The sequence below is a fragment of the Brevundimonas sp. EU05-FHT14B07 genome (assembly GCF_058790795.1).
The window spans coordinates 183,709-372,947 of sequence record NZ_JBYTCZ010000004.1; the positions used below are offsets into that span (position 1 = coordinate 183,709).

The window sequence follows — 189,239 nt, forward strand, 5'->3', positions numbered from 1 at the left end:
CAACCCCGGCAACCCCGGCAACCCCGGCAACGGGGGTGGCAATGGCGGTTCCGGCAACGGTGGCGGCAACGGCGGTCCTGGCAACCCCGGCAACCCTGGCAACGGTGGCGGCAACGGCGGTCCGGGCAACCCCGGCAACCCCGGCAACCCTGGCGACGGGGGCGGCAATGGCGGCTCCGGCAACGGTGGCGGCAACGGCGGTCCGGGCAACCCCGGCAACCCCGGCAACGGGGGCGGCAATGGCGGCTCCGGGAACGGTGGCGGCAATGGCGGCTCCGGGAACGGTGGCGGCAACGGCGGTCCGGGCAACCCCGGCAACCCCGGCAACCCCGGCAACCCCGGCAACGGGGGTGGCAATGGCGGTTCCGGCAACGGTGGCGGCAACGGCGGTCCGGGCAACCCCGGCAACCCCGGCAACCCCGGCAACGGGGGTGGCAATGGCGGCTCCGGCAACGGTGGCGGCAACGGCGGTCCCGGCAACCCCAGCAACCCCGGCAACCCCGGCAACCCCGGCAACGGGGGCGGCAATGGCGGCTCCGGCAACGGTGGCGGCAACGGGGGCAATGGGGGGCCTGGCGGTCGTCCGCCGAGAGATTGATGAATCTTTATCGAGCGCTCCAATCGATGCGTGCGCGTGCCGGAATATGGAGCCTGTCAGTGCTAGCGGTCATAGGCGTCGGCATGCTGTCCGGCGCCTTCCGGCCCCTTGACGATGTCATCGCCTCTGCGCGGTTCTCGGTTCTGGAGAGGCCCGCCACCCAGAGCCTGACGATCGTCGAGATCGATTCCCGAAGCCTGGTCGCCGCAGAGTCCTGGCCATGGGATCGGCGACGGTATGCCCAGGCGATCGACAATCTGATTTTGGCGGGCGCGACCCTGGTCGCTGTCGATGTCGATTTCAGCGCGCCGTCGAACCCCGCGTCCGATCAGGCGCTGGCGGCGGCGGTATCGCGCCACCCCGGCCAGGTGGCGTTGGCGACCTTTGAGCAGATGGAGTCATATGGCGCCGGCGAAAGACGCAGATCGGGCAATCGTCCGATCGCGCCGCTTCTGAACGACTCCTTGCTCGCGTCGGTCAATGTGCCGGTGGATGGCGACGGACGGGTGCGCCATTACGATTACGGCGCCTCAGAAGAAGCGCCGCCATCGGTCGCGGCCCTCCTGGCCGATGCCTCGGTGCGTCAGGGCGCTTTCACCGTCGATTTCGGCATCGAGCAGAAATCGATCCCCCACCTCAGTTTCGAGGACGTCTATAGCGGCCGCTTCGACCCCTCGCTCGTGCGCGGCAAGAAGATTCTGATGGGGGCGACGGCCCTTGAACTCGGCGACGAGTTCGCCACGCCCGTCGGGCTGTTGCCCGGCGTCATCATCCACGCCCTCGCCTACGAAAGTATCGCTGACGGACGGGCCCTGGTCAGCCTTAGCCCGCTGGCTCTTCTGATCCTCTGCGCCGGGCTCGTCGCGGCGTTACAGCCTGTCAGAAGCGGAGGCGGCGCCCTGTGGCGGCTGGTCGTGCGCCATGTCGCCATCACGGCCTTGATCGTCATCGCGCCGATCGTGCTTCAGGCCTTGCTGCCGGTCAGCATCGACATCGCCGCGCTTCTTTTCACGCAGACACTGATGGCGATCTGGGCGACCCGCGTGGAGTTGACGAGGCAAGCCAAGGCGATCGTGCAGGCGCGAGAGGCCGGCCTGCTTCATCTGGCGATGCATCAGCCGGAAACAGGGCTTCCCAATCGCCGAGCCCTGCTGGCGGGCATCGACGACCTGATCGCCACAGCCGAAACCAACGTCGCCGTGTTTGCGATCGGCGTGGATCGCCATGCGGAAATGCGCGGGGTCGTCGGTTATGACGTCGCCAACACCTTGATGGTTCAGCTTGCGGACCGCTTGGCCGATTTGGCCGACGTGGACCTGGTGGCGCAAATCGCGTCCTCGGTGCTCGCCTTCTCGCGGGCCGATCTGTCCGTCGATCAGCAACACGCCCTGGCCAGATCGCTTCGCGCCGTGGAAACGACCTTTACAGTCGACGGCCAGCCGCTGGATTTGTTCGTCCGCATCGGCAGCGCCTCGCAGGATAGGCAGTCGGCGAGCGGCGACGCCCTCATCGAACGTGCGACGACGGCGCTTAACCAGGCCGATCTCTCGGACGACCGTACGGTGCTTTATGACGAGGCGACCTTTGTCGATCCTGACAACAACCTCGCCCTGATGTCGGAACTTCGCGACGCCCTGCGCACGAGCGATGTCAGTCTGCACTATCAGCCCAAGCGCAAGACCTCGGATGGCTCAACGGCTTCTGTCGAGGCGCTCTGCCGCTGGCATCATCCCGTTCGCGGTCGGATCGGGCCGGACCTGTTCATTCCGATCGCCGAACAGACGGGACAGATCAGGGCGCTGACCGAATGGAGCATCGTCAAAGCGATCGAAGATCAGGCCGCGTTGAGGGCCCAAGGCGTTCATCTGGCGATCGCTCTGAATGTTTCGGGACGTCTTCTTGTGGATGAGGCCTTCCGGGCGCGTGCGCTCCAGTTGATCGAGGGCTCCGACGCCGATCTCATCTTCGAAATCACTGAGACTGCCGTCATCGAAAACCCGAAGATCGCGGCCCAGGCGATCGCGGCCTATCGGGCGGCAGGGGTGCGAATCTCGATCGACGACTACGGGGCAGGTCTGTCATCGCTGAGCTATCTAAAAATGCTGAACGCCGACGAGTTGAAGATCGACCGCTCCCTGATCCTTGATGTCCTAGACAGCGGGCGTGATCGCCTGATCATCAAATCCACCGTCGATCTGGCCCACGGTTTGGCCATGACCGTCGTGGCTGAGGGGGTTGAAACCGAAGAAGTGTTTGACGCCTTGTCGGCTCTGGGGTGTGACACCATCCAGGGCTACTGGGTTTCGCGACCACTGCCGTTCGACGACTTGCTTGCCTTTTTCGCGACATCAGATCGGGCCGAAAAACGGGTGATGGCCGGCTAGGGCTGGCTACTGTAGGCGCGACGAGCATATGCTCGCTCAGCGGCCACACGAACGCTTAACTGTGCCTGATATACAACCCATGATAGTAATCGTGAGGTTGGCATGCGGACGTTTGGACCCATTCCTGCTGCAAGGCGACACGGGCGCGAGGGCGTGGCGGCGGTGGAGTTTGCGCTGGTGGGGCCGATCCTGGTCCTGCTGCTGATCGGCATCGTCGTTTATGGCGGCTGGTTTCTGATGGCCCAGTCGGTTCAGGCCCTGGCGTCGGAGGGAGCCAGGGCGGCGATCGGAGGGCTGGACGCGGCCGAGCGCGATGGTCTGGCGCGGCGCGAAGTCAGCGAGGCGGTGCGGGGCGTGGCGCTGAACCCCGATCACACGACCATCGAGGTGATGGAGGACGCCGGCCGCCTGCGGGTCGTCGTCGTCTATGACGCAAGCGATAGTCTGATCATGGCGCTGGGCGGAATGCTGCCGCGTCCGCCGTCCGTCATTCGGCGGTCGGCGGTCATCCATGTGGGCGACTATTGATGAGCGCCCGGGCGCCTTGTCTGCGGCTCCGGTTCGGCGCCGATCGGCGCGGGGCTGTGGCGGTGATCGCGGCGGTCGCGAGCGGTCTGTTGTGTCTGTTCACGGCGGCGGTGATCGACCTGGGCGTTCTGGTCCTGCACACGCGCCGGGTTCAGGGGGCGGCGGATCTCGCGGCGCTGTCGGCGGTGCGAAACCTGGCGCAGGGCGAGGGCGCAGTTTCGCGCGCGGCCCAGGCGACGGTCGAGGCCAATGTGGCGCCCGACGTCTCGGTCACGGTGGCGACGGCGCTAGGCGTCTATACGCCCGATCCGGCCAAGGCGCGCAATGACCGGTTCATGACGGGCGGGATCAAGCCGAACGCCGCGCGGGTCGAGGTCACCAGCCGCGCGCCGATGTTCTTCATGCCGTTGTTGCTGGGCCGCGATCAGGTGCGGGTCACCCGCCGGGCCACGGCGACGACGGGCGGCGGGACGCCCAAGGCCATGATCGCGATCGGGTCGCGTCTGGCGCGACTGGACGGCGGCGTGGCCAATCAGGTGGTCGGCAGCCTGACCGGCTCCAAGGTCTCGCTCAGCGTCGTGGACTATCGTCGTCTGATCGATCTGGACGTCAATCTGCTGGGGTTCACCGACGCCCTGGCGACCGATCTAGGCGTCCAAGTTGGCGACTATGACCGGCTTCTGGCGACCCAGGTCGACGCCGGCCGCGCGCTGAGGGTGCTGCAGCGGGTGGCGGGCGGCCAGGACGGCGGGGCGCTGGGCAAGCTGGCCTCGGCCTCGGTCGGAACGAAGGTCAGGCTGAGCGACCTGATCGGGCTGGAGGCGCAATCGCCCGACGGGATCCGCGAGGGGCTGGACGCGTCGGTCTCGGCCATGGATCTGGTCATGGCCATGCTGGAGGTCGGGGGCGGGGATCGACAGATCGCGCTGAACCTGGGCGTGCCGGCGGGGCTGGCGGATCTGAAGACCAGCCTGGCGATCGGCGAACGGCCCAATCGCTCCCCGTGGCTGACGGTGACGGCTGACGGCCAGCCGATCATCCACACGGCCCAGGCGCGGCTCTATGTGCGGGCCAAGACCGCGCAATCCCTGTCGGGTCTGGCGCGGGTCGAACTGCCGATCCTGATCGAACTGGCGGCGTCCGAGGCGCGACTGAAGTCGCTGTCCTGCGATCCGACGCGCGCGGTCGAGGTCGATGTGCGGCCGGGCCTGGCGCGCGCATCGATCGGTGTGGTGGATGAGGCGAAGCTGGGCGACTTCAAAACCCCGCTGACGCCCCAGCGCGCGACCCTGCTGTCGGTCCTGGGTTTGGTTAGCATCACGGGCAAGGCGGATGTCGAGGCGGCGGCCGCCGGTTTCAGATCGCTAAGGTTCGACGCGGGCGACATCGACAATCAGCGCACCAAGACCATGGCGTCGCGCGGCTTCGCCAGTGGTGCGGTGGCCAGCCTGCTGGCGCGCCTGGACGTGGATGTGAACGTGATCGGCCTAGGCCTGGGGCTCGGCGACCTGACCAAGGCCCTGGGGCGGCTGCTGGAGCCGCTGGGGCCGGTGCTGGACGGCGCGCTGAATCCGGTACTGGACCTGTTGGGCCTGAAGCTGGGCGAGGCCGATGTGACGGTCCACGGCCTGTCCTGCCCGACGCCGGGGCGCGCAACCCCGCGTCTGGTCGGCTGAACCTTAGCCGCGGGCGGGACGCAGGCCTTCGGCCGAGGCCTGCTGCATGGCCGGGCGCTTTTGACCGCCCGAAGCGATGATGCGGTCGATGCGGGCCTTTTCGGCGCGGAAGGCGGTCAGGTCGGCGCCGGCCAGTTCGGTCCCTTCCTGGGTGCGCACGCCGGCGGGATTGATCCGCTGGCCGCCGCGCCACAGCTCATAGTGAAGGTGCGGACCGGTCGAGGCGCCGGTTGAGCCGACGTAGGCGACGATCTGACCCTGGCTGACCCGCTGGCCGGCGCGGATGCCCGAGCCGTAGCGCGACAGGTGGCCGTAGCCGCTTTCCAGTCCGTTGTTGTGGCGGATGCGCAGCCAGTTGCCGTAACCGCCCCAGCGGCGCGCCTCGACCACCACGCCGTCCGCGGGGGCCACGACCGGCGTGCCGGTTCCGGCGGCGAAGTCGATGCCTTGGTGCATCTTCTTGTAGCCCGAGATCGGGTGGGTGCGGAAACCGAAGTTGGACGACACGCGGCGGAAGCTCTGCAGCGGCGTGCGCATCATGGCCGAGCGCAGGTTCTTGCCGTTCGAGTCGAAGAACTGAGCCTCCTTCGCGCCGGCGGGCTTGAAGCGATAGAAGGTCACGCCGCGCAGTTCGGCGTACATCAGGTCGCCCACATCCACCGTGCGGCCGGCTTCGGTCACTTCACGGTCGAAGACCATGGTGAACTCGTCGGTGGCGCGAATGTCGCGCTGCATGTCGAACTTGGTGGCGAACAGGCGGCTGGCCGAGCGGACGATGGAGGCGGTGGCGCCCAGTTCACGCGCGCTGGCCGACAGGCTGCGCTCGACATCGCCCTTCAGGACGACGGTCTCGTGGGTGACTTTTTCTTCCAGCGAACGCAGGCGCAAGGCGCCGTCGAAGCTGCGCGATACGGTCAGCTGCGACGCCGGGCCAGTGCGCATGGTCAGGCCGATCAGGCGGGCGTCGCCCCGGCCGTTGCGCGGTTTGGCGATGGCGGTTTCGAACTTCAGTCCGGCGCGCAGATCGGCCAGGTCGAAGGCGTTGGCGACGGTGGCGGCGACGGCGCTGGCTTCTTCCGGCGCGACGCCGGTACGGCGTACGGCCTGCTCGAAGGTTTCGCCACGGCGGATCTGGACGTTGACGGCCTCGGGCGCGGTCAGGCCGGCGGGCGCGTTGGCGGCGGCGAAGGCCCTGGCTTCCATGGCCGCCATCTGGGCCGAGGTCAGGGCGGGAACTTCTTCGGCCTGAGCGGGTTGATAGGCTCGACCAGCGATCATCGCCACCGAGATTGCAGCTGCCGCCGTAAGCATGTGCGGCGCGAGCCGCATCGGCTGGCGGCGTGGGTCGAACTGAGCCATCGGTCCCCGTCGTATTGCGACGCCTTAGGCGCCAAAGCTTTACTCGTTCTCGAAGATCGCGCCGTATCGCCCGTGGCGCGAAGGCGGTCCTATACCGCGCTTGTCTCATTTTGGAAAGCAGACCGTTACAAACGGTTAACGTGCGTCAGACAAAGCTCGACGGTGCGGGGATCCCGACCGGTCGATTCGCCGTTATCTGGCCCAGCTTGACCGGCAGGAAGCGGCGCCGAACACCGACCGTCACGCTTTGATCTTGTGCTGGGGATAAGGATGACCAAGGTGGACGGCCCGCTGTTTCAATCACGCGATCAATCCGTTTGACCGACACACCGTCCAAGCCAAAGCCAAAGCCAAAGCCGCAGGCCAAGACCCGTCGCATCCTGCGCGCCGTCGCAGTCGGCGTTCTGATTCTGGCGCTGCTGATCGGCGTGGTGGCGGCCCTGATCTATCTCAATCGCCGCGCGGTGGCGCGCAACGTCCTCGTCGGCTGGCTGGACCAGCGCGGCATCCAGGCCGATGTCGAGGTCGAGCGGATCGAGATCGACGGCTTCGTCGGCCGCATCCGCATCGGCGATCCCAAAAATCCCGATGTCGTCGTCGAGCGGGCCGAGGTCGATTACGCCGTCGCCCTGCCGTGGTCGCGGTCGGGCCTGGGCGTGACCCCCAGCCGCATCCGCCTGGTCCGGCCGGTGGTGCGGGCCAGCTGGAAGGGCGGAAAACTGTCGCTGGGCTCGTTGGACCCGCTGGTCAAGGAGTTCACCGGCGGGCCGCCGCGCCCGGATTCGCGCAGCCCCCTGGTCATCGTCGAGGGCGGTCGCGGACGGCTGTCCACCGAATACGGAACCCTCGATATTCTGGCCGACGCCCGGATCGACGATGGCAAGCTGATGCGCTTGGCGGCGCGCCTACCGAAAGCCGCGCTGAAGAGCGGCGAAGCGGAGGCCCAGGGCCTGTCCGGCATGCTGGACCTGACCACGACCGGCGACCGGATGGCGATCAAACTGTCGGCCGCCGCCGATAGCTTCGCGACACCAGCGGCCCGAGGGCAGGGGGCTGCGCTGACGCTGACCGGCGATCTGCCCTATCCAGATCTGAAGACGCGGCGCGGCGACGGCCGGGCGGTTCTGGACGCCCGCCTGACCGGCGAGCGCCTGGGAACCCCGACGCTCAGCGCCCGCAGCGCCGATGTCGCCGCCCGGTTCGACGGCGTCGTCTCCGGCTGGATCGAAACCTTCCGGCTGGACGGCGAAGTCACTACCGCGCTGAAGGCGGCGGCCGTCGAGGGCGCGGACCTGCGCATCGCCGATGTCGCCGCTACGGCGACGCGGGGCAAGCTGACGGTGTCGCGCGACGACGCCGTGCGCTGGCGCATGCGGGGGCCGCTGGCCCTGACCGCCGGTTCGGGACGGACGGGTCAGACGACGATCGGCGGATTGTCGTTGACGTCGCGCGACCTGGCCTTGGGCGGCAAGGATGCGGCCTTCGAGGCGACAGGCCCATTGAGCGCGACCTTCGACCGTTTCGGTTTCGGCGACCTGGCGCTGAAGCGCGGCCGCGCCGACCTGGACCTGGACGTGGTCAGCGACGGCGGGGTTCAGATCGCGACGAACGGATCGCTTCGCGCCGCGCACGGGGCCTGGCCCCTGTTCGGCGCGGTCGGCCCCGATGACATCGCCGAGCTGGCCGAGATGAAGCGCGCGCTGGGACGTTTCGCCCTGAACGCGCCCGCCATCCGCTTCGCCACGGGCGCGGCCGGCACGACCGTATCCCTGTCGCGTCCTGTCACCCTGACGCCCGCCAACGGCGGCGTCCTGACGGTGGCTCAGGGTCAGGGCGGCGCCTATCAGGCCGAGCCGGGGCGGCTGGGCGGCGGGGCGCTGACCCTGACCGCAACGCGCGGCAAGGGCCTGCCGGAAATGTCTGTCGCGATCCCGAACTGGCACCTGACCGAAGGCGGGTTCGAAGCGACGCTGGACGGTCGCGCCCGACTGGATTTCGATCTGGCGCGCGGCATCGACGCCCGGACGCGCGGCGTCCTGGCTATGAACGCCGGCCGGCTGACCTATGCGACATCGGACTGCGTCGACCTGACCGTCGCGCGGCTGGAGCTGGACGAGAACGACGTCCATCAGGTCGCCGGCAAACTGTGTCCCCAGGGCGGTCCGCTGTTGACGTCGAAGGACGGCGTCTGGCGCGTCGCGGGCGGTTTCGCCCAAGTCTCGGCCCAGGCGCCATTCCTCGGCATGCGGTTCGCCGACGCCTCGGGCCGTGTCACCGTCGATGGGACCAAGGCGGGCATCGGCTTGACCGCCAATGTGGCCGCCGCCCGCGTCGTCGACGCCCTGACGCCGGAACGGTTCGAACCGCTTTCCGCCACAGGATCTGCGACACTAGCCAACGAACGCTGGAGCGGCGCCTTCGATCTCAAGGGCACGGGCGCGGCGGCCGCCTATGGTCTCGGCCGCCTGACCTTGGCGCACGATGGCCGCACCGGATCGGGCGGCATCGTCATCACCGCCCCGAACGTGACCTTCGCCGAGCATGGGCTTCAGCCGGCGATGCTGAGCCCACTCGCCGCCGACTTCTTGCAGTCGCCGGTCGAAGGCGTCGTCAGCTTCGACGGGCGTTTCGACTGGACCAAGGACGCCGAACCGACCTCCAGCGGCCATCTGGTGACGCCGGGCTTGGATTTCGTCAGTCCGGTCGGGGCCGTGAAGGGGCTGCGCGGCGACATCGTCTTCAGCAGCCTGACGCCCCTGATCACCGCCCCGAACCAGAAGCTGACGGCCGACAGCCTCGCCGTCGGCACGGCCGTCACGGCGCTGGACGTGACCTTCTCGATCAACGAGGCCGGGGTGCTGATCGACGGCGCCCAGGTCGTCGCCGGCGGCGGGACCGTCTCGGTCGAGCCCTTCAGCGTCCCGCTGGACGCGACCCAGCCCTACAGCGGCGTGATCGTGCTGGATCGGGTGCAGCTGGGCGATATTGTCGCCGACACCGGCTTTGACGACAAGGTTCAGCTGGACGCCGTTGTCTCGGGCCGCCTGCCCTTCATCATGGACCCCAAGCGCGGGCTCAAGATCACCGCCGGCAAGCTGGAGGCGGTCCAGCCGGGCCGCCTGTCGATCAAGCGGGACGTCCTGACCGATGTCGCCGCCAGCGGCGGGGGCGGCGAGGTGTCGGAAAACGTCGTCGAGGACCTGGCCTATCAGGCGATGGAGAACCTGTCCTTCGACCAGCTCAGCGCCGATGTGAACAGCCTGGACGGCGGGCGTCTGGCGGTCCTGTTCCACATCCGCGGCCGCCACGATCCGCCCAAGCGCCAGGAGCTTCGGCTGACGATCGGCGAACTGATCAGCCGCCAGTTCCTGAACCGCAAACTGCCGTTGCCGTCGAACACCCAGATCGATCTGACGCTGGACACGACCCTGAACGCCAACCAGCTGATCTCGGATCTGCTGGCCGTCAATCGCGCTCGCCAGGGTCAGCAGGATGCGACGCCCGCGCCCGTCCCGGCGCCTGCCGATTGAACTTCACCATTCAGCGCGCGTTCATTGGACGGCGTGCTATTAGAGACATCACCCTCGGCCGAACCGGAGCCCACGTCATGATCCACAAGCGCCAACTGGCCGGCCTCGGTTTTGGAGCCGTCGTCGTCGCCCTCGCGGCCTGCGCCCCGACCATCCGTCTTGAGGTCGCGCCGATCCAGATCTACGCCAAGCTGGACGCCGACGTGCGCGTTCGGCTGGACCAGGAGCTGCAGCAGCTGTTGCAGCAGAACCCCAACCTCTTCTGATTTCCCGCTTCTCTCTGAAAGGGACAGGCTGACATGACCTTCCGCAAACTCTTCGTGATCGGCGCCGCCGTTGCGGCTCTGGGCGTCGCGGGCGCCGCCATCGCCCAGACCAGCGCCCAGAAGGCGCAGATCGACCAGGCCAAGGCCGCTGGCACCGTGGGTGAGCAGGCCGACGGTTACCTGGGCTTCCGCACCCCGACCTCGGACGCCAGCCTGCGCGCAGCCGTCGACGCCACCAACTCCGGCCGCCGCGCCGCCTACGCCCGCAGCGCCGCCGACGCGGGCACTTCGGCGGATGTCGCCGGGGCCCGGATGTTCGAGGCCCAGCTGCTGCCCCGCATCTCCTCGGGCCAATGGTACCGCAACGCCCAGGGCCAGTGGGTCCAGCGCTAAGGACCGCAAGTTTCCACCCCTCGGGCGATATCCCCGGGGGGTGTGTGTATCTTGGCGACCAGTCGGCGGCGTCAGGCGGCGGCGCGTCGATCCATCAGCGCCGGCAGCAGCAGCCCTTCGGCCAGCGCCCTGACCACCGGCACGGCGACCGCGTCGCCCATCAGCTTCAGCGCCGCGCTTTCGCTCGACGGCAGGCGATAGTCGTCAGACACGCCCATCAGCCGCGCGGCCTCGCGCCCGGTCAGCCGCCGAACCCGCGCCAAGCCCCGATTGCACACCACCACATATTGACGCGACGAGCCGCCGGCCGGCGTCCTCAAGCATCCGGCCAGGCCATCGAACCGGATTTCCAGGCGCTGGACCTTGCGGCCGTTCTCGGTCCGCACCCGGCGATAGGCGGCGCCGACGCAACGCTGTCCAGAGGCCAGGGCCGACGCGATCCGGGCGCGGTGCAGCGGCGCGGCCAGGGCCAGGATGGCGTCCGCATCGTCCAGCCAGTTGACGGCGTCGTCCGGCTCCAGAATGGCCGCCAGGTCCGGATTGCGCTGCGACGGCGAAGGCAGCGACCACCAAGCCCAGGCCGCCTTCACCGCCTCGGGCAGGCGCGCATGGGCGGCGACCAGACGCGCTGAATGGAAGGGCTGGGTCGGACCGGCCGCGCGCGGGGCCTCGCCCTGAATGGCCACAACGAACAAACGCGGGCGCGACTGGGGCAGCCAGTGGGCGGCGTCCATCTCCAGCGCGCCGACCGTATAGCCCGCCTCGACCATCGCCGTGCAGACGGCCGCGAAATCCCGCCCATGACCTGATGTCAGCAGGCCGATCACATTCTCCAACACGATCACGCGCGGGCCGCGTCCCTCGGCCGCCAGCACCTGCATCAGCCGCCAAAAGCCCCAGAAGGCGCCCGACCGCCCGGCCTCCAGCCCGCCGCGCGCGCCCGCCAGGCTGACGTCCTGACAGGGCGACGAGGCCCAGGCCATGTCGGGCCGTCCCAGCAGATCGTCGACGGTCAGGGTCCAGACATCGCACTGACGAAACGGGGTATGTGGATGATTGGCCGTGAAGGCGCGCGCCTTGGCCCCGTCCATGTCGTTGGCGAAGACGGTGTCGATGCCGGCGGCGGACAGTCCCAAACCCGCCAGGCCGCCCCCGGCGAAGAACTCGAATGCGGTGGGGCGAATCGACATGGGACCAGCATAACCCAGCCGCGCCCCTTGACCGAGGGCGGCGGGGACCTCACCTGCGCCCGAACCAAAAGGAGCCGTCATGCGCCTCATTCCGCTCGCCGCCGCCCCGCTCGCCATCGCCCTCGCCGGCGTCTCGCTCAGCGCCTGTTACGACCGCGAGGATTCCAAGCCCAAGCCGGCGCCGCAGCCCCAGGCCGCCGTCACCCTGGGCGGGGTCGATCTGGGCCAGCCGGTGCGGGCGCTGGGGACCGAACCTTTCTGGGGCGTGGAGATCACGCCGGACGCCCTGATCTACACCCGCGTCGATCAGCCGACCCAGCGCGCGCCGAACCATGGCGCGACGGTCCAGGGCACGGTCGCGACCTTCGCCAGCTCGACCAATCTGAACAAGGCGCTGAACGTCGTGCTGATCGCCACCGAATGTTCGGACGGCATGAGCGACCGCACCTATCCGCTTACGGCCAAGGTCGAGATCGGCGACGACGAGCTGACCGGCTGCGCCGCGCCTGCGTCGATGCTGACCACCCAGCCCGCGCCCTAGCGCGTGATCGTTTCGGATCGGGGCGCAACGCGGCCCCGTCCGAAGCGTGAATCATGCGCTCAAAGAGAGCGTCACCACCATTCGGCGTCGCGCAGCATCCGGGCGTAGCGGCGGCTGACCGGCGCCGACAGACCGCCGTCCAGCGTCAGGGTCGCGCGCCCGTCGCCGCGCTCGACCCCGCGCACCGCCTCGCGCGCCACCCACCAACTGCGGTGCGTCTGGGCGCCCTCCAGCCCCTCCAGCTCCTCGACCGCATCCGACAGCCGCATCAGGATCAGATCCGATCCCCGGTCGGTATGGATGCGCAGATAATGGTCCTCGGCCTGCACGGCCCGGATCGTCGCGCCTTTCAGCTTCATCGGCAGGCGGTCCAGAAACCGCACGGGCCGGGCCGGCGTCTCGGGGGCCGCCGCATGGGTCTGGACCGGCACGGCCCGCCCCAGAAAGACGTTCAACGTCGTCACCGCCGCCGTAATGACCAACACAGGCACGATCAGCTGCGGCAGCACCGCCAGCGGATAGAGCCTCTGGGCGAAGAACAATCCCGTCGCCGCCCAGACCAGCACGCACAGCGGCCCGGTGATGATCAGGACCATGGCCGCAATCGTCAGCCAAGGCCGCTCGTCCGAATCCAGAAATCGGCTGACCAAGACGCTGCACAGATGCCCCCAAAGCCCGCCCAGCACCATGATCACCACCCAATAGGCCAAGCGCACGGGCAAGGACGCTCCCGCGCTGCCGAAAGCGCCGGTCACCGCCAGAAAGACGCCCGCCAGAACGGCGACGATAAGCCCACGCAAAAAGGTGCGGCGGCGGTCGGCGGCTTGGGACGTCATGGCGGCTTTCGGCATCTGGAGGTCCCGCCTTGAGACCATGATTTCCAACCTCGGGAAAGTCGGGTGGGCGTTGGCGCAGTCTGGACGGCCGTTGGCGAAAGCCGGGATGCAATGATCGAAGCGCCGCGGCAAGGCGGTGGAAACGGAGATATCCCCATGCCTCGTCTGTCTCGCCTCGCATCGTCTGCCTTGGCTCTGACGCTGCTGATCGTGCCGCTCGTCGCCTATCTTTTGGTCGACGGGGGACGGATGTTGAGCGTCGGCTATGCCTTTCACGCCCCGCGATGGTCGCTGCTGTTCGCCTCGCCGACGACGATCCAGGTCCATGTGGCGGCGGCCGTGACGGCGCTGGCGATCGGAGTCGTCCTGCTGGTCGGGGTCAAGGGAAACCGGCTGCACCGGACTCTGGGTTGGATGTGGGTGATGGCCATGGCGACCACGGCGGTCAGCTCCTTCTTCATCCATCAGCTCAATCCGAACGGACCCGGCGGCCTGTCCCTGATCCATCTGCTCAGCGGTTGGACCGTGGTCGCCCTGCCGATGGCGGTGTACGCCGCCCGGCGTCACCGGGTGGCGGCGCATCGGCGCGCCATGATGGGGATGTTCGTCGGCGGACTGATCGTGGCCGGCGCCTTCACCTTCCTGCCCGGTCGGCTGATGTGGGCCGTCTTCTTCGGCCCGAACTGATCAGGCCCTGGACGACATTCCGACCACGGCCCGGAACCCGGCCGCCGCGAACCGGACCATATAGTCGCCGGCTGTCTCCAGATCGCCAGACCGCGCCCGCCCGTTAGACAGCCGGTCCAGACGCCCCGTCTCGCCCAGCGTCAGGGTCAGGGCGCCCGACAGATTGTGATAGCCCCAGTACAGATCGACCTCGCTGGCGTCGGGCAGCACCTTGGCGATCAGTTCGATCAGCCGGTGGATGGCCGGGTCGAAATAGCGCGCCATCGTCTCGCCGCCGAAGCTGGGGTTGGCGTTGGTTTGGGCCACCAGGGCGGAATAATGTTTCCAGCCCGGTCCGCCTTTCAGCGACCATTCGAACGGCGGCCGCAGGAAGGCTTCCAGCAAGCCTTCCAGAGTCATGTCGTCGCCCGCCGTCTCGGCATAGCGGTCGATGGCGGCGACGCGATCGTCGTTCCAGACCTCGGCCCGGCGCAGGAAGACCGCGTCGAACAGCTCGCGCTTGGCCCCGAAATAGTAGTGGACCAGGGCCGTATCGACGCCGGCCTCGCGCGCCACCTCGCGGATGGTGACGCCGTAGAAGCCGTGTTTGGAGAACAGATCCTCGGCCGCATCCAGGATCAGATCGCGCGTCTCGCCCGCCGCCTTGGCCTCGGTCTTGGGCGGGCGGCCGCGCCGCGCCGGCGCAGCGCCGGCCGCCTTGCGGCGCGCGGCGGCGACGGGGCGGGAAAGGGGGGCGGCGGCGTCCGGCTTGCTCATCCGGCAAGGCTAGGCGCACGACCGCAACGGTGCAACGGCGCCACGGTCGGCGATCCAAGTGACGCTGCGTCAGTCCAGTGTTTGACAGATTGCCGAAACCGGGTAGGTTCCGTGAAAATCATTGAACGCTGAATAAAAGCGTCCATCGGGCTGGAAACGACAAAGGGGTCTAGGATCATGAACCGTCATGTGAAGTGCGCGCTGCTGGCCGGCGCGGCGTGGGGCGTGCTTGCGGGGGCTTCGGTCGCCCAGGACGCGGAAGCCGCGGCCCAGGCGGCGAACGCCGACCAGAGTGCGGCGACCGTCGACGACATCGTCGTCACCGCCCGCCGGCGCGACGAGCAGCTGAAGGACGTGCCGATCGCCGTGTCGGCCCTCAGCGCCGAACGGCTTGAACAGACGGGCGCCGTCAACATCACCGCCCTGCAGCAGCAGACGCCGAACGCCACGGTCCAGATCGCGCGCGGCTCCAACTCCACCCTGATCAGCTTCATCCGCGGCGTCGGCCAGCAGGATCCGCTGTGGGGCTTCGAGCCCGGCGTCGGCCTCTATGTCGACGACGTCTATGTCGCGCGTCCGCAGGGGGCCGTGCTGGACATCTTCGACATCTCGCGCATCGAGGTGCTGCGCGGACCGCAAGGCACGCTGTACGGCCGCAACACCATCGGGGGCGCGATCAAATACGTCACCAAACGTCTGGGCCAGGATCCCAGCCTGACCGCACGCGCTGAGGTCGGCGCCTATAACGAGCACAACTTCCTGCTTTCGGGTTCGGTCCCGGTCGGCCAGACCTTCGCCATCGGCGGTGCGGTCGCCACCTATAACCACGACGGCTACGGCAAGAACCTGAACACCGGTCAGGACCAGTACGACAAGGACGTCACCGCCTATCGCGCCAGCGCGGAATGGACGCCGAACGACAACCTGTTCTTCCGCCTGGCGTGGGACCGGGTCGAGGACAACTCTAGCCCTCGCCACGGTCACCGCGAGGTCACCTCGACCGACGGCCTGTGGCGCGCGCCGGCCGGCAAATACGACACCTACGCCGGCATCACCGGCGAACAGAAGGTCGTGACCGAGGGCGTGGCTCTGACCGGCGAATACCGGGTCAACGACATGCTGACCCTGAAGTCGATCTCGGCCTATCGCTCGGGCGACACCGCCACCATTATCGACTTCGACCAGACGCCGAATCCGACCCTGGACGTGCCGGCCATCTACGCCGACCACCAGTTCAGCCAGGAGTTCCAGGCCCTCTTCACCGGCGAGCGCTGGTCCGGTGTGGCGGGCGTCTATTATCTGGACGGCACGTCGTCGGGCGTGTTCGACACCATCGCCGGCAATCTGGGTCTGTCGATCGCGGCAGCCGGGTCGGTGGACACCAAGTCCTTCTCGGTCTTCGGCGACTTCAGCTACGATCTGACTGACCGCCTGCACCTGTCGCTGGGCGGCCGTTACACCCGCGACGACAAGGACGCCGCCGTCCTGCGCCAGTTCTATCTCGGCGCCACGCGCAGCCCGCTGACCGGCGGCACGCCGCGCGCCGTCTTTGCGACCCGCACCAACTATACGGCATCTGACACCTTCGAGAAGTTCACGCCGCGCGCCAGCATCTCGTATGATTTCAGCGACGAGATGACCGGCTACGCCTCGGTCAGCCAAGGCTTCAAGTCGGGCGGCTGGGACATGCGCGGCGACGCGGCCCTGGTGCCTCAGACGGTCGACGGCTATCAGCCCGAGACGGTCACCACCTATGAAGTCGGACTGAAGGGATCGGCCTTCGATCGCCGCATGAACTTCGCCTCGGCGATCTTCTATTCGGACTACAAGGACCAGCAGATCACGACCCAGCAGGTGGCCACGCCGCCCGCCGTCGGCATCGCCTCGGTCGTCGACAACGCCGGCGCCTCGACCATCTACGGCTTCGAGCTGGAAGGGTCGGCCTATCTGACCAGCGACATCACCGCCAACTTCTCGGTCGGCTATCTGAAGAACGAGTTCGACGAGTTCATCACCCGCATCACCGGCACGCCGGTCGATATCTCGAACCTGCGCGAGCCCCAGAACTCGCCGGAATGGTCGGCCTACTACGGCATGACCTGGCGCGGCGACATCCTGGGCGGCGAAATCCGCGTCACCCCGTCGCTGTCCTACCGTTCGGACTACCATCTGTTCGATACGCCGGACCCGATCCTGGATCAGAAGGGCTACGTCCTTGCTGACGCCAGCGTGGTCTGGACGGCCCCTAGCAAGCGTTGGGAGGTCGGCCTGTTCGGTCGCAACCTGACCGATGTCCGCTACAAGGTCGGCGGCTACAGCTTCCCGGGCGCGACCTACAACAACTCGATCAGCGCCTTCTACGGCCCGCCGACTACCTATTCGGCGCGCCTGACCTATCGCTTCTGATCCACATCCATAACGCCTGACGACGAGGGGCGGCGGTCTCCGGGCCGCCGCCCCTTTTCGCTTTGTCGGGCCTATTTTGCACGGGGCGGACTTGCGGCTAGGCTCGCCGCAACGAACAACAAGACGCCGAGGGGAAACGCCGATGACGACGGAGACGCTGACGGTCAAGGAGGCGCGGCCCGAGCAGCCTGAGCGGCCCGGCTACCGTTACTATGTGCTGGCGGTCCTGATCCTGATCTACATGCTGAACTTCCTGGATCGCCAGATCATCGGCATCCTGGCCGCGCCGCTGAAGGAAGAGTTCGGCATGTCCGACAGCCAGTTCGGCCTGTTGGGCGGCATCGCCTTCGCCTCGGTCTATTCGACACTGGCCATTCCCCTGGCCTGGCTGGCGGATCGATTCAGCCGGGTCTGGATCATGACCGGCGCCTTGGCCGTCTGGTCGGGCTTCACCGCCCTGTGCGGCATGGCCGGGTCGTTCGGCCAGCTGTTCCTGTGCCGGATGGGCGTGGGCATCGGCGAGGCGGGCGGCGTGGCTCCGGCCTATTCGCTGATCGCCGACTATTTCCCGCCGCATCAGCGCGCGCGGGCCATGGCGGCCTTCGCCTTCGGCATTCCGCTGGGCATGGCGGCGGGCACCCTGGTCGGCGGCCTGCTGGCGGCGACCTACGGCTGGCGCACGGCCTTCATCGTGGTCGGCCTACTGGGCGTGCTGGTCGCGCCCCTGCTGCGTCTGACGGTGCGGGATCCCAGGCGCGGCGGAACCGACGCCATCAAGACCGAAGCCCAGGTCGCGGCCCTGGCCGCCGCCCCCGTCGGCACGGATCGAGCCGGCAAGATCGCCGCCCAGATCATGCTGGGCCTCGGCGCCGGCCTGCTGGTCCTCGGCGCCTTGAGCTGGCTGATGGGTATGTCGCTCGGCAATCCGCTGGTGCTCGCTTTCGGCGGCCTGCTGGCGGTGGTGATCGGCGTGTCGCTGATGATCGCGCGCCGCACCGCCTCGGTGGTCATCCGCAAGCCCAGCTTCTGGCTGCTGGGCCTAGGCGCCGCCTCATCGTCGGTGTGCGGCTATGGCGTGGCCGGCTGGCTGCCCCTGTTCTTCATGCGCAGTTTTGACCTGACCCTGAAACAGACCAGCATCTACTACTCCGGTATCGCCCTGATCGGCGGCATCCTGGGCATCTGGCTGGGCGGCATGATCGCCGACAAGCTGTCCAAGAAGGGCAAGGGCGCCTATCCGCTGACGCCCGCCATCGCCTTCCTGATCTCGGCGCCATGTTTCATCCTGGCGATGAACTCGCCCTGGCTGATCGGCCTGGTTCTGCCCGGCGGCGGCAGCCACGTTCAGCAGCTGACCCTGGCCTTCTTGATCTTCCTGCTGCCGACGGGATTGAACCTGGCCTGGCTGGGTCCGATCACGGCGGCGGTCCAGCATCTGGTGCCGGCGGCCATGCGCTCGACAGCCTCGGCCCTGTTCCTGCTGTTGAACAATCTGCTCGGGATCGCGGTCGGCTTCTACTATTTCGGCTGGATGAGCGACCTGCTGGCACCGCGCTTCGGCGAGGAAAGCCTGCGCTGGGCCATATACACCGGCATGGGCTTCTATGTGCTCGCCGCGATCCTGCTGATCGGGGCGTCGCGCACCCTCAAGAGGGACTGGGTCGACTAAAGGGGGCCTGTGGACGGTTGCACCTGCGAAGGGGTGGGGCCTATAAGCCCCGCAACTCTCCCAGCAGCGGTTGCGACGGTCCCCCATGAACATTCACGAATATCAGGCCAAGCAGGTCCTCAAAGGCTTTGGCGCCCCGGTCGCCGAAGGCGTCGCGGTGACGTCGGTCGATCAGGTCGAGGCGGCCGCCAAGTCGCTGCCCGGTCCGCTCTATGTCGTGAAGTCGCAGATCCACGCCGGCGGCCGCGGCAAGGGCAAGTTCAAGGAACTGCCGGCCGACGCCAAGGGCGGCGTTCGCCTGGCCTTCTCGGTCGAGGAAGCCGTCGCTCACGCCAAGGAAATGCTGGGCAACACCCTGGTCACCGCCCAGACGGGCGACGCCGGCAAACAGGTCAACCGCCTCTACATCGAGGACGGCGCCGACATCGAGCGTGAATTGTACTGCTCGCTGCTGGTCGATCGCGCCTATGGCCGCATCGCCTTCGTCGTCTCGACCGAAGGCGGCATGGACATCGAAACCGTCGCCCACGACACGCCCGAGAAGATCCAGAACATCGTCATCGACCCGAGCGCGGGCGTGACCGACGCCGACGTCGCCGCCATCGTCGCCGCCTACGGCCTGACGGGCGCCGCGGCCGAAGACGCCAAGTCGCTGTTCCCCGCCCTGTACAAGGCCTTCGTCGAGAAGGACATGGACATGCTGGAGGTGAACCCCCTGATCGTGATGAAGGACGGCCATCTGCGCGTTCTGGACGCCAAGGTCAGCTTCGACGGCAACGCCCTGTTCCGCCACGACGACATCAAGGAACTGCGCGACGAAACCGAAGAAGACGCCAAGGAAATCGAAGCGTCCAAGTGGGATCTCGCCTACGTCTCGCTGGACGGCAACATCGGCTGCATGGTCAACGGCGCCGGTCTGGCCATGGCGACGATGGACATCATCAAGCTGTACGGCAAGGAGCCGGCCAACTTCTGCGACGTCGGCGGCGGGGCCGGCAAGGAGAAGGTCGCTGCGGCCTTCAAGATCATCACCGCCGACCCGAACGTCCAGGGCATCCTGGTCAACATCTTCGGCGGCATCATGAAGTGCGACGTCATCGCCGAGGGCGTGGTCGCGGCCGTGAAGGAAGTGGGCCTGAAGGTGCCGCTGGTCGTGCGTCTGGAAGGCACCAACGCCGAACTGGGCAAGAAAATCCTGAACGAGTCGGGTCTGACCATCCAGGCCGCCGACGACCTCGACGACGCCGCCCAGAAGATCGTCGCGGCGGTCGGCTAAGGCTTCGGCCTTACTCGCCACCGCCCCGCTGACACATCGAATTCAGAGCACAGACCCATGTCCATTCTCGTCGACAAGAACACCAAGATCATCGTCCAGGGCCTGACCGGCAAGACCGGCGGCTTCCACACCGAACAGGCCCTGGCCTATCACGGCACCCAGATGGTCGCCGGCGTGCATCCCTCCAAGGGCGGCACGAACTGGACCGGATCGCACGGTGAGAGCCTGCCGATCTACGCCTCGGTCGCCGAAGCCCGTGACGCTACGGGCGCCGACGCCTCGGTTATCTACGTTCCGCCGTCGGGCGCGGCCGCCGCCATCATCGAAGCCATCGACGCCGAAATCCCCTTCATCACCTGCATCACCGAGGGCATCCCGGTGATGGACATGGTCAAGGTCAAGCGTCGCCTGGAAGGCTCCAAGTCGCGCCTGCTGGGCCCGAACTGCCCCGGCATCCTGACGCCGGACGAGTGCAAGATCGGCATCATGCCGGGCAACATCTTCAAGAAGGGCTCGGTCGGCATCGTGTCGCGTTCGGGCACCCTGACCTATGAAGCCGTGTTCCAGACCACCAACGAAGGCCTGGGCCAGACCACGGCCGTCGGCATCGGCGGCGACCCGGTCAAGGGCACCGAGTTCATCGACGTGCTGGAGCTGTTCCTGGCAGACGAGGAAACCACCTCGATCATCATGATCGGCGAAATCGGCGGCGGCGCGGAAGAAGACGCCGCCCAGTTCCTTATCGACGAAGCCAAGAAGGGCCGCAAGAAGCCGATGGCCGGCTTCATCGCGGGCCGCACGGCGCCGAAGGGCCGCACCATGGGCCACGCCGGCGCCGTCGTCTCGGGCGGCAAGGGCGATGCGGAATCCAAGATCGCGGCGATGGAAGCCGCCGGCATCCGCATGTCGGAATCGCCCGCTCGCCTCGGCAAGACCCTGGTCGAAGTGCTGAAGGGCTGAGACTTTCCAGTGCGCGCTGCGCGCGGGCGCTATCGCTCGTCGCGCGGCGGCTCGCTGCTTGAGCGCCTTTTCGGCATCAAAAATGCCGTGTGACGCATCGATGGACGCCCTCGGCTCAGGCCGGGGGCGTTTTTTCTTGGACCTGCGACCAATTTCCTACCAAATTGCCCCGTTTCGGTCATGACCCGTCAGGAAACGACGCCTATATGACGGGCGCGCCCCTCACGGAGATGTGTCTGTCGGGGCCCAGGGATTGCGAAACGATGGCGGACGATGCCGGTCGGCTGAACCAGGTCTTTGCCGAGACCTCATTCCTCTACGGGTCCAATGCGGCCTACGTCGAGGAGCTTCAGGAGAAGTGGGCGAAAGACCCCGGCTCCGTTTCCGCCGAATGGAAGACCTTCTTCGACCAGCTGCGCGACAATGCCGCGCTGGTGACCGCCTCGGCCGGCGCAGGCAGCTGGGGCCGTGGCGTCGCGACCGAGCCGACGGAGGAGACCGGCGTCTTCGACGGCCGTTGGCCGGCCCCGAAGCCTGATCCCAAAAAGCCCGGCGCTGCGCCGGCTGCTGCGCCCACGGCCGCATCGGCCGACGTCTCGGCCGATGCGATCCGCGCCGCCGCTCACGATTCCATCCGCGCCCTGATGCTGATCCGCAGCTATCGCGTGCGCGGTCACCTGCAGGCCAAGCTGGACCCGCTGGGTATCGAACAGCCGGTGGAGAACCCCGAGTTGACGCCCGAGTTCTACGGCTTCACCGGCGCCGATCTGGACCGCCCGATCTTCCTGGACGGCGTGCTTGGTCTTCAAACCGGCACGATCCGCGAAGTGCTGGAGATCCTGAAGCGCACCTACTGCGGCACGGTCGGCATCCAGTTCATGCACATCGCCGAGCCGGAAGAGAAATCCTGGCTGCAGCAGCGGTTCGAGGGCGCCGACAAGTTCGAGCAGAACGCCTTCTCCAAGGAAGGCAAGCTGGCCATCCTGTCCAAGCTGGTCGAGGCCGAAGGCTTCGAACGCTTCCTGCACAAGCGCTTCCCCGGCACCAAGCGCTTTGGTCTGGACGGCGGCGAGGCCATGGTCCCGGCGCTGGAGCAGGTCATCAAGCGCGGCGGTTCGCTGGGCGTCGACGAGGTCGTGCTGGGCATGGCCCACCGCGGCCGCCTGAACGTGCTCGCCGCCGTGATGGGCAAACCCTACAAGGTCATCTTCCACGAGTTCCAGGGCGGCTCGGCCGTGCCGAGCGACATCGAGGGTTCGGGCGACGTCAAATATCACATGGGCGCCTCGTCGAACCGCGAGTTCGACGGCAACCACGTCCACCTGTCGCTGACCGCCAACCCGTCGCACCTCGAGATCGTCAACCCGGTCGTGCTGGGCAAGGCGCGCGCCAAACAGGCGTTCGACATTCGCGAAGCCAACGAGGGCGTGCCCGAGGGGCAGTGGGCGCTGGATCGTTCCAAGGTCGTGCCGCTGCTGATCCACGGCGACGCCGCCTTCGCCGGCCAGGGCGTGGTCGCGGAGTGCTTTGCGCTGATGGGACTGAAGGGCTACCGCACCGGCGGCACGCTGCACTTCGTCATCAACAACCAGATCGGCTTCACCACCAGCCCGCGCAACTCGCGTTCGTCGCCCTATCCGTCGGACGTCGCCCTGATGGTCCAGGCGCCGATCTTCCACGTCAACGGCGACGATCCCGAAGCGGTCGTCTTCGCGTCCAAGGTGGCCACCGAATACCGCCAGAAGTTCCACAAGGACGTGGTGGTGGACATGTTCTGCTACCGCCGCTTCGGACACAACGAAGGCGACGATCCCACCTTCACCCAGCCGCTGATGTATTCGAAGATCCGCGCCCAGCCCTCGACCCGCGAACTCTATTCGCAGCGTCTGGTGGCCGAAGGCGTGATCAGCCAGGCCGAGGTGGACGCCGAGGTCGAGCGGTTCGAGAAATTCCTCGACGAGCAGTTCGAGGCCGGCAAGACCTGGTCCGCCGAGAAGGCCGACTGGCTGGATGGCCAGTGGCAGGGCTTCCAGTCGCCCAAGGACGAGCTGCGCGGCGACACCGCCGTGCCGCTGGCCAAGCTGACCGACCTGGGCCACCGCCTGACCACGATCCCCAACAGCGTCGACATGCACAAGACGCTGAAGCGCGTCATCGACGGTCGCCGCGAAGCCATCACCTCGGGCCAGGGCCTGGACTGGGCCACGGCCGAGAGCCTGGCTTTCGCCTCGCTGGTCGATGAAGGTTTTCCGATCCGTCTGTCGGGTCAGGATTCGGTGCGCGGCACCTTCTCGCAGCGTCACTCGGGCATCATCGATCAGACGACCGAAGAGCGCTACATCCCGCTGAACAACCTGCGCGAAGGCCAGGCCAATTTCGAAGTCATCGACTCGGCCCTGTCCGAAGAAGCGGTGCTGGGCTTCGAGTACGGCTATTCGCTGGCCGACCCCAATACGCTGGTCATGTGGGAAGCCCAGTTCGGCGACTTCGTGAACGGCGCCCAGGTGGTGATCGACCAGTTCATCTCTTCGGGCGAACGCAAGTGGCTGCGCATGAGCGGCCTGACCATGCTGCTGCCGCACGGCTATGAAGGCCAGGGACCGGAACACTCCTCGGCCCGTCTGGAGCGCTTCCTGCAACAGTGCGCCGAAGACAATATGCAGGTCGCCAACTGCACCACCCCGGCCAACTACTTCCACATCCTGCGTCGCCAGATGCACCGGCCGTTCCGCAAGCCGCTGATCCTGATGACGCCCAAGTCGCTGCTGCGTCACAAGAAGGCGGTCTCGTCCATGGCGGACCTGGCGGAGGGCTCGGCCTTCCACCGCGTCCTGCACGACGACGCCCAGACGCGGCCCGAGATCGCCGGCATCACGATCAAGGCGGACAAGGACATCCGCCGTGTCATCCTGTGCTCGGGCAAGGTCTATTACGACCTGCTGGACGCGCGCGAGAAGAAGGCCAAGGACGGCCAGGCCGTGGACGACGTCTATATCCTGCGTCTGGAGCAGTTCTATCCGTGGCCGATCCAGTCGCTGCGCAAGGAACTGGCGCGCTTCCCCAACGCCGAACTGGTCTGGTGCCAGGAAGAGCCGAAGAACATGGGCGGCTGGACCTTCGTGGATCCGTGGCTGGAGCTGACGCTGGACAAGCTGGACGTGAAGGCCAAGCGCGCCCGCTACGTCGGCCGTCCCGGCTCGGCCTCGACCGCCGCCGGTCTGATGAGCCGGCACCTGAAGGAACTCGAAGCCTTCACGACCGAAGCCTTCGCCTGATACACGTATAAAAGACCGACTAGAGACGAGCTGGACCTGACATGGCCGACATCCTGACCCCCGCCCTCGGTGAATCCGTCACCGAAGCCACCATCGCAAAGTGGACCAAGAAAGTCGGCGACCCGGTCAAGAAGGACGAGCTGCTGGTCGAGCTGGAGACCGACAAGGTCTCGCTGGAAGTCGTCTCGCCCGCCGATGGCGTGCTGGGCGACATCAAGGCGGCCGAGGGCGACAATGTCGTTCCCGGCACGGTCCTGGGTTCGGTGACGGAAGGCGCGTCCGCCCCCGCTCCGGCCGCTGCGCCCGCCGCTGCCCCTGCCAAGGCCGCCAAGGCCGCGCCGGCCGCCGCTGCTCCGGCCGCCGCCGCCGCGATCGACATCACCGTGCCGGTCATGGGCGAGAGCGTCGCCGAGGGCTCGATGGGCAAGTGGGTCAAGAAGAACGGCGACACGGTCAAGAAGGACGAACTGCTGGTCGAGATCGAGACCGACAAGGTCGCCGTCGAAGTCTCCGCCCCGGCTGACGGCGTTCTGACCATCGCCGCCGACGAAGGCGCGACCGTCACGCCGGGCCAGAAGATCGGCTCCATCTCGGGTTCAGGCGCTGCCAGCGCGCCGGCCGCCGCCGCACCGGCGCCCGCCGCCGCCCCGGCCAACACCGGCTCGGCCCAGGTCTCGGCCGCCAAGAACGAAACCCTGTCACCCGCCGTCCAGCGCGTGGTCGGCGAAAACAATCTGGATCCCAAGGCCATCAACGCCACGGGACCGAAGGGCAACATCACCAAGGCCGACGCCATCGCCGCCATCGGCCAGGCCTCGGCTCCGGCCCCTGCCGCCGCCGCAGCGCCGGCCGCCCCGCGCGCCGACCAGCCGCGCGAAGAGCGGGTGAAGATGACGCGCCTGCGTCAGACCATCGCCCGTCGCCTGAAGGAATCGCAGAACACGGCCGCCCAGCTGACCACCTTCAATGAGGTGGACATGACCAATGTCATGGCCCTGCGCGCCCAGTACAAGGACGTGTTCGAAAAGCGTCACGGCGTGAAGCTGGGCTTCATGTCCTTCTTCACCAAGGCCGTCGTCGCGGCCCTGCATGAGATCCCGGCCGTCAACGCCGAGATCGACGGCACCGACATCATCTACAAGAACCACTACGACATCGGCGTCGCCGTCGGCACCGACAAGGGTCTGGTGGTTCCGGTCCTGCGCGACGCCGACACGCTGTCGCTCGCCGGCATCGAAAAGGGCATCGGCGCCCTGGGCAAGGCCGCACGTGACGGCTCGCTGACCATGGATCAGATGCAGGGCGGCACCTTCACCATCACCAACGGCGGCACCTATGGCTCGCTGATGTCGACGCCGATCCTGAACGCGCCGCAGTCGGGCATCCTGGGCATGCACAATATCGTCCAGCGCCCGATGGCCATCAACGGCGAGGTCAAGATCCGCCCGATGATGTATCTGGCCCTCAGCTACGACCACCGCATCGTGGACGGCAAGGAAGCCGTGACCTTCCTGGTCCGGGTCAAGGAACTGCTGGAAGATCCGGCGCGGGCCCTGCTGGACCTCTGATTTCCTGAAAGGCGGCGATGATCTCGCCGCCTTTTTCTTTGCTGCGAGGCGCGACCATGCTGACCCTCTACGCCGCGACCGGATCCTGCAGCCGGGCCAGCCATATCGCGCTGGAAGAGTCGGGGCTGGCCTATGAGGTTCGTCTGATCGACTTCGCCAGGGCCGAACAACGCGAGCCGGCTTATCTGGCGATCAATCCCAAGGGCCGCGTTCCTGCGCTCGCGACCGATCAGGGCGTCCTGACCGAGAGCCCCGCCATTCTGGCGCACATCGCCGCCCTGTCGCCGCCCGGCTTTCTGGCGCCGACCGATCCCTTCGCCTTTGCGCGGATGCAGGCGTTCAACCTCTATCTGGCCACCACCGTCCACGTCGCCCACGCCCACGGTCGCCGCGCCGCGCGCTGGAGCGACGATGCCGCCGCTCAGGCGTCGATGGCGGCCAAGGTCACGCAGAACATGCGCGACGGCTTTGCGTTGATCGAGGCGGACCTGACTGGCGAATGGGCGATGGGCGACGCCTATACGGTCGCGGACCCCTATCTGTTCACCTTCGCCGGCTGGCTGGAAAGCGACGGCGTGGACATCGCCGAGTTTCCTCGCGTCCAGGCGCATTTCGAGCGCATGAAGGCGCGTCCGGCGGTCCAGCGCGCCTTGGCCGCCAAAGCTTAGCGCGCGCGCTCGCAGACCAACGGTTGTGTCTAATTTGCGCCGGTCGTTAACGATCCGAATCGGCGTCGCATTTTCTCTGATTACAACTACAGAAAATGGCGCCTTATTTCGGACATGGAGTGGGCGGCGCGCGCGATAGGGATGTTTTACGTCTTGGGCGGACTGATGCTTTTGTATCAGGCCTGGCTCAACTGGCGTCTGCAACGGGCCTTGTCCGGCGTCATCGCCGTTCCCGCAGACGATCAGATCGCAGACGGCGTGATCGCCGTGGGCGGTGTGGTGGTCCTGATGTCGGGCGTCGCGCTGGCGGCGCTCAGCGCCTGGGCCGTGGTCGCCTTCCTCGCCGGTTGGGCGATCCAGGCCGCCTATCTGCTGTGGGTCAACCGCGCCGATCTCGACAGCCCCTTGGCCAGCGGCCGTTTGAAGTCGGTCCATGCCTTCGCCGCCTATACCGCCGTCACCGGCGTGGTGCTGTGGCTGCCGCTGACCGGCGTCCTGGGCTGATCAGCCGAACTCGGCTTCCAGGTCGGCCAGACGCGCCGCCTGGTCCTCGGCGATCAGGGCGTTCAGCAGCGGATCGATGTCGCCTTCCATGATCTGGGGCAGGCTGTGCAAGGTCAGGTTGATGCGGTGATCGCTGACCCGCCCCTGCGGATAGTTGTAGGTGCGGATCCGTTCCGACCGGTCGCCCGACCCGACCTGTGACTTGCGGCTGTCCGAGCGCGCCAGGTCCTTGGCTTGGCGCTGCATGTCGTAAAGGCGCACGCGCAGATTCTTCATCGCCTTGTCGCGATTGACGTGCTGGGACTTCTCCGACGACGTCACCATGATGCCGGTGGGCAGGTGGGTGATGCGCACGGCGGAATCGGTCGTATTGACGTGCTGGCCGCCCGAACCCGACGCGCGGAAGGTGTCGATGCGGATGTCCTTGTCGTGGATTTCGATCTCCACGTCCTCGACCTCGGGCAGGACCGCCACCGTCGCCGCAGAGGTGTGGATGCGCCCCTGCGACTCGGTCGTCGGCACGCGCTGCACCCGGTGAACGCCGCTCTCGAACTTCAGCCGGCCGAACACGCCTTCGCCCGTCACCGTGGCGATGATCTCCTTATAGCCGCCGGCGTCGCCCTCGGTCGCCGAGTCCAGCTCGATCCGCCAGCCGCGCGTGGAGGCGTAGCGCGAATACATGCGGAACAGGTCGCCCGCGAACAGGGCCGCCTCGTCCCCGCCGGTGCCGGCGCGCACTTCCAGCACGGCCGAGGCGTTCTCGTCGGCGTCGCGCGGGGCCAGCAGCAGGGCGACCTCGCGCTCCAGCTCGGGCAGCCGGTCGGTCAGCGCCCGCAGCTCTTCCTCGGCCATCGCCGCCATTTCCGGATCGGCCGTCATGGCTTCCAGGTCCGCCATTTCTGCGCGCGCGCGAGCCAGGCCCTGGACCGCATCGACGACGGGCTTCAGCTCGGCGTGCTCCTTGGACAGCCGCACGATCTCGGCGCCGTCGGTCGCCGAACCCATGCGCGCCTCCACTTCATGGAAACGGTCGAGCACCTGATCGAGACGGGCCTGGGGCAGTCGCAAGAGCGAAATGTCCTGAGAAAAAGCGGAGCGCCGTCCTTACCCGCCGGGGGGCGTCGTGTCGATTGCAAGCCGTGTCCGGACGTGGACCAGCGCCGGCGCCGCGCTTGTGATCGGCGATGACGGCCGGGTCACGATGGCGTCAGTCGCGGTGACGCAATCGGCTCAAAGCCATTAGTTGAGATCGAACAACCGTGAGGAGGACGCCATGTTCGATCGCTCGCCCCCGTCGCAGCTCGACGCCGCCGAGGTCGCCGAAAGCGTCGATCGTTTGTGCCGCCTGTACGACAGCCGTCTGGCCGAGACCGGCGGCGACCTGTCGCCCGAGGACGCGCGCGAACTGAGGGCCATGGCCGCCATCTATGATCTGGACACCGACCGCCCCTCGACCGAGATCTGGCGCGACCTTCGCGCCGTGGTCACGCGTCAGGCGCCGATTGACGCCACGGCGCCGGCCAAGATCGAGGCCTTGACCCTGCTGGTGGTCGAGGACGATCCCGACGCCGCCGCCTCCCTGACCGAACTGCTGACCGAGGCGGGCCACAATGTCGTCGGCCCGTTCCACAGCGCCGCCGCCGCCGAGGCCGCCGCTGCGCTGCACAGCATCGATGCGGCGCTGCTGGACATCAACCTGTCGGGCGAGATGACCGGGGTGGAACTGGCCCGCGTCCTGACCGACCGCTGGGCCGTGCGGGTCATCTTCATTTCCGGCGATGTGGCCGCCGCCGCGAAGAATGCGGACATGGCCGAGGCCCTGGTGCTGAAACCCTATAACGGCGCGCAGATTCTGGAGGCGGTGGCGCGCCTCGCCTGAGGGCCGGAGCGAGCTCCCGCAGCTTGCGTCTAGGGCGCAGGCGGGCGATCACGGATCATGCTGTCGAACCGGTCCCGCTACGCCCTGCGCGCCATGGTGCATCTGGCCAGTCTGCCGGACGGCGGTCCTGCGACCATTGCCGAGATCGCCGAGGCGGCGGCTGCTCCGCGAAAGTTCCTGGAGGCCATCCTGCTGGATCTGCGCCGTCAGGGTCTGCTGGCCTCGAAGCGGGGCAGGGCGGGCGGCTATGCGCTGGGCGCGCCCGCCGACGCCATCAGCTTCGCCGACGTGATCCGCGCGCTGGAAGGCCCGCTGGCCCTTGCGCCTTGCGCCTCGCGCACCGCCTACGGCCCGTGCGAGACCTGCCCGGATGTCGAGACCTGTCCGTTGCAGCCCGTGCTTCAGGACGGGCGCGACGCCATCGCCGCCGTCTTCGAGGCGCGAACCCTTCTGCAAGCCACCGTCACTTCTTCTCCTATTGACCGACTAGGGAAATAGCCCGCACCGTTCGCCCCTGTTTCAGAGGACGCCATGCAAGATTTCCTGCTCTTCCTCGCCGTCGGTTTTCTGGCCCAGATCGTGGATGGGGCGCTGGGCATGGCCTATGGCGTGATCTCCTCGACCGTCCTGCTGTCGTTCGGCGTGCCGCCCGCGACGGCGTCGGCCAGTGTCCACGCCGCCGAGGTCTTCACCACGGCGGCGTCGGCCGGGTCCCATACGGTCAACAAGAACGTGAACTGGAAGCTGTTCGTGCCGCTGGCCCTCGGCGGCGTCGTCGGCGGCGGCTTCGGCGCCTTCGTCCTGACCAGCATCGACGGCGATCTGCTGAAGCCCTTCATCACCACCTACCTGGCTATCATGGGCGTGGTGATCATCTGGCGCGCTACGCGTCAGACGCGTGAGCGGATCTTCCCGCGCAAGTTCGCCGGCCCCCTGGGTCTGGTCGGCGGCTTCTTCGACGCCATCGGCGGCGGCGGGTGGGGACCCACGGTCACCACCACCCTGGTCGGCACGGGTCAGGATCCGCGCGTGTCGATCGGCACCACCAATACGGCGGAGTTCTTCGTCACCTCCGCCATTTCCGCCACCTTCCTGGTCGCCCTGCTGACCGGACATTGGCAGGAGGCCGAGGGCTTCTCCACCCACGCCATGGCGGTGCTGGGCCTGATCATCGGCGGCCTGATCGCCGCCCCCTTCGCCGGCGTCATCGCCCGCATCGCCCCGCGCCGGGCTCTCACCTACGGCGTCGGCGCCGTGGTGCTCCTGTCCGCCGGCTATCAGGCCCTGCGTCTGTTCAAGGTTATCTGAAACGAAAAACGGCGGCGGGCTCGCACACGCCGCCGTCTCACTTGTCCCGACGATAAGGATCAGCGCGCGCGGGCGCGGAACCGCGTCAGGAATTCTTTGATGTTCTCGCGGATCGCCGTCTCATTGGCCATGCGCAGACGGTCGCCAGCCACGAGGGCCTGACCCATCGTCGCTGTTCCCGTCGCCGAGACAGTTTCGTCGAAGACCGTGCGTTCGCCACGGGCGACCGTGTAGCGAACCTGGCTGGACACCGTCATGTCGAAGCCGGCCAGAGGCTGCTTCAAATTGATGAGCGATGCCGAGACCGTCATGGGCTGACCCTCGGCTCCCATGTAGCCGGCTGCGGCCAGGGAGCCTTCGAGCGCGGTCTTGAAATCCGCATTCGAGACCTGCGAGGTCCACAGAGGATTGGTGCTCTGGCCGCCGGAAACCGACACGCTCGTCACCGACCGATAGCCCAGGTCGCCGGCCGACGCGGTCAAGCCCGGAGTCGCCGACAGGGTCATCATGGCGGGGTTGGACGGCGTGGCGCAGGCCGCGACGCCCATCAGGGCGGCGATCAGGCCAGCCGCCGCGATGCGGCGGATCATTGCTCGCCGCCGGTCGCTGCGGGAGCGGCCGGCGTCCGGGCCGCCGCCGCTTCTTCGGCGGGCGTGCGCAGGGTGACGACCAGAGGATTGGGCTTCAGATCGTTGAGCGCGCCCGACGTCGCATCGACGGCGCCGCCGATGATCCCGCCGACCAGGACGTTGCCAGCCAGGGCTGCGCCGCCGGCGCCGGACATGCTGCTAGTGATCTCATGGGTCTGCGAAACATACCCTTCCTTCGACACCGTGATGTTGAACGCATCCTTGCGCGACATGCGGAAGGTGCAGGGGGTGGCGGCGCATTCGAAGCCGTTGGACGTGGTCGCCTGAGCGCCGGGCGGCGTGCTCTCGACGGTGAACTCCTGCGTCGTGCCTCGCGTCATAGTCGCACACGCAGGCACAGAAAGCGCCACGCCGACCAGCGTGAACGCACGCGCGCCAAAGCGCGCGACAGTCTTGGAAATCATTGAAACCCTCGATGGAATAGAGTCCGGCCTCCCCAGGCGGACCTAGAGCCTAGGTTGCACTTTCCACATCAAGCGTCAATCACGGAACGGTGAAGTTGGGCGACAGAGGTGTGGCGGGATGACGCAGTCTACTCGGCCGCCTGAAGCGCCGCCGCGCGTGCGGCGTCCAGTTCGGCGGCCTTTTGTTCGACCAAGTCGACGATGTGGTCGATCATGCCGTCGTTGGCCTGTTTGTGGGCGATCTTGCCGTTCAGATAGATCATGCCCGCGCCCTTGCCGCCGCCGGTGAAGCCGATGTCGGTATAGAGGGCCTCGCCTGGTCCGTTCACGACGCAGCCGATCACTGACAGGCTCATCGGCGTCGAGATATGGGCCAGCTTCTCTTCCAGCACCGCCACCGTCTCGATGACGTTGAAGCCCTGACGCGCGCAGGACGGGCAGGCGATGATGTTGACGCCGCGGTGGCGCAGGCCCAGCGACTTCAGGATGTCGAAGCCGACCTTGATCTCCTCGACCGGATCGGCGGCCAGGGACACGCGGATGGTGTCGCCGATCCCGGCCCACAGCATCGACCCCAGGCCGATGGCGGACTTGATGGTGCCGGTGCGCAACGGCCCGGCCTCCGTCACGCCCAGGTGCAGGGGGCAGTCGATCGCCTCGGCCAACTGTTGATAGGCGGCGACGGTCAGGAAGGGGTCGGACGCCTTCACCGAGATTTTGAACTCGTGGAAGTCGTGGTCCTGCAGGATGCGGGCGTGGTTCAGCGCGCTCTCGACCATGGCGTCGGGGCAGGGCTCGCCGTATTTTTCCAGCAGTTCCTTTTCCAGCGAACCGGCGTTGACGCCGATCCGCATTGAACAGCCATTGTCCTTGGCCGCTTGGATCACGTCGCGGACGCGGTCGGCCGAACCGATGTTGCCCGGGTTGATGCGCAGGCAGGCGGCGCCCGCCTCGGCGGCCTCGATGCCGCGCTTGTAGTGGAAGTGGATGTCGGCGACCAAGGGAACCTTGGCCTCGCGCACGATGGTCCTGAAGGCGGCGGTCGATTCCACGTCGGGGCAGGAGACGCGCACGATGTCTGCGCCGGCCTCTTCCAACTGACGGATCTGGTCGATGGTCGCCGCCGCATCCGTCGTCGGCGTATTGGTCATCGACTGGACGCTGATCGGGGCGTCGCCGCCCACCAGGACGGAGCCGACGCGGATCTGGCGGCTCTTGCGACGCTCGATGTGGCGCCAGGGTCGGACGTGGGTGTGGTCGCTCATGGGAGCATCATATAGGCCGATGATGACGGCGGGACCACGGCCGACGTATCAGTTCGGCGCAGGGGCGGGTGAAGAGGACGCGGGCGCGGGGGAGGGCGTCGCCCCTGGCGTCGTGGCCGCCTGGGTCCGGGCCTGGGCGGCCTGAGCCTGGGCCTGGGCGCGCGCCTGGCTGGCGGCCAGCGCCTTGGCCGCCTGATCCGCGCGGCTGTTCAACTGGGCCAGCGGCGTCAGCACGCCGGCGAGCGGTCCGCCGTATTCGCCGTTCAGGAAGACGTCGAAGGCGGCCGGGTCGGACACGTCCACCGTCGCCGCCACGCCGATGGGCGCGCGCCAGGCCTCGCCCGGCGCCATCTGGCGCGCGAACAGGGCCTGACCGTCGCCCAGCCGCACGACCAGGGCGCCGGCCGTCTTGGCCTGGATCACCACCATCGAGGCGTTGGCCGAGGCGCCATAGACGGCCCCGCGCGGGTTGAACGCCTTCTGCACCGGCTCCGGATTGGCGGCGGCGGCGATCACGGCCGGATCGGTCGGATCGACCCCGGTCAGTTCGGCCTCCAGCCCTGGGGTGATGTACAGCGCCGGCGTCGTCTGGTCGGGCGGGGCGGACATGGGCGCGCTGAGCGCGACCTGCGGGTCGGGATCGGCCGCCCCGGTCCAGGTCTTGGGCACGGCGGCGATATCGGACGGATGGGCGGTCTGATGCAGGCTGGCGCGCTGGAACACATTCCAGCCGACGACGGCGACCACCACGGCGGCGATGCCGGCGACGATGCGCGGCGAATGGCGTTTCACGTCCTCGAAGGCGATGCCGATGGGCGCCTTCAGCGGCACGGAGGTGTCCGGGCTCTCGCGCTTGAACCGCTCGACGGCCGTCTGTTCGTCCAGCGCCAGGGCCGAGGCATAGGCCCGGACATAGCCCAGGGCGAAGACGCGCGAAGGCAGGGACGACCAGTCGTTCTGCTCCAGGGCGGTCAGGAACCGGCGATGCACCTTGGTCTCGGCGGCCAGCTCGGCCGGCGACTTGCCCGACCGCTCGCGGGCGGCCCGAAAGCCGTCGCCCAGGGTCGCGGCGTCGACGAAGGCGGCCGTCGGATCCGGCCGGTCCGCAATGCTTTCGATCGCCTCGGGGGCGACCCCCGCATTCAGCGTCATGACGCCTGACCCCATGTCCGGGAAACACAGCGCCGACGCGCCGTTCACAGGGCTCGAGATAGACGATTGCGCGCCGACCAGCAACGCCGCCCGTGCGTCCAGACGCTTGCGATCAGACCGCGACGTTCAGCTTGCGCGCCAGGGATTCGATCTCGTTACGAACCGAGCCGGTGGACAGGTTCAGCAGATTGGCCATGCCGCGCCGGGCCGCATTCAGGTCCGCCGACAGGATCATCCGCTTGACCGGCCCGACCCCGCCCGCCGGCGCCGACAGTCGGGTGAAGCCCAGCACGATCAAGGCGAAGGCCTCCAGCGGCCGTCCCGCCAGTTCGCCGCAGATCGAGACCGGCGTGCCGGTGTCGGCGCAGGCCTTCTGGATGGTCTGGAGCGCCCGCAGGGTCGGCGGCGACAGCGGGTCATAGCGATCCGACACCAGCGGATTGGTCCGGTCGGCCGCGTACATGTACTGGAACAGGTCGTTGGTGCCGATGGAGACGAAATCCGTCAGCGGCAGCAGGGCGTCCAGATGCCACAGCAACGACGGGCATTCGACCATCGCCCCGACGCGCAGCAGGGCGGGCAAGGCGCGCCCGCGACGCCGCGCCCAGGCGCATTCGATATCCACCAGCTCGCGCGCGGCCCGGAACTCGTCCACCGTGGCGATCATCGGGAACATGACGCGCAGCTCGCGCCCCGCCCCCGCCGCCAGCAGCGCCCGCAGCTGCATCCGCAAAAGCGACGGCCGATCCAGGCCCAAACGGATGGCGCGGCGGCCCAGCGCGGGGTTCTCTTCCCGCTCGGCCTCCAGATACGGCAGGACCTTGTCGCCGCCGATATCCAGGGTGCGGAAGGTGACCGGCTTGTCGCCCGCCGCGTCCAGCACCAGCTTGTACAGCGCCGTCTGGGCGTCCAGCCGGGGCAGCTCGTCCGAGACCATGAACTGAAACTCGGTGCGGAACAGGCCGATGCCCTCGGCGCCCGTCTCGATCATGTTTTCCAGATCGACCGCCAGGCCGGCATTGGTCAGGACCGTGATCCGCTGCCCGTCCAGGGTCACGGCCGGCACGTCGCGCAGCTGGGCGAACTCGGCCTGGCGCTGTTCGCGCACGGCCATGCGCGACTGCACGGCCTCCAGCATGTCGGGGCGGGGACGCAGATAGGTCTCGCCGGTCTCGCCGTCGGCGATGACCATGTCGCCTTCCGACAGCCGGTCACGCAGGCCCATCAGACGGCCGACGCACGGGATCTGCAGCGCGCGCGCGACGATGGCGGCGTGGCTGGCGGCCGAGCCCTCTTCCAGCAACAGCCCCTTCAGCTTGTCGCGCGGATATTCCAAGAGGTCGGCGGGGCCCAGGTTTCGCGCCACCAGGATGGCGTCGTCGGGCAGTTCGCGCTCGCCCGGCTTGTCGCCCGCCAGCACCCGCAGCAGCCGGTTGGCGAGGTCCTCGAAGTCGTGCAGCCGCTCGCGGATATAGGGGTCGCGCGCCTGGGCGAAGCGGGCGCGGTGTTCGTTCCTGACCCGGTCCACCGCCGCCTCGGCCGTCAGACCGTTCCTCACCGCCTCTTCCAGCGACCGGTTCCAGCCGCGGTCGTCGGCGAACATCCGATAGGTTTCCAGAACCTCGAACGACGGACCGGCCAGGCCCTGGCCCTTGTCCAGCATGACATCCAGGCCGCTCTTCAGCGTGGCCAGCGCCAGCTTCAGCCGCGCCTCCTCCATCGCCGGGTCGTCGGATAGCAGGCGTTCGGGCGCCAGCGGCGCCTCGTGCAGAACCACATGGCCGAAGGCCAGGCCGTCGGCGAACTTCTGGCCCTTCAGTCGTTCGGGCCGGTGCGGCGCCAGCTCCACGTCGCGCAGCTCGTCCAGCGCCAGCAACTCGCCCGACGACACGGTTTCGGACAGGACCATGGCGATGGTCTGGATGTCCTCGACCTCTTCCTCGTCATAGCGCCGCTCGGTGCGGTTCTGGACGACCAGGACGCCGATGGCCCGGCCGCCGCGCAGCAGCGGGGCGCCTAGGAAGGCGTGATAGGGGTCTTCGCCCGTCTCGGGACGATAGGAGAAGGACGGGTGCGACGGCGCGTCAGACAGGCTGATGGGCTGGGCCATCCGCGCCACTTCGCCGACCAGGCCCTCGCCGGGCCGCAGCCGGGTGTTGTGCACGGCGTCGGGGTTCAGACCCTCGGTGGCGAACAGCTCGAGCTCGCCTGACGCGCGACGCAGATAGATAGAGCAGACTTCGGCGACCATCGACCGGGCGATGATCTTGACGACCATGTTCAGCCGGTCCTGCGCCGGCGTCGCGCCCGCGCCGGCCCCGCCCAGAGCCTCGCGGATCTGGCGCAGGAGGATCCGGGGTCCTCTGGTCATCGCGCCGCCTGCCGGCATCATGTCTCCCGCGCCCCGGCGCCTAGGCGCCTTCTGAACTCACCCTATACCGCGTCCAGCCCATATGCCGAATGCAGAGCTCGAACGGCGAGCTCGGCGTAGGCGGCGTCGATCAGCACGCTGATCTTGATCTCGGAGGTCGAGATCGCCTGGAACTTCACGCCCTTGTCGGCCAAGGCTTTGAACATGGTCTGGGCGACGCCCGCGTGGCTGCGCATGCCCACGCCGACGACCGAAACCTTGGCCACGTCCTCGTCGACGCGGATTTCCTCGAAGCCGAGCTGTTCCTTCGCGGCGGTCATCAGGTCGGCGGCGCGCACGGCGTCGCGACGGCCGGTCGTGAAGGTCAGGTTGACCGTTCCGGCGGTGCGCGACTGGCTCTGTACGATCATGTCGACGTTGACGTTGGCCTCGGCCAGGCGCGTGAAGACGTCGGCGGGCGCGTCCACCCGGTCGGAGAGGCCCAGCAGGGTGATGCGGGCCTCGTCACGGCTCATGGTCACACCGGACACGATACGTTTTTCCACGATCTCCTCCTCGTCGCAGATCAGGGTTCCACCCTTGTCGGGCATGACGCCATTCGCGTCGGGTTCGATAAAGCTTGAAAGAACGCGGACCGGGACCTGTTTGGCCATGGCCAGCTCGACCGAGCGGGTCTGCAGCACCTTGGCGCCCAGCGACGCCATTTCCAGCATCTCTTCGTAGGACACCTTGGCCAGGCGGCGCGCGCGGTTCTCGATGCGCGGGTCGGTCGTATAGACGCCGTCCACATCGGTATAGATGTCGCAGGGGCAGCCCAGGGCCGCCGCCACGGCGACCGCCGAGGTGTCCGAACCGCCGCGCCCCAAGGTGGTGATCTTGCCGTCCGCCGTCACGCCCTGGAAGCCGGGCACGATGGCGATCTCGCCGGCGTCGACGGCGGCGCCCAGCTTCTCGCCGGGGATGTCGATGATGCGGGCGCGGGCGTGGGCGTCGTCGGTCAGGATCGGCACCTGCCAGCCCATCCACGAGCGCGCGTTGAAGCCCATGTTGCGCAGGGTCGCGGCCAACAGGCCCGAGGTCACCTGTTCGCCCGAGGCGACCACCACGTCATATTCGTCGTCGCTGAGCGGCAGGCCTGCAGCGGCCGGTCCGGCGCCGTCGGTCCAGGCGACCAGTTCGTTGGTCTTACCCGCCATGGCGGAGACGACGACGGCGACCTGTTTGCCCGCCGACACTTCGGCCGCGACGATCCGCGCCGCACGGCGAATGCGTTCGAGGTCGCCCATCGAGGTGCCGCCGAACTTCATCACCAGTCGTGTCGTATCGGGCCGCGTCATCGTGGCGTTCCGCCCCCTGCTTGCGTGAAAGGGCGCGAAGGTTCATCCCTCGCGTCATGACCGCTTCTAACGGCGCCGCTCCGTCTCGCCTACCCCAACAGGGGCATGGTTTTTCGCAAAATTCGTCCGAAACGGCGTTCGGCGCATCGATCGACCCCGCCGACGTGGCGCGCTTCTCGGCCCAGGCGGCCGAATGGTGGGATGCGCACGGGCCGTTCGCGCCGCTGCACCGCTTCAATCCCGCGCGGCTGGCGTTGATCCGCGACCAGCTTTGCACGCGGCTGGGCCGCGATCCCAAGGCGCGCGCGCCGTTCGAGGGTCTGACTCTGCTGGACGTGGGGTGCGGGGGCGGACTGATCGCCGAGCCGATGCGGCGGATGGGCTTTGACGTCACCGCCCTGGACGCCTCGTCCGAAAACATCGGGACGGCCCGCGCCCACGCCGAAATGGTCGGCCTGGATATCGCCTATCGCGCCGCCACGGTCGAACAGATCGAGGCGGAAGGGGCGGGGCCGTTCGACGTGGTCCTGACGATGGAGGTGATCGAACACGTCGCCGATCCCGAAGGCTTCGTGCGCGCCTGTTCGCGCCTGGTCCGGCCGGGGGGGGTGATGATGGTCGCCACCCTGAACCGCACGCTGAAGTCGCTGGCCCTGGGCAAGGTGGCGGCGGAATACATCCTGCGCTGGGTTCCGGCCGGCACACACGACTGGCGCCAGTTTCTGAAGCCCGAGGAAATCCGCGCGATGCTGGCCGCCGAGCCGGTGACGGTCGAGGGGCCCTATGGCCTGAACTACGACCCGCTTCACGACCGATGGAGCCAGACCGACGATGCGGGCATCAACTATATGATGGTCGCGACGCGCAGCGCTTAAGCAATCTCCCTCCCCTTCATGGAGAGGGACGATCGCGCAGCGATCAGGGTGGGGGCGTAAGGGCGCGAGCGGGGTGGCCTTAACCTCCCCACTCTGGCTCCGCTTCGCTTCGCCGTCCCTCCCCATGAAGGGGAGGGAGAAAATCAGACCTTTTCGGCCTTCTTGCGCGTCCAGCTGTAGAGGCCGAACACCGCCGCCGCGAAGACGACGATCCCGGCCAGCATGGCGGGCCAGGCCGAGCCTTCGGGGATCATGGCGAAGGGGGCGTCGCTGTTCGTGCCGACGATGACGCTGGCGTAGAAGACGCCGAACAGGCTTTCGCCCACGATCAGGCCAGACGCCAGCAGCACGCCCATGCGGCGCGCCACATCGGCGAACCGGGTCGTCTTGACCGCCTTGTCATAGAACCAGCCGACCACGGCGCCGATGACCAGCATCGTCGTCACGGCCGCCGGCAGATAGAAGCCGATGCCCACGGCCAGAGGCGGAAGCTTGATCTTGCCCTTGGTCGATTTGGACACGACGGCGTCCAGCACGATGATGATCACGCCGATCACCGCGCCCAGGCCGATCAGGTCCCAACGCAGGTCGCCGCCGATGACGCCGCGCGCCAAGGCCGAGATCAGGGTCGCCTGCGGCGCCGCCAGCGGCTCGTTGGCGATGCCGGGAGGACCGCCCTCGAACCCGAAGGCGCCGTTCAGCTTGTTCAGGATGAAGGGGATGACCAAGGCGCCGGCGACGACGCCGATGATCAGGGCGACCTGCTGACGCCACGGCGTGGCGTCGACCAGTTGGCCGGTCTTCAGATCCTGAAGGTTGTCGTTGGCGATGACGGCGACGGCGAAGACGACCGCCGTCACGATCAGGGCGAAGGCGATGATCGACCCGTCGGCCGGCACGCCCGCGATCTTCATTACGCCCAGCATCAACAGCGAGGCCACGATGATGGCCAGGATGCCGACACCCGAGACCGGGCTGTTCGACGAGCCGATCAGACCGGCCATATAGCCGCAGATGGCCGCGACCGCGAAGCCGATCAGCACCACATAGACCAGGCCGCCGACGACCAGCAGGGGCGCGGACGCCGCCAGCGTGGGCGAGGCCAGGGCGATCCAGGTCAACAGGCCGGCGATGGCGATCAGGGCCGCCACCGAGACGGCGCCGACGATCTTGATCGGAATGTCCTGTTCGGTCCGCTCCAGCACCTCGCCGTGCGAGCGCTTGGACTGGGCCGCCAGGGCCGAGGTCAGGCCGCCGATCAGCGGACCGGCCAGTTTGATCAGGGTCCAGATCGCCGCCACGCCGATGACGCCGGCGCCCATGAAGCGAACCTCGCGGCTCCAGACCGTCATGGCCAGCTCTTCGGCGTGCGTCCCGGCCGGCAGGGTCGCGGCGATCGAGGGCAGGCCGTGCGAGGTCAGCCAGGCGATGGTGTCGGGGCTGGTCAGGATCGGCACGGCGATGACCCAGGCCAGGATCAAACCAAACAGTTGGGCCAGGCCGACCGTCAGGCCGATCAGGTGACCGGCGCCCAGCAGGGCGAACTGCATGCCAAAGCCGACGCCCGTCGCGCCGCCGCCCAGGGCGGCCGGCAGTTTGAAGAACCTGGCCGTCTCGCCCGCAAAGACGCGACCCGCGACCAGCAGGGCGTAACCGGCCGACACCACGGCGCCGGCGACCACGACCCACAGGCCGGACTTGTTCTCGCGCACGGCGCTTTCGGTCTGTTCGGCGCCGCGCGAGCCGACCTTCAGCACCTCGGCGGCGGCGACGCCTTCGGGGTAGGGCAGGCCGCCGTTGGTCACCAGGGCGCGACGCAGCGGGATCGAGAAGGTGACGCCCAGTATGCCGCCGAAGATGCAGATCAGCGTCGATTCCCAGAACGGAAACTCCAGCCACCAGCCGATCATCACCAGGCCGGGCAGGACGAAGATGATCGAACTCATGGCGCCGCCGACCGAGGCGACGGTCTGGACCGTCATGTTCTCCCAGATGGTCGAGGTGCGGAAACCGCGCAGGATCGCCATCGAAATGACCGCCGCCGGAATGGCCGAGGCGAAGGTCAGGCCCACCTTCAGGCCCAGGTAGGTGTTGGCGGCGGTGAAGACCACCGCCAGCAGCACGCCCAGCACAAGGGCGCGAAGGGTAAGCTCAAGCCGGCTCTTCGGGGCGGCGGCGGCGTCAGTCATCGAAAAATTCCCCACGTTCGCGGTGGACGTAAGCGCATTCTGTCGCAGGCGGCAACTGGTCGCGGTCAGATGCGGGCGCCCCCGCCGCTTGGCCCCGCGACCCGGACGGGCTAGGACCGGCCCATGCCCGAACTTCCCGAGGTCGAAACCGTCCGACGCGGCCTGACGCCGGTGCTGGAGGGCGCGCGGCTGTCACGGGTCCGGATCAACCGGCCCGACCTGCGATTTCCCTTCCCCGAGCGCTTTGTCGAACGGCTGGAGGGGGCGACGGTGCTGCGGATAGACCGGCGGGCCAAATATCTGCTGATGCCGTTGTCCACCGGCGAGACTTGGATCACCCATCTGGGCATGACCGGCCGCTTCACCCTGGACGGAACCCTGCTTGGAGAGTTCGAGGAGGCCGCGCCCATCGCCGGCAAGCACGAACATTTCAGCGGCTGCGCCATTCGCGATGGGGCGGCGACCCGCATCGGGTACGCCGACGCGCGCCGGTTCGGCTTCATGGGCCTGATCTCCAGCGACCAGGTCGAGACCCATCCCTGGTTCGCCGGCCTGGGGCCCGAGCCGCTGGGCAACGGCTTTTCCGGCGCCCATCTGGTCGAGGCCTTCGCGGGCAAGAAACAGAACATCAAGGTCAGTCTGCTGGATCAGCGGATCGTCGCCGGCCTGGGCAATATCTATGTCTGCGAGGCCCTGTACCGCGCCCGCATCTCTCCCCTGGTCGCGGCCGGATCGGTGTCGAAGGCGCGGCTGGAGCGTCTGGCGACCGAGGTCCGAAACGTCCTGAACGACGCCATTGCGGCGGGCGGCTCGACCTTACGCGACTTCGCCAACGCCGAGGGCGGCCAAGGCTATTTCCAGCACCGGTTCGACGTCTATGGCCGCGAGGGCGAACCGTGTCGGGGTGAGACATGCACCGGTGTCGTCGCCCGCATCGTCCAGGGCGGCCGCTCCACCTTCTACTGCCCCTCCTGCCAGAAGAGGTAAGCCCATGAGCGACCGCATCTGCCTGTTGCGCGGCGTCAATGTGGGCGGGGTCAAGGTCCCGATGGCCGAGCTGAAGGCTATCGCCGTCGAGGCCGGTTTCGCCAACCCGCGCACCCTCTTGGCCAGCGGCAATCTGGTCGTCGAGAGCGACGCCGAACCGGCCGATGTCGAGACGCGGCTGGAGCGGGGAATCGCCGCCCACTTCGGTCGCCCCATTGAGGTGATGGTGCGCACGCCCGCGCAATGGGCGGCGCTGATGGCCGCCAATCCGTTCGCCGATCAGGCCGGGATCGACGGCTCCAAACTGCTGGTCATGGTGATGAAGGCCGGGATCAAGGATGGGGCGGTCGAGGCCTTGCGTGGTTTCGCGGCGGGGGACGAGCGGGTCGAGCCGTCTGGCGACCACCTGTTCTTCTGGCATCCTGACGGCCTGGGTCGCTCGAAGATGGCGGAGAAGGCCCAGCCGCGCCTGATCGGCGTCGGCACCGGCCGCAACTGGAACACGGTGCAGAAACTGGCCGCCATGGTCGGGTTGGAGGACTGAGCGATGCGCAAAATCCACCTGTGGATCAGTCTGATCGTCGGCGTCCTGGTCTGGGGCGCCTATTTTGTCCACTTCGTCCAGGGCTTGCGCACCGGCGACCTCGGCGACCTGATCTGGTGGTTCGTCGCCGCCCTGGTCGTCGCCGCCGTCGCCGAGGCCGCCGCCACCGGCCTGATCGCCCGGCTGTTCCGCCGCCGCGCCCGCGTGCTGGACGAGGGGCCGACGCTCCAGGCGGCGCTGAAGGCGGGTCATGTCGCCCTGATGCTGCTGGTCGGGCTGGTGCTGATCTCGGCGCTGATCCTGGCCCTGTCGTCCGTCTTCGGCTGGACGCTGGACCTCTCGGGCGCGCGGGGTCAGGTGATCGCCGCCAATTTGCTGCTGGGCATGGTGGTCGTGGTCGAACTGGTCCGCGCCGCCCTGACCCTGGCCCTGATGCCCCGACGGTAGCGCCTGCGCTAGCGGGCCCCGCCTCGCGCCTGTATGACCGCCGTCAAAGGAGACCGACCATGGCCGACGCCTATTCCAACCTGCTGATCGAACGCCACGCCGACGGCTATGCGGTGGTGACCCTGAACCGGCCCGAGGCGCTGAACGCCCTGAACGCGGCCCTGTTCAAGGATCTGGCCGACTTCCTTGACAGCGTCGAACAGGACGACAGCGTGCGCTGCCTGATCCTGACCGGCTCGGGCGAAAAGGCCTTCGCCGCCGGCGCCGACATCAAGGAGATGGCGGACCAGACCTATGCCCAGATGTACACGGGCAACTATTTCGCCCTCGGCCACGACCGCATCATCCGGTTCAGAAAGCCGATCATCGCCGCGGTCAACGGCTTCGCTCTCGGCGGCGGCTGCGAACTGGCCATGCTGTGCGACTTCATCGTCGCTTCGGACAAGGCGAAGTTCGGTCAGCCCGAGATCAACCTGGGCGTCGCGCCGGGCATCGGCGGGTCCCAGCGCCTGACCCGTCTGGTGGGCAAGTCCAAGGCCATGGACATGGTCCTGACCGCCCGGATAATGGATGCGGCGGAAGCCGAACGCGCAGGCCTGGCCTCGCGCGTCTTCCCGCACGACACCCTGCTGGATGAAACCCGCAAGATCGCCGCCAAGATCGCCTCGCAAAGCCCGCTGGCGATCATGGCCAACAAGGAGATGGTCAACGCCGCGCTGGAGACGACCTTGACCCAGGGCGTCCAGTTCGAACGCCGCCTGTTCCACTCCCTGTTCGCCTTCGAGGACCAGAAGGAGGGCATGTCCGCCTTCGTCGAAAAGCGCAAACCCGAGTTCAAGGGGCGATAGGTCGCAGGCGCGGGTCAACCGATCGCCCTGATCGGGCGTTAGGGGCGAATGATGATCCGCCTCCTCGCCTCGCTCCTTGCGACCCTGTTCGTCCTCGGCCCGGTCGCCGTCCAGGCCCAATCCCAGGCCCAGTCTCAAACGTCGGCCTTCAGCTCCAGCCGCATCATCGTCGAAACGCGCGGGCGGGGGCCGGACATCATCTTCATCCCCGGCCTGGGTTCGACCGGCTCGGCCTGGCGTTCGACGGCGGATCGGCTTGATAACCGCTATCGGGTGCATCTCGTCACCCTGCGCGGCTTTGGCGAGACCCAGATCGGCGACAATGTCAGCGGCGGTCTGGCCGGCCCCGCCGCCAGCGAGATCGAACGCTACATCCGCGAGCAGCGCATCGACCGTCCCGCGGTGATCGGCCATTCGCTGGGCGGCCAGATCGCCCTGCGCGTCGCCGCCGATATGGGCGACCGGATCGGGCGCGTCATGGTGGTCGATTCCTCCCCCTTCTTCCCGTCCCTGATCGACGCGCGCACCACATCGGATCAGGTCGAGCCCCTGGCCCGGCTGGGCTACCAGGCCCTGCTGCTGTTCGGGGATCAGGCCCTGAAGTCGCAGGTCGCGGCCTTTGGCGTGGACATGGGTCTGGCCGGCGACATGGTGTTTGAAGGGCTGGGGCTTCAGGGCGGCGACCGGCGCGTCCTGGCCCAGGGTCTGTATGAGGCCCTGACCGTCGATCTGCGCCCCCGCCTTTCTGAGATCACCGCCCCGGTCACTGTCGTCTATGGCTGGACCCGCGATCCCGACGCGCCCCGCAACCGGCTGGAGGGTCTGTATCGCTACGGGTTCGAAGGGCTGGCGCGCCCGGTGCGGTTCGAGCGGATCGAAGGCGCCGAGCACCAGGTGATGATGCAGCAGCCGCAGCGGTTCCTGGCGGCGGTGCAGCGGTTCCTGAGCTGACGCTCAATCCTTCAGCGCATCCACGACCACGCCCTCAGTCAGCAGCTGCGGCAGGATTTCCGGCTCGGCCTGACCGGGTCGATACAGCAGATACAGGGGCACGCCCGAGCGGCCGTGGGCCTGAAGCTCCCGCGTGATGGCGTCGTCGCGCCGGGTCCAGTCGCCGACCAGATAGGCCGCGTTTGCATTTCGCATCGCCTTGGCGACACGCGGCGAAGACAGGGCCGCGCGCTCGTTGATCTTGCAGGTCACGCACCAGTCGGCGGTCAGATTGACCAGCACGGGGCGTCCCGACGCGGTCGCTGCACTCACTGCCGCCGCCGACCAGGGCTGGGCCGCCAGCGGGCCGCTGTCGCCTTGCGGCGCGGCGTCCGCACTCCGCGCTGCGCCGGCCGCAACGCCTGCCAGGCCCAGCGCCAGAACGCCGACGACGATCGCGCAGATCGTGGTCAGGATCGGCCGTTCATCACGCTGGCGCGCCGCTTGCGCCAGACCCGTCAGCCAGGCCGCCAGGGCCAGCAGCAGCGCCGCCGTCAGCAGCAGCCCCAAGGCGTCGACGCCGCCCTGTCGCGTGAACACCCACAGCAGCCACAGCGCCGCCCCATACATGGGAAAGGCCAGCAGACCCTTCAGCCGCTCCATCCAGACGCCCGGTCGCGGCAGGCGCGACAGCAGGCCGGGCGACAGGCTGACCGCCAGATAGGGCAGGGCCAGACCCAGCCCCAGCATCAGGAACACGGCCAGCGCCATCGGCCAGGCCAGGACCAGGGCCGCGCCGAGCGCTGCGGCCATGAAGGGCGCGGTGCAGGGCGCGGCGACGACCACGGCCAGAACGCCGGTGAAGAAGGCGCCCGCCGAACCGGGCAGGCGCGACAGGGGGCCGGACCCCGCGTTCTGCAATCCGGCGCCGACATGGAAGACGCCCGACAGATTCAACCCGACCAGCAGCATGACCAGGGCCAGGGCCGCGACCACGCCCGGCGACTGAAGCTGGAAACCCCAGCCGATCGCCTGACCCGCCGCCCTCAGCGCCAGCAGGGCGCCGGCCAGAACCAGAAAACTGACCAGCACCCCGGCGGTGAAGGCCAGGCCGTCGCGCCGCGCCCGCGCCGGATCATGCGCCGCCGCCGACAGCGACGCCGCCTTCATCGCCAGAACCGGGAAGACGCAGGGCATCAGGTTCAGCACCAACCCGCCCAGCAGCGCCAGGCCCAGCGCCTGAAGGAAGACCAGAGCGCCGGTCTTCGCCGGCGTCGTTGTGGTTTCGTCCAGCGGCTTCAGCGCCCCGCCGCCTTGGACGCCTGCCAGAGGCGCGCCCGGCTCCGCCGTGATCTCCCACGCGCCCTTGTCGGTCGCCAGGACTCCGCTCAGCGCCGTCGTCGCGATATCCTTGCCGGCCGTCAGCGTCAGGGTCAGGCCGTTCGGACCCCGCTGGCCCGACTGGGCCGCCGCATGGTCGATCCGCCCTCCGTCGAAAGGATAGAAATAGACCTGTCCGATGTCGGCGGCCGCCTGGTTACCAGATAGGGGGCCGCCGGTCGCGGTCAGGATCAGCTTGCCGCCCTGACGCGTGACGCGCGCCTCGATCCCGGCCGGGCGCGGCGCGGTTTCGACCAGCTGTTCGATTTCCTCACCCCACGGCTTGGCCAGCGGCGCTGCGCCCTCGCGCACCGGCAGGGCCAGCGACAGGGTCATCGGCTCGGGCACGCACATCTGATCGCTGCACACCAGAAACAGCACATCCGTCGTCAGGGTCAGCACTTCGCCCGGCCGCGCCGTCGGCGGCACATGGATCGGCACGGGCAAGAGCACCGCGCCCGAATAGCCATAGTTCATCAGGCTCATCAGCCGCTGGCGGCTGGGCAGGGGCCACAGGATCGGATCGGCGGTCACCCCGGCGGGCATGGTCCAGATCAGGCTGGTCGCACCGCCGCTGTCGCCCGGATTGCGCCAATAGGTGTGCCAGCCGGGCGCGATCTTCTGGCGCACCGCCACCACGGTCGTCGAACCGGGCGCGACCCATTGCGACATCGGGACCAGTTCGGCCTCGATCCGCTCGGTCCGCTGCGGCCCGAAGGCGACGACGCCTGCGGGCTGGCTCTGCACCGGCTGGGCGACGGTCGCCGAAACGCCCGTCAAACTGAATAGCAGGGCGAGGAGAAGGGCGAAGAGGCGCAAACGCGTGTTCCGGCAGGCGAGGGGAGCGCCGCAACCTAATGCGTCACGCGTCCCCGCGCCATCGCTGCGCCCGCCCCCGCGTCGATCAGCGCGGATAGGCCTCGTAGATCACTTCCGCGCGGCGCCGCAGCGGTTCGTCATTGCCGGCAGCGGTCGTGGCGCCCGCATCGCCCGCAGCGTTCAGCTCGAAGATCGGCGCGGGCATGCCCGCCTGGGTCAGCGCCGCGACCACCGTGCGGGCGCGCCGCTGCGACAGGTTCAGATTGGCTTCGGGCGTTCCCTTGGCGTCGGCCAGGCCAACCACGCGCACCTTGCGCACGTCGCAATCCTTGGCCTTGGTCGCCGCCGCCTTCAACACCATCGCCGCCGGCTCGGTCAGCCGCGCCTGGTTCTCCAAGAAATAGATGTCGAAACGCCCCGGCGCGCACAGCGATTCGCCCACCACCAGCGCCTCGCGCTTGGGCATCGGCGCGCACGCCGCCAGCACACCCACGGCCGCCACAGCCAGACCCATCGATCGCTTCATCTCAGCCCTCCTCCGGCTCGGCCGGCCCATTACGCAAAAGAGGCGGCCCGTCGTCCGACAGGCCGCCTCTTCAACCTAACGCCGGTCGCGGACCTTCGCGACCGGCATTTGATCACTGATCAATAACGGCGCTGACCGTTGTCCCAGTAGCACTCGTCCTGGCGATTATCGTAGCAGTAGTAGTAGCGGCCTTGATTGTCGCGGTAGCGCTGCTGGTTGTTGCGGTCCTGGTTGGAGCCGCGGATGGCGCCGGCCGTGCCGCCCAGGGCGCCGCCGATCAGGGCGCCGGTCGCAGCGTTGCCGCCGCCGACGTTGTTGCCGATGATGGCGCCGGCGACGGCGCCCAGGCCGGCGCCGATGGCGCCTTGGCGGACGGTTTCGTTCGAACCGTTGTTATAGCCATACGGGTCGCTGGCGCAGGCCGAAGCCAGCAGGCCGGCGCCGGCAATCGCGATAATCGCCTTTTTCATGATGAATTCCTTTGTCCCTGGGTGTTGGCCCCTGTGGGCAGCAAACGTGTCCTCGCGGCATAGGTTCCGCGTCGGCAGACTGCATCCGCAACTATGGTGACGCTTGGGCGGAACGACGGCGCCTGCGGGGCGTTCGGCCGCCATGACCGATGTCGCCCACCCCCCCTCCGATGCAGACGACAAAACTGCGTTGACGCCCCATGCCCAGATCCGGCACGCCGTGATGCTGGTCAATCCGCTGTCCGGAAGCGTGGGGCCACGCGCCGCCGGCGAGGCCGAAGCCCTGTTGGCGCAGTATGACCTCAAGGCCGAGGTCGTGTCGTTTGAAGGGGGCAACTTCGACCAGATCATCGCCGACGCCTTCGCCGCCAAGCCGGACGTGATCTTCGTTCTGGCCGGCGACGGCACGGCGCGCTCGGTGGCGTCGAAGGCCAAGCCTGACGGTCCGATGATCGCGCCCCTGCCCGGCGGTACGATGAACATGTTGCCCAAGGCGCTTTATGGCACCGCGGACTGGAAGCTGGCGCTGAAGCGAGCGCTGGAGGAGGGCGAGCCTCAGGCCGTATCGGGCGGCGAGGTTCAGGGCGAATACTTCTATTGCGCCGCCATTCTGGGATCGCCGGCGCTGTGGGCCCCGGCGCGCGAGGCGATGCGGACCGGCAAGATCAAGCTGGCCTGGCAATATGGTCGTCGCGCCCTGAAACGCGCCTTCTCCGGCCGTCTGCGCTTCACTCTCGATGGCGGCGAGAAACGCCGCACCGAGGCGCTAGTGCTGATTAGCCCGATGATCTCCAAGGCGATGGAGGATCCCATTGGACTGGAGGCCGCCGCCATGGACCCCAGCGACACGACCCAGGCCTTCCGCCTGGCTGCGACGGCCTTGTTCAGCGATTGGCGCCAGGATCCGGCCGTCTCGACCCGCCCGGCGAAACGGATCGAGGTGCGCGCCCGCTCGAAAATTCCGGCCGTGATCGACGGCGAGCCGCTGCTGCTCAAGCCCGAGGCCGTAATCCGTTTCGTGCCCAAGGCCTTCAAGGCGCTAGCGCCCAAACCGCCCTCAGCCGAGGACAGCATCTAGTGGGACGCGTTCTTCAGTTCTCCGACGTCCATTTCGGCTGCGAGCACAAACGCGCCTGCGCCGCGGCTCTGGACTACGCCCACGCCACGCCGAACGATCTGGTGCTGATCACCGGCGACATCACCCAGAAGGGGTTCCCCGACGAGTTCACGGCCGCGGGGGAATGGATGCGGGCCATGCCAGAGCCACGCTTCGTCATCGTCGGCAATCATGACGTGCCCTACTGGGACGCCATTGCGCGGGTTTTCCATCCTTGGCGCGCGTTCGAGACGGCGACCGGCTTTCCGGCCCACGACGGGCAGTTCTGCAGCGATGCAATCATGGTGCGCGGCGTCGTCACCGCGCGCGGCTGGCAGGCGCGGCCCAACTGGTCGAAGGGCGTCATCGATCTGGACCAGACGCGGCGTGCGGCCGAGGCCCTGCGTCAGGCGCCGATCGGCGCGCTGCGGATCCTGGCCTGCCACCATCCGCTGATCGAGATGGTCGGCACGCCGATGACCGGGGACGTCAAGCGCGGCGACGAGGCGGCCCTGATCTTCGCCGAGGCAGGCGTCGATCTGATCATGACCGGCCACGTCCATGTGCCGTTCGCCATGCCGATCCCGCTGGCGGATCGTTGCTCCTACGCCGTCGGCTGCGGGACGCTGTCGCACCGCGAGCGCGGCGCGCCGCCCGGCTTCAATCAGATCGACTGGGACGCCAAGACCATAACGGTGACGGCCCTGGCCTGGGATGGAACCAGCTATCGCTCGCACCAGGTGTGGCGACTGCCGCGCCGTCAGGATACCCGCAAGGCGACCACCGCGCCCAGCCCGGTCGAGCCGGGCGCCCTGGAGAAGGCGGCGGTCTGACCCTGTCTCCTCCCCATTTCATGGGGAGGTGGCTCGAAGCGTAGCGGAGAGACGGAGGGGTTTTTGCCGCGCTATAGGCGCTGGTGGGATTTCAACAACCCCTGCACCGCTACGCGGTCCCCCTCCCCACAAGTGGGGAGGAGACTTTCTCACCTACCGGAACGGCGGCTCGTCGAAGGCGCGCAGTTTGCGCGAGTGCAGCTTGGAGCCTTCGCTGCGCATCAGATCGACCGCCTGGATGCCGATCTGCAGGTGTTCGGAGATCGAGCCTTCGTAGAAGCGGTTGGCCTGACCCGGCAGTTTGATCTCGCCGTGCAGCGGCTTGTCCGACACGCAAAGCAGCGTCCCGTAGGGGACGCGGAAGCGATAGCCCTGGGCCGCGATGGTGGCGCTTTCCATGTCGATGGCGACGGCTCTGGACTGGTTGAAGCGCAGGGCCGACTTGGAATAGCGCAGCTCCCAGTTCCGGTCGTCGGTGGTCACGACGGTGCCGGTGCGCAGGCGAAGTTTGACCTCGTCGCCCGGCATGCCGCTGACCGACTTTGTGGCGTCATAGAGCGCGCGCTGAACCTCGGCGATCGAGGGGATCGGAATGTCGGGCGGCAGCACCGCGTCCAGCACGTGATCGTCGCGCAGATAGGCGTGAGCCAGGACGTAGTCGCCGATGGTCTGGCTGGCGCGCAGGCCGCCGCAGTGACCGATCATCAGCCAGACGTGCGGACGGGTGACGGCAAGGTGATCCGTGATCGTCTTGGCGTTGGACGGGCCGACGCCGATGTTGACCAGGGTCACGCCCTTATGGCCCGGCGCGGTCAGGTGATAGGCCGGCATCTGGTGCTTCTTCCAGGCCGTGTCGCTGATCGCCGCCTCGGGGTTGGGCGTGTCGCGCGTGATCACCACGCCGCCGGCGCAGGATAGGGTCTGATACGGCGAGCCGGGCGTCCGAAGTTGCTCGATGGCCCAGCGCACGAACTCATCGACGTAGCGATTGTAGTTTGTGAACAGGACATAGGACTGAACGTCGTCCACCGGCGTGCCGGTGTAGTGTTTCAGCCGCGCCAGCGAGAAGTCGGTCCGTAGGCCGTCGAAGTGCGACAGGGGGAAGTCGCCGCCCATTTCGAACAGGCCGTCGGCGATCTCGTCGCCGATATGGGCCAGGTCCGTAGTGGGGAACCAGCGCGCAAGAGCCGCCGTCATCGACCGGTCCAGCGCGACCTCAAGCCCGTCGGTCACATAGGGGAAGGGGATCTCCTGGCGAGACAGGCCAACTTCGAAGGTCGCGTTATATTCCTGCTCCAGCAGGCCGAGCTGTTCGGTCAGATAGGGGCGGAAAAGGTCGGGCCGCGTGATCGTGGTCGAATAGCTGCCCTGTCTCGACAGCCGGGCGTAGGCGCGCGGCTCCAGGTCCTGGGGGCGATCCCCGTCCCAGCGGATGCGAAGTTCGGGATAGGCGAACACCCCTTCGGCGCGTTTGACCGGATCGGGCCGCGCGCCGGTATTGACGAAATCCCGCACGGCGTCGCGCAGGTTGGTCACGGATTGGGTGTAGAGGGTTTCGAGGCGGTCCAGCGCCGCCTGTGCTGTCATCTGTTCTGTCATGACTTCCTCTAGCGAAGCTTCGCGGCTTTGGCGAGGCGCCGCCCGTTCAAACCCGATTTCGCTGCATTGCAGCAATTTATGACGGGCGTGCGGTTGCGGATCGGGGCGTGACGGCGCATCTCGCCCGGATGTCTTCTTCCCTTGCGTCAGCGCCCGCCAAGAAGGAGCTCGGCTTCGTCGAGTTCGTCTGCCTCATCGCCCTGATGATGGCGCTGAATGCGCTGGCGATCGATTCCATGCTGCCGGCCCTGCCGCACATCGGCGCCGACCTGAACGTGGCGACCGACAACGACCGACAATGGGTGGTGACGGCCTATCTGCTGGGCTTCGGCGGGGCGCAGCTGTTCTACGGCCCGTTGGCGGATCGGTTCGGGCGAAAGCCTGTCCTGCTGTTCGGCGTCGGCGTCTATGTGATGTTCAGCCTGCTGGCGACCCTGGCGCCGACCTTCGAGACGCTGATCATGGCCCGCGTCGGCCAGGGTCTGGGCAGCGCCTGCACCCGCGTGCTGGCCGTCTCCATCGTGCGCGACCGTTACGAAGGGCGCACCATGGCGCGGGTCATGTCGTTCAGCTTCCTGGTCTTCCTGGGCGTGCCGATCCTGGCGCCGTCGCTGGGTCAGATGATCATGCTGGTCGGGCCGTGGCGCTGGATCTTCGCCGGGCTGGGCCTGATCGGCGTTGGCCTGATCGTCTGGGCCAGCTTGCGTCTGCCCGAGACGCTGAAGCCCGAGGATCGGCTGCCGATCCAGGTCAAGCGGCTGACCGCGGCCTACAAGATCGCCCTGACCGATCGTACGGCCGTCGGCTACACCCTGGCCATGACGGCGATCACCGGGGCCCTGTTCGGCTTCATCAACTCGTCGCAGCAGATTTTCGCCGACGTCTTTCACGCCGAGGCGGCGTTTCCGGCGGTGTTCGCGCTGATCGCGGGCGGCATCGCCGTGGCCTCGATCGTCAATGCGCGGCTGGTGGTCAAGCTGGGTTCGCGCAAGATTTCGCACACCGCTCTGATCGGCTTCACCAGCATCGCCGCCATCCATGCGGTGGTGGCGATCAGCGGTCATGAATCGATCTGGACCTTTGCGGTGCTGCAGACACTGACCATGTTCTGTTTTGGCCTGATCGCGGGCAATTTCGGATCGATGGCCATGGAGACGATGGGCAAGATCGCGGGCACGGCGGCCTCGATCCAGGGCTTCATCTCCACCATCGTCGGCTCGCTGCTGGGCTTTGCGGTGGGCCAACAGTTCAATGGCACGACCATTCCGATGTCGGTCGGCTTCACGGTCTTCGGCCTGATCGCCCTGGGCTGGGTGCTGTTCGCCGAGCGGGGACGGCTGTTCCGGGCCCATCACGCGCCGGTCGTCGCCAAGGCTTGATCTTTTTCGCGTTTCCGCGCGTTCTCCGGGCCAATCGTCAAGATCAGCCCAGGAAAACCTCGATGACGCGCAAAGCGCTCGGTCTCGTCTCCGCCCTCGCCTTGGCCGCCGCCATGGGTCTGAGCGCCTGCTCCACCACGACGGGAGGGTCGGCCATGACCCCGCCCGCCATCGCTCCGGCGCCCGGTCCCGAAGCGGTGGACGTCCACACCCACGCCCGGCCCGAAATCGCCCGCGTCGTCGATGTCGCCTTGGATCTGACCGCCGACTTCAACGCCAAGACCCTGGCGGGCACGGCGACCCTGGACATCCTGGCGATCCCGGGCGCCAACGAGATCGTGCTGGATATCCGCGACCTGGACATTCAGGACGTGCGCGACGCGGCGGGTCAGCCGCTGCGCTATGTCGTCGGCGACAATGACGCCGTTCTGGGCCAGCCGCTGACGGTCTATTTCCCGGCCTTCGCCGCCAATGAGCGACGCAAGATCAGCATCCGCTATTCGACCCGCCCGAATGCGGCGGCGCTGCAATGGCTGAGCCCCAGCCAGACGGCCGGCGGACAGAAGCCCTATCTGTTCAGCCAGGGCCAGGCCATCCTGACCCGCACCTGGGTGCCGACCCAGGACAGCCCCGGCATCCGCCAGACCTATTCGGCCCGCATCACCGCGCCCGAAGACCTGACGGTGGTCATGAGCGCCGATCATCTGACGCCCAACGGCGAGCGGGCCGCAAACGGGATGAAGACCTGGCGATTCCGGATGGACAATCCGATCCCGCCCTATCTGATCGCGCTGGGCGTCGGCGACATCGCCTTTGCGCCGTTCGACGGCCGCACCGGGGTCTGGACCGAGCCCAGCCGCCTGCGCGCCGCCCAATGGGAGCTGGAACCGACCGCCCAGATGGTCACGGCGGCCGAGAAGCTGTACGGCCCCTATCGCTGGGGCCGCTACGACCTCTTGGTCCTGCCGCCCTCCTTCCCGTTCGGCGGGATGGAAAACCCGAAACTGACCTTCGCCACGCCGACCATCATCGCCGGCGATCGCTCGCTGGTGTCGCTGGTCGCGCACGAACTGGCGCACTCCTGGTCGGGCAATCTGGTCACCAATGCGACCTGGAACGACTTCTGGCTGAACGAGGGCTTCACCGTCTACTTCGAGAACCGGATCATGGAGTCGGTCTATGGCCATGACCGCGCCATGCAGGAGCAGGTGCTGGGCTGGGACAGCCTTCAGGACACGCTGAAGTCCCTGCCGGCGGCGGACACCCGGCTGCATCTGGACCTGAAGGGCCGCGATCCCGACGACGGCATGAACGATATCGCCTATGAGAAGGGCGCCCTGTTCCTGCGGACCATCGAACGCACCGTCGGACGGGATCGGTTCGACGCGTGGCTGCGCGGCTATTTCGACCGCAACGCCTATCGTCCGATGACCACGGCCATGTTCCTGCAAGACATCCGCGACAACCTGATCAAGGGCGACGCGGCGCTGGAAAGCCAGCTGCAGATGGACGCCTGGGTCTATCAGCCCGGCCTGCCGTCCAACGCCGTCGCGCCGGTGTCCCATGCCTTCGAGCCGGTGGATGCGGCCGCCGTCGCCTTCTTCAAGGACAAGGGGCCGGCCTCGGCCATTCCGTGGGCGGACTGGAACACCCAGCAGCGCCAGCGCTTCCTGGGCTGGCGTCCCGAGGGTCTGCGGACAGGCGCCGACTGGCTGACGAGCGCGCAACTGGCCGATCTGGAGCGCACGCTGAACCTGGCGAACGAAGGCAACGCCGAACTGACCTTCGCCTGGCTGCAGATCGCCCTGGCCCATCGCTATCAGCCGTCGGTCGCCACGGCCGAGAAGTTCCTGACCAGCCAGGGTCGTCGCAAGTTCGTCCTGCCGCTGTTCCAGACCCTGTGGAACGAGGGCGACTGGGGCCGCGCTAACGCCCGTCGCATCTACGCCGAGGCCCGGCCGCTCTATCACCCGGTCACCAGCGGTTCGGTCGATCAGTTGGTCGGACGGCCTTAAGGCTAGAGATCCACGACCGCCACGCCGGTTTCCTCCGCCAGTCGTTCCGCCAGGACGGCGCGGTGGCAGCCGGCGTGGTCGGCCTCGAAGCACAGCAAGGCGACGGGTTTGTCGGCCGCCAGCGCCTTCAGCCGCTCATACTCGATCTGCGCCTGGGGTTCGGCTAAGTGATCGGCGAAGATGACGCGCATCTCGTCGACACGGCCCTTGCGCGCCGCGTCACGTCCCGCCTTGGGTGTGCCCAGCCCGCGCAGATGGACATAGTCGATCCCTTCGGCTTTCAGGCTCTCGCCCAGGATCGTCTTGGAAAAGCCGGCGCGGCGGGATGCGGCGACCGCGCGGACATCGACCAGGGTTTGCACGCCGGCCGTCTTAAGGCGCGCGATGACGTCGGCCTGGGTCGCACCCTCGTAGCCAATAGTGAAAAGCTTCATCCGCCTCAGATGGGCGGCCGCGCGTCGAACGCCAGCGTGACCGTGAAGGCCCGCGTTGCGGTGCGGCGCCCTATCGTCTATCCCGCCGACACGGATTTCGACTGGAGCTTTCCCTATGGCTGACCTCGCCCCTGGCGTCGTGACCCTCTTCGGAGGTTCGGGCTTTATCGGGTCGCAGGCGGTGCGCGCCCTGGCGCGTCGCGGCTGGCGCATTCGGGTCGCCGTGCGAAACCCGGTCCTGGCGATCGAAATCCAGCCGCTGGGCGATCCCGGCCAGATCCAGTTCATGCGCTGCGACATCACCAATCCGGCGGATGTGGCGCAGGCCGTGCGCGGCGCGGATGCCGTCGTCAATCTGGTCGGCGTGCTGCATGACGCAGGCGGCAAGCGCGGCTTCGACGCCGTCCACACCGAGGCGGCCAAGACCATCGCCGAGGCCGCCAAGGCGGCGGGTGTTGAGCGCCTAGTCCAGATCTCGGCGATCGGCGCCGACGCCGCCAGCCCTTCGGCCTATGGTCGCACCAAGGCCCAGGCCGAGGCGGCCGTTCGCGCCGTCTATCCGGACGCGGTGATCCTGCGTCCGTCGCTGGTGTTCGGCGCGGGCGACAGCTTCCTCAATCGCTTCGCCGCCATGGCGACGATGGCGCCGGCCCTGCCGCTGATCGGCGGCGGCGAGACCCGGTTCCAGCCGGTCTATGTTGGCGATGTCGCCGAGGCCATCGCGCGCGGCGTGACCCGCGCGGATGCCGCCGGCCGCACCTATGAACTGGGCGGGCCGAGCCTCTACACCTTCCGGGAAGTGCTGGAGCTGGTGCGTCGCGAGACGGGCCGCCACCGGATGCTGGTCCCCGTGCCCTTCGTCGTCGCCAAGCCCCTGGGCTCGCTGCTGCAACTGAGCCGGTTCGTCGGCCTGACCCCGCCGCTGACGCGCGATCAGGTGCTGATGCTAGAGAAGGACAATGTGGTCGCCGCCGATGCGCTCGGCCTCAGCGATCTGGGCATCGACCATCCGGCCGGCATGGCGGCGATCGCCCCGTCCTATCTGTGGCGCTACCGCGTCGGCGGCCAGTTCGCCGAAGCGCCCGCCCACTAAACCCTTCCCCCTATGACGTCGTCGCCGGTCGCCATCGCGGCCGGCGGCGCCTTCTGTTCGGGAACAAGGAGTGCACAGCTTAAGGATGCCGGCCACGCGCCCCCAGTTTTCCTCGACCGATATGCCTGACCTGAACGACGCGCGGGCGTTGTTGGCGCGCGTCTGGGGTCACGCCGACTTCCGGGGGCTGCAAGGGCGGGTGGTCGAGCAGATCCTGTCGGGCGGCGATGTGCTGGCGGTCCTGCCGACCGGCGGCGGCAAGAGCGTATGCTATCAGATCCCGGCCATCCTGCGCCCCGGACTGGGGCTGGTGGTGTCGCCGCTGATCGCCCTGATGACCGATCAGGTCGAGGCGTTGAAGCAGCAGGGCGTCGCGGCGGCGCGGCTGGATTCCGGGGTGTCGCTGGACGAGCGCTCGGCCATCTGGGCGGCGGCGCGGTCGGGGGAACTGGACCTGCTCTATGTCTCGCCCGAAGGCCTGGCGGCGGGCGCCATGATGGACCGGCTGGCGGAACTGCCGCTCAGCCTGATCGCCATCGACGAGGCGCACTGCGTCTCGCAATGGGGCCACGACTTCCGCCCCGACTATCGCAACCTGGGTCTGCTGGCCGAGCGGTTTCCCGATGTGCCGCGCATCGCCGTCACCGCCACCGCCGACGCCCGCACCCGTGACGACATCTTGCGCTCGCTGCGGCTGGAAGAGGCGACGGTCTTCGTCGACAGTTTCGCGCGTCCGAACCTGCAACTTTCGGCTGAGCGCAAGGAGAGCGCGTCTCGGGCCAAGACCGATGCGCGGGTCATCGAACTCGTGCGCGAACGGCGGGGCAAGTCGGGCGTCGTCTATTGCGGCAGCCGCGACGGTTGCGACCGCGTGGCCCAGGCCCTGCGCGACGCCGGGACCAACGCCATCGCCTATCACGCCGGCATGGACACGAAAGAGCGCGACCGCCGGCTGGAACGCTTCCTGGCCGAGGAGGGCGCCGTCATGGTCGCGACCATCGCCTTCGGCATGGGCGTCGACAAGGCCGACGTGCGCTTCGTCATTCACGCCGATCCGCCGGGCAGTCTGGAGGCCTATTGGCAGGAGATCGGCCGGGGCGGGCGCGACGGCGAGCCAGCCGAGGGCATCACCCTGTATGGGCCGTCCGACATCGCCTGGTCCTTGCGTCGGCTGGACAGCCGCCCGATGGCCGAGGAGGTCAAATCGGTTCAGGTGCGCAAAACCCGCCAGCTGTTCGCCATGCTGGACGGCGCCGTCTGTCGGGCCCAGGCCGTGCGGCGATATTTCGGCGAGCATGACGCCCAGCCTTGCGGCGTCTGCGACATCTGCGGCGACCCGCCCCAGCTCTATGACGCGACTGTCCCGGCCCAGAAGGCGCTGGCGGCGGTGCAGCGCTTGGGCGGCCGGTTCGGGCGCAATCGCGTCGTCGATCACCTGACCGCCCGCACCAAGGACGTGCAGCCGTGGGAGCAGCAACTGTCCACCTGGGGCATCGGGCGCGAGATTTCGCTGAACAGCTGGCGCGAGATCGTCGATCATTTGCTGTTCGAAGGTCTGCTGGCCGAGGATCCCAACGACGGCAAGCCGCTGGTCGGGCTGGGCGATCCCGAAGCGGTGCGCGCCGTCTATCGCGGCGAGCGCCAGATCGAGGTGCGTCGCGCGCCTCTGAGGGCGGATACCGCCCCGCGTCGTCGTGACCGATCGGGCGAAGGGCGCAATGCGGCGCTGGAGACGATGGACGCCGATGTGCGCGCTCGGTTCGAGGCCTTGCGCGCCTGGCGCCGCGACCGCGCCTCGGAACAGCACGTCCCGCCCTATGTCATTTTCCAGGACCGGACGCTGCTGGAGATCGCCCACGCCGAGCCGGGCGACCTGAACAGTCTAGGCGCCATTTCCGGCGTCGGTCAGTCCAAGCTGGATCGCTACGGCAAGGGCGTGCTGGAGGCGCTGGCCGCTCTCTAGAAGGCGTCAGACTTCCGGCTTGGGCGGGGCGGTGATGACTTCGACGTTGTCGTTCAGCAGATAGGACAGTTCCGACAGGGCCGTGGCGCGTTCTGCCGGGTTAGCGGCGGCCTGAACGGCCTGAACCTTCTTGGGCATGTCCTCGGAAATGCCGCGCAGGATGCATTTCAGATCGCCGTCGGTGCCGCGTTCCTTCAGGATCAGGTGGCCCTGCATGTCCAGAGCTGCCAACTGTTCCGCCTGGGCCTTGAAGCCGGTGAAGGCCTGGCTGGTGAAGAAGGCGGCGTCGTCGGCGGCCTTGGCGGCGGCCCAGCCGTCGACCACGGCCTTCAGGCTGGCCGAGCGCGAGATGATGTCGGCGAACAGCGGCTCGCCCGCCACCGAGATCGGCGCACCGGGCGCGGCGGCCGGCTGTTCGGCGGCCAGGGCCACCGAGGGATTGGACATCGCCAGGGCGATCGTGAGAGCAAGGCCGCAGGACATGGAGGTGACTTCCTGTTTCAGCGTCCGCTGGGACGTTGAACCTGAATACGCCCCAGCCGTAAACGAGTGTTTACCCTGTCATTCCCGATGGAGACGACGATGACCCGCGACGCCGCCTGGACCGCCTTCGACCAAGCCGCCGCCGAGGCCGCCACCGCGCAGATCGTGGATCAGTTCGCCGCCGATCCCGACCGGCTGGCGCGGATGTCGGTCGAGGCGGCGGGGCTCTATCTGGACCTGTCGAAACAAAGCTGGACCAAGGCCGCCTTTGACGCCTGTCTGAATCTGGCGCGCGCCAGCGACGTGGAGGGACGTCGCGCGGCCCTGTTTGCCGGCGAGGCCGTCAATCTGACGGAAGGGCGGGCGGTCCTGCATCCGGCTCTGCGCGCCGCGCCGGGCGCTGACTTCAAGGCCCTGGGCGAGCCGGTCTCGGCCGAGGTGGACGCCGTGCGGGCGGACATGAAGGCCTATGCCGATGCAGTACGGTCGGGCGCCGAGGCGGGCGCGACGGGGCGCAAGTTCGAGGCCATCGTCCATGTCGGCATCGGCGGGTCGGACCTAGGGCCGCGCGTGGTGTGGGATGCGCTGCGTCCGCTGGATCCGGCCATCGACCTGCGGTTCGTCGCCAATATCGACCCGCGCGACATGGCCGAGGCCCTTACAGGACTGGATCCCGAGACGACGCTGGTGGTGGTCGTGTCCAAGACCTTCACGACGCAGGAGACCCTGGCTAACGCCGAGGCGGCCAAGGCCTGGCTGGCGGCGTCGTTGCCGGCCGAGGGGATGACCAAACACTTCATCGGGGTGACGGCGGCGCCGGAGAAGGCGGCGGCCTTCGGCTGCGGCCGCACCTTCGCCTTCCGGGACTGGGTCGGCGGGCGGTATTCGCTGTGGTCGGCGGTCAGCCTGTCGTGCGGCATCGCCCTGGGCTGGGACGTATTCGAGGCCATGCTGGGCGGGGCGGCGGCCATGGACGACCATTTCGTCTCGGCCCCGATGGAGCAGAACGCGCCGATCCTGCTGGCCCTGGCCCAGGTGTTCAACGTCGATGGCCTGAACCGGCCCGCCCGCACCGTCGCCCCCTACGCCCACGCCCTGCGCCGCCTGCCGTCCTTCCTGCAGCAGCTGGAGATGGAGTCGAACGGCAAGCGGGTGCATCGCGACGGCACGCCGGTGACGCGTCAGACCTGCCCCGTGGTCTTCGGCGAGCCGGGCACCAACGGCCAGCACGCCTTCTTCCAGCAGATCCACCAAGGGCCGGAGGTCGTGCCGGCCGAGTTCGTGATCGTGGCGAAGACGCATGCCGACGCGCCGGAATCGCCGCTGTGGTCGAATGCACTCGCTCAGGGCCAGGCACTGATGCTGGGCAAGACGACCGAGGCCGCCAAGGCCGAAGGTCTGGCGCAAGGATTGTCGGAAGAGGAGGCGACACGCCTGGCGTCCCACCGCACCTTCACCGGCAACCGGCCTTCGACATCCATCGTCATGGATCGTCTGACGCCCGAGACCCTGGGCGCGCTCCTGGCCCTCTATGAGCACAAGACCTTCGTCGAGGGCGTGATCTGGGACATCAACAGCTTCGACCAATGGGGCGTCGAACTGGGCAAGGTCCTGGCCAAGGCGATCCTGAAGGACGTGGACGCTGGCGGCCCCTCGGCGGACCTCGATCCGTCCACTTCGGCCCTGATGCGCCGCCTGATGGGCTGACGCGAAAAGGGCCCGTCCTTGCCGGACGGGCCCTTCCAGTCATCTAAACTGTCAAACGCTTACCAGCGGCGGTCGTAGCGGTAGTCGCGATCATTGCGATAGTCGCGGCGGTCATAGCGCGAGTCGTAACGGCGGCCGTCGTAGCGGTAGTCGTAGCCCGAGCGGCTGCGGTCGATGCCGTGCTCGCGCTCCCAATGGCCTTGGTTACGGTAGCATTGGCCGCCGCGGTAGTATTCGCAGCCCGAGCCGCGGTTGGAGGCCACCGCGCCCAACGCCGCGCCGGCAAGCGCGCCGCCCGCGATGTAGCTGCCGTCGCCGTTGCCATAGATGGCGCCGGCCAGGCCGCCGACAGCGGCGCCGATCAGGGCGTTGCGGCCGGTGTTGTCGCGATCGCGCGATTGGGCGGAAGCCGGAGCGGCCATCAGGCTCAGGGCCACAACAGGGGCGGCGGCGACCGCAGTGATCTTCAGCAGCTTGGACATTTTGGTCTCCTTGTTGGCTTGCCGATCTGCGTTTCCGGGGCGGGAAGGCATCCAGCGTTGAGGCCTTTCTATCGCTCCCAGTTTGAACGACCCCGGAGGTCGGCATTCATTTTCGGTTCATTTGTCACAGAGAATTCGCGCGGCGATCCACCGCCGCCGCTTGACGATGACGATGCCTCTGCCTAACTCCCGCTCGCGTTAGCACTCTCGCTGGTCGGCTGCCAAAACGGCGATCGCGATAGCGCCGCACACCGTTTCAAAAACGCCCCGATCCGGGGGTTTTACAGGGAGAAGTCCGATGGCGTTCCGTCCGCTCGGCGACCGCGTGCTGGTCAAGCGCGTTGAAGAAGAATCCAAGACCAAGGGTGGCATCATCATCCCCGACACCGCCAAGGAAAAGCCGCAGGAAGGCGAAGTCGTCTCTGTCGGCCCTGGCGCCCGCGACGACACCGGCAAGGTCAATGCTCTGGAGCTGAAGGCCGGCGACCGCATCCTGTTCGGCAAATGGTCGGGCACGGAAGTGAAGATCGACGGCGAAGACCTGATCATCATGAAGGAATCCGACGTCCTGGGCGTGCTGTCCTAAGCACCCGACGTCCGACGTTCTTCAATTAATCCATATAGATAGGAGCTGCCCGCATGGCCGCTAAAATCGTACACTTCAACACCGACGCGCGCGACAAGATGCTGCGCGGCGTCAATGTGCTCGCCAACGCCGTCAAGGTGACGCTGGGTCCCAAGGGCCGCAACGTCGTGATCCAGAAATCCTTCGGCGCTCCGCGCTCGACCAAGGACGGCGTGTCGGTCGCCAAAGAGATCGAGCTGGAAGACGCCTTCGAGAACATGGGCGCCCAGATGATCCGCGAAGTCGCTTCGAAAACGAACGACAAGGCGGGCGACGGCACCACCACCGCAACCGTTCTGGCTCAAGCCATCGTGCAAGAGGGCCTGAAGGCCGTCGCCGCCGGCATGAATCCGATGGATCTGAAGCGCGGCATCGACAAGGCCGTCGCCCTGGTGCTGGAAGAGATCAAGTCGAACTCCAAGCCGGTCTCCAACAACTCGGAAATCGCTCAGGTCGGCACCATCTCGGCCAACGGCGACTCGGAAATCGGTGAGCTGATCGCCCAGGCGATGGCCAAGGTCGGCAACGAAGGCGTCATTACCGTCGAGGAAGCCAAGACCGCCGACACCACCGTCGACGTCGTCGAAGGTATGCAGTTCGACCGCGGCTACCTGTCGCCTTACTTCATCACCAACGCCGACAAGATGGAGGCCCAACTCGAAGAGCCGCTCATCCTGCTGTTCGAGAAGAAGCTGACCTCGCTGCAAGCCATGCTGCCGATCCTGGAAGCCGTGGTGCAGTCGGGCCGTCCGCTGCTGATCATCGCCGAGGACATCGAAGGCGAAGCCCTGGCGACCCTGGTCGTCAACAAGCTGCGTGGCGGCCTGCGCGTCGCCGCCGTCAAGGCTCCGGGCTTCGGCGATCGCCGCAAGGCCATGCTGGAAGACATCGCCATCCTGACGGGCGGCCAGGTCATCTCGGAAGACCTGGGCATCAAGCTTGAGAGCGTCACCATCGACATGCTCGGCAAGGCCAAGAAGGTCACGATCACCAAGGACGACACCACCATCGTCGAAGGCGTCGGCGGCAAGGACGAGATCGAAGCCCGCGTGGCCCAGATCAAGCGCCAGATCGAAGACACCACCTCCGACTACGACAAGGAAAAGCTGCAGGAACGTCTGGCCAAGCTGGCCGGCGGCGTCGCGGTTCTCCGCGTCGGCGGTTCGACCGAAGTCGAAGTGAAGGAAAAGAAGGACCGCGTCGACGACGCCCTGAACGCCACGCGCGCCGCGGCTGACGAAGGCATCGTTCCGGGCGGCGGCATCGCCCTGCTGAAGGCCTCCAAGATCCTGGCCGACGTCAAGGGCGACAACGCCGACCAGAACGCCGGCATCGCGATCATCCGTCGCGCCCTGCAGGCTCCGATCCGTCAGATCGCCGAAAACTCCGGCGTCGAAGGCTCGATCGTGGTCGGCAAGGTGCTGGAAAACGGCGACGCTTCGTTCGGCTTCAACGCCCAGACCGAAGAGTACGGCGACCTGGTTCAGATGGGCGTCATCGACCCGGCCAAGGTCGTCCGCACGGCCCTGCAAGACGCCGCTTCGGTGGCCGGCATCCTGATCACGACGGAAGCCGCCGTCGCCGACGCCCCCAAGAAGTCGGGCGGCGCCTCGGCCCCCGACATGGGCGGCATGGGCGGCATGGGCGGCATGGACTTCTAAGTCCAAGCTGACCGACGCTGAAATGCAGAAGGGCGGGGCCGCAAGACCCCGCCCTTTTTCATGTCTCCTCCCTGCGAAGCGGGGAGGGGGACCGCGCGTAGCGGGGTGGAGGGGCTCTTGAAGTCCCACCGATGTCGGAGATGCGGCGCCAGCCCCTCCGTCACGACGGCAAGAGGCATCGCGCCACCTCCCCACGAGGTGGGGAGGAGACAGCGTTCTAGAACTCCGAAATCGCGCCCGGCTTACGGGACCGCGTCTTCAGCCACATGACGCCCAGCAGATCCGAGACCGACGCGCGCAGGCGGCCCCAGTTGGTGTATTTCGACCGACCGACCTCGCGGTGGCGGTGGTCCACATCGAGGTACTGGTTCTTGAACCCTTCACGGATCATCAAGGCCGGCAGGTAGCGGTGGATGTGATCGAAGTAGGGCAGGCGCAGGAAGACGTCGCGGCGGAAGGCTTTCAGTCCGCAGCCGGTGTCGTCGGCGTCGTCGCCCAGCAGTTTGCGGCGGATACGGTTGGCCCAGATCGAGGCCTGGCGCTTGGCCTCGGTGTCCTGGCGTTTGGCGCGACGGCCGCCGACCAAGCCCACGTCGCCGGGGGCGGACAGAAGCGCATCGACCAGGCGGGGCGCATCGGCCGGCGGGTTCTGGCCGTCGCCGTCCATCGTCACCACGACCGGCGCGCGCGCGGCCAGGACGCCGGTGCGGACCGCGCGGCTCTGGCCCGCATTGGTCCCGTGGGCCAGCACGCGGAGCGCCGGCAGTTCGGCCATGGCGGCCTTCAGCTCGGCCAGGGTCGCGTCCCTGGACGCATCGTCCACGAAGATCATCTCGTACGAACGGCCGGCGAAGGCGGCGGCGATCTCGCGCGCCAGCGGCACGGCGGCGCCCGCCTCGTCATGGACGGGAACGACGACGGAGATTTCGGGCGTTTCGGGGGTCATCGGCGCTCCATAGAGGATAACGAGAGCTTAGGGGAGACGGCTGACGCAGGCGTGGTCGCCGTGTAAGGAGTCTGGAATGAAGACTTTCGATCTGGATGGCCGCATCGCCGGCTGGCGCGGGCCGGTTCTCGCGGCCCTGCTGACGTTGATCGCCGGGCTGCCGGGCCTGCTGCTGCTGCCGCCGCTGGATCGCGACGAGAGCCGGTTCGCCCAGGCCACGTCCCAGATGCTGGAAAGCGGCGACTATGTCGATATCCGCTATCAGGACGAGCCGCGCTGGAAGAAGCCCGTCGGCATCTACTGGATGCAGGCGATCGCCGTGGGCCTGACCTCGGATGTCGAGGACCGCGAAATCGCGCCCTATCGCATCCCCTCCCTGCTGGGCGCCATGCTGGCGGCCTGGGCCGTGGCCTGGGCCGGCTCGGCCATGCTGGGCAGCCGGGTCGGCTTCTTCGGCGGGGCCATCATGGGGGCGACCTTCCTGCTGTCGACCGAGGCGGGGATCGCCAAGACCGACGCCATGCTGTGCGGCGCGACGACCCTGGCCATGGCGGCGCTGGCGCGCATCTATATGGCGACGAAGGCGGGCGAACGCCCGATCCGGCCGCATAAGCTGCTGTTCTGGATCGGGATCGGTCTGTCGATTCTGATCAAGGGACCGATCGGGTTCCTGGTCGTAGCCCTGGCGATCATCGCCCTGTCGATCTGGGACCGGAACATCAAATGGCTGTATCGCCTCGGCTGGGGGTGGGGACTGCCGCTGGTCGCCCTGATGGTCGGACCGTGGGCCATCGCCATCACCATCGCCACCGACGGCGGCTTCTGGCGCGAGGCCATCGGCGGGGACCTGGCGCCCAAGATCGCCGGCGCGCACGAAAGCCATTCGGGCTTCCCCGGCATGTATCTGCTGCTGGCGCCCCTGCTGTTCTTCCCCTCGACCCTGCTGTTGCCCGCCGCCGTCTCGACGGGCTGGAGCCGACGCGCCGAGCCGGCGATCCGGTTCCTGGTCTGCTGGCTGGTCCCGGGCTGGCTGATGTTCGAACTGGCCCCGACCAAGCTGTGGCACTACACCCTGCCGACGTTTGGGGCGCTGGCCCTGCTGGCGGCCGCCGCCCTGGCCCAGCCCATCGGCAAGGTCTCGCGCATCACCGGCGCGGTCCTGGGCGCGTTTGCGGCCCTGCTGATCATCAGCATCACCGTCTATGGCTTGACCGTCTATGGCACCTCGACGGCCCAGACCTGGGCGGCGCTGACGGTGGTCATGGCGCTGGCGGCGGGGGCGATGGGGGGCTTCCTTCTGCTGAACCGCGCGCCGGTCGCAGCGCTGGTCGCTTCGCTGGCGTTCGGGATCGTGGCGCACGCGGCCCTGTCGGGCACGATCCGCCAGCTGCGGCCCCTGGCCATCGCGCCCCAGCTGGAAAAGGCGCTGGAGGCGGCCGATCTGCACCCGCGTCAGGGCCGCACGCCGGGGCCTGTGGCGATCACCGGCTTCCATGAACCCAGCTTCGTCTTCCTGACCGGGCGAGACACCGACCTGACTGACGCGCAAGGTGCGGCCGAAGCCCTGGCCGAAGGGCGGCCCGCCATCGTCGAAGGACACGACGCCGACGCCTTCCGTGCAGCTGCGGCGCGTCTTGGCGTGTCCGGTCGCGCGGTCGGGACGGTCAACGGCTACAACTATTCGGCGGGCGATCCGGTCAGCCTGACCGTCTATGCGCCGCCGCCCCGAAACGGGAACGGGAACGGGAACGGGAACGCCGCAGCGGGAGCCGAGTGATGGGCCGCTTCATCCAGATCGTCGAAGTCGGGCCGCGCGATGGGCTGCAGAACGAAAAGGCGGTGCTTGAGCCCGCCGTCCGCGCCGATCTGGTGCGGCGGCTTGAGCAGGCGGGGGCGAGACGGATCGAGGCCGTCTCCTTCGTCCATCCCAAATATGTGCCGCAGATGGCCGGCGCCGAAGAGGTTATGGCCGCCCTGCCGAACGAGGCGGGGCGCAGCCGCATCGGCCTCGTGTTGAACGGCAAGGGCTATGACCGGGCGCTGGCGACCGGGGTGGACGAGGTCAATGTCTCGGTCGCCGCCACCGACGGCTTTGGCCTGAAGAACCAGGGTCTGGCGGTGAAGGATCAACTGGCCATGCTGGGCGAGATCGTCGCCCGCCGCCATAATGCCGAGGCCAGCGAGGGCGCGCCGTCGCTGTCGGCCATGATCTCCTGCGTCTGGGGCTGTCCGTTCGACGGCGAGGTGTCGGTCGATCAGGTCGCAGACATGGTCGGCGCCATCGCCGATATGGGCGTCGGCGAGATCGGTCTGGCCGACACCATCGGCGCGGGCGATCCCTGGGCGGTGACGAAAAAGGTCGAGGCGGCTAAGGCGGCCGCACCGGACGCGAGCCTGCGCCTGCACTTCCACGACACCCGCAACACCGGCCTGGCCAACGCCTATGCGGGCGTCGAGGCCGGGATTGACGTGCTGGACGCCTCGGTCGGGGGGATCGGCGGCTGTCCGTTCGCGCCGGGCGCTACGGGCAATATCGCCACCGAGGATCTGGTCTATATGCTGGCGCGCGGCGGGTTCGAAACCGGCTATGACCTGGACGCCCTGATCGCGACGGCGCGCTGGATCGGCGAGGCCATCGGGCGGCCGGCGCCGTCGGCGCTCAGCCGGGCAGGTGGATTTCCCAAGGCTTGAACCTTTGTGGCGGCGTTTCGCAAACGGCGCTAAATCAGGGTGAACAGGCGTAGCCGTTGGACCGGCTGCGAAGAGGACCGTCCATGCTGCTCGCCATTCCGCTGCTGCTGATCCCGGTGGTGCTCTACAATATCGTGGTGCTGTTCGGCGCGCCGAGCGGAGCGGGCATGGTGCAGGCGGACGTGCTGCTGCGCGATCCGCTGTTCTCGATCACCATGACCTCGGGCGCGCAATGGACGATCGGATCCGGCGATCTGATCCTGTTCCTCGGCCTGATCCTGCTGTTCTTCGAGCTGGTGAAGTCGACCTCCAGCCAGCGGATCGCCATCATCAATCACGCCCTGTCGATGATCCTGTTCATCGGCGTGCTGGTGGAGTTCCTGCTGCTACCGGGGTTCGCGACCTCGACCTTTTTCCTGATCGTGATCATGATCCTGCTGGACGTCTTGGCCGGGTTCATCGTGACCATCATTGCGTCGCGCAAGGACTTCGATTTCGGCGGAGCGTGATCCCAACGGCTCTCCCCGACAACGGCCTCAAGCAGCGCGAAGCGCGGTAGGCTCCAAGAAACATGCGCTCAAGTCGCGCAAAGCGCGATAGGCCCCCAGAAACACGCGCTCAAGCAGCGCTAAGCGCGGTAGCGCTCACGAAAATGCCGTGAAGATCAGGGCGACGACGGCGATGTCGAAGGCTTTGGCGGCGAGGGTGAAGACGGCGGGCATGGGCGGGTCCGGCTGACAGCGTTCTGCCTCGCCCCCAGCAAACCCCGTGCCGCCGGAGCGGCGTCAGCTCAGATGTCGGTCTTGGCGGTCTTGCCCGTCTTCGGACGACGCTCGGCCGCGCCCGAATACTCGGCTCCGAGGTAGGCGGAGCGGGCCGCATCCAGAACCGGCGGGCCGCCGCGCAGGCCCCGTTTCTGGCCGCTCTGGCCCATCTGCTGGGCCACGAAGGCGGCGGCGCCGGGCTCGGGCGTCGGCAGGACGGCAGCTCTTGCCGGGGCCGGTTGGGGCTCGACGATCTCAGGCGGATCGACGGGGACCAGGGCGCGCGAGGCGGATCGGGCGCGCCGCTCGCGCTCGCGGCGTTCGCCTTCGCGACGATCCACCCGATCCGGTCCGCCGACGGCCTGGATCCGGTCGGTCATTTGCTCTTGCCGCCCGCCAGCTTTTCGATCTGACGACGCATCTCGTCCATCTGGCGACGCATCTCGTCCAGGGCGTCAGGCGCCTCGGGCGGCGGCGCTGGTTCAGCCCTTTCGTCCGACGCGGCCGGTGTCGGCTCGGCGCGCGGATAGGTGAAGGCCGGGAACATCTGCATGGCGCGCTCGAACATCGCCATATTGGCGCGCGCGGCGTCCTCCATCAGGGTCGCACCCGCGCCGGTTCCGAAGGCGCGGCCCATCTGACTGGCGAACTGCTCCTGCTGGCGACCGAAGTTGGCCAAGGACATCTCCAGATAGGAGGGCAGGACGCCCTGCATCTGACCGCCGTAGAAGCCGATCAGCTGGCGCAGGAACTGAACCGGCAGCAAGGCCTCTCCCCGGCTCTCTTCCTCGAAGATGATCTGGGTCAGGATCTGGCGGGTCAGGTCGTCGTTGGTCTTGGCGTCATAGACGACGAACTCCGTGCCCTCGCGCACCATGGTGGCCAGGTCTTCCAGCGTCACATAGGCGCTGGTCCGCGTGTTGTAGAGCCTGCGGTTCGCATACTTCTTGATGACGACCTGAGCACTGTCGCCGGTCTTTCCACCCTTGGTCTTTTCGTCAGCCACGCTTGTTCTCGCGATGTTGCAACGCGTCACTATCCTCCGTTGCGACGCGATGCGCCAGAGGGGCAGATAACCGCCGTGAACGGACGGTCGATCAGTGGCTCATCGCCGGAGCCAGCACGACGCCGACCAGCACGGCTGTCCAATGCACGGTCGCTCCGGTGACGACGAAGCCGTGCCAGATGGCGCGGCGGAACTTCACGCGCGGGCTGATGAAGACGAAGACCCCGGCGGTATAGATCAGGCCGCCGATGACCAGCAGGGCCAGAGCGATCGGATGCACCGTCTCGACCATCGGCTTCAGGGCCGCGACCGCCAGCCAGCCGAAAACGACATAGACGCCGCTCCAGAACTTGTCCGAGATGCGCGGCGCGAACAGCTTCACCCCGGCGCCGAGGAAGGCCAGGGTCCAGATCAGGGTGGTGAAGCCGATGGCCCACAGACCCTCGAACCGCTGGGTAGTGAAGGGGGTGTAGCTGCCGGCGATCATCAGGAAGATCGCCGCCTCGTCCAGTCGCCGCAGCACCGGCCGCGCGGCGCAGGGGTTGGTCCAGTTGTAGATGGTCGAGGCCGTCAGCATGCCGACGAGGCACAGCGCGTAGATGGCGGTCGCCATCACGCCGCCGATTCCCGCATAGACCCCGGCCAGACCTGCCAAGATGATGCCGCCGATCGCCGCCAGCATCAGGCCGACGACGTGGACCCACAGATCGGCCAGCTTTTCCGCGCGCGTTGGATAGTGCTCGATCATGTCCAGCTCGTCCGGCGTGCAGACGTGGGCGACAAGACGTTTCAGCGTGCGCAGCATGGACCTTCCAATCCGTCGATCGCCTCTATCGTTCCCCGACAATGCGCCGACAGGGTGACGATTGGCTGAATCGCGCCCTGTCCATGTCGTCGCAGGTGACGAACGCGCTGCAATGCGGCAAAACGGTCACGCCGAGTTATTCTCCAAAGAGTGAAATCCCATGACCGACGTCGTCATCGTTTCCGCCGCGCGCACCCCGGTCGGCTCCTTCCTGGGCGCCCTGTCGTCGCTTCCGGCGTCCAAGCTGGGCGAGATCGCCATCAAGGCGGCGCTGGAACGGGCCGGCGTCTCCGGCGACGAGGTCGATGAGGTCATCCTGGGTCATGTGCTGCAGGCCGCCGCGGGTCAGGGCCCTGCGCGCCAGGCCGCCGTCGGCGCGGGCGTTCGAAAGGAAGCGGCCGCCTGGAGTCTGAACCAGATCTGCGGATCGGGCCTTCGCGCCGTCGCCATCGCCGCCCAGCAGATCGCTTTGGGCGACGCCAAGATCGTCGTCGCCGGCGGTCAGGAGAGCATGAGCCAGGCGCCGCACGCCCAACATCTGCGCAACGGACACAAGATGGGCGACGTCGCCTTGGTTGACACCATGGTCAAGGACGGCCTGTGGGACGCCTTCAACGGCTATCACATGGGTCAGACGGCCGAGAACATCGCCGACAAATGGTCCATCAGCCGCGAGGCGCAGGATGAGTTCGCGGTCGCCAGCCAGCACAAGGCCGAAGCCGCCCAGAAGGCGGGCAAGTTCGCCGACGAGATCACGCCCGTGGTCATCCCCGGCCGCAAGGGCGACGTGACGGTCGACAAGGACGAATACATCCGCCACGGCGCGACGCTGGAGCTGATGCAGAAGCTCAAACCCGCCTTCACCAGGGAGGGCAGCGTCACCGCCGCCAATGCCTCCGGGCTGAACGACGGCGCCGCCGCCCTGGTGCTGATGAGCGCCGACGAGGCCAAGGCGCGCGGGCTGGAGCCGCTGGCCCGCATCGCCTCCTACGCCACCGCCGGCGTCGATCCGTCGATCATGGGGACCGGCCCGATCCCGGCGTCGAAGAAGGCGCTGGAAAAGGCCGGCTGGGACGTCGCGGATCTGGATCTGGTCGAGTCCAACGAGGCCTTCGCCGCCCAGAGCCTGTGCGTGGTCAAGGAGCTGGGTCTCGACCCGGCCAAGGTCAACGTCAACGGCGGCGCCATCGCCATCGGCCACCCCATCGGCGCCTCGGGCGCGCGCATCCTGACGACGCTGCTGTTCGAGATGAAGCGGTCGGGCGCGAAGAAGGGTCTGGCGACCCTGTGCATCGGCGGCGGCATGGGCGTGGCCATGTGCGTCGAGCGCGCGTGATCCCCTAAGAAGAAAAGGGGCGAGGTCTCCCTCGCCCCTCAAATCCTAGTCCGCCGCCGGATATTCGAACGGATCGCTCGGCGTGGGCTGGGTCGGCAGCGGCATGCGGGGCAGGGGTTCGTCGCGGTTGGCGGCGTTCAGCAGGAAGCTGGCCAGGATGACGGCCGCCTGACGCAGATCCTCGGCCTTCAGGTGGTCATAGCTGTCGATGCTGGTGTGGTGCAGACGGCTGGAATAGTCGAGCGGGTCCTGGATGAACTGATATCCCGGCACGCTCACGGTCTGCATATAGACGTGGTCGGTGCCGCCCGAGTTGCGCAGCGAGACGGTCGTTGCGCCCATGCTGGCGAACGGCGCCAGCCATTCCTGGAAGATCGGAGCGGCGGCGACATTGCCCTCGGCGTTGATGCCGCGGATCTTGCCCGAGCCGTTGTCCAGATTGAAATAGGCGACCAGATCGCGATAGCCGGCGCGCGGCTCGATCGGCCAGCGGCTGCGCCAGGTGCGGTTGTCCGGCAGGCCCGCCAGAGCCGGATCGTTCGACGCAGCCCGCGTCGCCAGATGACGGTCCACATAGGCCAGCGAGCCCAGGATGCCTTGCTCCTCGCCGTTCCACAGGGCGAAACGGATGGTGCGCTTGGGCTTGACGTTGAGCGCCTTCAGGATGCGGGCGGCCTCCATGACCACCGCGCTGCCGGCGGCGTTGTCGACCGCGCCGTCCGAGGCGACCCAGCTGTCCAGGTGGGCGCCGGCCATCACGTATTCGGTTCCGCGCGCCGTGCCGGGGATGTCGGCCAGGATGTTGTAGGCGTTGACGTCCTCGTCGTGGAAGCGGACCTCGCTCATCAGCTCCAGCGTCGGCGGCGCGTCGGTCAGGGCGAGACGCGCCAGACGGCGATAATCTTCGGCCGCCAGCTCCATCCCCGCCAGCTTGGGCGTGGCCCCGACCTGATAGGTGTAGCCCGTGCCGTGCAGCAGGCCGCCGTCACGCTGGGAAATCCGCACCCAGGCAAGGGCGCCTTGTTCAGCCAGGAAGGCGTCCAGCTGATTGGCGAAGTTGACGGTCTTCAGCGAGCGTTCGATGGCGGCCGGCGAATGTTGAGGCTGATTATATGTGTTGCGCTCGGCCAGTTCGGCGCTGGTCCAGCGGCGGAAGGCCGGCTCGGTCGGCTCCGATCCCGTGCCCGGCTGGGACAGCATGACGATCTTGCCCGACAGCTTACCGCGCCACTTGTCGAAATCCTCGACCTTGGAGATCGGGGCGACGATCACGCCGCCGCTGATCACGCCATTGGTCGAGGGCGTCCAGGCCACCGGGATGGCGCGCAAATCCAGCGGGCGCGGCGCGGTCATGCGGGCGCTGGAGCGGACGATGGACCAGCCCCGGCCGAACTCGAACCCTTCGGCGCGCACGTCGGACAGGCCGTAGTCGCGGAACTGTTGCTGCGCCCAGCGTTCAGCTTCGCGCATCTGAGGCGAGTTGGTCATCCGCCCGCCGATTCGGTCGGTCAGATAGGCCGCGGTCTGCATCACCTGGCTGTGGTTCAGCCCCTGATCGATGATGCCGTTGACGGCGACGCGGTCCACCGACTGGGCGGCGACCGGCGTGGCGAGAAGAGCGGCGGCGGAGACGAAGGCGAGCAGACGCGACATGGATTTCCCCAAGAAAGCCCGATGGCTGAACAGGGGCGCATCTGATGTGATCCGGTCGCGGAGTGCAAACCGCAAACGGCGTTCAGGCCGCGACGATCAGTCCCATGTTCACCCGCATCGTCACCCCCAGGGGCCGCGCGGCTCCGTCGGGGTAGTCGGGACGCCGGTGGTCGTGAAACCAGCGGCCGGTCGCGGCTGGATCAGGTCCGGCGTTCGGGCGCGGGACTGGATGCCCATCTTCGCGCCCAGCTCCATCAAGGCCCGGACGCGGTTTCCCGTCGCCGGATGGGTCGAGAACAGATTGTCCGCGCCACGGCCCGCCAGCGGATTGATGATGAACATCTGACCGGAGGCTGGATTGCGCTCGGCCGTCTGATTGGTGATCCGCCGGGCGTAGGCGTCGATCTTCTGCAGGGCCGAAGCCAGAGCCTGGGGATCGCCGGCGATCTCGGCGCCGACGCGGTCGGCCTCATATTCGCGGCCCCGGCTGATGGCCATCTGCACCAGACCGGCGGCCATGGGCGCCAGCAGCATCAGGGCGATGGTGCCGATGATGCCGCCCGGCCGCTCGCGATCGTTGCCGCCGAAGAACAGGGCGAAGTTGGCGAGCGCGGCGATGGCGCCGGCGATGGTCGCCGTCACCGTCATGATCAGGGTGTCGCGGTTCTTCACATGGGCCAGCTCGTGCGCCATCACCCCGCGCACCTCCTCGCGCGTCAGCATGTCCAGCAGGCCGGTGGTGGCGCAGACGGCGGCGTTTTCGGGGTTTCGGCCCGTGGCGAAGGCGTTGGGCTGATCATTGGGGATGATGGCGACCTGCGGCTGGGGCAGGCCGGCGTCGCGGGCCATCTGACGCACGTCGGCGACATAGTTGCGGACCACGGCGTTGGGGTGCTGCTCGTCGACCGGCTGGGCCCGATACATCTTCAGCACGATCTTGTCGGCGTTCCAGTAGCTGAACAGATTCATCCCGCCCGCGAACAGCAGGGCGATCGCCATGCCGGTCGCGCCGCCGATCAGATAGCCGACCCCTGCGAACAGGGCCGTCATCGCCGCCAACAGAATGAAGGTCTTCAGATGGTTCATCGCGGTTCCATTCCCGATCCGTCTGGCGTCACGGGCTTGAACCTCTATTTGAGAGAAGGCGCATCAAGCCTCAAGGGAGCCGCCCTGTGACCGAACATCCCACCCTCGCGCCGAATGACGCCGACGAAACGCCGGTTGCGACGCCTGTCTTCAACGCCGACGTGCCCCACGCTACGCCTGAACGGCCGCTCAGCGAGGCCGCACGGCGCGCGCTTCAGGAAGCGGCGGATCGTCGCGCGGCGGAAACGACCGTTCAGGCGGACACGGAATACGGCGGTCCGACCGGTCCCGAACCGACCCGCTTCGGCGACTGGGAGAAGAAGGGTCTGGCGGTCGATTTCTGACCCGCCGAGCCTGCTGCGACGGGCGCAAAGGTTAACCACGCCTTAAGAAACAGGCGCCGGACTTGCCAGTGTCGGGACAACTCAGAGGAGTCTGTCCCGTGACGATACAGTCGATACTTACCGCCGCGTCGGCGGCTCTGCTGCTCTCCGCAGCGCCCGCTTTGGCCGGTGGTCCCGGTCACGGGGGTTATGGCGGCGGCCATCCCGGCGGCGGCTGCGGCGGGGGATGCGGCGGCGGCGGTCACTACGGCGGCGGCAACTACAACGCCAACCACAACGTCAATGTGAACGTGAACGGCGGCGCCTACGCCAATGCCAACGCCAACGCCTATGCGAGCGCCTCCAGCTATTCGGCGAGCAGCGCCCGGTCCTATTCCAGTTCGTCCAGCTTCCAGCGCGGCTATGTCGGCGGCGGCACGACCTACGTCGGAAGCGGCGGCTATTCGGAGGGCCACTACGGAGGCGGCTATGTCGGCGGCGTCAGCGCGACCTCGGTTCTGGTCGGTCGTCCTCCGGTCAGCGCGCCGGTCGGCTATCCGGTATATGGCTTCGGCCGTGACTATATCGGCTGGCGTCCGTATCCGGGCCGTCCGGCCGACTGCAACTGCCGTCCGCCCGTCCGCCCGCCGGTTCGCTACGAACACCGCTATGAGCAGCGTTACGAGCAGAGCTACGTCGATCAGCCGCCGGTCTATGTCCAGGCGCCGCCCGTCCAGATCGCGCCGCAGCGCATCTATGTCGCGCCTTCGCAGGTCAGCATTGCCCCGCCCCAGATCGAGATGGGACCGCCCACCTATATCGAACAGCCGCCCATCTATGTGCAGGCGCCGCCGGTGAACATCGGGCCGCAGCGCGTCCAAGTGGCTCCGTCGCAGGTCAACCTGGCCCCGGCCCAGGTCGATGTCGGCCCGCCCGTCTATGTCGATCAGGCCCCGGTCTATGTGCAGTCGGCGCCCGTCAACATCGGTCCGCAACACATCCAGGTCGCCCCGGCCCAGGTCAATGTCGCGCCCGCCCAGGTCGAGGTCGGCGGCCCGGTCTATGTCGATCAGTCGCCGGTCTATGTGCAATCCGCGCCGGTCAATGTGGCCCCGGCCCAGGTCTATGTCGCGCCGCCGGAAGTGAACACCACCCCGCCGCCTCCTCCGCCGCCGCCGCCGTCGGGCTACTACGGGGACCTGCCGCCGCCCGAAGCGCCCGCGCCCCACGCTCCGCCGCGTCACGGCTACGCCCAGGAGCCAGGCGAGCGCGGCTGATCGCCTTGCGCGAGAACAACCGAAGACGAAACGGTCGCCCTGGTCTGTCTCAGATCAGGGCGATCTGCTGTGCGATCTGTTGCGCCGCCGCGCGTGGATCGCTCGACGCCGTGATCGGCCGACCGATGACCAGATGGGTCGCGCCGGCCTGAAGCGCCGCCTCGGGCGTCGCCGCCCGCGCCTGATCGTCCAGCGCGGCGCCGACGGGTCGCACGCCGGGCGTGACGATCAGGAAGTCGGGCCGGCCCGCTTCGTCCGCCAGAGCACGAGCACGCGCCGCCTCATGCGGGCTGGAGACGACGCCGTCGATCCCGGCCTCCAGCGCCTGACGCACCCGCCGCTCGACCAGATCGGCCGGCGACAGGCTGTGGTCGTCGGCGGACAGGTCCTCGGCCGTCAGGCTGGTCAGGACCGTAACCCCCAGCACCTTCATATTCGAGCCCGCCGCGCCGCGCGCCGCCGCCGCCATGACCTGGGGCCGCGCATGGACCGTCAGCAGGTCGCAGTCGGCGCCCGCCAGATTGGCCGTCGCCTTCTCCACGGTCGCGCCGATGTCGTGCAGCTTCCAGTCCAGAAAGATTTTTCGCCCCTGCGCCTTCAGTTCCCGCGCCAGCGCCATGCCGTCGACCGCGAACAGTTGCAGTCCAACCTTGTAGAAGCCGATCGCATCGCCGATCCGCTCGGCCAGAGCGGCCGCCTCAGCCGTCGTCGGCACATCCAGGGCGCAGATGATCCGCTCGTCGGGCGCGCGATCGGAGGAGGTTTGGGGATCGGTCATCGACGGACTCGCGCTGAGCGGCTATGCCGGACACGAGGGCGCGTCGGCAGGGCGGCGTGATGGATTGAGGGCGAGGGCAGGCGATGAACGCAGTCGATTTGGGTGTCAACCTGTTCGTGACCCTGTTCGCCCTGCTGGACCCGATCGGCAATCTGCCGATCTTCGCCGCCGCGACGGCCGGGGCGACTTTGCGCCAGCGGATTTCGGTCTCGGCCCTGATCTGCGCCTTCGCCGCCGTCTTTCTGGCCTTCTTCCTGTTCACGGGCCTGGGCCTGTTGCAGTTCTTTGGCATTTCGCTGGCGGCGTTTCGCATCGCGGGCGGCATATTGCTGCTGTTCCTGGGTCTGGACATGGCGCGCGGCGACTTCCTGGCCATGTTCGCCGACAAGGATGCGCTGGCCGATTCCAAGGACGTGCGCGGCTATGCCCGCAGGCGTTTCCAGCGTCTGGTCGTGCCCTTCGCCATTCCGTTGATGATCGGCCCCGGCGCCATTTCGGCGGTCATCATCCAGGCGGGGGAGGCGGCCAAGCTGGGCTACGCTGGGACCATGGGCTCGCTGGTCGCGATCGCGGCGGCCTGCGCCGTCTCCTTCGTCTGTTTCGCCCTGACCGGGTCGCTCAGCCGCCTGCTGGGCGAGGTCGGCATGGCGATCATCGTTAAGGTGCTGGGCCTGATCCTGTGCGCCCTGGCGATCCAGTTCATCCTGCTGGGCCTGGGCGAGGCCATCCCCGGCATGATCTCCGGCGCAGTGACGACGCCTTATCCGGCGGCGAAATAGGCCGGGTTCAGTCGGCGTCGTCCTCGATGGCGTGGATGTCGTCATCGGTCAGGCCGAGGTGGTGGCCGATCTCGTGGATCAGGACGTGGGCGATAAGTTCGCCGATCCCCACGTCGCCGCGTTCGCACCATTCATCCAGGATAGGGCGGCGATAGAGGAAGACCCGCGACGGCTCGGCCGCCGGTCCCAGGCTGTCGCGCCGGCCGATGTCCACACCATGATACAGGCCCGTTAGCTCGAAAGGGTCCTGAATCTCCATCTCCGCCAGCGTCGCCTCGTCGGCGAAGTCGTCGATGCGGATGACCACCTCGCCCGCCGCCTGTTTGAACGGTCCGGGCAGGGCGTCGAACGCCTCTTGCGCCAGGCGGGCGAAGTCGTCGAGGGAGGGGGCGATCGGGTCGGTCATGCCCGCGATATCGCCGCCCCGACGCTCTGCCGCAACGGGGCGCGATGACGCGATTACGAGACTGCCGCTTTTTCGCGCGCTTGGAGTATGGTTAGCGAATCGGGGCTGAGACTCTTCTCCAGGGACACGAATGGCCGAGGCCGACATCGCCTATGTCGCCACAGCGGGCGCAGCCGGACTGGCCATGGCCGTCAGCGCCTGGGCCTTGCTGCTGCGTGGGCGGTTGCATGAGACCGCCGTCGCCGCCGAGCGCGAGCGGGTCGAGGCCCTGGCCGACCTCAGCCGCCATGACGCCATGCTGCGCGCCTTCGACGACGTCAGCCTGGCCCTGACGCCGGACGGGCAGGCGGCCGGTGTGCCGATCGGTTCGGCCGAACTGATCGCGCGACTGGCGGGTGAAGACGCCGAGGCCGGGGCCGCCGTCCTGAACAAGCTCCGCATCACCCACGGCGCCCTGATCGACGGCCTGGTTCACGAAGGTCAGGCGTTCGAAGGTCTGGTCGCGCTGGACGATGTGGAGCCCTGGCGGATCGAGGGCCGGGTTGCGGGCGGTTCCGCCTGGCTGCGGCTGTCGCCCGCCTCGCGCTTCACCCTGACCGGGGCGGATGCGACCGAAAGCGGCCTGGCCCTGCTGGGCGACGCCTCGCCCACCCCGACCTGGGTCGTGGACGGGACCGGAAAACTGGCCTGGGCCAACCGCGCCTGGCTGAACGAGACGAATGCCGAGAGCATCGACGACGCCGTGGAAAAAGCCGTGTCCTTCGACCGGGGCGCCGACGCCCTGGTCGCCGAGGCCGCGCGGCTGGGCGTGCGACAGGAGGGCTTCCGCTGGACGACCGGCGGGGGCGCGCGGCGCGCCTGGCGCATCATCGCCGAGCCAGCGGGCGGCGGCGCCGTCACCGCCTTCGCCATCGAGGTGACCGAGGCGGAAGAGACGCGCGACACCCTGCGCCGCCACGTCGACGCCCATGACGAGACGCTGAACCACCTGGCCGACGCCGTGGCCATCTTCGGCCCGCAGAAGCGGCTGGCCTTCCACAACACCGCCTTCCAGACCCTGTTCGACATCGACGCGGCCTGGCTGGACGAACGTCCGACCCATGCCGAGCTGCTGGATCGCCTGCGCCAGCGTCGCAGCCTGCCCGAGGTCGTCGATTACGCCGGCTGGAAGGCACGTGAGCTGGAATTCTATGGCGCGTCGGAGGCCTCGCCGGACGACAGCTGGTCTCTGCCGGACGGGCGCACCCTGCGCGTCGTGCGCCAGCCGCACCCGCTGGGCGGCATTCTGCTGATCTTCTCGGACATCACCGACGAGCTGAAGCTGCGCAGCCGCTTCAACGCCCAGATACAGGTCCAGCGCGCGACGCTGGACAAGCTGAACGACGCGGTCGCGGTGTTCGGTTCGGATGGGCGACTGCGGCTGCACAATGAGGCGTTTGAGACCTTCTGGAACCTGTCGGCGGACAAGATCGCGACGGCCTCGGACTTCGACGCCCTGGCCGAACTGTGCAAAGCCGTGCTGCCCGATCCCGCCCTGTGGCTGGGGCTGAAGGCGCGCGTCGCCGATCCCGATCCCGAAAGCCGCGTCGCCATTTCCGGCGAGGGCCGGACCGTGGACGGTCGCGTCGCCGCCTGGCAGACCCGCCCCCTGCCGGACGGCGCGACCCTGGTCGCCTTCTCGGACGTGACCGCGCGACGCGGGCTGGAGCAGGCATTGGTGCAGCGCGAACAAGCCCTGGCCGAAAGCCAGGCGCTGAAGCGCGAGTTCGTGGGCAGCGTCTCCTATGAGCTGCGCACGCCGCTGACGACCATCGTCGGCTATTCCGAACTGCTGGAGACGATGGGCGACCTGCCCGAGCGCAGCCGCCAGCACGCGGGCGCCATCCGCATCGCCGCCAGCCAACTGGCCCGCTCCATCGACGACGTGTTGGACATGGCCCAGATCGACGCCGGCGAGATGGAGCTGTCGCTGGGCGATCTGCGGGTCTGCGACCTGCTGAGCCAGGCCGCCGAAAAGGTCCGGGCGCGGGTAGAGGGACGCGGCGCCACACTCACCGTTTCCTGTCCTGCCGATCTCAAACCCATCCGCGCCGACGAACACCGCATCGGCCAGGCGCTGGATCATCTGCTGGAGAATGCGGCGCGCGCCGTGTCCGAAGGCGGGGCGGTGGAGCTGAAGGCCGAGGCCGGCCCGTCCGAAATCCGCCTGACGGTGTCCGACACCGGGCGCGGCATTCCCTATCATCTGCAGGCCCACGTCTTCGACCGCTTCGTGCGGCGCGAGCGCGGCGGTCCCGGCGTGGGACTGGCCTTGGTCAAGGCCCTGGTCGAACTGCACGGCGGCTGGGCCGAGGTCGAAAGCGAGCCGGGCAAGGGCGCCGCCTTCATCCTGCATCTGCCGCTGGGTGCCGCGACCACCGCCGCCGCGCCCGAGCTTCAGCTGGAAATCTAGCGCCGCGAGGCCTTCGAGGCATCCCGCGCCGGGCCGAACTCGGCGCCCGCGTTCCATTCCGGCCACTGATCCCCGTCCGCCAACTCGCGACCGACGGCATAGATCAGGGCCACATCGGCGGCGGCGGCGTCCATCGTCCAGGTCGAATCCCATTCGTCCGTGGGCTGATGATAGCGGTTCTGGACATAGTCGCGGCTGGCCGCGCTGGCGCCGGTGAAGCCCGCCGCCGGGAACAGGGCCGGCACGCCCTTCAGCGCCAGCGGGAAATGGTCCGAACGATAGAAGGCCCCGGCCTGGGGCGCCGGATCGGCGATCAGGGTGCGGCCCGTTTCGGTCGCGTGGCGCGCCAGAATCTCGTCCAGCTGGTTCTTGCCCTTGCCGATGACGACGACGTTCGGGTCGATCTCGGTCCCCGGTAGCAGGCTGTCGACGTTGATGTTGGCGACCGTGGTCTCCAGCGGCCAGACCGGATTGGCGGCGTAATAGGTCGAGCCCAGCAGGCCCGCCTCCTCGCCCGACCAGGCGGCGAAGACGACCGATCGTTTGGAGCGCGGACCGTCGGCGAAGGCGTGGGTCAGTTCCAGCAGGGCGGCGACGCCGGTCGCATTGTCCACCGCCGCATTATAGATCTTGTCGCCCTGGGCGTTCGGCGTGCCGACGCCGTAGCCGTCCCAGTGGGCGCCGTACATCACGGTCTCGTCAGGGTGTTCGGCGCCGGGGATGCGGGCGATGACGTTCTTCGTCTCCACCTTGTCGGCGATCTGGCCGAAATCGACGCTCATCGTCAGGCCGGGCAGGATGACGGGCTTGAAGTCGGCGCGGCGCGCGCTGTCCTTCAGCGCGGCGAAGTCCAGGCCGGCGGCGGTGAACAGCTCTTCCGCCTTGGCGCGCTGGATCCAGCCCTGGAACGGCGCGCGCTCGGCGTCGGGGTTCGCGCGCACGATGTCGAACTTGGGCGCGGCCGATGAGTTCTGCAGCGTCGACCAGGGATAGCCGGCGCCGGCCGTCTCATGCACCACCAGCACGCCCGCCGCGCCGCGACGACCCGCCTCCTGGAACTTGTAGGTCCAGCGGCCATAGAAGGTCATGGCGTTTCCGTCGAACTTGCCCGCGACCGGATCGCCGTCGGGCGCCTGGAAGTCGGGATCGTTGACCAGGACGACGATGACCTTGCCGCGCACGTCCACGTCCTTGAAATCGTCCCACTGGCGCTCGGGCGCCGTGGCGCCGTAGCCGACGAAGACCACGGGCGCGGCGGTCACCGCGATGTGGTTGGTCGGACGGTCGCTGGACATCAGAACGTCGGGACCGCGCTCCAGGCTGATGGTCTTGCCGCCGACGGTCGCGGCGACGGTCGCCGGACCGTCCTGGCGCGTGCGTGACAGATGGGCGACCTGGACGAAGGCGCCGTCCGGCCCGCCGCCCTCGGCCCCCGCGGCCTTGAACTGTTCGACGAGCCAGGCGACGGTCTTTTCCTCGCCGGCCGAGGCGGGGGCGCGGCCTTCGAAATCGTCCGACGCCAGAACCCGAACCGACTCATTCATCCGCGCGGCGTCGATGTTCGGCGCCGTCTCCTGCGCCAGGGCCGGAGAGCAGGCCATCATCAGGGCCAGGATGGAAACGGCGGGGAAGGCGTGGCGCATCGGATACTCCTGATCGAACCGCGCGACCCTGCCTTTCTCAGTCCCGGCTGTCGAGCCAGTCGATGACGCCCCGGGCCGCGACGACGCCGGAGGCGAAGCTGGCCTGAAGCAGATAGCCGCCGGTCGGCGCCTCCCAATCCAGCATCTCGCCCGCGACGAAGACGCCCGGTCGCGCGACCAGCATCAGCCGTTCGTCCATGCCGTCCAGTATGACGCCGCCCGCTGAGGAAATCGCCCGTTCCAGTCCCTGAACGCCGGTCAGGGTCAGCGGCATGGCCTTGATCCGCTCGGCCAAGGCCCGAGGCGAGGCGGGCAGGGGACCGGCCTCATACAGCAGGGCGACGGCGGCCGACTCCAACCCGACCAGCTTGCGCAGATGGTTCGACAGGCTGGCTTTGCCGCGCGGCTTCGACAGACGGTCGGTCAGTTTTCCGACCGCCACATCCGGCTTCAGGTCGATCTGGATCTCGGCGCGCCCCTCCGTCTCGACCGTCGTCCTCAGCGCGGTGGACAGCGCATAGATGGCGCCGCCCTCGATGCCGTAGCGGGCGATCATCGCCTCGCCCCGCGCCGTCCGCTCGCCATGGGTGACAGAGACGCCTTTCAGCGGCTGGCCCGCGAACCGATCACGGAACAGCGCCGACCAGGCGACGTTGAAGCCGACATTGGCCGGCCGGAACGGCGACACGGCGGCGCCCTGCGCTTCCAGCCACGGCGTCCAGGTCCCGTCCGAACCCAGGCGCGGCCAGCTGGCGCCGCCCAAAGCCAGGACCACGGCGTCGGGCCGTTCCAGCCGCTCGCCCTCCGGCGTCTCGAACGTCAGCGCGCCGTCGCGCCAACCGGTCCAGCGCGAGCGCGTGCGGATCTGCACGCCCTGCGCTTCTAGCCGCGCGAGCCAGGCCCGCACCAGGGGCGACGCCTTCATGGCCTTCGGAAACACCCGCCCGCTTGAGCCGACGAAGGTTTCCTGCCCGAGGGCCTCGACCCAGGCGGTCAGGTCGGCAGGCGTGAACCGGTCGATCCAGGCGGCGGCCGTCGGCTGGGCGGGACCATAGCGCGTCATAAACCGGTCCAGCGGTTCCGAATGGGTCAGGTTCAGCCCGCCGCGCCCGGCCATCAGCAGCTTGCGGGCCACGGACGGCATCCGGTCGTGCACCACGACCGTTGTCCCCGCCTGCGCCAGCCGTTCGGCCGCCATCAATCCGGCGGGCCCGGCGCCGATCACATGGACGGTGCGGGAGGTCGTAAGACTGGGCGACTGTTGCATGGCGTGGCTTTGCGCGCTTGCGGCCGCGCTGGCTATAGGCGTCGTCATCGCTATGTTCCCCACCATGAGCGTTGCCTTCACCCGCGAAGAAGATCTGGAAGCCACCGCCGCCGACCTGGCGGACCGCCCGATCTCGCCCCATCCCAATCTGGTCACGCCCGAGGGGCTGGCCGCGATCGAGGCCGAACTGGCCTCGGCCCGCGCCGCCTATACCGCCGCCCAGGTGCAAGGCTCGATCGAGAGCGACCGCACCGCCATGGCGCGCGCGACGCGGGACCTCCGCTACTGGTCCGCACGGCGCGCCTCGGCCCAACTGATCGCGCCGACCGAGGACGATGGGGCTGTGCGGTTCGGGGGTTCCGTCTCCATCGAGCGCGAGGATGGGCGCGCCCAGACCTGGCGCATCGTCGGCGAAGACGAGGCCGATCCGGCCGCAGGCTCGGTCAGCCATGTCTCGCCCCTCGCCCGCGCCGTCATGGGCAAAAGGGTCGGCGACGAGGTGACGGTGGCCGGTCAGTCGGCCGAGATCGTCGCGGTCGGTTAGATCTCAGTTCTGGGCGTCGTCGTCGCCCAGCATATCCCGCATCATGTCCAGGATCAGCTTCTGCTTGCGCGCGGGCAGGCGCGGCGCCAGGCGGGTGATCTCAACGCTGGTCTTGGTCGGACGATGCTCGTGGTCGAAGGCGGGCGCCTCTTCGGCGACGCCGACCGTCGCGCTGCTGTAGCCGTCGAAGAAGAAGGGGATGCCGACCTTCATGAACTCGGCCATTTCGAACAGTTTCGAGGCCGAGACGCGGTTCGTGCCCTTCTCGTACTTTTGCACCTGCTGGAAGCTGACGCCGACGGCTTTGGCGAGGGCGGTCTGGGTCAGGCCAAGGTCGAGACGCTTTTCCTGAACGCGACGGCCGACATGGCGATCGACGGGATGCGGATCCTCGTCCTTTTCACGCGCCATCGCCGTCACCCTTCACCTAGATCGCTGCTTGATTCCCCTGGACCCTAGATCGCCGGATCGACGGCCACAAGGACAGGATGAACGCTGTTAGCACTGAGAAAAAGAACAGGAAATCGCCAAATCGACCGTAGGGCGTTACGCCCGTCGGACGGGGCAGGGGGGCGTCGATGACGCCCATGACGCCCGGCTCCAGCCGTTGGCCCTCGACGATCCGGCCCCACGGGTCGATCATGGCCGAAATGCCGGTCGGGGTGGCCCGCGCGATGGGCAGGCCGGTCTCTATGGCGCGATAGCTGGCCAGGTTCAGGTGCTGGCGCGGGCCCGAGGTCGCGCCAAACCAGGCGTCGTTGGACGCATTGACGATCCACTCGGGCCGCCCGGCTGCGCCCGGGGTGAAGCCGGGATACAGGCTCTCGTAGCAGATCAGCACCTGCACCGGCGGGGCCCCCGGAACCGAAATCGGCGCCGGTGTCGGCCCGGCGGAAAAGTCACTGGGCATATGCACCAGGCTGCGCAGGCCGATGGAGGTCATGATCGACCCCAAGGGCAGGTATTCGCCGAACGGCACCAGCCGGTGCTTGTCATAGACGGCGGCGACCCTCAGGCCCGCCCCGCCCTCGTCGGCCAGGGCGAACAGGCTGTTGTAATAGCGCGCGCCCTCGGGCGCGGTCAGGTCCGGCTCGCCGCGCGCCAGGCCCATCAGCAAGGTCTGTCCGGGACGCAGGGCGCCCGCGATGGCCTGGGCGTCGGCTGAGGCGAAAACGTCGTTGGCCGAGGCGGGCAGGGCGCCTTCAGGCCAGACCACGACGTTGGGCGTCCGCGCCGCCGCCTGACCCGTCAGGGCGACATAGCGATCGACGATGGAGCGATAGGCCTCGGGCGACCATTTGGTTTCCTGCTTCACATCAGCCTGAACCAGGCGCACGACTGTGTCTGTGAACTGAAGATCCGACTGCGCCAATCTGACGGCGCCGAAGCCGCCGACGGTGATCAGGGCCAGGGCGCCCAAGCCCGCCGAGATCAACCGGCTCCGCCTGTCGCCAGGCCCGATCAAAGGCGCGAAAGCCGCCGTCGCCGCGACCGTGACCAGGCTTAACCCATAGACGCCGACGACCGAGGCGAACTGGGACATGCCGCCGCCCGCGCGCCAGGTCGCGCCGGCCGGATTCCACGGAAAGCCGGTCAGCACGTGACCGCGCAACCATTCGGCGGCGCAGAACAGGGCGGCGAACAACAGCACCCGCACGGCGCCCAGCGGCGCGAACCGGCGATAGAGGGCGCAGGCCGTCCCCCAGAACAGCCCCAGGCCCGCCGGCAGCAGGCTGGCCGCGAACGGCGCCATCCACGCCTGTTCGGGATTGACGAAGAACGCCTCGGCCACCCACCAGCACCCGACGAAGAAATAGGCGAACCCCGCCAGCCACCCCATCCAGAAGGCGCCGCGCACCGTGTCGGACCGCTCCGACAGGATCATCAGCAGCGGATAACCCAGAAGACCGATCAACACTCCGAACGGCGGATGAGCGAAGGCCGTCCCGGCGCCGGCCAGCAGCGCCAGAACGATGCGGATCAACCGCCACGTCAGGGCGCGCTTCCTGTCGGGCAGGGCGCGGATCGGGGCCGCGAAACGGTCCAGCAGGGCGTCGGGGAACATCGGGTCAGTCCTGCTCGGCGAGATAGGGGTCGGCGACGCCGATCTGGGCCAGGATTTCGCGCTCCTCGGCCTCCATCTCCTTGGCCTCGGCGTCGTCTTCGTGGTCGCGGCCCAAGAGGTGCAGCACGCCGTGGACGACCAGATGGCTCAGATGATCGGGCAGGGTCTTGCCCTGCGCCTCGGCCTCGGTCGCGCAGACGCCGAAAGCCAGAACGATGTCGCCCAGATGCGGAAAGGCGTTCTCCGGCGCAGGGAAGGACAGGACATTGGTCGGCCTGTCCTTGTCGCGAAACCGGCCGTTCAGCTCGCGCACGGCGGCGTCGTCAGTCAGCAGGACGACGATATCGCCCTTCACGGTCCCCAGCGCGGCCTGTGCCGCGCGTTCGACGACGGCCTCGGCGTCCGGCAGGGCGACGGTCCAGGCCTCCGCCTCGACTTCAATCTCGATCATGCGGGGTCTTCGAGGTCCGGGGCGGGGCGTCCGCTCGCGGCGTCGGCGTCATAGGCGCGCACGATCCGCTCGACCATGGCGTGACGCACCACGTCGGAAGCCTCGAACTTCAGGATGCCGACGCCCTGAACCCCGTCCAGGATCCGCAGGGCGTGGGCCAGGCCGGAATCGCGTGGGTTCAGCAGGTCGATCTGCGACGGATCGCCCGTCACCACCATCCGCGCCCCCTCGCCCAGGCGCGTCAGCACCATCTTCATCTGCAGGCGGCTGGTGTTCTGGGCTTCATCGACGATGACGAAGGCGTGGCTGAGCGTGCGTCCGCGCATGAAGGCGATCGGGGCGGCTTCGATCTCGCCCTTGTCGCGGCGACGCTGCACGTCCTCGGCGCCCAGAATGTCGTTCAGCGCCTCCCAGATCGGGGCCAGATAGGGATCGACCTTTTCGTTCAGGTCGCCGGGCAGGAAGCCCAGCTTCTCGCCCGCCTCGACCGCCGGGCGAGTGATGACCAGCCGGTCCACCTGCCCCCGCCGTAGCAGCGATGCGCCATAGGCCGCCGCTAAAAAGGTCTTGCCGGTGCCCGCCGGGCCAACGCCGAAGCTCAGTTCGCATCGGCCCAGCATGTCCAGATAGGCGGCCTGCGCCTTGGTCTTGGGCACGATGGCGCCGCGCTTGCCGCCCGGCAGCGACACGCCCGCCGCCGCCATGCCCGGCGTGCCGCGACCGCCGCGCGCTTGGCCCAGAGAGGCGCGGACGTCGGCCTCGGTGACTTCGGCGCCCAGGGCCGCGCGCTTGGCCAGATCCTCGATCACCTGGCGGGCGTCCGTGCGGTCGCGTGCGCCCCCGTTGACTGAAACCCCGCCGCCCGGGGCCTCGACCAGCACCTTGAAGGCGTCTTCGATCAGGGCGACGTGGCGACTGTTCGGCCCGATGACCGCCCGCAGTTCGGCATCGTTCAAGGGGACGAATTCAGACTCACGCGCCATCAAGCGGCCTTTTCTTCTTGGGCTGCCGTCGAACCCGCGTGGCTCGGCTGCATCAGCCCGTTGGGGGCTAGCCGGCCCGACAGACTGTTCTGCTGGCCGGCGATGATCTCGACCGGAACGATCTGCCCGATCAGATGATCCGCGTTATCGACATGGACCGATTGAAGATATGGGGATCGACCGATCGCTTGGCGACGGTGGCCGTGCCGTCCCGGCTTGTCGAACAGGACGTTCAGCGTCCGGCCGGCCTGAGCCGCATTGAAGGCGGTCTGCTGTTCCGTCAGCAGGGCGATCAGGCGATGCAGTCGATCCTTGATGACCTCCGGCTCGACCTGTTTACCCATGCCCGCCGCCGGCGTGCCCGGTCGCGGCGAATAGGCGAAGGCGAACGCCCCCGCGTAGTTCACGCGCCGCACCAGATCCAGCGTGTCCTCGAACTCCCGATCCGTCTCACCCGGGAAGCCGACGATGAAATCGCCCGCGATGGCGATATCGGGCCGTGCAGCGCGGATTCGGTCGATCAGGTCGAAATATTTCTGACGCCCGTGCTTGCGGTTCATTGCCCGCAAAATGCGATCCGACCCCGCCTGAACCGGCAGATGCAGATAGGGCATCAAGGCGTCCAGATCGCCATGCGCGGCGATCAACTCATCGGCCATGTCGTTGGGGTGGCTGGTCGTATAGCGGATGCGGTCCAGGCCGGGGATCTCGGCCAGGGCATAGGCCAGTTCGGCCAGGGTCGCCTTGCGCCCGTCCGGCCGCTCGCCGTCATAGGCGTTGACGTTCTGGCCCAGCAGGGTGACCTCGCGCACGCCCCGATCCGCCAGTTGTCTCGCCTCTTCCAGCACTGCCGCCATCGGCCGCGACCATTCGGCGCCGCGTGTGTAGGGCACGACGCAGAAGGTGCAGAACTTGTCGCAACCCTCCTGCACCGTCAGGAAGGCGGTCGGCCCCTCGGTGAAGCGGGCTGCAGGCAGGGCGTCGAACTTGTCGTCAGGAGCGAAGTCCGCGCCGATCCGCTCGCCCCGCGCCCGCGCCGTGCGGGTCAGAAGCTCGGGCAACTGGTGATAGGCCTGAGGGCCGACGACGATGTCGACGGCCGGCTGGCGACGCATGATCTCCTCGCCCTCGGCCTGGGCGACGCAGCCGGCGACGGCGATGGTCAGGTCCCCGCCGGTCTCGCGCCGGATATCGCGCATCTCGCGCAGCTTGCCGAGCTCGGAATAGATCTTCTCAGCCGCCTTCTCGCGGATGTGGCAGGTGTTCAGGATGACGAAGTCGGCGGCCTTCACGTCGTCGGTGACGCCATAGCCCAGCGGGCGCAGCACATCGGCCATGCGCTCGGAGTCATAGACGTTCATCTGACAGCCGTAGGTCTTGATGAACAGACGCTTTTCGGGCGCCGTCTCGACTTGAGGAACCAGGGTCTCGGTCATCGTGGGCTTATGATCGCCCGCAAGCGCCGCGACAAGCCGAGCGTCAGCCCGCATCCACATCGGCGGGATCGACCCGCGCCGCATGGCGGGTGAAGATCAGGCCTTCGCGCTTGGACGGCTCGGCGCCCTCGATCGCAACGCCGTAGAGCTCCAGCTTGTGGCCGATCAGCTGGAAGCCCAGCCGTTCCGCGATCTCGTTCTTCAGCCGCTCGATCTCGGCGTCGAAGAATTCGATCACCTCGCCCGACTTGGTGTCGATCAGGTGGTCGTGGTGATCGTCGCCGGCCTCTTCATAGCGGCTGCGGCCGTCGCCGAAATCATGCTTCTCGACCACGCCCGCCTCTTCGAACAGGCGCACGGTGCGATAGACGGTGGCGATGGAGATGTGCGGATCGATGGCCGAGGCGCGGCGATACAGCTCTTCCACATCCGGGTGGTCCGCGGCGTTGGACAGCACCCGGGCGATCACCCGGCGCTGTTCGGTCATACGCATGCCGCGCTCGGCGCAGAGTTTTTCGATCCGGTCCATGCGCCTAGAATAGGGGCTTGGATCGCATCAGGGAAGCGTCAGGTTGGCGTGAGGCGCACAGAGGTCGCGGCTCATCACCAGCGCATCGGTCCGCGATCCGTCGGCGCCCGCATAATAGGCTTTGCGGCGACCGATCGGATCGAACCCGGCACCTTCATACAGGCCGCGCGCGGCGATATTGTCGTCGGCGACCTCCAGAAACAGCCGCGTCGCGCCGGCCTGGACTGCAGCGACGGCCGCCGCCTCGACCAGACGTCGCCCCAGTCCGTGGCGGCGCGCGGACGGGACCACGGCCAGGGTCAGGATTTCCGCCTCGTCGACGACGGTCCGGATCAGGGTGAAGCCGTCGGGCTCGCTGACCGCCAACACGCCCTGTTGCGACAGCAGATCGGCGAAGGTGTCGGCGCTCCACGGCGCGGCAAAGGCCTGGGCGTGCAGGGCGGCGAGTGAGGCGGGGTCCGCCGCCGTCATAACGCAGGCTGGCGCGGCTGGCCCGGCAGGCGGCTGGGCGGCGTGGCGTCGGGCGCGCGCAGATAGAGCGGACGGGGCGGATGGGTCGCCGGATCGGCGGCGGCGGCCAGGCGCGCCAGCGCCTCCGGCGACGGCGCGACCCGGTCGTCCAGATGGGCGAAGGGCAGATCGGGGAAGGCCTGGGTCACGACCGCCGCGCCATTGCCGACTAGGGCGACGCCCGGTCCGATGTCGGCGATCCGCCGCCCAGCCTCTTCCAGCGACAACGCTTCATCGGGGCCAAGCGGCCCACCGTCGGCGAAGAGGCGCGCATAGATCTGACCGCGCCGCGCATCGATCAGGGCCGCGATGGGGCCGTCTTGATTGGTGAGCGAGGCGGCGAGCGCGTCCAGCGCCGACAGACCGACGACCGGCCGATCCAGCGCCGCGCCCAGACCCTGAGCAAAGGCCAGACCGACGCGCAGACCGGTGAACGAGCCCGGTCCAACCGTGACGCCGATCCGGTCCAGGCTGTCGAAACCACCGCCCGCCTCAACCATGACGTCGCGCACCAAGCCGCCGATCCGTTCCTGATGTCCCTTGGTCATCGGCTCAAAGCGCACGGCGAGCGCGCGATCGTCCTCGAACACCGCCGCCGTGCAGGCGCCGAGCGCCGTATCGATCACCAGAAGTCTCATGGGCGTCTTCTAGGCGGCGCGTTGCAGAACCGCCACCGCGTCCGGATCAGAGGGTCTGCTCGACCCGCGTCACCTCGGGCACATAGTGGCGCATCATCTGCTCGACCCCGGCCTTCAAGGTCGCCGACGACGACGGACAGCCGGCGCAGGCGCCGCGCATCCGCAGGTTCAGAACGCCGGTCGCCTCGTCAAAGGAATCGAACAGGATGTCGCCGCCGTCCTGGGCCACGGCGGGGCGAATGCGGCTGTCCAGCAGGGCCTTGATCTCGGCGACGATCTCGCTGTCGTCCTCGGCATGGCCGTCGGTTTCGCCGCCGGCGCCGCGCGTCAGCGCCTGACCCGAGACGAAGTGATCCATGACGACGCCCAGGATCGGCGCCTTCATCTCGGACCACTCCGGACCCTGCGGCTGGCGGGTGACCGAAACATAGTCCGCGCCGAAGAAGACGCCGTCGACGCCTTCCAACTCGAACAAGGCCTCAGCCAGCGGAGAGGCCGTCGCCTCGTCGATGGTGCGGTATTCCAGCGCGGCGGTCGGCGACACGTCGCGGCCGGGCAGGAACTTCAGCACGTTGGGATTGGGCGTGGGTTCGGTCTGGATGAACATGGGCGGGAGATGCGCTCGCCCCCGCCCCGTTGCAAGACCCGAGCAGAACCTAGCGCCGCTTCAACCCGCCCAGCAGACCGCGCATCAGCTCGCGGGTCAGGGTCGACCCGGCCGTGCGCAGGACCGACTTGGTCAGGGCCTCGACCGGGGTTTCGCGGGATGACCGACGCGCAGGCTTTGCGGCCTCGCGCGCCGCCCGCGCTTCGGCTTGAGCCTGAGCCTTCGCCTGCGCCTCGGCGGCCTTCTGATCGGCCTTGGCCTGGATGGCGGCGGCCTTGTCGGCCTCGGCCTGCGCCTTGGCCTGAACTTCAGCCTGATCGGCGGCGCTGTGGCGATTGGCCAGGATTTCGGCGGCGGATTCGCGGTTCAGCACCTGCTCGTAAAGGCCCCGCACCGGGCTGGCGGCCATGACGGCGGCGCGCTCAGTATCGGTCGCGGGACCCAGGCGCGAGGCCGGCGGGCGGATCTTGGTGCGGGCCACGATGGTCGGCGCGCCCTTTTCGTCCAGCACCGACACCAGGGCCTCGCCCACGCCCAGACCCTGAATGGCCTCGGCCGTGTCGAAGGCGGCGTTGGCGCGGAAACTCTGCGAGGCGGCCTTCAGCCCCTTCTGCTCGGACGGTGTATAGGCGCGAAGCGCGTGCTGAATGCGGTTGCCCAGCTGGGCCAGGACGCTGTCGGGGATATCGGCCGGATTTTGCGTCACGAAATAGACCCCGACGCCTTTTGACCGGATCAGGCGCACGACCTGTTCGACCTTTTCCAAAAGGGCGCGCGGGGCGTCGTTGAACAGCAGATGGGCTTCGTCGAAGAAGAAGACCAGGCGCGGCTTTTCCGGATCGCCCACCTCGGGAAGCTGCTCGAACAGCTCCGACAGCAGCCACAGCAGGAAGGCCGCATACAGGCGCGGACTGTTCATCAGCCGGGTCGAATCCAGCACATTGACCTGGCCCCGGCCGTCCAGACCGACGCGGATCATGTCTTCCAGTTTCAGCGCCGGTTCGCCGAAGAAGGCGTCGCCGCCCTGCTGCTCGACCTGCAACAGTGCACGCTGGATGGCGGCGATGGAGGCGGGGGCGACGTTGCCGACCTCGCGCCCGATCCGCTCGGCGTTCTCACCGACATAGACCAGCAGGCTTCTCAGATCGTCGAGATCCAGCAGCAGCAGACCTTCCTTGTCGGCCACGTGGAACACGACGGTCAGCACGCCCTCCTGCACGTCGTTCAGGTTCAGCATCCGCGCCATCAGCACGGGGCCGATTTCCGACACGGTGGTGCGGATCGGATGTCCCTTCTGGCCATACAGGTCCCAGAAGACGGTGGGGGCGGCGCGCGGCGTCAGGGTCAGGCCCATCTCGGCTGCGCGCGCGATCAGCTTCTCGTTCGGCGTACCGACCTGGGAGATGCCCGACAGGTCGCCCTTCACATCGGCGCAGAAGACCGGCACCCCGGCGTCGGAAAAGCCTTGGGCCATGATCTGCAGCGTGACCGTCTTGCCTGTCCCGGTCGCGCCGGCGACGACGCCGTGGCGGTTGGCGCGGTTGAACAGCAGGTTTTCCGGCTGGGCGGCGTCGGACTGGCCGAGGAACAGGCCGGGCAGTGCGTCGGGCATTGGGGTCTCCGATGGCGTCTCCGGCAAAGGTCTAGCGCGTTCCCCGCGCGCTCGGAACAGCGATTGACGGCGACGGCGGGCGGTTCGACAACACGGGCATGAAAAACCCCATCGCCACGCCGTCCTCGGTCGCCGCTCGCAATGCCCTCGGCGTCATCGCCACGGTGGCGGCCGGGGCGGCGATCTACTGGCTGCGGGACATCCTGACGCCGCTGGCGATGGCCATCTTCCTCCTGATCATGATCGACGGCGTGAAGCGGTCGGTCGAGGCGCGCACGCCGTTGAACAGCCGCATGGCCGGGATCGCGGCCCTGACGCTGGTGGTGCTGGCCTTCTTCGCGTCCATCGCCATCATCGTGAACGGGGCGGCGGGCTTCTTCGGCGAAGCGTCCGGCGTGTCCCAGAACATCGGCCCGCGCATCGATCAGATCATTCGCGACGCCTATGGGCTGGTGCGTCTGGCCAATCCGCCCACGGCGCAGGACCTGATCAACGGCGTCGATGTGCGCGGCTGGCTGACCTCCATGGCTTTTCAGGTGCAGGGCATCGCCTCGGGCGCCTTCTTCGTCCTGATCTATCTGGGCTTTCTGCTGGCCTCGCAGGTCGGCTTCCGGCGCAAGATCGTCGCCATGTTCCCGTCGGAGGCCCAGCGCGACGAGGCGGTCGCGGTGTTCCAGCGCGTGCGCGGCGGGGTCGAGGGCTATATCTGGGTGCAGTCGGTGACCGGCGCGATGATCTGCGTCGTCGCCTGGATCCTGATGCGGGCCGTCGGGCTTCAGAACGCCGAGTTCTGGACCTTCGTCATCTTCATTGTCGGCTTCATCCCCGTGCTGGGCGGGGCGGTGGCCGGTCTGGCCCCGCCGCTGTTCGCCCTGGTCCAGTTCGAAAGTTACTGGCCCGCCGCCATCCTGCTGGTCGGGTTGCAGGTCATCCTGTTCGTCGTCGGCAACTTCATCCAGCCGCGCATGCAGGGCGACAACCAGAACATCGACCCGGTCGTGGTGCTGCTGGCCCTAGCCTTCTGGGGCAAGCTGTGGGGCGTGGTCGGCATGTTCCTGTCGACGCCGCTGGCGGTCATGGCCATGGCGATCCTGGCCGAGTTCAAGGGCTCGCGGTGGATGGCGATCCTGCTGTCGGGCGACGGCGAGCCCTATGCGAACGAGGGCAAGGCGATCGACAAGCCGAAAGCAGCCCGCCGCAAGCCCAAACCGGAACCCGCAGCCGAGGCTTGATCAGGGCTGCCAGCCGCTGATCTGGTCCGCGTCGCTGTCGCCGGCCAGGGCGCCGCGCGTCTTCTTCACCTCGGCCCAGGCGGCGCGAAGCAGGGCGGGCACGCCCTCGCCCGACACGCCGGACACCAGCATGGGACGGCGACCGGCGACGGCCTCCAGTTCAGCGGCCTTCTCCTCGCGCGCCTCGGGCGTCAGGGCGTCGATCTTGTTCAGGGCCAGGATCTCGGCCTTGTCCGCCAGACCCTCGCCATAGGCTTCCAGCTCGCCCCGGATGATACGGTAGGCCTCGACCACGTCGTCCTGGGTCCCGTCGATCAGATGGATCAGGCTGGCCGAGCGTTCGACATGGCCCAGGAACCGCGTGCCTAGTCCCGCGCCCTCGCTGGCGCCCTCGATCAGGCCGGGAATGTCGGCGATGACGAACCGCTCGGACGGCGACAGGTCCACCATCCCCAGGTTCGGCGCCAGGGTGGTGAAGGGATAGTCGGCGATCTTGGGCTTGGCGGCGCTGGCGGCCGACAGGAAGGTCGACTTGCCCGCGTTCGGCAAGCCCGCCAGGCCGATGTCGGCGATCAGCTTCAGCCGCAGCCAGATCCAGCGTTCCTGGCCCTCCTGGCCGGGGTTGGCGTAGGTCGGCGCCTGGTTGGTCGGGCCCTTGAAGCGCACATTGCCCCAGCCGCCGTTGCCGCCCTTCAGCAACAGCTCGATCTTGCCGGCCGTGTCCATGTCCAGCAGGACGGTTTCCTTGTCCTCATCCAGCACCTGGGTGCCGACGGGCACCTTCAGATGTACGTCCTCGCCCTTGCCGCCGTGCATCTGGCGCCCTTGGCCGTGGTGGCCGGTTTGGGCCTTGAAGTGCTGCTGATACCGATAGTCGATCAGGGTGTTCAAACCCTCGACCGCCTCGATCCAGACATCCCCGCCCTTGCCGCCGTCGCCGCCGTCCGGGCCGCCGTTGGGAATGAATTTCTCGCGCCGAAACGACACGGAGCCCGCGCCGCCGTTGCCGGAGCGGATATAGATCTTGGCCTGGTCGAGGAACTTCATCGCGGGCTTATGCCGCAGAAGCGCGGCGAATTACAGGCCCGGCGACCCGGCGCTATTTCAGCGCCAGCGTCACCGTCTTGACGTCCACATATTCGTCGATGCCGTGGATCGAGCCTTCGCGGCCATAGCCCGACTGCTTGACCCCGCCGAACGGGGCGACAGCGGTGGAGATCAGGCCGGTGTTGACCCCGCACATCCCCGCCTCGATCCGACGGCTGAACCGCATGGCCCGGTCCAGATCGCGCGTGAACAGATAGGAGGCGAGGCCATAGTCGCTGGCGTTGGCCTTCTCCAGCGCCTCATCCTCGGTGTCGAAGGCGAAGACGGGGATCATGGGGCCGAACGTCTCTTCCTCGCGGAACAGGGCGTCGTCGCCGCCCAGGGTCACGGTCGGCTGGAAGAAGCGGCCGCCCAGATCGTGACGCGCCCCGCCGGTCAGGACCCGGCCGCCGTCGGCCTTGATCGCCGCCACATGCTTTTCGACCTTGTCGATGGCCTTGTCCTCGATCAGAGGCCCGACCTTCACGCCGTCTTCGAAGGCGGGACCGACCACGATCTTGTCCACCTCGGCGGCCAGTTTCTCGGCATAGGTCTCGGCGACCGACCGCTCGACATAGACGCGGTTTGGACAGACGCAGGTCTGGCCCGAGTTCCTGAACTTGCCCTTGATGGTTTCGGCGACCGCCAGATCCAAATCGGCGTCGGCGAAGACGATCAGCGGCGCCGCGCCGCCCAGCTCCATCGACACCCGTTTCAGCGTTCCGGCGCATTGCTCGGCCAGCTTGCGGCCCACGCCGGTCGAACCGGTGAAGGACAGTTTGCGAATGTCCGGGCTATCGGTCAGCGCCTTGCCGATAGTGGCGGCATCCCCGGTGACGATCGACAGGGCGCCTTTCGGCAGGCCGGCTTCATAGGCCAGTTCGGCCAGGGCGATGGCGGTGAAGGGCGTCTGGCTGGCCGGCTTGACCACGGCGGTGCAGCCTGCCGCGAACGCCGGCCCCAGCTTTCGCGTCAGCATGGCGGCGGGGAAGTTCCAGGGCGTGATCAGGGCGCATGGCCCGACCGCCTCGCGATAGGTCAGGATCAGATGGCCCAGCGGACTGTCCTGGGTCTCGCCGATCAACCGTTCGGCTTGGCCGGCGAACCATTTCAGGAAACCGTTGGCGTAGGTGACCTCGCCCTTGGCCTCCTCGAACGGCTTGCCGTTTTCCAGCGCCATCAGGGCGCCCAGACCCTCCAGATTGTCGTCGATCAGCGCCGCCCATTTGCGCAGGAAGGCCGCACGCGCGTGCGGATCGGATCGGGACCAGGTCTTGAACGTCTCGCTCGCCGCCGCGATGGCCTGTTCGGTCTCGGCGGCGCCCAGATCGGGGATATGGCCGATCACATCGCCGGTCGCCGGATCATCGACGGCGATGCCGCCGCCGTTGGCCGGAACGGCCTTGCCGGCGATCAGGGCGTGCTGGCGCAAGAGTTTGAGGCCGGCGTCGCGGGCGGTGTGGTTCACGGGATGGCTCCTATCGCGGTCCTGAAACGAACAAGGCCCCGACGATGCGGGGCCTTGCCGGTCGAATGCTGCAGCCTGGGCTGCGGCCGTCGATTAGTTCTTGGCGTCTTGGGCGGCGCCGGTCACGGCCTGGCCGGCGGCCTGGGTGTCGCGGCCCACGCCTTCGACGGTGTTGCAGGCGGCGGTGGTCAGGGCGGCGGCGGCGGCGACCAGAACGAAAATCTTGCGCATAGGGGAAGCTCCAGGATTGGCCGGGGTGAAACTCCGCCGGTCTCGCCTCATCAACGCGACGCCAGCGCTGCGGTTCCGGGCATCTTGTCCGCCGGATCGACGGGCGCGAGGGCTTCCGGCGTGGCGAAGATCATGCGGGCGATGGTGCCGCCGCCGGGCGGGGTGGCGAACTCGGTCTCGCCGCGCAACTGTTTGGCGAAGGCGCTCATCAGGGTGCGGCCCACCCCGACCTCGGCGCCGGCCTGGGCTCCGGGCCCGTTGTCCTCGACTTCCAGAACCGATTTCTCGCCCTGGACGCGGAAGCGCACCTTCAGCTCCCCGCCGCTGCCGGCGAAGGCGTGCTTCTGGGCGTTTGTCACCGCCTCGACCAGCCACAGCGCCAGAGGCGCCAGCTTGTCCGGATCGACGTGCAGGGAATCGGCGTCCACCGAGCTGATAACCACCGGTCCGCGCCCCGCTTCACTAGCGATGAGTTGTCCGACCAGTTCGTTCAAAAACTCGCGAGCATCGGCGTGGCGGATGTCGTTACTCTGATAGAGGGTGCGGTAGATCAGGGCCAAGGCCGAGATGCGCTGGCGTGTGTCGCCCAGCGCCGCCTTGGCCGGCGCATCGGTCAGGGCGCGCTGCTGCATCGACAGCAGGGACGAGATGATCTGAAGGTTGTTCTTCACCCGGTGGTGGATCTCGCGCATCAGCGCATCCTTTTCCACCAAGGCATCTGTCAGCTCGCGGTCGCGCAGGGTGATGGCCTCGGCCATCTCATCCAGGGTGCGCGCCATTGTGCGGATTTCAGACGGGGCGTTCATCGCCTGCAGCGGACGCACCGAGAACCGGCCCTTGGCGTAGATGGCCGCGACCCGCTCCAGATAATCCAGCCAGCGAATGAAGATGCGTTCGGACAGCAGCATCACCGCCGCGAACGCCGTCAACCAGGCCCCCAGCGGCAGCAACAGTGTGCCGATAGGATTCAGGCGAGCCCAAGACAGCCACCCGGGCGCCGGGGCCGACAGCAAGGCATAAAGATCGCCGCCGGCCAGGGCCGCGCCCGCATAGTCGCGACGCTGGTTCTGCGCATCTTTCGCTTCGAACACGGCGGACCCTTGATCGCGCGCACGGGCGACCCAACCGGCGATGTCGTCGCCGGCCGACAGTTTGAACACGTCGGGATCGCTGGCCGTCAGAATGCGGCCGGCGCCGTCGGTCAATGCCGCTTCCGCGCCCGAGGGCAGGGCGGGGTCGGCCACATCGGGTTGCAGGGCGGAGAAGGGGATCACGGCGACCATGGCGCCGTCGAACCGACCCATGGGCCGCTCCGCGCGGGTCGCGACGATCAACGCACCTTCATAGCCCGCACCGTCGGGCGCGCGCATCACGACCAGTTCTTCGCCATTGCGCAGTCGCTGGAACCACGTCGCCTGGGCGGCGGGCGCCACGCCGGATCTGACGCCGTCCGCCCGACCCGAGGCGCAGACCGCCTCGCCCGTCGGGCTGATGCGATAGAGGCCCTCATAGCCTTCCAGACGTCCGACAAGCGCCGTCAGGCGCGGTGCGCAATAGGGGCCGACCGCATCGGGGCTGAGCGCGCGCAACAGCACCTGGGCGCTGTCCAGCTGGGCCTTGGCGCTGGAGGCGCTGCGTTCGGCCGCCAGTTGCAGATCCACCTGTCGGTCGTCGGCCTGTCTTTGGAAGTCCGCCTGGGTCTGGATCAGGCTGAGGACAAAGATCGGCAAGAGGGCCATGGCCATGGCCGCGCCCAGTCGAAACCGGATGCCCTGAAAGCGATCCGATTTCCAAGTGCGACCGAGCCGCGACCTTGACGCCTCCCTGGTCGTCTCATTCACCGCAGATCAGCTCCGGGCGCCGGCCAGCCTGTCGGCCTCGCCGAGAATCGAGCGCATGGCGTCGCCTGCCGCCTTGCCGTCGCGTCCATAGCCGCCCCGTTCCAGGGTGGCTTGCAGCGCACGCCGCGCGCGGCTGACGCGGCTCTTCACCGTGCCGACAGCGCAGCCGCAGATTTCGGCCGCTTCTTCATAGGCGAAGCCGCCAGCGCCAACCAGGATCAAGGCCTCGCGCTGTTCTTCGGGCAGGGTCTTCAAGGCTTGACGCAGCTCGTCCAAGGCGACGGGCGCCTCGGGATCGTCCACGGCGACCAGGGTCCGTTCGGCAGCTTCCTGATCCAGTTGCGACTGACGCCACGAGCGGCGCTTTTCGGAATAGAACTGATTGCGCAGGATCATGAATGTCCAGGCCTTCATGTTCGTGCCCATCTGATAGCTGGCGCGCGCGTCCCAAGCCTTCATCATGGCGTCCTGCGCCAGATCGTCTGCTGCGGTCGGGTCGCCGGTCAAGGTCCGGGCGAAGGCGCGTAGGTGCGGGATCAGCAGCACCAGTTCGCGCTTGAAGCCCTCGTCGTCGGCCGACGCGGGTTTGGGGGCGGCCCCCAGGCGTGAGGTGCTCATGCGGCGCTGTCCGAAGACTTGGCGTCGGCGCGTTTCAGGATATCGAGAAACTCATCGGGCACGGGTTCGTTGACGACCTCGTCAAACATGTGCCGCAGCTTCACGCCAATGGCCTGTTGGCGAAGGCGAGCTTCTTCAAGCCCTGCCTCCCCCTTCTGGTCGCCTTTGGGACGAGAGGAGTCCGGAGAATCGATCATAGACAGAGCCAAGCCCACCCAACTGTCATCGCGAAGAGATGTCGGTCTCAAACGTCATCAGACCGGCGGGGTTCCTGCATGAACGGCTTTTAATGCTAAAGCTTGTTCGCAGCGGCGGAACCGTGATGCGAATGTGACGTTTAAGCTGGCTATAACGCCCTGCCTTGCCGGTCGGGCTGTGATTTGTCGGGGACTATCTGAATGAGCCTTCTGGCCAGACTCGCGCCGCATCTTCCTTATGTGCGCCGTTACGCACGCGCCCTGACCGGCGATCAATCCACGGGCGACAACTATGTCCGTGTCGCTCTGGAGGCCCTGGCGGCCGGCGAACAGCAACTGTCGGCTGATATGACGCCGCGGGTCGCCCTTTATCATGTCTTCCACGCCATCTGGTCCTCGACCGGTGCGCAGCTGGAAACCGGTACGCTGGAAACCACGGGCAGCGACGCCTCGCAGCGTCTGCTGCGCATCGCGCCGCGTTCGCGTCAGGCCTTCCTGCTGACGGCCCTTGAAGGCTTCACCCCTTCGGAAGCCGCGCAAATCCTATCCGCGGATCCGCGGGACGTGGAGCGTCTGATCGCCGACGCCCAGGCCGATATCGACGCCGAACTGGCCACCGATGTTCTGGTCATCGAGGACGAGGCCATTATTTCGGCCGACATCCAGAGCCTGGTCACCGAACTGGGTCACCGCGTCACCGGCACCGCCACGACGCACGACGAGGCGATTGACGCCGTCGCCCGCCACAAGCCGGGTCTGGTTTTGGCCGACATCCAACTGGCCGACGGCTCGTCGGGCATCGATGCGGTCAAGGATATCCTAAAGACCATGGACGTGCCGGTCATCTTCATCACCGCCTTCCCGGAACGCCTGCTGACCGGCGAGCGCCCTGAGCCGACCTTCCTGATCACCAAGCCCTTCCAGCCGGAAACGGTGAAGGCGGCGATCAGCCAGGCGCTGTTCTTCCACCCGTCACGCCAGAAAGAAGCCGCTTAAAACGCGGTCTTTCGCTGACGAAAAGATCGGCCTCGATCCCTCGGGATCGAGGCCTTTTCTTTGGTTTGCGCCGGCATTGATGGGCCAAAGTACGAAAGCGCAAAAAAAGCGATCGAGGTCGGGAACCGGCTTCGGGCGCCGTCGTTATCGGTCCGTGGAGGCGGCGACGCCCCCCGACTTGATCTGCGAAAGCTGATCATGCCGCCTCCGCGCCTCATTCTCGATGATGCCACTTCAAAGCGATCCGAAAGGGTCGCTTTTTTCTTGGCGCACACCTCGACCGAGGCCACCGTCCCGGCCAAGATGGTGGCCAAAGAAAACGCACGGAGAGACGCCAATGGCTTCGACAAGCGGCAAGACGAACCGTCAATGGGTGCTGCGCCAGCGCCCCAAGGGCCTGATCCAGCCCGGCGATCTGGAACTGATCGAGACGGCCATCCCTGATCTGCAGGAAAACGAGGTGCTGGTCCGCACGGTCTATCTGTCGCTGGACCCGACCAATCGCACCTGGATGAACGACTCCGAGGGCTATCTGCCGCCGGTCGGCCTGGGCGAGGTCATGCGCGGCCTGACGCTGGGCGTGGTCGAAGCCTCGCGATCCAGCCGCTTTAAGGTCGGCGATGTCGTCATGCCGACCTCGGGCGGCTGGGCCGACTATGCGGTCGTGCCGGAAGGCGGCCTGCGCCCGGTCCACCGTGCGCCTGGCCTGCCGCTGACCGCCAATATGTCGGTGCTCGGCATGACCGGCCTGACCGCCTATTTCGGCGTCACCGATGTGTTGAAGGCCAAGGAAGGCGAGACGATCGTCATCTCGGCGGCGGCCGGCGCGGTCGGTTCCATCGCGGGGCAGATCGCCAAACAGCGCGGCTGCCGCGTCATCGGCATCGCGGGCGGTCCGCAGAAGTGCGCCTGGCTGACCGACGAACTCGGCTTCGACGCGGCCATCGATTACAAGAACGAGGATGTCGGCGAGGCGCTGGATCGTCTGGCCCCCGACGGCGTCGATCTGAACTTTGAGAATGTCGGCGGCGACATCATGATCGCGGTGTTCAACCGTCTGAAGGTGCACGGCCGGATGGCGGTCTGCGGCCTGGTGTCCTCCTACAATGCGACCAAGGCGCCGCCGTCGCCGAACTTCGCGCGCATCATCACCCATCGCCTGCACGTCCAGGGCTTCCTGGTCCTGGACTACGCCCCGCGCGCTCGCGAGATGGTCGCGGAAATGGGCCCGTGGCTGGCGGACGGCCGGGTGAAGTGGAAGGTTCACGTCGACGACGGGCTGGAAGGCGCGGTGGGGTCGTTGAATCGCTTGTTCACCGGCGATCACGACGGCAAGCTGCTGGTTCGCGTTTCCGAAGAACCCGCCTGAACCCAAGGTCTGCGCATGAGCGATCCGCTGCACGTCCATTTCGAAGACCTGGAGGTGGGGCAGGTCGTGCCGCTGGGCGCCTGTGCGGTCGATCAAGGGGCGCTGGACGTCTTCATCGAGCGGTTCTCGCCGGGCTGGGACGTGGCCTACGGCGCGCCGGACGCCATGGTCTATGTGCTGTGGAGCCGACTGGCGGCCGACAAGTCCGGCGGCTGGGCCCAAACGAAGGTCCTGGCCGTCGATGGGCTGCGTTACATGCGCAATCCCCCGGCGGGCGAACTGCTGCGGGGTCGCATGACGGTGATGGGCAAGGATCCGGTCGGAGACGACAAGGGAATCGTCATCGCCTCGCATGACCTTCTGGACGAGGCCGGGCGTCTGGTCTTTTCCTGCCTGACCCGGGCGCTGTTCTCGCGCCGCTGAAACGAAAAACGCCCCGCCGGCGAACCGGCGGGGCGTTGATCGATCGTCGACAGATTAGGTTTTAGTTGACCGAGGTCGGGGCCTGGGCCTGACGCATCACGGCCATCGCGATCAGGCGATCCCAACCGACCAGCGACACCAGGTGGGCATAGATCTGGCCCAGGGCGCCGTTGTCGCGCAGCTCGACCAGCTTCTCGGCGGGCAGGGCGCGCAGCTTGTCTTCCGACACGGCATAGTATTCGGCCAGCTTCTGCGGCTGACCCGGCGTGCCGTCGGGATTGCGCGGCGTGAAGTGGGCTTCGCGGATGTCCAGCAGGTCCAGATCCTTGACCAGGGCGACGAAGCCCTCGGTGCGCTGGCGCTCCTGTTCGAAGTTGTTGCAGAACTCCATCGCCATGTTCGTGTAGTCGCTGGGCTGGCCGTCGACGAACAGCGGGTTCTGGCCGCCTTCGGCGACGATCGACGCGCCGCGGTCGATGCACAGGATCAGGCGCTGGTTCTGCTTGTCGTCGGCGAAGACGAACGGATAGCGGCGCACATAGGCTGGCACATAGGCGTCGGCGCGGAACTCGCCGTCGGGCGCGACGAACAGGTTCTCGTTGGAGCTCAGGCCCATGACGGCGACCGGCTGGCGGTTATCGCCGGTGAAGATGATCGGATAGGACAGGGCGGCGGCCGAGAACTCGGTGACCGTCAGCGGCACGATATTGGTCTGGGCCACGAAGGCGTAGGGCTTGTCGCTCGGGTTCACGCCCAGGCCGCCGTGGACGCTCTGATCCAGCGGTTCGGGGTTGGTGTAGAAGAGGACGTTGCCTTCAAGCGGCGAATTGTTCGTGTCGGTCATGAAGCGAGGACGCTCTGGTTAAAGATCGGAGGCGCGCCTTCTAGCCCAACGCCGCGCAACCGGCAAACCCGCGATGCGTCGGTTGCAGTGGGGGTTGCCAGCCATTAGCTGTGGCGTATGGGTTCCGCCTGCGATCACGACCATGACCATTCCGGCCTGAACGGCGGGGCGCTGGACCGCGCCCTGGCGGCGGCCGAGGCGCGCGCGGTCCAGCAGGGCGAGCGGATGACCGCCCAGCGCCGGCGCGTCCTGGCCCTGCTGCTGGAAAGCGGCGAGCCGGTGAAGGCCTACGATCTGATCGCACGCTTCGGCGAAGACGGCCAGGCCGCCAAGCCGCCGACCGTCTATCGGGCGCTGGAGTTTCTGGAACGGCTGGGCATGGTCCACCGCATCGCCTCCATCAGCGCCTATGTCGCCTGCACCGACGATGGCGAGGCCGCCCACGCGGCCGCCTTCTTGATCTGCGACTGCTGCGGCGCGACGCGCGAGGTCAGCGGCCCGGACCAGAGCGCCATGAACGCCGCCGCCTCAGCCGCCGGTTACGCCATCGTCCGCACGACGATCGAGGCGCACGGTCGCTGCGCCGCCTGTCGCGACGTCGCATGACCATGGATGCGGCGTTGATGTCCCCACCGCGTCGCCTATCCGTGCCGATCGACAATCGCTGGGGCGCCGGCGAGATGGCCGTACTGGATTTCGGCGATCCGAACCGGGCGGTCGATCTGATCTTCTCCCACGCCAACGGCTTCAACGCCGCCACCTACCGCAGCCTCTTGTCGCCGCTGTCGGCGTCCTTGCGGATCTGGGCGCCGGATCTGCGCGGCCATGGCCGGTCTGCACTGCCGACCTTCGCGCGACCCAAGACCAGCTGGCTGGACCACCGCGACGACCTGCTGGCGCTGCTGGAGGCCATCGACGGCCCGCCCGTGGTCATGGCCGGCCATTCGATGGGCGGCACGGCCTCGCTTCTGGCGGCCGCCGTCCGGCCGGATCGGGTGTCCAGCCTGGTGCTGTTCGATCCGGTGATCTGGAAACGCACGGCGGTCTTCGCCTTCAACCTGCCCTTCGCCCACAAGCTGATGAAGGCGATCCCTATCGCCAAGGCCACCCTGCGCCGTCGCAGCCAGTTCGACAGCCGCGAACAGGCCATGGCCGCCTATCGCGGGCGCGGCGTCTTCAAGGGTTGGCCCGACATGGTTCTGGCCGACTATCTGTCCGAGGGCCTGAACGAAGGCGACGGCGGGTTCAGCCTGACCGCCGCGCCGGCTTGGGAGGCGGCCAACTACGCGGCCCAGGCGCACGATCCGTGGCGGGCCATGAAACGCTATCCCGGCCCGGTCCGCATCCTGAAGGCCGAACACGGCGCCTTGACCCATGTGCCGGTTCAGCCCCGCGGCCTGCCCAATGTCTCGGTCGAGGTCGTGTCCGGCGGCGGGCACCTATTCCCCATGACCCATGCCGACGTGGCGCGCGACGCCCTGTTCGACGCCGCCGTCTGAGAACGAATTCTGTAGGCGGAGCATGGGCGCGCGCTATAAGGGCGCCGCTGAGCATAACGCCCGCCGCCCGAGACGCCGCTTGTCCTTCTTCCACGCCGGTCCCGCGCCCAAAGGCGCCGGCCCCCGCTCCGGGGCGCTCCGCGACGGTTTGATCCTCGCTCCAGGCATGAAGGTCGGCCTGTTCGGCGGCTCCTTCAATCCCGCCCACGACGGTCACGCCCATGTCGCCGAGACCGCCATGCGGCGTCTGGATCTCGACCGGGTCGTCTGGCTGGTCTCGCCGCAGAACCCGTTGAAAGACGCCCGTCAAAGCGCGCCGCTGGAAGACCGCATGGCCTCGGCGCGTCAGCATGCGCGTGGTCCGTCGATGATCGTCTCGGACTTCGAGAGCCGGGCCGGCGTCGCCTGGACCGTGGACACCCTGCGCCTTCTGGTCGCGCGGCATCCGGGCGTGCATTTCGTCTGGCTGATGGGGTCGGACAATCTGGCCAGCTTCCATCGCTGGCGCGGCTGGACCGACATCATGCGGCTGATGCCGGTGGCGGTCATCGCCCGGCCGGGTTCGCTGCTGGACAGCCGCACGGCGCCGGCCGCCGCCCGCTTCGCCGGTTTTCGCATTCCGGCCCAGCAGGCGGGGCTTCTGCCGACGCTTCAGGCGCCCGCCTGGACCTATCTGACGGCGCCGCTCAACCCCCTGTCGTCCACGGCGATCAGGACCGGCGCAGGCGTGCGCGCGACGTCGTGATCGCCGGATGATTCGGGCGGCGGTTCACGTTGCGGCCCATCCGTGCTAGAGGGCTTCTTTAGTCAACGCTCCCGGAGCCCTCCGCTGACCCCCTCGCCCGCGTATGATACGCAAGACGCCGCCGTCTCGAATACGGCGCACGAGATGGACCCTATCGAACCTCTCCATTCCGAAGACGGCTTTGAATCCGACGCCTCCCCGCGCGGCTTCGACGATTCCGCTCCCCGCCCCGTCGGCTCCACGCCGCTGGAAGAAGCCCTGCTGAGCCGCCTCGACGAGGACAAGGCCCAGGACATGGTCCTGATCGACCTGAAGGGCAAAAGCGCCATGGCCGACACCATGATCGTGGCGTCCGGTCGTTCGCATCGTCACGTCGGCGCCATCGCCGACCACCTGCTACGCACGCTCAAGGAGCAGGGGCTCGGCAAGGCCAAGGTCGAGGGCCTGCCGCACTGCGACTGGGTTCTGATCGACGCCGGCGATGTGATCGTGCACCTGTTCCGTCCGGAAGTGCGCACCTTCTACAACATCGAAAAAATCTGGGCGGTCGATTCCGCTCACCGCATGGTCCGCGACTGAGACCATGAAGCTGAGCATCGTCGCCATCGGCCGACCGGGCCGAGGGCCTGAAGCGACGCTCGCCGACGACTACGCCAAGCGCGCCACCCTGTCGGGACGCGCGCTTGGCCTCGGTCCCCTCGAACTGATCGATCTGGAAGCCCGCAGACCCGGCAAGGCGCCGGAGGCTGAGCTGATCCTCGCGGCGGCAGAGGGCGCGCACCTGATCGCCTGCGACGAACGGGGAAAGACCTATTCCTCGCGCGCCTTCGCCGACCATATCGCCAAACTGCGGGATCAGGGCGAGCGTCGTCTGGTCTTCGCCATCGGCGGGGCGGACGGGCTGGACGCCAGCGTGCGCGACGCTGCGTCCTCGACCCTGGCCTTCGGTCCCCAGACCTGGCCCCACGCCCTGGCGCGCGCCATGCTGGCCGAACAGTTGTATCGGGCCGTGACCATCCTGGCCGGATCGCCCTATCATCGCGACTGACATGCGTCGCGCCATACCCTTATCGCTGGCCCTGCTGACGGGTTTCGTCTGCGCCGCCCCGGCGATGAGCAACCAAGCGCCCGAGAGCGAACTGTCGCGCATCCAGGCCGAATACCGCGACGAAACGGTGCGCGCCCGTCGTCTGCGCGCTGACGCCGACGCCGCCAAGACCGAACTGGCTCAGTTGGAGCGCCGCCTGGCCTCGCTGCGGGCCGACGAACAGACCGGCGACCGTCAGATCGACGATCAGCGCGCCCGCCTGCAGCAACTGACCGAACGCGAGGCCGAACTGGTCACGGACCTGGCGCGTGAGCGCGGCGCCCAGGGCCGTCTGCTCAGCGCGCTGCAGATGATGAGCCGCCGGCCGCCGCCGCCCTTGCTGGTGCCCGCCGACAAGGCCATCGACACGGTGCGCGCCTCCATCCTGCTCAAGGCCATGACGCCGGATCTGGAAAGCCGCGCCAAGGTGCTGGCCGCCCGTCAGGCCGAGATTATGCGCATCCGCCGCCTCGCCGTCCTGTCCTCGGAGCGACTGCTGACGACCGAGAGCGAGCAAGGCGACCGGCGCGGAGAGATCGAGGGGCTGACGGCGCGCAAGACCGCTTTGACCGCCGTCCTGAACGCTGAGGCCCGCGCCGCCGAACGCGCCGCCGCCGTGCTGGAACGCCGCATCCGCGAACTGGGCGGCGCGGTCCCGACGACCCAGGCCGAAGAGACGCCGACCGCTCGCCTTCCGGCCGGACGCGGCCGCCTCAGTTCGCCCGTCGCCGGCGCGCCCAGCCAGACTTGGGGCGCCGGAACCTCCGGCTGGCGCTGGCGGGCTGACCGCGCGGCCGTCACCGCGCCCGCCGACGCCAAGGTCGCCTACGCCGGGCCGCTGACGGGGTGGGGCAATGTGGTGGTGCTGGACCTCGGTCCCGGCTGGCGCGCCGTCATCGCTGGCCTGGAAAGCGTCGATGTGGGCCCGGACGCCCGGGTCTCGGACGGCCAGACCCTGGGGCGCAGCGGCCCGGACGGCGATGTCTATTTCGAACTGCGCCGCGACGAACGGCCGATCGATCCGGGACCGTGGTTGCGTTGAACCCGCAATAGTCCTTTGCATTCTTGTCTGACGCTGATTTTATCGGCGGGACGCCGCGTCGCCACGATTTGGTCGTGACGACGGGGCCTTAACCTTCCCACGGGCGCCCACAGTGATCGGCCCGACCGAAAGAGACCGAATGCGTAAACTGCTCCTCGTCGGCTGCGCCGCTCTGGTGCTCGGCGGATCCGCCGCTGCTGTCAGCAGCCAGACCCCGCGAAACGAAACCTTCCGCATGCTGGAGCTGTTCGGCGACGTGGTGGGCATCGTCGAGCAGGCTTACGTCGTCCCGGTCGACAACAAGAAGCTGATCGAGGCCGCGCTGGCCGGCATGATGACGGCGCTGGACCCGCACTCCAACTATCTGCCGCCCTCCAACTACGATGACCTGCGCGAGCGCACCGAAGGTCAGTATTCGGGCGTCGGCCTGACCATCAGCGCCGACGGCGGCATGGTGAAGGTCATCTCGCCGATGGACGACAGCCCCGCCGCCAAGGCCGGGGTCCAGGCGGGCGACGTGATCTCTTCGATCGAGGGCCAGAACGCGGCGGGCCTGACGGTCAGCCAGGTGTCCGAGAAACTGCGCGGCGCCGTGGGCACCAGCGTCAAAGTGACCTTCCTGCGCGACGGTTCAGACCCGCTGGAAGTGACCCTGACCCGCGAGGTCATCAAGGTTCAGTCGGTCACCGGCCGGGTCGAGGGCGACTTCGGTTATCTGCGCGTCTCGACCTTCAACGAGAACACCGGCCGCGAGCTGAACGAAGCCATCGCCAAGATCAAGGCCGAGAAGCCGGGCGTGAAGGGCTATGTCCTGGACCTGCGCAACAACGGCGGCGGCCTGCTGAACGCCGCCATCGACGTGTCCGACGCCTTCCTGGAACGCGGCGAGATCGTCAGCCAGCGGGGCCGGAAGCCCGAGCAGATCCAGCGCTATTCCGCCAAGCCCGGCGACATCACCGGCGGCCTGCCGCTGGTGGTGCTGGTCAACTACGGCTCGGCCTCGGCGTCCGAAATCGTCGCCGGCGCCCTGAAGGATCACCAGCGCGCGACCATCGTGGGCCTGACCAGCTTCGGCAAGGGTTCGGTCCAGACCGTGATCCCGCTGCGTCAGGGCCAGGACGGCGCCTTGTCGATCACGACCGCGCGCTACTACACCCCCTCAGGCGCCTCGATCCAGAAGATCGGCATTGAGCCGGACCTGGAAGTTGCGCGTTCGGAAGCGGAGGCCCGCATCGTCTCGCGCTCCAGCTTCATCTATTCCGAAGCGGCCTACGCCACGGCCTTGGACGCCTCCATCGGCGCCGAGCGCAAGGGTCCGCACACCCCGCGCGAAGCCCCGGGTGACAAGTTCGACAAGGAAAAGGACTATCAGCTTCAGCGCGCGCTGGACGTTCTGCGCGCCGGCGGCGACCTGTCGAAACTGCCGGCCGCGCTCGAAGGCATCGTCGTCACCGAACCGGGCTCGACGCCCAAGCCCGACGCCGAACCGACGGCGGACGAACCGAAGGAAGAATAGGACGGGAAAGGGCGGCGCGAGCCGCCCTTTTTATTGCGCCTACGACAGGCGGTCGCGGAAGGCGGAATAGTCGAACTCGCGCACCGTCGTCAGCGCGTCCGTCTGCGAGTTCCACAGCACGATGGACGGCAGCGGCACGCCGTTGAAGGTGTTGGTCTTCACCATCGAATAGTGGGCCTGGTCCAGAAACGCGATGCGCGTCCCCGGCGTCGGCCGCTCGGCGAAGACGTAGTCGCCGATGATGTCGCCGGCCAGGCACGACGGCCCGCCCAGCCGTACCGTCACCCCATGTTCGGGTTCTTTCAGCAGCGCGGGGCGATAGGGCGCCTCGATCACATCGGGCATGTGGCAGGTGGCGGAGATGTCGGTGATGCCGACGGGCATGCCGTTGTTGAAGACGTCCAGCACCTCGCCGATCAGGATGCCGGCGTCCAGCGCCACGGCCTCGCCCGGCTCCAGATAGACCTGAACCCCGTGCCGGGCCTGCAGATCGCGTACGAAGGCGATCAGATCGTCGGTCTGATAGTCGGCGCGGGTGATGTGGTGCCCCCCGCCCAGGTTCAGCCATTTGATCCCGCCCAGCAGCGGCGAAAGCTTGGGCTCCACCGCCGCCCAGATGCGCGACAGGGGCTGGAAATCCTGCTCGCACAGCGCATGGATATGCAAACCGTCGACGCCGATCAGATGTTCGGCGGTCAGTTGCGACACCGGAAAGCCCAGGCGCGAACAGGGCTGGGCCGGGTCGTATTTGGCGACCTCCCCTTCGGAATGTTCGGGGTTGAGCCGCAGGCCGATCTCGAACACCTGCCCTTCAGCCCGCGCCTTGGCGATCAGGTCGGCGAAGCGGGCGATCTGGGCCGGGTTGTTGAAGATGACGTGATCCGACAGACGCAGGATCTCGGGCAGGTCCTTGGCCGTATAGGCCGGCGAATAGGTGGTCAGCTCGCCCTTGTAGAACTCGCGCGCCAGTCGCGCCTCCCACAGGCCCGAGGCGCAGACCCCGTCGAGGTATTCGCCCACCACATCGGCCAGCGACCACATCGAAAACGCCTTCAACGCCAGAAGAACACGCGCCTCCGCTCCGTCGCGCACGCCTTTCAGCACGGACAGATTGCGGCGGATGGCCGCCTCGTCCACCACGAAGGCGGGCGACGCGACGCGGTTCAGGTCGAAATGCGCAAAGGCGCCCGGATCGCCGGCCTGGGTCTGCATTCAGTCGGTCCGATCAGAAGTCCAGAGGGGCGTCCAGGTCCTGAACCTTCCACGGCAGGCCGTGCTTGTTCAGCATGTCCATGAAGGGGTCGGGGTCCAGCTGCTCCATGTTGAACACGCCGTCGCCCTTCCACTGGCCGGTCACCATCAGGGCTGCGCCGATCATGGCTGGAACGCCGGTGGTGTAGCTGACGGCCTGGTTGCCGGTCTCGGCATAGGCCTCTTCGTGGTCGCAGATGTTGTTGACGTAGACCGTCTTCTTGACCCCGTCCTTGAGGCCGGTGGCGATGACGCCGATGTTGGTCTTGCCCTTGGTGATCGGACCCAGCGAGGCCGGCTCGGGCAGCAGGGCTTTCAGGAACTCGATCGGAATGATCTCGCGGCCCTGGAACGACATCGGCTCGATCGAGGTCATGCCGATGTTTTCCAGCACTTCGAGGTGCTTCAGATAGCTGTCGCCGAACGTCATCCAGAAGCGGATGCGCTTAATCTCGGGATAGAACTTCGCCAGCGATTCCAGCTCCTCATGGTACATGAGGTACATGTTCTTGGGACCCACGCCTTCGAAGTCGAAGGTCTGTTTGTGGCTCAGCGCCGGGCCCTCGACCCACTGGCCGTTCTCCCAGTGACGCGAGTTCGCGGTCACTTCACGCAGATTGATCTCGGGGTTGAAGTTGGTCGCGAAGGGCAGGCCGGTGTCGCCGCCGTTGCAGTCCAGGATGTCCAGCGTCTCGATGGAATCCAGCAGGTGCTTCTTGATGTAGGTGGTGAAGACCGAGGTCACGCCGGGGTCGAAGCCCGAACCCAGCAGCGCCATCAGGCCGGCGTCCTTGAAACGGTCCTGATAGGCCCACTGCCACTTGTATTCGAACTTGGCCTCGTCGCGCGGCTCGTAGTTGGCGGTGTCCAGATAGTCGACGCCGGCGGCCAGGCAGGCGTCCATGATCGACAGGTCCTGATAAGGCAGGGCCAGGTTCACGACCAGTTCGGGCTGCACTTTCTGGATCAGCGCCGTGGTCGCGGCCACGTCGTCGGCGTCGATGGCCGCCGTGTCGATATCGACGCCGAAGCGCGACTTCACGGACTGGGCGATCGCGTCGCACTTGGACTTGGTGCGGCTCGCCAGGGTGATATGCGAGAAGATGTCCGCGTTCATCGCCATCTTGTGGACGGCCACCGAACTGACGCCGCCTGCGCCGATAACCAGCACCTTGCTCATCTGTGCTTCTCCCGAAGTCTGAAACCCTGGCGACAGCGCCGCCCCTATAAAGGGCGCGGCTCTTAGCACGATGATGACAATCCGCTAAATCCCTGCGCCGATATTGGCTGTTATAGCGTGACCGGATCGCTCCGGTTGCCTTTGTACGGTTTTTCCGCCATAAGCCGCCGCTTCCGACGCAAGTGAACCTGCGTCTCCACCGGGACGACCCTCATTTCGATGAGACGAGCCCGGCGAGAACCCTCCGCCGACGTGATCGTCGCCGGGGGCCGTTGTCGTATGGAGCCGTTTCACCTGCGCCACACGAGGTAGTGAATGTTCGAGGCTCTGAACGAGCGGCTGACAGGCGTCTTCGACCGGATCACCGGGCGCGGCGCCTTGTCCGAAAAGGATGTCGCCGAGGCGATGCGCGAAGTGCGCGTGGCCCTGCTCGAGGCCGATGTCGCCCTTCCGGTCGTCAAGGAATTCATAGCCTTCGCCACCGAGCGCGCGACCGGCGAAGAGGTTATCCGTTCGGTCAAGCCGGCCGATCAGGTGGTCAAGATCGTCTATGACGGCCTGATCGAGATGCTGGGCGGCGAAGAGCCGGTCCCGCTGAACACCAACGCCAATCCGCCCGCCGTGGTGCTGATGGCCGGACTTCAGGGCTCGGGCAAGACCACGACCTCGGCCAAGCTGGCGCTGCGCCTGACCAAGTTCGATCGCAAGAAGGTCATGATGGCCTCGCTGGACACGCGTCGTCCGGCCGCGATGGAGCAACTGGCCACCCTGGGCAAGCAGATCGAGGTCGCCACTCTGCCGATCGTGGCGGGCGAAAGCGCCGTCCAGATCACGCGCCGGGCGCTGCAATCGGCCAAGCTTCAGGGCTTCGACGTCCTGATCCTCGACACCGCCGGCCGCATCACCCTGGACGAAGGGCTGATGAACGAGGTCGCCGAGGTCGCCGACATCGCCAAGCCCGTCGAGACCCTGCTGGTCGCCGACAGCCTGACCGGACAGGACGCGGTGCGCACCGCCAAGGCCTTCCACGAGCGCCTGCCCCTGACCGGCTTGGTCCTGACCCGCGCCGACGGCGACGGTCGCGGCGGCGCCATGCTGTCGATGCGCGCCATCACCGGCCTGCCGATCAAATATCTGGGCGCCGGCGAAAAGGTCGATGCGCTGGACGTGTTCGACGCCCGTCGCGTCGCCGGCCGCATCCTGGGCCAGGGCGATATCGTCGCCCTGGTCGAAAAGGCCAGCCAGGATCTGGACCAGGCCAAGGCCGAGAAGATGGCCCGAAAACTGGCCAAGGGTCAGTTCGATCTGGACGACCTGGCCGGCCAGCTTCAGCAGATGAAGCGGATGGGCGGGCTTCAGGGCATCATGGGCATGCTGCCCGGCGTGGCCAAGATGAAAGGTCAGATGGCCGAGAGCGGCATCGACGACCGCATGATCCTGCGTCAGGAAGCCATCATCTCCTCGATGACCAAGGCCGAGCGCAAGAAGCCCGACCTGCTGAACGCCTCGCGCAAGAAGCGCATCGCCGCCGGCGCCGGCGTCGATGTGCAGGACGTGAACCGGGTTCTAAAACAGCACCGCCAGATGGCCGACGTGGTCAAGTCGATGGCGCGTGGCGGACCCAAGAAGATGCAGCAGATGGCCGCCATGCTGGGCGGCCTTGGCGGCGGCGGCACGCCCGGCATGGGCGGCGGCCCCGACATGGCCCGCCTCAAGGCGCTGGGCGGCGGCAAGATGGCCGAACCCTCCGCCGACGATCTGAAAGCCATCCAGGACCGGCTCGCCGGACTGGGAGGCGGACAACTTCCGGGAGGTCTTCCTGGCCTGCCGGGCTTCCCTCCCAAGAAATAACGACTTCCTAGAAAGAGACCTGAAATGCTGAAGATTCGTCTGGCCCGCGGCGGCGCCAAGAAGCGCCCCTACTACCACATCGTCATCGCCGACTCGCACTCGCCGCGCGACGGCAAGTTCATCGAGAAGGTCGGCAGCTACAACCCGATGCTGCCCAAGGACGGCGCCACGCCGCGCGTCGCCCTGAAGGTCGAGCGCATCGCCGAATGGCTCGGCAAGGGCGCCCAGCCGACCGACCGCGTCGCCCGCTTCCTGTCGCAGGACGAAACCCTGGGCCAGAAGGTCAAGTGGACGCAGTCGAACAACCCGAACAAGGGCGCTCCGGGCAAGAAGGCGCAAGAGCGCGCCGCTGAACGCGCCCAGCGCGAAGCCGACCGCCTGGAAGCCGAAGCCGCCGCCAAGGTCGAGGCCGCTGAAGCCGCCGCCCGCGCCAAGGAAGAGGCCGCCGCCGCCGCCGAAGCCGCCAAGAACGCTCCCGCTGCTGAAGAAGCGCCTGCCGAAGAGGCTCCGGCCGCTGACGCCGCCGCAGAGGAAGCCCCGGCTGCTGAAGCGACCGAGGAAAAGGCCGAAGGCTAAGCCTTTCGGTTTGACGATGATCAGGGCGGCGTCTTTCGACGCCGCCTTTTTCATGGGTTAAGAACACGCATGACCACGGACAGCAGATTGATCCTCGTCGGCCAGATCGGCGGCGGCTTCGGCGTGCGGGGCGAGGTGCGGGTGACCGCCTTCACCGCCGATCCCCTGGCCCTGACCGCCTATGGCCCTCTGCTGCGCGCCGATGGGACCGTGGCCTTGACCTTGACCTCGACGCGGCCCGACAAGAACGGCGTCGTCGGCCGGGCCAAGGAGATCGCCACAAAGGAACAGGCCGACGCCCTGCGCGGCCTGAAGCTGCACGTCCCCCGCGACCGGTTCCCTGAGCCGGATGAAGACGAGTTCTACCTCGCCGACCTCTTGGGCGTTCAGGTCCGCGACACGGCGGGCGCCGTCATGGGCACGGTGAAATCGGTTCAGAACTTCGGCGCCGACGACATGCTGGAGATCGCGCCCGCCGCCGGCGGCCCGACCTGGTATCTGCCCTTCACCAAGGAAGCGACGCCGGAACTGCACCTGGCCGACGGCTGGCTTCTGGCCGTGCCGCCGACCGAGGTGGGCGAGCGCGAGCCGGACTAGGCGTCCTCTACGGGCGCGTCGCCGACGTGCTTCTTGATCGACTCGATCGCCCGCTTGGCGCCCGACTTGTCTGCGTAGCCTTCGGTCGAGAAGATGACCTCGGAATTGTATTTGAAGCGGACGCGGTATTCGCCGGCCTTGTCCTGATAGACTTCGAACTTGTGCGCCATCGGGCGTTCCCCTGACTGCGACCGTCGATCGGTCACGGCCAAGCTGGCATCGCCAGCCGTACGGTTCCAGACACAAGCCCGCGATCAAATGGCGCCGGTGACTGTTGCGAAGCCTGCGGACCGCGCCAACATAAGGACGGAAACCCGCAGAGGCCCGCCATGACCGACCTGTCCGCCTTCCCGATCACGCAACGCTGGCCGGCACAGCACCCCGATCGCATCCAGCTGTATTCCCTGCCGACGCCCAACGGCGTGAAGGTCTCGATCATGCTGGAGGAGGTCGGCCTCGCCTATGAGCCGCACCTGATCGACATCACCAAGAACGAGACCTGGGGGCCGGAGTTTTTGTCGCTGAACCCCAACGGCAAGATCCCCGCCATCCTTGATCCGAACGGCCCGAACGGAAAGCCGCTGGCCCTGTTCGAATCCGGCGCCATCCTGATCTATCTGGCGGAAAAGACCGGCAAACTGCTCTCGACCGATCCGGCGACCCGCTACGAGACGATCCAGTGGGTCATGTTCCAGATGGGCGCGATCGGCCCGATGTTCGGCCAGCTGGGCTTCTTCCACCGTTTCGCCGGCAGGGAGTATGAGGACAAGCGCCCGCGCGACCGCTACGTCGCCGAAAGCCGCCGCCTGCTGGGCGTGCTGGAGACGCGGCTGGCCAATGACGGTGGAGAGCCCCGCGACTGGCTTGTTGGCGACTACTCCATCGCCGATGTCGCCACCCTGGGCTGGGTCCGCAACCTGATCGGCTTCTACGAAGCGGGGGAGATCGTAGGCTTCGCCGACTTCCCGCGCGTCGCCGCCTGGCTGGAGCGCGGCCTGGCGCGCCCCGCCGTCCAGCGCGGCCTCAACATTCCGGCGCGCGACTGATCTGAACCTCGCCCCGTCGGTCGCGTTGTCTGCTCACACCAACAGGAGCGCGACCGATGGGCATCTTCTCTTCGATCTGGAACAAGATCACGGGCCACAAGCCGAAGGCGGCCCCCGTTCCGCCGCCGGCCTCGACGGCTGGAATCCCGGCGCCCAACGCAGCGCCGGCCCCGCCCGCCGCACCGGCCTTGCCGCCCGTCGATGTCGAGGCGGTGCTCAGCGATCTTGCGGCGTCCAAGGGCGGCGGCGGCAACTGGCGGACCTCGATCGTCGATCTTCTGAAGCTGCTGGACCTGGATTCCAGCCTAGCCGCCCGCAAGGAACTGGCCGAAGAACTGAACGTCCACGCTGGCGAGCACGGCTCGGCCGAACAGAACATCGCCCTGTCCAAGGCCGTCTGGAAGAAGCTGGCCGAAAACGGCGGCCAGGTCCCGGCTTCGCTGCGGGATTAATCGCCTCTCGCTGGATCAGGCCGGCGGTCTGATCCAGCGCATGGCGGCCAGAGCGGCAAAACCCACGACCAGACCCCAGAAGGCCGATCCGACGCCGAACAGGGTCAGGCCCGAGGCCGTCGCCGCAAACGTCAGCACCGCCGCCTCGCGCGATCCGACCTCCGTCATCATGGTTTGCAGCGCGCCGGTCAGCGGCGCGATCAACGCCAGACCCGTCACCGCCGCCAGCACGGCCGGCGGCATGGCGATGAACAGCCCGGCCAGCGGCGCGGCGAACAGAGCCACCACCAGATAAAGACCGCCGTAGATAACGCCTACGATCCAGCGCTTGGCGACGTCGGGGTGCGCGTCCGGCCCGGTGCAGATCGCCGCCGTGATCGCCGCCAGATTGACCCCATGCCCGCCGAACGGCGCGATCAGCAGGCTGGCGACGCCGGTGGACAGGATCAGTCGGTTCGCGGGCGGCGGATAGCCGGCGCTCTGCAGCACCACCAGCCCCGGCAGGTTCTGCGCCGCAAGCGTCACCAAGAACAACGGAAAGCCCAGGCTGACCGCCGCCTTCCAGTCGAACACGGGCGCGACCGGCTCCAGATGGCCGAACAGGCCGGTCCCTGCGGGCAGGGCCAACTGCCCCCGCATCGCCAGGACCGCAAAAGCCGCCGCCAGCACGGCGGGCAAGGCCCAGGTCGGCCACAGCCGTCGGAAGATCAGGAAAACCGCGATCAGCCCGACAACCAAGGCCGGCTCGTCCGGCGCCACTTTGAACAGTCTCAGCACGAAGGGCAGCAGCACCCCCGCCAGCATGGCCGAGGCGATGGCCGCCGGTATCCGCCCCGCCAGCCGCCCCAGCACCGGGATCAGGCCGGTCAGGATCATCAGCAAGGCGGCGAAGACGAAGGCGCCGATCGCCGTCGGCCAGGACAGCCCCAGGGTCGAGGCCGCCAGCAGGGCCGCCCCCGGCGTGGACCAGGCCAGCACGACGGGGATCTTCAGCCGCCAGCTCAGCAAGGCGCCCGGCGCCCCGATGCCCAGGCACAGTGCCGTCACCATCGATCCGATCTGGCCCGCGTCTGCGCCCAAGGCCTGGCCGGCCTGAACGACCAAGGCGACCGTCCCGCCAAACCCGATCACCGTCGCCACGGCGGCGGACGAAAAAGCCGAGGCGGGCAGGGTGCGCATGGAAAAGGCCGGAGCATTCATGCCCCGGCCTTAAACCGTCGTCTTGGATGGCGGAAGACTGGGATCCAGCCCTCCTTGATCAGCCCTCGATGTCTTCCGGCAGGCCCACGGCGTGGAAGCCGGCATCGACGTGGACGACTTCGCCCGTGGTCGAACGGCCCAGGTCCGAACACAGCCACAGGGCAGCGCCCGCGACGCCCTCCATCGAGGTCTCTTCCTTGATCAGCGAGAACTGCGCCGACTTGGAGTGCAGGCCGCGCCCGCCCGAGATGCCTGCCAGCGACAGGGTGCGCATGGCCCCGGCCGAGATGGCGTTGACGCGGATGTTCTTGGGACCCAGGTCGCGCGCGATATAGCGGGTCGCCGCTTCCAGCGCCGCCTTGGCCACGCCCATGGTGTTGTAGTTCGGAATGACCCGCTCGGACCCCAAATAGGTCAGGGTGATCAGGCTGCCGCCGTTCGGCATCAGCTTGGCCGCGCGACGCGACACGTCCACGAAGCTGAAGGCCGAGATGTTCATGGCCAGAAGGAAGCTGTCGCGCGTGGTGTTGTCCACGAAGCTGCCCTTCAACTCATCCTTGTTGGCGAAGGCCACCGAATGGACGACGAAGTCGATCGTGCCGAAGGTCTTTTCCAGTTCGGCGAAGGCCGCGTCCATCGAGGCGTCGTCGGTGACGTCGGCCGGGATCAGCAGCTTGGCGCCGACGCTTTCCGCCAGCGGACGCACGCGGCGCTCCAGGCTTTCGCCCAGATAGGTGAAGGCCAGCTCGGCGCCCTGGGCGGCCAGTTGCGAGGCGATGCCCCAGGCGATGGAGCTGGAGTTGGCCACGCCCATGATCAGGCCCTTCTTGCCCTTCATGAGGTCGCCGGTCGGCATGTCCCAGCCTTCGGAAGTCGCCATGGTTCGTCTCCTGATGATTTGCGCGGAGGGTTAGCAGGGGCGGGCGTAAACCGGAACCCCCGCCGCCTTCCCTAGCGTCAGAGCAGACCCGCGATCGCCTCGCGCGCCGCGTCGCCCAGATCAGGGCGTTTCAGGGCCAGGGCGACGTTGGCGCGCAGCAGGCCGATCTTGTCACCGCAGTCGTGGGTCACGCCGGCATATTCCACGGCGGTGAAGCTCTGGTCCGCCATCAGTCGCGCCATGGCGTCGGTCAGTTGGATCTCGCCGCCCGCGCCCTTTTCCTGCGTCGCCAGCAGGTCGAAGATTTCCGGCTGCAGGATGTAACGGCCCGAGATCGACAGGTTGGACGGCGCGGTTCCGGCGGCGGGCTTTTCGACCATGCCCTTCATGACGATGCGCGAACCGTCTCGGCTGACCGGATCGACGATGCCGTACTTGTGGGTCTGATCTTCCGGGACGGATTCCACGCCGATGATGTTGCCGCCGGTTTCGGCGTAGACCTGGGCCAACTGCTTGAGGGCGCCGGGCTGCGAATCCACGATAACGTCGGGCAGGATGACGGCGAAGGGCTCGTGGCCGATGATGTCGCGCGCGCACCAGACGGCGTGGCCCAGACCCTTGGGCTGCATCTGACGGGTGAAGCTCATCTCCCCGGCCGAGGCCAGTTCGGCGTTCATCATCTCCAGGATGTCGGTCTTGCCCTTGGCCAGAAGCTGGGCTTCCAGCTCGATCTGGTGATCGAAATAGTCCTCGATGGCGCCCTTGGAGCGGCCAGTGACGAAGACAATGTGCTCGATCCCGGCTTCGCGCGCCTCTTCGACGATGTAGGACAGGATCGGCCGGTCGACGACGTTCAGCAGTTCCTTGGGGGTCGTCTTGGTGCCGGGCAGGACTCGGGTGCCGAGGCCCGCGACGGGCAGTACGGCCTTGCGCAGGCGCGCGGGCGTGGTGGTCATCAAATCATCCTGACAGCTATCCCGCCCCTTCTACGGCCTCGTGCGCTTCAGTTGAAGCGCTTCGCGCTTCAACGGGGCGAACCGGTGAAAGAAGGGGCGGAACGGCGGTCGGGTTCCGCCTTATTTGGCAGGGCGGGCCATCGGGGTCATGGCGGCGATGGTCGCGCGCTGGGCCAGCAGTTGGTCTTCCGGCAGCGGGATCAGTCCGCGGTCGGCCAGATAGCCGCCCTTGCCGGCGGCGCCTTCCGACAGGAACTCCTGCACGAACTGCTGCAGGCCCGGAATGACGCCGATATGAGCCTTCTTCACATAGATGTAGAGGCTGCGTGACAGCGGGTATTCACCGCTGGCGATGGTGTCAGCGGTCGGGGCGACGCCGTCGATGGTCTCGGCCTTCACCGTGTCCAGGTTCTGCTCCAGGAACGAATAGCCGAACACGCCCAGCGAGCCCGGCGTGCGGGTCAGGGTTTGGACGATAGCGTTGTCGTTCTCGCCGGAATCGATCCAGGCGCCGTCCTCGCGCAGGGTGTGGGCGATGCCTTCAAATCGGTCCTTGTCGCCTTCGATCGCCTTGACCGCCGGCACCAGCTTGGCGCCCGGCGTCATGCCCAGCTCCAGGAAGGCGTCGCGCGTGCCCGAGGTGGGCGGCGGGCCATAGACCTGGATGCGCTGGTTCGGCAGGCCGGCGTTGACCTGGTTCCAGGTCTTGGCCGGATTGGCGACGAATTGACCGTTGGCGCCCGGCACTTCCTTGGCCAGGCCCTCGTACAGGTCGTTCAGTTCGAAGTTGAAGCCGTTGCCGTTACGGGCAGTGGCGATGACGATGCCGTCGAAGCCGATCTTGATCTCGACGATGTCGGTGACGCCGTTCTTGGCGCACAGGTCGAACTCGGACTGTTTCATCTGACGCGAGGCGTTGGCGATGTCCGGGGTGGTCGGGCCGACGCCCTGGCAGAAGGCCTGAATGCCGCCGCCGGTGCCCAGCGATTCGACGCGCGGCGCCGCGCCGCCCGAACCGCGCGCGAAGGTCTCGGCGACCCGCGTGGCGAAGGGGAAGACGGTCGACGAACCGGCCGCCCAGATGCCGGAGCGCGCGCCGGAGGCGGAGCCGCCGCCGCCGTTGTCGCCACAGGCCACCAGGGCCAGAAGGGCGGCGGCCGAAGCCGCCAGTTTCAGTGTGCGGATCATCCAAGGCTCTCCCTGAGCATCGATTTCGCGATGCTTAGAGCAGAGGATTATGACAGTCCCGCGAAGGGGACCGCCGCCGCTACAGCAGGCGGCGGCGCATTATCTGCGACAGGGTGTCGATCAGGGTCACGGCGACCACGACGACGATGACGATGGCCGAGACGGCGCGGAAATCGAAGGCGTTCATGCTGTCGAACAGCACCTGGCCGATGCCGCCCGCGCCGATCAGACCCAGCACCGTCGCGGACCGGCTGTTGGATTCGAAACGGTACAGGGCGAACGAGGTCCACAGCGGCGCGACCTGAGGCAGGACGCCCCAGACGATCTCGTGCAGCTTGCCGGCGCCGGTGGCGCGCACGCCCTCGACCGGACCCTTGTCGATCGACTCGACCGCTTCCGAGAACAGCTTGGCCAGAACCCCGGCCGTGTTCAAGGTGATGGCCAGGACGCCCGCCAGAGGCCCCAGGCCCACGGCGGTCACGAACAGCAGGCCGATCACCAGATCCGGCACCGAGCGCAGCAGGTTCATGATCCAGCGCACCGGCGTCACGACCCAGACGGGCGCGATGTTGCGCGCCGCCGCCAGACCCAGCGGGATACCCAGAATCACGGCCAGGAAGGTGCCCCACAGGGCGATCTGCACCGTCTCCCACATCTTGGCGACGAACATCTTCCAGTCGCTGAAGTCGGGACGCAGCAGGTCGTGGACGAACAGCTGGGTGCTGTCGTTGCCGGCGAACAGACGCGAGATGTTGCCCAGATCGACGGCGTCAATGCTGTACAGCAGGACGGCGGCGACGCCGCCCCAGACCAGGACGTCGGCGACCCAGGCGAGGGCGGACTTCTTGGGCGCCGCCGGAATCGCGACGGCGGGAGACGCGACTGCGGTCAAGGCCGGACCTCACGCAGGCTGCGCAGGCGTTGAAGCTCGCGCTCGGCGGCGGCGGCGGCGGCCGTATCGCCCTTGGCGCGGGCCTCGCCCAGTTTCTGGTCGGCGATCATTTCGCGGATCGGATCCAGATAGCTGTCGTCGGCGGCGGTGAAGCGGGAATATTCCAGGTCCGCCAGAACCTTGCGCTGCCGCTCGGCCTCGGCGCCTTCGCCCTGGCCATAGGTCAGGAAGAAGCTGCGGATCTTTTCCTTCAGCGCAGGATCCAGGTCCTCGCGCACGACGATGCCGCTCTCGGGGATCGGCGGCGAGGTCCAGATTTCCTCGATCTGGCCGGCCAGCTGCGGGTTCTCCTTGCGCATGAAGATGGTGTTCACGCTGTTGGAGGTCGCCACGTCGATCACGCCGGTCGCCACGCCGAAGGCGTTGGCCTGGTGGTTCGCCGAGCGCACGGTCTTGAAGCACTGGCTGGGGACCACGCCGCGCGGATTGAACAGGAAGGTCAGCGGGGCCAGGGTGCCCGACGTCGACTGGGCGTCGCCGATGCCGAAGTTGTACTTCTTGCCGCACGCCATGACCTGATCCAGCGTGATGCCCGATCCCTTCTTGACGATCAGGGTCGACTGATAGCTGTCCAGACCCTCGCGGTTGACGGTGCGGGCGATGACTTCGGCCTTGGCGCGATCGATGGCCTCGACCTCAGGCTTGGCCGAGAACCAGCCCACCTGGGTGTGGTTGCCGCGCATGGCCTCGACCAGGACGGTGTAGTTCGAACCGAAATAGGGCTTCACCGGCACGCCGATGGCCTTGGACATGTCGTCCAGCAGCGGCTGCCACAGCGGGCCGGCCGAGGCCTGGCCTTCGGCGGACAGGATGGAGAAGGTGATCTCGCTGGGCGCGCCGCCCGCAGCCTTCTTGTCCTCGCCGCCGCCGCAGGCCGCCAGGCCCAGGATCATGACGGCGGCGCCGGCCGCAGCGATTAGACGGCGGGTGGGGGAAATGCGCGACAGGCTCATGCCTTGGTCTCCCAGAACGCGTCCTCGAACTCGGGACCGTAGATTTCGATCAGGCGCTTTTGGTCCAGCGCCGTGGACGGGCCGTCATAGACGATCTTGCCGCCTTGCAGGGCGATGACGCGGTCGCAGTAGCGGATGGCGTAATCGACCTGGTGCAGGGTGACGATCACCCCCATGCCGTCGCGTTTGTTCAACTCGACCAGCAGTTCCATGACCTTGCGGGCGGACACCGGGTCCAGCGAGGCGACGGGCTCGTCGGCCAGAATGGCCTTGGCGCCCTGCACGATGGCGCGGGCGATGGCGCCGCGCTGCTGTTGGCCGCCGGACAGGGTGTTGGCGCGCTGGGCGGCGTAGTCGCTGACGCCGACGCGGTGCAGGGCCGCCATGGCCTTGTCCTTGTCCGCCTGGGGCCACAGGCCCAGAAGGCCCTTCCATCCGGGCAGACGGCCCAGCGCGCCCAGCATGACGTTGGAGAACAGGCTCAGTCGCCCGACCAGATTGAACTGCTGGAAGATCATGCCCAGCTTGCCGCGCGCCTTGCGCACGGCGCCGGTGACCCGGCCGTCCTTCTGCACGGTCTCGCCGAACACCTGGATCGTGCCGGCGCCGGCGTCGATCGACTGCAGGCCGGTGATGGAGCGGAGCAGGGTGGACTTGCCCGAACCGGACGGACCGATCAGGGCGACCATTTCGCCGGAGGCCACGGAAATCGAGACGCCGTCCAGCGCCTTTCGCGATCCGAAGGTCTTCGACACGTCACGCGCCAGGACTAGCCCAGGGGCGGCGGCGGCTGCGGATGAACTCATGAACTCGCTAGGAGGCTATGGCGAAGGGGCGCCGCAATAAGCTGAAATCGCGCTCGGGCAAGTCCTAATCGCACGTCGGGCGCAATCTCGTCCAGACCCGAGCCGTTCAGGAGCCTTCTGCCGCACCCTTCACCCGGGCGTAGTCCGCCGGAATCGGCAAGGCGGCGCGCGATCGCTCAAGCGCCTGATCGGCCATCGTCCGGACTGGTGCGGCCAGACAAGGGATCGAGGCCAGCGCCCTCAAGCCTTTTTGCAGTCTGATGGCGACCGCAACGTCGCCGGCCCCGTAACGGGCGATCGGGCCGAACAGATCGTCGAGCAGATCGTCTTCGGAGACGCCCGGCATCATCAGGCGATCTCGCAGGGTCCGCTTCTCGTCTTCCGCGCCGTCTCGGGCCCAGATGTCCATCAACCTCACGCCGGTCGACACCACCTGAATGGCCGTTCCGGGATCGTTGATACCAGGCGACAGAGCCTTGGCGGCGATCTCGCCCAGAACGATCAGGCCGAAGCGAGGGTCTTGATCATAGGAGCGCGAGTCTCCGATCGCGAAGGCGGAGCAGAAGGCGTCCTGGGCCTCTTTGTCGCAGGCCGGCAGGCTGACCCGGGCGAGGACCTCCCCGCGTCGCACGAAGGCGCCCGGCGCAGCGACCACCTCGACATGGCAATCCCGCTTTTCGGCCATGGCCTGTAGGCGATCGGGATCGACGTTCTGGACATAGCCTGTTTCCGGCGCCGTCACGTCCGCGCCGTTTTGCAGATGGCCCCCGCGCCCGCCCCAAAACGGATTGTCGCGCCGCTGTTCCAGCGCCTCGCACGCCCGGGCTTCGACCAGATCGATCATGTGACCGACCCGCGCCAGGCTGGACAGGCGGTTGATCCAGGCTAGGAGGCGAAACGCCACCAGACCCACCATGGCCAGGCTGATCAGGAACAGGATCGCCCGACCGTTCTGTCCGTAATAATGGGCGTTGATCGCGGTGACGGCGACGATGGCGTACAGGAAGGCGCCGACGAAGGTCGCCAGCGACTTCTGGGTCTCGTCATCGCTGGTGACCAGAGCCGCCACGCGCGGACTGGCCGCCGACGACACGGACGTATAGGCCGTGACCATGGCGCCGACCGAAAAGGTCGCCACGCCCAATAGGCTGGACGCCAGGATCGTCAGGATCGATTCCACAGACTCGCCGCCCAGACGCTCGGCCATCTCCTGTGGCACCCAAGGGGCCAGGGCGGCGGCCAGCAAGGCTGCGGCGACGCCCGCGACCGCATAGGCCGTGGCGCGCACCCACAGCTGACGCCGCATTTTGCGCCAAAAGAACAGCCATCGGTTCATGAAACCCTCCGATCATCGCAACGGCGCAGAACGGTCAAGGTTGCCGCTGGATCGTGTCGTGGAGGGCGCAGAGCGGATTTGTGACAGTCAAACCTAGGCCCCGCCACGAAAAAACCTCTTTACATGACAGTCGCGCGCCCCCATATCGCGCTCTCCGGCGGACCCCGTAGGTCCTGTCTGCGCCGCTAACGCCGGTCTGGGTTTAACAAATTAGCAGGGGGTTACGTGAATTGCGCACGTATCAGCTTCCCCTGGACCTGGTCCGTGAGCGGTCCCCTGAACGTCCCGTCGCCCTCGTGCGGCCGCGTTCGGTTTCCGTAGCGGCGCGCTGGTTCCAGGATAATCTAAAGGCCGACGTCTTCTACGCTGTGAAGGCCAACCCTTCGCGCTGGGTCGTTGAAACCCTGATCGAGGCTGGCGTTCGCGGCTTCGACGTGGCGTCCATCGCCGAGATCGAGCTGGTTCGCTCTGTCAGCCATGACGTGCGCCTGGCCTTCATGCATCCGGTCAAGAGCCGCTCTGCAATCACCAAGGCCTATTTCGATCACGGCGTGCGCACCTTCTCGCTCGACTGCATCGACGAGCTGAACAAGATCCTCGACGCCACCGGCGGCGCGGACGACCTGAACCTGATCGTGCGCATGGCCGTCTCGGCCGACGGCGCCGCCTATACGCTGTCGGGCAAGTTTGGCGTGTCGTCGGATCAGGCGCCGGCCCTGCTGATGGCGACGCGCCAGGCGGTCAAGGACGGCCTGATGGGCGTCTCCTTCCACGTCGGCAGCCAGTGCATGCGCCCGACCGCCTATCAGGCCGCCATGGCCCAGGTCGGCCGATCGATCAGCCGTGCGGGCGTGATCGTCGATATCGTCGATGTCGGCGGCGGCTTCCCCTCGGTCTATCCGGGCATGGTTCCGCCGGACATGAGCGAATACGCCGATGCCATCCATCGCGGCTTCAACGAGATGCCGGTGTCGGAAACGACCGAGCTGTGGTGCGAGCCTGGCCGGGCGCTGGTCGCCGAATCCTCGTCGATCCTGGCCCGTGTCGATCTGCGCAAGGGCGACGCCCTGTATCTGAACGACGGCTCCTACGGCTCGCTGTTCGACGCGACCCATTCGCGCTGGCCCTTCCCGACCAAGCTGGTGCGGCCAGAAAGCGTAAATGGGGGCGAAAGCGCGGGCGAGCTGAAGGCGTTTCAGTTCTACGGCCCGACCTGCGATTCCATCGACCACATGCCGGGACCCTTCTGGCTGCCGGCCGATGTGCGCGAAGGCGACTTCATCGAGATCGGCATGCTGGGCGCTTACGGCGTGGCCATGTCGACGGGCTTCAACGGCTATGGCGAACACGACATCGCCGCGGTCGAGGACGCCCCGATGGCCTCGCTCTACGGTCTGGCTCCACGTTCCATCCCCACCGTGCGCACCACGGCGGAAGAGAACGCCCGCAAGGTCGTGCGTCTGTCACGCCCCAAGGGTAAGGCCGGTCAGCGCAAGTCGCGCCGGAAATAGGACGCGCCATCTGAAATCCGTCATCCTCCGGCTCGACCCGAGGATCGGCCGCTTTGCGTCTTCCTTGCGAGGAGCGCGCGGCGGAACGTCCGACCCTCGGATCAAGTCCGAGGGTGACGGCCGACGGTCGGGCGTCTATCGGTCCTGTCGGTCGCTCCGTCCCGGCACGTCTGCTTGTTCGACGGGCGCTCAAATCACAGGGAAACCGCCGAAATGAACGCTCCCGTTCAATCGAACACCAAGGCCCAGCTGCTGCAGAATGTCGTCGAGCACGTCGACATCACCAGCTTCGACGCGCGCCCGATCATCGACTCGATGCGCAAGATGTCCTTCTCGTCGCGCGACACCGCCCGCGCCGCCGACATCTTCTCGATGGCCATCGAGGACAAGGACTGCTCGCCCTGGCTGATCCTGGCCGGTTCGACCTCGGCCGGCGGCTGCATGCATGTGTACCGCGATATGGTGAAGTTCGGCATGGTGGACGCCGTGGTCGCCACCGGCGCCTCGATCGTCGACATGGATTTCTTCGAGGCCCTGGGCTTCAAACACTATCAGGCGGCCGGCGAGGTGGACGACAACGTCCTGCGCGACAACTACATCGACCGGATCTACGACACCTATATCGATGAGGAAGAACTCCAGGCCTGCGATCACACCATCCTGGAGATCGCCAACCGGTTGGAGCCGCGCGGCTATTCCAGCCGCGAGTTCATCTGGGAGATGGGTAAGTGGCTGAGCGAGGGCAATGCCAAAAAGCCCGGCTCGCTGATCCAGACCGCCTATGAAGAGGGCGTGCCGATCTTCTGCCCGGCCTTCGTCGACTCGTCCGCCGGCTTCGGTCTGGTCAAGCACCAGAAGGAACGCGCGGCCGCCGGTCAGCCCTATCTGATGCTGGACGCCATCGCCGACTTCCGCGAACTGACCGACATCAAGATCGCGGCGGGCGTCACCGGCCTGTTCATGGTCGGCGGCGGCGTGCCCAAGAACTTCGCCCAGGACACCGTCGTCTGCGCCGAAATCCTCGGCGTCGAGGCCGAGATGCACCGCTATGCGGTCCAGATCACCGTCGCCGATGTCCGCGACGGCGCCTGTTCGTCATCGACGCTGAAAGAGGCCGCCTCCTGGGGCAAGGTCCAGACCACCCACGAACAGATGGTTTTCGCCGAAGCCACCACCGTCGTCCCCCTGATCGGCTCCGACGCCTACCACCGCGGCGCCTGGAAGGCCCGCGACAAGCGCCGCTGGAACAAGTTGTTCGAGAAGGACTGATCAAAGCAAAAGGCCGGCGGATCGCTCCGCCGGCCTTTTGTCTGCCAGTCCACCTTTGAGATTAGGCGGCGCAGGCCTCGAAGCCCGCCTTCAGTGCGGCTTCGTCCAGATCGCGGCCGATGAAGACCGCGCGGCTCCAGCGGCGTTCGGCGGCGCCCCATTCGCGTTGCAGGTCGCCCTCAAGAATCATGTGCACGGCCTGGAAGACCAGGCGGCGGTTCTCGCCCTTCACGTCGATGATGCCCTTGGCGCGCAGGATGTTCTGACCCTGCTCGCCCAGCAACCGGTCCAGCCAGGCCGTAAACTTGGCCCCGTCCAACGGCCGATCCAGCGACAGGGAGATGCCCTTGATGTCGTCCTGGTGGGCGTGACCCCGTGCGCCATGAGAATCCGCGCCGTGGGCGTGATCGTGGTCGTGATGGTCGTGCCCGTGATCATGGTCATGGTCATGGTCATGGTCATGGTGGTGGTCATGACCGCAGTGTTCGTCATGCACATGGCCGTCCGCGCCGTGCGGCGGGTTCACGAAGTCCGGCTTGACCTCGAGAATGCGGTCCAGATCGAAAGCCCCGAGGCCCAGCACCTGGTCCAGCGGCACGTTCGAGCGTTCAGCGCGGACGATGGGCGCCAGCGGGTTCAGCGCCCGCAGACGCGCCTCGACCGCGTCCAGCTCTTCGGACGTCGCCAGATCGACCTTGTTCAGGATGATCCGGTCGGCGAAGGCCACCTGCTCGCGCGCCTCCTTGGAATCGTCCAGACGCACCATCACATGTTTGGCGTCGACCAGGGTCGTGACGCTGTCCAACTGCGTCTTGGCCTTGACGTCCTCGTCGACGAAGAAGGTCTGGGCCACCGGGCCGGGATCGGCCAGGCCCGTCGTCTCGACGATGATGGCGTCGAAGGCCGGCTTTCCGGGGCGCTGGCGCTTCATCAGGCCGGCGACCACGCGGATCAGGTCGCCACGCACTGTGCAGCAGACGCAGCCGTTGTTCATCTCGAACACGTCCTCGTCGGCGCCGACCACCAGGTCGTTGTCGATGCCGATCTCGCCGAACTCGTTGACGATGACGGCGTAGCGCTTGCCGTGATCCTCGGTCAGGATCCGGTTAAGCAGCGTCGTCTTGCCCGCGCCGAGATAGCCGGTCAGGACGGTGACGGGGATCTTGCCGTTTGTTGCAGCGGTCGAGGCGGGGGCGGCGAGGGTGTCGGTCATAGGCCGCTAGATGGCGGCTGCATCGCCCGTTGAAAAGGGGTCTAGGCCTTCTTCACGAACTCGACGCGCAGGACCAGGCCGCGCACCTTCTCGACATTGGCCTCGATCTCGTCGGTGTCGCCGGTCAGGCGGATGTTCTTGACCAGGGTGCCGCGCTTCAGGGTTACCCCGCCCGATCCCTTGACCTTCAGATCCTTGATCAGGGTCACGCTGTCGCCGTCGGCCAGGATGTTGCCGTTGGAGTCTTTGGTCACGTCGTCGGTCATGGCCAAGCTTCTAGCGGCGCGTCTTCTCCCCATGCAATGGGGAGGGGGACCACGAAGTGGTGGAGGGGTTCTTCTACCCACACAGCCAAGAGCCCCTCCGTCTCTCCGCTACGCTTCGAACCACCTCCCCGCAAAGCGGGGAGGAGACGGTCAGTCCGGCACGTTCGCGTCCAGTTCGTCCAGCCACACCCTCGCATTGCCGTCCGACGGCGCCCGCCAGTCGCCGCGCGGCGACAGCGATCCGCCGGTGACCACCTTCGGCCCGTTCGGCAGGGCCGAGCGCTTGAACTGGGCGGTCTGGAAGAAGCGGATCAGGAACTTCCTCAGCCAGCCCTTGATCGTCGCCAGATCGTATTCGACCTTTTCGTCGTCCGGCGTATTCGCCGGCCAATGCCCTGCGCCCGCATCGCCCCAGGCCTGATGCGCCAGGAAGGCCACCTTGGACGGCGTCATCCCGAACCGGCTGATGTAAAAGAGGAAGAAGTCGTTCAGCGCATAGGGGCCGACGGTCCCTTCCGTCGACTGGATCACCCCGTCCTTGGCCGGCACCAGCTCGGGCGAAATCTCGGTGTCCAGAATGGCGTGCAGCGTCTCTCTCGCGCCCGCGCCGATCAGGTCGCCCGCCGCCACCCAGCGGATCAGATGCCGGATCAACGTCTTCGCCACCCCGCCGTTGACGTTGTAATGGCTCATATGGTCGCCGACGCCGTATGTGGCCCAACCCAGCGCCAGTTCCGACAGGTCCCCGGTCCCCAGCACGAAGGCCCTGTGCTGGTTCGCCAGCCGGAACAGATAGTCGGTCCTGAGGCCCGCCTGCACGTTCTCGAAGGTGATGTCATGCACCGGCTGACCCTCTGCGTAGGGGTGGCCGATGTCCTTGAACATCTGTTCGGCGGCGGGGCGAATGTCGATCTCTGCGCCCGTGACGCCCAGCGCGGTCATCAGCGCCCAGGCGTTGGATTTGGTCCCGTCCGAGGTCGCAAACCCAGGCATGGTGAAGCCCAGGATGTCTGTCCTCGGCAGATCCAGCCGGTCGAAGGCGCGACAGGCCACCAGCAGGGCCTGGGTCGAATCCAGCCCGCCCGACACGCCGATCACCAGCGACTTCGCGCCTGTCGCCGTCATGCGGCGCATCAGCCCTTGGACCTGGATGTTGAACGCCTCGTAGCAGTCCTGATCCAGCCGCCCGGCGTCGTCGGGCACGAAGGGGAACCGGTCCAGAGGCCGAATCAGCTCGCTGGCCTCATGGTCCTGGCGCGCCATGAAGGGCACGACCGCCGCCGGCTCGCCTTCGTTTCTCGCGCATTCGGCGAAGGTGCCGTTGCGCAGACGATCCAGCCCGATCCGGTCCACGTCCACATCGGCGATCGTCAGATGGCTGTCCAAGGCGAACCGCTCGCCCTCGGCCAGTTTCGACCCCAGTTCGTGGATGGTCGCCTGACCGTCCCACGCCAGGTCGGTCGTGCTCTCGCCCCAGCCCGAGGCGGCGAAGACATAGGCCGACAGGGTGCGCGCCGAATGGCTGGCGCTCAGCATCGCCCGCTCGTCCGCCTTGCCGATGACGATGTTGGACGCCGACAGGTTCAGCAGGATCCGCGCCCCCGCAAGCGCCGCGCGGGTCGAGGGGGGCAGGGGCGCCCAATAGTCCTCGCAGATCTCGACCGCGAAGACGAAGCCCGGCCGGTTCACCGCCTCGAACAGCAGGCCCGGCGCGAAATCCACGGTCTCGCCGTTCAGCCGGATCACGTCCTCGGCGCGAGCCGTCGCCGGCGCGAACCAGCGTTTCTCATAGTATTCTCGGTAGTTGGGCAGATAGGTCTTGGGCACAACGCCCAGAACCTCGCCGGACCCGATCACCACCGCGCAATTATACAGGGCGTCGCCGTTGCGGATCGGCGCCCCGACCACCGCCACGACATCCGCCTCGGCCGTCGCCTCGGCTGCCACGGCGATCTGCCGCTCGACCTCTTCCAGCAGCGCCGCCTGCATATGCAGATCGTCGATGGCGTAGGCCGACAGCGACAGCTCGGGGAACACCATCAGGTCCACGCCCTGCTCGCCCGCCTGACGGATCAGCGCGACGTGCTCTTGCCCGTTCGCCCTGGGGTCGCCCACATGGCTGACCGGCGTCGCCGCCGCTACGCGCACGAAGCCGTGGGTCTTGGGAGAATGGAACAGAGCATCAGCCATCGGATCGTCCGCATCACCCGGCCCGCGCCGGTCGTCGGCCTTCATATAGGCGCGAATGATGAAGGGACGGAAACTCTCCTTCGCGCGTCTATGCGCCCCGCTTCTCGTCCGGCCTCAGGGTCAGGACCCGCACGCCGTCCTTCGTCACCGCCACCGTATGTTCGAACTGGGCCGACAGTTTTCCGTCGGAGGTGACCACGGTCCAGCCGTCGTCCTCGGTCAGGACGGTGCGCACACCCTGGTTCAGCATCGGTTCGATCGTGAAGGTCATGCCTTCGCGCAGGGTTACGCCGGTCCCGGCCTTGCCGAAATGCAGCACCTGCGGCTCTTCATGCATCTCGCGCCCGATGCCGTGCCCGCAATAGTCGCGCACCACCGAATAGCCGGCCTGCTTGGCGTGTTTTTCGATGGCGAAACCGATGTCGCCCAGTTTCGCGCCTGGGCGCACCGCCTGAATGCCCTTCCACAGGGCCTCATATGTGGTGCGCACCAGCCGCCGGGCCTGCGGTCCCACCGAGCCGATAAGATAGGTCTTGGAGGAATCTGCGATGAAGCCGTCCTTCTCCAGCGTGATGTCCAGATTGACGATGTCGCCGCTCTTCAGGATGTCGTTTGCCGAGGGCACGCCGTGGCAGACGACCTGGTTGATTGAGCTGTTCAGGACGAAGCCATAGCCGTACTGACCCTTGCTGGCCGGCCGCGCCTTCAACTCGTCGAGGATGAAGGCCTCGACCCGTCGGTCGATCTCCAGCGTGCTCAACTCCTCCAAGATCATCGCGTCCAGGTGGGTGAAGACCGAGGCCAGCAGTCGCCCCGCCTCGGCCATCAGCGCGATCTCGGCCGGCGTCTTGATCACGAGGCGGCATCCGTGGGCACGAGCGCATCGACGCCCGCCGCCCGCAACTCGCGCGCCACCAGCTCCTGGAACGTCACGCCGGGATGCATCTCACACAACATGCCGATCCTGATCCAGAACGCCGCCTGAGCGTTAATCGACCGATAGGACGCCTTCGCAGCGCGCCGCAGCTGCTCGTGCAGTTTGTCCTCGATATTGACGATGCCCATGATACTCTCGCGCTATATGAAACGTATGCGCAGTGCATATTCTTTGTTGATCGGCTCCACAAGCGCAAGCGCCGCTCGATGATCTTCGCCGCTGCCGTCTGCGCCGCCAGAGGCTTGCACAGGATGACGGAAGAAAATGATCGACAGCCATCCAAACTGGCGGCTCCAACCCTCGCGCTTTCAACGGTTTGCCGATTTCTCACGGCCTGCTGCCATCGTCGATTTTGCGCGGGCCTATAATCCTCGCCTTCGCACTGACGCTAACAGGGAGGTCTCGATTTCAGATCAATTAGACGAATTAGACGGTGTTTTTGTCGCCGACCGTCTGAAACGTCGGGGACGACCCTCGCGAATGCGGATGACGTTGGCCTTCGCCCCCGCTAAAGCCACTGCATGAACGATACGCCGAAAAAGGGCTGGTTCCAGCGCCTGTCCGCTGGGCTCTCGCGCTCCTCCAAACAGATGACCGATCAGGTCGTCGCCACCTTCGTCAAGGAGCCTCTGTCCGAGGCGTCGCTGGAGCAGCTGGAAGAGCATCTGCTGGAGAGCGATCTCGGCCCTGCCGCCTCGACCCGCATTGTCGAACGCTTTCGCGGGCTGAAGTTCGGCAAGGACGCGCCCGAGCGCGAGGTCAAGGAAGCCTTGGCCGAGGCGGTCGCCGCCGAACTGTCGCCGCGCCAGGCGACCTTCGACCCCCTGTCCGGCCCCAAACCCTATGTCGTCCTGTTCGTCGGGGTGAACGGCTCGGGCAAGACCACGACCCTGGGCAAGATCGCCGCCGATCTGACGGGCAAGGGCGCCAAGGTGATGATCGTCGCCGGCGACACCTTCCGCGCCGCCGCGCGCGAACAGCTGAAGGTCTGGGCCGAGCGCGCCGGCGCCGATTTCGAAAGCCGTCGCGACGGCGCTGATGCCGCGGGCCTGGCCTTCGACGCCTATGCCAAGGCGCGGGCCGAAGGCTACGACGTCGTCCTGATCGACACCGCCGGCCGGCTTCAGAACAAGTCCGCCCTGATGGACGAACTGCTCAAGATCGTCCGCGTGCTGAAGAAGGTCGATCCAGAGGCGCCGCACGACACCCTGCTGGTGCTGGACGCGACGGTGGGCCGCAACGCCTTGGCTCAGGAACAGATCTTCGGCCGCACCGCCTTCGTGACCGGCGTGGTCATGACCAAGCTGGACGGCACGGCGCGCGGCGGCGTGCTGGTGCCGGTGGCCCAGGCGTCCGACGCCCCCCTGATGCTGATCGGCGTCGGCGAAGGGGTCGAGGATTTGCAACCGTTCGACGCCCGCGCCTTCTCCCGCTCGCTGGTGGGACTGGAAGACTGACATGACCGAGACGCCGAAGAAGGCTTCCAACATCCGCCAGGCCGTCGATTTCGGCGCCCTCGTGGCCTTCATGGCCGCCTATGCGATCAACCGGTTCGCGCGCGGTCTGGACGGGCAGGAAGCCCTGGTTCAGGCGACCTGGGTCCTGGTCGGCGCCTCGCTGATCGCCCTGATCGTCGGCTATGTGGTCGAGCGTCGTCTGGCGCCCCTGCCGCTGCTGACCGGCGGCTTCGCCCTGATCTTCGGCGTGCTGACCATCGTCTTCCACGATCCGAACCTGTTGAAGATCAAGCTGTCGATCCAGAACGGCCTGCTGGCGGTCGTGCTGCTGGGGTCGTTGCCGCTGAACCGCTATCCGTTCAAATATCTGCTGGGCGAGGCGATCCGCATCACCGACGCGGGCTGGCGCGGGCTGACCCTGCGTTACGGCCTGTATTTCGCCGCCGTCTGCATAATCAACGAGATCGTCTGGCGCACCCAGTCCGACGATGCGTGGGTCGCTTTCCGCGGCGGCCTGTGGATCGCCTCGGCCGTGTTCGGCGTCTGGCAGGTCTTCTTCATCATGAAGCACCTGATCAAGGACGAGGAGCCGGCCCCCGTCTCGCCTGATACCGGGCTCTAGAGACCAAGCGGAACTGTCACGGAACCGACGCGCTTTCCCCGTCAAATCGTAAAGCAGAGCTGATACGTGTTCGGACGAAACTTCAGGGGAGCGGCGCGATGGTGAAGGCGGGAAAAGCGGCAAGGAAGGTCGGGCCCCTGGCCACCTCGCCCAGCCATCTGATGCACCGCGCCCTGCAACTGGCGCTCGACATCTATGCCGAGGAGACCGGCGCCGACGGTCTGACCCAGCGCCAGTTTGCGGTGCTGGAGGCGGTGTCGCTCAAGGCCGGCCTGACCCAGACTGAACTGGTGCGGATGACCGGCATCGACCGCTCGACCCTGGCCGATCTGGTTACGCGCATGACCAGCAAAGGCCTTCTGGAGCGGGAACGCTCAACCTTGGACGCCCGCGCCAAGGCGGTGCGTTTGTCGGCTGAAGGCGCGGCCCGGTTGGAGGCCGCCCGTCCGCTGGTCGAGGCCGCCGACAAGCGGATCATGGCCTTGCTGCCCAAGGGCCAGCGCGAGACCTTCCTCAATCAGCTGGCCGATCTGGCCGCCGCCGCCGACGCCGCTCCCGACGCGGCAAAGGCCGAGGCCAAGGCCGCCAAGAAGGCGCTGAAGGCGGTCGAGAAGGAAGCGCGCAAGGCCGAAAAGGCCGCCAAAAAGGCCGACCGCCCTGCCAAGCCCGCCAAGGTCAAGAAGCCCAAGCTGAAGCTGGTCGAGCCGGCCTAGCGCGTCTTGCGCAGCCGTTTGGCGTTGGCGGTCGCGGTCTTGTGGATCGGGGCCAGCGCCTCGGCTTGGGCCTTCAGCAGTTCGCCGTTCAGGGTCATGGCCTGGGCCGCCGCCCGACACCACCAGCCCATCGCATAGCTGAACTGGGCCTCGGCCGCCTTGGCCGGGCTGCGGGCCTGGGTCACAGCCGCCGCCGCCCGCAGGGCATGGGCGCCCTCGTCCAGCGCCACGCGCCCCAGCTGCTGGCCGATGGCCCCGGCGCTGGCGGCCATGGCGTCGGCCGAGGCGGACATCGCCTCCGTCTTCTCGGAACTCATCAGCGACAGCTCCTTGAAGTCCTGCCCCTTGGCGCTGGTCAGGCCCTGCGCCATCAGCCCGGTGCGGGCCGCGATCACCTCGGCCGAGGCGGCCAGAATCTCGGCGCCGACGACGGCCGCGCTGGCGGCTGTGGGGGTTTTGCGGGTCAGTGAGGACCTCCAGGTTGGGTCTCTGCGGCGAAGGCCGCGATGTCGCTCAACAGGGCGGGGATCGCCGCGTCGATGATCTGCTGGCCCTTCTCGGGGCTGGCCTGGGCCGGGTCCGACCCGATCCGGCCGTCGGGGAAACGGGCGCGATAGTCCAGGGCGTCGCGGATCGGCCCGTTCGGCGCGATCTGCGGGCTGTAGTCGGCGGTCTTGATCCGCTCGGGATAGGCGGCCTGCGTCACCGCGATCTCGGATGGGGTGGCGTGCATGCCGTGGCCGGTCGGAAACAGGCGGTTGCACAGGCCATTGACGCCGGGCAGGTCCCACCAGTTCTTCAGCTTCAGGATGAAGGGCGGGCTGTCCTCGACGAAGCTCCACTCAGCGTAAATCTCCGAGATGGTCGCCTCGATGGTCGCGACGTTCCCGCCGTGCCCATTCAGGAAGTAAATCCGCTCGAACCCGTGACGGCTCAGGGACGACACCCAGTCCGTGATCGCGGCCATGAAGGTCGAGGGGCGCAAGCTGATGGTGCCGGCGAAGGCCAGGTGATGCTGAGCCATGCCGATGTTGAAGGTCGGGGCCACGATCAGGTTGGCGTCGGTCTTCTCGGCAGCATGGGCGATGATCTCCGGGCAAAGCCAGTCGGTGCCCAGCAGCCCCGTCGGCCCGTGCTGCTCGTTGGAGCCGATGGGCACGACCACCGTCCTGGACAGCGGGCCGCCGTCGTTCAGTCGGGCGTCGATTTCGGGCCAGGAGGACAGGTGGATCAGCATGAAGGCGGTCTCAAGCGACAGGGTGGGACGACTGTAGCGCGCCGGGCTCAGGAAGTCTTGGCGGCCGTGGTGGGCGGATGGGCGGCCATGAAGATGCGCGCGGCCTCTCTGGCGCGGCCTGCGCGTTTGTCGGCGTCCAGCTGCGGCACGTCCAGCATGGCGCGCAGATGGCCGTGGCCGAGCACAAGGCCGGCGAACATCTCAGCCGCCTCTTCCGGATCGGCGACGCTCATCCGGCCCAGCCGCGTCTGTTCCGCCAGCCAGGCGCCCAGTTCGCGCAGGCTGCGACGCGGGCCGGCCTCATAGATGGCGTGGGCGATGTCAGGCGCCTCGACCGAGACCAGGGCGACCCCACGCATCGAGCCGACCTTGTCGCCGCTGCACACCCGGTTCAGCAGGGTCAGGGCCAGGGTCTCCAGCACCGTCTGCGGATCGCCGGCGCCGCGCAGGGGGGCGACGATATCCTCGACCCGCTTCGACGCCAGGGCCTGGGCGATCTCCAGCTTGGAGGCGAAGCGGTTGTAGACCGTCTGTTTGGAGACGCCGGCCAGTTTGGCGATCTCGTCCATCTTGGCCTGCAGCCCCTTGTCGGCGAACAGGGTCGCGGCGGCGTCCAGGATCGCCTCGCTCTTTCGTTCATCGACCTGTCCGCGACGGCGCGCCATCAGTGGACGTCCGAGGGCGGTGCGCCAGCCTGGGCCTTCACCGGCTGGGCGGCCAGGGTGACGAAGGCCGCGCCCGCGCACAGGATGGCCAGCAGGGCGAAGGCGTCGCCGAACGCCATCGTGGTCGCCTGTTTCTGCAACATCCCATAGATGGCCTTCATCGCCGAGGCGGCCGGGTCGATGGAGCCGGCGAACCGCTGGGTCATGCCGGCCATCATGTTGCGCATCGCCTGGTCGCCCTGACCAATGGCGCTGGTCAGTTCGCTCATGTGCAGGGCCGTGTTGGACGTCAGGCTGGTGTTCAGGATCGCCAGGCCGAAAGCGCCGCCGACGTTGCGCGACAGGTTGACCAGCCCCGAGGCGTTCTTGACCATGTGCGGCGGCAGGGTCGCCATCGTCACCTGCTGGGACGCGATCATGGCCAGCATAACGCCGACGCCGCGGAAGGCCTGGACCGAGGCGAAGTTCCAGAAGCCCCAGTCATCGGTGACGACGCGCGCCTCCCACATCCCCCAGGCGCACAGCATGAAGCCGCCGAACATCAGCACCCGCGCATCCAGCTTGCGCACCAGTCGACCGGCGAAGGGGCCGGTGGCGAACATGGCCAGGCCCGACACGACCATGGTGGTGCCGACCTCTGACGACGAATAACCAAGCACGCGGCCCAGGAAGAGCGGCAGCAGGAAGGTGCCGCCGAACAGGGCGAAACCGACGATGAAGGTCATGATGAAACCGACCAGGAAGTTGCGATTGCCAAAGGCGCGCAACTCCACGATCGGCTGATGATAGGTCAGGGACCGCCAGATGAAGATCGGTCCCGCGACCGCCGCCACGACGGTCAGCAACAGGATGTGGGTGTCGTCGAACCAGTCGTTCTTGGCGCCTTCTTCCAGCACGAACTGCATCGACATCAGAAAGGCGGCCATCAGGCCCAGGCCCCACCAGTCGAAGCCCTTGGCCAGCGACGGATCGCCCTTGTCGAAGTTGCCGTAGCGCCCGACCAGGAACAGCACCAGCAGGCCCGGTCCCACGTTGATGAAGAACAGCCACCGCCAGCTCAGCCACTCCGTCAGGTGCCCGCCCAGCGTGGGTCCGACGGTCGGCGCCAGGGTGACAATCAGGCCCATGACGACGCTGGCGGTGACGCGCTTGTCAGGCGGAAAGGCGGTGAAGGCGACGGCGAAGACGGTCGGGATCATGGCCCCGCCCACGAAACCTTGGATGGCCCGGAACAGGATCATCATGTCGATCGACGACGACAGGCCCGTGGCGATGCTCATCAGCACAAAGCCGGCGCAGGAGACCAGAAACAGCCGCTGCGTCCCCCACAGCCGCGACAGGAAGCCCGACAGGGGGATCATCACCACCTCGGGGATCAGATAGGCGGTCTGGATCCAGCTGATCTCGTCAGCCGAGGCGCCGACCCCCGCCTGGATCTGGGGCAGGGAGGCGGCGACGATCTGGATGTCCAGAATGGCCATGAACTGGCCCACCACCATGCCAGCGAAGCCCAGCAACAGCATGGTCCAGTTGATCTCGGGATGGCCGGCGACGGGACCCTTTTGCGCGACAGGGGCCCCGCCATCTGCGGCGGGGTTGGCGGCGGTCACTGACCTGCGGCTCCGGTCGTCGTGGCGGCTTCGGCGAAGCTCTGGCCGCCCTGGCTCTTCAGGTCGATCTTGACGTCCACCGACAAGCCGGGACGCAGGGCCAGGCTGCGGTCTGCGCCGCTGACGACGATGCGGACGGGCACCCGCTGGGTGATCTTGGTGAAGTTGCCCGTGGCGTTCTCGACCGGGATCAGGGCGAACTCGGACCCGGTGGCGGGGGCGAAGCTGTCCACGCGGCCCTCGATCTTGCGGCCGGGGAAGGCATCGGCGGAAATCTCGACGCTCTGACCCAGGCGCACCTTGTCCAGCTGCGTCTCTTTGAAGTTGGCGACGATGTAGGTGTTGGTCAGGGGCACGACCGACAGCAGTTGCGTGCCGGCGTTGACATACTGGCCGGGCCGCACGCTGCGGGCGCCGACGACGCCGGCGACCGGAGCGCGGATGACGGTGCGCTCCAGCGCGATGCGAGCCTGATCGACGACGGCGCGGGCCTGTTCGACGGCGGCGACGCTCTGCTGGCGGGTCGAGCCCAGCACGCCGGCGGTGCGTTGTTCGGCGACCAGGGCGGCCTGGGCCTGCTGGACGCTGGCGGCGGCGGTGGCGGCCGAGGCGCGCTCGGTCTGGATGCGCTGTTGCGAGACCCAGCCCTGTTCGGCCAGCTTGCCGTAACGATCGACCTCGGCGCGGGCCAGGCCGGCCTGGGCATTGGCCTGGGCGACGGAGGCGGCGCGGGCGGCGATGGTGGCCTGTTCCTGCTCGGCCTGGGCGTCGACATGGCCGACGGCGGCGATGGCGGCGGCCAGATTGGCCTCGGCCTGAGCGAGCTGCGCCTTCTGGTCGGAATCGTCCAGCTTCACCAGGATCTGCCCTGCCGCGACTCGCTGGTTGTCGCCCACCAGAACCTCAGTGACCCGACCGGACAGTTGCGGGCTGACCAGGGTGGTGTCCGCCTGGACGAAGGCGTTGTCCGTGCTTTCCCAACGCTGGCCATTCACCCACCAGACGATGCCGCCCACGATCAGGGCCAGGCCGACGAGGGCGGCCGCGAACAGCGGCAGGCGTTTCTTAAGTTCAGGCGACATGGAAAATCCGGGGGAGGTGCGGCGTTTTGAAGCGGCGCTAAAATGGACCCCGCCGTCCAAAAATCAATAGGCGATAGGGACGGCGCCGATCACGACCGGTTTTCGTGTATGTCCTGACGCCATGAACGCCCGCATCTCCGCCTCCCAGCCGCTGCCGTCACAGGTCGATGTCGTGGTGATCGGCGCAGGCGCCGCCGGCATCGCCGCAGCGCGCCGTTTGCTGCGGCCCGGCCTGTCGGTTCTGGTGCTGGAGGCCCGCGACCGGATCGGCGGGCGCGCTTGGACAGTCCGGGCCGAGGGCGAAGGGCTGGACATGGGCTGCGGCTGGCTGCATTCCGCCGATGACAATGTGCTGGCGGGACGGGTCGAGGCCGAGGGGCTGACGCTGGACCAGACCCCGCCGCCCTGGCGCACCCAGGCCTTCGATCACGAGATGACCCGCGCGGATCAGGCCGAGTTCGGCGAGGCCTTCGCCGCCTTCGACCAGCGGGCGACCGAGGCGGCGTCGCTCGTCCGCGCGGGTGTGGGGGAGGATCGTCCGGCGTCGGACTTCTTCGATCCCGACTGTCGCTGGAACCCGCGCATGGACGCCATCTCGGGCGCCCTGAACGGCGCGCGGTTCGCCGAGGTGTCCAGCCTGGATTACGACGCCTATGGCGACACCGGCGTGAACTGGCGGGTGCGCGAGGGCTATGGCCGCCTGATCGCGCGGCTGGGCGAGGCTGTGTCGCCCATCACGATCACGGACTGCGCCGTCAGCCGCATCGACCGTTCCGGACCTGTGCTGCGCCTGGAGACCAATCGCGGCGAGTTGACCGCGCGGATCGTCATCCTGACCGTGCCTAACAGCCTGATCGCCAGCGAGACGATCCGCATCGATCCGCCGGTTCCGGCGCTGCTCGAGGCGACGACGGGCGTGCCGCTGGGCCTGGCGTCCAAGGTGCATATGACCGTGCGCGGCGCCGGCGATTTCCAGCCCGACACCCAGTTGTGGACCCGCACCGATACGGCCGAGACCGGCGGCTATCACCTGCGGCCGTTCGGCCGGCCGATGATCGAGGCCTATTTCGGCGCCGACCTGGCCTGGGGGCTGGAGGCGCAGGGGCCGGCCGCCCTGTTCGACTTCGCCGTGTCCGAACTGGTCGCGGCTCTGGGATCGAACATGCGCCGGCGGCTGGAGGCGGTCGCGGTCAGCGGCTGGGGGGTCGATCCCTGGTCGCGCGGCGCCTATTCCCACGCCTTGCCGGGCCATGCGGCGGACCGCGCCAAGCTGCGCACGTCGGTCGAGGACCGAATCTTCCTGGCCGGCGAGGCGACCGCGCCGGTCTATTACGGCACGGCCCACGGCGCCTGGATGGAGGGCGAGCGCGCCGCCGACGCCGCACTGACTACCCTGGGTCTTGACCCGCGTCGCCCCCGGGACGACAGCGAGGCATGAAGCCCGCCAAGGCCAGAAAGCCCGCCGCCAAGCCTGCCAAACGCCCGGCCGTGATGACCGGGGCGGCTATCCCCATGCTGCGCTGGCCGCCGGACGAGGACCGCGTCGAGGCGATCTTCGAACGCCTGTCCGGCGTCATGCCGGAGCCCAAGACCGAGCTGGATTTCTCCAATCCTTTCACCCTCGTCGTCGCCGTCGCCCTGTCGGCCCAGGCGACGGACGTCTCGGTCAACAAGGCGACCGAGCGGCTGTTCAAGGTCGCGGACACGCCGGAGAAGATGCTGGCCCTCGGCGAGGAGGGGCTGATCCCCTACATCGCCTCCATCGGCCTATATCGCGGCAAGGCGCGGAACGTCATCGCGCTGAGCCGCATCGTGCTGGAGCAGAATGGCGGCGAGGTCCCACTCAACCGCGCCGATCTTCAGGCCCTGCCCGGCGTGGGGCGCAAGACGGCCTCGGTGGTGCTGAACGAACTGGGGATCGAGGCGGCCATCGCCGTGGACACCCACGTCTTTCGCGTCTCGCACCGGCTGGGCTTGGCCAATGCCGGGACGCCGGACAAGGTCGAGGCCCAGTTGTTCAAGGTCGTGCCGGGGGACTGGCTGCCCAAGGCGCACCACTGGCTGATTCTGCATGGCCGCTACACCTGCACGGCGCGCAAGCCCAAATGTTTGTCCTGCATCATCGCCGACCTGTGCCCGTCGCGGGCGGGCCTGATGGCGCTGGGCGAGGCGGGCTAGGGGCGGGCGGGCGCGTCCGGACCGGCCGCCAGTCTGGCCGCCACGGCATCCAGCACCCTGAGCGCGGCAGCCATGTCGTCTTCGGACACGCCCTCGAACACGCGCTGACGCATGGCGGCGGCGTGAACCTCGAACGCCTCCATCTCTGCGCGACCGGCCGGCTCCATGACGATCAGCCAAGAGCGTCCGTCGCCGACCATCCGTCGCCGACTGACCATGCCGTCCTTCTCCAGCCGTTGAACCAGCCTGGTCAGCGACGCGCCGGACAGCTCCATTCGGCTCGACAGTTCCGACAGCGTCAGGCCCTTGGGCTGGTCAACGAGATAATAGAGGACGAGCGTGGGCGCGCCGGTGTGGCCGGAGTCGCGAAACTTCTCCGCGACCCAGGATTTCCATCGCCGTGCGGTCAGCATGACCTGCATCGCGACTTTGAGCTGCAACGTCTCGCGCGAGACATCTGCTGATTTTGATTGGTTCGGAGCCAAGACGATCTCTTCCGCCATTTAAAAGACGGTCTGTTCGATGGGGAGGGTGGAGACGCGAACTAATAAACGTCTAGGTTGAGCGTTAGCGTGCTAACCAAGATCGCTAATATTTTAAACGGCTTAGGTGGCATTTAGCTCCCAGATTCACCTGAGAGGTTATCTGCCGATGCGTATTTTTAGTAAGCCGAGAGACGACAGTAAGCTTATTGAACTGCGCAGCATGCTGGCGGCGGTCGATCGCTCCCAGGCGGTGATCCAGTTCGATCTGGACGGCACGGTTCGCGACGCAAACCAGAACTTCCTGTCCGTCGTGGGCTATGCGCTCGGCGACATCGTCGGGCGCCATCACCGGATGTTCGTCGATCCAGCAGAGGCGCAGACGCCCGCCTATGCCGAGTTCTGGCGTCGATTGAACGCCGGCGAGTTCGTGGCGGACAAGTTTGTGCGCTACGGCCGGGGCGGCAAGCGTGTGGTGATCGAGGCCAGCTACAATCCCATCCTCGACGCCGCAGGCCGTCCCTACAAGGTCGTCAAGTTCGCCATGGACGTCACCGCGGTCGAGGAAGAACGCGAACGACGCGCTGAGGCGGAGCGTCAGGCCGCTCAGGTTCAGGCCGCCGTCGTCGAAGGCACGGCCAAGGGCCTGTCGGCCATGGCGGCGGGCGACCTGTCCTATCGCATCCAGGATAAGTTCCCCGGCGATTACGCCGTCCTGCGCGACAACTTTAACCAGGCCATGGCCGCTCTGGACGAGGCTGTCGGCGTGATCGGCGTCAACGCCGGATCGATGCAGTCGGGCGCGCATGAGATCAGCAGCGCCGCCGAAGACCTGTCGCGCCGCACCGAACAACAGGCCGCCAGCCTGGAGGAAACAGCCGCCGCGCTGGATCAGATCACCGCCACGGTCCGCAAGACCGCCGAGAACGCCCAGGCAGCCGACGGCGTGGTCACCCAGGGGCGCAGCCAGGCCGAGACCGGCGGCGCGGTCGTCCAGAAGGCCGTCGCCGCCATGGGCGAGATCGAACGGTCCTCCAACGAGATCAGCCAGATCATCGGCGTGATCGACGAGATCGCCTTCCAGACCAATCTCCTGGCGCTGAACGCCGGCGTCGAGGCCGCCCGTGCGGGCGAGGCCGGCCGTGGCTTCGCCGTCGTCGCGTCCGAAGTGCGCGCCCTGGCCCAACGGTCGGCGGAATCGGCAAAGGAGATCAAGACGCTGATCTCGGCCAGTTCCAGCCAGGTCAAGGACGGGGTGGTTCTGGTGCGTCAGTCGGGCGAGGCTCTGACCGGCATTGCGGGGCGGATCGAAGAGATCACCACCCTGATGAGCGAAATCCGCGCCTCGACCCAGGAACAGGCGGTGGGTCTGGCCGAGGTCAACACCGCCGTGAACCAGATGGATCAGGTCACTCAACAGAACGCGGCCATGGTCGAACAGTCGACCGCCGCGAGCTTGAGCCTGAGCCGAGAGGCCGCCGAATTGGCTGAACTCGTCGGCCGGTTCGAGACCAGCCAGGTCGCCGCGGCGCCGACAGCCGTCCACAAGGCTCAGGCGCGGGTCGAAAGCTTCGCCCGCGCCCATGCCGCCCCTGCGCGAGCCCGCATGGCGGCCGGCGGCGGCGGGGGGCGGGCGGCTGCGGCCGCTGTTCAGTCGGACTGGGAAGAGTTCTGATGACGAACCGTGCGCCAGGCCAGCGTGAACTGGTCGGATTCCGGGTCGGGGACCAGGCCTTCTGCATCGACATCACCTCGGTGCTGGAAATCCGCGGGTGGACAGCGACCACGCAGCTACCCGGCGCGCCGGCCTATATGAGGGGCGTGGTCAATCTGCGCGGGACGGTGCTGCCGATTATCGATCTGGCGGTCAGGCTGGGCCTGCCCACGACCGAGCCGTCCGCGCGCCACGCCATCGTCGTCGTCCGCTGCGGCGAACGCACCGTCGGCCTGTTGGTCGAAGGCGTGTCGGACATCATGCAGTTGGACGATGCGGCGCGGCAGGACCCGCCGAATATGGGCGAAGCTCAGGGCGCAGGCGTCGTCTCCGGCGTGTTCGCCGTCGACAGCAACCTGATCAGCCTGCTCGACCTGGACAATCTGCTGCCGCCCGTGCGCGAGGCGGCTTAAGGCTCGAGCCGCGCCATGACGGCCTCGGCGAAGCCGGCGCCGTTCGCGGGGTCGTGGTCCAGGTAGAAGTCCGGCTCGATCAGTTCGGCCTCCATCAGCACCCATTGGCCGGCGTCGTCGTGGGCCATGTCGATGCGGGCGTAGAGCAGCGGCTCATCGATGGCGGCCAGCACCTGCTCGGCCAAGGCCATCGCCGCCGCGTCCGGCGTCACGGCCGTATACAGGCCGCCGAACTGCACCTGGATGCGGAAGTCGCCGGCCACGGGCCGCTTGTTGACCGCATGGCTGAACCGGCCGCCGAAGAACAGCAGCGAGGTCTCGCCCTGGGTCTCGATCGACTTCAGATAGGGCTGGATCATCGCCGCGCCTTTGGGCGCGTCGCTCAACACCTCGCCTGGCGTCAGGCGCACGGTCCGAAACGCCCCGGCCGACACCGTCGGTTTGAGGATCAACACCGGAGCGTCCGTCTCGGCGAAGGCGGCGTCCACCTGATCCTGGGTCACGCGATCGGTCCAGCGCGTCGGCGGAATCGGCACGCCCCTGTCCGCCAGCCGCGCCAGATAGGTCTTGTCGGAGTTCCAGCGCAGCACCTCGGCGGGATTGGCGACCGCCAGGGCAGCCTCGCTCCACATCGCGCACGCCTTGAGCCAGCGCCCATGATCGCGGTGATAGCCCCAGGCGATGACCGGCAGGATCAGGTCATAGGCCTCAAGGCCCGACGCGTCCGCGACATGATCGGTCCAGGCCGTAGCCGTGACCGTCGCGCCCGTGCTTTCCAGCGTCGCCTTCAACCGTTCCAGCACCCCGGGCCAGCGGCCGACATAGGTCTTGTCGGCGGGATCGGGGGTCAGGACGGCGATCTGGGTCATGCGGTCCTCATACCGAAGCGACGCGCAGCATATAAGGGCTTCCTTATATGATTTCGGATGACGTGCGGGCGTTGACCGGCTAAGGCGCGACCATGACCCAGAACACCGCCCAATATGACGTCTGCGCCGTCGGCAACGCCATCGTCGACGTCCTCAGCCCTTGCGACGCCGCCTTCCTGACGGCCCAGGACCTGGCCCCCAACTCGATGCAGCTGGTGGACGCCGAACGCAGCGCCGCCCTGTATGATGCCATGGCGCCCGGCGTCGAGGCCTCGGGCGGTTCGGCCGGCAACACCGTGGCGGGCGTCGGCTCGTTCGGCGGCCGCGCGGCCTATATCGGCAAGGTCGCCGACGATACGCTGGGACAGGTCTTCACCCACGACATCCGCGCCGCCGGCGTGCATTTCGACACGCCTGTCCTGACGGGCGGGGCGGATCAGGGCTTCGGCACCGGCCGCTGCCTGATCAATGTGCTGTCGGACGGCGCGCGGACTATGGCGACCTTCCTGGGCGCCGCAAACCAGCTGTATGCCGACGACATCGACGAGGCCCTGATCGGCGCCAGCGAGATCGTCTATCTGGAAGGCTATCTGTTCGATCCAGCGCCCGCCCGCGCCGCCTTCGAACGCGCCGCCGCCGCCGCGCACAAGGCTGGCCGCAAGGTGGCCATCACCCTGTCGGACACCTTCGTCGTCGCCCGCTGGCGCGCCGAACTTCTGGAGTTCATCACCCAGTCCGCCGACATCGTCCTGGCCAACGAGGCCGAACTGGGCGCCCTGTTCGAAACCGAAGACTTCGACGTCGCCGCCGCGAAGCTGGCCGCCATCGTCGAGATCGCCGCCGTCACGCGCGGAGAGCACGGCTCGGTGGTGATCAAGGGCGACGAGCGCGTCGTCGTCGCCGCCTATCCGGTCGCCAAGGTGATCGACACCACCGGCGCCGGCGACCAGTACGCCGGCGGCTTCCTGCTGGGCCTCGCGCGCGGCCTGACGCTGGAAGAGGCCGGCAAGCTGGGCTCGCTGGCGGCGTCGGAAGTCATCGCCCACTGGGGCCCCCGCCCGATGGTGAAGCTGGTCGATCTGGCCGCTGAGCACGGGCTGAAGCTCTAAGGTCGCCGCCATTCCGTCAGGACCATGGGGTCGGTTTCGGTCGTCGCCTTGGCCAGGGCCGCGAACGCTTCGGGCGGCGTCAGTTGTGACAACGCCCAGACAGCCGCGCTTCGCACCAGGGGCGAGCGGTCGGCCAGCAAAGCCTTCGTCGGGTCGATGAGGGTCGCGTCGCCCGAGTTGCCGACGGCGTAGAGGACGTTCCTGAGGAAGCGGTCGCGGCCGATCCGCTTGACCGGGCTCTTGGTGAACAGGGTGCGGAAGGCGGCGTCGTCCAGCGCCAGCAGGTCATGCAGGCGCGGGCTTTCAAAGGCTGGGCGGGGCGCCAGCCGGATCTCGCGGGCTTCCTGGGCGAACTTGTTCCAGGGACAGACGGCCAGACAGTCGTCGCAGCCATAGATGCGCGAGCCGGTCAGGGTGCGGAACTCGACAGGCCAGGGGTCGGCGAACTCGATGGTCAGGTAGGAGAGGCAACGCCGGGCGTCGAGCTGGAACGGGGCGGGGAAGGCGTTCGTCGGGCAGGCGTCCAGACAGGCGGTGCAACAGCCGCAGTGTTCGGTCTCGGCCGCGTCCGGTTCGATCTCGGCGGCGGTCAGTATGGTCCCCAGGAACAGCCAGTTGCCGTGGGTGCGGCTGAGCAGATTGGTGTGTTTGCCCTGCCAGCCCAGGCCGGCGCGCTGGGCCAGCGGTTTTTCCATCAGGGGGGCGGTGTCGACGAAGACCTTGATGTCGGCGCCGTTGCGGGCCGCGATCTGGCCGGCCAGCTGTTTCAGCCGGCCCTTGATGACCTCGTGATAGTCGTCGCCGCGCGCATAGACCGAGATGTATCCGGCCGAACGGTCGGCCAGCTCGTCCAGCGGGTTGTCGTCGGGGCCGTAGTTCATGCCCAGGACGATGGCGGTCTTCGCCTCGTCCCACATGGCGGTGGGGTGCTGGCGGCGATCCAGCGTCGTTTCCATCCATTCCATGTCGCCATGCCGGCCCTCGTCCACGAAACGCCGCAGCCGCTCGCCCGCCGGCCAGGCGTCGGCCGCCGAGGCGAAGCGGCAGACATCGAAGCCGAGCTCGGCCGCGCGCTGGCGGATGAAGGTTTTCAGGCGGTCTGACACGGGGCGGGGGATAGCACGGGGACGCTAGGGCGTCTTGAGGCGCGAAGTGGCCGAGGGTGACGTTCAATCCGAAGGCGACGTTCAGCGCCTATTTGCTCAGATGGTCAGCCGAGGGCTTAATGAAGGTGCGAAGTTTCGTGTCGATACCAGACGAAATTCGCCACAACTCAGCTTGATCGACTGTGCCGTGATGCGTCCAACTCGCTTCTACGAAGACGCCCTCGACAAGGAACGCTATTCTACAGATCCGGGAGGCAGCTCCAGCTTGGCACACAATGAGAGGCCACTGTCGGTCGGTTGTTAAGATTGGATCATCTTCCCCACCGCCGGCCTTCAGCCTAGAAAATGCATACCAATTGGGTGACTGAGGAATGCCGTTTGGATCCAGCATTTCATCGACTTCAGAAGCGATCAAAGGCCCAGCTTGGGGTGAAGAAACGCCTTCAGGTCGCTCTCCGAATGGAGGCGAAGTAAATCGCATACGCCCCATCATCAAAATTCGAAAACCCCGCACGCTGTCGCCGAGTGCGGGATCCTTCTGCTCACAGCCGTAGGTTAAGGCGGCCTCATCGAGATTGAGGTTGCAGAGTTCAATGACAGCGGTTTGATCACCCGCACTAAGTTCGAGAACATCTGCCGTTCTTGCAGCTTCAAAATTGAAGGAGCCGAAATCCATCTGAGCCGGACCTTCGCGACAAGAACCCAAAACACAGGCAAGTGCAGCGACGACGAGGAAAATCGGTCTCAAAACCATAGGCCTATCGTAGCATCAAAGATGTCTTCTGGCTTTCTGTCTGCAAGGCCAACATCCGCTTTCCGCCCTCAGCTGTGGTCAAAAACGTAAATTCGCCACCTAGAAATCCAGATCCGCGTACCAAGCCGACGGGGGCACGCCGACGAAGCGGTCGGCGAGCAGGGGGCGGAAGCAGGGGCGGGATTTGAGCTTGGAGTACCAGGTCTTCAGACCGGGCCAGGTCTTCCACTGGATCTCGCCGAAATAGTCCAGCACCGACAGGTGGGCGGCGGCGATCAGGTCGGCCTGGCTGAGGCGGCGGCCGGCCAGCCAGTCGCGGGCGGCGACCAGGTCCTCCAGCATGGCGAGGTGGGATTTCAGGGCGTCGCGGCCGTCGCGCAGGGCGCGCGCCTCGGGCGGGCCGAGCTTGAGCAGGGGTTTCTCCATCCGCTCGTGCAGCAGGACGGCGTCGACCTCGTCCATGAAGCGGCGCTCGAACCAGCCGGTCAGGCGGCGCGCCTCGGCCCGTTCGGCGAGATCGGCGGGCAGCAGCAGCGGCCCCTTCTGCTGATCCTCGATCCAGCCCAGGATGGCGGGCAGTTCGCACAGCACCAACGGACGGCCGCGATCCATCGTCTGGATCACCGGCGGCAGGCCGGACGGATTGAAGTCGTTGACCGGGCAATCGTCCTCCCACGGACGGACCGGGGTGTCGGTCCATTCGATCCGCGCCTCGCCCAGCGCCAGTCGCGCGGCGCGCGAGGCGGGCTGGAAGGCGAAGTGGAAGAGAACGCAAGGGTCGGCCATCTAAGGGTGATGCGCCCGGACCCGTTAATGCGCGTTTACTGCATTGAAATTGGGCGCAAGGTCAGGACCACGGCCCCTTGGGTGCGGGGCCGGTCGGGGCGGGGGCGGCTTGCGGCTCGGCGGGTGCGGCGGCCGGGATCGCGGGCTGCGGACGGGCGTGGCCGCGCGGGTCGGCGTGGATCAGGATGTCGGCGGCGGGATACTGACCCAGCACCCGTTTCTCGGCGGCGACGACGATGGCGTGGGCGGCGTCCAGGGTCTGATGCGCGTCCAGGTCGACATGCACCTGGATCATCATGACCTGACCGGACATGCGGGTGCGCAGTTGATGCGCGCCGAAGACCTGGGGGTCGGCCAGGACGGCCTTGATGATGGCGGCGCGGTCGGCCTCGGGCACGGCGCGGTCCAGCAGGTGATCAGCGGCGGCCTTCAACATGCCGGTCGCGCCCCAGAACAGCCAGACGGCGAAGACGATGCCCGCCGCCGCATCCAGCCCCGGCGCGCCCAGGAAGGCGCCTGAAATCACGCCGATCAGCACCACGACGTTGGCGGCGAGGTCCGCCGCATAGTGGGCGCGGTCGCCGGCGACGGCGACGGAGCCGGTCTTCTTCAGCGTCTGCGTCTGCATCCACACCAGCCAGGCCGTGATGACGATGGTGGCGACCACGATCCCGCTTGCCCACGCGCCGGCGGTTACGGGACGGGGGTCGAAGATGCGCTGCACCCCCTCCCAGGCGATGAACAGGGCCGAGGCGAAGACCAGCCCGGCCTGGACCAGGGCGGACAGGGCCTCGCCCTTGCCGTGGCCATAGCGGTGGTTTTCGTCGGCCGGGGCGGCGGCCCAGCGCACGGCGAAGAAGGTGGTCAGGGACGCCGCCAGATCCAGCACCGAATCCGCCAGGGTCGCCAGGATGGAGACCGAGCCTGAGGCGCCGAGCGCGAACGCCTTCATCGCGATCAGCACCACCGCGACCCCGACAGACAGGCGGGTGATGCGGCGCGTGGCCAGATGGGCGTCGTCAAGCGAGGCGGGGGCGGGGGCGGGCGTCGTCATTATCGGCTTCTTCTCGCGCAATCGTGGCTGAAAGCCAACCGCTGGCCCAAACGGGTCGTTCCGTCAGAAACGATCATGCTCTAGGGGGAAGGCATCCGGGCGCGGCGCGTTCCGGGCGCATTGGTTTTCGAGGGTCTCATGTCGGACTGGCTTGCCGCCATTATTCTGGGTCTGGTCGAGGGGCTGACCGAGTTCATTCCGGTCTCGTCCACCGGCCATATGCTGCTGCTGGGCCATTTCATGGGCTTCGAGAGCGCGGGCAAGACCTTCGAGATCGTGATCCAGCTGGGCGCATTGCTGGCCATCGTCAGCGTTTACTTCAAGAAGCTGTGGACCCTGGCGACGCGCTGGCCCTTCGACGCCGAGGCGCGCCGGTTCCTGATCGGGCTGCTGGTCGCCTTCGCGCCGGCTGTCGTGATCGGTTTCCTGGCCTATGACTTCATCAAGACGGTGCTGTTCGAGACGCCGCAGGTGGTGTGCATCGCCCTGATCGTCGGCGGGGTGATCCTGCTGCTGCTGGACCGGATGGACAAGAAGCCCAAATGGCTGGACGCCGAGGCCTATCCGATGCGGATCTATTTCCTGATCGGCCTGTTCCAATGCCTGGCCATGATTCCCGGCGTGTCGCGGTCCGGCGCCACCATCGCCGGCGGGCTGCTGCTGAAGACCGACAAGCGGTCGGCGGCTGAGTTCAGCTTCTTTCTGGCCCTGCCCACCATGGGGGCGGCGGTGGCCTATGACCTGCTGAAGAACCACAAGACGCTGGATTTCAGCGACATCGGCCTGATCGTCGTGGGTTTCGTCGTGGCCTTCATCTCGGCCCTGGCCGTGGTGCGGTTCCTGCTGGATTTCGTGTCCAAGCGCGGCTTCGGCGTCTTCGCCTGGTGGCGTATCGTGGTCGGGGTCGTGGGTCTGGTGCTGTTGCAGGCGGGGTTCTGAGACCATGACCACGCTTCTGTACGGCCGCCCGCCGGTCGTCTTCGATCCGCCCGGCGATGCGACCCAGACATCGCCCCTGATCCCGGACTCGGCGGCGCTGGAGGCGCAGGACCCCGGCTCGGCTGACAGCGTCATGATCTACGCCCCGCCCGGCGTGCTGGAGCGGCGCTACGTGCTGGCCCTGGTGCTGAAGGCGCTAAAGGTCGGCGGACGGCTGGATGTCATGGCGCCCAAGGACAAGGGCGGATCGCGCCTGGGCAAGGAGCTCAAAGGGCTTGGGCTCGAGGTCGCCGAGACCGCCAAGGCGCACCATCGCCGCTGCATCGTCATTCGACCCGAAACTGTCGAGGGGCTGGACGAGGCCATCGCCGCGGGTGGGCCGCAGATCGTGCCGGGGTTGGAGGCCTGGTCGCAGCCCGGCGTATTCGCCTGGGACCGGATCGATCCGGGTTCGGCGCTGCTGGCCGAACATCTGCCGGCGATGAAGGGCGAGGGCGTCGATCTGGGCTGCGGCTATGGCGCGCTGTCGATCGTGGTGCTGCGCTCGCCTGCCGTGACCAAGCTGAAGATGGTCGACCTGGACCGCCGCGCCATCCAGGCCGCACGACGCAATATCGAGGACGACCGCGCCAAGGTCTGGTGGTTGGACGCCCGCACCCTGGAGGCCAAGGGCGACAAGGATTTCGTGGTCAGCAATCCGCCCTTTCACGACGGCGGGGCCGAGGACCGGCGGCTGGGTCAGGCCTTTATCCGGAAGGCGGCGGAACTTCTGAAGAAGGGCGGCGTCGCCTGGGTCGTCGCCAACCGGCACCTGCCCTATGAGGCCGAGCTGAACGCGGCGTTCAAACGGGTGCGGCTGGTCGCCGAGGCGGGCGGCTACAAGCTGTTCGAGGCGGTGAAGTGACCGCGCTCAAGCAGTCCGAAGGGCGGTAGCGCATGAAGAAAACCCCGACGTCGAGGGTCGATCGTCTGCTGGGCTCGATGGGCTATGGATCACGCGCCGAAATGGCGCGGATGGCCAAGGCGGGCGGCATCGTGCTGGACGGGGCGGACCTGACGGACGTGTCCAAACGCATTGCGGTGACGCCGGACCTGCCCACGCGAATGGAGATCGACGGCGAGCCGCTGGACCCCGTGCAGGGGCTGGTGATCCTGCTGAACAAGCCGCTGGGCATGACCTGCTCACACAAGGAAGAGGGGGCGCTGGTCTATGACATCCTGCCGGGACGGTGGCGGGCGCGCGATCCCGCCATCTCGACCATCGGACGGCTGGACAAGCAGACGACGGGCCTGTTGCTGCTGACCGACGACGGCGATCTTCTGCACCGGGTGATCAGTCCCAAACGCCATGTGGCCAAGGTTTACCGGGCGGGTCTGGCGCGGCCTCTGACGGGCACGGAGGGCGCGCTGTTCGCCTCGGGCGAGCTGGTCCTGGAGGGCGAGGACAAACCGCTTGCGCCGGCGGTGCTGGAGGTGGTGTCGCCGACCGAGGCCCTGCTGACGGTGACGGAGGGGCGCTATCACCAGGTGCGCCGGATGTTCGCGGCCGCCGGCAACCACGTCGAGACCCTGCATCGCGAACGGCTGGGCGGACTGGTTCTGCCCGCCGATCTGGCGCCCGGTCAGTGGCGGCTGGCGACGGCGGATGAGGTCGCCTCGATCTTCACGACGCCCGAGAGCCTGGGTTGAAGCTCTTGACGCCTGCGGGATCGGACGCGCAGGTCGAGGGATGACCACCAAGATCAAGATCTGCGGACTGACCACACTGGACACGCTGGGCGTCGCACTGGAGGGCGGGGCGGACTTCGTGGGGGCGGTGGTGTTTCCCAAGAGCCCGCGCCATCTGGATCCCGAAGCCGCCACCGCCCTGTTCGAGCGGGCGCGGGGGCGGGCGAAGATCGTGGCGGTGACGGTCGATCCCGACGACGCCCTGCTGCAACAGATCGCCCGGACGCTGAGGCCCGACTTCATCCAGTTGCATGGGTCTGAGGCGCCGGGACGGGCCGAGCGCGTGCGGGCCTTGACCGGCGCTGGGGTGATCAAGGCCCTGCCCATCCGGCAGGCAGACGACTTCGCCGCCGCCGATGTCTGGAGTAATGAGGTCGATCATCTTATGTTCGACGCCAAGCCGCCGGAGGGGTCGGCGCTGCCCGGCGGGGTGGGACACAGCTTCGACTGGACCCTGCTGGCTGGTCGCGCCTTTCGCCATCCGTGGTTCCTGGCGGGCGGTCTGAACCCGGACAATGTGGCCGAGGCGCTGAGGATTACGGGCGCGCCCATGGTCGATGTGTCCTCTGGCGTCGAAAGCGCGCCGGGTGTTAAGGACGCCGACCGGATCGCGACCTTCATCCAAAACGCGCGCCGGTCGTAATTGCGACGCCTCTCCGCGTGAAAGTCGAAACCGTGAACGCCCAAACTCCCATCGTGGCCCCCATCCAAGCCGCCGATTCCGCCCAACCGCTGTCGAACGCCTACGCCTGGCCGGATGCGCAGGGTCGCTTCGGTCCGTATGGCGGTCAGTTTGTGGCCGAGACCTTGATGCCGCTGATCCACGAGCTGGACGCGGCCTATAAGGCGGCCAAGGCGGACCCCAGCTTCCAGGCCGAGCTGGACAGCTTTCTGACCCACTATGTCGGTCGCGAAAGCCCGCTGTATTTCGCCGAGCGCCTGACCGAACATTTCGGCGGCGCCAACATCTGGCTGAAGCGCGAGGACCTGAACCATACGGGCGCGCACAAGATCAACAACTGCATGGGCCAGATCCTGCTGGCCCGTCGCATGGGCAAGACCCGCATCATCGCCGAGACCGGCGCGGGTCAGCACGGTGTCGCCTCGGCGACCGTGTCGGCGCGCTTTGGCCTGCCCTGCACGGTCTATATGGGCGCGGTGGACGTGGAGCGGCAGCAGCCGAACGTGTTCCGCATGCGTCTGCTGGGGTCGGAAGTCTTCTCGGTTACGGCCGGCGCCGCGACCCTGAAGGACGCGATGAATGAGGCGATGCGCGACTGGGTCACCAACGTCTCGGACACCTATTACATCATCGGCACGGCGGCGGGTCCGCACCCCTATCCGGCCATGGTGCGCGATTTCCAGTCGGTGATCGGCAAGGAGATCAAGAGCCAGTCGATGGCCCGGATTGGCAAGCTGCCCGAAGCGGTGGTCGCCTGCATCGGCGGCGGCTCGAACGCCATCGGCGCCTTCCACCCCTTCATCGAGGACGAGGGCGTGCGCCTGATCGGCGTCGAGGCGGCCGGCCATGGGCTGGATACGCCGGATCACGCAGCCTCGCTGAAGGGCGGGCGGTCGGGCGTGCTGCACGGCAACCGGACGTACCTGCTGCAGGACGAAGACGGCAACATCGTCGAGGGGCACTCGATCTCGGCGGGTCTGGATTATCCGGGTATCGGCCCGGAACACGCCTGGCTGCACGACATCGGCCGGGCCGAATACCGCTCGGCGACAGACAATGAGGCGCTGGAAGCGTTTCAGCTGTGCTCGAAGCTGGAAGGTATCATTCCGGCGCTGGAGCCGGCCCACGCCCTGGCGCGGACGGGCGAAGTGGCGCGCGAAGTCGGCAAGGGCGGCGACGTCGTCCTGCTGATGTCGGGGCGCGGCGACAAGGACATCTTCCAGGTCGCCAAACATCTGGGAGTGAACCTGTGATCCGTACCCTTCTTGCGGCGACCGCCGTCCTGAGCCTGTCCGCCGCCGCTGCGCAGGCCCAGACGCCTACCCCGACGCCGGCCCCCGTCGCGCCGCAAGGCGGTCCGGCCGACGTCGGCCTGCTGCCCGGCGCGGAGCTGTCGCCCGATTGCGGAGGGCTGAACAATCTGACGGGGCGGGCCTATTGTGTGACCGCGCAGCTGGGCCAGATCGGCGCTCTGGCCGACGCCTATATTGCCGATCTCGAAACCAAGAACTGGCTGGCCGCCGGCGGCGACGACAACCGCGTCGTCTTCATCAAGCGCCGCGAGGCCGGCGGCTGCGACGGCATGCAGATGGTCGCCTTCTACGACACCACCAAGACCGCCGTCGCCGAACTGCCCGGCTATCTGGGCTTCGCCACCATTCCGGGCGACGTGTGCGCAGCTTCTGCGGCCGCGGCCCCAGCCGACGGAACCGTGCCGCAATGATCGCGCTAGCCATGGCTGCTTTTATATTCGCCGGGTCAGAAGTTCTGTTGCCTGGGCAGGCTGACCTGCCCTTGATGCGAGGTGCTCGTCTTGCGCCCGAATGCGCCGAGGTGTTGCCAGCGGATCGGGAAGGCCCTGCTCTGACCTGTATCGCTGTGCCCATGCGTCGTGCGAACGATATGGTGTTCGCCTATAGTCGACAGGCTCAACGACAAGGCTGGCAGGATGCGGGCGGGGCGGCGAGCGCGCTTTTCCTGACCCGCCCGGCTACGCCCGAACGGTGTGCGCAGCGGCTGACACTAATAGCCTTCTGGGATCCCGCTCGCGCCGATCCTCCAGCGCCCAACGAAGACGTGTTCATCGGCATGGCCGTGGAGTCGCAAAACTGCAAGGAGGCGGGCTGATGACCACCGCCCGTATCGACGCGCGCTTCAAGGCGCTGAAGGCCGAGGGCCGTGCGGCCTTCATTCCCTATGTGATGGGCGGCGATCCGTCGCGCGAAGAGGCGTTGGCGATCCTGAACGGCCTGCCGGCGGCGGGCGCGGACATCATCGAACTGGGCTTTCCGTTCAGCGATCCGATGGCCGAGGGGCCGCCGATCCAGCGGGCGGCGATCCGGGGCATGGCGGCGGGTTTCGGCCTGCGCTCGACTATGGATCTGGCCAAGGAATTCCGTAAGGGCGACGACGCGACGCCCATCGTGCTGATGGGTTATCTGAACCCGATCGAGAGCCTGGGCTATGACGCCTTCGCCGCCTATGCCGCCGACTGCGGCATCGACGGGCTGATCGTCGTGGACTGCCCGCCGGAAGAGGCCGGGCCGCTGATCGAGGCGCTGGACAAGGTTTCGATCTCGCTGATCCGCCTGGCGACGCCGACCTCTGACGACGACCGGCTGAAGATCGTTGTCCAAGGCACTTCGGGCTTCGTCTATTATGTCGCCGTCGCGGGCGTGACGGGCGTCAAGGAAGCGAACGCGGATGTGGTGGCGCCGGCCGTAGAGCGGGTGCGCAAGGCCTCGGGCCTGCCGGTCGCGGTCGGCTTCGGGGTCAAGACGCCGGAACGGGCCGCCGAGATCGCGCGCGTCGCCGATGCGGTGGTCGTGGGCTCGGCCCTGGTGGACGAGGTGGCGGCGGCGCTGGAGGAGAACGAACCCGTCGCGGCGCGCGTTCTGGCCCGGGTGAAGGCGCTGGGCGATGCGGTTCGATCCGTCGCCGCTAGTGCTTCCGTGGCGGAAACCGTCTAAGAGCGCGCGGATGAACGACAAGACCAAGCCTCAGGAAAAGCGCGGCGGCTGGCTGAGCCGCTTTGCGCCCGGCGTCCGCAAGATCGTGTCGCGCCGCGACACCCCGGACAATCTCTGGGTCAAGGATCCCGACAGCGGCGAGATGCTGTATCGCTCGGATCTGGAGGCCGCCCTTTGGGTGACCCCGTCGGGTCGGCATATGCGCATCGATGCGCCGACGCGTCTGAAGGCCACCTTCGACGGCGGCGTCTTCCAGTCCATTGACACGCCGGACGTGCCGGAAGATCCGCTGAAATTCTCGGACGGCAAATCCTACAAGGATCGCCTGAACGCCGCGCGCAAGGCCGCGGGCCGCAAGGACACCATGGCCATCGGCTATGGTTCGGTCGGCGGTCAGAACGCGGTCGTGATCGTACAGGACTTCACCTTCATGGGCGGGTCGCTGGGCATGGCGGCGGGCGAAGCCTTCATCAAGGCGGCGCGCGAGGCGGTGAGCCGCAAGGTTCCGCTGGTCTGTTTCACCGCCGCCGGCGGCGCGCGGATGCAGGAGGGCGCCCTGTCGCTGATGCAGATGGCGCGCACCACCCTGGCGATCGAAGAGCTGAAGGACGCCAGACTGCCTTACGCCGTGGTCCTAACGGACCCGACGACGGGCGGGGTGACGGCCTCCTACGCCATGCTGGGCGATGTGCATCTGGCCGAGCCGGGGGCCCTGATCGGCTTCGCCGGACCGCGCGTGATCGAGGCGACCATCCGCGAGAAACTGCCGCCCGGCTTCCAGCGCGCCGAATACCTGCAGGAGAAGGGCATGGTGGACCGGGTCGTGACCCGCGCCGACCTGCCGTGCACCCTGGGTCAAATCCTGTCCATGCTGATGGACGGCGCCCGCGCCGCCGCCTGAGACCGTCTAAAGGGCCAGTCGATCGCGGTCGAGGCCCACAGGCACCACCAGACGATGACCGGCTGAAACAGCAGGCGCGGGCCGTGATAGGCCCAGCCTAACCCTGCGCCCGACGTCATAAAATTCACGGCATGCTGGATGTTGGCCGGGTAGACGCAGACGGCGTAGGCGGCCAGCGCCCAGCCGGCGGCGACCCGCAGGCGCGGGATCAGCAAACCCGCCGCGCCCAGCAGTTCGGCGATTCCCGTCAGGGCCACGACCAGGGCCGGCTGCGGAACCCACGCCGGCGTGATCCGCACGAAGGGGACGGGGACCATCAGATGCAGCACCCCTGCTCCCAGGAAGACGGCCGCGAGGACAATGCGCGCCGCGGTTCTGATCTGCGGCCTGGAAGTCATGTCGCGGTTCTCGAAATCAGGGGGTAAAGGAGGCGGATGGATCCCGTCTCCGAACGACTACGCGCGCGCCACCCCCAGCGGATCGACCTTTCGTTGGAAAGAATGCGCGTGCTGTGCGCGGCCCTTGGCGATCCGCAGCACAAGCTTCCGCCGGTGATCCATGTGGCGGGGACCAACGGCAAGGGGTCGACCGTGGCCTTGATCCGCGCCATCGCCGAGGCGGCGGGGCTGAAGGTGCACGCCTACACCTCGCCCCATCTGGTGCGGTTCAACGAGCGGATCCGCCTGGCGGGAACGCTGATCGACGACGACCATCTGAACGCGATCCTGGACCGGATCGAGGCGGTCATGGCCGAGACGGACAGCGAGGCCACGGTGTTCGAAAGCACCACCGCCGCCGCCTTCCTGGCCATGTCCGAGACGCCCGCCGACCTGGCCATCATCGAAGTGGGTCTGGGCGGGGTGCTGGACGCGACAAATGTGATCGATCGGCCGCTGCTCAGCGTCATCGCCCCGGTCGACTACGACCATGCGGAGTTCCTTGGCACGGATCTGGCCGCCATCGCCTCGGAAAAGGCGGGCGTGCTGAAGGCCGGAGCGCCTGCCGTGATCGCGCGCCAGAAGGAAGAGGCGATGGCCGCCATCGAACGGCGCGCCGCCGACGTCCATGCGCGGCTGACCGTGCTGGGAGTCGACTTCGACGCCTGGGCCGAGCGGGGCGGTCTGGCGTTCCAGACGGCCGAACTGTTCATGGACCTGCCGGCGCCGGCTCTGGCAGGCGCGCATCAGATCGACAATGCGGCCCTGGCCGTGGCGGCGGCGGTCGAACTGGACCTGCCCGAGGCTGCGATCGCCGAGGGGCTGAAGCGTGTGCGCTGGCCCGCTCGGCTGCAAAGGATTTCGGCGGGGCCATACGGCGCTGCGGCCAAGGCGGCGGAGGCGGAGCTGTGGCTGGACGGGGGGCATAATCCCCATGCGGCGCGGGCGCTGGCGGCGTTCCTGGCCGAGCGTCAGGCGCGGGCGCCGCGTCCCCTGGCCCTGATCTGCGGCATGTTGAACAACAAGGATGCGGGCGGCTTCTTCGCTGCGCTGAAGGAGAGCCAGGCCACCGTCTTCACCGTCGGCTTCGACGGGGCTGCAGCCGAGCCGACGGCCCTGGCGGCCGTGGCGCGCGGACATGGGCTGGCGGCGACGCCTGCAGGTTCGGTCGGCGAGGCGCTGGACTTGGCGCTACGCCTGGGCGCGGGCCGGGTCGCCATCTGCGGATCGCTGTATCTGGCCGGCGAGGTCCTGGGCGCCAGCGAGGAAACCTGGCCGGTCTAGAGCCTGATCGGTTGAGATGGAATCGCTTCGCGATTTCATCGATGCCGTGAATCAGGCTCCAGAGTCATGCTGGACCGAACTCTGGATTCGGATGGACTGCGTCCGACCAAACCCAGAGTTCGGTCTAGCGCGTCATCCAGGGCTTGGACTTGCCGGCGGCGATGCGGGCGGCCTGTTCGCGCTGGAATCGACCGCCGCGCGGCGGCTTGGCGCGCGCATCCAGCCGGGCGTTCTTCAGTCGCAGGGCCTTCTGGACCGGGGTCTCGCCGGGAATGTCGTCAGCCGGGTTCGGGGTGTCTTCGTCGCTCATGGCGCCATCCTAGCATGAAAAACGCCCGCCGGTCGGACCGGCGGGCGCTTGATCTGACAGGGCCGAAAAGGCTCAGGCCTTGACGCCGGCCTCGGCCAGCCATTCGACGATCTTGCCCTTGGGCATGGCGCCGACCTTCATCGAAGCCATCTGGCCGTCCTTGAACAGCATCAGGGTCGGAATGCCCTTCACGCCCAGCTTGGACGGGGTCATGGGGCTGTCGTCGATGTTGATCTTGGCCACGGTGACCTGACCGCCCAATTCGTCTGCGATCTGTTCCAGCGCCGGGCCGATCTGTTTGCAGGGGCCGCACCATTCGGCCCAGAAGTCGACCAGGACAGGAGTCGAGGATTTCAGGACGTCGGCGTCGAAGCTTTCGTCGGTGACTTTAACTGTCGCCATAAATGGCTCCTTGGGCGCTATCGCTCGGCGCGCGACGCCTCGCTGCATGAGCGCGTGTTGATGTTGGCCGGAGCGTCCGGTTTCGGTCGCAGATGTGGGAGCGAATCGCGGGCAATTCAACTGCCCGCGAGCGCCGCCGCCAGCAGGGTTTCCGGAATGGGCATCAGCTTGGGGCCGTCGGTCCAGACCAGGGCGGCCTCGACCGGGCGTTCGGGATAGAGGCGCTTCAGCACGGCGACATAGACGGCGGCCTGCAGCACATAGGTGGTATCGACCGCCTCGACGGCGTCTGGCGCAGGGCGGTTGGTCTTGTAATCGACGACCAGGACCTTCTCGGGCGTGACCACCAGCCGATCGATGCGGCCGTTGATGGCGACGCCGGGCGGCAGGTCGGGGGCGGACCCCGTCAGGGCGACCTCGGCGCGGGAGCCGGGACCGAAGACCGGGGCGAAGCGAGCGTCGTTCAGAACAGAGAAGGCGGCGGCGATCATCTCGGCGCGCTGGGCCTCGTCCAGATCGGTCTCGCGCGCCAGAAGGCGCCGGGCGGCGTCGGGGCGGTCGGAGGGCGCGATCTCGGGCAGGCGTTCCAGCAGCCGGTGGATCAGGTCGCCGCGCCGGAACCGGCCCAGCGACACAACGCCCGCCTCGGTCTTGGCCAGGGGCGAGGGGGCGGGAATGCGGATCGAACCTTCCATCCGCGATGGCGCGGCGAAGCGGGCGGCAGCGTCGGCCGGGGGCGGCGAGGCGGCCCAGGCGGGCAGGATGGCGGCGGACCGCACTTCATCGGCGGCGACCGGGCGACGCTCGGGATCGACGCCATAGCGACGCACGCCTTTGTCGATCTCGCGCACCTGATCGCCCAAGCGGTCGAAGGTTTCCGAGAGGATCGACCACCAGCTGCCGGCCTCGGCGCCCCGGCTGGAGGCGCGGCCCATGACGATGACGCGGTCCCGCGCGCGGGTCAGGGCGACATAGAGCAGGCGCAGGGTTTCGTCGTCGGTGCGGGCCTGGCGCGCGGCGCGGGCGTCGGCCGAGGCCGGGCAGTCGTCCTTCGCCGAGCCGGGCGCCATCAGCCAGGCCTCGCCTTCGCCCTCCGGCGTGACCGCGGGCATCAGGGACGGACCTTGCGCCTTCGCCTTCATGGTGGTGTCGGACAGGATGACAATGGGCGCCTCCAGACCCTTGGCGCCGTGGACGGTCATGACGCGGACCTCGCCGCGCGCGCCCTCCAGTTCGCGCTTCACCTCGACGTCGGCGGCCTCCAACTGGGCCAGGCAGGTCTCCAGATCGATCGCGCCCCGGTTCTCGGCCGCCAGCACCTGATTCAGGGTCTCGTCGATGGCTTCTTCCGCCTCGCGCCCCAGCCGGGCCAGGATGCGGGCGCGGCCGGACTGTCCCGTGTCGTCCACCCGGTTCAGGGCCTGGGAAAAGAAGGCGAAGGGGTCGCCACCGCGTGCATTTATGGTGGACTGCAACGCATCGCGGGCGCGGGCCCATTCGGGGCGTTCGTGCGCCCGGTCGCGCAGGTCGCGCCACAGTTGGCCGGCCTTGCGGTTCTCGCGCCCGGCCAGCGCGTAGAGGCCGTCCTCGTCCACATCGCACAGCGGGCTGCGCAACACCTCGGCCAGGGACAGGTCGTCGTCGGGGAAGAGGGCGAAACGCGCCAGCGAGATCAGGTCGTCGAAGACGATATGGCTGGACAGTTTCAGCCGGTCGGCCCCGGCGACGGGTACGCCTTCGGTCTTCAGCGCCCGGATGATCTCCTCGAAGGTGGCGTCGCGACGTCGGACCAGGACGATGTAGTCGCCGTAGCCGGCCGGGCGCAGGTCGCGGGTGCTGCGATCGAAGACGGCGACGCCGCTTTCGACCTGGCGGCGGATCTCGCGGGCCAGGTCGCGGGCGAGGCGTTTCCTGGCGCTGCCGGCGCTTTCCTGATCGACCGGATCGTCCCAGGCGTCGGTTTCGGGCGCGGGCTCGTCGAGGAACAGGGGCCACAGGTCGATGGCGCCGTGCTGGCCGATGCGGGCCGGGATATGGCGGGCGATGTCGCCTTGCGGGCCGGTCAGGGCGCGGGTGCGGTCGGGATCGGCGAAGACGGCGTCGACGAAGGCCAGCACCTCTTCGGTCGAGCGATAGGAGGTGTTCAGCTCGGGCCCGGCGAAGGGTTCGCCGGCGCCCTCGGCCAGAGCCAGGAAGGCGCCGCGTTCCTGACGCAGCCGTTCGGGCCGGGCGCCCTGGAAGGAATAGATCGACTGTTTCTCGTCGCCGACGGCGAAGACGGTGCGGCCGGATTTTTCGCCGGAGTAGAACTCTCCGGTCAGGGCGCGGACGATGGCCCATTGTTCGGGGGCGGTGTCCTGGGCCTCGTCGATCAGGACGTGATCGACCCCGCCATCCAGCTTGTACAGCACCCAGGCGGCGGCCCCGCTCTCGGTCAGCAGGGCGGCGGCGCGCGCGACCAGGTCGGGAAAATCCAACGCACCGCGCTCGGCCTTGGCGGCTTCGTAGAAGGCGGCGTGCGCGCGGGCCAGGGTCAGGACCTTGACCGTATCGTCGGCGACCTTGGCCTTGCGCAGAGCCTCTCGCGTGGCGAGGAATTTGGTCTGAAGGTCCAGCAGCCAGCCGACCGCCCCCTGGGGCGCCGACTTCGTGCCCATGCTCTTTCGCGGTTCGCCCGCCTGGGTGCAGAAGACCCCGGCCAGGGCCGCGAACCCGGCATAGGGAGGGGCGGCGACGCTCATGGCGTCGGCGATCTTCTTGTCATTGGCCGAGCCGGTTTCCATGGCCTCGGCCATGCGGTTCCATTCGCCGGGATCGATGAAGGCGACGAAATCGCGCTCCAGGTCCTCCGGGTTGCGATCGCGCTCGGCGCCTGTCAGGGACCAGGGATCGGGCGCGGTCCCGGCCTCGGCGCGGTCCACATAGTCCAGCAGGTCGGCGCGCCTGGCCTCGATCATCGACAGCAGGGCCTGGAACCGCTGCCAGTCCAGTTCGACCGCGAAATGGCTGTAGGCCTGGCCGATAGGGCCGTCTGGGTCGGCGACGGCGGCGCGGGCCAGGTCTTCGCGCGCGGCATGGCTGAGGGCGGTCGCGGCCTGGTCTTCCAGCACAGTGAAGCGGGGCGAAACCCCAGCCTCCAGCGGGAACCGCCGCAGGAGTTTTTCGCAGAAGGCGTGGATGGTCTGGATCTTCAGGCCGCCCGGCGTCTCCAGCGCGCGGGCGAACAGCTTGCGCGCGCGGGAAAGCGCGGCGTGATCCAGCGCCTGCGGGTCGCCGTCGTCCAGCCGGGCCAGTTCGCGCGACAGTGCGGCGTCGTCCAGCACGGCCCAGCCGCCCAACTGGTCGAACAGCCGGGCCTGCATCTCGGCGGCGGCGGCCTTGGTGTAGGTGACGCATAGGATGGCGCCGGGATCGACCTGATCCAGCAGCAGCCGCGCCACCCGGTTGACCAGGGTGGTGGTCTTGCCCGAACCGGCGTTGGCGGTGACGAAGACGGTCAGGCGCGGGTCGGCGGCGACGATCTGAGGGGCGATGCTCATTCTTCGTCCCCATCGCCGATCACAGACCATTCCCAGACGCGGGCCAGATGATCATAGTTGCCGCCCTGGTTGCCCATGAACTGAGGCGCGGCCCAAGAGACGTAAGGCGTGTTCTCGTCGTCGAACCGGGCGACGCGGCGCTTCAGCCCGTCCAGCGCAGCCTGCGCTAAATCGGCGGCCTCAGAGCCCGAAGCGCGAGTGACGACTTCGCCCGCCGTCTTTCGCCCGACCACGCGGACATAGGTCAGTTCGTCGGGCGTGACCGGGCCGTTGGTGTCCTTGAACCCGCCGTCGGCCAGGATGGCGGCGGTCAGGGTCAGCTGAGGCGCGAAGCCGGACTTGACCTGTTTGGCGGACGGTGCCGCCCCGGTCTTGAAGTCCATGACCGCCGCCCCGTCGGATGCCAGCTCGATCCGGTCGGCGAAGGCCTTGACGGTGAAGGGACCGGCCGGGGCGTCGAAGGTCATCGTCCCCTGCTGCTCCACCAGGATATCGACGCCTCGCGCCCGACGCCGGCGCTCGAACTCGGTCAGCCAGCGGGCGCAGTTGCGGGCCAGCGGCGCCTCGCGGGCCATGGCGGCATCCTCGAACCCGCGCGCGCCCAGTTCGCGCAGCAGATGGTCGTGCAGGATGGCCTCGCAGTCGTCGGGCAGGTCGTTCGGCCAGTCCAGCGTCAGCCGCTCGATGGCGGCGTGGACGGCGTTGCCCCGCGCCAGCGCTTCGGCGGATGCGCCGGGCCGCTCCATCGCCTCCAGCCCTAGCACCCACAGGGCGTAGATGGCGTAAGGGTCGCGCACCCAGCGCTCGATGCGGGTGACATACAGGCTGCGCGGACGGCGATGCACCGGCGGGCGCGGGTCCGGCCGTTTGGCGAACCTGGGCGGGCCGGGCGGGGGCGCGTCCAGGGCGCCGGCCCAGTCCACCACGGTCGTGGGAAGCGGCAACGTCACGCCGGCCCCGCGCGTCAGCATCTCCAGCCGCCACAGCCAGCGCGAGCGGACGGCGGGCTGGCCGGCGCGCCGCTCGCTGTGGATCAGGATGACCTCGTCGGCGCAGGCGGCCTGGACGAAATCCTGCGCCGTCTGGCCCAGGCGACGTTCGGGCGGCGGCAGGCCCAGGGCCTTGCGCATCGGGCGCGACAGGAAGGGATCGGTCGGGGCCGCCTGGGGCCAGACGCCTTCCTCCAGCCCGGCCAGGATCATGCGGTCGGCGCGCACCAGCCGCGCCTCGATGGCGCCGAGAATGCGCAGCGACGGATGGGTCGCCCCGCCGGTCCGCACGACGTTTTCCTTCACCAGGGACGTGACCAATTCGGCCAGTTCGACTCGGCGGATGCGGCCGAGCGACGCCCCGCCCTCGATCAGGCCGGACAACAGGGCGGCGGCGGCCTCGCCGTCGGGGCCAGCCCAGGCGTTCTGGCCGGCCAGAGTTTCAATCAGCCGGGTCAGCGCCGAGGCGGCGAGATTGAGGTCGGCGCTGAGCTTTTGGCCCGCGTCGGGCGCGAAGACGGCGGTCGCGGCCTCGATGGCGGCCTGAAGTTGATCGACCAGGCGGGTCGCGGCCGACAGCCGGGCCTGTTTCCATTCCGGCGGCGCCTTGCCGCGCCGGTCGGGCTGGACCGCTTCCAGCAGACGGCGATGGATGGCGGCGAAGTCGCGCGGGCGGGGGCCGCGCAGGGCGTGTTCCTCCAGCGCGGCGACGGCGGCGGCCTGAGGAGCGTCGCCCAGATCGAACCGGACCAGCGGATGTTTGACGACGGCGAGCAGCAGATGGGGCTGGACCGGATCGGCGATCCAGCGCGCGCACAGATCGACCAGGACGCCGGCGGGCAGGCGCGACAGCGGGTCGCCGGCGGACGAATCGGGGATGACGCCCCAGCGTTCCAACCGGGCTGTGACGCGGCGACCCAGGGCCTGATCCGGCGTGACCAGGGCGCAGGTCTTGCCCGGCGTTTCCAACGTCTCACGCATCATCAGAGCGATGGCGGCGGCGGCCTCTTCCTCGGCGCGCACGCTCAGCAGCGACAGACCCCGCAGACCCTCGGCGATCGGGTCCCGCGCCTCGCTGCGCGCAGCGGCGGCCGAGCGGATGTCGCGGATCGCGCGCCGCCAGTCATCGGTGGCCTCGGCGGGGCGCAGGGCCTCGTTGACCAGCCGCTGGCGGGCCAGTCCGCGCGCCCCGGCGGCTGCGGAAACGGCAGGACGGAACCAGGGGCGGACACCCTCGCGAGCGATCTCGCAGCGGTCCAGCAGCCGCTTCATCGCGCTTTGCGGATGTTGTTCGTCCAACCGATCCCAGACGCCGGCGTCCAGATCCAGGTCGAGACCAGGCAGGACGACACAGCCCAGCGGCGCCCGCGCCACGGCCTTCAGCACGTCGCCGGCGGCGGGGACGGTGCCGGTCGAACCGGCGGCGATGACGGGCTGGCGCGGCGGCTCGCGGTCCCACAGCTCGGCGAGGCGGCGCAGCAGGGTCGCGCGACGCCAGGCCGGATCGACCAGACCCAGTTCGGCCAAACGCTTCGGCCAGGCCTCGACCGCCAGACCCAGAAACTCAGCTGACCGTTCCCAGTGTTCGGCCATTTCGCCGTCGACCAGGGTCGTGATCCGCTCGGGGTTCTGAATCTCTTCCAGTTGGCAGGAATCGAGGAAGCCGCCCAGCGCATCGGCCAGATCCAGCGCGCGCATCGGGCTCAAGGACGCATCGAACCGTTCGACGATCATCCGCGCCATCTCGAAACGGCGGGTCAGGGCGGGGATGGGGGGCGGCAGGTCCAGGCCCAGGGCGCCGGGTGTAAAGGGCGGCTCGTCCTCCTCCAGATCGCCCAGCGGCCGCACCTGGGGCAGCAGGATGGGGCGACCATGCGACAGCTTGGACAGGGCGCCGGTGAAGGCGCGCGCGGCCCGGCGGTTGGGCAACAGGATGGTGGCGTCCGACAGGGTTTCGGGCGGCAGATCGCCCAGCCAGGCCAGGACGCCGGCGGCCAGATCCTCAAGGAACGGCCGGTACGCGGGGATGGCGTACCAGCGCGGCGTGTCGCCCAGGAAGGGATCGAAGCCGCTCACGCGTCTCCCGCCAGCTTCGTCTCGGCTTCGTCCCGCGCCTGCAGGTCGCCGACGTGCATCCAGGCGCCGTCCAGAACGCAGCCGAACAGACGTCCCTCGGCGGCGGACTTGCGCCAAAGGGGGCTGAGGGAGAAGGGGCCGTCGGGGCCGTGATCGGTATAGCCGGGGCGGGTGATGTGGACGCCCATATAGGCGAACGGCGCGGACGGGGCCTCGCCACGGAAGGTCAGCGTCCCGTCGTCGGCCAGGAAGAAATCGCCGTCGCCCTCAAAGCCGATGGAGCCTTCGCGGCGGGCCAGCAGCAGGGCGGCGTCCATCGTCTCGGGGTTCCATAGGCGGATCAGATCGGCGAGCGCATCGCCGCGATCGATCCAGACGCTGTCGATATTGGCGACGAACACGGGATCGTCGCCTAGCAGGGCGTGGGCCTTCTTCAGCCCGCCGCCAGTCTCCAGCAGTTCGGCGCGTTCGTCGGAAATGACGATCTGCGGCCCGCGTCCGCGCGCCGCCAGATGCGCTTCCAGTCGATCGGCGAACCAGTGGACATTGACCACGGCCTTTTCGACGCCGGCGTCCGCCAGACGGTCCAGCACATGGTCGATCAGAGCGCGGCCCTGGACGCCGACCAAGGCCTTGGGTCGGTCGTCGGTCAGGGGACGCATGCGCGTGCCCAGGCCGGCGGCCAGCACCATTGCGGTCTTGGGGGCCGTCTTCGGAGTGGTCATGCGCGCACCTCGGCGGGAACGTGGCTGTCAAACCAGCGGGCGACGGGCGCCAGGGCCGGCTGTTCCAGATTGGCGTTCAGGTGTCGCCACATGCGCGGCAGGAACTGGCGGTATCGCGGTTTGCCGTCGCGCGCGATCAGGCGGGCGAAGATGCCGATGATCCGCGCCTCGTTCAGGGCGGCGAGGCCGGCGTAGTCGGCCATGAAGGCGGCGCGGTCGATGCCGGGCCGCAGCGCGAAATAGCGGTCCAGCGCCTCGGCCTCCAGCGCCGGCGAGACGTCGCGGCGGGCGTCCTGAAGCAGGGAGTGCAGGTCCCACGACGGGTGGGCGCGCACCGCGTCCTGGAAGTCGATCATGCCGACGCCGGCGGGACCGTCGCGCTCGGGCAGCCAGATGAGGTTTTCCGCATGATAGTCGCGGTGGGCCATGACCGAGGCCCCGGCCGCGCCGGAGGCGACGATGGGCGCCCAGGCCGCGCGCCAGTCGGCGATGGCGGCGGCGTCAAAGCGGACCCGATCGTCGAGCTTCGGCAACCATTCGACGAACAGATCGGCGCCGCCCTGAAGCGCCGTCTCGTCATAGGTCAGCAGCGGCCAGTCGCCGCCGGGGCCGTGCAGGGTTTCGGGCGGAGCGCCGGCCTCGTGCAGAACGGCCATCGCCTCGATGGCAGCCAGATAAAGCGGCGTCTCGTCGGCGCCGTCTTCGATCACGCGGGCGAACAGGGCGTCGCCGAAATCCTCAAGCACGGCCAGGCCGTTGAAGGCGTCCAGCGACGGGATTTCGGGGGCGGACAGGCCCAAAGACTTCAGATGGGCGGCGACGGCGGCGAAGGCCTCGATCCGGCCGGCGGACAGGCGGGCGACGGCGTTCCAGCCGGCGGCGTGACGCTGCTCGGGCGTCCAGCGCGGATCGCACGGCTGGCTTTCGGCGGCGGGCGCTTGATCCATCAACATCAAGGTCGGACCGGTCGTCGGCGTCAGCCGCTCATACCGCCGCGTCGAGGCGTCGCCGGGCAGGGGCGCGCGCACGGCGTCGGCTAGGCCGGCGGCCTTCAGGAAGTTGAGACGGAGGGTTTCGCGGTCAGACATGCAGATCCTTCAGCCTCGTCTCCCATCGGCCTACGCCGGAAACGGTCGCAAGGCGGCCGTCCCCCTGTTCGGAGATTTCGATAACCAGCTGATCCGGCCCCAGGAACCGGCCGGGATCGTCGCCAAGACGCTCGGGCCATTCGATGACGGCGCACCCCTCGTCCAGAGCCTCATCCAGGCCGATCTCGAACGCCTCCTCCGGTCGGGTCAGTCGATAGAGGTCGAAATGGGCGACCGGCGGTTCGCTTTCGTAGAACTGGACCAGTGTGAAGGTCGGGCTGGGCACGTCCTCGTCCAGCGTGGTCAGGGCGCGGATCAGGCCGCGCGCCAGGGTCGACTTGCCCATGCCCAGCGGCCCGCAGAGCAGCAGACTGTCGCCCGCCGCCAGCAGGGGGGCGATGGCCTGGCCCAGGGCGGTGGTGGCCTCGGCGTCGGGCAGGGCGATCTTCATGCGAACACCGCATCACGATCGGCGGCCAGGGTGCGCTCGGTAAAGGTTTTCAGCGCCTCGGTGGCCTTGGCCGCGTCCACGTCCAGCCGATCGGCGGGAATGGGCAGGCCGACATCGACGCCGAACGGCTTGCCTTCCTTGTTCAGCAACTCGTGGAACAGGGTCACGTCGCGCAACTCCTGCGAGACCTTGTCGAACAGATGGAACAGGCGGCTGTAGGGGCCGGTGACGTGCATGGGCACGACCGGTGCACCGTATTTGCGCGCCATGGAGGCGGCGGTCGGGGCCCATTCGGGATCGGTCAGGACGCCGTTCTTCTCGCGCGCCAGACGACCGGCGGGGAACATGACGACGCAGCGTTCGGCCTCGAACGCCTCCTTGGCGGCGTTCAGTGTGGCGCGGGTCTTTTCACGGGTGCGTTTGTCGTGGACCCATTCGACGGGGATGATGGTCTCGTCCAGCCGGGGCGAGACGCGGATGGCGTCGGCGTTGGCGAAGAAGATCATGTCTGTGCGCCGCTGTTTGATCGCGTCGAACACGGCGACCCCGTCGGCGATGCCGGTGGGGTGGTTGCAGACGACGACGCAGCGGCCGGTCGGGGGCAGGCGCTCCAGATTCGTCGTCGTCACCTTCAGCCTCAGCAGATCCGAGACGTAATCGAACGTCTCGGTGCCCGACAGGTCGCGGATGGCGTCGGCCATTCGCACCGCCGCCCCATAGCCCAGCACGCCGTAGAGCGCCGGCCGCACGACCGGCCACAGCGGCGAGGCGGTCAAGCGCGGCGCGCGTTCGGCGATCAGCACATCGACGATGTGGGGCTGACGGCGGGCGGGAAGGGTGGCGGCGGTCATGAAAGATCGCTTGTCGCCGGTTCGGTCGGAGGGGGCAAGATGCGCGGCGTCGTGGACGCTTGGCGATCGGACGGGCGGCCCCTATCACTGTCGAAAAGCTGTGGGGAATGAAGACATGACGCGTTCACGCTGGATGGCGGCGGTCGCCTTTGGAAGCCTGATCCTGGCCGCTGCGCCGAGCTTCGCCCAGCAGACGGTGCCTGCCGCTGCAGAGTCTCCGGCAGCCCAGCCCCAAGCTCAGCCGCGCGGCCTGTCGCTGAAAGATCTGGCGATGATGGAGCGGGTCAGCGAGCCGCGCGTCTCGCCGGACGGCCGCCAAATCCTCTACGCCGTACGCACCACCGACTGGGACGGCAACAAAGGCGTCAACGGCCTGTGGCTGGCGGACGTGTTGGGCGGCGAGCCGCGCAAGTTGGCGATCTCGGAAGGCGGCGCCTCGGGCGCGCGCTGGGCGCCGGACGGCGGGGCGATCTATTTCCTGTCGTCGCGGGGCGGATCGAACCAGGTCTGGCGCACGGATGCGGCCGGGATGGCGGCGGCCCAGGTGACGACCCTGCCTTTCGACGTGTCGGGGTTCCGCATCGCGCCGGACGGCAAGTCGCTGGTCCTGGCCGTCTCGGTCTTCGTCGATTGCGACACCCTGGCCTGCACCAAGACGCGGCTGGACGCCCGAGGTAAGTCGACGCTCCAGACCTATGACCGTCTGCCGCTGCGCGACTTCGATCACTGGGTCGATACGCGCCGCACCCATCTGTTCGTCCAGCCGCTGAACGGGTCGGGTTTGAGTGGCGGCGAACCGCGCGATTTGATGGCGGGCCTGGACGCCGATGTCTCGGCGGGCGATTCCAGTTTCGACATCTCACCGGACGGCCGGACTCTGGTCTACGGCACGCAGACGCAAGGGGCGGGCGAAGCCTTCACCAACAACAGCGACGTCTTCCGCGTGACGCTCGGCGGCGGCGCGCCGGTCAATCTGACCGAAGCGAACAAGGGATCGGACGGCAATCCGGTCTTCTCTCCGAACGGTCGCCAGCTGGCCTGGCTGTCGGCGCCGCGCGAGAATGTCGGCGGGGATCAGGCGGCGGTCTGGGTGGCTGACGCCGACGGCTCCGGCGCCAGGAAACTGACCGACTGGGATCGCGGCGCGGGCGGCCTGCAATGGCGCACCGATGGCCGGTCGCTGCTGGTCTCGGCGGCGGACGAGGGCCAGAACCGGCTGTTCTCGGTCGATGCCCGCACCGGCCGGATCACGCCCCTTACCGGAAACGGCACGGTCGGCGCCTATGAGGAGAAGGCCGGGGTCTTGGCCTATGCCCACGAAAGCTTCGTCGCCCCGACCCAGATCTTTGTTCAGACGCGCGGCGAACCCCGCCAGATCAGCCGCCAGAACGCCGAGGTGCTGGCGCAGATGGACCTGCCCAAGGGCGAGGCCTTCACCTTCGCCGGCTGGAACAACGAGCCGGTGCAGGGCTGGGTGTTTAAACCGGCGGGCGCGGTCGAGGGCCGGCGCTATCCGGCGGTCTATCTGATCCACGGCGGGCCGAAATCGCCCTGGACCGAAAACTGGTCCTACCGCTGGAATCCGCAGGTCTATACGGCGGCGGGCTATGCGGTGGTGATGATCAACTTCCACGGCTCGCCCGGCTATGGCCAGGCCTTCACCGACGCGATCAACGATCACTGGGGCGACCGGCCGCTGGAGGACCTGGAGAAGGGCTGGGCGGCGGCGCTGTCCAGCAATCCGTGGATCGACGGCGACCGGGCCTGTGCGCTGGGCGCGTCCTACGGCGGCTATATGGTCAATATGATCGCCGGAAAGTGGAATGGGCCGTGGCGCTGCCTGGTCAACCACGCCGGCGTGTTCGACGTGCCGCAGCTGATGAACGCCATGGATATCGGCAACTTCATCTGGGAGTTCGGCGGACCGAGCTGGGAGCGCAAGGCCGTCTATGACGCCTTCAACCCTGAGACCTATGCCGGCGACTGGAACAAGCCGATGCTGGTGCTGCATGGCTCCAAGGACTTTCGCGTGCCGATGGAGCAGGGGCTGGCGACCTTCTCGGCGCTTCAGCGTCAGGGCGTGCCCAGCCGCTTCGTCCATGTGCCGGACGAGAACCACTGGGTGCTGAAACCCCGCACCTGGGTCGACTGGCAGCAGGAAATCCTGGACTGGGTGGGGCGCTATACGGCGCCGGCGGGCTGAGCGACCCATTGACGCGCCTTGGCAGGGTGCTACGCCTCGCGGCCAGAAAGCTTCGCGAGGAAGATCTTGATGCGTCACCGTTCCCTTCTGTCCGCCGCCTGCGCGGCTGTTGCGCTGATGAGCGCCGCGCCTGCCCTGGCCCAGGTGCCGCCCGCGCCGGTTCCGTCCGCGCCCGCGACGCCGGACGCCTTCACCTATCAGGACATGATCTCGGCCAACCGGCTGGGCGATCCGCAGGTGTCGCCGGACGGCCGCTATGTCGTCTATTCGGTCACGACCACCGATGTTCAGGCCAACAGCCGCGCCGGCAGCCTGTGGATCCTGGACCTGAACGCGCCGGACACGGCCCCGCGCCGCCTGGCCATCTCGGATCAGGGCGCCAACACCGCGCGCTGGGGCGGGGACGGCAATCTGTACTTCCTGTCGGGCAAGTCGGGCGCGAGCCAGGTCTGGCGCATGGCCTCGCCCACGTCGGCGCCGGTTCAGGTGACGAACCTGCCCACCGACGTGAACGCCTATCGGATCAGCCCGTCGGGCGACAAGGTGGCGGTGTCGCTGGCCGTTTATCCGAACGCGGCCGACCTGAACGCCTCGGTCCAACAGGGCAAGGCCATCGCCGAGCAGAAGACGACAGGCCAGGTCTATGACCGCATGTTCGTGCGTCACTGGGACACCTGGAACGACCACACCCAGAACCACCTGTTCGTCCAGTCGATCGGCCGCGACGGCAAGGCTATGGGCACACCGACCTGGATCACCAAGGGCTTTGACGGCGACACGCCCTCCAAGCCCTTCGGCGACGAGAGCGAGTTCGTCTTCACGCCGGCTGGCGACGCCGTGGTCTTTTCGGCGCGTCTGGCCGGTCAGACCGAGCCGTGGAGCACCAACTTCGACCTGTGGAAGACCAACGGCCTGTCGGGCGACGGCACCTTCACCAATCTGACAGACGGCAACGACGCCTGGGACACCGGCCCGGTCTTCTCGCCGGACGGCCGCACCCTGGCCTATCGCGCCATGGCGCGGCCGGGCTTCGAGGCCGATCGCTATCAGATCGTGCTGATGGACGTCGAAACGGGCCAGAAGCGCGAGATCGCCTCGAACTGGGACCGGTCGGCCGACACGCTGCAATGGTCGCGCGATGGCCAGACGCTGTACACGACGGCGGGCGACGTCGGTTCGACCAAGCTGTTTTCGGTGGATACGCGCAACGGCGTGGTGACGCCGATCACGGGCGCGGGCCACGTCTCGGCCTTCCAGCAGACGCCGTCGGGCTTCGTCTTCGCCCAGGACAGCCTGCGCGAGCCGGGCGACCTGTATTTCAAGACCTATCTGGGTCGCGAAATGCCGCGTCGTCTGACGCAGTCCAACCCCGCCTTCGCCGCCAAACAGTTCGGGGAGTATGAGCAGTTCAGCTTCGCCGGCTGGAACAACGAGACGGTCCACGGCTATGTCATCAAGCCGGCTGGATACGTCGAGGGCCGCAAATATCCGGTCGCCTTCCTCATCCACGGCGGGCCGCAAGGTTCGTTCGGGGACGGCTGGTCCTATCGCTGGAACCCCGAGACCTATGCGGGGGCGGGCTATGCGGTGGTGATGATCGATTTCCACGGCTCGACCGGCTACGGCCAGGCCTTCACCGACGCGATCAGCCAGCACTGGGGCGACCGCCCTCTGGAAGACCTGCAGAAGGGCTGGGCGGCGGCTCAGGCGAAATACAGCTTCCTGGACGGCGACAACGCCTGTGCGCTGGGCGCCTCCTACGGTGGCTATATGATCAACTGGATCGCCGGCAACTGGTCCAATGAATTCAAGTGCCTGGTCAACCACGACGGCGTCTTCGACACCTTCGGCATGGGCTATTCGACCGAGGAGCTGTGGTTCACCGAATGGGAATACGGCGGCACGCCGTGGGACAAGCCGGAGGGCTATCAGAAGTTCAACCCGGCCAACCATGTCGATAACTGGAAGACGCCGATGCTGGTGGTTCAGGGCGACCGCGACTTCCGCATCCCGACCGCCCAAGGCCTGTCGACCTTCACCGCCCTGCAACGGCGCGGCATCGACAGCCGCCTGATCGTTTTCCCCAACGAAAACCACTGGGTGCTGAAGCCGGCCAACAGCCTGCAATGGCACAATGAGGTGTTCGGCTGGCTGAACAAATATCTGACGCCGACGCAGTAAGAGGCGTCCGTCCAGACGACAAAAAAGGGGCGCGGTCCGACGACCGCGCCCCTTTCTTCATGCGCGTTTGGTCGGGGTCAGAGCGCCGCGCGCTGCATCGGCGCGCTGGCCAAGCGGTCATACTGATGCGCGGTCATGCAGCGCGGCGCGGCCCAGCGCTGGCCCGACTGGTATGCGGCGACGGCCTGTTGCGCGGTGACGAAGCTCGGCGTCGCGCCATGGTCGCGTTGATAGGCTGTGCGTGAGGCCACGTCGGTTCCGCAAACCTTGACGGTTTGCAGCACGGCCGCGCGCTCGGCGGGGCGCGGACTTTGCGCCAGCGCCGGCGTCGTTGCGGCCGCCAAAGCTGCAGCGATTAGGGCGGGGGTCAAGAAACGGGTCATCGGCAGTCCTCCACGGCCTGAATTAAGATCAGGACTCTGACGAATTATGCGCCGATCCTGAAGTTTGTAAAGGTTATGCGACAACTTCGCGTCAAATCGACGACAATCCGCCCCTGCGGCGCCAAACCGGGGCTGGTGCGTTTCCTCTGGCTGACGGAGACGAGCGATTGTCGAACCCACGGAATTGGCGCACTTTTCGGGCCGAACTGAACCAGAGGGCGTGGGCTCCGGCCGGGGCGCGTTTGCGCACCTGGCGCGACTGGGTGCGCGACAACGATCCCGTCTATGCGGCGGCTCGACGACCGGGGGCGGCGGAAAAATGGGCGGCGGGCGTGGTGCTGGTCGTCGTGGCGGCCATCGTTCTTTTCCTGGCCTTGTTCGATTGGAACATGCTGCGCGGGCCCATCGGCCGCTGGGCCTCGGTCAAATACGATCGCGAAATCGCCCTGACCGGCGATCTGGACGTCAATCTGTTCAGCTGGACGCCGTCCGCCGTGGTGCGGGGGCTTAAGATCGGCGGCCCCGATTGGGCGCGCGATCGCGACACGGCCGATGTCGATGAGGTCCAGGCCTCGGTGCGCCTTCGAAAGCTGCTGGCCGGTCAGGTTGAGATGCCCCTGCTGAGCTTCACCCGGCCCCGAGTCGTGCTGATCTCCACCAAGGACGGCCGCAAGAGCTGGCAGTTGAATCCCAACAAACTTGACAATGGCGAAGGGCTGAATCTGCCGGTCATCCAGCAACTGGTCATCAAGGACGGGCAGCTGACCTTCGAGGAACAGAGGCGCGGACTGACGCTGGAGGCGGCGGTCAATGCGCGCGAGGCGTCCAGCGGCCAGGCCGGTTTCGTGCTGGACGGGCGCGGCGATGTGCGCGGCGCGCCCATGACCGTCAGGATCGAGGGCGGCCCGTTCATCAACATCCGGCGCGACCGTCCCTATCGGTTCGAGGCCGATGTGACCGGCGCGGACTCGTCCCTGGTCGCCAAGGGGGCGATCACCCGACCGTTCGATCTGGGGCGGTTCGACGCGACCATGACGATCCAAGGACGCAATATGTCGGACCTCTATCTGCTGACCGGCGTCGCCCTGCCCAATACGCCGCCCTACCGGCTGTCGGGCGCGCTGAACCGCGATCGGCGGATTTGGACCTTCAAGGATTTCGACGGACGTGTCGGCGCGTCCGATCTGTCGGGCGAGGTCAAGGTCCAGTCGGGCCAGCGTCTGCGCGTCGACGCCGACCTGACCTCGCGTCGTCTGGACATCGACGACCTGGCCGCTGTCCTGGGCGCGCGGACCCGGACCAATGCGGCGGGCACCGACACCGAGGCGCCGGTCTTGGTCGGCGGCAAGCTGCTGCCGGACGCCAAGCTGCAGACCGAGCGGCTGCAGACCATGGACGGTACCCTGTCCTATCGGGCCGGATCGGTGAAGGCGAACGCCTTCGACGTGCGTCAGGTGAACCTGGGCGCCGACCTGAAGGACGGCATCCTGAAGCTGGATCCGATCAGCTTCGACTTCAATCGCGGCGCACTGAACGGCACGGCGCGGATCGATGCGACCAAGGACACCCCCTACAGCACTGTCGATCTGCGTTTGGCCGGCTATCCGCTGGAGTCCATCATCCCGGCGCGCAACGGCTCGGCGCCCGTCACCGGCAGGGCGCTGGGCCGGGCGAAGCTGGAGGGGCCAGGCGCCTCGATCCACGATTTCGCCGCAGCGTCGAAAGGCTCGCTCAGCCTTGTGGTGCCGAATGGCAAGATGCGGGCGGCCTTCGCCGAACTGCTGGGCATCAACGCCAGCGCCGGGCTACTGAAGCTGTTGAGCGGAGACCAGTCCGAAAGCCAGATCCGCTGCGCCGTCGCCGACTTCAATGTCAGCGGCGGCACGGCGACCGCCCGCACCTTCGTCATCGACACCGATGTGGTGCTGGCCCAGGGCAAGGGCAGCATCAACCTGGGCTCCGAGACGATGAACCTGCGGATCGAGGGCGAATCCAAGAAGCCGCGGCTGTTGCGCCTTTGGGCGCCGATTACCGTCTCCGGCCCCCTGACCGCGCCCAAGGTCGGGGTCGATGTCGGTTCGGTGGTGTCGCAGGGCGGTCTGGCGGGCCTGCTGGGCGCGGTCGTGGCGCCGGTGACGGCCCTGTTCGCCTTCGTCGATCCTGGGCTGGCCGAAGACGCCGACTGCGGCCGGCTGATCGCCAACGCCCGCTGAGCGTTGATGACGACCGATCCGGCTATCCGAGCGTATTGTGGGTGATGGAGCCTTTTGCATGACACGCCGTGGACTGTTCGCGCCTGCCCTTGGGCTTCTCGCCGCCGCCTGCTCGCCTCTGAGCCTGCTGAACACCCTGGGACCGAGGGACGGCGGCGTGCGACGCGTCGCGCGCGACATTTCCTATGGGGACGATCCGCGCCAGCAGATGGATCTCTACGCGCCGACGGCGTCTGGCCCCTATCCGACACTGGTCTTCTTCTATGGCGGCGGCTGGGACTCGGGCTCGCGCAGCCAGTATGGCTGGGCGGCGCAAGCCTTGGCGGCGCGCGGGTTCGTGGTCGCCCTGCCGGACTACCGCGTCGTGCCCCAGGTCGTCTTCCCGGCCTTCATCGAGGACGCCGCCGCCGCCACGGCCAAGGCGGCGGAGGTGGTGGGTCAATACGGCGGCGATCCGGCGCGGCTTGGCGTGCTGGGCCATTCGGCGGGTGCGCATCTGGCGATGATGATCGCCTTGGACCGACGCTATATGGCCGCCGTCGGCCGTCCGGATCTGATCAAGGCGGCGGCAGGTCTCGCGGGCCCCTACGACTTTCTGCCGTTCGACGTGGCGGCGTCGCAGAACGCCTTCGGCCGTGCGCCGGACCCGACCCTGACCCAGCCCGTCACCTTCGTGCGCGCCGACGCCCCGCCGATCTGGCTGGGCCACGGCACGGCCGACACAGTGGTCCACGACGAGGACACGGTCATTCTGGATGATCGGATACGCGCGGTGGGCGGGCGCTCGGAGGCCAAGCTCTATCCGGGTCTGGACCACGCCGACCTGATCGCGACCTTCTCGCCCCTGTTCCGCAAGAAGGCGACGGTGCTGGCCGATGTGACGGAGTTCTTCCACCGCCAGCTGGAGTCGGGCTCGCCAAGACAAGCCTGATTATCTACCTTGCCAAGGTCGTGTTTTTCTTCACAACTTCCATTTCAATGGAGGTTTCCCGATGAATTCCCTGATGCCTCAATCCTCCATCAAGGCTTCGCAGCAGGCCAGGCAGCGGATCGCCTATAATACGGCTCTTAATCTGGAGCATTTCAGCGACCCTGCCTTCATGGCGTCGATGCGAGAGATATTTCACCATCTGGCGCTAAACTACGCCGACTATCCTTCGGGCAACGAGGTGGCCAAGGTCTGGGAAGTGGTTCAGGCGGTTCGCGGTCTGAGGGACTTCGGCGCGTTGACGCGCAGTTCAGATGTGCTCGGCGTCGCGGCCGGCCATGAGCATACCGTCTTCTACCTGACCAACTATGTCGCCCGCGTCTTCGCCACCGATCTCTATTTCGGCAATGAGGACTGGAACGAAGCCAAGACCGCCATGCTGGTCTCGCCCGAGAATTTCGCCATTCCGGGCATGGTCTGGAACCCCAAGCGACTGGTCGTCCAGCATATGGATGCGCTGAACCTTCGCTACGACGACAGCACCTTCAACGGCATCTTCTCCTGCGGGTCGCTCGAACATTTCGGCACGCTCCAGAATGTGGCGCGCGCGGTGTCCGAGATGGCGCGGGTCCTGAAGCCCGGGGGGATACTGACCTTGTCGACCGAGTTTCGGATCAGCGGGCCTGACACCTTCGGCTATCCCGGCACGCTAATCTTCACGCCTGACATGCTTATGGAGCATGTCATAATGCCCAGCGGCTTGACGCCGGTCGACGATTTCCAGGGCGATGTCAGCGTGGCGACGGTGGCGTCCGCCTATCCGATTTCTGAAGCAATCGAATCCGGTACGCGGTCGCGGTCGATCGCTCTACAAAACCACGGCTTCATCTGGACCTCAGCGTCGCTCTGCTTGCGCAAAGACTAGTCGGTCAGATGGTGCGGGCGGCCGGGGTCGAACCGGCACTCCTTTCGGAACTGGATTTTGAGTCCAGCGCGTCTACCAATTCCACCACGCCCGCAGCGGAAGGACCGCCTCATGCCACAGAGCGGTGAGGCGGGTCTAGTGCCCGTGATCTATCCTTGGACGTTGAACGTCATTCGTGTGGTGAATGTCCCGCCAGCCTGGATCGGTCTGCCATCAATCTGACGGAGCCGGCCTGTGCGGATTGCCTGAAGGGCGTAACGTCCGAAGCCTGAGCGAGTGGGTTGCTCATCGAGCAGTATGCAGTTTTGGGGACGTCCCCGAGAGTCCACATTGCACTGAATGAGAACGTTAGCGCTAGTGACCGACGGCATGGGCGACGGCACGCCCAGTTGTGGCGGTCTGTCCCAAACCACGGCCGAGACGCTGGGATCGTAAGTCATGTCGGAGGCGCTTTGCAGCGGAACTCCGCATTCGGTCATAACCGTCGTGAGCGGAGTAGGATCGGCAGGCAATGCCAGTTCGTAACGGCGGGCGGGCGTGGAGCCCTCGCCTGGCACGCGGACAGTAAGCTGCGATGTGTTCAGCAGACGACGGGCGTATACAGCAGGTGCTGTGGAGAGAGCGGTGGTTCGTTCACCTATAGGTGAGACCACCCAATCGCTCGAACGCAGAGTGTCATCCGACAGATTAACCTCCAGCTTCCTGTAGGTAGCGTCGGGTGGCGCTGTAGGCAGGCCGGTTAGCGATAGTATGAAGCTGCGATTCCGGCAGATTGCTGACACCGTTACGCCTACGTCGTATTCGATGTAGGCCATGCTCAGATTGTCCCGCTTTGCAATCGACCAAGCCAGATCAGGCGCTGCGGTCTGAGCCAAAGTCAGCAACAGGGCGGTGATCACGCCGCGACTTCCACGTGGCTGTCCGTGCCACCGGACTGGATGCGGCGGGCGCGGATGTACATTTCGACGCGCTGCATCACGATCAGGCCCATGGCGAAGACCAGGAAGGCGTCGGTGACGGCCAGGACGTTCAGATGCCAGGCGGCGGCGTGGCTTTCGATCAGGTCGCGCAGCAGCGACCGGCCGGCGAACAGCACGACCAGCAGGATCAGACCCAGCGGCGAGGCCTGGGCCATCAGGGAACCGTCCGCCTCTTTTTCGATGGTGACGGTCTTGCCGCGATACCAGCCGGCGACGCCGCCCAAGATCCCGCCGATGGCCAGCACCGCCCAGGCGTCGGGACCGAACGGCGCATGGGCCATGTTCGGGTTTTGCGCAGTGCCCCACAAGCCCAGACCGATCAACGGCAGAACGATGGCCGGCATGACCCACAGCAGTTGCGGCTTCAGCACGCGCTTCCGACGATTCTTCAGCAGCACCACCACCAGCATGATCGGGATCATGAGCAGCGGGATCAGTTTTTCAGGCGGCACGTCGTCTCTCCCCAAAGACAGGATGCGGCCTCCCCCGAGGCCGCTGTCAGCACCCTAGCGGCGTCAATCCGCGCTGGATAGCGGCGCGACCGTCTGTTCGATGGCGCCGAAGATCGAATGATGACGGTCGTCCAGCATCTCGATGCGCACCGTGTCGCCGTGTTTCAGGAAGGGCGTCTCGGCCGCGCCGCGCAGGATCGTCTCGACCGTGCGGACCTCGGCGATGCAGGAGTAGCCCAGGCCGCCTTCCGAGACCGGCTTGCCGGGGCCGCCGTCGGCGTCCTTGTTCGACACCGTGCCTGAACCGATGATGGTTCCGGCGCCCAGCGAGCGGGTCTTGGCCAGATGGGCGATCAGGGTTCCGAAGTCGAAGGTCATGTCGACGCCGGCGTCGGCCTTGCCGAAGTCCTGGCCATTCAGTTGCACCGACAGGGCGCCGTGCAGCTTGCCGTCCTTCCATCGGTCGCCCAGCGCCTCGGGCGTGACCAGAACGGGCGACAGGGCGCTGGCGGGCTTGGACTGGACGAAGCCGAACCCCTTGGCCAGTTCGGCCGGGATCAGGTTGCGCAGGCTCACGTCGTTGACCAGGCCGACCAGGCGAATGGCGTCGAGCGCCTGTTCGCGCGTCGCGCCCTGAGGCACGTCGCCGACGACGACCACGATCTCGGCCTCCAGGTCGCAGCCCCAGGCCTCGTCGGCCAGCGGGATCGGATCGCGCGGCGAAAGGAAGCTGTCGGAGCCGCCCTGATACATCAGCGGGTCGGTCCAGAAGCTCTCGGGCATTTCGGCGCCGCGCGCCTTACGAACCAGTTCGACGTGGTTCACATAGGCCGAGCCGTCCGCCCACTGATAGGCGCGGGGCAGGGGCGAGGCGGCGTCGCGTTCGTGGAAGCGGCCGCGCGGCACGGCCTCATGCTCCAGGCTTTCGGCCAAGGCCTCGAGGCGAGGACCGCAGCGGTCCCAGTCATCCAGCGCCGCCTGCAGCGTCGGGGCGATCAGGAAGGCGTCGGTGAACCAGTTCAGGTCCTGCGAGACGACAACGAGGCGGCCGTCGCGGCCGTGCTTGAGCGAGGCGAGTTTCATGACCAAGGCCTAGACCGGATTTGCGATGTTGGGAACGGCGGAATCAGTCGGCGGCGGTCAGCAGGGCGCGGGCCTCGGCGCCGGTGCGGGCGGCGCGGTCGCGGACCTCGACCTCGACGATGACGCCGCCCTCAGGCTCGACGGCCCACAGGTAGCGACGCTCGACCTCGACCGTGCGGCCGGACGGGGCGAAGCCTTCGTAACTGTCGCCCCAGGGGGTGATCTTCCTGACCTCGACAAAGGGCATGGCGCAGGCGGCGTCCAACTCCTCGTTGGCCATCACGGTCAGTTCGTCATCGGATGCAGGCATGGGTCTCGGTCTGGGCAAAAAAGAGAGTCTAATTCGTCTAGTTGGTCTGAAATCCACTTTCGTCATCCTCCGACAAGCCGCGCCAGCGGCGCAGATCGGGGGACCCAGCGGCGCCGAAGGCGATGCGTCCGTTACGAGAACGGAAAAGGCTCGTCCCCGACAGGGTCGCGCTCTCGCGCGCCGCTGGGTCCCCCGGTTCCGCTGCGCGGCCCGGAGGATGACGAAAGTACAAAGAGTTCACCTTTCGTCGGCGTAGATGGCGACGCGGGCGGGGCCGGTCGAGGAGACGGCCCCTCGATACATACCTGGCGTGTTCATGTGCAGCCAAGCTTCACCGCCGCGGGTCATGACGATAACCCCTCCAGAGCCGCCCATAGCCGCAACCTCCCGGAGTTCGTGGTCGATGACGATAAAATCGGGATTGCGTGGATGAGCGAGACAAATGTCGTGAGAGGAACTCGGCTGGCATCGCGACGATCGTGCCTGACGGTCGGCCCGCAACTCAGGTGACAAGGCTGCCTCGGCGGCGATGCCCGCGCAGATGTCGCGGGCGACGGTGGCGCGGATGAAATATTCGCCGTCGCCGGTGGCGGACACCGCGCAGCCGTCGGCGTTGGAGGCGTAGGTGCCGGCGCCGATGATCGGCACGTCCCCGACCCGTCCCCAGCGTTTGGCGGTCATGCCGCCGGTCGAGGTGGCGGCGGCGAGACGCCCCTGGCTGTCCAGCGCCACGGCGCCGACCGTGCCGAACTTCTTCTCATTCAGGGGCGGGGCGATTTCGGCCTGAGCGCCCGGTAGAGGCGCGCCGACGGGGCGTTCGGGGATCGGCTGTCCGGCCTCGGTCAGGGCTTTAACCAGTCCCTGCCAGCGGCGCTCGGTGAAGAAGAAGGCCGGATCGACCTGCTCCAACCCGACCGAGGCGGCGAAGGCGTCGGCGCCGGTTCCGATCAGCATGACGTGGGGCGACTTCTCCATCACGGCGCGGGCGGCGGCGATGGGGTGGCGGGTGGTGGTCAGGCCGGCGACCGACCCGGCGGTCAGGTCCGATCCGTTCATGACGGCGGCGTCGAGCTCGTTACGGCCGGCCGCGGTGAAGACCGCGCCGCGCCCGGCGTTGAACAGGGGATCATCCTCCATGACCTGAACGGCGGCCTCGACGGCATCCAGCGCCGAGCCGCCGCCTTTCAGCACAGCCGAACCGGCGTCCAGCGCGCCTTGCAGCGCCGCGCGATAGGCCGCGTCCTGTTCCGGCGTCAGGCTGGACCGCTCGATCACGCCCGCCCCGCCGTGGATCGCCAGGGACCATTGCGGCGCGGCGTCCTGGGCGTACGCCGAGGAAAAACACAGTGCAAAGAGTGCAATCAGTGCCGAAAAGGCGATGCGCATCGTGAACCTCCTCCGCGCCGAAAACACAGTGCAATCGGTGCACTTTCCTCAGAGACGCCGGTCGGTCGCAGTGTAACGCCGCGTTCGGGCGTGTCAGGTCGATTGGCTGAAGAAAATCGGAAGGATTGAAAGATCAGTGGGTTGGTTCGTGCGATAGGATGGTTTGCCGACCCGGGCCGAAGCCGCCCGATTCGAACTGCTGCTGCGTCAACCGTTTGGGCAGCGAAGATACCCTCGGACGGCGTAGTAGCCGATGGTTGTGGCATCTTTCGGTAGGCCTATGGTGCTGATCTCGGCGTAAGGCCAGCACCGTTCCGGATCGATAGTTGCCGAAACCGCGGTCGGAAGCAGGTGGACGCGTTGTCCGCAGATGCCGTTTTCGGTGACCTGGGGTTTTGGTATCTCAACCAGCAAGCCGTCCGCAGTGCAGAAGCTCAACGGCGCAATATCCGGATTTCTTGTCCGACTAGCCACCGTCTGCGGGTGGGTCAGCGTATGTTCCGCAATAAGAGCGCGCTGCGCCGACTCGAAGCTGCTGGGCAACGGACCGTATGTGACGGTGGGGACGCAAGACGCGAGTATTACAGACGCAGCAACTGCAAAGACCGGGCCGACCTTGTTGACTCTGCGCCCCAGGGGCTTTGCATTCGCCATGAGAAACCTTCGCTAGAAATGGTCCGCTTTCCACCCATAGCAGGTTCCAGTTTGGCCTGCTCCTCGCATGGTCCAAACCGCCTGCCTCACCCCCGGTGGTGCAGCCGCTTCCACACCTGATAGCCGACGATGGGGGCGAAGCCGCAGAGGAGGGCGGCGATCAGGACCATCCAGAAGCCGCCGCCCAGCCAGTATTCGCCGGCCAAGGCCCCGGCGCCGGCCGCCAGGACCGGGCCGAGCCAAGGCAGCCATGCAGGCGGCCGCATCTTCATTCAGGCGTCGACCTTGATGACGCCGCGACGGATTTGGTCCAGCTCGATGGAGTCGAACAGGGCCTGGAAGTTGCCGTTGCCGAAGCCTTCGTTGCCCTTTCGCTGGATGATCTCGAAGAAGATCGGGCCGAAGGTGTCCTGGGTGAAGATTTGCAGCAGCAGGCCTTCCTCGTCCGAACCGTCGATCAGGATGCGGTTCTTGCGCATCCGCTCCACGTCCTCGCCATGGTTGGGCAGGCGTTTGTCGATCAGTTCGAAATAGGTCTCGATGGTGTCCTGGAAGGCGACGCCGCGTTCCTTCATCGCCTCGACCGTCTCGAAGATGTTCTCGGTCGTAAGGGCGATGTGCTGGATGCCTTCGCCGTTGTAGCGACGGATGAACTCCTCGATCTGGGAGTTTTCGTCCTGGCTTTCGTTCAGCGGGATGCGGATGGCGCGGTCGGGCGCGATCATGGCCTGGGAGAACAGACCCGTCGCCTTGCCCTTGATGTCGAAATACTTCTGCTCTTCGAAGTTGAAGATCGAGTTGTAGAAGCCCGACCAGGTGCGCATCTGGCCGCGCCGGACGTTGTGGGTCAGGTGGTCCAGGATCTCCAGGCCCATCGAGTTCTTGCGCTCGGCCTCTTCCCAGCCTTCGATCTCGTCCCAGGCGTCATAGAGCGAGCCGGCGTCGCCATACTGGTCGATGACATAGAGCAGCGAGCCGCCGATGCCTTGCAGGATGTAAGGGTAGTCGTCACCCAGCGCGCCGCCGGCGGCGTCCGATGCGGCCACGGCGCCGCGGGCCAGCGCCCCCTCATAGGCGGCCTTGGCGTCGGTGGTGCGGAAGGCCATGCCGTTGGCGGAAGGGCCGTGATCCTTGGCGAAGTCGGCGGCCTGACCCTTGGGCGAGCGTTGCACCAGGAAGCTGATGTCGCCCTGTTTCAGTCGCACCACGTCGGTCTTGGGGTTCACGTGCGTCTGGGTGAAGCCCATCAGCTCCAGGCGCGAAATCATCGCCTCGGGCTCGGGGCCGGTGAATTCGACGAACTCGAAACCGTCGACGCCGAGGGGGTTTTCGAGGTCGATCTGTTCCGCCGTAGCCTGATCTTGGGCCTGGGTCATGTCGTTCATGGCGCGTCTCCCGCGTGATCTTGGGGGCGGTCTGGCCGCCGATTGGCGCGGAACCTAGTCACAGAAGACGACGGAGCCAAGACGAAGCCACGGGGTCGTGATGACGGGCGGCCCTCAGCGCGTTGCGCTCAGCGCAGGACGGGCTCGGGATCGACCAGCCGGACGTCGTGCATCTGATCCAGATAGGCCTCGTAGTAGCCCTTGTGCGAGCCTCCAACGATCGTCAGCATCCGCGTGCCCGGATAGCGGCCCAGAACATCGCGCATATTGGCGACCATGCGCAGATTGCGGGTCTCCCAATAGCCGAGATAACGGCGGCCGAAGGCCTGAGGCGACGGCTCGACCAGGGTGGCGCCGAAGTCGGACTGATAGGTCAGGGTCGGTGTCGTCGGCGCATTGTAGACGCGGTACATGCGCAGCACGCCGTCCGGCTGATCGAGGGCGGCGCCCAGTTCTGCGTCCTGCGCTCGACGGGTCTGGCTGGCGGGGTTGTTCCACGCGCCCATGATGGCGTCGGCATAGGCCTTCTTCTCGACGGGGTCGGTCGGGTCGGGCGTGTCGGCGGAGTGGTCGTCGACGCTCCACAGCCGCTCCAGTCCCAGCCGTGCGGCCAAAGGCGCGGAGATCAGATAGGTCTCATTGGCCCGGTCCTTGATCCGGTTCAGCACGGCGACCAGCGCGTCGTTCAGGCCGTCGTTCGCCGTCCGATCCTCCGGCGCGAGCCGAAGCCACTGGACCAAGGCCGATCCCCGCTCGCCGGCCGCCAGGAAGATCGCCGCCAGATGACGCCGCTGGGCCGCCGTGGGCTGGGCGGGCCACTCGGCCAGCAGCCGCTCGGCCTCGGCGTTGGCGGCCGGTACGTCCAGGCCGGTCGCCAGGGCGGCGGGAGCGGGATCCCAGCAATAGGTTTCGACCGTCTCGGCATAGCGCGACGGATAGCGACGCAGACTGTCGCATTGCAGGCCGGACAGGTCCTCGGTCGCGATGGCGGTCGGCTTCCAGGCCGCCAACCGATCCAGCAGCGGTGACAGGCTCTCGGCCTTGAAGCCGTCGCCCAGGTTCGACAGGTGCGGCGTGCCCAAGACCAGAACCTCGTTCAGCGCGCCGGCGGGCGGTCCCTTCAGCTGATCGGGATGGAAAGGCTGGTGGTAGTCTTGGGCGGTTGCGGGCAGGGCGACGGCCAGCAGCCCGCCGACGGCGACGAACAGGATGCGGGAGGAACGAAGAGGCAAGGCCATGACACGCCGTGAAAGGAATTTGAGAAGGATCGACCGTCGGTCGGTCACGCCACCTTCCACGGATCACCGCCCGGGCGCCCGTTAATTCTTGGACATCTAAGGCTACGCTTGCAGCGTTGAAACCTGTGTCTGCGTCAGCCCGGCAGCCAGCGGGTCGCCCATTCGGCGCCCATCAGAACGCCGGTCCCGAGCGCGCCCAAGATAGTCAGCCACACGGTGGTTACGGCGCAGCCCGCGAGGACGAACAGGCCGTCGCGCTGGATCAGGCCGACCGACAGCAAGGCCAGGGCGATGGACGGGATGGTGTTGGTCAGCGGCATGACGATGGTGACGGTCGCCAGGATCATGAAGACGGCGGCCAGCTTCTCGCCCGGCCCATCGGCGAAGCGGCGCAGGCGGGGGCGCGACAGCCGGTCGATCCAGCCCAGTTTGGTCTCGGCGAAATCGGCCATGGCCTTCAGCCACGATCCTTTGCACCGCAGGTTCAGGAACCAGCGCGGCAGCCAAGGCTCCTCACGCCCGACCAGCATCTGGCCGGCCAGCAGGATGACGATCAGCCCGACCACCTGCGGCACGCCGTAAAGGCCCGGCACCAGACAAGGGATGGAGAGCAGCAGGATCAACAGGCCGTAGGCGCGCTCGTCCAGCCGGTCGCGGATTTCGTGCAGGGTCAGCCCGGCGTCGCCGCCGTCGTCGGCCAGCCGCCGCAGCAGCCGGGTGACGTTATGGCTGACGTCGTCCTGCTGGACCGTGGACGGGGAAGCGGCGGGGGTCGTCATTCAAGCGCTCTAGCAGGTGGACGTGACGGCCGAGGATGACGCAACGCCGCAGGGGTGCTAACGCGCCGTGCCGCCTTAAGGATCGCCATGCTGCGCAAACTCTATGACCGCGTCTTCGACCTGGCGCGCAGCCGCCATGCGACCAAGGCCCTGGCGGTCGTCTCCTTCGCCGAGAGTTCGTTCTTTCCGATCCCGCCCGATGTGATGCTGGCGCCCATGATCCTGGCGCGGCCGCAGAGGGCGTATTTCTACGCCGCCGTCTGCACCGTGGCTTCCGTGCTGGGCGGGATTCTTGGTTATGCGATCGGCTATTTCCTGACCGATCTGGGTCTGGCGATCATGCGGATGCTGGGCCATTCGGATGGGCTGGAGCAGTTCCGCGCCTGGTTCGATCATTGGGGCCTGTGGGTCATTCTGATCAAGGGGCTGACGCCCATCCCCTACAAGCTGGTGACAATCGCCTCGGGCCTCGCGGCGTTCAGCTTTCCGGTCTTCATGGCCGCGTCGGTCGTGACGCGGGGCGGGCGCTTCTTCCTGGAGGCGTGGATCCTGAAACGCTGGGGGCCGGCCATGCTGGCGCAGGTCGAAAAGCGGCTGGCGATGTGGAGCGTGATCGGCCTGATCGCGCTGGTCGCGTTGATCGTCGTCCTGAAGCTTCTGTAAGTCGACGGCGCGTTCGGGGCGGGGTAAGACCGTTTCAAGATGATCGATGTCTATCGCCTTCTGACCCGTTGGTGGACCGCCTTCGCCCTGGCCGCGTCGCTGGCCATGCTGGGCGCAGCCCATGCGTTCGAACGGTTCGTCGGCCTTGCGCCCTGCAACCTGTGTCTGAAGCAGCGCGAGGTCTATTGGGGCGCGGTGGTCGTCGCGGTGCTAGCCACGGGCTGGACCCTTTTCAGCGGCGGACGCCGGGGCACGCCGCGCATCGCCGCCTTCCTGCTGGCGGCTGTGTTCGCGACAGGCGCCATCACGGCCATCTTCCATATGGGCGGCGAATACAAATGGTGGGCGCTGCCTGCGACCTGTTCGTCCGTCGGCGGCTCGGTCGATATGGACAGCCTGACAGCGCTGGCCCTGGGCACGGGGCCGGTGACCAAGGTGATCGGCTGCGGCGATGTGGCCTGGAGCTGGCTGGGTCTGTCGATGGCAGGATGGAACGCGATCATCGCCTCGGCGCTTGCGGTGTTCAGCCTGTTGGCGGCGAAACGTCCCAAGGACGCCCGCGCGCCCCGGATCGAAAAGGCCTGATGCGATGAGCCATTCCATTCCGCTTCCCCGTCCCGGTCAGGGCGCCGACAAGGCGCGGATGGACGAAATCCTGCGCGTCGACCACGCCGGGGAATATGCGGCCGTCCTGATCTATCGCGCCCAGAAGGCGGTGTTCGAAGGGCGCAAGGGGCTTGACGGCATCGCCCGCGACCTGTCGGAGATGCAGGACCAGGAGGCGGTGCATCTGGCGCGCTTCGAACGGCTGCTGAACGAGCGGCGGGTGCGCCCCACGGTCATGACGCCCCTGTGGCGCATCGCCGCCTCGGCCCTGGGCGCCGGCACGGCCCTGATGGGTGAAAAGGCGGCGCACGCCTGCACCGAGGCGGTCGAGAGCGTGATCGAGAAACACTATGCCGACCAGATCGCCGAGATCGGCGACCGCGACCCGGCCCTGGCCGCCGAGCTGAAACAGTTCCGCGACGAGGAACTGGCCCACCATGACCACGCCATCGAACATGGCAGCCGCGAAGCGCCCGCCTATCGGCTTCTGTCCGGCGTGATCAAGATGGGCTGCAAGGCGGCGATCAAGATCAGCGAGCGGATCTAAATCATCTTCTCCCTGCGGAGCGGGGAGGGGGACCGCGAAGCGGTGGAGGGGCTATTGAAGTCCCATAGACGTTTGCGATGCGGCGAAGAGCCCCTCCGTCTCTCCGCTTCGCTACGAGCCACCTCCCCATGAAATGGGGAGGAGACAATTGGTTTCTCTCAATAGATCTCGAACAATCCCGCAGCCCCCATGCCGCCGCCGATGCACATGGTGACGACGCCGTATTTGGCTCCGCGACGCTTGCCTTCAATCAGGACATGGCCGGTCATGCGGGCGCCGGACATGCCGTAGGGGTGGCCGATGGAGATGGCGCCGCCAGAGACGTTCAGCCGGTCGTCGGGAATGCCCAGCGTGTCCTGGCAGTACAGAACCTGGGCGGCAAAGGCCTCGTTCAGCTCCCAGATGCCGATGTCGTCCATCGTCAGGCCGTGGCGCTTCAGCAGTTTGGGCACGGCATAGACCGGGCCGATGCCCATTTCGTCCGGCTCGCAGCCGGCGACGGCCATGCCGCGATAGGCGCCGAGCGGTTGCAGATTGCGCTTCACCGCCTCACCGGCCTCCATGACGACGCAGGCCGAGGCGCCGTCCGACAGTTGCGAGGCGTTGCCGGCGGTGATGAACTCGCCTGTCTGGATTTCCTCACCGCCACCGAAGACGGGCTTCAGCGCCTTCAGCCCTTCCAGCGTCGTGTCGGGACGGTTGCCTTCGTCCTTGGAGAGAGTGATTTCTTTCGAAGACGTCTGGCCGGTCGCCTTGTCCAAAACCAGCATGGTGGTGGTCATGGGCACGATCTCGGCGTCGAAGCGACCGGCGTCCTGGGCGGCGGCGGTGCGCTGCTGGGATTTCAACGCATACTCGTCCTGGCAGTCGCGGCTGACGCCGTAGCGGCGCGACACAACCTCGGCCGTCTCCAGCATCGACATATAGATGTGGGGCGACAGCTTCAGCAGCGCCTCGTCCTTCATCCGGTACAGGTTCATGTGCTGGTTCTGGACCAGGGAGATGCTTTCGAGGCCGCCGCCGACCGCCATCTTCTGCTGGTCGAAGACGACCTGTTTCGCCGCCGTGGCGATGCCCATCAGGCCGGACGCGCACTGGCGATCCAGGCTCATGCCGGGAACGGAAGCGGGCAGGCCGGCGGCCAGGGCGATCTGGCGAGCGACGTTGGTGCCGGTCGAACCCTGCTGCAGGGCCGCGCCCATGACGACGTCCTCGATCTCGGCCGGATCGACGCCGGCGCGCTGGACCGCGTGCTTGACCGCATGGGCGCCGAGCTGCTGCGCCTGGGTGTCGTTAAAGGCGCCGCGATAGGCGCGCCCGATGGGGGTGCGGGCGGTGGAGACGATGACGGCTTCGCGCATGAGCTTTCCTCCTGGGCTATCGCCCTTTGGGCTACTTGAGCCCATTCTTGTTTGGCCTATCGCGCTTGGCGCTGCTTGAGGCCGTTCCTGTTTGGCCTACGCGCGTTCGCGCTGCTTGAGGCCGGTTTCCTCTGAAGCGAAGTTAGGCGCCTCACGTCGCGTCAACGCAAGGCGCCTTATTTAGTCAGCCGCCGTGCGCCTTCTGCGCCTTGGTCAGTTCGATCATGCCCTGGGCGGCGCCCATGTCCGGCACGATCTCGCCGCTGCGGTCCGAGATGGCGTCGAAACGGGAGGCGACCTGTTCGGGCGCATCGTCCCCGGTGACGAAGTCGCCTTGCGTCAGGGTGACATAGGCGCGCTCGAACCCGCCGGCGCCGGCGGCCAGGATGGCGCGGCTCGGCGCCTCCTGGCTAACCAGGTAAAGCAGGCCGGGGGTGACCAAGGCCGGGGCCAGCGCCTCCAGCGGCAGGGCGGCGCCCAGATCCTCGGTCATGCGGGTGTGGGCGGTGGGCGCCAGACAGTTGACGCGGATGTCGTTCTTGGCCCCCTCGATCGATAGGGTCTGCATCAGACCGACCAGCGCCATCTTGGCCGCGCCATAGTTCGACTGGCCGAAGTTGCCGTACAGGCCTGAGGACGAGGTCGTCATCACGATCCGGCCGTAGTTCTGCCCCCGCATGATTTCCCACACCGCCTTGGTGCAGTTGACCGCACCCATCAGGTGAACGTCGACGACGAAGCGGAAGTCCTCGATCTCCATCTTGGCGAAGGTCTTGTCCCGCAGGACACCGGCGTTGTTCACCAGGATGTCGATCCGGCCCCATTTCGCCATGGCCTGATCGACCATGGCCTGGACTGCGGGAAAGTCCGTCACCGAGGCTGCGTTGGCTATGGCCTCGCCGCCGGCCGCCTCGATCTCGGCGACGACCGATTCCGCCGCTGTCGCCGACCCGCCCGAACCGTCGCGCGCCCCGCCCAGGTCGTTGACCATCACCTTGGCTCCGCGCGCCGCCATAGCCAGAGCGTGTTCGCGCCCCAGCCCGCCTCCGGCCCCCGTTACGATCGCCACCTGTCCGTCAAACCGCATCGCCATAATCGTTTCCTTTCGCAGGCGCCCAATGTGTTGAAACGGCGCCACAGTCGACACAATCGTAGCTCAAGCGCGGAACCGTGCGCCAGCCACGCCGTTCGGTCGGGTGAATGCTGTGCTATTGCGCAGCTTCGCGCATTCACACAGTGAGGAAGCTATGAAGCTCAAACTTCTCGCCTCCGTTGCCGCCGCCGGACTGTTCGCAGCCGGCGCCGCATCGGCGGAACCCAATGGTTGGTACGGCGCCATCGACGCCGGTTACCACATGATCGACGATATCAACGCTGAATCGTCCACGACCGGCGCCAACTGGAACTGGGAAGTGAACGACGGCTGGGCGGCGTTCGCTCGCCTCGGCTACCGCTTCAATCCCAACTGGCGCGTTGAACTGGAAGGCGGCTACCGCTCGGGCGACATTGGTCGCGTTCGCGCCGTCAC

182 protein-coding genes and 1 tRNA gene are annotated in these 189,239 nt (G+C 67.5%); 89 read left to right on the forward strand and 94 right to left on the reverse strand.

What is annotated here, in order from left to right; translation table 11 throughout:
* The 4 genes from AC3WRC_RS11370 to AC3WRC_RS11385 all read left to right on the forward strand — a co-directional run.
* Nucleotides 1–598, forward strand: a 598-nt coding sequence (locus AC3WRC_RS11370) for a hypothetical protein (protein WP_492303932.1), incomplete at its 5' end; no start/stop codon positions are given.
* 59 nt (nucleotides 599–657) lie between these two features.
* Complete coding sequence (locus AC3WRC_RS11375; protein ID WP_492303933.1) at nucleotides 658–2,982, forward strand: putative bifunctional diguanylate cyclase/phosphodiesterase; 2,325 nt, start codon at nucleotides 658–660, stop codon at nucleotides 2,980–2,982.
* A 102-nt stretch (nucleotides 2,983–3,084) separates the two neighbouring features.
* Nucleotides 3,085–3,510, forward strand: coding sequence for a TadE/TadG family type IV pilus assembly protein (locus AC3WRC_RS11380; RefSeq protein WP_492303934.1), 426 nt, complete (start codon nucleotides 3,085–3,087; stop codon nucleotides 3,508–3,510).
* On the forward strand, nucleotides 3,510–5,186 hold the full coding sequence (locus AC3WRC_RS11385; protein ID WP_492303935.1) for a TadG family pilus assembly protein: 1,677 nt from the start codon (nucleotides 3,510–3,512) through the stop codon (nucleotides 5,184–5,186). Before AC3WRC_RS11380 ends, AC3WRC_RS11385 begins: the two co-directional genes overlap by 1 nt.
* A 3-nt stretch (nucleotides 5,187–5,189) precedes the next feature.
* Here the strand turns inward: AC3WRC_RS11385 and AC3WRC_RS11390 are convergent, their stop codons facing one another.
* Nucleotides 5,190–6,545, reverse strand: coding sequence for a M23 family metallopeptidase (locus tag AC3WRC_RS11390; protein WP_492303936.1), 1,356 nt, complete (start codon nucleotides 6,543–6,545; stop codon nucleotides 5,190–5,192).
* Between the two features lie 317 nt (nucleotides 6,546–6,862).
* Here AC3WRC_RS11390 and AC3WRC_RS11395 point away from each other — a divergent pair, with 317 nt between their 5' ends.
* The 3 genes from AC3WRC_RS11395 to AC3WRC_RS11405 all read left to right on the forward strand — a co-directional run bounded on the left by AC3WRC_RS11395 (nucleotide 6,863) and on the right by AC3WRC_RS11405 (nucleotide 10,734).
* Complete coding sequence (locus tag AC3WRC_RS11395; protein WP_492303937.1) at nucleotides 6,863–10,075, forward strand: intermembrane phospholipid transport protein YdbH family protein; 3,213 nt, start codon at nucleotides 6,863–6,865, stop codon at nucleotides 10,073–10,075.
* Between the two features lie 77 nt (nucleotides 10,076–10,152).
* Entirely contained in the window at nucleotides 10,153–10,341 is a 189-nt protein-coding gene (locus AC3WRC_RS11400) for a YnbE family lipoprotein (protein WP_055754620.1), read from the forward strand.
* Between the two features lie 33 nt (nucleotides 10,342–10,374).
* Nucleotides 10,375–10,734 (forward strand): DUF1318 domain-containing protein, encoded by a 360-nt coding sequence (locus AC3WRC_RS11405; RefSeq protein WP_055754619.1) that lies wholly within the window; start codon nucleotides 10,375–10,377, stop codon nucleotides 10,732–10,734.
* Between the two features lie 71 nt (nucleotides 10,735–10,805).
* Here the strand turns inward: AC3WRC_RS11405 and AC3WRC_RS11410 are convergent, their stop codons facing one another.
* On the reverse strand, nucleotides 10,806–11,924 hold the full coding sequence (locus AC3WRC_RS11410) for a DNA cytosine methyltransferase (RefSeq protein WP_492303938.1): 1,119 nt from the start codon (nucleotides 11,922–11,924) through the stop codon (nucleotides 10,806–10,808).
* A gap of 79 nt (nucleotides 11,925–12,003) precedes the next feature.
* On the opposite strand from AC3WRC_RS11410, the gene AC3WRC_RS11415 reads away from it, so the two are divergent.
* Nucleotides 12,004–12,465, forward strand: coding sequence for a COG3650 family protein (locus AC3WRC_RS11415; RefSeq protein ID WP_284878205.1), 462 nt, complete (start codon nucleotides 12,004–12,006; stop codon nucleotides 12,463–12,465).
* A 71-nt stretch (nucleotides 12,466–12,536) separates the two neighbouring features.
* Here the strand turns inward: AC3WRC_RS11415 and AC3WRC_RS11420 are convergent, their stop codons facing one another.
* Nucleotides 12,537–13,316, reverse strand: coding sequence for a LytTR family DNA-binding domain-containing protein (locus tag AC3WRC_RS11420; protein WP_284878204.1), 780 nt, complete (start codon nucleotides 13,314–13,316; stop codon nucleotides 12,537–12,539).
* Between the two features lie 141 nt (nucleotides 13,317–13,457).
* Between AC3WRC_RS11420 and AC3WRC_RS11425 the strand changes: the two genes are divergently transcribed.
* Nucleotides 13,458–13,988, forward strand: coding sequence for a DUF2306 domain-containing protein (locus AC3WRC_RS11425; RefSeq protein ID WP_492303939.1), 531 nt, complete (start codon nucleotides 13,458–13,460; stop codon nucleotides 13,986–13,988).
* Here the strand turns inward: AC3WRC_RS11425 and AC3WRC_RS11430 are convergent, their stop codons facing one another.
* On the reverse strand, nucleotides 13,989–14,744 hold the full coding sequence (locus AC3WRC_RS11430) for a TetR/AcrR family transcriptional regulator (protein WP_492303940.1): 756 nt from the start codon (nucleotides 14,742–14,744) through the stop codon (nucleotides 13,989–13,991).
* 177 nt (nucleotides 14,745–14,921) lie between these two features.
* Between AC3WRC_RS11430 and AC3WRC_RS11435 the strand changes: the two genes are divergently transcribed.
* The 8 genes from AC3WRC_RS11435 to AC3WRC_RS11470 all read left to right on the forward strand — a co-directional run bounded on the left by AC3WRC_RS11435 (nucleotide 14,922) and on the right by AC3WRC_RS11470 (nucleotide 27,070).
* A complete protein-coding gene (locus AC3WRC_RS11435; RefSeq protein ID WP_492303941.1) occupies nucleotides 14,922–17,150 on the forward strand; it encodes a TonB-dependent receptor in 2,229 nt (742 codons plus the stop codon).
* Between the two features lie 142 nt (nucleotides 17,151–17,292).
* Nucleotides 17,293–18,819 (forward strand): spinster family MFS transporter, encoded by a 1,527-nt coding sequence (locus AC3WRC_RS11440; RefSeq protein ID WP_492303942.1) that lies wholly within the window; start codon nucleotides 17,293–17,295, stop codon nucleotides 18,817–18,819.
* A gap of 85 nt (nucleotides 18,820–18,904) precedes the next feature.
* Entirely contained in the window at nucleotides 18,905–20,095 is a 1,191-nt protein-coding gene (gene sucC / locus AC3WRC_RS11445; RefSeq protein WP_055808784.1) for an ADP-forming succinate--CoA ligase subunit beta, read from the forward strand.
* A 57-nt stretch (nucleotides 20,096–20,152) separates the two neighbouring features.
* The gene (gene sucD, locus AC3WRC_RS11450) at nucleotides 20,153–21,055 is read left to right on the forward strand and encodes a succinate--CoA ligase subunit alpha (protein ID WP_017506566.1); all 903 of its coding nucleotides are present in this window, start codon (nucleotides 20,153–20,155) and stop codon (nucleotides 21,053–21,055) included.
* A 263-nt stretch (nucleotides 21,056–21,318) separates the two neighbouring features.
* Entirely contained in the window at nucleotides 21,319–24,330 is a 3,012-nt protein-coding gene (locus tag AC3WRC_RS11455; protein WP_492303943.1) for a 2-oxoglutarate dehydrogenase E1 component, read from the forward strand.
* Nucleotides 24,331–24,371: 41 nt separating this feature from the next.
* Complete coding sequence (odhB, locus tag AC3WRC_RS11460) at nucleotides 24,372–25,898, forward strand: 2-oxoglutarate dehydrogenase complex dihydrolipoyllysine-residue succinyltransferase (RefSeq protein ID WP_492303944.1); 1,527 nt, start codon at nucleotides 24,372–24,374, stop codon at nucleotides 25,896–25,898.
* 56 nt (nucleotides 25,899–25,954) lie between these two features.
* A complete protein-coding gene (locus AC3WRC_RS11465) occupies nucleotides 25,955–26,566 on the forward strand; it encodes a glutathione S-transferase family protein (RefSeq protein ID WP_492303945.1) in 612 nt (203 codons plus the stop codon).
* Nucleotides 26,567–26,707: 141 nt separating this feature from the next.
* The gene (locus tag AC3WRC_RS11470; protein ID WP_228763680.1) at nucleotides 26,708–27,070 is read left to right on the forward strand and encodes a hypothetical protein; all 363 of its coding nucleotides are present in this window, start codon (nucleotides 26,708–26,710) and stop codon (nucleotides 27,068–27,070) included.
* Here AC3WRC_RS11470 and prfA read toward each other — a convergent pair whose 3' ends face one another.
* Nucleotides 27,071–28,138 (reverse strand): peptide chain release factor 1, encoded by a 1,068-nt coding sequence (gene prfA, locus AC3WRC_RS11475; protein WP_017505440.1) that lies wholly within the window; start codon nucleotides 28,136–28,138, stop codon nucleotides 27,071–27,073. It lies immediately after the preceding gene.
* 205 nt (nucleotides 28,139–28,343) lie between these two features.
* On the opposite strand from prfA, the gene AC3WRC_RS11480 reads away from it, so the two are divergent.
* The 3 genes from AC3WRC_RS11480 to AC3WRC_RS11490 are packed head-to-tail and all read left to right on the forward strand — an operon-like array spanning nucleotide 28,344 to nucleotide 30,257.
* Entirely contained in the window at nucleotides 28,344–28,949 is a 606-nt protein-coding gene (locus tag AC3WRC_RS11480; protein WP_055754606.1) for a response regulator, read from the forward strand.
* 57 nt (nucleotides 28,950–29,006) lie between these two features.
* Complete coding sequence (locus AC3WRC_RS11485) at nucleotides 29,007–29,447, forward strand: RrF2 family transcriptional regulator (RefSeq protein WP_055754605.1); 441 nt, start codon at nucleotides 29,007–29,009, stop codon at nucleotides 29,445–29,447.
* 33 nt (nucleotides 29,448–29,480) lie between these two features.
* Nucleotides 29,481–30,257, forward strand: coding sequence for a sulfite exporter TauE/SafE family protein (locus tag AC3WRC_RS11490; RefSeq protein WP_055754604.1), 777 nt, complete (start codon nucleotides 29,481–29,483; stop codon nucleotides 30,255–30,257).
* Between the two features lie 59 nt (nucleotides 30,258–30,316).
* Here AC3WRC_RS11490 and AC3WRC_RS11495 read toward each other — a convergent pair whose 3' ends face one another.
* From AC3WRC_RS11495 to AC3WRC_RS11520, 6 genes are all read right to left on the reverse strand, one after another.
* Entirely contained in the window at nucleotides 30,317–30,847 is a 531-nt protein-coding gene (locus AC3WRC_RS11495; RefSeq protein WP_492303946.1) for a hypothetical protein, read from the reverse strand.
* Nucleotides 30,844–31,311 (reverse strand): PEGA domain-containing protein, encoded by a 468-nt coding sequence (locus AC3WRC_RS11500; protein WP_492303947.1) that lies wholly within the window; start codon nucleotides 31,309–31,311, stop codon nucleotides 30,844–30,846. Before AC3WRC_RS11500 ends, AC3WRC_RS11495 begins: the two co-directional genes overlap by 4 nt.
* 128 nt (nucleotides 31,312–31,439) lie before the next feature.
* Nucleotides 31,440–32,576, reverse strand: a complete 1,137-nt coding sequence (ispG, locus tag AC3WRC_RS11505) for a flavodoxin-dependent (E)-4-hydroxy-3-methylbut-2-enyl-diphosphate synthase (protein ID WP_055808798.1) — start codon at nucleotides 32,574–32,576, stop codon at nucleotides 31,440–31,442.
* Nucleotides 32,577–32,624: 48 nt separating this feature from the next.
* A complete protein-coding gene (locus tag AC3WRC_RS11510; protein ID WP_492303948.1) occupies nucleotides 32,625–33,728 on the reverse strand; it encodes a helix-turn-helix domain-containing protein in 1,104 nt (367 codons plus the stop codon).
* A 112-nt stretch (nucleotides 33,729–33,840) separates the two neighbouring features.
* A complete protein-coding gene (ptsP, locus tag AC3WRC_RS11515) occupies nucleotides 33,841–36,099 on the reverse strand; it encodes a phosphoenolpyruvate--protein phosphotransferase (RefSeq protein ID WP_369814640.1) in 2,259 nt (752 codons plus the stop codon).
* Nucleotides 36,100–36,161: 62 nt separating this feature from the next.
* Nucleotides 36,162–37,436 (reverse strand): aspartate kinase, encoded by a 1,275-nt coding sequence (locus AC3WRC_RS11520; protein ID WP_017505449.1) that lies wholly within the window; start codon nucleotides 37,434–37,436, stop codon nucleotides 36,162–36,164.
* Between the two features lie 56 nt (nucleotides 37,437–37,492).
* Here AC3WRC_RS11520 and ubiG point away from each other — a divergent pair, with 56 nt between their 5' ends.
* A complete protein-coding gene (ubiG, locus tag AC3WRC_RS11525; RefSeq protein WP_492303949.1) occupies nucleotides 37,493–38,311 on the forward strand; it encodes a bifunctional 2-polyprenyl-6-hydroxyphenol methylase/3-demethylubiquinol 3-O-methyltransferase UbiG in 819 nt (272 codons plus the stop codon).
* Nucleotides 38,312–38,454: 143 nt separating this feature from the next.
* Here the strand turns inward: ubiG and AC3WRC_RS11530 are convergent, their stop codons facing one another.
* On the reverse strand, nucleotides 38,455–40,500 hold the full coding sequence (locus AC3WRC_RS11530) for an OPT family oligopeptide transporter (RefSeq protein ID WP_492303950.1): 2,046 nt from the start codon (nucleotides 40,498–40,500) through the stop codon (nucleotides 38,455–38,457).
* 123 nt (nucleotides 40,501–40,623) lie between these two features.
* On the opposite strand from AC3WRC_RS11530, the gene mutM reads away from it, so the two are divergent.
* Genes mutM through AC3WRC_RS11555 form a run of 5 tightly spaced genes read left to right on the forward strand, consistent with a single transcriptional unit; the run spans nucleotide 40,624 to nucleotide 44,277 of the window.
* On the forward strand, nucleotides 40,624–41,487 hold the full coding sequence (gene mutM / locus AC3WRC_RS11535) for a bifunctional DNA-formamidopyrimidine glycosylase/DNA-(apurinic or apyrimidinic site) lyase (protein ID WP_492303951.1): 864 nt from the start codon (nucleotides 40,624–40,626) through the stop codon (nucleotides 41,485–41,487).
* A 4-nt stretch (nucleotides 41,488–41,491) separates the two neighbouring features.
* Nucleotides 41,492–42,031 carry a DUF1697 domain-containing protein gene (locus AC3WRC_RS11540; RefSeq protein ID WP_492303952.1) on the forward strand — a complete coding sequence of 180 codons (540 nt, stop codon included), beginning with the start codon at nucleotides 41,492–41,494 and terminating at the stop codon, nucleotides 42,029–42,031.
* Nucleotides 42,032–42,034: 3 nt separating this feature from the next.
* The gene (locus tag AC3WRC_RS11545; protein WP_492303953.1) at nucleotides 42,035–42,478 is read left to right on the forward strand and encodes a hypothetical protein; all 444 of its coding nucleotides are present in this window, start codon (nucleotides 42,035–42,037) and stop codon (nucleotides 42,476–42,478) included.
* Between the two features lie 59 nt (nucleotides 42,479–42,537).
* Nucleotides 42,538–43,326: an enoyl-CoA hydratase-related protein gene (locus tag AC3WRC_RS11550; RefSeq protein ID WP_492303954.1), complete on the forward strand. Its 789-nt coding sequence runs from the start codon at nucleotides 42,538–42,540 to the stop codon at nucleotides 43,324–43,326.
* A gap of 51 nt (nucleotides 43,327–43,377) precedes the next feature.
* Entirely contained in the window at nucleotides 43,378–44,277 is a 900-nt protein-coding gene (locus AC3WRC_RS11555; RefSeq protein ID WP_492303955.1) for an alpha/beta fold hydrolase, read from the forward strand.
* Nucleotides 44,278–44,280: 3 nt separating this feature from the next.
* On the opposite strand, the gene AC3WRC_RS11560 is transcribed toward AC3WRC_RS11555, so the two are convergent.
* From AC3WRC_RS11560 to AC3WRC_RS11570, 3 genes are all read right to left on the reverse strand, one after another.
* Nucleotides 44,281–46,455 (reverse strand): protein-disulfide reductase DsbD family protein, encoded by a 2,175-nt coding sequence (locus tag AC3WRC_RS11560; protein WP_492303956.1) that lies wholly within the window; start codon nucleotides 46,453–46,455, stop codon nucleotides 44,281–44,283.
* Between the two features lie 85 nt (nucleotides 46,456–46,540).
* Nucleotides 46,541–46,981 (reverse strand): OmpA family protein, encoded by a 441-nt coding sequence (locus AC3WRC_RS11565; RefSeq protein ID WP_492303957.1) that lies wholly within the window; start codon nucleotides 46,979–46,981, stop codon nucleotides 46,541–46,543.
* Between the two features lie 119 nt (nucleotides 46,982–47,100).
* Nucleotides 47,101–47,451 (reverse strand): YMGG-like glycine zipper-containing protein, encoded by a 351-nt coding sequence (locus tag AC3WRC_RS11570; RefSeq protein WP_055754593.1) that lies wholly within the window; start codon nucleotides 47,449–47,451, stop codon nucleotides 47,101–47,103.
* Between the two features lie 142 nt (nucleotides 47,452–47,593).
* Here AC3WRC_RS11570 and AC3WRC_RS11575 point away from each other — a divergent pair, with 142 nt between their 5' ends.
* Nucleotides 47,594–48,529: a diacylglycerol/lipid kinase family protein gene (locus AC3WRC_RS11575; RefSeq protein WP_492303958.1), complete on the forward strand. Its 936-nt coding sequence runs from the start codon at nucleotides 47,594–47,596 to the stop codon at nucleotides 48,527–48,529.
* Nucleotides 48,529–49,380 carry a metallophosphoesterase family protein gene (locus tag AC3WRC_RS11580; protein ID WP_091751258.1) on the forward strand — a complete coding sequence of 284 codons (852 nt, stop codon included), beginning with the start codon at nucleotides 48,529–48,531 and terminating at the stop codon, nucleotides 49,378–49,380. The genes AC3WRC_RS11575 and AC3WRC_RS11580 overlap by 1 nt, the downstream gene beginning before the upstream one ends.
* Before the next feature lie 153 nt (nucleotides 49,381–49,533).
* Here AC3WRC_RS11580 and AC3WRC_RS11585 read toward each other — a convergent pair whose 3' ends face one another.
* Nucleotides 49,534–50,979: an AMP nucleosidase gene (locus tag AC3WRC_RS11585; protein WP_055754590.1), complete on the reverse strand. Its 1,446-nt coding sequence runs from the start codon at nucleotides 50,977–50,979 to the stop codon at nucleotides 49,534–49,536.
* A gap of 128 nt (nucleotides 50,980–51,107) precedes the next feature.
* Here AC3WRC_RS11585 and AC3WRC_RS11590 point away from each other — a divergent pair, with 128 nt between their 5' ends.
* Nucleotides 51,108–52,358: a multidrug effflux MFS transporter gene (locus tag AC3WRC_RS11590; RefSeq protein ID WP_492303959.1), complete on the forward strand. Its 1,251-nt coding sequence runs from the start codon at nucleotides 51,108–51,110 to the stop codon at nucleotides 52,356–52,358.
* Between the two features lie 62 nt (nucleotides 52,359–52,420).
* Nucleotides 52,421–54,373, forward strand: a complete 1,953-nt coding sequence (locus AC3WRC_RS11595) for a M1 family metallopeptidase (protein WP_492303960.1) — start codon at nucleotides 52,421–52,423, stop codon at nucleotides 54,371–54,373.
* A 2-nt stretch (nucleotides 54,374–54,375) separates the two neighbouring features.
* On the opposite strand, the gene AC3WRC_RS11600 is transcribed toward AC3WRC_RS11595, so the two are convergent.
* Nucleotides 54,376–54,807: a DUF488 domain-containing protein gene (locus AC3WRC_RS11600; protein WP_492303961.1), complete on the reverse strand. Its 432-nt coding sequence runs from the start codon at nucleotides 54,805–54,807 to the stop codon at nucleotides 54,376–54,378.
* Between the two features lie 115 nt (nucleotides 54,808–54,922).
* Here AC3WRC_RS11600 and AC3WRC_RS11605 point away from each other — a divergent pair, with 115 nt between their 5' ends.
* Both AC3WRC_RS11605 and recQ read left to right on the forward strand, forming a co-directional pair.
* Nucleotides 54,923–55,900, forward strand: a complete 978-nt coding sequence (locus AC3WRC_RS11605; RefSeq protein ID WP_313445496.1) for a complex I NDUFA9 subunit family protein — start codon at nucleotides 54,923–54,925, stop codon at nucleotides 55,898–55,900.
* 121 nt (nucleotides 55,901–56,021) lie between these two features.
* A complete protein-coding gene (recQ, locus tag AC3WRC_RS11610) occupies nucleotides 56,022–57,863 on the forward strand; it encodes a DNA helicase RecQ (RefSeq protein ID WP_260394803.1) in 1,842 nt (613 codons plus the stop codon).
* A gap of 6 nt (nucleotides 57,864–57,869) precedes the next feature.
* Here the strand turns inward: recQ and AC3WRC_RS11615 are convergent, their stop codons facing one another.
* Nucleotides 57,870–58,346, reverse strand: coding sequence for a hypothetical protein (locus AC3WRC_RS11615; protein WP_055808821.1), 477 nt, complete (start codon nucleotides 58,344–58,346; stop codon nucleotides 57,870–57,872).
* A 99-nt stretch (nucleotides 58,347–58,445) separates the two neighbouring features.
* On the opposite strand from AC3WRC_RS11615, the gene pgi reads away from it, so the two are divergent.
* The gene (pgi, locus tag AC3WRC_RS11620) at nucleotides 58,446–60,053 is read left to right on the forward strand and encodes a glucose-6-phosphate isomerase (RefSeq protein WP_492303962.1); all 1,608 of its coding nucleotides are present in this window, start codon (nucleotides 58,446–58,448) and stop codon (nucleotides 60,051–60,053) included.
* Between the two features lie 59 nt (nucleotides 60,054–60,112).
* On the opposite strand, the gene AC3WRC_RS11625 is transcribed toward pgi, so the two are convergent.
* Nucleotides 60,113–60,535 carry a YMGG-like glycine zipper-containing protein gene (locus tag AC3WRC_RS11625; protein ID WP_165114280.1) on the reverse strand — a complete coding sequence of 141 codons (423 nt, stop codon included), beginning with the start codon at nucleotides 60,533–60,535 and terminating at the stop codon, nucleotides 60,113–60,115.
* A 298-nt stretch (nucleotides 60,536–60,833) separates the two neighbouring features.
* Here AC3WRC_RS11625 and groES point away from each other — a divergent pair, with 298 nt between their 5' ends.
* Complete coding sequence (groES, locus tag AC3WRC_RS11630; RefSeq protein ID WP_055808823.1) at nucleotides 60,834–61,121, forward strand: co-chaperone GroES; 288 nt, start codon at nucleotides 60,834–60,836, stop codon at nucleotides 61,119–61,121.
* A gap of 53 nt (nucleotides 61,122–61,174) precedes the next feature.
* Entirely contained in the window at nucleotides 61,175–62,821 is a 1,647-nt protein-coding gene (gene groL, locus AC3WRC_RS11635; RefSeq protein WP_492303963.1) for a chaperonin GroEL, read from the forward strand.
* A gap of 217 nt (nucleotides 62,822–63,038) precedes the next feature.
* On the opposite strand, the gene AC3WRC_RS11640 is transcribed toward groL, so the two are convergent.
* Nucleotides 63,039–63,767, reverse strand: coding sequence for a glycosyltransferase family 2 protein (locus AC3WRC_RS11640; RefSeq protein ID WP_205681907.1), 729 nt, complete (start codon nucleotides 63,765–63,767; stop codon nucleotides 63,039–63,041).
* A gap of 76 nt (nucleotides 63,768–63,843) precedes the next feature.
* On the opposite strand from AC3WRC_RS11640, the gene AC3WRC_RS11645 reads away from it, so the two are divergent.
* The 3 genes from AC3WRC_RS11645 (at nucleotide 63,844) to AC3WRC_RS11655 (ending at nucleotide 66,967) form a co-directional block, all read left to right on the forward strand.
* Complete coding sequence (locus AC3WRC_RS11645; RefSeq protein WP_492303964.1) at nucleotides 63,844–65,544, forward strand: ArnT family glycosyltransferase; 1,701 nt, start codon at nucleotides 63,844–63,846, stop codon at nucleotides 65,542–65,544.
* Nucleotides 65,544–66,458: a hydroxymethylglutaryl-CoA lyase gene (locus AC3WRC_RS11650; RefSeq protein WP_492303965.1), complete on the forward strand. Its 915-nt coding sequence runs from the start codon at nucleotides 65,544–65,546 to the stop codon at nucleotides 66,456–66,458. The genes AC3WRC_RS11645 and AC3WRC_RS11650 overlap by 1 nt, the downstream gene beginning before the upstream one ends.
* Nucleotides 66,459–66,541: 83 nt before the next feature.
* On the forward strand, nucleotides 66,542–66,967 hold the full coding sequence (locus tag AC3WRC_RS11655; RefSeq protein ID WP_045809501.1) for a hypothetical protein: 426 nt from the start codon (nucleotides 66,542–66,544) through the stop codon (nucleotides 66,965–66,967).
* Nucleotides 66,968–67,248: 281 nt separating this feature from the next.
* Here the strand turns inward: AC3WRC_RS11655 and AC3WRC_RS11660 are convergent, their stop codons facing one another.
* The 3 genes from AC3WRC_RS11660 to trhA form a co-directional block, all read right to left on the reverse strand.
* Nucleotides 67,249–67,602 carry a hypothetical protein gene (locus AC3WRC_RS11660; protein ID WP_492303966.1) on the reverse strand — a complete coding sequence of 118 codons (354 nt, stop codon included), beginning with the start codon at nucleotides 67,600–67,602 and terminating at the stop codon, nucleotides 67,249–67,251.
* Nucleotides 67,599–68,228 (reverse strand): polyhydroxyalkanoate synthesis repressor PhaR, encoded by a 630-nt coding sequence (gene phaR / locus AC3WRC_RS11665; protein ID WP_492303967.1) that lies wholly within the window; start codon nucleotides 68,226–68,228, stop codon nucleotides 67,599–67,601. Before phaR ends, AC3WRC_RS11660 begins: the two co-directional genes overlap by 4 nt.
* A gap of 91 nt (nucleotides 68,229–68,319) precedes the next feature.
* On the reverse strand, nucleotides 68,320–69,033 hold the full coding sequence (gene trhA / locus AC3WRC_RS11670; RefSeq protein WP_492303968.1) for a PAQR family membrane homeostasis protein TrhA: 714 nt from the start codon (nucleotides 69,031–69,033) through the stop codon (nucleotides 68,320–68,322).
* Nucleotides 69,034–69,193: 160 nt separating this feature from the next.
* On the opposite strand from trhA, the gene AC3WRC_RS11675 reads away from it, so the two are divergent.
* On the forward strand, nucleotides 69,194–70,369 hold the full coding sequence (locus tag AC3WRC_RS11675; protein ID WP_492303969.1) for an acetyl-CoA C-acetyltransferase: 1,176 nt from the start codon (nucleotides 69,194–69,196) through the stop codon (nucleotides 70,367–70,369).
* A gap of 45 nt (nucleotides 70,370–70,414) precedes the next feature.
* Here AC3WRC_RS11675 and AC3WRC_RS11680 read toward each other — a convergent pair whose 3' ends face one another.
* Nucleotides 70,415–72,022 carry a M20/M25/M40 family metallo-hydrolase gene (locus tag AC3WRC_RS11680; RefSeq protein WP_492303970.1) on the reverse strand — a complete coding sequence of 536 codons (1,608 nt, stop codon included), beginning with the start codon at nucleotides 72,020–72,022 and terminating at the stop codon, nucleotides 70,415–70,417.
* A 120-nt stretch (nucleotides 72,023–72,142) separates the two neighbouring features.
* Nucleotides 72,143–73,108, reverse strand: a complete 966-nt coding sequence (gene htpX, locus AC3WRC_RS11685; RefSeq protein ID WP_492303971.1) for a zinc metalloprotease HtpX — start codon at nucleotides 73,106–73,108, stop codon at nucleotides 72,143–72,145.
* Between the two features lie 86 nt (nucleotides 73,109–73,194).
* On the opposite strand from htpX, the gene AC3WRC_RS11690 reads away from it, so the two are divergent.
* Nucleotides 73,195–73,452 (forward strand): DUF1674 domain-containing protein, encoded by a 258-nt coding sequence (locus AC3WRC_RS11690; RefSeq protein WP_066625320.1) that lies wholly within the window; start codon nucleotides 73,195–73,197, stop codon nucleotides 73,450–73,452.
* A gap of 98 nt (nucleotides 73,453–73,550) precedes the next feature.
* Nucleotides 73,551–74,708, forward strand: a complete 1,158-nt coding sequence (locus AC3WRC_RS11695) for a ribosomal eL19 family protein (protein ID WP_492303972.1) — start codon at nucleotides 73,551–73,553, stop codon at nucleotides 74,706–74,708.
* A gap of 49 nt (nucleotides 74,709–74,757) precedes the next feature.
* On the opposite strand, the gene pyrF is transcribed toward AC3WRC_RS11695, so the two are convergent.
* Nucleotides 74,758–75,486 (reverse strand): orotidine-5'-phosphate decarboxylase, encoded by a 729-nt coding sequence (pyrF, locus tag AC3WRC_RS11700; protein ID WP_492303973.1) that lies wholly within the window; start codon nucleotides 75,484–75,486, stop codon nucleotides 74,758–74,760.
* An 83-nt stretch (nucleotides 75,487–75,569) separates the two neighbouring features.
* Between pyrF and AC3WRC_RS11705 the strand changes: the two genes are divergently transcribed.
* Nucleotides 75,570–76,265 carry a MarC family protein gene (locus AC3WRC_RS11705; protein ID WP_066553965.1) on the forward strand — a complete coding sequence of 232 codons (696 nt, stop codon included), beginning with the start codon at nucleotides 75,570–75,572 and terminating at the stop codon, nucleotides 76,263–76,265.
* 7 nt (nucleotides 76,266–76,272) lie between these two features.
* Here the strand turns inward: AC3WRC_RS11705 and AC3WRC_RS11710 are convergent, their stop codons facing one another.
* Entirely contained in the window at nucleotides 76,273–76,671 is a 399-nt protein-coding gene (locus tag AC3WRC_RS11710; protein WP_165114216.1) for a metallopeptidase family protein, read from the reverse strand.
* A gap of 130 nt (nucleotides 76,672–76,801) precedes the next feature.
* On the opposite strand from AC3WRC_RS11710, the gene AC3WRC_RS11715 reads away from it, so the two are divergent.
* The gene (locus AC3WRC_RS11715; protein ID WP_492303974.1) at nucleotides 76,802–79,123 is read left to right on the forward strand and encodes a sensor histidine kinase; all 2,322 of its coding nucleotides are present in this window, start codon (nucleotides 76,802–76,804) and stop codon (nucleotides 79,121–79,123) included.
* Here the strand turns inward: AC3WRC_RS11715 and AC3WRC_RS11720 are convergent.
* Nucleotides 79,120–80,766 (reverse strand): M28 family metallopeptidase, encoded by a 1,647-nt coding sequence (locus AC3WRC_RS11720; RefSeq protein WP_492303975.1) that lies wholly within the window; start codon nucleotides 80,764–80,766, stop codon nucleotides 79,120–79,122. The two genes, AC3WRC_RS11715 and AC3WRC_RS11720, sit on opposite strands and share 4 nt — an antisense overlap.
* 37 nt (nucleotides 80,767–80,803) lie before the next feature.
* Nucleotides 80,804–82,033, reverse strand: coding sequence for a BaiN/RdsA family NAD(P)/FAD-dependent oxidoreductase (locus AC3WRC_RS11725; protein ID WP_492304044.1), 1,230 nt, complete (start codon nucleotides 82,031–82,033; stop codon nucleotides 80,804–80,806).
* Between the two features lie 64 nt (nucleotides 82,034–82,097).
* Here AC3WRC_RS11725 and greA point away from each other — a divergent pair, with 64 nt between their 5' ends.
* Nucleotides 82,098–82,577 (forward strand): transcription elongation factor GreA, encoded by a 480-nt coding sequence (greA, locus tag AC3WRC_RS11730; RefSeq protein WP_026108478.1) that lies wholly within the window; start codon nucleotides 82,098–82,100, stop codon nucleotides 82,575–82,577.
* A gap of 3 nt (nucleotides 82,578–82,580) precedes the next feature.
* On the opposite strand, the gene AC3WRC_RS11735 is transcribed toward greA, so the two are convergent.
* The 10 genes from AC3WRC_RS11735 to AC3WRC_RS11780 are packed head-to-tail and all read right to left on the reverse strand — an operon-like array spanning nucleotide 82,581 to nucleotide 91,408.
* A complete protein-coding gene (locus tag AC3WRC_RS11735; RefSeq protein WP_066625335.1) occupies nucleotides 82,581–82,988 on the reverse strand; it encodes a helix-turn-helix domain-containing protein in 408 nt (135 codons plus the stop codon).
* Nucleotides 82,989–83,004: 16 nt separating this feature from the next.
* Nucleotides 83,005–84,642 carry an apolipoprotein N-acyltransferase gene (lnt, locus tag AC3WRC_RS11740; protein WP_492303976.1) on the reverse strand — a complete coding sequence of 546 codons (1,638 nt, stop codon included), beginning with the start codon at nucleotides 84,640–84,642 and terminating at the stop codon, nucleotides 83,005–83,007.
* 4 nt (nucleotides 84,643–84,646) lie between these two features.
* Nucleotides 84,647–85,093: an rRNA maturation RNase YbeY gene (ybeY, locus tag AC3WRC_RS11745; RefSeq protein ID WP_492303977.1), complete on the reverse strand. Its 447-nt coding sequence runs from the start codon at nucleotides 85,091–85,093 to the stop codon at nucleotides 84,647–84,649.
* Nucleotides 85,090–86,076 carry a PhoH family protein gene (locus AC3WRC_RS11750; RefSeq protein WP_492303978.1) on the reverse strand — a complete coding sequence of 329 codons (987 nt, stop codon included), beginning with the start codon at nucleotides 86,074–86,076 and terminating at the stop codon, nucleotides 85,090–85,092. The genes ybeY and AC3WRC_RS11750 overlap by 4 nt, the downstream gene beginning before the upstream one ends.
* A complete protein-coding gene (miaB, locus tag AC3WRC_RS11755) occupies nucleotides 86,076–87,512 on the reverse strand; it encodes a tRNA (N6-isopentenyl adenosine(37)-C2)-methylthiotransferase MiaB (RefSeq protein ID WP_492303979.1) in 1,437 nt (478 codons plus the stop codon). The genes AC3WRC_RS11750 and miaB overlap by 1 nt, the downstream gene beginning before the upstream one ends.
* 43 nt (nucleotides 87,513–87,555) lie before the next feature.
* Entirely contained in the window at nucleotides 87,556–88,041 is a 486-nt protein-coding gene (locus tag AC3WRC_RS11760) for a Fur family transcriptional regulator (protein WP_017505496.1), read from the reverse strand.
* A 27-nt stretch (nucleotides 88,042–88,068) separates the two neighbouring features.
* Entirely contained in the window at nucleotides 88,069–88,512 is a 444-nt protein-coding gene (locus tag AC3WRC_RS11765; RefSeq protein ID WP_492303980.1) for a GNAT family N-acetyltransferase, read from the reverse strand.
* Nucleotides 88,509–89,189: a tRNA (adenosine(37)-N6)-threonylcarbamoyltransferase complex dimerization subunit type 1 TsaB gene (gene tsaB, locus AC3WRC_RS11770; RefSeq protein WP_492303981.1), complete on the reverse strand. Its 681-nt coding sequence runs from the start codon at nucleotides 89,187–89,189 to the stop codon at nucleotides 88,509–88,511. The genes AC3WRC_RS11765 and tsaB overlap by 4 nt, the downstream gene beginning before the upstream one ends.
* A 46-nt stretch (nucleotides 89,190–89,235) precedes the next feature.
* The gene (locus AC3WRC_RS11775; RefSeq protein ID WP_055808867.1) at nucleotides 89,236–89,796 is read right to left on the reverse strand and encodes a NifU family protein; all 561 of its coding nucleotides are present in this window, start codon (nucleotides 89,794–89,796) and stop codon (nucleotides 89,236–89,238) included.
* Nucleotides 89,797–89,845: 49 nt separating this feature from the next.
* The gene (locus AC3WRC_RS11780; protein ID WP_492303982.1) at nucleotides 89,846–91,408 is read right to left on the reverse strand and encodes a helicase HerA-like domain-containing protein; all 1,563 of its coding nucleotides are present in this window, start codon (nucleotides 91,406–91,408) and stop codon (nucleotides 89,846–89,848) included.
* Nucleotides 91,409–91,506: 98 nt separating this feature from the next.
* Between AC3WRC_RS11780 and AC3WRC_RS11785 the strand changes: the two genes are divergently transcribed.
* The gene (locus tag AC3WRC_RS11785) at nucleotides 91,507–92,640 is read left to right on the forward strand and encodes an AI-2E family transporter (protein ID WP_055754562.1); all 1,134 of its coding nucleotides are present in this window, start codon (nucleotides 91,507–91,509) and stop codon (nucleotides 92,638–92,640) included.
* On the opposite strand, the gene obgE is transcribed toward AC3WRC_RS11785, so the two are convergent.
* From obgE to nepR, 6 genes are all read right to left on the reverse strand, one after another.
* The gene (gene obgE / locus AC3WRC_RS11790; RefSeq protein WP_492303983.1) at nucleotides 92,641–93,687 is read right to left on the reverse strand and encodes a GTPase ObgE; all 1,047 of its coding nucleotides are present in this window, start codon (nucleotides 93,685–93,687) and stop codon (nucleotides 92,641–92,643) included.
* A 52-nt stretch (nucleotides 93,688–93,739) separates the two neighbouring features.
* Entirely contained in the window at nucleotides 93,740–95,194 is a 1,455-nt protein-coding gene (locus AC3WRC_RS11795; protein ID WP_492303984.1) for an NAD-dependent succinate-semialdehyde dehydrogenase, read from the reverse strand.
* A 93-nt stretch (nucleotides 95,195–95,287) separates the two neighbouring features.
* Nucleotides 95,288–95,425: an entericidin A/B family lipoprotein gene (locus tag AC3WRC_RS11800; protein ID WP_017505506.1), complete on the reverse strand. Its 138-nt coding sequence runs from the start codon at nucleotides 95,423–95,425 to the stop codon at nucleotides 95,288–95,290.
* A 50-nt stretch (nucleotides 95,426–95,475) separates the two neighbouring features.
* Nucleotides 95,476–97,170, reverse strand: coding sequence for a sensor histidine kinase PhyK (gene phyK, locus AC3WRC_RS11805; RefSeq protein ID WP_492303985.1), 1,695 nt, complete (start codon nucleotides 97,168–97,170; stop codon nucleotides 95,476–95,478).
* A 102-nt stretch (nucleotides 97,171–97,272) separates the two neighbouring features.
* On the reverse strand, nucleotides 97,273–97,884 hold the full coding sequence (locus tag AC3WRC_RS11810; protein WP_055754558.1) for a sigma-70 family RNA polymerase sigma factor: 612 nt from the start codon (nucleotides 97,882–97,884) through the stop codon (nucleotides 97,273–97,275).
* Nucleotides 97,881–98,081 (reverse strand): anti-sigma T factor NepR, encoded by a 201-nt coding sequence (gene nepR / locus AC3WRC_RS11815; RefSeq protein WP_045809524.1) that lies wholly within the window; start codon nucleotides 98,079–98,081, stop codon nucleotides 97,881–97,883. The genes AC3WRC_RS11810 and nepR overlap by 4 nt, the downstream gene beginning before the upstream one ends.
* Before the next feature lie 201 nt (nucleotides 98,082–98,282).
* On the opposite strand from nepR, the gene phyR reads away from it, so the two are divergent.
* The 3 genes from phyR (at nucleotide 98,283) to AC3WRC_RS11830 (ending at nucleotide 100,869) form a co-directional block, all read left to right on the forward strand.
* Nucleotides 98,283–99,077 carry an anti-anti sigma factor/receiver protein PhyR gene (gene phyR, locus AC3WRC_RS11820; protein WP_026108480.1) on the forward strand — a complete coding sequence of 265 codons (795 nt, stop codon included), beginning with the start codon at nucleotides 98,283–98,285 and terminating at the stop codon, nucleotides 99,075–99,077.
* Nucleotides 99,078–99,414: 337 nt separating this feature from the next.
* Entirely contained in the window at nucleotides 99,415–100,446 is a 1,032-nt protein-coding gene (locus tag AC3WRC_RS11825) for an NADP-dependent oxidoreductase (RefSeq protein WP_492303986.1), read from the forward strand.
* 15 nt (nucleotides 100,447–100,461) lie between these two features.
* Entirely contained in the window at nucleotides 100,462–100,869 is a 408-nt protein-coding gene (locus tag AC3WRC_RS11830) for a hotdog family protein (RefSeq protein WP_017505512.1), read from the forward strand.
* 61 nt (nucleotides 100,870–100,930) lie between these two features.
* Here the strand turns inward: AC3WRC_RS11830 and AC3WRC_RS11835 are convergent, their stop codons facing one another.
* Nucleotides 100,931–101,713 carry a SapC family protein gene (locus AC3WRC_RS11835; protein WP_055754556.1) on the reverse strand — a complete coding sequence of 261 codons (783 nt, stop codon included), beginning with the start codon at nucleotides 101,711–101,713 and terminating at the stop codon, nucleotides 100,931–100,933.
* 117 nt (nucleotides 101,714–101,830) lie between these two features.
* Between AC3WRC_RS11835 and AC3WRC_RS11840 the strand changes: the two genes are divergently transcribed.
* From AC3WRC_RS11840 to AC3WRC_RS11870, 7 genes are all read left to right on the forward strand, one after another.
* Nucleotides 101,831–102,319 (forward strand): Fur family transcriptional regulator, encoded by a 489-nt coding sequence (locus AC3WRC_RS11840; protein ID WP_066625374.1) that lies wholly within the window; start codon nucleotides 101,831–101,833, stop codon nucleotides 102,317–102,319.
* Nucleotides 102,320–102,321: 2 nt separating this feature from the next.
* Nucleotides 102,322–103,212 carry an alpha/beta fold hydrolase gene (locus tag AC3WRC_RS11845; protein ID WP_492304045.1) on the forward strand — a complete coding sequence of 297 codons (891 nt, stop codon included), beginning with the start codon at nucleotides 102,322–102,324 and terminating at the stop codon, nucleotides 103,210–103,212.
* Between the two features lie 79 nt (nucleotides 103,213–103,291).
* A complete protein-coding gene (locus AC3WRC_RS11850; RefSeq protein ID WP_492303987.1) occupies nucleotides 103,292–103,957 on the forward strand; it encodes a nicotinate-nucleotide adenylyltransferase in 666 nt (221 codons plus the stop codon).
* A 144-nt stretch (nucleotides 103,958–104,101) separates the two neighbouring features.
* The gene (gene rsfS / locus AC3WRC_RS11855; protein WP_082064315.1) at nucleotides 104,102–104,536 is read left to right on the forward strand and encodes a ribosome silencing factor; all 435 of its coding nucleotides are present in this window, start codon (nucleotides 104,102–104,104) and stop codon (nucleotides 104,534–104,536) included.
* Between the two features lie 4 nt (nucleotides 104,537–104,540).
* Nucleotides 104,541–105,005, forward strand: a complete 465-nt coding sequence (gene rlmH, locus AC3WRC_RS11860) for a 23S rRNA (pseudouridine(1915)-N(3))-methyltransferase RlmH (RefSeq protein ID WP_017506622.1) — start codon at nucleotides 104,541–104,543, stop codon at nucleotides 105,003–105,005.
* Between the two features lies 1 nt (nucleotide 105,006).
* Nucleotides 105,007–106,086, forward strand: coding sequence for a murein hydrolase activator EnvC family protein (locus AC3WRC_RS11865; RefSeq protein WP_066554033.1), 1,080 nt, complete (start codon nucleotides 105,007–105,009; stop codon nucleotides 106,084–106,086).
* Nucleotides 106,087–106,225: 139 nt separating this feature from the next.
* The gene (locus AC3WRC_RS11870) at nucleotides 106,226–107,602 is read left to right on the forward strand and encodes a S41 family peptidase (RefSeq protein ID WP_492303988.1); all 1,377 of its coding nucleotides are present in this window, start codon (nucleotides 106,226–106,228) and stop codon (nucleotides 107,600–107,602) included.
* A gap of 39 nt (nucleotides 107,603–107,641) precedes the next feature.
* Here the strand turns inward: AC3WRC_RS11870 and AC3WRC_RS11875 are convergent, their stop codons facing one another.
* Together AC3WRC_RS11875 and AC3WRC_RS11880 are read right to left on the reverse strand one after the other, a co-directional pair.
* Nucleotides 107,642–108,814 carry a carboxynorspermidine decarboxylase gene (locus AC3WRC_RS11875; protein WP_492303989.1) on the reverse strand — a complete coding sequence of 391 codons (1,173 nt, stop codon included), beginning with the start codon at nucleotides 108,812–108,814 and terminating at the stop codon, nucleotides 107,642–107,644.
* A 13-nt stretch (nucleotides 108,815–108,827) separates the two neighbouring features.
* A complete protein-coding gene (locus AC3WRC_RS11880; protein WP_066554042.1) occupies nucleotides 108,828–110,033 on the reverse strand; it encodes a saccharopine dehydrogenase family protein in 1,206 nt (401 codons plus the stop codon).
* A gap of 315 nt (nucleotides 110,034–110,348) precedes the next feature.
* On the opposite strand from AC3WRC_RS11880, the gene ffh reads away from it, so the two are divergent.
* From ffh to rimM, 3 genes are all read left to right on the forward strand, one after another.
* Complete coding sequence (ffh, locus tag AC3WRC_RS11885; RefSeq protein ID WP_492303990.1) at nucleotides 110,349–111,884, forward strand: signal recognition particle protein; 1,536 nt, start codon at nucleotides 110,349–110,351, stop codon at nucleotides 111,882–111,884.
* A gap of 24 nt (nucleotides 111,885–111,908) precedes the next feature.
* Nucleotides 111,909–112,460, forward strand: coding sequence for a 30S ribosomal protein S16 (gene rpsP / locus AC3WRC_RS11890; RefSeq protein ID WP_055754551.1), 552 nt, complete (start codon nucleotides 111,909–111,911; stop codon nucleotides 112,458–112,460).
* A 69-nt stretch (nucleotides 112,461–112,529) separates the two neighbouring features.
* Entirely contained in the window at nucleotides 112,530–113,057 is a 528-nt protein-coding gene (gene rimM / locus AC3WRC_RS11895; protein WP_492303991.1) for a ribosome maturation factor RimM, read from the forward strand.
* Here the strand turns inward: rimM and AC3WRC_RS11900 are convergent.
* Nucleotides 113,054–113,227 carry a YegP family protein gene (locus AC3WRC_RS11900; protein WP_112862816.1) on the reverse strand — a complete coding sequence of 58 codons (174 nt, stop codon included), beginning with the start codon at nucleotides 113,225–113,227 and terminating at the stop codon, nucleotides 113,054–113,056. The genes rimM and AC3WRC_RS11900 overlap by 4 nt on opposite strands.
* 159 nt (nucleotides 113,228–113,386) lie before the next feature.
* On the opposite strand from AC3WRC_RS11900, the gene AC3WRC_RS11905 reads away from it, so the two are divergent.
* Nucleotides 113,387–114,103, forward strand: coding sequence for a glutathione S-transferase N-terminal domain-containing protein (locus AC3WRC_RS11905; RefSeq protein ID WP_492303992.1), 717 nt, complete (start codon nucleotides 113,387–113,389; stop codon nucleotides 114,101–114,103).
* A 56-nt stretch (nucleotides 114,104–114,159) separates the two neighbouring features.
* A complete protein-coding gene (locus tag AC3WRC_RS11910) occupies nucleotides 114,160–114,555 on the forward strand; it encodes a DUF3597 family protein (protein ID WP_492303993.1) in 396 nt (131 codons plus the stop codon).
* A gap of 15 nt (nucleotides 114,556–114,570) precedes the next feature.
* Here AC3WRC_RS11910 and AC3WRC_RS11915 read toward each other — a convergent pair whose 3' ends face one another.
* From AC3WRC_RS11915 to AC3WRC_RS11950, 8 genes are all read right to left on the reverse strand, one after another.
* Nucleotides 114,571–115,734 (reverse strand): benzoate/H(+) symporter BenE family transporter, encoded by a 1,164-nt coding sequence (locus AC3WRC_RS11915; protein WP_492303994.1) that lies wholly within the window; start codon nucleotides 115,732–115,734, stop codon nucleotides 114,571–114,573.
* Nucleotides 115,735–115,813: 79 nt separating this feature from the next.
* A complete protein-coding gene (locus tag AC3WRC_RS11920) occupies nucleotides 115,814–116,611 on the reverse strand; it encodes an enoyl-ACP reductase FabI (RefSeq protein WP_162237597.1) in 798 nt (265 codons plus the stop codon).
* A gap of 101 nt (nucleotides 116,612–116,712) precedes the next feature.
* Nucleotides 116,713–117,591, reverse strand: coding sequence for a UTP--glucose-1-phosphate uridylyltransferase GalU (gene galU / locus AC3WRC_RS11925; RefSeq protein WP_354072571.1), 879 nt, complete (start codon nucleotides 117,589–117,591; stop codon nucleotides 116,713–116,715).
* A gap of 120 nt (nucleotides 117,592–117,711) precedes the next feature.
* Nucleotides 117,712–118,779 (reverse strand): substrate-binding domain-containing protein, encoded by a 1,068-nt coding sequence (locus tag AC3WRC_RS11930; protein WP_055754544.1) that lies wholly within the window; start codon nucleotides 118,777–118,779, stop codon nucleotides 117,712–117,714.
* A 79-nt stretch (nucleotides 118,780–118,858) separates the two neighbouring features.
* Entirely contained in the window at nucleotides 118,859–119,671 is an 813-nt protein-coding gene (phnE, locus tag AC3WRC_RS11935) for a phosphonate ABC transporter, permease protein PhnE (RefSeq protein WP_492303995.1), read from the reverse strand.
* Nucleotides 119,668–120,684: a phosphate/phosphite/phosphonate ABC transporter substrate-binding protein gene (phnD, locus tag AC3WRC_RS11940; protein ID WP_055754543.1), complete on the reverse strand. Its 1,017-nt coding sequence runs from the start codon at nucleotides 120,682–120,684 to the stop codon at nucleotides 119,668–119,670. Before phnD ends, phnE begins: the two co-directional genes overlap by 4 nt.
* Complete coding sequence (phnC, locus tag AC3WRC_RS11945; RefSeq protein ID WP_055808912.1) at nucleotides 120,681–121,490, reverse strand: phosphonate ABC transporter ATP-binding protein; 810 nt, start codon at nucleotides 121,488–121,490, stop codon at nucleotides 120,681–120,683. Before phnC ends, phnD begins: the two co-directional genes overlap by 4 nt.
* Nucleotides 121,491–121,596: 106 nt before the next feature.
* Entirely contained in the window at nucleotides 121,597–122,826 is a 1,230-nt protein-coding gene (locus AC3WRC_RS11950; RefSeq protein ID WP_492303996.1) for a DUF2254 domain-containing protein, read from the reverse strand.
* A gap of 230 nt (nucleotides 122,827–123,056) precedes the next feature.
* On the opposite strand from AC3WRC_RS11950, the gene AC3WRC_RS11955 reads away from it, so the two are divergent.
* Complete coding sequence (locus AC3WRC_RS11955; RefSeq protein WP_017506640.1) at nucleotides 123,057–124,337, forward strand: type III PLP-dependent enzyme; 1,281 nt, start codon at nucleotides 123,057–123,059, stop codon at nucleotides 124,335–124,337.
* A 213-nt stretch (nucleotides 124,338–124,550) separates the two neighbouring features.
* A complete protein-coding gene (locus AC3WRC_RS11960) occupies nucleotides 124,551–125,606 on the forward strand; it encodes a 1,9-bis(guanidino)-5-aza-nonane synthase (RefSeq protein ID WP_492303997.1) in 1,056 nt (351 codons plus the stop codon).
* A 61-nt stretch (nucleotides 125,607–125,667) separates the two neighbouring features.
* Here the strand turns inward: AC3WRC_RS11960 and AC3WRC_RS11965 are convergent, their stop codons facing one another.
* From AC3WRC_RS11965 to AC3WRC_RS11985, 5 genes are all read right to left on the reverse strand, one after another.
* A complete protein-coding gene (locus tag AC3WRC_RS11965; protein ID WP_492303998.1) occupies nucleotides 125,668–126,819 on the reverse strand; it encodes a CobW family GTP-binding protein in 1,152 nt (383 codons plus the stop codon).
* Between the two features lie 41 nt (nucleotides 126,820–126,860).
* Nucleotides 126,861–127,085 carry an alkylphosphonate utilization protein gene (locus tag AC3WRC_RS11970; protein ID WP_492303999.1) on the reverse strand — a complete coding sequence of 75 codons (225 nt, stop codon included), beginning with the start codon at nucleotides 127,083–127,085 and terminating at the stop codon, nucleotides 126,861–126,863.
* Nucleotides 127,086–127,235: 150 nt separating this feature from the next.
* Nucleotides 127,236–129,275: an NAD(+) synthase gene (locus AC3WRC_RS11975; protein ID WP_492304000.1), complete on the reverse strand. Its 2,040-nt coding sequence runs from the start codon at nucleotides 129,273–129,275 to the stop codon at nucleotides 127,236–127,238.
* An 88-nt stretch (nucleotides 129,276–129,363) separates the two neighbouring features.
* Complete coding sequence (map, locus tag AC3WRC_RS11980) at nucleotides 129,364–130,131, reverse strand: type I methionyl aminopeptidase (RefSeq protein WP_492304001.1); 768 nt, start codon at nucleotides 130,129–130,131, stop codon at nucleotides 129,364–129,366.
* Complete coding sequence (locus AC3WRC_RS11985) at nucleotides 130,128–130,340, reverse strand: ParD-like family protein (protein WP_492304002.1); 213 nt, start codon at nucleotides 130,338–130,340, stop codon at nucleotides 130,128–130,130. Before AC3WRC_RS11985 ends, map begins: the two co-directional genes overlap by 4 nt.
* Nucleotides 130,341–130,733: 393 nt before the next feature.
* On the opposite strand from AC3WRC_RS11985, the gene ftsY reads away from it, so the two are divergent.
* The 3 genes from ftsY (at nucleotide 130,734) to AC3WRC_RS12000 (ending at nucleotide 133,004) form a co-directional block, all read left to right on the forward strand.
* A complete protein-coding gene (gene ftsY, locus AC3WRC_RS11990; RefSeq protein WP_492304003.1) occupies nucleotides 130,734–131,669 on the forward strand; it encodes a signal recognition particle-docking protein FtsY in 936 nt (311 codons plus the stop codon).
* 1 nt (nucleotide 131,670) lies between these two features.
* The gene (locus AC3WRC_RS11995; protein ID WP_066629325.1) at nucleotides 131,671–132,291 is read left to right on the forward strand and encodes an inner membrane-spanning protein YciB; all 621 of its coding nucleotides are present in this window, start codon (nucleotides 131,671–131,673) and stop codon (nucleotides 132,289–132,291) included.
* Between the two features lie 98 nt (nucleotides 132,292–132,389).
* Nucleotides 132,390–133,004, forward strand: coding sequence for a MarR family winged helix-turn-helix transcriptional regulator (locus AC3WRC_RS12000; RefSeq protein ID WP_165113999.1), 615 nt, complete (start codon nucleotides 132,390–132,392; stop codon nucleotides 133,002–133,004).
* Here the strand turns inward: AC3WRC_RS12000 and AC3WRC_RS12005 are convergent.
* From AC3WRC_RS12005 to AC3WRC_RS12025, 5 genes are all read right to left on the reverse strand, one after another.
* On the reverse strand, nucleotides 133,001–133,399 hold the full coding sequence (locus AC3WRC_RS12005; RefSeq protein ID WP_313445463.1) for a phasin family protein: 399 nt from the start codon (nucleotides 133,397–133,399) through the stop codon (nucleotides 133,001–133,003). The genes AC3WRC_RS12000 and AC3WRC_RS12005 overlap by 4 nt on opposite strands.
* Nucleotides 133,400–133,467: 68 nt before the next feature.
* Nucleotides 133,468–134,241, reverse strand: a complete 774-nt coding sequence (locus tag AC3WRC_RS12010) for a creatininase family protein (RefSeq protein ID WP_055754529.1) — start codon at nucleotides 134,239–134,241, stop codon at nucleotides 133,468–133,470.
* A gap of 47 nt (nucleotides 134,242–134,288) precedes the next feature.
* Nucleotides 134,289–134,906, reverse strand: coding sequence for a TetR/AcrR family transcriptional regulator (locus tag AC3WRC_RS12015; RefSeq protein WP_492304004.1), 618 nt, complete (start codon nucleotides 134,904–134,906; stop codon nucleotides 134,289–134,291).
* On the reverse strand, nucleotides 134,906–136,516 hold the full coding sequence (locus tag AC3WRC_RS12020) for a DHA2 family efflux MFS transporter permease subunit (RefSeq protein WP_492304005.1): 1,611 nt from the start codon (nucleotides 136,514–136,516) through the stop codon (nucleotides 134,906–134,908). The genes AC3WRC_RS12015 and AC3WRC_RS12020 overlap by 1 nt, the downstream gene beginning before the upstream one ends.
* Nucleotides 136,513–137,598 carry an HlyD family secretion protein gene (locus AC3WRC_RS12025; RefSeq protein ID WP_055754526.1) on the reverse strand — a complete coding sequence of 362 codons (1,086 nt, stop codon included), beginning with the start codon at nucleotides 137,596–137,598 and terminating at the stop codon, nucleotides 136,513–136,515. Before AC3WRC_RS12025 ends, AC3WRC_RS12020 begins: the two co-directional genes overlap by 4 nt.
* A gap of 121 nt (nucleotides 137,599–137,719) precedes the next feature.
* On the opposite strand from AC3WRC_RS12025, the gene AC3WRC_RS12030 reads away from it, so the two are divergent.
* Together AC3WRC_RS12030 and nth are read left to right on the forward strand one after the other, a co-directional pair.
* A complete protein-coding gene (locus tag AC3WRC_RS12030; protein WP_492304006.1) occupies nucleotides 137,720–139,036 on the forward strand; it encodes a flavin monoamine oxidase family protein in 1,317 nt (438 codons plus the stop codon).
* Nucleotides 139,033–139,776: an endonuclease III gene (gene nth, locus AC3WRC_RS12035; protein ID WP_492304007.1), complete on the forward strand. Its 744-nt coding sequence runs from the start codon at nucleotides 139,033–139,035 to the stop codon at nucleotides 139,774–139,776. The genes AC3WRC_RS12030 and nth overlap by 4 nt, the downstream gene beginning before the upstream one ends.
* On the opposite strand, the gene AC3WRC_RS12040 is transcribed toward nth, so the two are convergent.
* Nucleotides 139,773–140,189, reverse strand: a complete 417-nt coding sequence (locus AC3WRC_RS12040; RefSeq protein ID WP_284878124.1) for a MarR family winged helix-turn-helix transcriptional regulator — start codon at nucleotides 140,187–140,189, stop codon at nucleotides 139,773–139,775. The genes nth and AC3WRC_RS12040 overlap by 4 nt on opposite strands.
* Nucleotides 140,190–140,427: 238 nt before the next feature.
* On the opposite strand from AC3WRC_RS12040, the gene AC3WRC_RS12045 reads away from it, so the two are divergent.
* On the forward strand, nucleotides 140,428–141,933 hold the full coding sequence (locus AC3WRC_RS12045) for a methyl-accepting chemotaxis protein (RefSeq protein ID WP_492304008.1): 1,506 nt from the start codon (nucleotides 140,428–140,430) through the stop codon (nucleotides 141,931–141,933).
* A complete protein-coding gene (locus AC3WRC_RS12050) occupies nucleotides 141,933–142,385 on the forward strand; it encodes a chemotaxis protein CheW (RefSeq protein ID WP_492304009.1) in 453 nt (150 codons plus the stop codon). The genes AC3WRC_RS12045 and AC3WRC_RS12050 overlap by 1 nt, the downstream gene beginning before the upstream one ends.
* Here AC3WRC_RS12050 and AC3WRC_RS12055 read toward each other — a convergent pair.
* A complete protein-coding gene (locus AC3WRC_RS12055; RefSeq protein WP_492304010.1) occupies nucleotides 142,382–143,254 on the reverse strand; it encodes an ATP-grasp domain-containing protein in 873 nt (290 codons plus the stop codon). The genes AC3WRC_RS12050 and AC3WRC_RS12055 overlap by 4 nt on opposite strands.
* Before the next feature lie 92 nt (nucleotides 143,255–143,346).
* On the opposite strand from AC3WRC_RS12055, the gene AC3WRC_RS12060 reads away from it, so the two are divergent.
* On the forward strand, nucleotides 143,347–144,363 hold the full coding sequence (locus tag AC3WRC_RS12060; RefSeq protein ID WP_492304011.1) for an adenosine kinase: 1,017 nt from the start codon (nucleotides 143,347–143,349) through the stop codon (nucleotides 144,361–144,363).
* On the opposite strand, the gene queG is transcribed toward AC3WRC_RS12060, so the two are convergent.
* The 4 genes from queG to AC3WRC_RS12080 all read right to left on the reverse strand — a co-directional run bounded on the left by queG (nucleotide 144,360) and on the right by AC3WRC_RS12080 (nucleotide 148,063).
* Entirely contained in the window at nucleotides 144,360–145,469 is a 1,110-nt protein-coding gene (gene queG, locus AC3WRC_RS12065) for a tRNA epoxyqueuosine(34) reductase QueG (RefSeq protein WP_492304012.1), read from the reverse strand. The genes AC3WRC_RS12060 and queG overlap by 4 nt on opposite strands.
* Before the next feature lie 88 nt (nucleotides 145,470–145,557).
* Nucleotides 145,558–146,145 carry a hypothetical protein gene (locus tag AC3WRC_RS12070; RefSeq protein ID WP_492304013.1) on the reverse strand — a complete coding sequence of 196 codons (588 nt, stop codon included), beginning with the start codon at nucleotides 146,143–146,145 and terminating at the stop codon, nucleotides 145,558–145,560.
* A gap of 177 nt (nucleotides 146,146–146,322) precedes the next feature.
* Entirely contained in the window at nucleotides 146,323–147,009 is a 687-nt protein-coding gene (fzlA, locus tag AC3WRC_RS12075; RefSeq protein ID WP_055807760.1) for an FtsZ-binding protein FzlA, read from the reverse strand.
* Between the two features lie 61 nt (nucleotides 147,010–147,070).
* On the reverse strand, nucleotides 147,071–148,063 hold the full coding sequence (locus AC3WRC_RS12080) for a cation diffusion facilitator family transporter (RefSeq protein WP_492304014.1): 993 nt from the start codon (nucleotides 148,061–148,063) through the stop codon (nucleotides 147,071–147,073).
* A gap of 138 nt (nucleotides 148,064–148,201) precedes the next feature.
* Here AC3WRC_RS12080 and AC3WRC_RS12085 point away from each other — a divergent pair, with 138 nt between their 5' ends.
* From AC3WRC_RS12085 to accD, 9 genes are all read left to right on the forward strand, one after another.
* Nucleotides 148,202–149,002: an undecaprenyl-diphosphate phosphatase gene (locus tag AC3WRC_RS12085; RefSeq protein ID WP_055754691.1), complete on the forward strand. Its 801-nt coding sequence runs from the start codon at nucleotides 148,202–148,204 to the stop codon at nucleotides 149,000–149,002.
* Between the two features lie 4 nt (nucleotides 149,003–149,006).
* A complete protein-coding gene (locus AC3WRC_RS12090; protein WP_492304015.1) occupies nucleotides 149,007–149,906 on the forward strand; it encodes a class I SAM-dependent methyltransferase in 900 nt (299 codons plus the stop codon).
* A 32-nt stretch (nucleotides 149,907–149,938) separates the two neighbouring features.
* The gene (locus AC3WRC_RS12095) at nucleotides 149,939–150,691 is read left to right on the forward strand and encodes a pseudouridine synthase (protein WP_316409118.1); all 753 of its coding nucleotides are present in this window, start codon (nucleotides 149,939–149,941) and stop codon (nucleotides 150,689–150,691) included.
* Nucleotides 150,692–150,731: 40 nt separating this feature from the next.
* Entirely contained in the window at nucleotides 150,732–151,373 is a 642-nt protein-coding gene (locus AC3WRC_RS12100) for a phosphoribosylanthranilate isomerase (RefSeq protein WP_492304016.1), read from the forward strand.
* A gap of 89 nt (nucleotides 151,374–151,462) precedes the next feature.
* On the forward strand, nucleotides 151,463–152,665 hold the full coding sequence (gene trpB / locus AC3WRC_RS12105; RefSeq protein ID WP_271043021.1) for a tryptophan synthase subunit beta: 1,203 nt from the start codon (nucleotides 151,463–151,465) through the stop codon (nucleotides 152,663–152,665).
* On the forward strand, nucleotides 152,662–153,135 hold the full coding sequence (locus AC3WRC_RS12110; protein ID WP_492304017.1) for a hypothetical protein: 474 nt from the start codon (nucleotides 152,662–152,664) through the stop codon (nucleotides 153,133–153,135). The genes trpB and AC3WRC_RS12110 overlap by 4 nt, the downstream gene beginning before the upstream one ends.
* The gene (locus AC3WRC_RS12115; RefSeq protein ID WP_184280128.1) at nucleotides 153,132–153,539 is read left to right on the forward strand and encodes a hypothetical protein; all 408 of its coding nucleotides are present in this window, start codon (nucleotides 153,132–153,134) and stop codon (nucleotides 153,537–153,539) included. Before AC3WRC_RS12110 ends, AC3WRC_RS12115 begins: the two co-directional genes overlap by 4 nt.
* A complete protein-coding gene (gene trpA, locus AC3WRC_RS12120; RefSeq protein ID WP_492304018.1) occupies nucleotides 153,539–154,381 on the forward strand; it encodes a tryptophan synthase subunit alpha in 843 nt (280 codons plus the stop codon). The genes AC3WRC_RS12115 and trpA overlap by 1 nt, the downstream gene beginning before the upstream one ends.
* A 10-nt stretch (nucleotides 154,382–154,391) precedes the next feature.
* Complete coding sequence (gene accD, locus AC3WRC_RS12125) at nucleotides 154,392–155,282, forward strand: acetyl-CoA carboxylase, carboxyltransferase subunit beta (RefSeq protein ID WP_492304019.1); 891 nt, start codon at nucleotides 154,392–154,394, stop codon at nucleotides 155,280–155,282.
* Here the strand turns inward: accD and AC3WRC_RS12130 are convergent.
* Nucleotides 155,237–155,680: a DoxX family protein gene (locus AC3WRC_RS12130; RefSeq protein WP_492304020.1), complete on the reverse strand. Its 444-nt coding sequence runs from the start codon at nucleotides 155,678–155,680 to the stop codon at nucleotides 155,237–155,239. The two genes, accD and AC3WRC_RS12130, sit on opposite strands and share 46 nt — an antisense overlap.
* A gap of 36 nt (nucleotides 155,681–155,716) precedes the next feature.
* Between AC3WRC_RS12130 and AC3WRC_RS12135 the strand changes: the two genes are divergently transcribed.
* Nucleotides 155,717–157,003, forward strand: a complete 1,287-nt coding sequence (locus tag AC3WRC_RS12135) for a bifunctional folylpolyglutamate synthase/dihydrofolate synthase (RefSeq protein ID WP_492304021.1) — start codon at nucleotides 155,717–155,719, stop codon at nucleotides 157,001–157,003.
* A gap of 124 nt (nucleotides 157,004–157,127) precedes the next feature.
* On the opposite strand, the gene AC3WRC_RS12140 is transcribed toward AC3WRC_RS12135, so the two are convergent.
* The 8 genes from AC3WRC_RS12140 to AC3WRC_RS12175 all read right to left on the reverse strand — a co-directional run bounded on the left by AC3WRC_RS12140 (nucleotide 157,128) and on the right by AC3WRC_RS12175 (nucleotide 167,434).
* Nucleotides 157,128–157,313 (reverse strand): hypothetical protein, encoded by a 186-nt coding sequence (locus AC3WRC_RS12140; RefSeq protein ID WP_066552684.1) that lies wholly within the window; start codon nucleotides 157,311–157,313, stop codon nucleotides 157,128–157,130.
* A gap of 72 nt (nucleotides 157,314–157,385) precedes the next feature.
* On the reverse strand, nucleotides 157,386–157,715 hold the full coding sequence (trxA, locus tag AC3WRC_RS12145) for a thioredoxin (RefSeq protein WP_017506226.1): 330 nt from the start codon (nucleotides 157,713–157,715) through the stop codon (nucleotides 157,386–157,388).
* A gap of 116 nt (nucleotides 157,716–157,831) precedes the next feature.
* Nucleotides 157,832–161,254, reverse strand: coding sequence for a double-strand break repair helicase AddA (gene addA / locus AC3WRC_RS12150; protein ID WP_492304022.1), 3,423 nt, complete (start codon nucleotides 161,252–161,254; stop codon nucleotides 157,832–157,834).
* Complete coding sequence (gene addB / locus AC3WRC_RS12155) at nucleotides 161,251–164,319, reverse strand: double-strand break repair protein AddB (protein WP_492304023.1); 3,069 nt, start codon at nucleotides 164,317–164,319, stop codon at nucleotides 161,251–161,253. Before addB ends, addA begins: the two co-directional genes overlap by 4 nt.
* Nucleotides 164,316–165,011, reverse strand: coding sequence for an N-acetylmuramate alpha-1-phosphate uridylyltransferase MurU (gene murU / locus AC3WRC_RS12160; protein WP_492304046.1), 696 nt, complete (start codon nucleotides 165,009–165,011; stop codon nucleotides 164,316–164,318). Before murU ends, addB begins: the two co-directional genes overlap by 4 nt.
* Nucleotides 165,012–165,040: 29 nt before the next feature.
* Nucleotides 165,041–166,132 (reverse strand): N-acetylmuramate/N-acetylglucosamine kinase AmgK, encoded by a 1,092-nt coding sequence (gene amgK / locus AC3WRC_RS12165; protein ID WP_492304024.1) that lies wholly within the window; start codon nucleotides 166,130–166,132, stop codon nucleotides 165,041–165,043.
* Nucleotides 166,125–166,583, reverse strand: coding sequence for a tRNA (adenosine(37)-N6)-threonylcarbamoyltransferase complex ATPase subunit type 1 TsaE (tsaE, locus tag AC3WRC_RS12170; RefSeq protein ID WP_492304025.1), 459 nt, complete (start codon nucleotides 166,581–166,583; stop codon nucleotides 166,125–166,127). The genes amgK and tsaE overlap by 8 nt, the downstream gene beginning before the upstream one ends.
* On the reverse strand, nucleotides 166,580–167,434 hold the full coding sequence (locus tag AC3WRC_RS12175) for a GNAT family N-acetyltransferase (RefSeq protein ID WP_492304026.1): 855 nt from the start codon (nucleotides 167,432–167,434) through the stop codon (nucleotides 166,580–166,582). Before AC3WRC_RS12175 ends, tsaE begins: the two co-directional genes overlap by 4 nt.
* A 115-nt stretch (nucleotides 167,435–167,549) precedes the next feature.
* On the opposite strand from AC3WRC_RS12175, the gene AC3WRC_RS12180 reads away from it, so the two are divergent.
* Together AC3WRC_RS12180 and AC3WRC_RS12185 are read left to right on the forward strand one after the other, a co-directional pair.
* Nucleotides 167,550–169,637: a S9 family peptidase gene (locus tag AC3WRC_RS12180; protein WP_492304027.1), complete on the forward strand. Its 2,088-nt coding sequence runs from the start codon at nucleotides 167,550–167,552 to the stop codon at nucleotides 169,635–169,637.
* A 69-nt stretch (nucleotides 169,638–169,706) separates the two neighbouring features.
* Nucleotides 169,707–171,818, forward strand: a complete 2,112-nt coding sequence (locus tag AC3WRC_RS12185) for a S9 family peptidase (RefSeq protein WP_492304028.1) — start codon at nucleotides 169,707–169,709, stop codon at nucleotides 171,816–171,818.
* Between the two features lie 77 nt (nucleotides 171,819–171,895).
* Here the strand turns inward: AC3WRC_RS12185 and AC3WRC_RS12190 are convergent, their stop codons facing one another.
* Nucleotides 171,896–172,201, reverse strand: a complete 306-nt coding sequence (locus AC3WRC_RS12190; RefSeq protein WP_492304029.1) for a hypothetical protein — start codon at nucleotides 172,199–172,201, stop codon at nucleotides 171,896–171,898.
* A 242-nt stretch (nucleotides 172,202–172,443) separates the two neighbouring features.
* Between AC3WRC_RS12190 and AC3WRC_RS12195 the strand changes: the two genes are divergently transcribed.
* The 3 genes from AC3WRC_RS12195 (at nucleotide 172,444) to AC3WRC_RS12205 (ending at nucleotide 176,267) form a co-directional block, all read left to right on the forward strand.
* Nucleotides 172,444–174,414, forward strand: coding sequence for an AsmA family protein (locus AC3WRC_RS12195; protein WP_492304030.1), 1,971 nt, complete (start codon nucleotides 172,444–172,446; stop codon nucleotides 174,412–174,414).
* A 58-nt stretch (nucleotides 174,415–174,472) separates the two neighbouring features.
* Complete coding sequence (locus AC3WRC_RS12200; RefSeq protein WP_492304031.1) at nucleotides 174,473–175,345, forward strand: alpha/beta hydrolase; 873 nt, start codon at nucleotides 174,473–174,475, stop codon at nucleotides 175,343–175,345.
* A 61-nt stretch (nucleotides 175,346–175,406) separates the two neighbouring features.
* Nucleotides 175,407–176,267 carry a class I SAM-dependent methyltransferase gene (locus AC3WRC_RS12205; protein WP_492304032.1) on the forward strand — a complete coding sequence of 287 codons (861 nt, stop codon included), beginning with the start codon at nucleotides 175,407–175,409 and terminating at the stop codon, nucleotides 176,265–176,267.
* A 9-nt stretch (nucleotides 176,268–176,276) separates the two neighbouring features.
* On the opposite strand, the gene AC3WRC_RS12210 is transcribed toward AC3WRC_RS12205, so the two are convergent.
* The 9 genes from AC3WRC_RS12210 to AC3WRC_RS12250 all read right to left on the reverse strand — a co-directional run bounded on the left by AC3WRC_RS12210 (nucleotide 176,277) and on the right by AC3WRC_RS12250 (nucleotide 184,534).
* Nucleotides 176,277–176,361 (reverse strand) — tRNA-Leu (locus AC3WRC_RS12210).
* A gap of 801 nt (nucleotides 176,362–177,162) precedes the next feature.
* A complete protein-coding gene (locus AC3WRC_RS12215; RefSeq protein ID WP_306002344.1) occupies nucleotides 177,163–177,699 on the reverse strand; it encodes a CcdC protein domain-containing protein in 537 nt (178 codons plus the stop codon).
* Nucleotides 177,700–177,762: 63 nt separating this feature from the next.
* Nucleotides 177,763–178,782, reverse strand: a complete 1,020-nt coding sequence (locus AC3WRC_RS12220; RefSeq protein WP_271042535.1) for a fumarylacetoacetate hydrolase family protein — start codon at nucleotides 178,780–178,782, stop codon at nucleotides 177,763–177,765.
* Between the two features lie 43 nt (nucleotides 178,783–178,825).
* Nucleotides 178,826–179,092 carry a hypothetical protein gene (locus AC3WRC_RS12225; protein WP_017506239.1) on the reverse strand — a complete coding sequence of 89 codons (267 nt, stop codon included), beginning with the start codon at nucleotides 179,090–179,092 and terminating at the stop codon, nucleotides 178,826–178,828.
* 237 nt (nucleotides 179,093–179,329) lie between these two features.
* Complete coding sequence (locus AC3WRC_RS12230; RefSeq protein WP_492304033.1) at nucleotides 179,330–180,478, reverse strand: isoaspartyl peptidase/L-asparaginase family protein; 1,149 nt, start codon at nucleotides 180,476–180,478, stop codon at nucleotides 179,330–179,332.
* A 740-nt stretch (nucleotides 180,479–181,218) separates the two neighbouring features.
* Nucleotides 181,219–181,404: a hypothetical protein gene (locus AC3WRC_RS12235; RefSeq protein WP_205682485.1), complete on the reverse strand. Its 186-nt coding sequence runs from the start codon at nucleotides 181,402–181,404 to the stop codon at nucleotides 181,219–181,221.
* On the reverse strand, nucleotides 181,405–182,517 hold the full coding sequence (hppD, locus tag AC3WRC_RS12240) for a 4-hydroxyphenylpyruvate dioxygenase (protein ID WP_492304034.1): 1,113 nt from the start codon (nucleotides 182,515–182,517) through the stop codon (nucleotides 181,405–181,407). It abuts the gene before it with no gap.
* Between the two features lie 128 nt (nucleotides 182,518–182,645).
* Nucleotides 182,646–183,755: a DUF5694 domain-containing protein gene (locus AC3WRC_RS12245; protein WP_492304035.1), complete on the reverse strand. Its 1,110-nt coding sequence runs from the start codon at nucleotides 183,753–183,755 to the stop codon at nucleotides 182,646–182,648.
* A gap of 134 nt (nucleotides 183,756–183,889) precedes the next feature.
* Complete coding sequence (locus tag AC3WRC_RS12250) at nucleotides 183,890–184,534, reverse strand: exopolysaccharide biosynthesis protein (protein ID WP_492304036.1); 645 nt, start codon at nucleotides 184,532–184,534, stop codon at nucleotides 183,890–183,892.
* Between the two features lie 87 nt (nucleotides 184,535–184,621).
* On the opposite strand from AC3WRC_RS12250, the gene AC3WRC_RS12255 reads away from it, so the two are divergent.
* From AC3WRC_RS12255 to AC3WRC_RS12265, 3 genes are read left to right on the forward strand one after another with little or no spacing between them, the layout of a single operon-like run.
* A complete protein-coding gene (locus tag AC3WRC_RS12255; RefSeq protein ID WP_492304037.1) occupies nucleotides 184,622–185,197 on the forward strand; it encodes a YqaA family protein in 576 nt (191 codons plus the stop codon).
* A 39-nt stretch (nucleotides 185,198–185,236) separates the two neighbouring features.
* Nucleotides 185,237–185,782, forward strand: a complete 546-nt coding sequence (locus AC3WRC_RS12260; RefSeq protein WP_492304038.1) for a disulfide bond formation protein B — start codon at nucleotides 185,237–185,239, stop codon at nucleotides 185,780–185,782.
* A 4-nt stretch (nucleotides 185,783–185,786) separates the two neighbouring features.
* Nucleotides 185,787–186,350, forward strand: coding sequence for a demethoxyubiquinone hydroxylase family protein (locus tag AC3WRC_RS12265; RefSeq protein WP_492304039.1), 564 nt, complete (start codon nucleotides 185,787–185,789; stop codon nucleotides 186,348–186,350).
* 158 nt (nucleotides 186,351–186,508) lie between these two features.
* Here AC3WRC_RS12265 and AC3WRC_RS12270 read toward each other — a convergent pair whose 3' ends face one another.
* Together AC3WRC_RS12270 and AC3WRC_RS12275 are read right to left on the reverse strand one after the other, a co-directional pair.
* On the reverse strand, nucleotides 186,509–187,711 hold the full coding sequence (locus tag AC3WRC_RS12270; RefSeq protein WP_492304040.1) for an acetyl-CoA C-acyltransferase: 1,203 nt from the start codon (nucleotides 187,709–187,711) through the stop codon (nucleotides 186,509–186,511).
* Between the two features lie 184 nt (nucleotides 187,712–187,895).
* Nucleotides 187,896–188,804, reverse strand: coding sequence for an SDR family NAD(P)-dependent oxidoreductase (locus AC3WRC_RS12275; protein WP_492304041.1), 909 nt, complete (start codon nucleotides 188,802–188,804; stop codon nucleotides 187,896–187,898).
* 154 nt (nucleotides 188,805–188,958) lie between these two features.
* Here AC3WRC_RS12275 and AC3WRC_RS12280 point away from each other — a divergent pair.
* The coding region (locus AC3WRC_RS12280; protein ID WP_492304042.1) for an outer membrane beta-barrel protein at nucleotides 188,959–189,239 on the forward strand (281 nt) is incomplete at its 3' end.

Bases quoted from the DNA above. Each gene is read 5' to 3' on its own strand.
- AC3WRC_RS12250 (WP_492304036.1), bottom strand. From the start codon at position 184,534: ATGACGACCCCCGCCGCTTCCCCGTCCACGGTCCAGCAGGACGACGTC.
- AC3WRC_RS11555 (WP_492303955.1), top strand. From the start codon at position 43,378: ATGATCCGCCTCCTCGCCTCGCTCCTTGCGACCCTGTTCGTCCTCGGC.
- AC3WRC_RS11720 (WP_492303975.1), bottom strand. From the start codon at position 80,766: ATGCGCCACGCCTTCCCCGCCGTTTCCATCCTGGCCCTGATGATGGCC.
- AC3WRC_RS11675 (WP_492303969.1), top strand. From the start codon at position 69,194: ATGACCGACGTCGTCATCGTTTCCGCCGCGCGCACCCCGGTCGGCTCC.
- AC3WRC_RS11880 (WP_066554042.1), bottom strand. From the start codon at position 110,033: ATGAGCAAGGTGCTGGTTATCGGCGCAGGCGGCGTCAGTTCGGTGGCC.
- lnt (WP_492303976.1), bottom strand. From the start codon at position 84,642: ATGTTCCCCGACGCCCTGCTGGACCGTTTCGCGGCCCCGATCCGCGCC.
- ftsY (WP_492304003.1), top strand. From the start codon at position 130,734: ATGAACGATACGCCGAAAAAGGGCTGGTTCCAGCGCCTGTCCGCTGGG.
- addA (WP_492304022.1), bottom strand. From the start codon at position 161,254: ATGAGCATCGCCCCTCAGATCGTCGCCGCCGACCCGCGCCTGACCGTC.
- AC3WRC_RS11970 (WP_492303999.1), bottom strand. From the start codon at position 127,085: ATGACCGACGACGTGACCAAAGACTCCAACGGCAACATCCTGGCCGAC.
- AC3WRC_RS11585 (WP_055754590.1), bottom strand. From the start codon at position 50,979: ATGACAGAACAGATGACAGCACAGGCGGCGCTGGACCGCCTCGAAACC.
- AC3WRC_RS11530 (WP_492303950.1), bottom strand. From the start codon at position 40,500: ATGACTGACGCCGCCGCCGCCCCGAAGAGCCGGCTTGAGCTTACCCTT.
- AC3WRC_RS11415 (WP_284878205.1), top strand. From the start codon at position 12,004: ATGCGCCTCATTCCGCTCGCCGCCGCCCCGCTCGCCATCGCCCTCGCC.
- AC3WRC_RS11590 (WP_492303959.1), top strand. From the start codon at position 51,108: ATGTCTTCTTCCCTTGCGTCAGCGCCCGCCAAGAAGGAGCTCGGCTTC.
- miaB (WP_492303979.1), bottom strand. From the start codon at position 87,512: ATGACCGAGACCCTGGTTCCTCAAGTCGAGACGGCGCCCGAAAAGCGT.
- amgK (WP_492304024.1), bottom strand. From the start codon at position 166,132: ATGTCTGACCGCGAAACCCTCCGTCTCAACTTCCTGAAGGCCGCCGGC.
- AC3WRC_RS11565 (WP_492303957.1), bottom strand. From the start codon at position 46,981: ATGAAGCGATCGATGGGTCTGGCTGTGGCGGCCGTGGGTGTGCTGGCG.
- AC3WRC_RS11810 (WP_055754558.1), bottom strand. From the start codon at position 97,884: ATGAGCACCTCACGCCTGGGGGCCGCCCCCAAACCCGCGTCGGCCGAC.
- AC3WRC_RS11390 (WP_492303936.1), bottom strand. From the start codon at position 6,545: ATGGCTCAGTTCGACCCACGCCGCCAGCCGATGCGGCTCGCGCCGCAC.
- AC3WRC_RS11430 (WP_492303940.1), bottom strand. From the start codon at position 14,744: ATGAGCAAGCCGGACGCCGCCGCCCCCCTTTCCCGCCCCGTCGCCGCC.
- AC3WRC_RS12275 (WP_492304041.1), bottom strand. From the start codon at position 188,804: ATGGCGATGCGGTTTGACGGACAGGTGGCGATCGTAACGGGGGCCGGA.
- AC3WRC_RS11910 (WP_492303993.1), top strand. From the start codon at position 114,160: ATGGGCATCTTCTCTTCGATCTGGAACAAGATCACGGGCCACAAGCCG.
- AC3WRC_RS11425 (WP_492303939.1), top strand. From the start codon at position 13,458: ATGCCTCGTCTGTCTCGCCTCGCATCGTCTGCCTTGGCTCTGACGCTG.
- AC3WRC_RS12070 (WP_492304013.1), bottom strand. From the start codon at position 146,145: ATGGATTTCGGCTCCTTCAATTTTGAAGCTGCAAGAACGGCAGATGTT.
- AC3WRC_RS11715 (WP_492303974.1), top strand. From the start codon at position 76,802: ATGGCCGAGGCCGACATCGCCTATGTCGCCACAGCGGGCGCAGCCGGA.
- AC3WRC_RS11840 (WP_066625374.1), top strand. From the start codon at position 101,831: ATGGGTTCCGCCTGCGATCACGACCATGACCATTCCGGCCTGAACGGC.
- fzlA (WP_055807760.1), bottom strand. From the start codon at position 147,009: ATGGCCGACCCTTGCGTTCTCTTCCACTTCGCCTTCCAGCCCGCCTCG.
- AC3WRC_RS12200 (WP_492304031.1), top strand. From the start codon at position 174,473: ATGACACGCCGTGGACTGTTCGCGCCTGCCCTTGGGCTTCTCGCCGCC.
- AC3WRC_RS11655 (WP_045809501.1), top strand. From the start codon at position 66,542: ATGCTGCTCGCCATTCCGCTGCTGCTGATCCCGGTGGTGCTCTACAAT.
- AC3WRC_RS12060 (WP_492304011.1), top strand. From the start codon at position 143,347: ATGACCCAGAACACCGCCCAATATGACGTCTGCGCCGTCGGCAACGCC.
- trhA (WP_492303968.1), bottom strand. From the start codon at position 69,033: ATGCTGCGCACGCTGAAACGTCTTGTCGCCCACGTCTGCACGCCGGAC.
- pyrF (WP_492303973.1), bottom strand. From the start codon at position 75,486: ATGACCGATCCCCAAACCTCCTCCGATCGCGCGCCCGACGAGCGGATC.
- AC3WRC_RS11405 (WP_055754619.1), top strand. From the start codon at position 10,375: ATGACCTTCCGCAAACTCTTCGTGATCGGCGCCGCCGTTGCGGCTCTG.
- AC3WRC_RS11455 (WP_492303943.1), top strand. From the start codon at position 21,319: ATGGCGGACGATGCCGGTCGGCTGAACCAGGTCTTTGCCGAGACCTCA.
- AC3WRC_RS12260 (WP_492304038.1), top strand. From the start codon at position 185,237: ATGATCGATGTCTATCGCCTTCTGACCCGTTGGTGGACCGCCTTCGCC.
- AC3WRC_RS11465 (WP_492303945.1), top strand. From the start codon at position 25,955: ATGCTGACCCTCTACGCCGCGACCGGATCCTGCAGCCGGGCCAGCCAT.
- phnD (WP_055754543.1), bottom strand. From the start codon at position 120,684: ATGAGCCTGTCGCGCATTTCCCCCACCCGCCGTCTAATCGCTGCGGCC.
- AC3WRC_RS11545 (WP_492303953.1), top strand. From the start codon at position 42,035: ATGCGCAAAATCCACCTGTGGATCAGTCTGATCGTCGGCGTCCTGGTC.
- AC3WRC_RS11760 (WP_017505496.1), bottom strand. From the start codon at position 88,041: ATGGACCGGATCGAAAAACTCTGCGCCGAGCGCGGCATGCGTATGACC.
- AC3WRC_RS11680 (WP_492303970.1), bottom strand. From the start codon at position 72,022: ATGTCGCGTCTGCTCGCCTTCGTCTCCGCCGCCGCTCTTCTCGCCACG.
- AC3WRC_RS11865 (WP_066554033.1), top strand. From the start codon at position 105,007: ATGCGTCGCGCCATACCCTTATCGCTGGCCCTGCTGACGGGTTTCGTC.
- AC3WRC_RS12140 (WP_066552684.1), bottom strand. From the start codon at position 157,313: ATGAGCGACGAAGACACCCCGAACCCGGCTGACGACATTCCCGGCGAG.
- AC3WRC_RS11975 (WP_492304000.1), bottom strand. From the start codon at position 129,275: ATGGCTGATGCTCTGTTCCATTCTCCCAAGACCCACGGCTTCGTGCGC.
- rimM (WP_492303991.1), top strand. From the start codon at position 112,530: ATGACCACGGACAGCAGATTGATCCTCGTCGGCCAGATCGGCGGCGGC.
- AC3WRC_RS11785 (WP_055754562.1), top strand. From the start codon at position 91,507: ATGAAAAACCCCATCGCCACGCCGTCCTCGGTCGCCGCTCGCAATGCC.
- mutM (WP_492303951.1), top strand. From the start codon at position 40,624: ATGCCCGAACTTCCCGAGGTCGAAACCGTCCGACGCGGCCTGACGCCG.
- AC3WRC_RS12185 (WP_492304028.1), top strand. From the start codon at position 169,707: ATGCGTCACCGTTCCCTTCTGTCCGCCGCCTGCGCGGCTGTTGCGCTG.
- AC3WRC_RS11600 (WP_492303961.1), bottom strand. From the start codon at position 54,807: ATGAAGCTTTTCACTATTGGCTACGAGGGTGCGACCCAGGCCGACGTC.
- AC3WRC_RS12045 (WP_492304008.1), top strand. From the start codon at position 140,428: ATGCGTATTTTTAGTAAGCCGAGAGACGACAGTAAGCTTATTGAACTG.
- AC3WRC_RS11845 (WP_492304045.1), top strand. From the start codon at position 102,322: ATGGATGCGGCGTTGATGTCCCCACCGCGTCGCCTATCCGTGCCGATC.
- AC3WRC_RS12010 (WP_055754529.1), bottom strand. From the start codon at position 134,241: ATGCTGATCCACCTGTCCTCCTGGCCCGAAATCGACGCCCGACTGAAC.
- ispG (WP_055808798.1), bottom strand. From the start codon at position 32,576: ATGAGCGACCACACCCACGTCCGACCCTGGCGCCACATCGAGCGTCGC.
- AC3WRC_RS12000 (WP_165113999.1), top strand. From the start codon at position 132,390: ATGGTGAAGGCGGGAAAAGCGGCAAGGAAGGTCGGGCCCCTGGCCACC.
- AC3WRC_RS11965 (WP_492303998.1), bottom strand. From the start codon at position 126,819: ATGACCGACACCCTCGCCGCCCCCGCCTCGACCGCTGCAACAAACGGC.
- phyK (WP_492303985.1), bottom strand. From the start codon at position 97,170: ATGGCCATGGCCCTCTTGCCGATCTTTGTCCTCAGCCTGATCCAGACC.
- AC3WRC_RS12220 (WP_271042535.1), bottom strand. From the start codon at position 178,782: ATGAAACTCGCCTCGCTCAAGCACGGCCGCGACGGCCGCCTCGTTGTC.
- AC3WRC_RS12245 (WP_492304035.1), bottom strand. From the start codon at position 183,755: ATGGCCTTGCCTCTTCGTTCCTCCCGCATCCTGTTCGTCGCCGTCGGC.
- ybeY (WP_492303977.1), bottom strand. From the start codon at position 85,093: ATGATCGAGATTGAAGTCGAGGCGGAGGCCTGGACCGTCGCCCTGCCG.
- AC3WRC_RS12205 (WP_492304032.1), top strand. From the start codon at position 175,407: ATGAATTCCCTGATGCCTCAATCCTCCATCAAGGCTTCGCAGCAGGCC.
- ptsP (WP_369814640.1), bottom strand. From the start codon at position 36,099: ATGACCAGAGGACCCCGGATCCTCCTGCGCCAGATCCGCGAGGCTCTG.
- ubiG (WP_492303949.1), top strand. From the start codon at position 37,493: ATGACCGCTTCTAACGGCGCCGCTCCGTCTCGCCTACCCCAACAGGGG.
- pgi (WP_492303962.1), top strand. From the start codon at position 58,446: ATGACCCGCGACGCCGCCTGGACCGCCTTCGACCAAGCCGCCGCCGAG.
- AC3WRC_RS11385 (WP_492303935.1), top strand. From the start codon at position 3,510: ATGAGCGCCCGGGCGCCTTGTCTGCGGCTCCGGTTCGGCGCCGATCGG.
- AC3WRC_RS11470 (WP_228763680.1), top strand. From the start codon at position 26,708: ATGTTTTACGTCTTGGGCGGACTGATGCTTTTGTATCAGGCCTGGCTC.
- AC3WRC_RS12050 (WP_492304009.1), top strand. From the start codon at position 141,933: ATGACGAACCGTGCGCCAGGCCAGCGTGAACTGGTCGGATTCCGGGTC.
- AC3WRC_RS12030 (WP_492304006.1), top strand. From the start codon at position 137,720: ATGAACGCCCGCATCTCCGCCTCCCAGCCGCTGCCGTCACAGGTCGAT.
- AC3WRC_RS12100 (WP_492304016.1), top strand. From the start codon at position 150,732: ATGACCACCAAGATCAAGATCTGCGGACTGACCACACTGGACACGCTG.
- AC3WRC_RS12255 (WP_492304037.1), top strand. From the start codon at position 184,622: ATGCTGCGCAAACTCTATGACCGCGTCTTCGACCTGGCGCGCAGCCGC.
- obgE (WP_492303983.1), bottom strand. From the start codon at position 93,687: ATGAAGTTCCTCGACCAGGCCAAGATCTATATCCGCTCCGGCAACGGC.
- AC3WRC_RS11550 (WP_492303954.1), top strand. From the start codon at position 42,538: ATGGCCGACGCCTATTCCAACCTGCTGATCGAACGCCACGCCGACGGC.
- groES (WP_055808823.1), top strand. From the start codon at position 60,834: ATGGCGTTCCGTCCGCTCGGCGACCGCGTGCTGGTCAAGCGCGTTGAA.
- AC3WRC_RS11905 (WP_492303992.1), top strand. From the start codon at position 113,387: ATGACCGACCTGTCCGCCTTCCCGATCACGCAACGCTGGCCGGCACAG.
- AC3WRC_RS11800 (WP_017505506.1), bottom strand. From the start codon at position 95,425: ATGCGCAAGATTTTCGTTCTGGTCGCCGCCGCCGCCGCCCTGACCACC.
- nth (WP_492304007.1), top strand. From the start codon at position 139,033: ATGAAGCCCGCCAAGGCCAGAAAGCCCGCCGCCAAGCCTGCCAAACGC.
- AC3WRC_RS11870 (WP_492303988.1), top strand. From the start codon at position 106,226: ATGCGTAAACTGCTCCTCGTCGGCTGCGCCGCTCTGGTGCTCGGCGGA.
- tsaE (WP_492304025.1), bottom strand. From the start codon at position 166,583: ATGAAGATCGCCCTGCCCGACGCCGAGGCCACCACCGCCCTGGGCCAG.
- AC3WRC_RS12040 (WP_284878124.1), bottom strand. From the start codon at position 140,189: ATGCTGACCGCACGGCGATGGAAATCCTGGGTCGCGGAGAAGTTTCGC.
- AC3WRC_RS11490 (WP_055754604.1), top strand. From the start codon at position 29,481: ATGCAAGATTTCCTGCTCTTCCTCGCCGTCGGTTTTCTGGCCCAGATC.
- AC3WRC_RS11765 (WP_492303980.1), bottom strand. From the start codon at position 88,512: ATGACGGCGGCGGACCCCGCCTCACTCGCCGCCCTGCACGCCCAGGCC.
- galU (WP_354072571.1), bottom strand. From the start codon at position 117,591: ATGACCACCACGCCCGCGCGCCTGCGCAAGGCCGTACTGCCCGTCGCG.
- AC3WRC_RS11660 (WP_492303966.1), bottom strand. From the start codon at position 67,602: ATGACCGACCGGATCCAGGCCGTCGGCGGACCGGATCGGGTGGATCGT.
- AC3WRC_RS11830 (WP_017505512.1), top strand. From the start codon at position 100,462: ATGAGCGATCCGCTGCACGTCCATTTCGAAGACCTGGAGGTGGGGCAG.
- AC3WRC_RS12115 (WP_184280128.1), top strand. From the start codon at position 153,132: ATGATCGCGCTAGCCATGGCTGCTTTTATATTCGCCGGGTCAGAAGTT.
- AC3WRC_RS12130 (WP_492304020.1), bottom strand. From the start codon at position 155,680: ATGACTTCCAGGCCGCAGATCAGAACCGCGGCGCGCATTGTCCTCGCG.
- AC3WRC_RS11775 (WP_055808867.1), bottom strand. From the start codon at position 89,796: ATGTTCATCCAGACCGAACCCACGCCCAATCCCAACGTGCTGAAGTTC.
- groL (WP_492303963.1), top strand. From the start codon at position 61,175: ATGGCCGCTAAAATCGTACACTTCAACACCGACGCGCGCGACAAGATG.
- AC3WRC_RS12270 (WP_492304040.1), bottom strand. From the start codon at position 187,711: ATGCGCGAAGCCGTCATCGTCTCCACCGCCCGCACCCCCATCGGGCGC.
- AC3WRC_RS12055 (WP_492304010.1), bottom strand. From the start codon at position 143,254: ATGACCCAGATCGCCGTCCTGACCCCCGATCCCGCCGACAAGACCTAT.
- AC3WRC_RS12265 (WP_492304039.1), top strand. From the start codon at position 185,787: ATGAGCCATTCCATTCCGCTTCCCCGTCCCGGTCAGGGCGCCGACAAG.
- AC3WRC_RS11705 (WP_066553965.1), top strand. From the start codon at position 75,570: ATGAACGCAGTCGATTTGGGTGTCAACCTGTTCGTGACCCTGTTCGCC.
- AC3WRC_RS12095 (WP_316409118.1), top strand. From the start codon at position 149,939: ATGAAGAAAACCCCGACGTCGAGGGTCGATCGTCTGCTGGGCTCGATG.
- AC3WRC_RS11380 (WP_492303934.1), top strand. From the start codon at position 3,085: ATGCGGACGTTTGGACCCATTCCTGCTGCAAGGCGACACGGGCGCGAG.
- tsaB (WP_492303981.1), bottom strand. From the start codon at position 89,189: ATGAGACTTCTGGTGATCGATACGGCGCTCGGCGCCTGCACGGCGGCG.
- AC3WRC_RS11420 (WP_284878204.1), bottom strand. From the start codon at position 13,316: ATGCCGAAAGCCGCCATGACGTCCCAAGCCGCCGACCGCCGCCGCACC.
- AC3WRC_RS11960 (WP_492303997.1), top strand. From the start codon at position 124,551: ATGAACGCTCCCGTTCAATCGAACACCAAGGCCCAGCTGCTGCAGAAT.
- AC3WRC_RS11735 (WP_066625335.1), bottom strand. From the start codon at position 82,988: ATGGCGCGTGAAAAGGACGAGGATCCGCATCCCGTCGATCGCCATGTC.
- phyR (WP_026108480.1), top strand. From the start codon at position 98,283: ATGAGCCTTCTGGCCAGACTCGCGCCGCATCTTCCTTATGTGCGCCGT.
- AC3WRC_RS11900 (WP_112862816.1), bottom strand. From the start codon at position 113,227: ATGGCGCACAAGTTCGAAGTCTATCAGGACAAGGCCGGCGAATACCGC.
- AC3WRC_RS11500 (WP_492303947.1), bottom strand. From the start codon at position 31,311: ATGATTTCCAAGACTGTCGCGCGCTTTGGCGCGCGTGCGTTCACGCTG.
- odhB (WP_492303944.1), top strand. From the start codon at position 24,372: ATGGCCGACATCCTGACCCCCGCCCTCGGTGAATCCGTCACCGAAGCC.
- htpX (WP_492303971.1), bottom strand. From the start codon at position 73,108: ATGAACCATCTGAAGACCTTCATTCTGTTGGCGGCGATGACGGCCCTG.
- AC3WRC_RS11750 (WP_492303978.1), bottom strand. From the start codon at position 86,076: ATGGCGCGTGAGTCTGAATTCGTCCCCTTGAACGATGCCGAACTGCGG.
- ffh (WP_492303990.1), top strand. From the start codon at position 110,349: ATGTTCGAGGCTCTGAACGAGCGGCTGACAGGCGTCTTCGACCGGATC.
- AC3WRC_RS11780 (WP_492303982.1), bottom strand. From the start codon at position 91,408: ATGCCCGACGCACTGCCCGGCCTGTTCCTCGGCCAGTCCGACGCCGCC.
- AC3WRC_RS11725 (WP_492304044.1), bottom strand. From the start codon at position 82,033: ATGCAACAGTCGCCCAGTCTTACGACCTCCCGCACCGTCCATGTGATC.
- AC3WRC_RS12015 (WP_492304004.1), bottom strand. From the start codon at position 134,906: ATGGCGCGCCGTCGCGGACAGGTCGATGAACGAAAGAGCGAGGCGATC.
- AC3WRC_RS11540 (WP_492303952.1), top strand. From the start codon at position 41,492: ATGAGCGACCGCATCTGCCTGTTGCGCGGCGTCAATGTGGGCGGGGTC.
- AC3WRC_RS12225 (WP_017506239.1), bottom strand. From the start codon at position 179,092: ATGCCTGCATCCGATGACGAACTGACCGTGATGGCCAACGAGGAGTTG.
- AC3WRC_RS11995 (WP_066629325.1), top strand. From the start codon at position 131,671: ATGACCGAGACGCCGAAGAAGGCTTCCAACATCCGCCAGGCCGTCGAT.
- AC3WRC_RS11605 (WP_313445496.1), top strand. From the start codon at position 54,923: ATGGCTGACCTCGCCCCTGGCGTCGTGACCCTCTTCGGAGGTTCGGGC.
- AC3WRC_RS11615 (WP_055808821.1), bottom strand. From the start codon at position 58,346: ATGTCCTGCGGCCTTGCTCTCACGATCGCCCTGGCGATGTCCAATCCC.
- AC3WRC_RS11710 (WP_165114216.1), bottom strand. From the start codon at position 76,671: ATGACCGACCCGATCGCCCCCTCCCTCGACGACTTCGCCCGCCTGGCG.
- sucC (WP_055808784.1), top strand. From the start codon at position 18,905: ATGAACATTCACGAATATCAGGCCAAGCAGGTCCTCAAAGGCTTTGGC.
- AC3WRC_RS11510 (WP_492303948.1), bottom strand. From the start codon at position 33,728: ATGACGCTGAATGCGGGGGTCGCCCCCGAGGCGATCGAAAGCATTGCG.
- trxA (WP_017506226.1), bottom strand. From the start codon at position 157,715: ATGGCGACAGTTAAAGTCACCGACGAAAGCTTCGACGCCGACGTCCTG.
- AC3WRC_RS11985 (WP_492304002.1), bottom strand. From the start codon at position 130,340: ATGGGCATCGTCAATATCGAGGACAAACTGCACGAGCAGCTGCGGCGC.
- AC3WRC_RS11435 (WP_492303941.1), top strand. From the start codon at position 14,922: ATGAACCGTCATGTGAAGTGCGCGCTGCTGGCCGGCGCGGCGTGGGGC.
- recQ (WP_260394803.1), top strand. From the start codon at position 56,022: ATGCCTGACCTGAACGACGCGCGGGCGTTGTTGGCGCGCGTCTGGGGT.
- AC3WRC_RS12190 (WP_492304029.1), bottom strand. From the start codon at position 172,201: ATGACCCGTTTCTTGACCCCCGCCCTAATCGCTGCAGCTTTGGCGGCC.
- AC3WRC_RS11825 (WP_492303986.1), top strand. From the start codon at position 99,415: ATGGCTTCGACAAGCGGCAAGACGAACCGTCAATGGGTGCTGCGCCAG.
- AC3WRC_RS11485 (WP_055754605.1), top strand. From the start codon at position 29,007: ATGCTGTCGAACCGGTCCCGCTACGCCCTGCGCGCCATGGTGCATCTG.
- accD (WP_492304019.1), top strand. From the start codon at position 154,392: ATGAACGACAAGACCAAGCCTCAGGAAAAGCGCGGCGGCTGGCTGAGC.
- trpA (WP_492304018.1), top strand. From the start codon at position 153,539: ATGACCACCGCCCGTATCGACGCGCGCTTCAAGGCGCTGAAGGCCGAG.
- AC3WRC_RS11495 (WP_492303946.1), bottom strand. From the start codon at position 30,847: ATGATCCGCCGCATCGCGGCGGCTGGCCTGATCGCCGCCCTGATGGGC.
- nepR (WP_045809524.1), bottom strand. From the start codon at position 98,081: ATGATCGATTCTCCGGACTCCTCTCGTCCCAAAGGCGACCAGAAGGGG.
- AC3WRC_RS11595 (WP_492303960.1), top strand. From the start codon at position 52,421: ATGACGCGCAAAGCGCTCGGTCTCGTCTCCGCCCTCGCCTTGGCCGCC.
- AC3WRC_RS11520 (WP_017505449.1), bottom strand. From the start codon at position 37,436: ATGACGCGGCCCGATACGACACGACTGGTGATGAAGTTCGGCGGCACC.
- AC3WRC_RS11920 (WP_162237597.1), bottom strand. From the start codon at position 116,611: ATGCCGACCGGCGACCTCATGAAGGGCAAGAAGGGCCTGATCATGGGC.
- rpsP (WP_055754551.1), top strand. From the start codon at position 111,909: ATGCTGAAGATTCGTCTGGCCCGCGGCGGCGCCAAGAAGCGCCCCTAC.
- AC3WRC_RS12090 (WP_492304015.1), top strand. From the start codon at position 149,007: ATGACCACGCTTCTGTACGGCCGCCCGCCGGTCGTCTTCGATCCGCCC.
- AC3WRC_RS11625 (WP_165114280.1), bottom strand. From the start codon at position 60,535: ATGTCCAAGCTGCTGAAGATCACTGCGGTCGCCGCCGCCCCTGTTGTG.
- AC3WRC_RS11440 (WP_492303942.1), top strand. From the start codon at position 17,293: ATGACGACGGAGACGCTGACGGTCAAGGAGGCGCGGCCCGAGCAGCCT.
- AC3WRC_RS11835 (WP_055754556.1), bottom strand. From the start codon at position 101,713: ATGACCGACACGAACAATTCGCCGCTTGAAGGCAACGTCCTCTTCTAC.
- AC3WRC_RS11950 (WP_492303996.1), bottom strand. From the start codon at position 122,826: ATGAACCGATGGCTGTTCTTTTGGCGCAAAATGCGGCGTCAGCTGTGG.
- AC3WRC_RS12235 (WP_205682485.1), bottom strand. From the start codon at position 181,404: ATGAAGATGCGGCCGCCTGCATGGCTGCCTTGGCTCGGCCCGGTCCTG.
- AC3WRC_RS11645 (WP_492303964.1), top strand. From the start codon at position 63,844: ATGAAGACTTTCGATCTGGATGGCCGCATCGCCGGCTGGCGCGGGCCG.
- hppD (WP_492304034.1), bottom strand. From the start codon at position 182,517: ATGAACGACATGACCCAGGCCCAAGATCAGGCTACGGCGGAACAGATC.
- AC3WRC_RS11480 (WP_055754606.1), top strand. From the start codon at position 28,344: ATGTTCGATCGCTCGCCCCCGTCGCAGCTCGACGCCGCCGAGGTCGCC.
- rlmH (WP_017506622.1), top strand. From the start codon at position 104,541: ATGAAGCTGAGCATCGTCGCCATCGGCCGACCGGGCCGAGGGCCTGAA.
- AC3WRC_RS11575 (WP_492303958.1), top strand. From the start codon at position 47,594: ATGACCGATGTCGCCCACCCCCCCTCCGATGCAGACGACAAAACTGCG.
- sucD (WP_017506566.1), top strand. From the start codon at position 20,153: ATGTCCATTCTCGTCGACAAGAACACCAAGATCATCGTCCAGGGCCTG.
- AC3WRC_RS12175 (WP_492304026.1), bottom strand. From the start codon at position 167,434: ATGACCGCCGCCACCCTTCCCGCCCGCCGTCAGCCCCACATCGTCGAT.
- greA (WP_026108478.1), top strand. From the start codon at position 82,098: ATGAGCGTTGCCTTCACCCGCGAAGAAGATCTGGAAGCCACCGCCGCC.
- phnC (WP_055808912.1), bottom strand. From the start codon at position 121,490: ATGAGTTCATCCGCAGCCGCCGCCGCCCCTGGGCTAGTCCTGGCGCGT.
- AC3WRC_RS11640 (WP_205681907.1), bottom strand. From the start codon at position 63,767: ATGACCCCCGAAACGCCCGAAATCTCCGTCGTCGTTCCCGTCCATGAC.
- AC3WRC_RS12180 (WP_492304027.1), top strand. From the start codon at position 167,550: ATGACGCGTTCACGCTGGATGGCGGCGGTCGCCTTTGGAAGCCTGATC.
- AC3WRC_RS11570 (WP_055754593.1), bottom strand. From the start codon at position 47,451: ATGAAAAAGGCGATTATCGCGATTGCCGGCGCCGGCCTGCTGGCTTCG.
- AC3WRC_RS11650 (WP_492303965.1), top strand. From the start codon at position 65,544: ATGGGCCGCTTCATCCAGATCGTCGAAGTCGGGCCGCGCGATGGGCTG.
- AC3WRC_RS11930 (WP_055754544.1), bottom strand. From the start codon at position 118,779: ATGATCCGCACACTGAAACTGGCGGCTTCGGCCGCCGCCCTTCTGGCC.
- AC3WRC_RS11410 (WP_492303938.1), bottom strand. From the start codon at position 11,924: ATGTCGATTCGCCCCACCGCATTCGAGTTCTTCGCCGGGGGCGGCCTG.
- AC3WRC_RS12135 (WP_492304021.1), top strand. From the start codon at position 155,717: ATGGATCCCGTCTCCGAACGACTACGCGCGCGCCACCCCCAGCGGATC.
- AC3WRC_RS12085 (WP_055754691.1), top strand. From the start codon at position 148,202: ATGTCGGACTGGCTTGCCGCCATTATTCTGGGTCTGGTCGAGGGGCTG.
- AC3WRC_RS12025 (WP_055754526.1), bottom strand. From the start codon at position 137,598: ATGTCGCCTGAACTTAAGAAACGCCTGCCGCTGTTCGCGGCCGCCCTC.
- AC3WRC_RS11915 (WP_492303994.1), bottom strand. From the start codon at position 115,734: ATGCGCACCCTGCCCGCCTCGGCTTTTTCGTCCGCCGCCGTGGCGACG.
- AC3WRC_RS12080 (WP_492304014.1), bottom strand. From the start codon at position 148,063: ATGACGACGCCCGCCCCCGCCCCCGCCTCGCTTGACGACGCCCATCTG.
- AC3WRC_RS12230 (WP_492304033.1), bottom strand. From the start codon at position 180,478: ATGCGCATCGCCTTTTCGGCACTGATTGCACTCTTTGCACTGTGTTTT.
- AC3WRC_RS11875 (WP_492303989.1), bottom strand. From the start codon at position 108,814: ATGCAGACCCAGGCCGGCGATCCGGGCGCCTTTGCGCATTTCGACCTG.
- murU (WP_492304046.1), bottom strand. From the start codon at position 165,011: ATGGTGCTGGCCGCCGGCCTGGGCACGCGCATGCGTCCCCTGACCGAC.
- AC3WRC_RS11400 (WP_055754620.1), top strand. From the start codon at position 10,153: ATGATCCACAAGCGCCAACTGGCCGGCCTCGGTTTTGGAGCCGTCGTC.
- rsfS (WP_082064315.1), top strand. From the start codon at position 104,102: ATGGACCCTATCGAACCTCTCCATTCCGAAGACGGCTTTGAATCCGAC.